The organism is Rathayibacter sp. PhB151 (assembly GCF_004366415.1).
Taxonomy (GTDB): domain Bacteria; phylum Actinomycetota; class Actinomycetes; order Actinomycetales; family Microbacteriaceae; genus Rathayibacter; species Rathayibacter festucae.
Map to the genome: position 1 here is coordinate 1072336 of NZ_SOEN01000007.1, position 227405 is coordinate 1299740.

Consider the following 227405-nt stretch of genomic DNA (forward strand, 5'->3'; position numbering starts at 1 on the left):
GCCGCTTGGGCAGCTCCCGGTCCTGCACCTTCAGGAATCCCTTGGGATCAGCCACCGGTCACCTCCAGAATCCGTCCCCAGACGACGTCGCCGTCGGGGTCGAGCCCCTCTTCGACGGCGGATGCTCGCGTCGCGAGCACCGCGGCGAAGTCGCGGGGCAGTACCTTGACGAAACGCGAGACGGTTCCGTCGAAATCGTCGAGCATCCCCTGGGCCAGGGTCGACTCGGTCTCGGCCACGTGCCGCTCGAGCAGGTCGCGCAGGATCTCCACGTCGGCGCTGCCGAGCTCGGAGAGCGTCAGCTCCCCGGAGGCGATCGCGTCGCGGTTGACGAGCTCGCGGCTCAGGTCGTGGATGTAGGCGGTGCCGCCGGACATGCCCGCGCCGAGGTTGCGGCCGGTCGCGCCGAGGATGACGGCGAGCCCGCCGGTCATGTACTCGAGCGCGTGGTCGCCCACGCCCTCGACGACCGCCGTGGCGCCGGAGTTGCGGACCAGAAAGCGCTCGCCGACCATCCCGCGGATGAACATCGTGCCCTGGGTCGCTCCGTAGCCGATCACGTTGCCGGCGATGACGTTCGCCGACGCGTCGAAGGTGCTGCGGCGGTCGGGCCGCACCACGATCTGGCCGCCGGAGAGGCCCTTGCCGACGTAGTCGTTCGAGTCGCCCTCGAGGCGCAGCGTGATGCCCGCGGGCAGGAACGCGCCGAGCGACTGCCCCGCCGAGCCGCGGAGGTTCACCGTGATGGAGTCGGCCGGCAGCCCGTTCTCGCCGTAGCGGACGGTCACCTCGTGGCCGAGCATGGTGCCGACCGCGCGCTCGGTGTTCTTGATCTCGCGGTCGATCACCACGGTGCCGCGGTGATCGAGGACGTTCGCGGCGAGGCGGATCAGCTCGTTGTCGAAGTGCTTCTCCAGCTCGTGCTCCTGCGCGCGGCCGTGGCGGCGCGGCTCCTCGGCGCGGAAGACCGGGCCGACCAGGATCGGCGTCAGGTCGAGCCCGCTCGCCTTCCAGTGCTCGATGGCGCGGTTGACGTCGAGCAGCTCGCGGTGGCCGACGATCTCGTCGATCGAGCGGAAGCCGAGCTGGGCGAGGTACTCGCGCACCTCCTGGGCGATGAACTCGAAGAAGTTGACGACGAACTCGGGCTTGCCGTTGAAGCGCTTGCGCAGCTCCGGGTTCTGCGTCGCGACGCCCACCGGGCAGGTGTCGAGGTGGCAGACGCGCATCATGATGCAGCCCTCGACGATCAGCGGGGCGGTGGCGAAGCCGAACTCCTCGGCGCCGAGCAGGGCGCCGATGACGACGTCGCGGCCGGTCTTCATCTGGCCGTCGACCTGCACCACGACGCGGTCGCGCATGCCGTTGAGCATCAGCGTCTGCTGGGTCTCGGCGAGACCGAGCTCCCACGGCGTGCCCGCGTGCTTGAGCGAGTTGACGGGGCTCGCGCCGGTGCCGCCGTCGTGGCCCGAGACGAGGATCACGTCGGCGAGAGCCTTGGCCGTGCCGGCCGCGACCGCGCCGATGCCCGACTGGCTGACGAGCTTCGCGTGGATGCGCGCCTTCGGGTTCGCCCGCTTGAGGTCGAAGATCAGCTGCTTGAGGTCCTCGATCGAGTAGATGTCGTGGTGCGGCGGCGGAGAGATCAGGCCGACGCCCGCGGTCGCGTGCCGGGTGCGCGCGATCCACGGGTAGACCTTGGTCGGCGGCAGCTGGCCGCCCTCGCCGGGCTTGGCGCCCTGGGCGAGCTTGATCTGGATGTCGTCGGCGTGGGTGAGGTACATGCTCGTGACGCCGAAGCGGCCCGAGGCGACCTGCTTGATCGCGGAGCGGCGCTCGGGGTCGAGCAGTCGCTCGGTGTCCTCGCCCCCCTCGCCGGTGTTCGACTTGGCGCCGAGGCGGTTCATCGCGATGGCGAGCGTCTCGTGCGCCTCCGGCGAGATGGAGCCGTAGCTCATCGCCCCGGTGGAGAAGCGCTTGACGATCGACTCGACCGGCTCGACCTCGTCGATCGGGACGGGGGTGCGGCCCTCCGTGTCGAGGGTGAACATGCCGCGCAGGGTCATCAGCGAGAGCGCCTGGTCGTCGACCATCTTGGTGTACTCGCGGAAGACGTCGTAGCGGCGGTTGCGCGTGGAGTGCTGCAGCCGGAAGACGGTGTCCGGGTTGAAGAGGTGCGGCGCGCCGTCGCGGCGCCACTGGTACTCGCCGCCGACCGCGAGGCGCTCGTGCGCGACGACCGCGCCGTCCTCGGGGTACGCGGCGCGGTGGCGCGCGGCGTTCTCCTCGGCGACGACCTCGATCCCGATGCCGCCGAGCTTGGAGGCGGTGCCGGTGAAGTACTGGTCGACGAAGACCTGGCTGAGGCCGACGGCCTCGAAGGTCTGCGCGCCGGCGTAGCTGGACACGGTCGAGATGCCCATTTTGGACATGATCTTGAGCACGCCCTTGCCGAGCGCCTTGATCACGTTCTTGACGGCCTTCTCGGGCGAGAGGTCCGAGATCATGCCGCTGCGCACCAGCTGCTCGCAGGTCTCCATCGCGAGGTACGGATTCACCGCGGAGGCGCCGTAGCCGATCAGCGTCGCGACGTGGTGCACCTCGCGGACGTCGCCGGCCTCGACGACCAGCCCGACGCGCATCCGGTTCTCGGTGCGGATCAGGTGGTGGTGCACGGCGGCGAGCATCAGCAGCGAGGGGATCGGCGCGAGGTCCTTGGTGGAGTCGCGGTCCGAGAGCACGAGGAACTGCGCGCCGGCGGCGATCGCCTCGTCCGCCTCGGCGCACATCGCGTCGAGCCGGTCCTGCATGGCGCGGGGGCCGGCGTCGACGCGGTAGAGGCCGCGGATCGTCGTGGTGATGTGGCTGAGCGGGCGCGGCGCGATGTGCTGGATCTTGGCCAGCTCGTCGTTGTCGATCACCGGGAAGTCGAGGACGACCTGGCGGGCGTGCTCGGCGCCGGCCGAGAGCAGGTTGCGCTCCGGGCCCAGACCGAGGCGCAGCGAGGTGACGACCTCCTCGCGGATCGAGTCGAGCGGCGGGTTGGTCACCTGCGCGAACGCCTGGGTGAAGTAGTCGAACAGCAGCCGCGGGCGCTTGGAGAGCACCGCGACCGGGGTGTCGGAGCCCATGGCGCCGAGCGGCTCGGCACCGGCCTTCGCCATCGGCAGCAGCAGGAGCCGCACCTCCTCCTCGGTGTAGCCGAAGGTGCGCTGGCGCCGGTTGACCGACGCAGGAGTGTGCACGATGTGCTCGCGCTCCGGCAGGTCCTTGAGGTTGATGCGGCCCTTGTCGAGCCACTCGTCGAAGGGCCCGGAGTCGGCGAGCTGCGCCTTGATCTCCTCGTCCTCGACGATGCGGCCCTGCTCGGTGTCGACCAGGAACATCCGGCCCGGCTGCAGCCGGCCCTTGCGGACGATCTTCGCGGGGTCGATGTCGAGGACGCCGATCTCGCTGGCGAGCACGACGAGGCCGTCGTCGGTGACGACGTAGCGGCCGGGGCGCAGGCCGTTGCGGTCGAGCGTGGCGCCGACGAGGTCGCCGTCGGTGAAGACGATCGCGGCCGGGCCGTCCCACGGCTCCATGAGCATCGAGTGGTACTCGTAGAAGGCGCGGCGCTTCTGGTCGATCGCGGTGGCCTGGTTCTCCCACGCCTCCGGGACCATCATCATGATCGCGTGCGGCAGCGAGCGGCCGGCCAGCGTGAGCAGCTCCACCGTCTCGTCGAACGAGGCGGAGTCGCTGCGGCCGGTCGAGACGATCGGGAACAGCGGCGAGAGGTCGCCGAGCTCGGCGCTCTTCAGCTGCGACTGGCGCGCGCGCATCCAGTTGCGGTTGCCCTGCACCGTGTTGATCTCGCCGTTGTGCGCGATCATCCGGAACGGCTGCGCGAGCGGCCAGGACGGGAAGGTGTTGGTCGAGTAGCGGGAGTGCACCAGCGCGAGCTTCGAGGTGAAGCGCTCGTCCGAGAGGTCGGGGTAGAACGGCTCGAGCTGGAGCGTGGTGACCATGCCCTTGTAGACGAGCGTGCGGCTCGAGAGCGACATGAAGTACACCTCGAGCTCGCGCTCGACGCGCTTGCGCAGGCGGAAGGTGAGGCGGTCGAGGCGGAGCCCGGCCAGAGGCACGCCGGCCGCGTCGGTGAGCTCGCTCGAGACGTACAGCTGCTCGATCGCCGGCATGGCGGCGCGGGCGAGCGTGCCGATCTCGTCCGGCTGGACGGGGATGGAGCGCCAGCCGAGGACGGTGAGGTTCTCCTCGCGGGCCATCTCGGCGATGGTCGACTTGACCCGCTCGCGCTCGAAGACGTCGACCGGGAGAAAGGCGTTGCCGACCGCGTACTGCCCGACGGGGGGCAGCTCGACGGCCGCGACGGCCCGCAGGAAGTCGTCGGGGATCTGGGTGATGATCCCCGCGCCGTCGCCGGTGCCGGCGTCGGAGCCGACCGCGCCGCGGTGCTCGAGGTTGCGCAGCGCGTTCAGCGCGGCGTCGATGATGTCGTGCCCGGCCGTCCCGCGCATGGTGGCCACCATGGCGAGACCGCAGGCGTCCTTCTCGGCCGCCGGGTCGTACATCCCCTGCGCGGACGGGGTGCCGAGGAACGGCACGGCGGGGACGCGGGGCGAGGGCTGAACGGGAGCCATGGGGACCGTCCTCACGAGAGTCGTAGCGGATCGGGACGTCGCTGGCCCGCGGTGTGGTGGTGGAGGAGCGGCTCCCCGATCGGGAGGGCCGTGCATTCGGTGGTCGCGGAGCGGAGGTCTGGCGCCGTCGTCGGGGTCGTGCGCTCGCTCCCCCGCGGCAGCGCTTGTGGCTGAGCCGCGGTGGGGCGGACGGACGGAGAGGTGAGCTGGATGCGGGGCCGCGGGGGTGCCGCGGACCGCGTCAGCTGCGGGAGACCGTCGACTTCTCGGCGTCGGTGCCGGAAGAAGGAGTGGTGGCGTCGGAGTCGGACTCGACGTCCTCGAATTCTACCGCAGCCGGGGCGGGCGTCCACTCGCGGCCGGGCCGATAGGCCGAGGTCTCGCGACCCGGGTGCTCGCGCCGCTGGATCACGACGAGGACGAGGCCGACGACGACGGCGGCCAGCGCCGCCCAGACGTTGGTGCGGATGCCCCAGAAGAACTCGCTCGGGTCGATCCGGATGGACTCGAACCAGACGCGGCCGATGCCGTACCAGATCAGGTAGGCGGCGAAGACGGTGCCCCACTGCAGCTTGAGGCGGCGCTCGAGCAGCAGGATGACCGCGATGCCGACGACGTTCCAGAGGATCTCGTAGAGGAAGGTCGGGTGGAAGAGCGTGCCGGCGGGCAGGCCGACCGGGAAGGCCGGGTTGCTGCTCTCGATCTCGAGGCCCCAGGGCAGGGTCGTCGGGAGGCCGAACAGCTCGTGGTTGAACCAGTTGCCGAGGCGGCCGATGGCCTGCGCGGCGAGCATGCCGGGCGCGAGGGCGTCGGCGAAGGTCCAGAACCGGACACCGGTCCAGCGGCAGCCGATCCAGGCGCCGACGGCACCGCCGATCAGGCCGCCGAAGATCGCGTTGCCGCCGTTCCAGATCCGGATGATCTCCCACGGGTCCGCGCCGGCGTAGAAGTAGTCGCCGGGGTGCGTGAGCACGTGGTAGAGCCGCGCGCCGATGATGCCGAGCGGCACGGCCCAGATGATGATGTCGAGGACGACCCACGGCTCGGCGCCGCGCCGCTTGAGGCGGGCGTTCGTCATGATCGTGGCGACCACGATGCCGACCAGGATGCAGACGGCGTAGGTGTGGATCGAGAACGCGCGATCGAAGAGCGTGAAGTCGTACTGACTCCACGCCTCGGGCGGACTCGGGATGCTCAGCGGTACGGACACCGGTACGTCGACCTTTCGAAGGAGGGATCCCGCGGTCGCGGCGGCGCCGCGCCCCGACGGGCATCCCGAGTGTACTGGGAGGCGTCAGGCGCGCGGACGCGTGCCCTCTGCCAGACCGCGAGCCGTCTCCGCCACCGCGGCGACTCCCCCGGAGGCGAGCGCGCGCACGAGGGCCGAGCCGACGATCGCGCCGTCGGCGTAGGCGAGGATCTCGGCGACCTGGTCGCCGGTCGAGACTCCCACGCCGACGCAGGCGCTGTCCGAGCCGGCGGTGCGCAGGCGCTCGACGAGCGTGCGGGCGGCGCGGTCCACGTCGGCGCGCGCTCCGGTGATGCCCATCGTCGAGACCGCGTAGACGAAGCCGCGGCTCGCCTCGACGGTCGCACGCAGGCGCTCGTCGCTCGAGGAGGGGGCGGCGAGGAAGACCCGATCGAGGCCGAGGCGCTCGGAGACGGCCATCCACTCGGCACCCTCGTCGGGGATGAGGTCGGGAGTGATCAGACCGGAGCCGCCGGCCTCGGCGAGGTCGGTGGCGAAGCGCTCGACGCCGTACTGCAGCACGGGGTTGTAGTACGTCATCACCAGCACCGGCACATCGACGCGGGCGCGGATCTCGCGGACCGCGTCGAAGCCGTGGCGCAGGCGGAAGCCGCCGGCGAGGGCGGCCTGGGTCGCCTCCTGGATGACCGGGCCGTCCATGACCGGGTCGGAGTAGGGCAGGCCGAGCTCGATCGCGTCGACGCCGTTCTCGGCGAGGGCGACCGCGGCGTCGATGCTCGTCGCGAGGTCCGGGAAGCCGGCGGGCAGGTAGCCGATCAGGGCGCCCGCGGCCTCCTGGTTCCGGCGGCGGACGGTCTCGGCGACGCTCGGGCCGACGCCGCTCACGACTGCACCGCGCCCTGGTCGACGAGCCCGAAGTAGCGCGCGGCGGTGGTCATGTCCTTGTCGCCGCGACCGGAGAGGTTGACCAGGATGGTCGCGTCGGGGCCGAGCTCGCGGCCGAGCTCGAGCGTGCCGGCGAGGGCGTGCGCCGACTCGATCGCGGGGATGATGCCCTCGGTGCGGCTGAGCAGCATCAGGGCGTCCATCGCGGCGGAGTCGGTGACCGCGCGGTAGTCGGCGCGGCCGATGCTGGAGAGCCAGGCGTGCTCGGGGCCGACGCCCGGGTAGTCGAGACCGGCCGAGATCGAGTGCGACTCGACGGTCTGGCCGTCCTCGTCCTGGAGCAGGAAGCTGCGGGCGCCGTGCAGGACGCCGGGGCGGCCCTTGCTGATGGTCGCCGCGTGGCGCGGGGTCTCGATCCCGTCGCCGCCGGCCTCGAAGCCGACGAGCCTGACCTCGGGGTCGTCAAGGAACGCGTGGAAGATTCCCATCGCGTTGGAGCCGCCGCCGACGCAGGCGGTGACCGCCGTGGGCAGGGCACCGGTGAGGGCGAGGACCTGCTCGCGCGCCTCCTCGCCGATGATCTTCTGGAAATCGCGCACCATCGCCGGGAAGGGGTGCGGGCCGGCCACGGTGCCGAAGACGTAGTTCGTCGTCTCGACGTTGGTGACCCAGTCGCGCATCGCGTCGTTGATCGCGTCCTTGAGGGTGCGCGAGCCCGTGGTCACCGAGACGACCTCGGCGCCGAGCAGCCGCATCCGGGCGACGTTGAGCGCCTGGCGCTCGGTGTCGACCTCGCCCATGTAGACGACGCAGTCGAGCCCGAAGAGCGCGGCGGCGGTGGCGGTGGCCACGCCGTGCTGGCCGGCGCCGGTCTCGGCGATCACGCGGGTCTTGCCGATGCGCTTGGTCAGCAGCGCCTGGCCGAGCACGTTGTTGATCTTGTGCGAGCCGGTGTGGTTGAGGTCCTCGCGCTTGAGGATGATCCGCGCACCGCCCGCGTGCTCGGCGAAGCGCGGCACCTCGGTGATGATCGAGGGCCGGCCGGTGTAGCTGCGGTGCAGCTCGGTCAGCTCGGCCCGGAACGCCGGGTCGACCTTGGTGCGCTCGTACTCGGCGCTCAGCTCGTCGAGCGCCTTCACGAGCGACTCGGGGACGTAGCGTCCGCCGAAGTCGCCGAAGTAGGGACCGAGTTCGTCTCGGAGTGCCATGGCAGTGCCGCCTATCGGTGGATCGTGATCAGTGCGCCAGGAAGCCGGCGAGGGTGGAGACGGGGTCGCCGCCGGTGACGAGGGCCTCGCCGACGAGGACGACGTCCGCGCCGGAGCGGCGGTAGTGCGCGACGTCGTCGGCCGAGAGGACCGCCGACTCCGCGACCTTGACGGCGTCGGCCGGGAAGCGCTCGGAGAGGCGGCCGAAGAGGTCGCGGTCGAGCTCGAAGGTGGAGAGGTCGCGGGCGTTGACCCCGATCAGGCGCGCGCCGAGGTCGGCGGCCCGCTCGAGCTCGTCGCCCGAGTGGGTCTCGACCAGCGGGGTCATCCCGAGCTCGAGGACGAGGGCGTGCAGCTCGGCCAGCACGGGCTGCTCGAGCGCGGCGACGATGAGCAGGACGAGGTCCGCTCCGGAGGCGCGCGCCTCGAGCACCTGGTAGGGCTCGGCGATGAAGTCCTTGCGCAGGACCGGGATCGACACCTTCGCGCGGACGGCCTCGAGGTCGGCGAGGGAGCCCTTGAAGCGGCGCTCCTCGGTGAGGACGCTGATCGCACTCGCTCCCCCGAGCTCGTACTGCCCGGCGAGCAGCGCGGGGTCGGGGATCTCGGCGAGGGCGCCGCGGGACGGGCTGGACCGCTTGACCTCGGCGATGATCCGCACGCGCTCGGCCGGAGCCAGCGCGGCGAGGGCGTCGAGGGCGGGCGGGCGCTCGGCGGCACGCCGCTCGAGGGCGGCGAGCGGGACGGTCTCGCGACGCCGGGCCGCGTCGGCCAGGGCGCCAGCGGTCAGATCGCCGAGCACTCTACGCGCGCGCCTTCGGGTTGGCCTTCGCGCCGTCGACGCCGTAGCCCAGGCGGGCCAGGATCACGCCGACGAGCAGGCCGACCACGACGAGTCCGGCGGACAGCCAGACGACGAGGGGCAGGTCGAACCAGAAGGCGATCGTGCCGACCGTGAAGCCGACCAGCATGATGACGACGGCCGTCCACGCTGCGGGCGAGTGGCCGTGGTTGTCGTCGTCGTGCTCGGTGCTCATGGCTCTCCTCCTGGACGTGCGTGGGAACCAGAGCAGTCTAGCGGCTCGCGCCTGAAGGGCCTCGCCGACGGGCGGGGTCCGCCGGGGCCCCGCTCAGCGGGCGGACGTGGGGTCGTCCCCGCGGGACAGCTCGTCCCAGGAGACGACGGGATCGATGTCGCCGTCGTCGGTCTGCACGGTCGTCGCGCCGTGCCCGTAGCCGTCGGCGGGCTCGAACCGGGAGGCGCGCTTCTTCTTCGCGCCGGGCCAGCGGCGGACCGTGACGAGCACGAGCACGCCGATGACGGCGGTCAGCACGCCGGCCACCAGCGCGACGACCGGCCAGGCCGTGGCGGAGGACGAGGCGACGAGCGCGGCGACCGACTCCCGGCCCGCGATCGCGGTCGCATCGGTGACCAGCGACGAGCCGGCGCGCACGGGATCGGCGAGCGCGGTCGAGGCGGCCAGGACGACCGAGCCGCCGAGGACGATCTGCAGCAGCCCGAGGACGATCCGGAAGGCCGGCCCGGCGATGGCGAGCGCAGCCGCGAGAGCGAGCCCGGCGAGGGCCAGGGCCGACAGGGCCGGCGCGGCGACGGTGCCGACGACGGAGAGCGCCCGGCCGTCGCCGACGCCCGGGGTGAGCACGAGCGTTGCCCAGGGCTGGGTGGAGGCGGTGAGCTCGAGCGCGGCGAGCAGCACGATCCCGAGGATCGCGGAGTACTTGAGGCGCCGGCCGCTCACGCCTGCGGCCCGAGGTCCGTCACCGGGGCGAGCGGATCGACGTCGAAGCAGGAGTGCTCGCCGGTGTGGCAGGCGGCACCGATCTGCTCGACCTGCACGAGCAGCGTGTCGGCGTCGCAGTCCAGCGCGGCCCCGCGGACGTACTGGGCGTGCCCGGAGGTGTCGCCCTTCCGCCAGTACTCCCGGCGGGAGCGCGACCAGAAGGTCACCCGGCCCTCCGTCAGCGTGCGGCGCAGCGCCTCGCGGTCCATCCAGCCGAGCATCAGCACCTCGCCGGTGTCGTGCTGCTGGATGACGGCGGGCAGGAGGCCGCTCGCGTCGAAGGTCGCGCGGTCGAGGACCGCGGTGAGGTCGTCGGGGGTCGTCGTGCCGTCGGTCGTCGTCTCGCTGCTCATCGGCGGATCTCGATCCCGGAGTCGTCGAGGGCGCGCTTCACGTCGCCGATCGTCAGCTCGCGATTGTGGAAGACGGAGGCGGCGAGCACCGCGTCGGCGCCCGCCTCGATGGCGGGGGCGAAGTGCTTGACGGCGCCGGCGCCGCCCGAGGCGATCACCGGCACGGTGCTCAGCTCGCGCATCGCGCTGATCAGCGGCAGGTCGAAGCCCTGCTTCGTGCCGTCGGCGTCGATCGAGTTGACCAGCAGCTCGCCGGCACCGCGCTCGACGGCCTCGGCCGCCCAGGCGAGCGCGTCGAGCGTCGTCGCGCGGCGACCGCCGTGGGTGGTGACGACGAAGCCCGAGGGCGTGGCGTCGCTCCGCTTGACGTCGAGCGAGAGCACCAGCACCTGCGCGCCGAAGACGTCGGCGATCTCGCCGATCAGCTCGGGGCGGGCGATCGCGGCGGAGTTGACGCCGACCTTGTCCGCGCCGTGCGCGAGCAGGCGCGAGACGTCCTCGACGGAGCGCACTCCCCCGCCGACGGTCAGCGGGATGAAGACCTGCTCGGCGGTCGCGCGGACCACCTCGTAGGTGGTGGAGCGGTCGTCGACGGTGGCCGTGACGTCGAGGAAGGTCAGCTCGTCGGCGCCCTGCTCGAAGTAGAGGCGGGCGAGCTCGACCGGATCGCCGGCGTCGCGCAGGTTCTGGAAGTTGACGCCCTTGACGACGCGGCCGGCGGCCACGTCGAGGCACGGGATGACGCGGACGGCGAGACTCATCGCTCCCCCTCCTAGAGGCGTGCGGCGTGGATCGAGGTGACCAGGATCGCGCGGGCGCCGAGGTCGTAGAGGCGGTCCATCACCTGGTTCATGTCGGCGCGCGGCACCATGACGCGCACGGCGACCCACTCGGGGTCGTGCAGCGGCGAGACGGTGGGCGACTCGAAGCCGGGCGCGAGCGCGGTGGCGGTCTCGAGCAGCGCGACGGGGCAGTCGTAGTCGAGCAGCACGTACTCGCGGGCGACGAGGACGCCCTGCAGGCGGCGCAGCAGGACCGGGATGCCCTCCGGCTCGCCCGCGCCGGAGACGAGGACGGCCGTGGACTTCAGGATGACCGGGCCGAAGATCTCCAGGCCCGCCTTCCGCAGCGTGGTGCCGGTCTCGACGACGTCGGCGATCACGTCGGCGACGCCGAGCTGGATGGCCGACTCGACCGCGCCGTCCAGGCGGATGAGGGTGACCTCGACGCCGTGCTCGCGGAGGAAGCGGCCGACGAGCCCGGGGTAGCTGGTCGCGACGCGGAGGCCGTCGATCTGCTGCAGCTCGGTGTAGCGGCCGGCCGGACCGGCGAACCGGAAGGTCGAGTCGGCGAAGCTCAGGCTGGCGATCTCGCGCGCCTCGGAGCCGGAGTCGATCAGCAGGTCGCGGCCGGTGACGCCGACGTCGAGCGCGCCGGAGCCGACGTAGGTGGCGATGTCGCGCGGGCGGAGGTAGAAGAACTCGACGCCGTTGCGCTCGTCGACGACGTGCAGCTCCTTGGGGTCGCGGCGGCCGGTGTAGCCGGCCTCGGCCAGCATCTGGCCGGCGGTCTCGGAGAGCGAGCCCTTGTTGGGCACGGCGACGCGCAGGAGCGCGGGCGGGGCGGCGGTGGCGGCGGTGTCAGGAGTGGTGGGGGTGGTCGTGGTCACGACGGGACGTCCTCTGGAGGTCGAGGGTGATTCGGTGAGCGGAGGCGCGACGGCGCCTCGGAGAGCGTGGGAGCGCGCGGCGACCTGGCGGCGGCGCACTCCGGCGATCGGGGGGACGCTCACAGATGTCGGTAGACGTCGGCCGTCGTCAGGCCCTTCGCGAGCATCAGCACCTGCAGGTGGTAGAGCAGCTGCGAGATCTCCTCGGCCGTGCGCTCGTCGCCCTCGTACTCGGCGGCCATCCACACCTCGGCGGCCTCCTCGACGATCTTCTTGCCGATGAAGTGCACACCGGCGTCGAGCTCGCGGACCGTGCCCGAACCCTCGGGACGCGCGGCGGCCTTCTCGCCCAGCTCAGCGAAGAGGTCGTCGAAAGTTTTCACCGGGGAAGTCTATACGCGGCGGCGGACCGGCGAGGGCGGTCGGGTCAGTGGCGGTGCAGGAGGGAGGAGGCGGTGTCGCGGAGGGCGACGATGGCGGCCTCGGGGTCGTCGGCGCCGAAGACGGCGGAGCCGGCGACGAAGGTGTCGGCGCCCGCCTCGGCGGCGATCTCGATGGTGCCGGGGGCGATGCCGCCGTCGACCTGGAGCCAGACGTCGAGGCCGGTGCGGGCGACGACCTCGCGCAGCGCGTGCAGCTTCGGCATCGTCTCCGCCATGAACGACTGGCCGCCGAAGCCGGGCTCGACCGTCATCACGAGCACCTGGTCGAACTCGGGCAGCAGGTCGAGGTAGTCGTCGACCGGGGTGCCGGGCTTGAGCGCGATGCCCGCGCGCGAGCCGATCTCGCGCAGCCGGCGGGCCAGGGCGACGGCGTCGTGCGCGGCCTCGGCGTGGAAGGTGACGGAGTAGGCGCCCGTCTCCGCGTAGCCGGGGGCCCAGCGGTCGGGGTCGTCGATCATCAGGTGCACGTCGAGCGGGCGCGGCGACACCTCCTGCAGGCGCTGCACCATCGGCAGGCCGAAGGTGAGGTTCGGCACGAAGTGGTTGTCCATCACGTCGACGTGCACGAGATCGGCCCCGGCGATCCGCTGCAGCTCGGCCTCGAAGTTGACGAAGTCGGCGGACAGGATGCTGGGGTTGATCCGTGCGGGCATGCTCCCCAGCCTAGGCGCGGCGGCCGGGCCGTCAGGCCGGGCTGCGGCGCAGGAGCTGGATGAACATCGCGTCCGTCCCGTGCCGGTGCGGCCAGAGCTGCGCGTGCAGCGCGCCCTCGGCCAGCGGCAGCGGCTCGCGGGTGATGCTGCGCAGGACCGCCGGGGTGTCGACGAGCTCGAAGCCGCCGGGGTGGCGCTCCGCGGCGAGGGCGAGCACGCGCTTCGTCTCGCCGAGGTGCGGCGAGCAGGTGACGTAGGCGAGCAGTCCGCCGGGCGCGAGCGCGGCGAGGGCGGAGTCGAGCAGCTCGCCCTGCAGGGCGGCGAGCGGGGCGACGTCGTCGGCGGTCTTGCGCCACCGCGCCTCGGGTCGGCGGCGGAGGGCGCCGAGTCCGGTGCACGGCGCGTCGAGGAGGATGCGGTCGAAGGCGCCCGGCTGCTCCTCGCCGAGCGTGCGTCCGTCACCGGTGCGCACCTCGACGGTCGGGTCGACCGCGGCGAGGGCCTGGCGGACCAGCCCGGCCCGCGCGGGGACGACCTCGTTGGCCAGCAGCGTCGCGCCGCCCGCGCGCGCCTCGGCGGCCAGCAGTGCCGCCTTGCCGCCGGGTCCGGCGCAGAGGTCGAGCCAGCGCTCGCCCGCGCGGACGGGCTCGGCGCGGGAGAGTGCGAGTGCGGCGAGCTGGGAGCCCTCGTCCTGGACGCGCACGCGGCCCTCGTGCACGGGCGCGATCGCCTCGGGGTCGCCTCCGGTGCTGACGAGGCCGACGGGCGAGTAGCGGTCGGGCGCGGCGTCGGGCAGCTCGGCGGCCTCGGCGAGGCCGGGCAGGGCGACGAGGTTCACCCGCGGGGCCGCGTTGTCGGCGGCGAGCAGCGCCTCGAGCTCGTCGGCGGCGCCCTCGGCGGCGAGGGCGCGGCGCAGGGCCTTGACGATCCAGACCGGATGCGAGGTCGCCGCGGCGATCCGGTCGTCGCCCGAGGTCGCCGCGTCCGCGACGCGCTGCTGCCACTCCTCGGCGCTCGAGCGGGTCACCGAGCGCAGCACCGCGTTCGCAAAGGCGACGGCGCCGCGGGAGGAGCCGCCCGCGACCAGCGCGACGCTCTCGTTGACGGCGGCGTGCGCGGCGACGCGGGTGCCGAGCAGCTGGTGCACGCCGAGCCGGAGCGCGTCGAGCACCGGGGCGTCGAGGGTCTCGACGGCGCGGCCGGCGGCGAGGGCGATCACCCGGTCGTAGTAGCCGGAGAGGCGGAGGGTGCCGTAGCAGAGCTCGGTCGCCAGGCCCGCGTCGGCCGGTGACAGCTCGGCGGCACGGATCCGGGCGGGCAGCACGAGGTTGGCGTAGGCGTCTCCGCCGCTGACCGCGAGCAGGACGTCGTAGGCGACCTGGCGGGCCGGCGCGACGCGGGTGCGGCCGCTCACGCGAGCACCGTGCTCTCGCGCAGGCCCCGGGCCCAGGCGGCGCCGGGCATCGGGGTCTTGCCGGCGGGCTGCACCGACACGAGCGCGACGGCGCCGTCGCCCGTGCCGACCAGGGCACGGCCGGCATCGAGGAGCACGGCGCCGGGCGCGAGAGGAGCGTCCGTGAGCGCCTCGTCGACGGCGAGCACCTTGAGCCGTGCGTCGCCGACCGCCGTCGACGCTCCGGGCTCGGGCGTGACTCCGCGGACGAGTGCGAGGATCCGCGCGGTCGGCAGGGACCAGTCGATCCGGCCGTCGGTCACGTCGAGCTTGGGGGCGAGCGTGACCTCGCCCGACTGCGGCACGGCGACCGCGGTCCCGGCGGCGAGCCCGTCGACGACCTCACCGGTCAGGGCGGCCCCGCGCTCGGCGAGCACCTCGAGCAGCTCGCCCGCCGAGCGCCCGGCGACCTCCTCCTCGATCTCGGCGAAGACGTCGCCGGCGTCCAGCTCGGCCACCAGCTGGAAGACGGCCGCGCCGATCCGCTGCTCCCCCGCCATCAGCGCGCGCTGGACGGGCGCCGCCCCGCGCCAGCGCGGCAGCAGCGAGAAGTGCAGGTTGATCCAGCCGAGGCGCGGCACTGCCAGCAGCCGCGCGCGGACCAGACCGCCGTAGGCCACGATCACGCCGAGGTCCGGCTCGAGAGCCGCGATCCGGTCGGTGACCTCCTCGTCGAGGCGGTTCGCCTTGAGCACCGGCAGGCCGAGCTCCTCGGCGACCGCGGCGACGGGCGAGGGCGTGAGCACGCGCTTCCGGCCGACGGGCGCGTCGGCCCGAGTGACCACCGCGACGATCTCGTGCTCGGAGGCGGCGAGGGCGCGCAGGGTGGGGACGGCGGCGGCCGGCGTGCCGGCGAAGACGAGGCGCACGAGGAGCTCCTGAGCGTGGGGGTCGAGCGGAGAACGGGTCCGGGGGACGGGTCTAGAGGATGTCGGGGTCGTCCAGCCGGACGCGCAGCTTCGGTGCCGGCCGGAAGCGGCCCGGCGTGGTGGGCGGCCGGCGGCGGCGGGTCGCGTTGCGGATCACGGCGGACCGGAGGCGGGCGGCGACCTCCGCCCCGCGAGCGTAGTCGAAGCGCACGATCGCCCGGACGGAGCCGTCCTCGAGCCCGACCGGGCCGAGCACCTCGTGCCGGTCCGCCTCGTCGAGCGCGTCGAGCGCCTCCGTCACGGCGTGCGCGTCGCCGCTGACGGTCGCGAGCCGGACGGCCGGCGGGAAGCGCAGCTCGCGCCGCTCGATCAGCTCGGCGCGGAGGTACTCGTCCTGGCGCCAGGTCGCGAGGGCCGTCGCGAGGCGCCCTGCGACGCCGACCAGCAGCACGGGAGCGCCGGGGCGGGCCAGCGCGGCCGCGTTCGACCAGGTGCGCAGGGCGTCGTCGGCGACGCGCAGGCTCTCCCGCGCGAGCATCCGCTCGCCGTCGAGCAGCAGTACGGCGTGGTAGCCGCCGTCGGCTCGGGGCTCGCCGCCGCGGGTGGCGACGACGAGCGCGGGCGTCCCGGGCACGGTGAGGATCGGGTGGGCACCGTCCGCGACGACGACCTTGACGCCCGGGAACGCGCGACCGAGCTCCTCCGCCGTGCGGCCGGCGCCGAGGCTCACCAGGCGCAGTGCCGTCGCCTCGCAGACCGAGCAGTGCCAGTCGGCGGCGATCAGCCCGCACCAGCCGCAGCTCGGCCGGGCCCCCGCCGCGTGCACGGCGAGCGGACCCTGGCAGCGGTTGCAGCGCGCCACGGTGCGGCAGCGCGCGCAGGCGACCACCGGCGCGTAGCCGGGGCGGGCCACCTGGACGAGCACGGGACCCGAGTCGAGGGCGATCCGCGCCTGCCGCCAGGCGGTCGACGGGATGCGCGCGGCCTGGTCGTGCTCGTCGGCGGCCGTCTGCTGCGCGGTCGGCACGACGTGCGGGCGCCGCGAGGGCCGCGGCTGCACCGGGGCGGCGAAGCCGAGGCCGACCAGCCGCTCCACCTCGACCGTGCGGGTGTTGCCGAGCAGGACCAGCCCGGCGCCGCTCTGCTCCTGCCGCACCAGCGCCACGTCGCGGGCGTGCGCGTACGGCGCGAGCGGCTCGGCGAAGAGCGGATCGCCGTCGTCCCAGAGCGCGATCAGGCCGAGCGCCGACGAGGGCGCGTAGAGCACCGAGCGGTTGCCGACGATGACCCGCGGACCCGGGGTGAGGCAGCGCAGGAACGCGGCGTAGCGGCCGGCGCCCTTCTGCCGGGCGTCGAGGCGCACGACCGCGTCCTCGGGCACGTGCTCGGCGAGGGCCTGCTCGAGCTGCTCCTGGTCGCGGTAGTCCGGCACCGCGAGGATCGCGTCGCGCCCGGCCGCCAGCGCGGTGCGGGCGAGCTCGGCGAGCGTCACCGCCCAGCCGCCCACCCACGCTCCGGAGGCGAGCTGCACCGGGGCGGGCACGGCGTTCACCGCGAGGCGACCGCCGTCGAGGAGGCGGTCGAACGTCTCAGCGGGGTAGCCGGTCACCGCGCCGGGCACGGTGCCGTCCGCGACCGGCTCGGCCGGAGCGGAGTCCGCGTCTGATTCGGACGGGACGGCGGCCGCGTCCACCTCGGCGAGGGCGGCGAGGTGCGCCCGCTCGACACGCACGTGGCGCCGCGGCACGGCGAGGCGCAGCACGTCGCTCGCTCCCCCGGCGGCGCGGTCCGCGACGCGGCGGGCGAGCGCCCAGACCTCCGGGGTCAGCACGACGAGCGGCGAGACGAGCTCCTCGAGCTCGCTCAGCGCGCCCGCGTGCTCGGAGCCCTCGCCGACCTCGACGACGAACGCGTCCGCGATCCGCCCGCCGGTGCGCAGCGGGACGCGGACCCGGACACCCGGCCGCACGCCGTCGCGCAGCGCCTCGGGGATCGCGTAGTCGAGCAGCCGGTCGAGCTGCGGGAGCGGCGAGTCGAGGAGCACGCGCGCGACGCGCCCCGCCGGACCGGTCACCGCCTCCCCCGCCGCGTCGGCGTCTACGAGAGACCCGCGGCGGAGCGGAGGTCGTCGACGCGGTCGAGGCGCTCCCAGGTGAAGTCGGGCAGCTCGCGGCCGAAGTGCCCGTAGACCGAGGTCTGCGAGTAGATCGGGCGGAGCAGATCGAGCGCGTGGATGATCGCGGCGGGACGCAGGTCGAAGACCGAGCGGATCGCCTCGGTGATCTGCTCGTCGGGCAGGGTGCCGGTGCCGAAGGTCTCGACGTAGAGGCCGACCGGGGCGGCCTTGCCGATCGCGTAGGCGACCTGCACCTCCATCCGGCGGGCGAGCCCCGCGGCGACCGCGTTCTTCGCGACCCAGCGCATGGCGTAGGCGGCCGAGCGGTCGACCTTCGACGGGTCCTTGCCCGAGAAGGCGCCGCCGCCGTGGCGCGCGGCTCCGCCGTAGGTGTCGACGATGATCTTGCGGCCGGTGAGCCCGGCGTCGCCCTGCGGGCCGCCGATCTCGAAGCGGCCGGAGGGGTTGATCAGCAGGCGCACCGCGGAGGAGTCGAGGTCGACCCGCTCGAGGACGGGGCGGATCACGTGCTCCTCGATGTCGGCGTGGATCGTGGCGGTGCTCACGTGCTCGGCGTGCTGGGTGGAGAGGACGACCGTGTCGATCGTGGCCGGCGTCGTGCCGTCGTAGCCGATGGTGACCTGCGTCTTGCCGTCGGGCCGGAGGTAGTCCAGCTCACCGGTCTTGCGGACCTCGGCGAGGCGCTCCGCGAGGCGGTGCGAGAGCCAGCTCGGCAGCGGCATGTACTCGGGGGTCTCATCGGTGGCGAAGCCGAACATCAGGCCCTGGTCGCCCGCGCCCTGGCGGTCGAATGCGTCGTCGTCGGACGCGTCGCCGCGCACCTCGAGGGCCGTGTCGACACCTGCGGCGATCTCGGGCGACTGCTGCCCGATCGAGACGGAGACGCCGCAGGAGCGGCCGTCGAAGCCTTTGAGCGAGGAGTCGTAGCCGATCTCGACGATCGTCTCGCGGACGATCGCGGGGATCTCGACGTAGCCGGAGGTGGAGACCTCACCGGCGACGTGCACGAGCCCCGTGGTGACGAGCGTCTCGACGGCGACGCGGCTGCGCGGGTCCTCGCGGAGGAGCGCGTCGAGGATGCGGTCCGAGATCTGGTCGCAGATCTTGTCCGGGTGACCCTCGGTCACGGACTCGGAGGTGAACAGGCGGAGGGGGCCGGAGGTCATGTCGAACGTCTCATTCCGTATCGGCGCGGCAGCCGGAGCTGTCTCGATCCGGTGCAGTCCCGCACCGGGCTCGCCCTCTCACCGGGGGCGGACCGGGCCAGGGAGTCGCCCTAGCGCGCGACCACGTCGAGGACGCGATCGGCGACCGACGCCTTGCTGCCGGAAGCCTCGATCACTATATCTCCGGCCCGATCGAGGACCACGACGGTGTTGCTGTCGCTCTGGAAACCCTCGGCCCAGCCGACCCTGTTGAGGACGAGCAGATCGCAGCCCTTGCGGGCGATCTTGGCGCGGCCGAGGGCGAGCATGGCGTCCCGGTCGGGCTCGGTCTCGGCGGCGAAGCCGACGATCAGCTGCCCGTCTGTCTTCGCGGCGGAGATCTCGGCGAGGACGTCCGGGTTCTTCACGAGCTCGAGGACGAGGCGGTCGCCCTGCTGCTCCTTCTTGATCTTGGCCTCGGAGACGTCGGCCGGCCGGTAGTCGGCGACGGCCGCGGCCATGATCACGATGTCGGCGTCGCGGGCGGCGGCGAGCGCGGCCTCGCGCAGCTCGAGCGCGGTGCCGACGGGGACCACCGCCACGCCCTGCGGCGCCTCGATGTCGAGGTTCGCGGCGAGGAGGGTGACCCTCGCTCCGCGCGCGGCCGCGGCGACCGCGAGCGCGACGCCCTGCCGGCCGCTGGAGCGGTTGCCGACGAAGCGGACCGGGTCGAGCGGCTCGCGGGTGCCGCCGGCGGTGACGAGGACGCGCAGGCCCTCGAGGTCGCGCCGGGCGGCGGTGGCGCGGGCGTGGACGGCGAGGGCCTCGGCGACGATCGTCGCGGGCTCCTCCATCCGGCCCGGGCCCGAGTCGGCGCCGGTGAGCTGGCCGACGGCCGGGCCGACGAGGTGGACGCCGCGGGAGCGGAGCGTCGCGACGTTCGCGACCGTGGCCGCGTTCGCCCACATCTCGGTGTGCATCGCCGGAGCGACCACGACCGGAGCGGTGCTGGCGAGCACCGTGTTGCCGAGCAGGTCGTCGGCGAGGCCGGTGGCGAGCTTCGCCAGGGTGTGCGCGGTGGCCGGGGCGATAACGATGAGGTCGGCCGCCTGGCCGATCGCCACGTGCCGCACCTCGGCGACGCCCTCGTAGAGCTCGGTGTGCACCGCGTTCCGCGAGATGGCCTCGAGCGTCGGCTTGCCGACGAAGCGCAGCGCCGCCTCGGTGGCCACGACGTGGACGTCGTGACCCTCGAGGACCAGCGCGCGGACGACTCCGACCGCCTTGTAGGCGGCGATGCCGCCGGTGATCCCGACGACGACGTTCAGCCGTGCGGCCCGTCTCGATGACCGCATGTCGCGGAGCGCCCCCGGTCGGGACTACTCGTCGAGGGGCTCGGCGACCGGACGGGCGACCAGCTTGTCCTCGTTGATTTCGTGCAGCGCGACCGAGAGCGGCTTGTCGTCGATGGTCGAGTCGACCAGCGGGCCGACGTTGTCGAACAGGCTGCCCTCGTGCAGGTCGGCGTAGTAGTCGTTGATCTGGCGCGCGCGCTTGGAGGCGAAGATGACGAGCGCGTACTTCGAGTCGACCTTCGAGAGCAGCTCGTCGATGGGCGGGTCGATGATGCCGAGGTTGTTGGCCATGGTGTCTCCTAGCGTGGCGCGAAGCGCCGATCTGCGGCTCCGGAGCGGCACGGCGCGCGATCACCGGGGAGGGCGATCGGGGCAAGGCCCGGAGGTGGTCGGTGGTCTCGGTCTCAGCGGCCCGGATCGGCGGGCGTGCTGTCGGCACGAGGCGACATCAATTCTACGACCTCGCGGGCCGCTTCGGGCACGGTGCTGTTCACGACGCAGAAATCGAACTCGTCCTGCGCCGCCAGCTCGACCTTCGCGGTGGTGAGCCGGCGCTCCTGCTCCTCGGGGCTCTCGGTGCCGCGGCCGACCAGGCGGCGGACCAGCTCCTCCCAGCTCGGCGGCAGCAGGAAGACCAGCCGGGCGTCGCCCATCCGCTCGCGCACCTGCCGCGCGCCCTGGATGTCGATCTCGAGCATGACCTGGCGGCCGGCGGCGAGGGCCGCGTCGATCGGGCCGCGGGGCGTGCCGTAGCGGTACGCGTTGTGCACCGTCGCGTACTCGAGGAACTCCCCCGCCTCGACCATGCGGTCGAACTCGGCGTCGTCGACGAAGTAGTAGCTGACGCCCTCGATCTCGCCAGGGCGCGGGGCCCGCGTGGTCGCCGAGACGGACAGCAGGACGTCGGGGTAGTTCTCGCGGATGTAGCCGGAGACGGTGCCCTTGCCGACCGCGGTCGGACCGGCCAGCACGACGAGCCGGTTGCGCTCGCCGCGGCGCTGACGCGACTCGCGCTCCTCCAGGAACGCGCCGAGGCCCTCGACCTGACGGCGGCCGAGGCCGCCGAGGCGCTTGGACGGCGCGATGCCGAGCTGCTCCATCACCCGCGGGGTCTTCACCACGCCGAGGGCGGGGACGGCGCGCAGCAGCTCGCTGACGCGCATCCGACCCTCGACGCCGGTCGGGTCCTCCTGCGCGGCGGCGAGCACGGCCGTCGCGGGCCGGTCGCCGGCGGCGACGCCCTTCTTCACCTGGGCGCGGGCGCGGCGCGCGGCGATCGCGGCCTCCGAGGCGGCGCGGCGGTCGACCGCGGGCGGCGCAGGGCGGCGCGCGCCGGACGGCGCCTCGGCGGCGGGGTCGATCGGGCTGACGGCTTCAGCGGACAAGGGTCTCCTGGAGGTGTGCGGCTCGGCGGTCGATCTCGGCGGCGATCCCGTCGGGTCCGGCGCCGAGGACACTCCGCGATTCGCTCACGATCGTCGAGGCGGCCAGCGCTCCGAACAGCCGCAACGCGTCCGCGGTGTCGGCGCCCTGGTGGCCGAAGCCGGGCGCCAGCACCGGCAGTGCGGGGCGGAGAGGAGTGCCCGTGCCGATGCCGTAGTCGCCGAGCGCGACCGTGGCCCCGAGCACGACGCCGACCGAGCCGATCGACGAGCGCGCGTGTCCCGCGTTCCAGGATGCCACGTCGGCCAGCACCGCGTGCGCCACGGTCGAGCCGGCGGCCGGCCCGTCCTGCAGCAGCGCGCGCTGCACCGGCCGCGCCTCGGCGTTGGAGGTCGCGGCGAGGACGAAGACGCCCTTGCCCGCCTCCTCGGCCAGCGCGAGCATGCCCTCGAGCGAGCCGACGCCCTGGTAGGCGGCGGCGGTCATCGCGTCGGCCTCGAGCGGCGAGCCCGGGCGCAGCCACGCCTCGGCGTAGGCCGTGACGCTCGTGCCGATGTCGCCGCGCTTCGCGTCCGCGATCACCAGCAGGCCCGCGGCGCGCGCGTCGGCGAGGACGCGCTCGAGCGCCGCGTAGCCCGCGGAGCCGTGCCGCTCGAAGAACGCGACCTGCGGCTTGACCAGGCCGACCCGGCCGGCCGAGGCCTCGACGACCCGCCGGCCGAAGGACTCCAGGCCCGACGCGCTATCGTCCAGGCCCCAGGCGTCGAGCAGGAACGCGTGCGGATCGATCCCGACGCAGAGCTGCCCGAACGTGTCGAACGCGGCCTCGAGCCGGGCGCCGAAGGACTCGGCGCCCGGCGGCGCGACGGCGTCCGTCACGCGGTGCGCTCCGCCCGGCGGATCGCGTAGTCCTGCAGGCTCGTCACCTCGAACGGCTCGGCGGCGGCGTCGAGCGAGGCGACGGCCGCGGCGAGCTGGGCGATGGTGGTGAACAGCGGCTTGTCCGCGGCGACCGCGGCGGCGCGGATCTCGTAGCCGTCGGCACGGGAGGCCCCGCCGCTCGGCGTGTTGATCACCACGTCGACCTGGTCGCGGTTGACCAGCTCCACGATCGAGGGCGCGTCGTCGACGGCCTCCTCGCTGTACTTGCGGACGACCCGGGCCTGGATGCCGTTGCGGTTGAGCACCTCGGCGGTCCCCTCGGTGGCGAGGATCTCGAAGCCGAGCTGGCGCAGGCGCAGGGCCGGCAGCACGATCGAGCGCTTGTCGCGGTCGGCGACCGAGATGAACACGGTGCCGCTCGCGGGCATGCCGCCGTAGGCCGCCTCCTGGCTCTTCGCGAACGCCCGGGGGAAGTCGCGGTCGATGCCCATGACCTCGCCGGTCGAGCGCATCTCGGGGCCGAGCAGCGAGTCGACGATCTTGCCCTCCTTGGTGCGGAAGCGCTTGAACGGCAGGACCGCCTCCTTCACCGCGATCGGCGAGTCCATCGGCACGTCGGAGCCGTCGCGCTCGGGCAGCAGGCCCTCGGCCTTCAGCTCGGCGATGGTCTCGCCGACCATCAGGCGCGAGGCGGCCTTCGCCAGCGGGATGCCGAGCGCCTTCGAGACGAACGGCACGGTGCGCGAGGCGCGCGGGTTCGCCTCGAGGACGTAGAGCACGCCCTGGCCGATCGCGAACTGCACGTTGAGCAGGCCGCGGACGCCGACGCCCTCGGCGATGGCGAGGGTCGCCTCGCGGACCTTGTCGATCTGCTGGCGGCCCAGGGTGACCGGCGGCAGCGTGCAGGCCGAGTCGCCGGAGTGGATGCCGGCCTCCTCGATGTGCTCCATCACGCCGCCGATGTAGAGCTGCTCGCCGTCGTAGAGCGCGTCGACGTCGATCTCGATCGCGTCGTCGAGGAAGCGGTCGACCAGCAGCGGGTGCGTCGCGTCGATGATCCCCTCGTCGGCCATCCGGGCGAAGTAGTCCTCGAGCTGCGGGGAGCCGTAGACGATCTCCATGCCGCGGCCGCCGAGGACGAACGACGGGCGGACGAGGACCGGGTAGCCGATCTCGACCGCGACCTCGAGGGCGCCCTCGAGATCGGTCGCCGTGCCGTTGCGCGGGGCGAGCAGGCCGGCCTCGTCGAGGATGCGGGAGAACGCGCCGCGCTCCTCCGCGAGGTCGATGTTGGCGGGGGTGGTGCCGAGGATCGGCACGCCCTCGGCCTCGAGGCCCGCGGCGAGGCCGAGCGCGGTCTGGCCGCCCAGCTGCACGACGACGCCGACGAGCTCGCCGGACTGCGACTCCGCGTGGATGACCTCGAGCACGTCCTCGAGCGTCAGCGGCTCGAAGTACAGGCGGTCGGAGGTGTCGTAGTCGGTCGAGACCGTCTCCGGGTTGCAGTTGATCATGATCGTCTCGAACCCGGCGGCCGAGAGCGCGAAGGACGCGTGCACGCAGGAGTAGTCGAACTCGACGCCCTGGCCGATGCGGTTCGGGCCGGAGCCGAGGATGACGACCTTGCGGCGGTCGGCCGCGACGACCTCCGTCTCCTCGTCGTAGGAGGAGTAGTGGTACGGCGTCAGCGCCGGGAACTCGCCGGCGCAGGTGTCGACCGTCTTGTAGACCGGGCGGACGGCGAGGTCGTACCGGGTGCGGCGCACCTCGGCCTCGTCGAGACCGCGCAGCTGCGCGATCTGCACGTCGGAGAAGCCGTGGTCCTTCGCCAGGCGCAGCACGCCGGCGTCGAGGCCGTCGTGCTCGCGCACCAGCTCGGCGATCTCGTTGATCAGCACGATCTGGTCGAGGAACCACGGGTCGATCTTGGTCGCCTCGAAGGCCTGCTCGACGCTCGCGCCGAGACGCAGCGCCTGCTGCACGGTGACGATGCGGCCGTCCGTCGGGGTCTTCGCGATCTCGAGCAGCTCCTCGACCGAGCGCGACTGGTCGCCCCAGTGGAAGGAGGAGCCGCGCTTCTCGAGCGAGCGGAGCGCTTTCTGCAGCGCCTGCGCGTAGTTGCGGCCGATCGCCATCGCCTCGCCGACCGACTTCATGGTCGTGGTCAGCGTCTTGTCCGCGGCCGGGAACTTCTCGAAGGCGAAGCGCGGCACCTTGACCACGACGTAGTCGAGGGTCGGCTCGAAGCTCGCCGGCGTCACCTTGGTGATGTCGTTCGGGATCTCGTCGAGGCGGTAGCCGATCGCGAGCTTCGCGGCGATCTTGGCGATCGGGAAGCCGGTCGCCTTCGAGGCCAGCGCCGAGGAGCGCGAGACGCGCGGGTTCATCTCGATCACGATGATCCGGCCGTCGGCGGGGTCGATCGCGAACTGGATGTTGCAGCCGCCGGTGTCCACGCCCACGTCGCGGATGATCCGGATGCCGATGTCGCGCAGCTTCTGGTACTCGCGGTCGGTCAGGGTCAGCGCCGGGGCCACCGTGATGGAGTCGCCGGTGTGCACGCCGACGGGGTCGACGTTCTCGATCGAGCAGACGACGACCGTGTTGTCGGCCGTGTCGCGCATCAGCTCGAGCTCGTACTCCTTCCAGCCGAGGATCGACTCCTCGAGGAGCACCTCGGTGGTCGGGCTCTGGTGCAGGCCGTCGCCGACCATCCGCACGAGCTCGTCGACGGAGTGCGCGAAGCCGGAGCCGAGGCCGCCCATGGTGAAGGAGGGACGGATGACCAGCGGGTAGCCGAGGTCCTCGGCGAAGCCGATCGCCTCCTCGACGGTGTGCGCGATGTACGACTTGGCGACGTCGGCACCGGCGTCGAGCACGAGCTGCTTGAAGATCTGGCGGTCCTCGCCACGGTTGATCGCCTCGAAGCTCGCGCCGATCAGCTCGACGTCGTACTTCTCCAGGATCCCGAGGTCGTGCAGCTGGATCGCGGCGTTGAGCGCGGTCTGGCCGCCGAGGGTCGGCAGGATCGCGTCGGGGCGCTCCTTGGCGATGATCGCCTCGATCGCCTTCGGGGTGATCGGCTCGACGTAGGTCGCGTCGGCGAAGTCCGGGTCGGTCATGATCGTCGCCGGGTTCGAGTTGACGAGGATGACGCGGACGCCCTCCTCGCGCAGCACGCGGCAGGCCTGGGTGCCCGAGTAGTCGAACTCGACCGCCTGGCCGATCACGATCGGGCCGGAGCCGATGACGAGGACGCTTCTGATGTCTTCCCTGCGGGGCATTACTTCTGCTCTCCGGTGGTGGTCGAGGTGGTGGAGTCCGCGGTGGCGGGCTCGGCGCCGCCCTGCTCGGCCGTGCGCTGCACGACCATGGCGCGGAAGCGGTCGAAGAGGTGGTTGGAGTCGTGCGGTCCGGCCGCCGCCTCCGGGTGGTACTGGACCGAGAAGGCGGGGATGTCGAGGCAGCGCAGCCCCTCGACGACCGAGTCGTTGAGGCTGTAGTGGCTGACCTCGACCCGGCCGAAGCCCTCGGGCGAGTCGAGCTCGCCGTCGATCGGCGCGTCGACGGCGAAGCCGTGGTTCTGCGAGGTGATCTCCACCCGGCCGGTCAGCTTGTCGAGGACCGGCTGGTTGATCCCGCGGTGGCCGAACGGCAGCTTGTAGGTGCCGAAGCCGAGCGCGCGGCCGAGCAGCTGGTTGCCGAAGCAGATGCCGAAGAACGGCAGGTCCGCGCGGAGCGTGGTGCGCAGCAGGTCGACGTGGCGGTCGGAGGCCTCGGGGTCGCCGGGTCCGTTGGAGAAGAACAGCGCGGAGGGCGCGAGCGCGAGCACCTGCTCGGCGGTCGTCGACTCGGGCAGGACGTGCACGTCGAAGCCGCGCTCGGCGAGGTAGTTGACCGTCGAGGTCTTCACGCCCAGGTCGATGACGGCGACGGAGCCGACGCGCTCGCCCTGCGCGGGCACGGTGTAGCGCTCCTCGGTGGAGACGGAGGACGAGAGGTTCAGGCCCGCCATCTGCGCGCCGCCGAGCACCAGGGCGAGCTGCTCCTCCTCGGGGAGGGCGAGGTCCTCGCCGGAGAAGACGCCGGAGCGCATCGAGCCGAGAGAGCGGATGTGCCGGGTGATCGCGCGGGTGTCGACCCCGGAGATGCCGACGATGCCGTCCTTCTCCAGGTCGTCGTCGAGCGAGCGCTGCGAGCGGAAGTTCGAGACCACGCGGGAGGGGTCGCGGACGACGTAGCCCGCGACCCAGATGCGGCGCGACTCCTCGTCCTCGTCGTTCATCCCGGTGTTGCCGATGTGCGGGGCGGTCTGCACGACGATCTGCCCGGCGTAGGACGGGTCGGTCAGCGTCTCCTGGTAGCCGGTCATGCCGGTCGCGAAGACGATCTCACCGAGCGTGCGGCCGCGTGCGCCGTAGGCCTGACCCGAGAATCGTCGCCCGTCCTCGAGGACGAGGACGGCGGTGGGTTCGGTGCTGAGGCGTGTGGTTGGCACGGACTAGGAGCCCTTCTGGATCGAGTCGGAGCCGCCGTCGGCGGTCCCGGGGTGGGAGGGGGAGGAATCGGGGCCGGCGAGCCGGCGGAGCTCGTCGACCAGTCGTCGTCGGAGCGCGGGGTCGGCCACGCGGAGGTAGCTGTCCACGACCTCCTCGCCGCGAGGCGACCAGGAGAGCACGAGCAGCCCGCCCTCCTCGACCGCGCGGTCGATGGCGTAGGAGCCTTCGCCCGCGCCGCGGAGGAGCGCCGCGGGGATCACGGTCTCGCGCTCGCCGACCGGAGCGATCACCACGCCGCGCTCGTGCAGGCGGAGCGTCGCCCGGCCGCGGAAGCCGAGGCCCGGCAGCACCACGCGCTCGAGCGGCTGCTCGAAGCGGGTGGTCGCGACGTAGGGCAGCTCGACCGCCTCGCGCTCGGCACCGAGCGACGCGGCGGGCACGGCCTCGGGGGCGAGCGCGGCCGAGCGGCGCCGGCGCGCGCGCCAGGACAGCGCCATGCCGAGGAAGACGAGGGCGACGGCCGCGGCGATGACGATCGCGATGGCGGTCCTATCCACGGGCGCCCCTCGCTGCCGCGGCGACGGTCGCCGCGTCGACGAGCTCGCCGTCGAGGACGGTCGGGACGCCGCGGTGCAGCGTCGCGACGACGCGGCCCGGCAGCTCGCGGCCGAGGTACGGCGAGTTGGTGCTGCGCCCGCGCAGGTCGCCGGTGGAGAAGCGGCGGCGGACCTCGGGGTCGTAGAGGACGACGTTGCCCGCGGCGCCGACGGCGAGGCCGTGCTGGTAGCCGTCGAGCCGGCCGATCCGCGCGGGGGCGGAGGAGAGCACGCGGGTGACGTCGGACCAGCTCAGCCGGCCGTCCTCGACGACCGCGGCGTGCACGACGCTCAGAGCGCTCTCGAGGCCGACCATGCCGAACGCGGCGGCGTCCCACTCGCAGTCCTTCGCCTCGACCGGGTGCGGGGCGTGGTCGGTGGCGACGATGTCGATGGTGCCGTCGGCGAGGGCCTCGCGGAGAGCGAGCACGTCCTCGTCGCGCCGCAGCGGCGGGTTGACCTTGTACCGGGCGTCGTAGCCCGGGGCGCCGTCGATCCCCGCGATCAGCTGCTCGGAGAGGAGCAGGTGGTGCGGGGTGACCTCGGCCGTCACGTCGATGCCGCGGGCCTTGGCCCAGCGGATCACGTCGACGGAGCCGGCGGTGGAGACGTGGCAGACGTGCAGGCGCGAGCCGACGTGCTCGGCCAGCAGGACGTCGCGGGCGATGATCGCCTCCTCCGCCACGGCCGGCCAGCCCTGCAGCCCGAGGGCGCTGGAGACGGCGCCCTCGTTCATCTGCGCGCCGACGGTGAGCCGCGGCTCCTGCGCGTGCTGGGCGACGACCCCGTCGAAGGCCTTCACGTACTCGAGCGCGCGGCGCATCAGCAGCGCGTCCGAGACGCACTTGCCGTCGTCCGAGAAGACCCGCACCGCGGCACGGCTGCGGGCCATCGCGCCGAGCTCGGCGAGCGACTCCCCCGCGAGGCCGACGGTGACCGCGCCGATCGGGCGGACCGTGGCGTAGCCCGCGTCCTCGCCGAGGCTCTGCACCTGCTCGACGACACCGGCCGTGTCCTGCACCGGCGAGGTGTTCGCCATGGCGAAGACCGCGGTGAAGCCGCCCGCGGCCGCGGCGCGCGTGCCGGTCAGCACCGTCTCGCTCTGCTCGAAGCCGGGCTCGCGGAGGTGGGTGTGCAGGTCGACGAGGCCCGGCAGCGCCAGGAGCCCGTCGGCGTCGATCACGCGCGCGCCGCTCGAGTCGACGTCGGTGCCGATCTCGACGATCGTCCCGCCGTCGATCAGGACGTCGGCCGTCGTCTCGTCGGCGAGCGTCGCTCCCGAGAGGAGGATCCTCGTACCGGTCATCACAGGACCTCCCTTTCACCGGACAGCAGCAGGTACAGCGCCGCCATCCGCACGGACACCCCGTTCGCGACCTGCTCGAGCACCGTGGAGCGGCTCGAATCGGCGGCGGCCGAGGAGATCTCGACGCCCCTGTTCATGGGTCCGGGGTGCATCACGATGGTATCCGGGCCGAGGCGGGCGAGCCGCTCGTCGTCCAGGCCCCAGATCCGCGCGTACTCGCGGCCGTTGGGGAAGAAGCCGCTCGACATCCGCTCCAGCTGGATGCGCAGCAGCATCACCACGTCCGGCAGTCCGGAGTCGATCGCGTCGTCGAGGTCGAAGCGGATGGTGGCCGGCCAGTCGAGCGTGTCGACGGGGACGAGCGTGGGAGGCGCGACGAGGGTGACCTCCGCGCCGAGCGCGGTCAGCAGCCAGACGTTGGAGCGGGCGACCCGCGAGTGCAGGATGTCGCCGACGATCGTGACGGCGACGCCGTCGAGGCTCTTGCCGCGGGAGGCGGCGGCGCCGTGCAGCCGACGGCGGATGGTGAAGGCGTCGAGCAGCGCCTGGGTCGGGTGCTCGTGCGTTCCGTCGCCGGCGTTGAGGATGGCGGCGTCGATCCAGCCGCTGGCCGCGAGCACCGCCGGGGCGCCGGAGGCGTGGTGGCGGATGACGACGCCGTCCGCGCCCATTGCCGCGAGGGTCTGCGCGGTGTCCTTGAGGCTCTCGCCCTTCGAGACGCTGGAGCCCTTGGCGCTGAAGTTGATGACGTCGGCCGAGAGCCGCTTCGCCGCGGCCTCGAACGAGATGCGGGTGCGGGTGGAGTCCTCGAAGAAGAGGTTGACCACGGTCTTGCCGCGCAGGGTCGGCAGCTTCTTGACCTCGCGGTTCTGCACGTCGGACATGTCCTCGGCGATGTCGAGGAGGCCGATCGCGGTGGCGCGGTCGAGGTCGCGGGTGGAGAGCAGGTGCCTCATCGGGTGCCTCCGTCCGGTGCGGACTCGATCGCGACGAGGTCCTCGCCGTCGGTCTCGACCAGGCGGACGTTGATCCGCTCGCTGAGGCTGCTGGGGAGGTTCTTTCCGACGAAGTCCGCGCGGATCGGCAGCTCGCGGTGGCCGCGGTCGACCAGGGCGGCGAGCCGCACGGCGCGCGGGCGGCCGATGTCGCTGAGCGCGTCCAGGGCTGCGCGGATGGTGCGGCCGGAGAAGAGCACGTCGTCGACCAGGACGACGGTGCGGCCGTCGATGCTCGCCGGGACGGCGGTGCGCGCGGGCGTCCGCGTCGGGTGGTGGGCGAGGTCGTCGCGGTACATCGTCACGTCGAGCGAGCCGGAGAACACCGGGTCGGCCCCGGGCTCGATCCTGGCGATCGTCTCGGCGATGCGCCGCGCGAGCGCGACTCCGCGGGTCGGGATCCCGAGGATCACCAGCGACTCCGCGCCGCGATTCGACTCGAGGATCTCGTGAGCGATGCGCGTGAGAGCGCGCGTGATGTCAGCGCTGCTGAGCACGATTCGTGCCGTCACACCGACCTCCTTCCCCGTCTCTCTGGACGGCCTTAAAGGAAATGCCTCCCCGAGTATAGGGGTCCGCCTGCCGCGGACGCGGAGCATGCAGATCGAGCGGCGAGGCGAAGGACTCAGCGGCGGTCCTTCCTGCTGGTCGAGTAGCCCCGCAGGGGCGTATCGAGACCCGCCGTCCTCAGCCGGGCGGATCTGCAGACCCACGTTGTGACGCTGGTGGATCTCGATATGCCCGCTCCGCGGGCTACTCGATCAGCATGCAGCGGGACCCGCGGGGGTCAGGCCGTCGCGTGCGACTCGGCGACGGAGGCGAGCAGGCCGTTGATGAAGCCGGCCGAGTCGTCGGTGGACAGCAGGGTCGCCGCCTCGACGGCCTCGGAGATCGCGACGCCGTCCGGGACCGCGTCGTTGTGCAGGATCTCCCACACGCCGATCCGGAGGATCGCGCGGTCGACCAGCGGCATGCGCGAGAGCGTCCAGCCCTTCGCGAGCTGCGCGATCAGCGCGTCGATCTCGTCGGCGTTGTCGATCACGCCGTCGACGATCTCGCGGGCGTACAGCCAGGAGGCCTCACGCGCCGGCTCGTTGGCCGCGCGCTCCGCCTCGGAGCGCAGCGACTCCGAGAAGGAGATCTGCCGCACGTCGGCGTTGTAGATGATGTCGAGGGCGCGCTTGCGCGCCTTCGTCCGAGCGCTCACGGAAGGCCCGGCTCAGCTGACGCGGCCGAGGTAGTCGCCCGTGCGGGTGTCGACCTTGACCTTGGTGCCCTGCTCGAGGAAGAGCGGGACCTGGATCTGGTAGCCGGTCTCGACGGTCGCGGGCTTGGTGCCGCCGGTCGAGCGGTCACCCTGCAGGCCGGGCTCGGTGTAGGTGATCTCGAGCACCACGGAGGCGGGGAGCTCGACGTAGAGCGGGTCGCCGTCGTGCAGCGCGAGGGTGAGGTTCTGGTTCTCCAGCATGAAGTTCGCCGCGTCGCCGACGACGGCCTCGGGGACCGTGATCTGGTCGTAGTCCGAGGTGTCCATGAAGACGAAGTCCGCGCCGTCGCGGTAGAGGTACTGGAAGTCGCGACGGTCGACGTTGGCCGTGTCGATCTTGGCGCCGGCGTTGAAGGTCTTGTCGACGACCTTGCCCGTCAGCACGTTCTTCATCTTGGTGCGCACGAACGCGCCGCCCTTGCCCGGCTTCACGTGCTGGAAGTCGATGACGTTCCAGAGCTGACCGTCGATGCTGAGGACGGTGCCGTTCTTGATGTCGGTGGTAGAGGCCATGCGAAGGGGGATCCGTTTCGTGGAAGTCTGCTGATCGGCCGATCCGGCCAACCCATCGAGTGTAGTCGGTCCGGCCCGCGAGCGGCCGGGCCGCCTCCCCCGGCCGGACGATGCGGGCACGGAGGCGCCCGGAGCAGACTGGAAGGACGCCTACGACCGAGGAGGTCGCATGACCCTCAGCACCGCTCACTCCGGGATCGTCTCCGCGGCGGCCCGCTCGGACTTCTTCGCCCCGACGCTCCCGGCCCAGAACATCGCTCCGCCGTGGTTCGCGGTCGTCTTCGCGGTCGTGCCGATCGTCATCGTCGCGGTGATCGTCCTGATCATCGTGCTGATCGTCCGCAACGTGCGCCGTGCCAAGCAGCTCGGCGTCGACCCGACCACGATGCGGACGGACATGGCCGCCCGCTACCTCCGCCACGGCGTCGGCCCGGCGGGCTCCTCGCTCACCGACCGCCTGGCCGAGCTCGACCGGCTCCGCGCGGCGGGCTCGATCAGCGCCGAGGAGCACGCCCGCGCCCGCGAGGCCGCGTTCACCGGCGACCGCGGGCCGGACGACCGGCGGGGCTGACCCCGCAGGTGCCGCTACGCGCCGATCTCCTGGTAGGCCGCGAACAGCAGCGACGTCTCCGGTCCCTGCAGGATGCTCGGGCGCGCCAGGTCGTCGAGCACCACGAACCGGAGCATGCCCGCGCGCGACTTCTTGTCGCGCTGCATCGCGGCGAGCAGCGTCTCCCACCGGCCGAGCGGGTAGCTCGTCGGCAGCGTCAGCGACTCGAGGACGCTGCGCTGGCGATCGACGACGGCGTCGCTAAGCGAGCCGGTGAGCCGGGAGAGCTCCGCTGCGAACATCATGCCGACCGAGACCGCCGCGCCGTGCCGCCACTGGTAGCGCTCGGCGTGCTCGACGGCGTGGCCGAGGGTGTGCCCGTAGTTCAGGATCTCCCGCAGGCCCTGCTCGGTGAAGTCCTCGCTCACCACCCGGGCCTTGATGCCGATCGACAGCTCGACCAGGCTGCGGAACTCCTCCGACGTCGGGTCGGTCGCGAGGTCCACGTCCGACTCGATGATGTCGAGGATGCGCGGCTCGGCGATCATGCCGTACTTCACGATCTCGCCGAAGCCGGCCAGGATCTCGTTGCGCGGCAGGCTCGTCAGCACGTCGAGGTCGGCGACGACGGCGCGGGGCGCGTGGAAGGCGCCGACGAGGTTCTTGCCCTCGGCCGTGTTGATGCCGGTCTTGCCGCCGACGGCCGCGTCGACCATGCCGAGCACCGTGGTCGGCACCTGCACGAGGTCGACCCCGCGGAGCCAGGTCGCGGCGACGAAGCCGGCCAGGTCGGTGATCGCGCCGCCGCCGAAGCCTACGACCGCGTCGGTCCGGGTGAAGTCCGACTGCCCCATCACCTGCCAGCAGAAGGCGGCGACCTCGACGCGCTTGGCGGCCTCGGCGTCGGGCACCTCGGCGAGCAGCACCTCGTAGCGCTCGAGGAGGCTCTCCCGGATCTCGGCGGCCAGGACCGCGAGGGTCGGCGGGTGCACGATCAGCACCTTGGCCGCTCGCGGGCCGATCGCGTCGGCGAGGCCGTCGAGGAGGCCGCGGCCGACCGTGATGTCGTAGCCGTTCTCTCCGGTGACGGTGAGGGCGGTGGCGCCGTCGTTCATGCTCTTCTTCCGGTCGGGCGGCCGGTGGGGGCCGCCGGTTCTGTGGTGCTGGTGGATTCGGTGGTGCCGGTGGACTCGGTGGTGCCGGTGGACTCGGTGGTGCTCGCAGCGGAATCGCCGGCGGCCGCCTCGCGCTCGCGCACCCAGGCGGTCACCTCGGCGGCCAGGGTCGTGATCGGGCGGCGCGAGGAGTCGACGACGGTGTCGGCGAGCGACTCGTAGACCGCGCGTCGCGACTCGAAGATGCGCGTCCAGTCCGCGACGCCGCCGCGCACCAGCGGGCGGCCGGAGCCGAGCCGGTCGCGCACGGCCTCGGCGGTCGTGGTCAGCAGCACGACGGGGACGCCGGCCAGGTCGGCGCGCGTGCCCTCGTCGAGCACCGCTCCCCCGCCCAGGCTCAGCACGACGGCGCGCCGGACGGCCTGCTCGACGACGCGGCGCTCCTCGATGCGGAACGACGCCTCGCCGTGCAGGTCGAAGTACGCGGCGATCGGTCCGTGCCGGCGCACGAACTCGGCGTCGGAGTCGACGAACTCGGCCGCGAGGGCCTTCGCGACCCACTTGCCGATCGTCGTCTTGCCGGCCCCCATCGGGCCGATCAGGACGACGCGGGCGCGGGCCGCGCCGGTATCGTGACCCGCCATCAGCGGGCCCGCCCAGGTAGGTGCTCGGGCATCAGACGAGACCGAGCGCCGGGTCGCTGGCTGCGAGGGTGCGCAGCTCCTCCGGGATCGCGTCGAGGTAGCCCTGCAGATTGCGGCGGGTCTCGACGACGCTGTCGCCGCCGAACTTCTCCAGCACGGCGTTCGCGAGCACCAGGGCGACCATCGCCTCCGCGACGACGCCCGAGGCGGGCACCGCGCAGACGTCGGAGCGCTGGTGGTGCGCGCCCGCGGCCTCGCCGGTGGCGACGTCGACGGTGCGCAGCGCGTGCGGGACGGTGGCGATCGGCTTCATGCCGGCCCGGACCCGCAGGACGGTGCCCGTGCTCATGCCGCCCTCGGTGCCGCCGGCGCGATCGCTCGAGCGGCCGATGCCGCCCTCGGCGACGAAGAGCTCGTCGTGCGCCTCGGAGCCGCGGCGGGTGGTGGTCAGGAAGCCGTCGCCGACCTCGACGCCCTTGATCGCCTGGATGCCCATCAGCGCGGCGGCCAGCTGCGCGTCGAGCCGGCGGTCCCAGTGCACGTAGGAGCCGAGTCCCGGCGGGAGGTCGTAGGCGAGGACCTCGACGACGCCGCCGAGGGTGTCGCCGTCGTCGTGCGCGCGGTCGACCTCGGCCACCATCAGTGCGCTGGTGGCGGCGTCGTGGCAGCGCAGCGGATCGGCGTCCAGCGCGTCGACGTCGGCGGGGGTCGGCAGGGCCGAGCCCTCCGGCACGCGGACCGGGCCGATCGCGAGGGTGTGGCTGACGAGGGTGATGCCGAGCTCGCCGAGGAAGCGGCGGGCGACGGCGCCGAGCGCGACGCGGGCGGCCGTCTCGCGGGCCGAGGCGCGCTCGAGGACGTTGCGCGACTCCTCGAAGCCGTACTTCTGCATGCCGACCAGGTCGGCGTGACCGGGGCGCGGGCGGGTGAGCGCGGCGCCGCGGCCCTTGGGCAGCGTCTCGGGATCGCGCGGCTCGGCCGCCATCACGTCGACCCAGCGCGCCCACTCGGTGTTGCCGATGCGCAGCGCGATCGGGCCGCCTGTCGTGCCGCCGTGGCGGATGCCGGACGAGACGTTCAGCTCGTCCTGCTCGAACTTCATCCGGGCGCCGCGGCCGTAGCCGAGCTTGCGCCGAGCGAGGTCGGCGCGGACGTCGTCGAGGGAGACGGGGACACCCGCCGGCAGTCCTTCGAGGACGGCGACGAGTTCGGGGCCGTGGGATTCCCCGGCCGTGAGCCAACGGAGCATCCTCCGATTCTCGCATACGCGCCCGACCGGACTCGCGCCCCGCGGGCTCAGTCGGTGGAGTCGGCCGGCAGCGTCGCCCGCATCGCCGCGAGCACGGCGTCCTCGCCCGGCAGCGGCACGGCCGGGTCGCCGCCGACGAACACCCGCACCTGCAGCAGCGCCTGGTGCAGGAGCATCCCCAGCCCCGACACGACGGGCGAGCCGGCCGCGCCCCAGCGCAGCGCGAGCGGACTCGGCCAGGGCGAGTAGGCCACGTCGAAGAGCGTCGAGGCCGCGACCACCGCATCCGGCACGGCCAGCTCCGCAGAGGCGGCGCCCGGCAGCGTCGAGACGAGCAGCGGCGCCGCGTCCGTGCCGTCCCAGTCCGAGAACGGGCGGACGTCGAGGGCGACGCCGACGGCGGCTGCGATCGCGGCCAGCGGCGCGGCCTTCTCCGGCGAGCGGAGTGTGACGGTGACCCGCGCCGCGCCCAGCTCGGCCGCCGCGGCGAGGGCGGAGGCGGCGGTCGCCCCTCCCCCGAGGATCTCGACGCGCTCGGCCGAGTGCACGCCCGCCTCGCCGAGCGCCCGGACGATCCCGGCCACGTCGGTGTTGAAGCCGTGCAGGCGGGGTGCGCCGGCGGAGCAGTCGACCAGCACCGTGTTGACGGCGCCGGTCACCCGCGCGACCAGATCCTCCTCGTCGAGCAGCGGCCGCACCGCGTGCTTGAGCGGCATCGTCAGCGACAGGCCGTGCCAGAGCGCGACCGGATCGGCGACGACGGCGGCGAGCGTCGCCTCCGTCGCCTCGACCGCCGTGTAGCTCCAGCCGAGCCCGAGCACCCGGTAGGCCGCCGCGTGCAGCTCGGGCGAGCGCGAGTGCGCGATCGGCGAGCCGAGCACCGCCAGCCGGCGCCCCGCCGGCTGCCCGAGGGTCACTGGTACTCCGGGTGGTCCCGCATCCACGCCTGCCACTGCGCCACCGCAGCGTTGTGCTCCGCATCGGTGGTCGAGTACACCGTCTCGCCGGTCTCGAGGTTCACCGTGACGAAGTAGAGCCAGGTGCCGTCCGCGGGCTGCAGCACCGCCTGGATGGCGACGTCGCCCGGGTTCGAGATCGGCGCGGGCGGCAGGCCGTCGCGCTGGTACGTGTTGTAGATGTTGCTCGCGTCGTTGCGCTCGGCGTCGGTCGTGGTCACCCGGTCGGTGGCTCCGGTGCCGTAGGCGACGGTCGCGTCCGACTGCAGGCGCCAGCCCTGGTCGAGGCGGTTCTGGAAGACGCGCGCGACCTTCGGGAAGTCGTCCGCGACGCGGGCCTCGCGCTGCACGAGCGAGGCGAAGACGACGGTCCGGTAGCGGTTCTCGACCGGCACGCCCGCCGCGTCGAGCGACTGGTACATCCGGTTCACGAGCGTCTGCAGGATGTCGTGCGCCGACGTGCCCGGGTCGATGTCGTAGGTCGCCGGGAACAGGAAGCCCTCGAGGCTGGTCGCCTCGGCGGGGAGCCCGTAGGAGCCCCAGTCCGCGGCCGCGGCCTCGAGGTCGGCGAGGGCGACGCCCGAGCCGTCCGCGATCAGCGGCAGCGCGCCCTTGAGCGAGGTGCCCTCCGGGATGACGAAGGTGTTCGCGAGCCGGGTCGAGTCGGAGTCGAGCAGCGCCGACAGCGCCGCCTTCGCGCTCATCTCCGCCTTCAGCGAGTAGGCACCGGGCTGGAAGACGGGCTCGGGATTCTCCGCGAGGAGCAGCTCGTAGAACGGCGTGTAGGACTTGATGACGCCGTCCGCGACGAGGTTCTCCGCGATGGTGCTGCCGCCGTCGCCCTGGTGGATGGTGAAGACCACCTCGCTGGTGCCGGTGCCGGTGAAGTCGGTCGGCTCCGGCTCCGCGAACAGCGCGCGGACGGGCTCGACGAAGATCGTCACCGCGATCGCGACCAGGGCCACGAAGACGCCGAAGGCGAGGAGCCCGCCGATCAGCCCGCGACGGCTGCGTCGGGGCCTGTTCTCGCGCTTCGCGCGGCGGCGGCGGGTGGAGGGGGCGGCGTCGGGGTGCGCGGCGGCGACGGCTTCTCCGCGGTCGCGCGGGGCGCCGACCTCGGGGCCGGCGAACAGGTGGTCGATCGAGTCGGGCGCCGTCGGCTCCGTCTCAGAAGCGGGGTGCTGCTCCGGGTCGTGCGGGAGCTGACTCTGCTGATCGGCCTCCGCGGCGCGGGCGGCGCGGCGGCTCGGGGGGACGTCGGTCACGGCTGGGTCGTCCTTCGTTCGGTTCGAGCGCGGATCCGGCGGGGGTACCGGACGAGCGCTCGGAATCGATGGCGTGCTGCAGGATCACCACGGCGGCGACCTGGTCGATCACGGCGCGGGAGCCGCGGGTGCTGCGTCCCGAGCGGTGGAGCGCGCTCTGGGCGCTCACCGTCGAGAGCCGCTCGTCCACGAGCCGCACCGGGGCGGTCGGGACGGCGGAGGCGAGGCGCGCCGCGAAGGCGCGGGCGTCGTCCGTCGAGGCCGTCTCGGCGCCCGACAGCGACAGCGGGAGGCCGACGACGATCGCCGACGCGCCGAACTCGGCGGCGAGGGCCGCGATCCGGGCGACGTCGGCGCCGTCCGGCGCCTCCGCGACGCGCGCGACGGTCTCCACCGGCACAGCGAGGAGGCCGTCGGCGTCGCAGCGCGCGACACCGATGCGGGAGCGGCCCACATCGATGCCGAGCCGGACGCCGAACCTCTCCATCTAGCGCGTCGCCTCCTCGACGACGGCGTCGAGCGCCGCGCCGATGGCGGACACGTCCGAGCCGCCGCCCTGGGCGAGGTCGTCCTTGCCGCCTCCGCCGCCGCCGAGGACACCGGCCGCGCGACGGGCGAGCACGCCCGCCTTCCGGCCGAGCTCGCGGGCGGCGGGGGTGGTCGCCACGATCACGGCGGGCTTGCCGGCGACGTCGGCCGCGAGGGCGACGACCGCCGCGTCCTGGCCGAGGCGCTCGCGCACCGAGATGACGAGCGAGCGCAGCTCGTCGCCCGAGCCGGCCGTGCCGATGTTCTCGGCGACGATCGTCACGCCGTTGATCGAGCGCTTCGTGGCGGCGATCGCGGGGACGCGCTCGGCGAGAGCGCGGGCCTCGAATGTCGCGATCCGCTTCTCGGCGGCCTTGAGGCTCGCGACGAGCTCGGCGATCCGGTCGGGCAGCTGCTCGCGCGGGGTCTTCAGCGAGGACGAGATGGTGCTGACCAGCGCGCGCTCGGCGACGAGCTCGCTCAGCGCCTCGCGGCCGACGAGCGACTCGACGCGGCGGTTGGTCGAGCCGACCGAGGACTCGCTGATCAGGCTGATCAGCCCGATCTCCGCGGAGGTGCCGACGTGGGTGCCGGCGCACAGCTCGCGCGACCAGGGGCCGCCGATGTCGACGACGCGGACGACCTCGCCGTACTTCTCGCCGAAGAGCGCCATCGCGCCGAGCGCCTTCGCCTCGTCGAGCGGGAGCTCGCGGGTGACGACCTCGAGGTTGTCGCGGATGGCGCCGTTGGCGATGTCCTCGATCTCGCTGCGGGTCTCGAGCGAGAGCGCCTGGTTCCAGGAGAAGTCCAGGCGCAGGTAGCCGGCCTTGTTGAACGAGCCGGACTGGTGCGCCTGCGGGCCGAGGACCTGGCGGAGCGCGGCGTGGATGAGGTGGGTGCCGGAGTGCGCCTGACGCGCGCCGCGGCGCCAGTCGCGGTCGACGACGGACGTGGCGGCGTCGCCGAGCCCGACCTCGCCGCTGGCGACCTGGACCTTGTGGCTGATCAGGCCCTTGACCGGCTTCTGCACGTCGAGGACCTCGAGGTCGAAGCCGTTGCCGACGATGCGGCCGGCGTCGGCCTCCTGACCGCCCGACTCCGCGTACAGCGACGTCGCCTCGAGGATGACCTCGGCGATGTCGCCGGCGACCGCCTTCTGGACAGCGTGGCCGCCGACGATGAGGCCGAGGATCCGGGACTCCGTGTCGAGCACGTCGTAGCCGGTGAAGAGCGTCTCGCCCTTGGCGCGGAAGTCGGCGTAGACCGAGAGGTCGGCCAGGGCGTTCTTCTTCGACTTCGCGTCCGCCTTCGCGCGGGTGCGCTGCGCCGTCATCAGCGAGTCGAACGCCTCGCGGTCGACGCTGAGCCCCGACTCCTCGGCGATCTCGAGCGTGAGGTCGATCGGGAAGCCGAAGGTGTCGTGCAGGAGGAAGGCGGTGTCGCCGGGCAGGGTCGCCGCCTCGGCCTTCTTGGTCTTCAGCACCGCGAGGTCGAGGATCTCGGTGCCGGCCGCGAGGGTGCGCAGGAACGCCTCCTCCTCGCCGTAGGCACTGGTCGACAGGCGCTCGAACTCGGTGGAGACCTCGGGATACGCCGAAGCCATCGCGTCACGCGAGGCGGTGAACAGCTCGGGGAACGTCGCGGTGTCGACGCCGAGCAGGCGCATCGCGCGCACGGTGCGGCGCATCAGGCGGCGCAGGATGTAGCCGCGGCCCTCGTTGGACGGCGTGACGCCGTCGGAGAGCAGCATGAGCGAGGAGCGGACGTGGTCGGCGATGACGCGCATCCGCACGTCGTCCTCGTGCACGGCGCCGTAGCGGCGGCCGGAGAGCTCGGCGGCGCGGTCGAGCACCGGGCGCACCTGGTCGATCTCGTACATGTTCTCGACGCCCTGCTTGAGGAACGCGACGCGCTCGAGACCCATGCCGGTGTCGATGTTCTTGCTCGGCAGCTCGCCGAGGATGTCGAAGTCGACCTTGCTCGTGCCCTGCCCGCGCAGGTACTGCATGAAGACGAGGTTCCAGATCTCGACGTAGCGGTCGTCGTCGGTGGCCGGGCCGCCGTCGACGCCGTAGGCGGGCCCGCGGTCGAAGAAGATCTCCGAGCAGGGCCCGGCGGGACCGGGCTGGCCGGTCGACCAGTAGTTGGTGTCCTTGTCGAGGCGCTGGATCCGCTCGTCGGGCAGTCCGGCGATCTTCTTCCAGAGCGCGATGGCCTCGTCGTCGTCCTTGTAGACGGTGACCCAGAGGTCCTTCTCGTCGAAGCCGAGGTTGCCGTCGCTCTCACTGCCGGTGAGGAGCTCCCAGGCGTAGCCGATCGCCCCCTCCTTGAAGTAGTCGCCGAAGGAGAAGTTGCCGTTCATCTGGAAGAACGTGCCGTGGCGAGGGGTCTTGCCGACCTCCTCGATGTCGTTCGTGCGGATGCACTTCTGCACGCTCGTCGCGCGGTCGAACGGCGCGGGGACGACCCCGGTGAGGTAGGGCACGAAGGGCACCATGCCGGCGACGGTGAAGAGGAGGCTCGGGTCGTCGCTGACGAGGGAGGCGGAGGGGACCACGGTGTGCCCGCGGCTTCCGAAGAAGTCGAGCCAGCGGTTGCGGATGTCTGCGGTCTGCATGGGTTCCGTTACGTTTCGGTCGACCGGGTCGACGCGGGTGTCTGTCAGGTGGGGCGGTTCCAGCGGGTCGTGCGGGTCTGGCGGGTGCGCCGGGACGGGCGGGGCCTCAGCCCTCGCCGATGGCGGCCTTGAGCTCGGCCTCGCGCTGGTGGTAGCCCTCGGAGACGGCGTCGCCGAGCTCCTTCGCCGTGCGGTTGAGGTCCTCGAAGAGACGGGCACCCGCCTCGGTGCGCGCCACCTGGTGCGCGACCGCGAATCCGAGGCCGATCCCGATGACGATCAGCACGATGTTCTTCACAGCGATTCCTCCCACAGCGTTTCCTGCTCACGGCAGCCGGCCCGAGGGCGCGACGACCCCCTCGATTGTAGGGCGCGGGCAGGGGGCTACCTGGAGGACGACCTGCGGGTGCGCCGAGAGCGGCGCGCGGCGCCGCGTCCGACCGCGGCGCCCGCCTTGTCGGCGGTGCGGCCGGCGACGAGGACGGCGCGGACTCCGGCGGTGAAGCCGGCGAGCTTGATCAGCGGTCCGCCGATGGTCGCGGCCGTGAGGGCGACGAGCGCGTTCACGTTGCCGGTGACCTCGGCCACGTCCTTCGTGATGGTGTCGACGCGGGCCAGCTGCTGGTTCGCCTCGCGCAGCGTCGACGCCGACTCGTCGAGGATCGGGGTCAGGCCGTCGCTGGCCTGCTTGATGGCCTCGCTCGTGCTGTCGAAGACCCGTCCGAGCTTCCAGAGCGGGATCGCGGCGACGGCGACGAGGATCGCGAACACCCCCGCGGCGATGAGCCCTGCGATGTCTCCACCGGACACGATGACCTCCGTTTCGGCGCCGCCGGATGCGGCACCCCAGCCTACCGACGGTGCGCGGCGGCCCCGGCTCCCCCGGCGACGGCCGGCTCGAGCGCACCTCGGGCACGCGGAACGACCCCCGGCACGCCGGAACACGCGGATCCCGCGAGCCGGAGCTCGAACCACGAGCCGAACCTGCGTCCGGCGGACCTCCGGCACGCGGAAACTCCTCCAGCACGCCGGAGCACTCGGATCCCACGAGCCGGAGCACGAATCACGAGCCGAACCTGCGTCCGGCGGACCTTCGGCACGCGGAAACACCTCCGGCACGCCGGAGCACGCGGATCCCACGAGCCGGAGCTCGAATCACGAGCCGGACCGGCGCGGCCGCACGGCGGCGGCCATGAGCCGAGCAGGCCCGGGAACGAGGAAAGGCCCCGGCAGGAGCCGGGGCCTTCCAACGGGGGTGCGCTGACTAGCGGGCCGCGTAGTACTCGACGACGAGCTGGACTTCGCAGGTCACGGGGACCTCGGCGCGCTTCGGGCGGCGCAGGAGCGTCGCCTGGAGCTTGTCGATCTCGACCTCGAGGTAGCCCGGGGTCTTGGGGAGGACGTCGACGTGTCCGCCGGCGGCCGCGACCTGGAAGGGCTCGGTGCCCTCGGAGCGGGTCTTGACGTGGATGACCTGGCCCGGCTTCACGCGGAAGGAGGGACGGTCGACCGTCTGGCCGTCCACCATGATGTGGCGGTGGGTGACGAACTGGCGGGCCTGCGCCGTGGTGCGGGCGAAGCCCGAGCGCAGGACGAGGGCGTCGAGACGCATCTCGAGGAGCTCGACCAGGTTCTCACCGGTCAGGCCCTGGGTACGGCGCGCCTCCTGGAAGGCGATGCGCAGCTGCTTCTCGCGGATGCCGTACTGGGCTCGCAGACGCTGCTTCTCCCGCAGGCGGACCGCGTAGTCGGAGTCGGCCTTGCGCTTCGAGCGGCCGTGCTCACCGGGAGCGTAGGGACGCTTCTCGAGGTAGCGGGCGGCCTTCGGGGTCAGGGGGATGCCGAGGGCGCGCGAGAGGCGCGTCTTCGAACGGGTACGTGAGGTGGTCGACACTGTGGTCCTTCCAGAGTCTGAGAGGTTCGGTCGCAGTCCTCGTCCGCCGGCTCCGGGAGGAGGGCGGGCGCCGAGGTCGTGTCCCCCCGCGGGTGCGGGAGGCAGGGTGACCGCGGTGGCGGACTGCGCGATTCAGAGGGATGCGCTGCTCCGCTCGGCTACAGAGCGGTGGGCAACCTCGCAAGACTACCAGGCGCGGGGGCCGGCGTCACGCGCGGCCGCGGATGATCCGCAGCAGCTTCGCCAGCCGGGCCGACACGTCGCGCTCGTTGCCGTGCTCGGTCGGCGCGTAGTAGCGCGCGCCGCGGAGCTCGTCCGGCAGGTACTGCTGCTCGAGGACGCCGAGCTCGGCGTCGTGCGGATAGCGGTAGCCCTTGCCGTGCCCGAGCCGCTTGGCGCCCGGGTAGTGCGCGTCGCGCAGGTGCGGCGGCACCCGGCCGGCCTTGCCCGCGCGGACGTCGGCGATCGCCCTGTCGATGGCGGTGTAGGAGGCGTTCGACTTGGGCGCGGTGGCGAGGTGGACGACCGCCTGCGCGAGCGGGATCCGCCCCTCGGGCATGCCGATGAACTGGACCGCGTCGGCCGCGGCGATCGCGACGACGAGCGCCTGCGGGTCGGCCATCCCGATGTCCTCGGAGGCGGAGACGATGATCCGGCGGGCGATGAAGCGCGGGTCCTCCCCCGCCTCGATCATCCGGGCCAGGTAGTGCAGCGCCGCGTCGACGTCGGAGCCGCGGATCGACTTGATGAACGCGCTGATGACGTCGTAGTGCTCGTCGCCGTTGCGGTCGTAGCGCAGCAGCGCGCGGTCGACGGCCCGGGCGACCACCTCGACGGTGATCAGCGGGAGCTCGGGCTCCTCCGCCTCGGCGGGCTCGGCGGGGTCCTCGTCGTCGTCGTCCTCGTCGTCCCCCTCCACCGCGGACGCCCGCGCGACGCGGTCCGCCTCGCGCGCCTCCGACCTCGCGGAGGTGGCGGCGGCCTCGAGCGCCGTGAGGGCCCGGCGCGCGTCCCCCGACGCGAGCCGGACGATGCTCGCCCGCGCCTCGTCGTCGAGCCGCACCGAGTCGCGCAGCCCGCGCTCGTCGTGCAGCGCCCGGTCGACCAGGAGCCCGAGGTCCTCGTCGTCGAGGGTGTTCAGCGTCAGCAGCAGGGAGCGCGAGAGCAGCGGGGCGATCACCGAGAAGGACGGGTTCTCGGTCGTCGCCGCGATGAGGATCACCCAGCCGTTCTCGACGCCGGGCAGCAGCGCGTCCTGCTGCGCCTTGGTGAAGCGGTGGATCTCGTCGAGGAAGAGGACGGTCGACGTGCCGTAGAGGTCGCGGGTGGAGAGTGCCTCCTCCATCACCTGGCGGACGTCCTTCACGCCGGCCGTGACGGCGGAGAGCTCGACGAAGCGCCGGCCGCTGGAGTGCGCGACGGCCTGGGCGAGCGTCGTCTTGCCGGTGCCGGGCGGACCCCAGAGGATGACGGAGACGGCGCCGCGCTCACCCGTGGTGTCGGCCGCGAGGGCCACCAGCGGCGAACCGGGCGTCAGCAGGTGCCGCTGCCCCGCGACCTCCTCGAGGCTCCGGGGACGCATGCGCACGGCGAGCGGTGTCGCCCCGGAGCGGAGTCCGGCCTGCTGCATGGTCATCGCACCAGCGTAACGACGGCCTCCGACAGTCGGCCCCGGCGCCGACCCGGCACCCGGCGCCGCGGCGTCCGGCGAGGGCGCGGCGATTCTCGTAGGCTCGACGCGCTCCGCGCTCGCGCGGGGCCGCGCCGGACGCAGGCGCGACGCACGACGGCGGAGGAACACGTGGCCCAGGGCAGGACGAACGATCGCGAGGCGCGCACCCGGCTGAGGGCCTATCAGGCGCGGCAGACCCTGCACCGCACGCGCGCCAAGCGCCGGGTCCGCGACAACGTGATCGCGGCCGTCGCGGGCGTCATCGTGATCGCCCTCGCGGTCGTCGCACAACTCCTCTATTTCTCCGGCGGCCCGGGCACCCCGGTCGCCGAGCCGACGTCCTCCGAGAGCGCGACCCCCACGCCGACCCCCGAGGCGACCGGCCAGAACACCGGAGACGTCCCCTCCGCCGACCTCGCCGAGGGCCGCGACTGGACCGGCACGATGTCGATCAACAGCGACGAGCTCGGCATCACCCTGGCCGGCGCGGCTGCCCCGCAGGCCGTCTCCTCCTTCCTCTCCCTGTCGCAGTCCGGCTTCTACGACGGCGTCTCCTGCCACCGCCTGACCACCGAGGGCCTCTACGTCCTGCAGTGCGGTGACCCGAACGGCGACGGCACCGGCGGCCCCGGCTACAGCTACGGACCCGTCGAGAACGCGCCCGCCGACGGCGTCTACCCCGCGGGCACGATCGCCATGGCTCGCCAGGGCGGCAACGGCTACAGCCAGGGCAGCCAGTTCTTCGTCGTCTACCAGGACACCCAGCTCCCCGAGGACGCGGCGGGCGGCTACACGGTGGTCGGGCAGGTCACCTCGGGTCTCGATGCGCTGATCGCCGACGTGGTCGCGAAGGGCACAGCGGACGGCTCCGGCGACGGCGCTCCCGCCGAGCCGGTCACGATCGGCGGCATCACGCTGCAGTAGCCCTCGTGCGCGCCGCCGGCGAGCGGCGCGCACGACCCGCGGGACCGCGGACGAACGGGGGCGCGGGGAGTGCAATAGGCTTGTCGTCACTGCCCGTTCGCGGCTGAGCGCGGTCGTCGGCCTCCGGCTGTCGAGCACCGAGGCCGAGGGGCGGGACGACAGCGAAAGGCGGCACCCGATGCTGACTCCAGACGGCGACATCGACACCGTGTCCACCCCCGGCACCGTGTCACCCGACGACAGCGCGTCCTCCGAGACGACCGACGCTCCCGAGAGCACCGGCGCCCCCGAGGGCGCCGACGGCCCGGCCGAGACGGACGCTCCCGAGACGGGAGAGGACTCCCCCGAGGCGGCGACGTCCGGATCCGAGACGGCCGAGGCGGCGACCTCCGACGACGTGGCGGCACCCGAGGAGGCAGCGACCACCGTCGAGGCGGTGCCCTCCGACGAGGCGGTGACTTCCGACGAGGCGGTGACTTCCGACGAGGCCTCGACCTCCGAGGAGGCGACGACTCCCGAGGGCGCGGTGCCTCCCGCCGTCCCGACGGCTCCCCGCCCGCAGGCGGGCGCCCGGCAGCCGTGGGGCCGCGTGGGCGACGACGGCACGGTCTACGTCCGCGTCGGCGACGAGGAGCGCGAGGTCGGCCAGTACCCCGACGCGACTCCCGAGGAGGCCCTCGCCTACTACGAGCGCAAGTACACCGAGCTCGCCGGGCAGGTCTCCCTGCTCGAGCAGCGGGCCAAGCGCGGCGCTCCGGCGAACGACGTGTCGCGCGGGGTGCAGACGCTCACCGCGGCCATCTCGCAGGCGCACGCCGTCGGCGACCTCGCCGCCCTGCAGGCCCGCGTCAGCGCGCTGAGCGGTTCGGTCGAGGATCTGACCGAGCAGCAGGCCGCCGAGACGAAGGCCGCTCTCAGCGACGCGATCGCGCACCGCGAGGCGATCGTCGCCGAGGCCGAGGCGCTGGCCGCCGTCGACCCGGCGAAGACGCAGTGGAAGCAGGCCAGCGCCGCGATCGACGACCTCTTCGCCCGCTGGCAGAGCCACCAGCAGCAGGGTCCGCGCCTCCCCAAGAACGACGCCAACGAGCTGTGGCGCCGCTTCCGCGGGGCGCGCACGACGATCGAGCAGAACCGCAAGGCGTTCTTCGCCGACCTCGACTCGGCGCACCGCGAGGCCAAGCAGGCGAAGCAGTCGCTGATCGACCAGGCCGACGCCCTGGTCTCGCGCGGCGCCGAGGCGATCCCGGAGTACCGGGCGCTCCTCGAGCGCTGGCGGGTCGCCGGTCGCGCCGGCAAGCGGTTCGACGACGCCCTCTGGGCGCGCTTCAAGGCCGCCGGCGACGCGATCTACGGCGCGAAGGCCGAGGCCGTCGCGCAGGAGAGCGTCGAGTACACCGAGAACCTCGACCTCAAGCTCGCCCTCCTCGAGGAGGCCGAGCCGCTCCTGCAGGAGCAGGACCGCGAGAAGGCCAAGCGCGTGCTGCTCTCCGTCCAGGAGCGCTGGGACGCCGTCGGCCGCGTGCCGCGCGAGCAGGTGCGCACCGTCGAGGACCGCCTCCGCAAGGTCGAGGCGCACGTGCGCAAGCTCGACGAGGAGCACTGGAACCGCAGCAACCCCGAGCGCAAGGCGCGCTCGGAGGGTCTCGCCTCGCAGCTGACCGCCGCCATCCAGAAGCTGCAGGACGAGCTCGACGAGGCGAAGGCCCGCGGCGACCGCGCCGCCATCGCCCAGGCGCAGGAGGCCCTCGACGCCCGCAAGGTGTGGCTGGACGCCCTCGGCTGATCCCGGGTGCACCGAGAACCACTCCTCGAGCGAGGTGGATCTCGATACGCCCGCGGCGCGGGCTACTCGATCAGCATGAACAAGCGTCCGTGACCGGCATGCTGGTCGAGTAGCCGCCGGAAGCGGCGTATCGAGACCCACCCCTCGGACGACGTTGATCTCGATACGCCCGCTGCGCGGGCTACTCGATCAGCATGAGCACGCGTCCTTGACCGGCATGCTGGTCGAGTAGCCGCCGGAGGCGGCGTATCGAGACCCACCGCTCGCCGGCGGGAACCGCACGACGCCGGCTCGGGCGGATCCGTCCACAGATGTGCCGCGGCTGTCCCGCGGGGACGGCGGCTCGGCCAGCATGGGCGGATGACGCGCCTCCTCCCCTCCGTGCTGCTCCCGGGGCAGCTGCCGCTCGCGGAGCTCTGCGCCGCCCGTCTCGACGGCGAGGTCGTCGCGCTCGACGAGGGCTTCCTCCTCGCCGATCTGCCGGTCGGCCCGGCCGAGCGCGGGGCGGCGCTGCGGGCGGTCGTCCCGGCGAAGGCGGTGGCGGACCGGCTGTCGGCCGCCTGGGTGCACGGCGCGATGCCCGCCGCTCCCCCGGTGCACAGCGCCTCCATCGACCGACGGAACCGGCTGCACCCGCCGATGCTCGCGCGGGTGCGCTTCCACGAGGTCCGGCTCACCGACGAGGACGTCGTGCTCCTCGGCGGCTGCTCCGTCACGACCCCCGAGCGCACCCTGATCGATCTGGCGCGCACCCGCAGCACCTGCGACGACGATCTCCTGCGCAGCCTGGTGTCCGTCACCGGCGTCTCGCTCGAGCGGGTGCTCGAGCGATTGGACAGCGGCCCTCCCGTCTCGAGCCGCCGGATCGCCCTGCTCCGCCTGACCGCGGCCCTCGGCTGACCCGGCACGGAGCCTCGCTCCAGGCCGGCCGCGCCGGCCGATCAGCCCGCGTTCACCCGGTAGACGTCGTAGACGGCGTCGATCCTGCGGACGGCGTTGAGCACCCGGTCGAGGTGCGTGGTGTCGCCCATCTCGAACACGAACCGGCTGATGGCAAGTCGGTCGCTGGAGGTGGAGACCGTGGCCGACAGGATGTTCACGTGGTGCTCGGAGAGCACGCGCGTCACGTCGCTGAGCAGGCCGGACCGGTCGAGCGCCTCGACCTGGATCTGCACCAGGAAGATGCTCTTCGAGGACGGCGCCCACTCGACGTCGACGATCCGCTCCGGCTCCTTGAGCAGCTCCTGCACGTTGTGGCAGTTGGCCTGGTGCACCGAGACGCCGGCGCCGCGGGTGACGAAGCCGACGATCTGATCGCCCGGCACCGGGGTGCAGCACTTCGCCAGCTTGACCAGGATGTCCGGTGCGCCCTTGACCAGGACCCCGGACTCGCTGCTGCGGCTGCGCGGACGCGGGGAGCGCGGGAGGGTGACCTCGTGCTCGTCCGACTCCGGGTCGCCCTGGATGGTCGCGACGACCTTCTCCAGCACCGACTGGGTGGAGACGTGCCCCTCGCCGACCGCGGCGTAGAGCGCCTCGACGTCGTTGTAGCGGAGCTGACTGGCCACCTCGGTGAAGGTGTCCTGGCTCATCAGCTTCTGCAGCGGCAGGTTCTGCTTGCGCATGGCCCGCGCGATGGAGTCCTTGCCCTGCTCGATCGCCTCGTCGCGGCGCTCCTTGGTGAACCACTGGCGGATCTTGTTGCGGGCCCGCGGGCTCTGCACGAAGTTCAGCCAGTCCTGGCTCGGGCCGGAGTCGGGGTTCTTCGAGGTGAAGACCTCGACGACGTCGCCGGTGGTCAGCGAGGACTCAAGAGGCACGAGGCGACCGTTGACCTTCGCGCCCATGGTGCGGTGGCCGACCTCGGTGTGCACGGCGTAGGCGAAGTCGACCGGGGTCGCGCCGGTCGGCAGGCCGATCACACGGCCCTTGGGCGTGAAGACGTAGACCTCCTTCGCACCGATCTCGAAGCGGAGGGAGTCGAGGAACTCGTTCGGGTCGGTCGTCTCGGACTGCCAGTCGGACAGGTGCGCGAGCCAGGCGAGGTCGGTGTCGTTCGAACCGGAGGCGACCTTGCCCGTCGCCATCTGCTCCTTGTACTTCCAGTGCGCCGCGATGCCGAACTCGGCGTGCTGGTGCATCTCGTTGGTGCGGATCTGGATCTCGACCGCGCGGCCCTTCGGCCCGATCACCGTGGTGTGCAGCGACTGGTACAGGTTGAACTTGGGAGTCGCGATGTAGTCCTTGAAGCGCCCGGGCATCGGGCTCCAGCGCGCGTGGATCGAGCCGAGCACGGCGTAGCAGTCGCGCACCGAGTTGACCAGGACGCGGATGCCGACCAGGTCGTAGATCTCATCGAAGTCGCGGCCGCGGACCACCATCTTCTGGTAGATCGAGTAGTACTGCTTCGGCCGGCCGACGACGCGGCCGCGGATCTTGCCCGCCCGCAGGTCCTCGCCGATGAGGTCGATGATGCTCTGGACGAACTCCTCGCGCTGCGGGGTCCGCACCTTCACGAGGCTCTCGATCTCGTTGTAGATCTTGGGGTAGAGCACCGCGAAGGACAGGTCCTCGAGCTCCCACTTGATCGCCTGGATGCCGAGGCGGTTCGCCAGCGGCGCGTAGATCTCGAGGGTCTCGGTCGCCTTGCGGGCCGCGGACTCGGCGGGGACGAAGCCCCAGGTGCGCGCGTTGTGCAGGCGGTCGGCCAGCTTGATGATCAGAACGCGGATGTCCTTCGACATCGCCACGATCATCTTGCGGACGGTCTCGGCCTGCGCGCTGTCGCCGTACTTGACCTTGTCGAGCTTGGTGACGCCGTCGACCAGCATCGCGACCTCGTCGCCGAAGTCGGCGCGCAGCTCGTCGAGCTTGTAGTCGGTGTCCTCCACTGTGTCGTGCAGCAGCGCGGCGGCGATGGTCTTCGAGCCGATGCCGAGGTCGGCGAGGATCTGCGCGACGGCCAGCGGATGCGTGATGTACGGCTCGCCGCTGCGGCGCTTCTGGTTCGCGTGCGCCCTCTCGGCGACCGAGTAGGCCCGCTCGATCAGCGCGATGTCGCTCTTGGGGTGGTGCGTGCGCACGGTCCGGACGAGCGTGTCGACCGCGCCGGACGGCTGCGCGCGCGAGAAGATCCGCGGGACCAGCCGGCGCAGGGCGGCGGTCGAGGACGTGGTCGTGGTGTCGCTCACGCGGAGATCTCCATCGCCTCATTATCGCCCGTCGCGCGGGCGCCGCGTGACCGGTCCGCCGGGAGCGGACAGGCCCGCGGTCAGTCGATCCGGCCCGGGCGTCCCTCGTCGTCGACGACGTCGCCGCCGGCGGCCGCCCAGGCGGTCATCCCGGCCTCGATGTTCGCCGTCTCGTAGCCGGCGCCGTCGAGCGCCTGGACGACCATGGCCGAGCGGACGCCGGAGTGGCAGACGACGAGGATCGCCGCGTCGCGAGGGAGCTCGTCCTGCCGCTCGCCGATGCTGCCCATCGGGATGTGGTGCGCCGCCGGAGCGTGCCCGAGCGCCCACTCGTGCGGCTCGCGCACGTCGAGCAGCCAGACCTCGTCGCGCTCGACGAGTCCGATCGCGTCCGCGGCGGTGACCTGTGCGTAGTCGGCCACAATCAGCCCTGCACGACGGGGGTCGTGGCGCGCTCGCGTGCCGAGACGACCCGCTTGTCGTGCTTGGCGATCTCGGCCTCGCCGCTGCGCAGCTGGGCGTAGAGCGGGGCCGCCACGAAGATCGTCGAGTACGTGCCGACGATGATGCCGATGAGCAGCGCGAGCGAGATGTCGCGGAGGGTGCCGGCGCCGAGGACGAAGGCGCCGATCACGAGGATCGCGGCCACCGGCAGGGCGGCGACGATCGAGGTGTTGATCGAGCGCACCAGCGTCTGGTTCTCGGCGAGGTTGACCGTCTCGGAGAAGGTCTTGGTGGTGCTGCCGAGCGCCTCCCCCGTGTTCTCGCGGATCTTGTCGAAGACGACGACCGTGTCGTAGAGCGAGTAGCCGAGGATCGTCAGCAGGCCGATGACCGCCGCCGGCGAGACCTCGGTCCCGGTGATGCCGTAGACGCCGGCCACGATCACGAGGTCGTGCAGGAGCGCGACGATCGCGGCGAGCGACATCTTCCAGGTCCGGAAGTAGGCCCACATCGCCAGGGCGGCCAGGATCACGAAGATGATCAGGCCGCGGACGGCCTGCTGCGTGACGTCCGAGCCCCAGGCGGCGCCGATGAAGGACGACGCGACCTGCTCCGTCGGGACGGAGTACGCCTCCGACAGCGCGTTGCGGACCTGGGTCGACTCGTCGGTCGACAGCTGGCTGGTCTGCACCCGGATCGAGTCGTCGCCGACGATCGAGACGCGCGGGACCGCGTCGGGCGAGACCGAGGTGACGGCGTCTGTCGCGGCGGTCTGGTCCAGGTTCTCCGGCGCGGTGACCGTGAACTCGGAGCCGCCGGTGAACTCGATGCTGAAGTTGAAGCCACCGCGCGCCGCCGTGCCGAGCACGGTGAGCAGGATGATCGCGATCGAGATGAGGTACCAGGTGCGCCGGCGGCCGACGAAGTCGACCGAGCGCTTGCCGGTGTAGAGGTCGTTTCCGAACTGCGAGAAGCTGGCCATCACGCGTCCTTCCCGTTCGAGTCGTTCGAGGAGCTGCGCGCGGCGGCCGCCTCGGCGGCCTTGCGCTCGGCGATGGTCTGGCGGCGGGCGGCCTCGCGGGCGGCGGAGGAGCCCTTGCCCGAGGCGCCCTTGCCGGCGAGCACGGCGTCCTGCGGGCGGAACGCCGCTCGGCCGCGGTAGACCGCGCCGAGTGCACGCGGATCCAGCCCGGAGGCCTTGTGCCCCTCGGAGAAGAACTTGGTCGTCGCGAGCAGCTGGAGCATCGGGTGGGTGAAGAGGATCACCACCACGAGGTCGATCAGCGTCGTGATGCCGAGCGTGAGCGCGAAGCCGCGGACGCTGCCGACCGCGAGGGCGAAGAGCACGACGGCGGCGAGCAGGTTCACCATGTCGGAGGCGAAGATCGTGCGCAGCGCGCGCCGCCAGCCGGCCTCGACCGAGGACTCGAGCCCGCGGCCGTCGCGCAGCTCGTCGCGGATCCGCTCGAAGTAGACGATGAAGGAGTCCGCCGTGATGCCGATGGCCACGATCAGACCCGCGACTCCCGCGAGCGAGAGGCGGAGTCCCTCCCGCCAGGAGAGCAGGGTGACGACGAGATAGGTGACGATCGCCGCCACCATCAGCGACGCGATGGTCACCGCGCCGAGCACGCGGTACTGGGCGATCGAGTAGACGACGACGAGGATGAGGCCGATCAGGCCCGCGAGCAGGCCGCTGGCGAGCTGGGTGGAGCCGAGCGTCGCGGAGATGCTGTCCGAGCTCTGCACCTGGAAGCCGATCGGCAGGGCGCCGTACTTCAGCTGGTCGGCGAGGGTCTTCGACGACTCCTGGGTGAAGGAGCCGGAGATCTGCGCGTTGCCGTCGGTGATCGCCGCGTTGGTGGACGGCGCCGAGATGACGCGGCCGTCGAGGACGATCGCGAACTGGTTCTGCGCCCCCTGCAGGCCGATGAGGCGCGAGGTGACGTCGCCGAAGGCCTGGGTGCCCTGGTCGTCGAAGGAGAGGTTGACCGCCCAGGTGCCGGTGCTGGCGCCGGAGGACGTCGTCATCAGGCCGTTCGAGGCGTCGGAGATGTCCTCACCGGTGATCTCGACCGGGCCGAGGATGTACTTCGCCGTGTCGTTGTCATCGCAGGTGATCAGGGGCTGATCGGCCGGCGCGAGGTTCGGGTCCTGGTCGTTCAGGAACGCGCAGTCGAAGGAGGTGTACTGCGCCTCGAGCGCCGGCGTGATGTAGGCGAGGTCGCTCGCGCTGGTCGGCGCGGCCGTCGGCTCGGTGGCGAGCGAGGGGTCGACCGGGGTCGGCGTGGGCGACGCGGTCGAATCGCCGCCGACCGAGCTGTTGGTCGCCTGGCTGGCGACGAGCACCGGGCGGAAGTCGAGCTTCGCCGAGGCCTCGATGCGCTGCAGCGTCGCGTCGTCCGGCGTGCCCGGGATCGAGACGACGATGTTGCTCGAGCCCTGGGTCGTGATCTCGGACTCGGAGACGCCCGCGGCGTCGATCCGCTGGCGGATGATCGAGACGGCCTGCGTCAGCTGCTCGGACGAGACGGTCTGGCCGTCCGAGAGCTGGGGCTGGAGCACGATCTGGGTGCCGCCCTCGAGGTCGAGCGCGAGCTTCGGCGTCCAGGAGCCGCCGCCGAAGGCGACGGCGGCGGCGTTGAGGCCGACGAGCGCGAGGATCAGGACGCCGAGCCAGCTCAGCGAGCGCCGGGCCTTCCGGACGGGGGTTGATGCGGCCACCCAGGGCTCACCTTCTTCTTCGGTCGGCGCCGGCTCTCCGGCCGACGCTGGCTCTGCGGTCGACGTCGATCCTCGCGCAGGCGCCGACCCCGGGGGCCGCGCCTGTCGTCCGATCGACGGTCTTCGATCCGGGGCGTACCCCGGACGTGGAAGGGCGGGCGGGGTGCCGATGCACCCTGCCCGCCCTGGAGACTACTGCGCGTCGGGCCTGCGGTCGCGCTCGACCGGGTCGACCAGCGGGTCGGACGTGTGCGCGGCGTCGCGCTCGCCGAACGCGGGCGACTCCACGGCCGCCACGGACTCGGCCTCGTCCTCGTCGGCGACGACCGCGTTCTCGGTCGGGTCGATGAGGCGGGCGATGGCCTGGCGGTGGATCGTCAGGAGCGTCCCGGGGGTCGACTCGATGACGATCTTGTTCTCGTCGTCGTCGATCGAGACGACGGTGCCGAACAGGCCGGAGCCGGTCATCAGCTCGACACCGGGGACCAGTCCGGACTTCATCTTCTCCGCGTCGCGCTGCCGCTTCTTGTTGTTGCGGAACATGAAGATGATCATCACGGCGAGAAGCAGGACGAGCAGGATGATCGTCGGATCCATGGGTGAGCCTTCCGGAGTTGAGGGTGATCCGCCGCGCACACAAGGGGTGGCGCATGCGGATCGAGCGGCCCGTCGGGCCTTGAAGATTATAGGTCATCTCCGAACAGGGGCCGCTGGGAGGCCGAGGCGGCTCCCCCGCGCGGTTCCACGCCGAAGTGGCGCCACGCCGCCGGGGTCGCGACGCGCCCGCGGGGCGTGCGGGTGAGCAGCCCGATCCGGACGAGGAACGGCTCGACGACCGCCTCGACCGTCTCCGCCTCCTCGCCGACGGAGACCGCGAGCGTGTTGAGGCCGACCGGTCCGCCGTCGAAGCGGGTGAGCACGATGTCCATCACGGCGCGGTCGAGACGGTCGAGGCCGAGCTCGTCGACGTCGTAGAGGTCGAGCGCGGCGCGGACCGCGGTGACGTCGGCGCGACCGCCGTGCACGAGCGCGAAGTCGCGGACCCGGCGCAGCAGGCGGTTCGCGATGCGCGGGGTGCCCCGGCAGCGGCCGGCGATCTCGGCGACCGCCTCGCCGTCGATGTCGAGGTCGAGCAGCCGCGCGGCGCGGGTCAGCACCTGGCGCAGCTCGTCCTCGGCGTAGAACTCGAGGTGGGCGGTGAAGCCGAACCGGTCGCGCAGCGGATTCGGCAGGAGGCCCGAGCGCGTGGTCGCGCCGACGAGGGTGAACGGCGCGAGATCCAGGGGGACGGAGGTCGCGCCGGCGCCCTTGCCGACCATGATGTCGATCCGGAAGTCCTCCATCGCGAGGTAGAGCATCTCCTCTGCGGAGCGCGCCATGCGGTGGATCTCGTCGATGAAGAGGATCTCGCCGGGGAGCAGCGAGGAGAGCACGGCGGCCAGGTCGCCGGCGTGCTGGATCGCGGGGCCGCTGGACATCCTCAGCGGTGACGAGCTCTCCTCCGCCACGATCATCGCGAGGGTGGTCTTGCCGAGGCCGGGCGGGCCGGCCAGCAGGATGTGGTCGGGCGTGCGGCCCTGCATCGCGGCCGCCTTGAGCAGCAGCTCGAGCTGGCCGCGGACCTTGCGCTGGCCGACGAACTCGCCGAGGTTCTTCGGGCGCAGCGCGCCCTCGAAGGCGATCTCGGCCTCGGAGGCGACCTCGGGACCCATCACGTCGTCGCCGCTCACGAGCGCGCCGCCGGACCGAGCCGAGCCAGGGCGAGGCGGAGCAGCGACTGCACGCTCGCCGCGTCGGACGCCTGGGCGTCGAGCAGGATCTCGTCGACGACCTCGGCGGCGACGCGCTCGGGCCAGCCGAGGCCGACGAGCGCCGAGAGCACGCTCTGCGCGGCCGTCGCACCCGGCCCGGAGCCGCGGGCGGCGCGCGGGCGGACGGCGAGCTTGCCCGCGAGCGACAGGATGATGAGCTTCGCGGTCTTGGGGCCGATGCCCGAGACCTTGCGGAAGACGGCGTCGTCCTCGTCGGCGACGGCCTGCGCGATGCGCTCGGGCTCGACCGCGCCGAGCACGCCCAGCGCGGACTTGGGGCCGACGCCGGTGACGCCGATCAGCAGCTCGAAGATCTCGAGCTGCTCCTCGTCCGGGAAGCCGTAGAGGGTCAGCGAGTCCTCGCGGACGATCAGCGTCGTCGTCAGCACGGTCTCGTCGCCGACCCGCAGCTCGAGCGCGTGCTGCGGGGTGACGTTGACCGCGTAGCCGACGCCGTGGACGTCGACGACGGCGAGGCTCCCGCGAGCGGAGAGGACGGTGCCGCGGAGGGAGGAGATCACCGCGTCAGTCTAGAGGCTCGAACAGGCGTTCGAGTGGCGGCCTCCGCGGCGCGCCAGGCCCGCTGCGCCGCGGTCTCCGCCTCGGCCGTGGCGGGGCCCGCGGCGATCGGCCCGCGCCAGGCGTGACAGACGGCGAGGGCGAGGGCGTCGGCCGCGTCGGCCGGCTTCGGCGGGGCGTCGAGCCGGAGGATGCGCTGGATCATCGTGGTGACCTGGCGCTTGTCGGCCGAGCCGTAGCCGGTGACCGCGGCCTTGACCTCGCTGGGCGTGTGCATGCCGACGACGAGGTCGCGGCGGGCGGCCGCGACCAGCGCGACGCCGCTGATCTGGGCGATGCCCATCACGGTGCTGACGTTGTTCTGCGCGAAGACGCGCTCGATCGCCACGGCGTCGGGCCGGTGCTCGTCGAGCAGCGCCTCGATCCCGTCGCCGAGGGCGAGCAGCCGGCGCTCGAGCGGCGCGTCTGCCGGGGTGCGCAGGACGCTCACGTGCACGAGCGTCGCTCGGCGGTCGCGTCCGACGTCGACGATGCCGACGCCGCACCGGGTGAGCCCCGGGTCGATCCCGAGGACGCGCATCAGCGCGTCCGCCCGGGACGAGCCGGGGTCACCGGGTCACTCCTCGTCGTTCTCGAGCTCGGCCCGGACCTCGGGCGTGATGTCGAGGTTCGTGTAGACGTTCTGCACGTCGTCCGAGTCCTCGAGCGCGTCGATCAGGCGGAAGACCTTGCGCGCCGTCTCCGCGTCGGCCTCGACCTGCAGCGAGGCGACGAACTCGACGTCGGCGGCGTCGTAGTCGATGCCCGCCTCCTGGAGCGCCGTGCGCGCCGGGACCAGCTCGGCGGCCTCGGTGCGGACCTCGAAGGACTCGCCGTGGTCGATGACGTCGTCGACGCCGAAGTCGAGGACCGCGCCGAGCACGTCGTCCTCGGTGACGCCGTCGCCGTGCGGCACGGTGATGACGCCCTTGCGCGCGAAGTTGTAGGCGACGCTGCCCGGGTCGGCCATGGTGCCGCCGTTGCGGGTCATCGCGGTGCGGACGTCCGCCGCGGCGCGGTTCTTGTTGTCGGTGAGGCACTCGACGAGCAGCGCGATACCGTTCGGGCCGTAGGCCTCGTACATGATCGTCGTGTAGTCGATGACCTCGCCGGTGAGGCCGGCGCCGCGCTTGATCGCGCGGTCGATGTTGTCGTTCGGGACGGAGGTCTTCTTGGCCTTCTGCACGGCGTCGACGAGCGTCGGATTGCCGGACATGTCGGCGCCGCCGATCTTGGCGGCCACCTCGATGTTCTTGATCAGCTTGGCGAAGGACTTCGCGCGGCGCGAGTCCTTGATCGCCTTCTGGTGCTTGGTCGTGGCCCACTTGGAATGCCCGGACACGGTGCTCCCTCGGAAATCTCGTTCGTGCGACTCCCTCGGGCGCCGCTGATGGCTGGTCCAGTGTAATCGAGCGCCGGGCGGGCGGTCCGAGCCGCGCCCGAGGGAAGAGCCCTTGCGACTCCGCGCGAGGGGTGCGAATCGGACAGGCCGGACGATCCGTGCCACGGACTTAGCGGATCCGGCCGGCACCCGGAACGCTCACCGGGAAGACCCCGGCCGCGGTGGGCCCGCTGCGGCCCCACGGTGGTCGACGACCCGAGGAGAGACGATGACAGCTCAGAACCACACCCAGGGACCCGGTCCCGCGACCACCACTGCCGGCGTCCGACGGAGATCGCTGATCGAGGTCGCGTGGACCACGCCCGTGGTCGCCGCTGCCGTCGCGGCACCGGGCGCCGCCGCGTCGACCCCGAGTCCTGTCGCCGACGCGAGAGTCGTCCTCGGACTGGTCGTCGGCTCCTTCAACCCGCGGGAGGTGGCGGTCAATCTCTACGTGACGCGCTTCCAGACCACCGGACCGGGCAACCCGCCCCTGCTCTCCGATGTCGAGCTCCTGGAGGAAGGGCAGGTGGAGATCACCCTGGAGCACGACACCGTCGCATGGCCGGACTTCGCCCGCCTGGTCCGGCCCGGCACGCACCGGATCGTCATTCCGGCCGGCCGGTACGCGAACTACACCGGATACCAGCGCGACGGCCACGACGTGTCGGTCGCGTTGGCGCGGAGTCCCTTCACCGTGCTCCTGACCGACTCACCGACCGGCACCTTCCCGGTGTCGGGCACGGTGACCAGCGGCCCGATCGACACCGTCTCGGCCGCACTGCTCGGCACCTACGGGCGGTCGTCCACGACAGACACGGTCACGGTGTGACCGACCGCCAGCACCCGGAGGACGGCCCTCGCCCGCCGATCCACCCCACGGGAGTCGCACGCCGCGCAGCGGTCGCGGCCGCCTGGTCCGCCCCGGTGATCGCCGCCGCAGTCGCCGCGCCCGGCGCCTCCGCCTCCCCGGTCGCGGCCGGCGGGTTCGCCGGAGTGTCGATCGGCGCCGGTGCCGGCGACGGCCGGTTCGTCGTCCTCGTCCTCCTCACGACGACGGCGACCACGACCACGACCACGACCACGGCGGACCTGGTCTTCGGCGAGGACGTCCGCGTGGACGTCACCGCAGAGCACGACGTCGCCTCCTGGGGCGAGGGCGTCGTGGCGGACGGTCCGCGCGCCGGGCACGTCTCGATCCCGGCCGGCTCGCACCCGATCACCACCACCTACGAGACCGAGGGAAGACTCGCCGCGGTCGCCAGGAGGGCCTTCTTCTGTCGGCTCACGGCTTCCCCCACCGGCAGCTTCGCCGTCTCGGCCGCCGTCACCCGCGGACCCCTGTACCGCGGGTCGGACCCGATCGTGACGTCCGTCTACGGGAGTCCGTCCTTCAGAGGGACGGTGACGATCTGACGGGCAGGACCCGTGCGCTCGAGATCGCCCGATCGAGCCACCGGCATGATCTGCGCCAGCGATTCGGCGCCGCCCGCTCCTCGTCGGCAGAGTGGCCGGCGAGCCGGGTCGCACCCTGCCGTCCAGTCGACGCGAACGAGAACGAGGACACCGATGACACCCGATGAGCGCCACCCGCACGACGACGAGCGCGGATCCTCCCCTCCGCCGGGCATCGCACGGCGGACCGCTGTCACGGCCGCGTGGACGACCCCGGTGGTCGCCGCCGCGGTCGCCGCTCCCGGCGCCTCGGCGTCCCCCGCCCCTGCGGGAAGCGGAGCGTTCCTGGGTGTGACCCTTCAGGGCTACCGCCCCGGTGTCTTCGTGACGGCGGTGTTCCTCAATGCCCCTCAGACGTCCTTGTCGCCGATCGTGCTCGAGCGCGCTGCGGAGATCCGGATCACGGCGGGGCACGACGTCGCGTACTGGGGATCCGGGATCGTGGCAGAGAGCCCCCGAGCGGGCCGCCTGCTCGTCCCTGCGGGCTCGTACTCGGTCTCCGCCATCTACGACATCGACGGACGACGCATCTCGGTCGCCTACCCACTCGGACAGCTGACCTCCGGCCTGACCTCCTCTCCGACCGGCTCGTTCCCCGTGACCGTCGCTGTGGTGAGCGGACCGGTCTACCCCGGTCCCGACCCGTCCGTCACGCAGGGATACGGGCTTCCCTCGCAGACCATCATGATCACGGTCTGACGATCGCCGGCGGTCAGCGCAGCAGCTGGGAGAGGACGCGGTCGGCCTCCGACGCGTCGCGGGTCCGGAAGATCGGGCGGAGCGGGCAGCTCTGCGGCGTCGATCGGATCGGATTCCGTCCTCCGCCAGGAGGCTGTGGGCGGACGGCCGGAGTCGCCGCCGGGGCCGCGCTCCGCGGCAATCCCGCCAGGCGGCACGATCGGTGCCAGAGATTCGCCCCTCGTTCCCTCCTACCGAGAAGGTGATGCCGGCGCTGGAACGCTCCGCGCGGCACCCGCGATTCGAACGAGGACGTCGACGCACCAGGACGCAGGGCCGCGCGGCCGAGACGAGAACGAGGAGCGCGATGACGAACGACCCGCGGAGGGACGACACGACCGGACTGGACGGGGGTCGTCCACCGGGGATCGGGCGCCGGTCGGCGCTCGCGGTCGCCTGGACGGTCCCGGTGATCGCGGGCGCGGTGGCCGCCCCTGCGGCCTCCGCCTCCACGCCGCCGAAGGAGGACGGCACCTTCCTCGGCGTCTGGCTCGCCTCCCTCGGCGGCGAGTCCCCGCGGGCCTTCCGCGTCGAGGTGTACCTCAACGGGACCGGGACTCCGGGGACCCCGGTCGTCCTCCCCCAGGACGCGGTCGTGCGCGTCGACTCACCGGACCACGACGTCGCCGTCTGGCCGGACGGGATCGTTCCCGAGGGGCCTCGGGTCGGCACGATCACGATCCCCGCCGGGATCTACCGCACCGTCGAGAGCTACACGGTCCGCACCAGGAGCGTGGTGGTCACCGCCCCGTACCCGGGGCCTCAGACCGTGTGCGAGCTCGCCCCCGAGCCGCGGGGACGATTCGCGGTGGAGGCGAAGGTGACGCGGGGACCCACCTATCGAGGTCCCGACCCGTACGCGACCGGCATCCACGGCCGCCCGTCCGCGGTGGCCGTCCTCACGTTCTGAGACGCGTTCCGGCACGCTCGAACCGGTCGATTCCGCACGTCGGAGAGTGTTCCGCGCGCCGGAGATCAGCCGCGCGGCTCTCCGGCACGCGGAGCTGCGTCCGGCACGTCCGAACGGACCGGGCCAGCGAGCCGGGGGATGTTCCACGAGCCCGAGGTCCGCCCCGCGGCCCCTGGCACCGACGTCCAGGATCTGCGCGCTCGGGATCGTCCGATCGAGCCACCGGCACGATCTGCGCCACCGATTCGGCGCTCACTGCCCCTCGTCGGCAGAGTGGCCGGCGAGCCGGGCAGCTCTCTGCCGTCCGGTCGCCGCGAACGAGATCGAGGACCGATGACACCCGACGAGCACCCCCCGCACGACGACGAGCTCCGATCGCCCCCTTCGCCCGGAGTCGCGCGGCGGACCGCGGTCATGGTCGCGTGGACGACCCCGGTGGTCGCCGCCGCGGTCGCCGCTCCCGGCGCCTCGGCGTCCCCCGCCCCGGTGATCGCCTCCACCTTCGTCGGGGTGAGGGTCACGTCGTACGCCGCCGGTACCTTCGGCGTCACCGCCTACATCAACGCGACCGGAACGACCGGGTCGAGCGTTCAGCTGGAGGAGGAGACGTGGGTGGACGTCTCGACCGACCACGACGTCTCGCGCTGGGACAGCGGACTCATCGCGATGGGGCCCCGGGCCGCCCGCCTGGTCGTCGCCGTCGGCCCTTACCCCGTGAACCGGACCTACCAGATCGGCAGCCAGAGCGTCTCGGTCTCCTTCAATCAGACGTACACGTCCTTCCTCACTGCAGAGCCGAAAGGCAGTTTCCTCGCGACAGCCACCCTGACCCGCGGCCCCGTCTACCTCGGGCCCGATCCCGGCGCCGCCCAGCAGTTCGGAGCGACATCCGCGACGGCGACAGTGCCGAACTGACCGCGCGCTGCTTCAGCAGGCGGGAGAGGACGCGGTCGGCCGACGACGTCTCGCCGGTTCGGCAGGTCGGGCCGAGCGGACAGTCCTGCGGCGTCGATCGGAGGAGGTCCGGTCCTCCACGAAGAGCCTGTGGGCGAACGGCCGGAGTCGCCGCCGAGGCCGCGCCCCCGGCGGATCCCGCCAGGCGGCACGATCGATGCCAGAGATTCGCCGCTCGCCACCTCCCCTCGGGAAGGTGATGCAGGCGCAGGAACGCTCCGCGCGGCCCCGCGATTCGAATGAGGACGAGGACACACCATGACGCAGGACCACCACCACGACGACGGTCTCCGCTCGTCTCAGCCCCCGGGCATCGCGCGCCGCACCGCCGTCGCCGCCGCATGGACCACTCCGGTCGTCGCCGCCGCCGTAGCGGCTCCCGGCGCCAGCGCGTCACCCGCACCGGTCGGCACCGGAACCTTCGCCGGCCTCATCCTGTCGAGGGTCTACCCCCGCAGCTTCCAGACCAGGGTCATCGTGAACGGGGACCGGACCGCCACCGGGCAGATCGTGCTCGCGGAGGACGTCGAGGTCAGGATCACGGTCGAACACGACGTCGAGTCCTGGGGGACCGGCGTCGTACCCGAGGGCCCCGGCTCCGGGCGCTTCCTCTTCCCCGCCGGATCCTACGCGGCCATCGAGAGCTACCCCTTCGGCACCACTCTCCTCTGGGTCTCCTTCTCCTCCAGGCCCCCGGTGACACGCCTCAGTGCCAGTCCGAGGGGCGCGTTCTCCGCGACGATCGCCATCGTGCGAGGGCCGGTCTTCCCGGGCCCGGATCCCTCCGCTACCGAAGGATGGGGTCTGCCGTCCGCCACCAGCACCATCGACGTCTGACCGGAGCTCCTCCGCTCCGAGCCGAGCCGAGGAGGACGTCCTCGGCGGCAAGCACGCCGAGCCGATGGCGCGCTACTTCAGCAGGCGGGAGAGGACGCGGTCGGCCAGCGGCTTCCCGCCGGTCTGGCAGGTGGGGCAGTACTGCAGCGTCGAGTCGGAGTAGATCACCTGGCGGATCGTGTCGCCGCAGACCGGGCAGGCCTCGCCGGTGCGGCCGTGCACCCGCATCCCGAGCTTCTTCTCGCGCTTGAGATCGGCGGCGTGCAGCCCCTCGGCCCGGCCGAGTGCCTCCTCCAGGGTGTAGTGCAGCGCGGTGTACAGGCGGTCGAGCTCGTCCGGCGTGAGTGTCGCCGGCTTGAACGGCGACATCCGCGCGACGTGCAGGATCTCGTCGGAGTAGGCGTTGCCGATCCCGGCGATCCGGGACTGGTCGCGCAGCACGCCCTTGAGCTGGGCACGGCCCGCGGTGGCCAGGATCGCGCCGAGGATCTCGCGGGTGAACTCCGGGTCGAGCGGATCGGGACCGAGCCTGGCCACGCCCGGCACGTCCCGCGGGTCCTCGACGATCGAGATCGCGAGGCTCTTCTTCGTGCCGGCCTCGGTGATGTCGAAGCCGGAGCCGTCGTCGAGGATCAGGCGCGCGGCGAGCGGGCCACGGCCCGGCTTCACCGGCGCGGTCGGCCGCTCGGGACGCCAGCGCACCCAGCCCGCGCGGGCCAGGTGCAGCAGAACGTGCACGTCGCCGATCGCGAGATCGAGGAACTTCCCGTGCCGGCTCACCCCGTGCACCGTCTCCCCCACGAGCGAGGACGGCGGGATCGCCACGGTCTTCAGCGCGGAGATCGCGAAGACGTCGAGGCGCTCCAGCACGCGGCCGCCGAGGCGCTCGTCGAGGTCGCGGGCGAGCGCGTGCACTTCGGGGAGTTCGGGCATCCCCCTACTGTGCCGTGCCGAGGCGATCGGCGGCGACCCTCGGGAGGAGCCGCCGATGGTCGCGGCGGAGGAGCACGACGCACATCGGTGTGTCGAACCCTGCCAGAGCGCCTCGTCCACGCCACGGGTTCGTCGTTGCAGGCGCTCCGCCGTCAGGCTCTCGGTGGCCCGGGGCGCCCGCACCGCGCCGATGACGACCCAGAACGACGACCCACGACGACGACCCACGACGAGGAGCACCACGATGATCGGCCGCCACCACGACCACCCCGACCACATCTGCCGAGGGATCTCCGATCCGGACGGCTGCGAGAGCGGCGTCGACCGCAAGGCGTCGCCCCGAGTCGCGCGGCGCTCCTCAGCGGCGGTCGCCTCGGCGAGCCCGGTGATCGCCACCGCCGCCGCACCCGGCGCCCCCGCGTCCGTCCCGCCGTCGAGCGCGTCGTCGGGCCGCCTCTCCGCCCGGGCAGCGACGCGGGGAGACTCCTCCGGAGACGCCGCGGACACCCGAGGATCCGAGCTCACGGAGAGCAATACGACCATCGAGGTCTGAGCGGTCCCTGCGGGCCCGCTCTCCGTGCGAGCGGGTCCGCGGCCGACGAGACCGGCGCGCCCCTACGTGTCGGCGCCGAAGCGGGTGGCCGCGACCTTGCGCAGGAACAGCTCGTGGAACCGGTAGTCGCCGGTGATCTCGGGGTGGAACGAGGTGCCCAGCAGGGCGCCCTGCTCGACGGCGACGACGCGGCCGTCGGCCAGCGCGGCGAGGGCGTGCGCCCGCTCCCCCAGCTCCTCGACGACGGGGGCGCGGATGAAGACCGCGTGCATCGGCGGCTCGCCGATGCCGTCGATGTCGAGGTCGGTCTCGAAGGAGTCCAGCTGGTTGCCGAAGGCGTTCCGGCGGACCGTCACGTCCAGGCCGCCGAAGCTGCTCTGGCCGTCGATGCGGTCGAGCACGCGGTCGGCGAGCATGATCAGCCCGGCGCAGGTGCCGTAGACCGGCAGACCCGCCGCGATCGCGGCCTTCACCGGCTCGGCGAGGCCGAACAGGCGCGAGAGCTTGTCCATCACCGTGGACTCGCCGCCGGGGATCACGAGACCCGCGACGGAGTCGAGCTCGGCCGGGCGGCGCACCAGCACCACCTCGGCGCCGAGCTCGCGCAGCACGTGCGCGTGCTCGCGGAAGTCGCCCTGCAGGGCGAGGACGCCGACGCGGAGCCCCGCGAGGGACTCCCGGGTCTCGTCCTCGCCCGCGACGGGCGCGCTCTCGCTACCAGCCACGCTCGGAGAGGCGGTGCGGCGCGGGCACGTCGGCCACGTTGATGCCGACCATCGCCTCGCCGAGACCGCGGGACGCCTCGGCGACCACCTTGGCGTCGTCGAAGAACGTCGTCGCCTTGACGATCGCAGCGGCGCGCTTCGCGGGCTCGCCCGACTTGAAGACGCCGGAGCCGACGAAGACGCCGTCGGCACCGAGCTGCATCATCAGCGCGGCGTCGGCCGGGGTGGCGACGCCGCCGGCGGTGAAGAGCACGACGGGGAGCTTGCCGGTCTGCGCGATCTCGGCGACCAGCTCGTAGGGCGCCTGCAGCTCCTTGGCGGCGACGTAGAGCTCGTCCTTGGTCAGCGACTTCAGGCGGTTGACCTCGGCCGAGATGGTGCGGATGTGCTTGGTGGCCTCGGAGACGTCGCCGGTGCCGGCCTCGCCCTTGGAGCGGATCATGGCCGCACCCTCGGTGATGCGGCGCAGGGCCTCGCCGAGGTTGGTGGCTCCGCAGACGAACGGGACGGTGAACTTCCACTTGTCGATGTGGTTCACGTAGTCGGCGGGCGAGAGGACCTCGGACTCGTCGATGTAGTCGACGCCGAGCTCCTGCAGGATCTGCGCCTCGACGAAGTGGCCGATGCGGGCCTTGGCCATCACGGGGATGGAGACGGCGGCGACGATCCCGTCGATGAGGTCGGGGTCGCTCATCCGCGCGACGCCGCCCTGCGAGCGGATGTCGGCGGGGACGCGCTCGAGCGCCATCACGGCGACGGCTCCGGCGTCCTCGGCGATGCGCGCCTGCTCGGCGTTGACGACGTCCATGATGACGCCGCCCTTGAGCATCTCGGCGAGCCCGCGCTTCACGCGGCTCGAGCCGAACTGCTCCGAGGCGGAGGAGGACGTGGGGGTGGTGTCGGTCATGTTCGCGAGTCCTGTTCTGTGCGGCGACTTCCGCCGACGGCAGCGTCCAGTCTACGAGACGGGGCTGCCCGACATCGGCGCTGGACAAGCGGGGCGAGGCGGGTCTCGATACGCCCCTGCGGGGCTGCTCGACCAGCAGAGGGCGGGCTGGGCGGACCATGCTGATCGAGTAGCCCGCGCAGCGGGCGTATCGAGATCCGCCGGCACCGGGACAGGAGTCTGCAGACTCGGCCTGCTGACGACGGTGGGTCTCGATACGCCCCTGCGGGGCTACTCGACCAGCATGGGCAGCCGCTGCGCCGCTACTCGAACAGCACGGGCAGCCGCAGCGCGGCTGCTCAACAGCACGGGCGGCCGGCGACTGCTGAGAGGGACGGGCGGCCGCAGCGCGGCTGCTCGACAGGCGTGGGTGCGGCCGGCTAGGGGCGGGGCCAGGCGGCCGCGAGGCTCGCTCGGACGTCGCCGAGGAGCTGGGGCAGGGCCTTGGTGCGGGCGATGATCGGGAAGAAGTTGGCGTCGGTCGCCCAGCGCGGCACCACGTGCTGGTGCAGGTGGGCGGCGATGCCGGCGCCGGCGACGGCGCCCTGGTTCATGCCGAGGTTGAAGCCGTCGTTGTTCGAGACCTCGCGGAGGACGCGCATCGCCGTCTGGGTGAGCGCGCCGATCTCGGCCACTTCCTCGGGAGTGGCCTCGTCGTAGAGCGGGATGTGCCGGTACGGGCAGACCAGGAGGTGGCCGGAGTTGTACGGGAAGAGGTTCAGCAGGACGAACGCGTGCTCGCCACGGGCGACGATCAGCGCCTCCTCGTCGCTCAGCGTCGGCGCGACGCAGAACGGGCAGTCGTCGTCGCCCGGCTGGCCCTTCCGGATGTAGACCATCCGGTGCGGGGTCCACAGGCGCTGGAACTCGTCGGGGACGCCGGCGAGGTGCGCGGAGGACTCCGCCCCCTCGGGGACGGCGTCGACGAGCGGCTCTCCCACCGCTAGACCTGGGCCTTGGTCGCGATGGCCTCGCGGATCCGGGCGACGGCGTCGGCGACGGGGATGCCGTTCTCCTGGGTGCCGTCGCGGAAGCGGAAGCTGACCGCTCCGGCGTCGCGGTCCTTCTCGCCGACGATCAGCTGGAACGGGACCTTCTGCAGGGTCGCGTTGCGGATCTTCTTCTGCATCCGGTCGCTGGAGTAGTCGATCTCGGCGCGGACGCCGGCCTTCTTCAGCTGACCGACGACGTCCTCGAGGTAGGGCAGGTACTCGTCGGCAATCGGGATGCCGACGACCTGCACCGGCGAGAGCCAGACCGGGAACGCTCCGGCGTAGTGCTCGGTGAGGATGGCGAAGAAGCGCTCGATCGAGCCGAAGAGGGCGCGGTGGATCATCACCGGGCGCTTCTTCGAGCCGTCGGACGCGGTGTACTCGAGCTCGAAGCGCTCGGGCTGGTTGAAGTCGAGCTGGATCGTCGACATCTGCCAGGTGCGGCCGATGGCGTCGCGCGCCTGGACCGAGATCTTCGGGCCGTAGAACGCGGCTCCACCCGGGTCGGGGACCAGCTCGAGGCCGGACTCGACGGCGACGGCGCGCAGCGACTCGATCGCCGACTCCCACTGCTCGGGGTCGCCGACGAACTTCGGGTTGCCCTCCTCGTTGGTGGAGAGCTCGAGGTAGAAGTCGTCGAGGCCGTAGTCGCGCAGGACCTGGAGCACGAACTCGAGGTTGCGGGTCAGCTCGGCCGACACGTCCTCCTGCGTGACGTAGATGTGCGCGTCGTCCTGGGTCAGCCCGCGGACGCGGGTGAGGCCCTGCAGGGTGCCGCTCTTCTCGTAGCGGTAGACGGTGCCGAACTCGGCCAGTCGCAGCGGCAGCTCGCGGTAGCTGCGCCCGCGCGAGCGGAAGATCAGGTTGTGGAACGGGCAGTTCATGGGCTTCAGGTAGTAGTCCTGGCCCTGGCGGGTGACGGTGCCGTCCTCGTCCTGCAGCTCGTCGAGGTGCATCGGGGGGAACATGCCCTCGGCGTACCACTGCAGGTGGCCGCTGGTCATGAACAGGTCGCCCTTGGTGATGTGCGGCGTGTAGACGAGCTCGTAGTCGTGGGCGAGCAGCTGCTCGCGCATGTACTGCTCGATCTCGTAGCGGATGATGCCGCCCTTGGGGTGGAAGACCGCGAGGCCGGAGCCGATCTCGTCCGGGAAGGAGAAGAGGTCGAGCTCGTGGCCGAGCTTGCGGTGGTCGCGGCGGGCGGCCTCCTCGAGGCGGGCCTGGTGGGCGCGCAGCTCGTCCTTCGTGGGCCACGCGGTGCCGTAGACGCGCTGCAGCTGAGGGTTCTTCTCCGAGCCGCGCCAGTAGGCCGCGGCGTTGCGGGTCAGCGCGTAGCCGTTGCCGATCATCCGGGTGTTGGGCAGGTGCGGGCCGCGGCAGAGGTCCTTCCAGACCGTCTCGCCGGTGCGCGGGTCGACGTTGTCGTAGATGGTGAGCTCGGCGCCGCCGACCTCGACCGACTCGCCGTCGGCGCCCGCGCCCTTGAGCCCGATCAGCTCGAGCTTGTACGGCTCGGCGGCCAGCTCGGCGCGCGCCTCGTCCTCGGTGACGACACGGCGCACGAAGCGCTGGCCCTGGCGGATGATGCGGTCCATCGCCTTCTCGAGCGCCTTCATCGCCTCGGGGGTGAAGGGCTCGGTGACGTCGAAGTCGTAGTAGAAGCCGTCGGTGACGGGCGGGCCGATGCCGAGCTTCGCGTCCGGATTGCTCTGCTGCACGGCCTGCGCGAGCACGTGCGCGGCGGAGTGGCGGAGGATGCTCAGGCCGTCGGGCGAGGAGATCAGGACGGGCTCGATGCTGTCGCCCGGGACGACGTCGGCGGCCAGGTCCTTCAGCTCGCCGTTGACGCGGATCGCGACGACCGCCCGGTCGGTGAAGTGCGTGAACCCCGTGCCGGCCTCGGTGACGACGGCGGCGTCGGTGGGACGGGACGATTCGGGGACGTTCGACGATGCGTTCGACACGCGCGGGTGCTCCTCTGGGGCTGGGGGACCCCTCGACTTTAGTCGTCGGCGCGGCCGCCTCGACGCGGCGACGCGGCCCGGGAGGTGACCTCCCGGGCCGCGCAGGGATTCCCGCGCCCCGTCTCGATTCCTGGCGATCGGGGGCGACAGTGCTCCCCTGGCACCGGGGCACGACCCGATCGCACTCCCGGCACCGGGACGATTCTAGGAGGACCGCTGAGGAAGCCCGGGAAAGTGGTCGAGGATGTCACTCCCTGTGCGGCCCCCTTACTGGGGTCAGGTACCGGGTTGCCAGTGCCGCTATGTTCAGCTGAGAACCACCCGACCACCGGAACCGGCGGCGCACGAACCCTGTCGTGCACCGCCTCCCGACGCGAGGCCCCGCCTCGATCGACCTGCTCATCCTGGGAGCACGACGGTCACAGCGGTGCCGACGTGGCGACGAAGCAGTGCGGCCCCGAAACCGCGCTCGCCTCCGAGCCCGCCCTGCAGTACCCCTTCCCCTGTAAACCCGAAATGCAGGTTGATCCTTTTGTATGCACCACTGGTGCGCGCCTTCAGCGCGCCCTCACGGCTCCATCCCACCTCGAGACCCCGTCGCCTCCCCCCGGCGACCCGGCATACGAGCGGCGGTGAGAGCAGGAGACCGCGGTGACCGCCGTCTCCACCGCGGCCCCGACTCCTCAGCGCGATCCACGCGCCCTCGTCCTCGTTCCGGCACCGCCGGCGGAGGCCTCGAGCTGGCGACGCCGATTCTCGCGGAGGGTCCTGGCCGCGGACGTCTTGGTCGTTCTCGGCGCCGTGTCGCTGGCCGCCGGCCTGCGCTCGGCCGCCGAGCCGCGATCCGCCGAGGCCCGCTCGGCCGACCTCGTGGTCGCCGCCGTCCTCGGCGCCCTCTGGGTCTGCTCCGTCCTCCTCGCCCAGCGGCGCCTCGCTCACCGCATCGGAGCGGGAGCGGACGAGTTCCGCCGTCTGCTCTCGGCGACGGTCGCGACGTTCGGCCTCGCCTCCGTCGCCTCGGTCCTCACCCACGTCGACCTGCCGCGCGTGCACGTGCTGATCGCCCTGCCCGTCGGGCTCGGCGGGATGCTGGCGGCGCACGCCCTCAGCCGCGGGCACCTGGCCCGGGAGCGACGGGCCGGCCGTGCCCTGTCCCGGGTGATCGTCGTCGGCAGCGCCGGTGACGTGACGCACATCGTCACGCAGATCGACCGCAGGCGCGGCCGCGTCGAGTACGACGTCGTCGGCGTCGCGCTCTCGACCGCCGGTGAGCGCACCCGCCTCGCCGACCCGCGGCGCTCGATCACCGTGCGCGGCCGCTCGATCCCGGTCGTCGGAGCGATCGACACGATCGCCCAGGCGGTCGTCGAGCAGCGCGCCGACGCGGTGGTCGTGGCCGGTCAGGTGGACGGCGGCGACGCCTACCTCCGCCGGCTCTGCTGGGCGCTCGAGCCGTTCGCGGTCGAGCTGGTGCTCGCACCGGGGCTCAGCAGTGTCGCCGGACCGCGCATCCACTGGCGCCCGGTGGACGGACTCCCGCTGATGCGGGTCGAGCCGCCGCGCTACTCCGGTCCGCGGCATGCGCTCAAGCGCGTGCTCGACGTGAGCGTCTCGGCCGTCGCCCTGCTGGTGCTCGCGCCGCTGCTGGCCGTGCTCGCGGTGATGATCCGCCACGACAGCACCGGTCCTGCGCTGTTCCGGCAGCAGCGGGTCGGCCGCGCCGGGCACCTCTTCACCATGCTGAAGTTCCGCTCGATGAGCGTCGACGCGGAGTCGCGGCTGGCGGAGCTGAGCGCGGCGAACGAGGGCTCCGGCCTGCTGTTCAAGCTGCGCGACGATCCGCGGGTGACCCCGCTCGGCCGCGTGCTGCGGCGGTACTCGCTCGACGAGCTGCCCCAGTTCTGGAACGTGCTGCGCGGCAGCATGAGCCTGGTCGGCCCGCGCCCGCCGCTGCTCAGCGAGGTGGAGCGCTACGACGACGTCGTGAACCGCCGCCTCTACATCAAGCCCGGCATCACCGGGCTCTGGCAGACCGGCGGCCGCTCCGAGCTCGACTGGGAGGACGGGATCCGACTCGACCTCTACTACGTCGAGAACTGGTCGCTGGCCGGCGACCTGCTCATCCTCTGGCGGACCCTGCGCGTGATGCTGCGCCCGGTCGGCGCGTACTGACGCACCGCCGCTCCGCTCCTTCCTCTCTCCTCCCCTCCGGCGCTCTCTCCGCCGTCCCCTCCCCCGGCGCGCCCCGACGCGCCGTCCCCTCTCGTCCGCGCGCTCCTTCTCCCTGGTCGGAGCGCCCGGTCCCCTCGGCGTGCCCGCATGCCGCCCTCCTCACCCGAAGGAACCCACCATGACCACCACCATCCCCTCCCGGAGGCTCCGCGTCGCGCTCGTCGGCGCCGGCTACTGGGGCCCGAACCTCGCCCGGAACTTCTCCGCCAGCGCCGACTGGGACCTGGTCGCGATCTGCGACCTCGACCCGGTCCGCGCGGAGGCCGTCTCCCGCGCCAACGGCTCCGTGCCGGTGCTGCGCTCCCTCTCGGACGTCCTCGACCTGCCCGGGCTCGACGCGATCGCCATCGCCACCCCGGCGCGCACCCACCACGCCATCGCCATGGCGGCGATCGCCGCGGGGCTGCACGTGCTGGTCGAGAAGCCGCTCGCCGACTCGAGCGTGCTCGGGATCGACATGGTGAACGCCGCTGAGCGCGCCGGTGTCGTGCTGATGGCCGACCACACCTACTGCTACACGCCCGCCGTGCTGAAGATGAAGGAGCTGATCGCCGCCGGCTCGCTCGGCGACGTGCTCTTCGTCGACGCGGTGCGGATCAACCTCGGTCTCATCCAGCCCGACGTCGACGTGTTCTGGGACCTCGCCCCGCACGACCTGTCGATCCTCGACTTCATCATCCCCGGGGGCCTGCGCCCCGGGAACGTCGCCGCCCAGGGCTCCGACCCGCTCGGCTCCGGCCGCGCCTGCGTCGGCTACCTGACCGTCCCGCTCGGCCAGGGCGCGATCGCCAACGTGCACGTGAACTGGCTCAGCCCGACCAAGATCCGCCGGATGGTGATCGGCGGCTCGCGGCGCACGCTGGTCTGGGACGACGTGAACCCGCAGCAGCGGCTGAGCGTCTTCGACCGCGGCGTCGACCTCGGCACCTCGCTCCGCGGCGGGACCTCCCGCCACGATGCGGCGATCTCCTACCGCCTCGGCGACACCTGGTCGCCCGCCCTGCCCGAGCGCGAGCCGCTCGCCGACATGGTCACGGAGTTCGCGACCTCGATCTCGGAGCGCCGCGCGCCCCGCACCGACGGCCGCGCCGCCCTGCGCGTCCTCAGCGTCCTGGAGCAGGTCAGCGACCGGCTGCTCGACGCCGGCCAGGTCAGCCGCACCACCGCTCCGGCGGTCCGCCTGGAGGAGGCGTCGTGGCTGAGCTGACCCCCTCCCCCGTCTCGCTCGAGGGCGCCGAGGTCCTGGTGACCGGCGGTGCCGGCACCATCGGCTCGACGATCGTCGACCGCCTCCTCGACACCGGCGTCAGCCGGGTCGACGTCCTCGACAACCTCGTCCGCGGGCGCCGGCAGAACCTCGAGCACGCGCTCGCGGACGGCCGGGTCCGGCTGATCGAGGGCGACATCCGCGACCGCGCGACGGTCGACTCGGTCGTCCGCGGCAAGGACGTCGTCTTCCACCAGGCGGCGATCCGGATCACCCAGTGCGCGGAGGACCCGCGCCTTGCCTTCGACGTCCTCGCCCAGGGCTCCTTCACCGTCTTCGAGGCGGCGGCGGCGCACGGCGTCGGCCGGGTGGTGGCCGCGTCCAGCGCCTCCGTCTACGGACTCGCGACGCAGTTCCCCACTCCGGAGAGCAACAACCCCTACGCCAACGACACGATCTACGGCGCGGCGAAGGCCTTCTCGGAGGGCATGCTCACCAGCTTCGGCGCGATGAACGGCCTGCGCTCGACGGCGCTGCGCTACTTCAACGTCTACGGACCGCGGATGGATGTGCACGGCCTCTACACCGAGGTGCTCGTGCGCTGGATGGAGCGGATCGAGGCGGGCGTCCCGCCGCTGATCATGGGCGACGGCGCGCAGACGATGGACTTCGTGCACGTGGACGACGTCGCCCGGGCCAACGTGGTCGCGGCGACGGCCGGACGCGACGGCGCGTTCAACATCGGCACGGGGGTCGAGACCAGCCTGCTGGAGCTCGCCCGCACGCTGCTGCACGTCATGGAGTCCGACCTGGACGTCGTCTTCGCGCCGGCGCGCTCGGTCAACGGCGTCACCCGCCGCCTGGCCGACACCCGGGCGGCGCGCGACGAGCTCGGCTTCGTCACCGCGTACGACCTGGAGAGCGGTCTGCGCTCGCTGGTCGAGTGGTGGCGCGCCGAGCGGCTCGACGCCGCCGTCCTGAGCGGAGCGACCCGATGAGCGCGGCGAGCACCGGCGCAGCGAGCACCGGGCGCATCGACGTGATGCGCCCCTGGCTGGGCACCGAGGAGAGCGACGCGCTCGCCGAGGTGATCGCCTCCGGCTGGATCGCACAGGGCCCCCGGGTCGCGCGGTTCGAGGCGGCCTTCGCCGAGGCGATGGGCGTCGGCCACGCGGTCGCGCTGTCCAGCTGCACCACGGCCCTGCACCTCGGGCTCGTGGTCGGCGGCGTGAGCGCCGGGGACGACGTCGTGGTCCCCTCCTTCTCCTTCATCGCGACCGCCAACGCGGTCGTGCACGCCGGCGGCCGGCCCGTCTTCGCCGACGTCGACCCGGTCACGGGCAACGTCACCGCGGAGACGATCGCCGCGGCGCTGACCCCGGCCACCCGCGCGGTGATCGCGGTCGACCAGGGCGGCGTGCCCGTCGACCTCGAGCCGATCCGCGCGCTCTGCGACCCGCTCGGGATCCTCGTCCTCGAGGACGCCGCCTGCGGCGCGGGCTCGCGGTACCGCGGCCGCTCCGTCGGCGCCGGCGCGGCGCTGACCGCCTGGTCGTTCCACCCCCGCAAGCTCCTCACCACCGGTGAGGGCGGGATGCTCACGACGGACGACGCGGACCTCGCGGCCCGCGCCCGCCGCCTGCGCGAGCACTCGATGTCCGTCTCCGCGGCGGACCGGCACGGCAGCGTGCTCGCCGCACCGGAGCACTACGACGAGGTCGGCTTCAACTTCCGGATGACCGATCTGCAGGCCGCCCTCGGCCTCGTGCAGCTCGGCCGGCTGCCGGCGCTGATCGAGCGCCGCCGGGCGCTCGCGGCCCGCTATGCGGCGGCCTTCGCCGACGTCCCGGGCCTGCGCACGGTGACGGACCCGGAGCACGGCACGGGCAACTTCCAGTCGTTCTGGATCGAGGTCGGCGACGACTACCCGCTCGAGCGCGACGGCCTGATGGCCGAGCTCGCCTCCCGCGACGTCTCCGCCCGCCGCGGCATCATGGCGGCCCACCGCCAGCCGCCGTACCGCGACCACCCGAACGCCGACCGCCTGCCCGTCACCGAGCGCCTGACCGACCGGACGCTGATCCTGCCGCTCTTCCACGCCCTCACCGAGCAGGACCAGGACCGGGTGATCGAGGCCGTTCTGGCCCCGTCGCGCCTGGCCCGCGAGCACGAGACGGCGGTCCTCCGTGCGTGAGCTGATCCTCGTCGGCGCGAGCGGACTGGCGCGGGAGACCCTCGCGCTCCTCGCGGTGAGCGGCAGCCACCGCGTGATCGGCGTGGTGGACGACGGCGCCGCGCGCTGGGGCACCGAGATCTCGGGAGTCCCCGTGATCGGCGGCCTCGACGCGATCGCCGAGCACCCCCGCGCCGAGATCGCCGTCTGCGTCGGCCACGGCAGCGGCCGGGCGCGCATCGTCGACCGCCTCCGCGCGCTCGGCGTGCACGACCACCGCTACGCCCGGATCGTGCACCCGGCCATCCACGTGCCGGACGACTGCCGGATCGGCGCGGGGAGCATCCTGCTCGCCGGCGTCGTGCTGACCGCCGATGTGGCGATCGGCCGGCACGTCGTGGCCATGCCGAACGTGACCCTCACCCACGGCGACCGCATCGGCTCGTTCGCCACCCTCTGCGCCGGGGTCACCCTCGGCGGCGGGGTGCGGGTGGGCGAGGAGGCGTACCTGGGCATGGGCGCCTCCGTCCGCGAGCGCTCGCGGATCGGCCGCCGGGCGACGCTCGGCATGGGCGCGGTGCTGCTGCGCGATCAGCCGGCCGGCGAGACCTGGCTCGGCGTGCCCGCCGCACCGCGGGTCGATCCCGACGCCGTCCGGCGCGCGGACAGCACTCTCGAAGGAGCGTCCGCATGAGCGCCGTCCGCGGGCACCGGTCGCCGGTGCTCCCCCTCTCCGGCCCGGCGCCGCTCGTCTCGGTCGTGATCGCGGCCGTCGACGGCGTGTCGCCGACCGCCGCGCTGGCGAGCGTCCTCGTGCAGCGCGGCGTCCGGCTGGACGTCGTCGTCGTGACGGACGCGGATCCGGTCGTCGACGACGAGCGCGTGCGCGTGCTCGAGGTGCCCGCCGGCCTCGGCGCGATCGCCGCCCGCAACGCCGGGCTCGCGCTCGTCCGCGGCGAGTCCGTGCTGGTGCTGCCGAGCACCGACGCGCTCACCGCCGGGGCGCTCGAGCGGGCGGCGGCCCTGCTGGCCGCGCACCCGTGGGTGGGCGCCGTGCACGGCGACGCCGAGATCTCGGTCCGGCCCGCGACCGCGGCCACCGGGCGCGTGGAGTGGACGCTGTGGAGCGGGGCCGACTGGATCGAGCGCACGAGCCGGCACGGCTCCGACCTCCTGGTCGACCACGCCGTGCTGGTCCGCCGCTCCCTCGCCGACGCTCTCGGCGGCTACGCCGAGGACCTCCCCCGCACCGCCGACCTCGACTACGGGCTGCGGCTCGCGGCACTCGGCGGAATCGGCCGGATCAGCGGCGTCGTCCAGACCCGCTGCCACCCGCAGCCGACCATCGACCCGCTGGCGGAGCTGCGCGAGCGCCGCGGCACCATCGAGCACTTCTTCACCAGCGCCGGGCACGACTCCTCCGGCCGCCGGGCGCAGGGCGGGGACCGCCGCGCGAACGCCGGCCGCGCCCTCGCCCACGAGGCGATGGGCCTGGCGCTGCGCAGCCGCGCCTCGGCGCGCCCCGAGGACCAGGCCGAGGGCGCCCGCTACGCCTCGATCGCCGCCGAGTGCTGGCCGGCCGTCGTCGACACCGCCGAGTGGCGGCGCTTCGTCCGCGCCGGCGAGCGCGCGCGGAGGCCGCTCTCGTGACCGCCGTCGAGTCCCCTCCGGTCACCGCGGGCCGGAGCCGCATCGCGTCGGCCCTGGGCTGGAGCGCGCTCAGCACGATCGCGCTCCGGCTCGGCAGCCTGGCCCTGGGCGTCGTGCTGGCCCGGCTGCTCGCTCCCGAGGCGTTCGGCGTCTACGCGCTCGCGCTCACCGTGCAGTCGGTGCTGATGGCGCTGTCCGACTTCGGACTCAGCACCGATCTGATCCGCTCGAGCGAGCCCGAGCGGCGCGCGCCGACCGTGGCCGTGCTCGGCCTGGTCCTCGGCGGGACTCTCGGCGCGGCGATGGCGGCCTCGGCGCCGATGATCGCCGCGGCGACGGGCTCGCCCGAGACGGCCGGCGTGCTGGCGGTCCTCGCGATCACCCTGCCTCTGGCCGGGGCCGGAGTGGTCCCCTACGCCGCGCTGCAGCGCCGCTTCGCCCAGCGGCCGCTCTTCCTGATCGCCGCCGTCGACTTCGTCGTCTCCACCGCGATCACCCTCGCGCTGCTCGCCGCCGGGACCGGGGTGCTGGCGCTGGCCGTCGGCCGCGTCGTCGCGCAGACCTGCACGATGGTGCTGCTCTTCGTGGCGGCCCGCGAGCGGCCGCGCCTGGGCTGGGACCGCTCGATCGCCCCCTCCGCGCTCCGCTTCGGACTGCCGGTGGCGATCGCCAACCTGATCTCCTGGGGCGTGCTCGGCACCGACAAGGTGGTGATCGCCGGCCTGATCGACCCGGTGGCGCTGGGCTACTACGTCCTCGCCTTCAACATCTCCACCTGGCCGATGACCGCGGTGGGCCAGGTCGTCCGCTCGGTCGCGCTGCCCGCGTTCTCCCGGGCGCACGAGGACGGCCGGCCCCTGCCCGTCGCCGCGGCGACCGGGCTGACCTGGGCGCTCGCCGCTCCGCTCGGCGCACTGCTCGCCGCGCTGGCCGCCCCGCTCGTGCACGTCGTCTACGGCGAGCGCTGGGCTCCGGCCGCGGCGGCGCTGGGGCTGCTCGGCGTCGTCGGCGCGCTGCGGGTGGTGGCCGATCTCTTCAGCTCGGCGGCGCTCGCGAAGGGCGACTCCGGTCGCGTCGCGATCGTGCAGGGCGTCTGGTTCGCGGCGCTCACGCTCGCGCTCGTCCCCGCGGTGCTGGGCGGCGGATTCGTCGGCGCGGCCTGGGCGCAGATCGGGGTGGCCGCGCTCGTGGTCGGTCCCGTCTTCGCCTGGCTGCTGCGCTCGATCGACGTCGACCTGCGCGCCGTCGGCCGCTCCCTGCTGCCGCCGGCGCTCGCCGCGGCGGCCGCCGCCGGTGCCGCACTGCTCGTCCCGATCGGCCTCGCCGCCGTCGGCCTCGACGCCGACTGGCTCGCCCTGCTCCTGGGCGGCGCGATCGGCGGCGTCCTCTACCTCCTCCTCCTGCGGACCTGGCTGCTGCGCCGGGTCCGCGAGCTCACCTCCGACCGAAGGAACCCGTCATGACCACCGAGCCGATCGTCCCGCTCGCCGATCTGCACCTCCAGCACCTCGTCGTCGCCGACGTGATCCGGGAGGGCTTCGACCGCGTGCTCGCGGACTCGTCGTTCGTCCGCGGTCCGGACGTGTCCCGCTTCGAGGAGGAGTTCGCCGCGTACTGCGACGTGCGGCACACCATCGGCGTCGGCAACGGGACCGACGCGCTCGAGCTCGCCCTCCTGGCGCTCGACCTCGCACCCGGCGACGAGGTGCTCGTCCCCGCGAACACCTTCGTGGCGACCGCCGAGGCCGTCGTCCGCGCCGGCGCCCAGCCGGTGTTCGTCGACTGCGACGACGACTACCTGATCGACGTCGACTCGGCGGCGGAGGCCGTCACTCCCCGCACCCGCGCGGTGATGGCCGTGCACCTCTACGGGCAGTGCGCCCCGGTGGAGCGGCTCTCCGCCGCTCTCGGCGACGAGGTGCGGATCGTCGAGGACGCGGCGCAGGCCCAGGGCGCCCGGCGCTTCGGCGCCCGCGCGGGCTCGCTCGGCGCCATCGCCGGCACCAGCTTCTACCCGGGCAAGAACCTCGGCGCCTACGGCGACGCGGGCGGAGTGATGACCGACGACGACGAGCTCGCCGCGGCCGTCCGCCGCCTCGGCAACCACGGCGGCCTCAGCGCCTACCGGCACGACGTCGTCGGCACGAACTCGCGGCTCGACTCGCTGCAGGCGGTCGTGCTGAGCGCGAAGCTCGCGCACCTGGACGAGTGGAACCAGCAGCGCCGCGACGCCGCCGCCCGCTACGCCGAGCTCCTCGACGGCGTCGACGGGCTGGTCCTCCCCCGCACCGCGCCGGGCAACGAGCACGTGCACCACCTCTACGTCGTGCGCACCCCGGAGCGGGAGCGCCTGCGCGCCGCGCTCGCGGAAGCGGGCGTCGCGACCGGCGTGCACTACCCGACCCCGGTGCACCTGCTGGCCCCGTTCCTCCCCGCCACCGGCCGCCCGCGCTCGCTGCCGCGCGCCGAGGCGTTCGCCGGGCAGCTGCTGACGCTGCCGCTGTTCCCCGGCATCACCGCGGCGCAGCAGGAGTACGTGGCGGAGTCGCTGATCGCCGCGCTGCGGAGCACGACCTCCGCCGCCCCGAGCCCGGCGGGGGTGCTGTCGTGACGACCGCCGTCGCCGCGGCGACCCGGCGCGGTCGCACGGTGCCGGTCGAGGAGATCGACACCTCCGACGCCACCGTCTCGGTCCTCATCCCGCTGCACGACTACGCGCAGTTCCTGCCCGCCGCCGCGGCGAGCGCCCTCGGCCAGACGGGCGTCCGCGTGCAGCTGGTGATCGTCGACGACCGCTCCACCGACGACTCGCTCGCGGTGGCCCGCTCGATCGCGGCCGGCAACGACCGCGTCCTGGTGCTGGCGAACCCGCGGAACCTCGGTCCCGTCGGCAGCGTGCTCGCCGCGCTGGCCGTGGCGACCGGCGAGTTCTCCTGGTACCTCGACGCCGACGACGTGATCGCCCCGGGCGCCCTGGCCCGGGCCGTCGCCGTCGCCCGCGCGCACCCCTCGGTCGGGCTGGTCTACGGCCACCCCGTGCACTTCCCCGACGGGTCGGTGCTGCCGACGGCGCGGACCACTCCCACCTCGTGGCTGCTCTGGTCCGGCGGCGACTGGCTGCACGAGCGCTGCCGCACCGGGCTCAACGTGATCACCTCGCCCGAGGTGCTGGTGCGCCGCTCGGTCCTCGACCGGGTCGGCTGGCCCCGCCCGCTGCCGCACACCTACGACATGGAGCTCTGGCTGCGCCTCTCGGCCGCGTCCGACGTCGCCTACATCCAGGGCGTCGACCAGGCCTGGCACCGCGAGCACGCGGGCAGCCGCTCGGACACCGTGACGCCGCTGCACGACCTGCGCGAGCGGCTGCTCGCCTTCGAGACCTTCTTCGCCGATCCCGGCGGACCGCTCGACCGGCGCGACGAGCTCGAGCACCTCGCCCGGCGTGCCCTCGCCCGCGACGCCCTCGTCAAGGGCGCGCAGCGCTTCGACAGCGGCGGCGCCACCGCGGCGGACCTCGAGGAGCACCTCGGCTTCGCGCACCAGGTCTACGGCGACGCGGCCCGGCTGCCCGAGTGGGAGCGCCTGCAGTCGCGGCTGCTGAGCGCGCCGAGCGACCGCTTCTCCCCGCGCTTCCTGCTGGAGCGGGTGCTGCGGCGACTGCGCACCGACCGGTCCTGGCGCCGCTGGCACCGCGAGGGGAGCTTCTGATGCGCGCCTCCCGCGTCCCCCGCGAGCTCGTCCGGCGCCTGCGCAGCACCGGCGGCCGCGATCTGCTGCAGCGCGCCGTCCGCTCGCTCGGCGACCGCGTCGGCGTCCGCGAGCTCGACATGCCGCTGCTCCCCGGCGACATCGCCGACTCCGGTCTCCTCCACCTGCCCGGCGCCCCGGTCCGCGCCGAGGGCCCCGCATCGATCGGCTGGATCTGCACCCCGCCCGACCGCGGCTCCGGCGGTCACACCACCCTGTTCCGGATGGTGCAGGGCCTGGTCGAGCGCGGTCACCGCTGCACCCTCTTCCTCTACGACCGGCACGGGGCCGACTTCGAGACCCGCGCCGCGATCATCCGCGCCGGCTGGCCGTGGCTCGACGTGGACATCCGCAGCGCCGACGACGGCGTCACCGGCGTCGACGCGGCCGTGGCGACCTCCTGGGAGACCGCGCACGTGCTCGCCACTCGCGGGACGGCGCCGATGGCTCGGCTGTACTTCGTGCAGGACTACGAGCCGTTCTTCCACCCTCGCGGGACCCTCGCGGCCCTGGCGGAAGACAGCTACCGGTTCGGCTTCCGCACCATCGCCCTCGGCGAGATGGTGCGCTCGCACCTCGACGCGCTCGGCGTCGCGAGCGACCTCGCGCCGTTCGGCTGCGACACCACCACCTACACGCTGGACAACCCCGACGGCGAGCGCTCCGGCGTGGTGTTCTACGCCAAGCCCGCCGCCGACCGGCGCGGCTATCTGCTCGGCCGGCGGGCGCTCGCGCTCTTCCACGCCGAGCACCCCGAGGTGCCGATCCACGTCTACGGCACGGCGCCCGGAGCGTGGGACGTGCCGGTGATCGAGCACGGCACCCTCGCGCCGGGCGATCTCGCCGCCCTCTACAACCGCTGCTCGGCCGGCATCGCGCTCTCCTTCACCAACATCTCGCTGGTGGCGGAGGAGCTGCTCGCCTGCGGCGCCGTCGCCGTGGTGAACGACGCCGTCGACGCCCGCGCGGATCTGCCCCACCCCGGCGCGAGCTGGGCCCGGCCGACCCCGGCGGGCATCGCGGAGGCGCTCGGCCGCGCGGTCGACGACGCCCGGCCCGGCCGCGAGGTCGCCGCCGGCGTCCGGCACGGCTGGGGCATCGCCCAGGAGGTCGTCGAGCGCGTCGTCCTGGACGAGCTCGCCCGCTCGACCGTCGCCGGCCCGGCACGCACCGCGGCGCCGGCCCCCGCCCCCGCCCCCGCCCCCGCACTCGTCCCCTCACTCGCCCCCGCTCGATCGGAGAGCTGACCCATGACCCTCGAAACCCACCGCCGGGTCGTCCTCGGCGGCAGCCCCGTCGATCTCGCCCGGCACGAGGAGGCGGTCCGCACCATCGCGGACCGCGCCGCCGCCCTGCACGACGCACCGCTGGGCGTCCTCTCCGTGAACGTCGACCACGTCAACCACTTCGGCCACGGCGGACGCTGGCAGCACGTGCTCGAGCGCCGCGCCCTGCCGGTCGCCGAGGCGCCGACCCTCGTCCTGGTCCCGGTGGCCGAGGGCGAGACCGAGTGGACCGACGCGCCGGTCGACGTCCCGGCCCGCCCGGTCGAGTGGCTCTCGCTCATCGACGGCAGCCCGATCGCCAAGCAGGCCGAGCGGCTCACCGGCGTCTCCTGGCCGCGCCTGGCCGGCAGCGACCTGATCGGGCCGCTGCTGGACCGCGCCGCGACCGACGGCGTGCGCGTCGGCGTGCTCGGCGGCTCCGAGGCCGCGCAGTCCCGGCTGCGCGCCCGCCTGTCCGAGGAGCGGCCCGACCTGGTGATGGCCGGACTCTGGTCGCCGTCCCGGGCCGAGCTCGCCGACCCCGCCGCCAACGCCGCGCTGGTCGAGTCGATCCGCGGTGCGCGGGTCGACCTCCTCATCGTCGGACTCGGCAAGCCCCGCCAGGAGCTCTGGATCGACGAGCACGGCCCGCGCACCGGCGCGCACGTGCTGCTGGCCTTCGGCGCGGCCGTCGACTTCCTCGGCGGCTCCGTCCGCCGGGCGCCGCAGTGGGTCGCCGACCGCGGCGTGGAGTGGCTCTGGCGCCTCGCGCTCGAGCCACGCCGCCTCGCGCGCCGCTACCTCGTCGAGGGCCCGCTCGCCTACGCGAGCCTGCGCCGGCACAGCTCGACCACCCCGCAGCGCGGTCCTGTGCTCGGCAGGGCCGCGCAGCCCGACGCGCCGTCCCCCGTGCTGCCCGTGATCCTGCCCGGCGGGAGCGCCCGCTTCGTCGGAGCCGGCGAGCGCGCCGACGTCGCCGCCCTCGTCGTCAGCTACCGCTCGGCCGCGACGATGGAGCGCCTGCTGACGAGCCTGCGCGCCGAGGCCGCGACCGGCGTCCGGATCCGCGTGGTCGTCGTCGACAACGCCTCCGACGACGGCTCGCTCGCCCTCGCGGCGGCGCACTCCGACGTCGTCGCCGTCGACGCGGGCGCCAACGTCGGCTACGCCGCAGCGATCAACATCGCCCGGCGCCACGCGGGCGACGCGGGCGCGCTGCTCGTGCTGAACCCCGATCTGGTCGTGCTGCCCGGCGCCGTCTCGACGCTGCTGGCGCGGATGGACTCCTCCTCCGCGGGCATCGTCGTGCCGCTCCTGCTCGACGCCGCGGGCGCCCCGTCGCGCTCGCTCCGCCGCGAGCCGACCCGGCTGCGCGCCCTCGGCGACGCACTGCTGGGCGACAAGGTCCTCGACCGCCCCGCGTTCTCCAGCGAGACCGACAGCGACGCGGAGAGCTACCGGCACGCCCACCGGATCGACTGGGCCACCGGCGCCGCGATGCTGATCGACGCGCTGGTCGCCGCCCGCCTCGGCGACTGGGACGAGCGGTTCTTCCTCTACTCCGAGGAGACGGACTACTTCCGCCGCGCCCGCGACCTCGGCGCCGAGGCCTGGTTCGAGCCCGCCGCGCAGGTCGTGCACGACGGCGGCGGCTCCGGCTCCTCCACCGCCCTCGCCGCGCTGCTCGCCGTGAACCGGGTGCGCTATGTGCAGAAGTTCCACGGCGCGCTGTACTCGAGCACCTTCCGCCTCGTCGTGCTGGCCGCGGAGTCGGCCCGCAGCGTCCTCCCTGGCGCCCGAGGCCGCGAGCACCGGCACGCGGCCCTCGCGCTCGCGGTCGGCGCCCGGCTCGCCTCGCTCCCCTCCGGCGCGCTCGCCCGCCCGCTGGCCGCACCGCACCCGAGCGGCTCGGTCGTCGTCCCCGCGCACGACGAGGCGGCGGTGATCGCCCGCACCCTGGCGCCGCTGGCCGCCGCTGCCGCGAGCGGCGCCCTCGAGGTGATCGTCGTCTGCAACGCCTGCACCGACGCCACCGCCGAGATCGCGCGCAGCTTCGCCGGCGTCACCGTGGTCGAGATCGCCGAGGCGTCCAAGACCGCGGCCCTCAACGCGGGCGACGCGGTGGCCGCCACCTGGCCGCGCCTCTACCTCGACGCCGACGTCGGCGTCACGGCGGACGCGGTCTGGAACGTCTTCGACGCCGTCACCCGCGGCGGGCTGCTCGCCGCCCGGCCGACCGCGGTCTACGACGCGACCGGAGCCGACCTGCTGGTCCGGGCCTACTACCGCGCCCGCTCGCGCACGGCCTCGCTGCACACCGCGCTCTGGGGCGCCGGCGGCTACGCCGTCAGCGGCCCGGGACACGAGCGGATCGGGACCTTCCCCGCCCTGATCGCCGACGACGAGTTCGTCGACGGCCGGTTCTCCGTCGCCGAGCGCGCCGTCGTCGCCACCGCCCCCGCCGTGGTGCAGGTGCCCCGGAGCGCGACCAGCCTGCTCGGCGTCCTGCGCCGCACCCAGCGCGGCAGCGCGCAGCTGGCGGCGGCGACCTCCGGCGGCGAGCGCCGCTCGTCCCGCACCGCCGTGCAGGTGCTGCGGTCCGCCCGGGGTCCGCTCGAGCTCGCCGACGCCGCCGTCTACCTCTGCTTCGCCCTCGCCAGCCGGCTGCCGGAGCGGCAGGCGGCGGGCTGGACCCGTGACGAGACCACCCGCCGGGCCTCCTCCGCGCAGACGGGGGCCTGACCCGTGGCCGTCATGATCGAGCGGACCGGGCCCCCGACGCTGCTGCGCCTGGTCGCCTACGCGCTGTTCCTCTTCCCCGCGGATCAGGTGCTCGCTCCCCTGGGCGCGTCCGGCTCGGTCGCGATGGTGCTCGCGCTGCTGCTCACCGGCGCGTGGGCGGCGTCGGCCCTGCTGGGGCTGCACGACCCGATCCCGATGCGCCACCCGGGGCGGGCCGCGCTCACCCTGCTGCTGCTCGTGAGCATCGCGTCCTACGTCCGCTACGCCGTGAACGACACCATCCCGCGCACCGGCGAGGGGCAGCTCAGCGCCGACCGCTGGCTGCTGCTGCTGCTCGCCTCCGCCGGGATCGCCCTGGTCACCACCCAGAGCGTGCGCACCCTCGAGGACGCGCGGGTGCTGCTCGGCTCGCTCGTGAACGCGGCGTCGCTCTGCGCGATCGTGGCGATCATCCAGTTCACGACCCACGTCGACCCGGTCGAGTGGATCCGGAGCGTCATGGTCGGCTTCGTCGACAACGGCGGCAGCACGCCGTTCCAGGACCGGGACGGGCTCACCCGGGTGGCGGGCACCACCTTCCACCCGATCGAGCTCGCGGTCGTCTCCGCGATGCTCCTGCCGCTCGCCGTCTGGCGGCTGCTGTACGACCGGACGACCCCGCGGTTCCTCCGCGCCGCGTCCTGCGTGCTGCTGGTCGTCGCCCTGGCGCTGACGGTCTCGCGGTCGGGGGTGCTCTCCCTGGTGGTGGGCGCGGTGGTCTGCGCGGTCTTCCTGCCCGCCTACGCCCGGCGGTGGGGCTACGTGATCGCGCCCGTCGCCGTCGCGGCGTTCTTCGTGACCACCCCGGGCCTGCTCGGCACCCTCACCGGCTCGATCGGCGCGGGCACCAGCGACTCCTCGATCACCAACCGCCTCGACAACTATCCGCGCGTGGCGGCCCTCGTCGCGCACCAGCCCCTGCTGGGCACCGGCCCGGGCACCTACCTCCCGGACAGCGCCCTGCTCATCCTCGACAACCAGTACCTCGGCGCCGCCATCACGCTCGGCCTCCTCGGCGCCGTCGCGGTGCTCGCCTACTTCGGGGTCCCGGCCCTCTTCGGGCTGATCGCCGCCCAGTTCGCCCGGGACCCGCGCCTGCGCGCCCTGACCGGGAGCGTCGCCGCCTCCGCGACGGTCGCCGCGGTCGCCTCCGCCACCTTCGACTCACTGGGCTTCCCGGTGTTCGCCCTGCTGTACCCGTTCGTGCTCGGCCTGTCCGGGAGCTGCTGGCTCCTGGTCCGCGCCGAGCTCGGACTCCCCTCCGCCCTGAGCACGGACGCCTCCGTCCCCGCCCGCGGCGCGATCGATCACGTCCCAGAAAGGCTGTCCTGATGGACCCCGTCTCCGTTCTCCGCACCCTCTGGCGCCACCGGCTCCTCGCCGGCGTCGTCCTCGTGCTCACCGTCGCCGCGATGGCGTACGTCCTCGTGCTCTCACCGCGCACCTACGCCTCGACCGCGACCTACGCGCTGGTCAATCCGAAGCTGCCCTCCACCGCGGAGCTGGAGGCCGACCCGGCCCTCGCCGCGCTGAACTCCGACAACCCGTACCTGCGCTCCTCGGACAACTCGCTCGCCGCCCAGGTGCTCGTCACCGTGATGAACAGCGACGACACCGCGGACGCGCTCGCCGCGCAGGGTCTCAGCACCCAGTTCGCCGTCGAGCGCTCGGCCTGGGCCGGCCAGGGGCTGCTGCTGAGCGTGACCGCCGACGCACCGACGGCCGACGGCTCGCTCGCCACGACGACGGCGCTCGGCGACCGGCTCGTCGACACGCTGCGCAGCATGCAGACGATCAACGGCGCGGACGACCGCTACCTCTTCACCGCGCTCGAGGTGCAGACGCCCGGCAAGGCCGTCGAGCAGATCTCGGACCGGCTCCGTGCGGTGATCATGGTCGCCGTCGGCGGCGTGGTGCTGCTCTTCGGCGCGATCTCGATCGCCCGCGCCGTCGACGGCCGGCGCGCCGGACGACGGGGCGCCCCGGCCGGCACCTCGACGGCGGCTGCACCGTCTCCGCGCCTCCCGATCGCCGCGCCGAGCGCGGTGACCTCCGCGCACGACGCCCCGCCCGCCTTCCGCGCCGCCCCGCACGCCGGGCACAGCACCCCGCCCGCCCTGGTCCGGCACCGCGACCCCGTCCCCGAGCGGAGCGGGCTCACCTCGCACCGCAGCTGAGCGGGCCGCGGTGCCGGATGCGGTGCGGGCCGGGCCCTGTGCCGGGCAGGCCCGGAGCTCAGACCCGGCTCAACTCCCCGTCGCGCTCGAGGTACTCCTCGCCGGTCTCCGGGCAGCGCCAGAGAGCGCCGTCCGCACCGTCGCCGGCCGCCTCGAGTCGCGCACCGGCCCGCCCGACCCAGCCGACCCGCCGGGCGGGCACGCCGACCACGAGGGCGAAGGGCGGCACGTCGGCGGCCACCACGGCGCCGGCCGCGACCATCGCCCAGGCGCCGATGCGCACCGGAGCGACGCAGACGGCCCGGGCGCCGATCGCCGCGCCCTCCTCCACCGCGACCCCGACGGCGTGCCAGTCGTCCGCCGACTTCAGCGCCCCGTCCGGAGTGACGGCGCGGGGCCGCAGGTCGTTCGTGAACACCACGGCGGGGCCGACGAACACCCCGTCGCCGAGCACGGCCGGCTCGTAGACCAGCGCGTGGTTCTGGATCTTGCAGCGGTCGCCCACGACGACGCCCGGCCCGAGGTACGCGCCCCGGCCGATCACGCAGTCCCGGCCCACCCGGGCCTGCTCGCGCACCTGGGCCAGGTGCCAGACCAGCGTCCCGTCGCCGACCTCGGCGCGCGGATCGACGTCCGCCGACGCCTCGATGCGCGCCGGCCGCAGCGAGCGCCCGAAGCAGACCGAGTGCTCCGAGCCGAGGTACGAGCCGAACAGCGGGATCGGCGCGTAGCCCTGCTTCCTGTAGAACCGGATCGCGTCCGGCTGCAGCGTGCCCGTCTCCAGCACCAGGCGGACCGTCCCGCGCTCGCGGGCCCTGTCCTCCAGCGCGGCGAGCACGGCCCCGGCGACTCCGGAGCCGCGAGCGGCCCGGTCGACGAACATCCGCTTGACCTCGACGACGTCCGGCCCGAGCACCGAGTCCGGCAGCGGGCGCAGCCCGCCGCAGGCCACCGCGGCGCCGCCCTCGTCGACGGCGACGAGGAAGACCGGCACGTCGTCGGCGGACGGCGGCGTCCCCGGCTCGTGGTCGTCCGAGCCGTAGCGCTCGTCCAGCTCGACCCGCTGCGCCGACCGCAGGCTCTCGGCCCGGGGGTCCGCCCACTCGACCTCGACGATGCTCCAGCCCATGGCTCCTCCTCCGGCGGCCGCGCGGCGAGCCCGCTCGACGGGTCCATCCTGCCCTGCGCCGCGGTCCCGCACCCGGCGGCGACCCGGCGGGACCGCGCTCCCGGTCCCGCCGCCCGGCCGCACTGCTCCGCGCCGCCGCCCTAGAATCAGCGCATGCCCGACGACTCCGCCCCTCTTCCCGCGCCCGGCTGGTACCCGCACCCCGCCGACCTCGGCGCCGAGCTCTACTGGGACGGAGCGGCCTGGACGGATCGCTCGCGCCCCGCCGTGCCGCCCGCTCCCGCCTACGGGACGCCCGAACCCGAGCAGCCCGCCACCCCCGGATACGGAGCCGCGCCCGGATACGGAGCCGCCCCCGGCTACGGCGCCGCCCCGCAGTACCCGGTCGCCCCGGGCTCCGGACCGGCCCCCGGCTACGGCCCGGCCGCCGGCTACGGCGCCGCCCCCGCACGCCGCAACTCCCTCGCGATCGCGAGCCTCGTCCTCGGCATCGTCAGCATCCTGTTCAACCCGCTGCTCGTCCCGTCGATCCTCGCGATCGTCTTCGGCGTCCGCGGCCGGGCCGCCTCCGTGCAGCTCGGCGGCCGCGGCTTCGCCACCGCGGGCCTGATCACCGGTGTCATCGGCGTCGTCTTCGGAGTGCTGTCCTTCCTGGCACGCGCCGCCGGGCTCTCCAGCTGACCGGCGTGACGCGGCGGAGCGCCCCCTGGCTCTTCGTCGTCGCCGTCGCCCTGGTCGCGCTGGTCCTCCGCGGCCCGATCGTGGCCGTGGCTCCCGTCATCGACGCGATCCGCGGCGACCTCGCGCTCTCCTCCGGCCAGGCGGGCGTCCTCACCAGCATCCCGGTGCTCTGCTTCGCCCTGGCCACGCCGCTGGCTCTGCTCGTGATCCGCCGGGTCGGGCCGGACGCCGCGGTGACCGTCACCGTGCTCGGCGTCGCCCTCGGCACCATCCTGCGCTCGGCCGGCGACGTGGTCTCCGTGGTCGCCGGCACGATCCTCATCGGCGTCTTCATCACCATCGGCAACGTCGTGGTCCCCGTCGTCATCCGCCGCGACGTCGCACCCGAGCGCGTCGACCTCACGACCGGCGTCTACACCGCCGCGCTCAACATCGGCTCGACCATCACCTCGCTCGGCACCGCGCCGCTCGCCCTCGTCCTCGGCTGGCGCGGCGCACTGCTCGCCTGGCTGGTGCTCAACGTCCTGGCCGTCGCCGGCTGGCTGCTCGCCCGCGGCCCCGCGCGGGCCCTCCGCCCCGCCCCGCGCCCGCCGGCCGCGCGCGGACCGCAGGAGCCGGCGCCCCGGATCTGGCGCAGCGCCACCGTGCTCGCACTCGCGGTCTGCTTCGCCAGCCAGGCCTTCTCCTACTACGGCGTCACCGCCTGGCTGCCCTCGCTCCTGGTCGACCGCAACGGCTTCTCGATCGAGGCGGCCGGAGCGAGCTCCTCCGTCTTCCAGATCGCCGCGATCATCGGCGCGATCGGCGTCCCGCTGGTGGTGCGCCGGCTCCGGCCGCTCGGCAGCATCGTCCTGATCGGCCTGCTCTGGTGCACCGTCCCGCTCGGCCTGCTGCTCGCCCCGCAGCTCTGGGCGCTCTGGTGCCTGCTCGGCGGCGCGGCGCAGGGCGGCGGCATCACCGTCGTCTTCGTCCTGCTCGTGCGCCTCTCCCGCTCCGACCGGCACGCCTCCCGGCTCTCCGCCACCGTGCAGGGCCTCGGCTACGCCGTCGCGGCCACCGCCCCGACCGTGGTCGGCCTCGCGCACGACGTCAGCGGCGGCTGGGACGCCCCGCTGCTGATCGTGCTCACCGCGACCTGCTCCTTCCTGGCCTTCGGGATCCTCGCCGCGAGCCGCCAGGGCCGCAGCGCCTGAGGCACCGCCTGAGGCACCGTCCGAGGCGCCGGCGCGGCAGCACGGCCCGCGGGCACCGGGTCGACGGCGCTGTCTGAGAGCGCTCCCCTCCCGGATCGGGCGGCTCGGCGTCAAGGGGCCACCGTTCTCTCGCCCAGGGCAATAGCGTGGCGGCATGGCCGAGAAGAGCACGACCCGCGAGAAGACCGCGCCCGAGCCCGACGACGCGCGCAAGCCCGACGACGTCACCGACATCACCAAGCGCTCCTGGTTCTACGTCCTGAAGAAGACCGGACGCGAGTTCGGCGCCGACCAGTGCACCGACCTCGCCGCCGCGCTCACCTACTACGCCGTCCTGGCGCTGTTCCCGGCGCTGCTCGCCATCGTCTCCGTCCTCGGCCTCTTCGGCCAGGCGCAGGCGACCACGCAGACCGTGCTCGACCTGGTCGGCAACCTGGCCTCCGCCGAGGTCGTCGACCTGCTCCGCGACCCGATCCAGTCGCTGGTGAACTCCCCGGCCGCCGGCGTCGCCTTCGTCACCGGTCTCGTCGGCGCGCTCTGGTCCGCCTCCGGCTACGTCGGCGCCTTCGGCCGCGCGATGAACCGCGTCTACGAGATCGACGAGGGCCGCCCGTTCTGGAAGCTGCGCCCGACCATGCTCGGCGTCACCGTCGTCACCGTGATCCTGATCGTCGTCGCCGCGCTCATCCTGGTGCTGAGCGGCCCGGTCGCCAGCGCCGTCGGCGACGTCGTCGGTCTCGGCCCCGCCGCGCTGTCGGTCTGGAACATCGCCAAGTGGCCGGTGCTGGTGATCATCGCGGTGCTGACCATCGCGATCCTCTACTACTGGGCGCCGAACATCCGCCAGCCGAAGTTCCGCTGGATCAGCGTCGGGTCGATCCTGGCGCTCGCCATCTGGCTGCTCGCCTCGGTCGGCTTCGCGTTCTACGTCGCCAACTTCTCCAACTACAACAAGACCTACGGCTCGCTCGGTGGCGTGATCGTCTTCCTGCTCTGGATCTGGATCACCAACATCGCTCTGCTCTTCGGCGCCGAGTTCGACGCCGAGCTCGAGCGCGGCCGTGAGCTCCAGGCCGGCATCGAGGCGGAGGAGACCATCCAGCTGCCCCCGCGCGACACCGCCGCGAGCGACAAGAAGGCCGCGGTCCACGAGAAGGACGTCCGCGACGGCCGCTGGCTGCGCCTCTCCAGCGAGAACCGCGGCCGGAAGGGCCCCTCCCAGGACGACGAGGCCGCGAAGGACTCCGAGAAGGCGGCCGCGAAGGACTGACCCGGAAAAGGACGCAGCAGCGCCCCCCATGCTGGTCGAGTAGCCCCGGAGGGGCGTATCGAGACCCACCATCGTCAGCACGGCCGGTCTGCAGACCCCTGTTCTGACGCCGGCGGATCTCGATGCGCCCGCTCCGCGGGCTACTCGATCACCATGGCCGAGCTCCCGAGTCGCGCTCGGTTCACGACTCGAGCCGCCACAGCTCCCGGTAGTACTGCGCCCGCTCCTCGTCCGGCCCGATCCCGTACTCGCGGAGCAGCAGCGGCCCCCAGCCCTCGCCGTAGTTCCAGCCGAGGCTGACCACCGCGACCGCGAGATCCGCCCAGCGATCGCCCACGCCGAGATCGCCCACGTCGACGGAGGCGCACCAGCGGCCGTCGCTGCCGATCAGAGTGTTCGGCGCGCAGGCGTCCCCGTGCACGACGACGGGCTCGTCCAGCGCCGGAGCCGCACCGAGCGCCGCGGGGCGCCGATCGAACCACGAGTCGCCGCGCAGCGCCGCGGGCACCTCGGCCACGAGCAGTGCGTGCACCGCCCGCAGCCCCGCCGCGATCGCCCGCACCGCCTCCTCCGGCCGCGCGATCCACTCCGGAGCGACCGCGCTCGCGCCATCGAGCGGCGCCGTCAGCAGCCACTGCGCCTCATCGTCCTCCCCGCGCTCGAGGATCCGCGGCACCGGATGCCGTCCGGCGAGCCACTCGAGCCGCGCCGCCTCCCGCCCGAGGTCGACACCGCTCGCCCGCGGATTCCACTTGAGGTACCCGTCCCGCACCCGGAAGGTCAGCCCGTCCAGCTGGTTCCGCCACACCAGCTCCGGCGCGACTCCCCCGTTGAGCGCGATCGCCACCTCGGGCACCCGCACCCCCGCCATCGACGTCTGCCTGCTCAGATCCGGCCCGCTCATCCCTCCACCCTCCCGCGAGATGCCACTTGTGCACGCTCTCCTCGGCGTGTCGCGTGCACAAGTGGCATCTCGCGAACGGTCAGCGCAGGTAGCGGAGGAGGAGGGTGTCGCCGGCAGCCAGCACGTGAGCCAGGCGCAGGTCACGCGGAGTCGCAGTGCCCCGGGCGATGCGGCCGGCGTCGCCCGACTCGAGCGACGGACTGATCGTCAGGCACAGCTCGTCGACGGCGTCCGCGGCCAGCAGTGTGCCGAGGAGGCCCGGGCCGCCCTCGCAGTGGATCCGGCCGAGCCCGCGCTCGACGAGTGCCGCGCGCATCCGTCCCGCGTCCAGGGCGTTCTCGCCGCAGACCAGCACGTCGGCGACCTCGGCCAGCTCCGCGCGCCGCCGCTCCGGCGACGCCCCGGTCGTCACCACGATCGGCCGCACCGGCGCCTCGGTGAAGATCCGCGACCCGGGATCGAGGTCCAGCGACCCCGACACGATCGCGAACACCGGATGCGGAGGCAGCCCGGCCGCCGTCCGCGCCGCAGCGGCCTCGTCGCCGAGCACCATCGGCCCGTAGCCCTCGGTCCGCACCGTGCCGGCCGCGACCAGCACCACGTCGGCCAGGCGCCGCAGCAGATCGAAGACCCGCAGATCCGCCTCGCCGCCCAGCGCCCCCGAGACGCCCTCGCGGGTCACCGCCCCGTCGATGCTCGAGACGAAGTTCACCCGCAGCCATGCGTCACCCGCGCCGTCCGCGTAGGCGGCGAGCAGCTGCTCGTCGTCGAGGTCCTGGGCGGGCGCCGGCCGGAGCCGGTCGATCGCCGCGCTCACGCGCGACCCGCCGTCTCGTCGGCCGCGACGTTGTGCCGCAGATACGCCGGCGCCCGCCAGCCCAGCACCGCCTCGGTCAGCCGCACCGCGTCGACCGCCTGCCGCACATCGTGCATCCGGACGATCCGCGCCCCGTTCAGGATGCAGATCACCGCCGCCGCCAGCGACCCCTCGAGCCGCTCGCCCTGCGGCCGATCGAGGGTCTCGCCGATGAAGTCCTTGTTCGACACCGCCGCGAGCACCGGCAGCCCGAGCACCGCCAGCTCGCCCAGCCGCCGCGTCAGCTCGAGCGTGTGCAGCGTGTTCTTGTTGAGGTCGTGCCCGGGGTCGACGATCAGCCGGTCGTCGGGGATCCCCGCCGCCCGCGCCCGGTCGACGCGCACGCGCAGGTGCTCGATCACCTCCGCTACGACGTCGTCGTACTGCGGCGCGACCGGCTCGCTGCGCGGCGCCCCGACGCTGTGCGTGACGACGAGTTGGGCGGAGGAGTCCGCGAGCACCGCGAGCATCCCGGGATCGTGCAGCCCGCTGGTGTCGTTGACGACGGAGGCGCCCTCGGCGATGCTCGCCCGGGCCACCTCGGCGCGCGTCGTGTCGACGGAGATCACCACGTCGCTGCGCCCGTGGATGGCCGCGACCACCGGCACCACCCGGTCCAGCTCCTCCTGGAGCGAGACGGCGGGCCCGCGGCCGAAGGGGACGCCGCCGATGTCGACCCAGTCGGCGCCCTGCTCGGCGGCCCGCACCGCGGCGTCGACGGCTCGGTCGAGCGCGAAGGTGGACCCTTTGTCGTAGAAGGAGTCGGGCGTGCGGTTCACGACCGCCATCACCGCGACCTCCCGCTCGAAGTCGAACCCGCGTCCGCCGATCGTGCGCCTCATCGTCCGTCGTCCCTCCGGCTGCCTGCGCCGAGCGAGCGTCGGCGCGCTCACCCTAGACGAGCCGCATCGGCGACGGCTGCGGCGGCAGCAGCGGCGTCGCTGCGGCGTCCTCGAGCAGCACCTGGAAGAGCAGGTGGTCCTGCCACTCCCCCGCAATCCGCAGGTAGCGGCGGGCCACGCCGATCCGCTCGAAGCCGTTGCGCTCGAGCACCGTCTGCGAGCCAACGTTGTGCAGCAGCGTGCCCGCCTGCACCCGGTGCAGGCGCAGCTCGTCGCGGGCGAGGCCGAGTGTCGCGCCGACCCCCCGGGTCATCACCCCGCGGCCCTCGAGCTCGCCGTCGACCCAGTAGCCGAGGTCCGCGCTGTCGAAGGCGCCGCGCACCACGTTCGAGAGGGTCACTCGCCCGACGAGCTCGTCGCCGCGCTCGAGCACCAGCGGGAGGAGCGCTCCGGACCGGTGCCCGTGCAGCGCGTCGGCGATCGCGTCGGTCTGCCCGCCGGCCTCGAAGAACCGCGCCGACCGCAGCGGCTCCCAGGGCGCGAGGCGGCGCCGGTTGCGGCGGTACGCCTCGGCGAGCGCGGGACCGTCCTCCCGGGTGACCAGGCGGAGGACGGTGCCGTGGCCGACGGCGATCGAGGCTGACACCCTGCGAGGCTAGACCGAGCGGACCCGCCGACGCACGTGGTCCTCGACGATCCGCCCCGTTAACGCACGAACCCCCGGCCGGAGCCGGGGGTGTCGTCGTGGTGGGCGATACTGGGATCGAACCAGTGACCTCTTCCGTGTCAGGGAAGCGCGCTACCGCTGCGCCAATCGCCCGCTGCTCCCGGAGGAGCGCCTCGCTCGGTGAACGATCGAGGTGGATACGGGATTCGAACCCGTGTATACGGCTTTGCAGGCCGCTGCCTCGCCTCTCGGCCAATCCACCGTGTACGGGATTCGGTGTCGGCGGCCCCTCGGAGAGTGATCTCCTCGGGCCGACCAGGTGAAACACCGACCCGGGGGCCGGTTCTTCGAGCGGATGACGAGATTCGAACTCGCGACCCTCACCTTGGCAAGGTGATGCGCTACCACTGCGCCACATCCGCATGATGTGTGTGTTGCCACACGGTCTTGCTGCCACTTGCTTGTCTTGCCTGTCTCCCCGGCGCTTTCGCTGCCCGGCTCGACCTAGAAGACTGTATCCGAACGCCGCGCGAACTTCCAAATCGACGGCGGCCCGATTCGCGCACCGCGACGCCGGACCCGCGTCTTTCCGCGCGAAACCGCCCCGCAATCCGCTGTTCACCCGGGCGTGGCGCGCCGTTCCCGGTGCATCCGAGCGCCGCGGATCCGCTACGATCGTTTCTCGGGTCGTCCACAAGACGGCCGTCAGGGCGATTGGCGCAGTTGGTAGCGCGCTTCCTTCACACGGAAGAGGTCATCGGTTCGAGTCCGGTATCGCCCACCACCAGAACCCCCGGTCCGCCGGGGGTTCTCGCATTTCCGGCGATGTCCATCACCAAGCGTGCGGCGGCCGTGCCAGAGACGCCGTGCCCGTGCCGCTGACGCCGTGCCAGAGGACGCGACTGGAATCGCGAGTTCGCTGCGCTCCGGCCTAGCCTGATCCCATGAGTGCGGCGGAGGATGCGAACCGGCCCCTGGTCCTGCGGGAGCTTCCAACCGTCGAGGTCGCCGGCCTCACAGTCGTTCCGGACGGCGATGCCGCAGCACTGGTCGAGCGTCTGATCGCCCGAGAAGCCGATCTTCTCGGACGTTTCGCCGCCGAGTGACCCTCTCTGGGACCCTGCTCCTGCCATCAGTGGCCCGCGCGGTACCGATATCGCCGATATTCGCATGATGGCGCGGTGCGTCGAGCCGATCGATCGCGTCGAGCTACGATCGCAGTCGGCGAGGTCAACTCTGCAGACCGGAGTCGTGATCGATTCGGTTTCTTGCGTGGCGACTCGGCTCTCATCGCTCTGAAGATCCACCCCGCGGAGGCACTCTCGTGATGGGTCGCTCCCACGCCGTCTCCGGCGCGCTCGCCTGGTCCGTCGTCACGACCGTCCCGGCCCTCGCCGCGCCGCTCGGTCTCGCCGGCCTGCCGCTCGACCTGCGGCTCGTCGGTCTCGGCGTCGCCGCCGGCTGGGCGCTCGTCCCGGACGCCGACCACGCCCGGGCGACGATCTCGCGCTCGGCACCCGGCGCGTCCCTCCTCACCGCGACCGCCGGCCGCATCAGCGGCGGCCACCGGCACGGGATGCACTCCCTGCTCGCCGTCGCCGTCGTCTGGTACCTGATCCCGCTCCTGGTCGCCCTGCGCTTCCCCGTGCCGCTGGTCGGCCCGGTCTCGCTGGCCGCCGTGCTCACCCTGCCGGCGATCGCCTTCGCCGCGAAGGCGGTCAGGGCGGCGCCCTCCTGGCCGATCGCCTGGGCCGGAGCGCTCGTCGTGACCGTCCTCCTGGTCACCCTCGCCGACGGCACCTGGGCCTGGCTGCAGGTCGCCGCGACCCTCGGCTACCTCGTGCACGTCGCCGGCGACGCCCTCACCACCGAGGGGATCAACTGGCTCTGGCCGCTGCGGATCCGCTCTCCGCGCTGGGTGCGCCGCGCGCCCGTGCTGCGGCGGCTCTGGACGTCCGGAGGCTACGCCGCGATCCCCGTCCTCGGCTCGGCCGGCTCCTGGCGCGAGACGATCCTCTACTGGCTGATGTCGGCCGCCACGATCGTGCTGACGGCCTGGCTGCTCGCCGAGGAGCTCCTCTGACCCCGGGCGGGAGCCCTCAGTACACCGCCCCCGGGTTCATGATCCCCAGCGGATCGAACACCGCCTTGATCCCGCGCTGCAGCGCCATCGAGTCTTCGCCGAGCTCCTCCGCGAGCCAGCGCCGCTTCAGCAGCCCCACCCCGTGCTCGCCCGTGAGAGTGCCGCCGAGCGCGAGCGCCGTGCGGAACAGCTCGCCCGCGGCCGCCCAGACCTCCTCGCCGACCCCGTCGGACCCTGTTGGCACGACGAAGTTCGGGTGCAGGTTGCCGTCGCCCGCGTGGGCCACGGTCGGGATGCTCAGCCCGGTGCGCTCCTCGATCCCGCGGATCGCGGCGAACATCGCGGGCAGCGCCGAGCGCGGCACGCAGACGTCCTCGATCAGCACCTCGCCCTCGGCCTCGAGCGCGGGATGGAAGGCCCGCCGCACCGCGAGCAGCGCCTCGCCCGCCACCGGGTCGTCCGTCGACTCGGCGTCCCCGCCGGCCCCGGTGACGATCGCGAGGATCCGGCGCGCCTCGTCCTCCGCTCCCCCGCCGTCCGTCTGCACGAGCAGGTAGGCGGCGCCGCGGTCGAGCGGCGCGCCCGTGTAGCGGCCGATCGCGGCGAGCGCCCCCTCGTCCATCAGCTCCATCACCGCCGGTCGGAGGCGCGCGGCGGTGATCGCGGCGGAGGCGGCCGCCGCGGCCACGACGCTCGGGAAGTACGCGCCGACGGTGACCACGCGGCCCGCGGGGATCGGCCGCAGCTTCACCGTCGCCTCGACGATCACGCCGAGCGTCCCCTCCGAGCCGGTGAGCAGCGCCGTGAGGTCGTAGCCGGCGACGCCCTTCACGCTGCGCCGCCCGGTCCGCACCAGGCGCCCGTCGGCCAGCACGACGGCCAGACCGAGCACCGCCTCGCGGGTGACCCCGTACTTCGCACAGAGCAGCCCGCCCGCGTTGGTGGCGATGTTGCCGCCGATGCTCGAGATCGCCTTGCTCGCCGGGTCGGGCGAGAAGATCAGCCCGTCCGCGGCGACCGCGTCGGACAGCGCCTGATTGAGCACGCCCGGCTCCACGACCGCGAGCTCGTCCTCGAGCGAGATCTCGAGGATGCGGTCCATGGCCGCCGTCGAGAGGACGATCGCGCCGTCCCGGCCGACGGCGCCCGCCGCGAGCCCCGTCCCCGCGCCGCGCGGGACGACCGGCACCCGGTGCTCCGTGGCGAGCCGGAGCGTCGCCTGCACGTCGGCGACCGAGCGCGCGCGGACCAGCGCGAGCGCGCGACCGCCGGCGGTCCAGCCGGACTTGTCGGTGTGCGCGGACTCGAAGTCCGGCCCCTCGGTCGTCACCGCGGCGCCGAGCTCCTCGCGCAGCCTCCGGAGGACGAGCGCACGGCCGGTCGTCCCGGTGCTCGTTCCGATGCCGGTCCCGGTGCGGACGGTCTCGACGCCGCTGGTCACGGCGCCGCTGGTCTCGGTGCGGCTGGTCTCGGTGCGGCTGGTCTCGGTGCTGCTCATGCGGGTCACTCCGGGCGGATCTCGGGTCGGCCCCTCGATCCTTCCACGGCGGCCCGGGCAGGCGGCAGGATGGGCGGATGAGCGCAGCGATGACGGGACCCACGAGCGCGGGCATCCTCCTGCACCGGCTGCGGGGCGGCGAGCGCGAGGTGTTCCTCGGCCGGATGGGCGGCCCGCTGTGGACGCGCCGCCCGCGGGCCTGGTCGATCCCCAAGGGCCTGCACACGCCCGAGGAGGCGCCGCTCGACGCCGCCCGGCGCGAGTTCGAGGAGGAGATCGGCGTCGCCGCCCCGGACCTCGACTACGCGCTCCTCGGCGCCTACCGCCAGCGCTCCGGGAAGACCGTCACCGTCTACGCCGCCGAGTGCGCCGTCGAGATCACCTTCGTCGCGAGCAACACCTTCGAGCTCGAGTGGCCGCGCGGCTCCGGAGTGCTCCGCGACTACCCGGAGATCGAGCGCGCGGAGTGGCTGCCGCTCGAGCGCGCCCGCGAGGAGATCACCGCCGGCCAGGTGCCCGCCCTCGACGATCTCGAGCGGGCCCTGACCGCCGCGGACCGACCGGCGGCCCGGCGCCCGGAAGCGCGGGACTCCGCTCAGTAGTCGAGGACGTCCAGCGGGATCGCCAGGTCGTCGTCGGTCGCCATCGGCACGGGCCGTCCGAGCCGGCGGGCGCGGTCGGCCAGGTCCGCGACCAGCGCCTCGTCGACGATCTCCGCGGCGTCCTCGGGCTCGTCCTCGACCAGCATCTGGCTCGACGGCCCGAGCAGCAGCCGGGCCGTCAGCACGCCCTCACCGCGCCGGACGGGGATCTCCACCGTGGCCGCGGTCGCCGTCGAGGCGAGCATCCGGGCGTACTCGAGCACCGCGTCCGCGATGTCGTCCCCGGTGAGGACGCTCCCCTCGGCGTAGTGGATGCGTCGCACGGCGGACTCCTTCAGTCGGCGGAGCGGCCGGCTGCAGGAGAGCCCGGCCGGCTCCCTCCCCAGGGTGGCACGCGCTCCCCGGCGCGCAGGCGGATCGGCGGACATCCGCCGGGGGCTTTACTTCCCGGCCCCGCCCTCGCCGTGCCCGCGGTCGTCGGCCGCCGAGTAGACCCGCAGCGCCAGCGGCACGATCCGGACCCTCGCCTCGTGGAACCCGTCCGGCTCGCCGTCGAACACCTCGCTCTCGCCGTCGTGCGCCCACTCCGGGTCCACGCCGGCCGGTCGCCGCGCGCCGACCACGACGCCTGCGGTGCTGGCCGACTCGACCACCGGCGCGCGCCAGCCGGGCACCCGCCCGACCACCGGCGTCGCGCCCCGCCCGAGCGCCAGCGACACCGCGCCGCGGGTCCGGGGCGTCCGGCCCGAGTGCAGCACGCGGATGTCGAGCTGCCCGTCGTCCAGGCGCCGGCGGGCGAGCGGCGTCGCGGTGCGCGGGTGCTCCCGGTTCACCCCGACGAAGTACGACCAGACCCGCTCCGTCCGCCCGTCGCGCCGCAGCTCGAACGGATCGGTCGAGCGCACCACCTCGAAGGCGGCGAGGACCGCGGCGAGCGGCTTGCCGATCACCTTCTCGCGCTTCTCCCGCGCGGCCACGAACTCCGGGTACAGCCCGATCGAGACGGTGTTCAGCACCGTGACCGGCTCGGCGTCTCCGGCCGTCACCTCGGCCACGTCGACGTCGCGGCGCTCGCCGTGCGCCGCCGCGTCGAGCGCGTCCTGGATCGTCACCAGGCCCAGCGCCTTGGCGAAGTGGTTCATCGTCCCGCCCGGCAGCACCAGGAGCGTCATCCCCTCGGCCCGCGCGAGCCCCGCGCCGACCGCCATCGTCCCGTCGCCGCCGTAGACGCCCAGCACCTCGGGCGGAGCGTCGCCGGCGCGCGCCGAGCGCACCACCTCGCCCAGGTCCTCGCCCTCGGCCAGCCGGTGCACCCGCGCCGCGGGGAAGCGCTGCAGGATCAGCGGCTCCGGATCCGGCCGGTGCGAGTCGCGCCCGGCGCTCGGGTTGAGCACCACCAGCAGGCCGGGACCGTCGCCGAGCGGACGCACGTCGACCGGCGGCCGGCTCGTCCGCTCCGAGACGGGGACGTGCCGCGGGCGCGCCGGCACCAGCACCTTCCCGAGGCCCGCGACGGCCGCGCCGAGCGCCGCTCCGCCGACCACGTCGGAGAGCCAGTGCACCCCGACGTGCAGGCGCGAGAAGGCGACGGCCGCGGCGAGCGGCGCGACGGCGAGTCCCACCCGCGGGTTCTCGAGCGCGACCCCGGCGGCGAAGGCGGCGGCACTCGCCGCGTGGCCGGAGGGGAAGCTCGGCGAGGTGGGCACGCGGGCGAGCCGCCGCCCCACCGGCACGTCCACCACGAGCGGCCGGACGCCGCCGAAGAGCTGCTTGCCGACGAGGTTCGCCGCGGCGCTCGCGACGGCCAGCGAGGCCGCGCCGCGCGCCGCCTCCCGAGGCCGGCCGGCCAGCAGCAGCAGCGCCCCGAGCCCGAACCAGAGCACCCCGTGATCGGCGGCGCGCGAGAGCCCGACCAGCGCTCCGTCCACGAGCGGCACCGGACGGCGCGCGTTGAGCTTCCGGGCGGCGCGGGCATCGGCCCGGCGCACGGCGCGCGGCACCGCGAGGACGCGCCGCAGCAGGACGGACGGGGGCCGGGTTCCACGCAGAGGCATGCCTCCAGGGTAGGAGGCGCCTTCCGCGACTCCCTGAGCCCTGGGCGGCTAGACCTCGCCGAACCCCGACGCGACCAGGTCGGCGAGCCGCCCCACGGCCTCCTCCGCCTCGGCGCCGGTCGCCGAGATCGCGACCTCGTCGCCGCGATCCAGCCCGAGCGACATCACACCGAGCAGACTCGTCGCGTCCTTGCCGTTCACGTCGATCCGGGCGTCGAAGCGGGTGGCGAGGGTGACGAAGTCGGCCGCCGGCCGGGCGTGCAGCCCGTTCGGGTTGATCAGCCGCACCGTCCGCCGCACGCTCGCCGACTCGGCGGGCGCCGCGGGCGACTCGGCGAGGAGTGCACCCCGCGCCGACTCCGCCGCCGCGAGCACGTCCGCCAGCGCGGCACCGGTGCCCGCCGCCACGGCCGCCGCCACCGCGCCCTCCACGAGCGGCGCGTCCGCGATCCGGACCCGCTCCCGCGCCTCGTCGTCCAGGAACTCCACCGCGGTCTCCGCGGTCATGATCGCCGAGCCGAGGTCGCAGAGCACCACGGCGCCCTCGCCGGAGTCGGCCTCGGCCAGCGCCGCGGTGATCCGCTCGAAGCTCGTCCCGATCCCGCCGTCGTCCGTGCCGCCCGCGGCGATCAGCGCGACGTCGGGCGCCATCTGCGCCGCCAGCTCCACGAGTCCCTCGGCCAGTCGCGCGCTGTGCGAGACGAGGACGAGCCCGACGCTCACGCCGCCGCCTCGGCCGCGGCGCGCAGCAGCAGGACGCTCGACACGCTGCCCGGATCGCGGTGCCCGACCGCCCGCTCGCCCAGGTAGCTCGCTCGGCCCTTCCGCGCGACCATCGGGTCGGTCGACTCCGCTCCGCCCTGCGCGGCGTCCGCTGCCGCGGCGAGCACGGCGGCCGCCGAGGAGCCGTCGGCCGAGGCGGCCTGCGCGGCCTCGACCGCCGGCGTCCACGCGTCCACCATCGTCTTGTCGCCGACCTCGGCCTTGCCGCGCAGCACGATCCCGTCGCGCGCCGCCGCGAGCAGTGCCGCGACCGCGGCACCGTCGAGCGACTCCTGCCCGGTGACCGCGCCGGCCGCCTTGAGGAACGCGGTGCCGAACAGCGGCCCGGAGGCTCCGCCCACCGTCGAGATCAGCGTGGTCGCCACCAGCTTGAGCACCTCGGCCGGAGTCGCGAGCTCGGCAGCCGCGTCGAGCTTCGCCACCACGGCCTGGAAGCCGCGGTCCATGTTCTCGCCGTGGTCGCCGTCGCCGATCGCGCGGTCGAGCGTGATCAGCTCCACCCGGTGCTCCGAGACCGCCTGCGCCGCGGCCCGGATCCAGGCCACCGCCCACGCCGCGTCGAGCTCCTGCGCTCCCTGTCCGTCCTGCATCGATCCGTCCTCTTTCCCTGTGTCGCCTCTGCGACCGTCGTGTCGTCGTGCGGTCGTGTCGTCGTGTGCGCGCCGCTGTCCGGGCCGGGCGCCCGCCCTCTGCTCGGGGCCTCTCAGCGTCCCCAGCGCAGCGCGGCGGTCTGCACCGGTGCGTCCCAGAGCTCCGTCAGCGCGTCGTCCAGCTTCAGCAGCGTGATCGAGACGCCCTGCATCTCCAGCGAGGTGACGTAGCTGCCGACCAGGCTGCGCCGCACCGTCACGCCCTTCTCGGCCAGCACCTCCGCGGCCCGGCGGTAGACGAGGTAGAGCTCGACCTGCGGGGTGCCGCCCAGTCCGTTGACGAAGAGGAGCACGTCGTCGCCGGAGGAGAAGGGGAGGTCCTCGAGGATCGGCGCGAGCAGGCGGTCGACGATCCGGTCGGCCGGCTCGAGCGGGATCCGCTCGCGGCCGGGCTCGCCGTGGATGCCGATGCCGATCTCGATCTCATCCTCGGCCAGCTCGAAGCTCGGCTCCCCCGCGTGCGGCACCGTGCAGGGCCGCAGCGCGACGCCCATCGAGCGGACGTTCGCGACGACCGTCTCGGCGATCGCCGCCACCTCGTCCAGCGAGTCGCCGCGCTCGGCCGCCGCTCCGGCGATCTTCTCCACCATCACCGTCCCGGCCACGCCGCGGCGCCCCGCCGTGTAGAGGGAGTCCTTGACGGCCACGTCGTCGTCGACGATCACCGAGCGGACCTCCACGTCGTCGGCGAGGGCCAGGTCGGCCGCCGTCTCGAAGTTGAGCACGTCGCCGGTGTAGTTCTTCACGATGTGCAGGACGCCCGCACCGCCGTCGACCGCCTTCGTGGCGGCGACGATCGGATCGGGAGTGGGCGAGGTGAACACCGGCCCGGGCACCGCGGCGTCGAGCATGCCGACGCCGACGAAGCCGGCGTGCAGGGGCTCGTGCCCGCTGCCGCCGCCGCTGACGATGCCGACCTTCCCCTGCCGCGGAGCGTCGACGCGCACCACGAACAGCGGATCGGGCTCGACCCGCACCAGGTCGGCGTGCGCGAGGCCGAATCCGGCCACGGACTCCGCGACGACGTTCTTCGGGTCGTTGATGAGCTTCTTCATCGAGGTCTCCTCCAGGGCGCTCCGCTCCGTCGCGGACAGCGGCTCCACGTTACGCCCGCCGTCCCGGCTCGCGCAGGCCCGGCATCGCGGCTCAGGCGCCGCGCCTGGTCTCCTCGACCCACTGGTCCAGCTTCGCCGTCGCGGCACCCGAGTCGACCGCCTGCGCGGCGCGGTCGAGCGCCGAGCGGAGGCGGTCGAGGATCGCCGTCCGGATCAGCCCCGGGTCGCGCGCCAGATCGAACGCGATCAGTCCCGCCGCCGCGTTCAGCAGCACGATGTCCCGCACCGGCCCCTTCTCGCCTGCCAGGACCGAGCGGACGACCTGCGCGTTGTAGGCGGCGTCGCGTCCGCGGAGCTGGTCGATGCTCGCGCGGCGCAGGCCGAGGTCGCGCGGGTCGAGGTCGTGCTCGACGACCGAGCCGCGCGAGACCTCCCAGATGTGGCTGTGCCCGGTGGTCGTCAGCTCGTCGAGGCCGTCGTCGCCGCGGAAGACGAGCGCCGTCGCGCCGCGGGTCTGGAACACCCCGACGAAGAGCGGGACCCGGTCCAGGTGCGCGACCCCGACGGCGGACGCCTCCGGCCGCGCCGGGTTGCAGAGTGGCCCGAGGAAGTTGAAGACGGTCGGCACGCCCAGCTCGGCCCGCACGGGCCCCGCGTGGCGGAACCCGGGGTGGAACATCGCGGCGAAGACGAAGGCGATCCCCGTCCGGCGGAACACCTCGGCCACCCGGTCGGCGGAGAGCGACAGATCGACGCCGAGCGCCGCGAGCACGTCCGAGGAGCCCGACGAGGAGGACGCCGCGCGGTTCCCGTGCTTGATCACCGGCGTTCCGGCGGCCGCCGCGATGATCGACGCGGTGGAGGAGATGTTGACCGTGCCGAAGCGATCCCCTCCGGTCCCGACGATGTCGAGGGCCATCGGATCCACGTCCAGCGGCACCGCGTGCTCGAGGATCGCGTCGCGGAAGCCGACGATCTCGTCGACCGTCTCGCCCTTCGCGCGCAGCGCGATCAGCAGACCCGCGAGCTGCGCCGGCGTGGCCTCGCCCTGCATCACCCGCTCCATGGCCCAGGTCGCCTCCGACACCGAGAGATCGGAGGAGTCGAGGAGGGAGCCGAGAATGAGCGGCCAGGACAGGGTTTCCGACATGGCTCTCAGATTATGCGACTACGAAGGCCCCACGGGAAGTGCGAGTTCCCCCCCTTGCGATCGTCCATAATGGTCTGTGTGACGAGCACCTCTCTCTCCCCCACGGCCACCGTGCCCGCAGTGAACCGACCCAACCCGGTCGCGGTCGGAACGATCGTCTGGCTGGGCAGCGAGGTCATGTTCTTCGCGGGCCTGTTCGCGATCTACTTCACCCTCCGCAGCACCTCACCGGAGCTGTGGTCGGCCGAGACCAGCATCCTGAACGTCCCCTACGCGAGCGTGAACACGGTGATCCTGGTCGCCTCGTCGTTCACCTGCCAGTTCGGCGTCTTCGCCGCGGAGCGCCTGCAGCCGCGCTCCACCGGGCTCAGCCCGTTCAAGTGGGGCATGGTCGAGTGGTTCTTCCTCACCTACGCCCTCGGCGCGGTCTTCGTCTGCGGTCAGGTCCTCGAGTACGCGACCCTCGTCTCGGAGGGCGTCACGCTCTCGAGCAACGCCTACGGCTCCGCGTTCTACCTCACCACCGGCTTCCACGCCCTGCACGTGACCGGCGGGCTCATCGCCTTCCTCCTCGTCATCGGCCGCGCCTTCGCCGTCAAGAACTTCGGCCACAAGGAGGCGACCAGCGCGATCGTCGTGTCCTACTACTGGCACTTCGTCGACGTCGTCTGGGTCGGCCTCTTCGTCGTCATCTACTTCCTGAAGTGAGGCCAGCCGCCTCCATGCCCCACCACACTCCCGAACCCCGCAGGAAGGTTGCCTCGATGGCCTCCCCGAAGACGAAGAGCCGCGCCAAGAAGGGTCGCCGTCACCCCCTGGCCACGCTGGCCCTGATCGCGATCGGCCTCGGCCTCACCGGCGGCACCTACGCGGCCGTCGGCGTCGCGACCTCCGCCTCCGCGGAGACCTCGGCCACCAGCCAGCAGACGATCGACGAGGGCTCGAAGCTCTTCGCCGCCAACTGCGCCACCTGCCACGGCCTCGACGCTGCGGGCACCGACAACGCCCCGTCGCTGATCGGCGTCGGCGCCGCCTCGGTCGACTTCCAGGTCGGCACCGGCCGCATGCCGATGCAGATGCACGGCCCGCAGGCCCTCGAGAAGCCGGTGCAGTTCACCGACGACCAGGTCGCCGAGCTGGCGGCGTACGTCGCCTCGCTGGCGCCCGGCCCCGCCATCCCCACCGGCGAGGTCCTCGACGCCCAGGGCGACTCGGCCAACGGCGCCGAGCTCTTCCGGATCAACTGCGCGATGTGCCACAACGTCGCCGGCGCCGGCGGCGCGCTGACCGAGGGCAAGTTCGCTCCCCCGCTGGGCGGCGTCACCGAGGCGCACATCTACGAGGCGATGGTCACCGGCCCGCAGAACATGCCGGTCTTCAACGACCTCAACATCTCGCCGGAAGACAAGCGCGACATCATCTCCTACCTCAAGTACATCGAGGCCAACCCCTCCCCGGGCGGATTCGCCCTGGGCTCCCTCGGCCCCGTCGCCGAAGGCCTCTTCCTCTGGATCTTCGGACTCGGTTCCATCGTCGCCCTGACGGTGTGGATCACCGCACGATCCAACTAGCAGACACCGGCGCCCTGGCGGGCGCTCGACCCCCACGACGCCGAGCGGCGTCGACACGGCGTGAAAAGGAGAACCATGGCAGAGCACGATGAGGGTGGCACCGACCTCGCCACCTCGTCGGCCACCGGGCACGGGAGTGCTCCGGCCGGCACCGCGGTCGTGACGCGGGACCGCGTCCAGGACCCGGGCCTCCCGCCGCACCGCCCCCGGATGACAGACGTCGACCCCAAGGCCGCGAAGCGGGCCGAGCGCACGGTCTACACGCTCTTCTACCTCTCCTTCGCGGGCTCGATCTTCGCGGTGGCCGCCTACATGGCGTTCCCGATCACGGAGAGCATGGAGTCGGTCCGGCTGAACACGCTGTTCATCGGCCTCGGCATGTCGCTGGCACTCCTGGGCATCGGCATCGCCGCCGTCCACTGGGGCAAGCAGCTGATGTCCGACCACGAGGGCATCGACATCCGCCACCCCGTCCGCAGCGCCGAGGACACCCGTGCCCGCGCGCTCGAGATCTTCGACCAGTCCGACAAGGAGTCCGGCTTCGGCCGGCGCTCGCTGATCCGCAACAGCCTCATCGGCTCGCTGATCGTCTTCCCGCTGCCCGCCGTGATCCTGTTCCGAGGCCTCGGACCGCAGGACCAGAACCCCGTCGCCCTCCTCAAGACCACGATGTGGCGCGAGGGCACGCGGCTCACCCTGGACCCCTCCGGAGCGCCGATCCTCGCATCGGACGTCACGCTGGGCTCCGCCTTCCACGTCATCCCCGAGGGACTCGACGAGGTCGAGGGCAAGCTGGAGGAGAAGGCCAAGGCCGCCGTCCTCCTGATGCGCCTGAAGCCCGAGGACCTGACCGTCAGCGAGGGTCGCGAGACCTGGAACTACGACGGCATCGTCGCCTACTCCAAGATCTGCACGCACGTCGGCTGCCCCGTGGCGCTGTACGAGCAGCAGACCCACCACCTCCTGTGCCCGTGCCACCAGTCGCAGTTCGACATCAAGCGCGAGGCCGAGGTCATCTTCGGTCCTGCGAAGCGCCCGCTTCCGCAGCTCCCCATCACCATCGACGCCGACGGATACCTGGTCGCCCGCAGCGACTTCACGGAGCCGGTCGGACCATCCTTCTGGGAGCGATGACACACATGTCCACCACCACACCTTCCCGCCCCGCGGCATCGCCCGCGGAGCCCGGCGACGGCGTCATCCTCGGCAGCGGCAAGCTGCAGAAGGGATACGTCGGCAAGGCCTCCAACTACATCGACGAGCGCACGAGCATCTCGGCGGTCGTCAAGGAGTTCGGCCGCAAGATCTTCCCGGACCACTGGTCGTTCCTCCTCGGCGAGGTCGCGCTCTACAGCTTCGTGATCATTCTGCTCTCGGGCACCTTCCTCACCTTCTTCTTCCAGGCCTCCATGGTCGAGACGCACTACGAGGGCAGCTACCTGCCGCTCAAGGGCATCGAGATGTCCGCGGCGATGGCCTCATCGCTCGACATCTCGTTCGATATCCGCGGCGGCCTGCTGATGCGCCAGATCCACCACTGGGCGGCCCTGCTGTTCGTGGCCTCGATCGGCCTGCACATGCTCCGCATCTTCTTCACCGGTGCGTTCCGCAAGCCGCGCGAGATCAACTGGGTCATCGGCTTCGTCCTCTTCATCCTCGCGATGGCCGAGGGCTTCACCGGCTACTCCCTGCCGGACGACCTGCTCTCGGGCAACGGCCTCCGCATCATCGACGGCATGGTCAAGGGCATCCCGATCGTCGGCACCTGGGTCTCGTTCCTCCTCTTCGGCGGCGAGTTCCCCGGCACCGACATCGTCGGCCGCCTCTACACCCTGCACATCCTGCTGCTGCCGGCACTGGTGCTCGCGTTCATCGCCCTGCACCTCGTGTTCGTGGTGGTCCACAAGCACACCCAGTTCCCCGGTGCGGGCAAGACCGAGCAGAACGTCGTCGGCTACCCGGTGCTCCCGGTCTACGCCGCGAAGGCCGGTGGATTCTTCTTCATCGTCTTCGGTGTCGTCGTCCTCATCGCCTCGCTGTTCACGATCAACCCGATCTGGAACTACGGCCCGTACGACCCCTCCCCCGTCTCCGCCGGCACCCAGCCCGACTGGTACATCGGCTTCGCCGACGGTGCCCTGCGTCTGGTCCCGCCGGGACTCGAGTGGGCGATCCCGGGCCTCGGGACGATCTCGTTCAACATCCTCCTACCGCTCTCCGTGGTCGGCCTGTTCATCGTCGTCGTCCTGCTCTACCCGTTCCTCGAGGCCTGGATCACCGGTGACAAGCGCGAGCACCACCTGCTCGACCGCCCGCGCAACGCCGCCACCCGCACCGCGATCGGTGCCGCCGGAGTCACGTTCTACGCCGTCCTCTGGGCTGCGGCGTCCTCCGACATCATCGCGACACACTTCCACCTCACGATGGAGGGCGTCATCCACGCCCTGCAGTTCCTCCTCTTCGCCGGTCCGGTCATCGCGTACTTCGTCACGAAGCGCATCTGCCTGGCCCTTCAGAAGAAGGACCGCGAGATCGCCCTGCACGGCTTCGAGTCCGGCCGCATCGTCCGCCTCCCCGGCGGCGAGTTCATCGAGGTGCACCAGCAGCTCGACGCGTACGAGCGCTGGAAGCTGGTCGGCCAGGAGGAGTACGAGCCCCTCATGATCCGCCCGGACTCCCGTGGTCGCATCACCGCCCCGGAGCGCGTGCGCGCCGGCCTCTCCCGCTGGTTCTTCGAGGACCGGATCACCCCCGTCACCCAGAAGGAGCTCGAGAGCTCGCACAGCGAGCACTGACCCCCTCCCCCGAAGGGCCCGGACGCACAGCGTCCGGGCCCTTCGTCGTCCCCTGTTCGACCATCCCGGACAGAGCGCAGAACACCACTGACCGAGCGGCACCCCCGCACAGCAGAGCCCGCCCCCTCCTGCCGATCGAGCAGCCCGCGCAGCGGGCGTATCGAGATCCACCACCGTCAGAACACGAGACTGCAGACCCGCACGTCTGGGGACGGCCGGTCTCGACGCTCCCCTGCGGGCCTCCTCGACCATCATGGACAGCACCGCCCCGCACATGCTGATCGAGTAGCCCGCACAGCGGGCGTATCGAGATCCACCACCGTCAGAACACGAGTCTGCAGACCCGCCCCGCTGAGGACCGCTGGTCTCGATACGCCCCTGCGAGGCTCCTCGACCAGCAGGGAGAGAGCGCGGCTCCTCCCCCACGCACCATGAGCGGGCGACGCGGCACCACCTCCCGAGACGCCGCGCAGTGGCTCGGACGGCTCCCACCGGGCCGGACCCCTGCTGCCCGAGTAGCGACCGCAGGTCGCGTATCGAGCGGAGGGGGCGCCTTCCGCGCCATCGCAGGGCGGGGAAGAGACCGACGTCCTTGCGGTGGGCGGGTCTCGACACGCCCCAGCAGGGCTACTCGACCAGCATGTCTGCGAAGGGTCTTCCAAGCAGATCCACCCACGCCAGAAGACGCAGTTCGTAGATCCGCCCCGCGGAAGGGACCGGGTCTCCATGACCCCCATGTCGGCGTACCTCTGTCGGACGGTCGGCGTGGAGTCGACTTTGCTGATCGAGTAGCCCGTGAAACGGGCGTATCGAGATCCACCACCTTCAGAACAGAAGCCTGCAGACACGCCCTGCTGATTAAGCCAGGTCTCGATCCGCCCCTGTGCGGCTGCTAGACCTGCATGAAGGGAGCTCTGCCCCTCCAGATTCCCCGGAACGGACGCACGCCGCCGGCCGAGTCCCGTTACGGGTCCGCTCGAAGCCCAGTGGCCGCGCGAGTGGACCCGGAGCGGCCTCCAGGGGCCCATCCGAGCCCGTTTCGCGTCCGTTCGCGAGTGTCCGCACTCCGAGGGGACTGCAGAGGCCCGGGCCCGCTCTGCGGACTCCCTCGCCCCACGCGAAAGGGCCGGGTGCCGGAGGTCGAAACCTCCTGCACCCGGCCCTCGGAGCCGTGCAGTCCGACTAGCGGGCGAAGTACCCGCGGTAGTACTCGTACACCCAGCCGGCGATCGCGACCAGGAAGAGGCCGACCGCGATGTAGGTGATCCAGAAGCCGACCGCGAGGCCGAGGAAGGCCAGTGCGGCGGAACCGCCCAGGATCAGCGGCCACCAGCTCCACGGGCTGAAGAAGCCCAGCTCGGGGTCGCCGTCGTCGATGTCGGCGTCGAGGCGGTCCTCGGGCAGCTCGGCGCCCTGGGCCTTGTGCACCCGGCCGACGTAGAAGGCGATGAAGCCGCCCAGCACCGACGAGAGCGCGATGCCCACGGTGCCGACCCACTCGACCTGGCCGGTGTCGATCAGCGACCAGAGGATGTAGGTGACGTCCGCGAGGAGGAAGAACCCGGCGAGCAGCCAGAACAGATTGACGTTCGCGCGCATGGCCCTACTTCACCGTGCCTTCGGACTTGTCGTACGTGGGGGCGTCCGGAGCGTCCTTCGCCGGACCGATGCCGACGGGGATGCCGGCCTCGGGGTGGTTGAGGTCGAAGGCCGGAGCCTCGCTGCGGATGCGCGGGATGGAGGTGAAGTTGTGCCGGGGCGGCGGGCAGGAGGTCGCCCACTCGAGCGAGCGCGAGAAGCCCCAGGGGTCGTTCACCGTGACCTTCGGCGCCTTGCGGGCCGTGATGTACACGTTGAGGAAGAACGGGATGAGCGAGACCGCGAGGATCATCGCGCCGATCGTCGACAGCTGGTTCATCCAGGTGAAGCCGTCCTCGGGCAGGTAGCTCGCGTAGCGGCGGGGCATGCCCACGACTCCGAGCCAGTGCTGGATGAGGAAGGTGGTGTGGAAGCCGATGAACAGCAGCCAGAAGTGCCACTTGCCCAGGGTCTCGTTCAGCATCTTGCCGGTCCACTTGGGCCACCAGAAGTAGAAGCCCGAGAACATCGCGAACACGACGGTGCCGAACACCACGTAGTGGAAGTGCGCGACCACGAAGTACGAGTCGGACACGTGGAAGTCCAGCGGCGGCGACGCGAGGATGACGCCGGTGAGGCCACCGAAGGTGAAGGTGATCAGGAAGCCGATCGCCCAGATCATCGGGGTCTCGAACGTCACGGATCCGCGCCACATGGTGCCGATCCAGTTGAAGATCTTCACGCCGGTCGGGACCGCGATCAGCATCGTCATCAGCGAGAAGAACGGCAGCAGGACCGAGCCGGTGACGTACATGTGGTGCGCCCACACGGTCACGGACAGGGCGGCGATCGCGATGGTCGCGTAGATCAGCGTCTTGTAGCCGAAGATCGGCTTGCGGCTGAAGACCGGGAAGACCTCGGAGACGATGCCGAAGAACGGCAGCGCGATGATGTACACCTCGGGGTGCCCGAAGAACCAGAACAGGTGCTGCCAGAGCAGCACGCCGCCGTTGGCCGCGTCGTAGATGTGCGCATCGAACACGCGGTCGGCACCGAGGGCGAACATCGCGGCGGCGAGGACCGGGAAGGCCAGCAGCACGAGGATCGACGTCACCAGGATGTTCCAGGTGAAGATCGGCATGCGGAACATCGTCATGCCGGGCGCGCGCATCGTGATGATCGTGGTGATGAAGTTCACCGCACCGAGGATCGTGCCGAAGCCGGACAGCGCCAGGCCGAAGACCCAGAGATTGCCGCCGAGCCCTGGCGAGAACGTCGTGCTCGAGAGTGGCGCGTAGGCGAACCAGCCGAAGGACGCGGCGCCCTGCGGGGTGATGAAGCCGGCGACCGCGATCAGCGAGCCGAAGCTGTAGAGCCAGTAGGCGAACGCGTTGAGTCGCGGGAACGCGACGTCCGGAGCGCCGATCTGCAGCGGCATGAGGACGTTGGCGAAGCCCGCGAAGAGCGGCGTCGCGAACATCAGCAGCATGATCGTGCCGTGCATCGTGAAGAGCTGGTTGTACTGCTCGCGGGTCTCGACCACGGCGAGGCCGGGCTCGAAGAGCTGGGCGCGGATGACCAGGGCCATCACGCCCGCGATGCAGAAGTAGATGAACGAGGTGATCAGGTACATGTACCCGATGACCTTGTGATCGGTGGACGTCATCCAGCGAACGAGGACGTTCGCCTTGCGCTCGACCGGCGGTGTGCCGAATGAGCGGGACGGGGCGGGTGCTGTGGCGGTGCTCATGCTCCCTCTACTCCTCGTTCTCGGTGCGGGCCGGCGCGCCGGTGCCGGGCAGGTTGCTGTTGCGGTCGTACTCGGCGCCGAGCTGGCCGGTCTGGCCCGCGTCGCGCAGCGACTGGATGTAGTCGTCGTACTCGCCCTGCGAGACGACCTTCACGTTGAAGAGCATCGCGGAGTGGTACTCGCCGCAGAGCTCGGCGCACTTGCCGGCGTAGGTCCCCTCCTTGAGCGGCGTGACGTACATGTAGTTCGTCTTGCCGGGGATCATGTCCTTCTTGTAGAGGAAGTCGACGACCCAGAAGGAGTGGATGACGTCGCGGGCGTCGAGCTGGATCTTGATCTTCTGGTTCACCGGCAGGTAGAGCGTCGGCACCTCGGACTCGACCAGCGAGCCGGCGCCGTCGGCGCTGTCCTCGTACTGACCCTGGATGCCCGCGGAGTAGACGTCCTCGTCGACGTAGTTGAAGTCCCACGCCCACTGCTTGCCGTAGACCTGGATGGTCTCGTCCGGGTCGTCGTAGGCCTGCTCGATGGCGGCCTGGTCGCGCGCGGTGAAGGCGAAGAAGCCGATCACGAGGATCAGCGGCACGATCGTGTAGAAGATCTCGATCGGCATGTTGTAGCGCAGCTGCACCGGGAGGCCGGTCTGGCCCTTCCGGCGGCGGTAGACGACGACCGCCCAGATCGTCAGGCCCCAGGTGATGACACCCACGGCAAGCAGGACGATCCAGGAGGTGACCCAGAGTCCGATGACCCGGTCGACGTGGTTCGTCGTGCCGGGTTCAGTGGGGAGCCAGCCCTGCAGCTGCTCCTGCGTGCAGCCCGCGAGGACGAGGGCGAGAGCTCCTGCGACGGGTACTGCGACCCATCGGCGGAGACGGCGATTGAAGCGCACCGGTGACCTTTCGGAAGACTGGGGACCAGTTCACACGAAACTGTATTAGACCGGCCCTAGCCTACCCGCCGTCGTCGGCAGGGAGTGCACCGGCACCCGCTCTTGACCTCTCGCCGAAGTGGTGCTGCAACGGCGAACGGCGCCCGGCCGCCCGCCGGAGCGGGGAGTCGGGCGCCGTGCGAGCGGGCCGTGCGGCGTGTCGCCGCGGTCTATCAGTGGAAGCTGTCGCCGCAGGCGCAGCTGCCGCCGGCGTTGGGGTTGTCGATGGTGAAGCCCTGCTTCTGGATGGTGTCCTCGAAGTCGATCGAGGCGCCGTCGAGGTAGGGGACGCTCATCTTGTCGACGACCAGGCCCACGCCCTCGAACTCGACCGCCGCGTCGCCGTCGAGCGTGCGCTCGTCGAAGTAGAGCTGGTAGATCAGGCCGGAGCAGCCGCCGGGCTGGACGGCGACGCGCAGCCGCAGGTCGTCACGGCCCTCCTGCTCGAGGAGGCTCTTCACCTTCGCGGCGGCGACGGGGGTCATCGAGACGCCGTGCGCCGCGGTGGTGGTGCTGGCGGTCAGTGTCGTGTCGGACATGTCACTCCTCGGTGGGATCGGTCGGAACGGAGCCGAGCGGGAACAGAGCTGGCGGGATCGGACGGCGTGCTGTCGACGATTCTACGGTGGCAACCCGGGCGCGGGCCGGGCTATTCCGAATCGCTCAGGCCCGGTGCTCGGCGGCGCGCAGCAGGAACAGCGCCTCCGTCTGCGCCGCGCGCTGGAAGACGCCGAGGTGGAGGGACTCGTTCGGGCTGTGCGCGCGTGAGTCCGGGTCCTCGACACCGGTGACCAGGATCTGCGCGTCCGGGAACTCGTGCACGAGGTCGGCGATGAAGGGGATGCTGCCTCCGACGCTGGTCTCCAGCGGCGCGCGGCCCCAGGCGTCGGCCATCGCCTGCTCGACCAGGCCGACGGCCCAGCCCGAGGTGTCGACCAGGAAGGGCTCCCCCGTGTCGACGTCGGCGATCTCGAGGTGGGCGCCGAATGGAGCGTGCGCCCGCAGGTGCCGCTCGAGGGCGGTGAAGCCCTCCTGCGCCTCCTGCCCGGGAGCGATGCGGGCGCTGATCTTGACCCGCACCGACGGGCTGAGGGTGTTGGAGGCGTCCACCACGCTGGGTGCGTCGATGCCGGTGACCGTGATCGACGGCTTCGACCAGATCCGGGAGAGGAGCGGTCCGGAGCCGATCGGCGAGACGCCGTCGAGCAGGCCGGAGTCGCGGCGCAGGTCCTCCTCGGTGGTCTCGGGGACGAGACCGTCGTGCTCGGTGAGCCCGGCCACGGCGACCGAGCCGTCCTCGTTCCAGAGCGTGTCGAGGAGGCGGATCGTCGCGAGCATCGCGTCGGGCACCGCGCCGCCGAGCATGCCCGAGTGCGAGGCGTGGTCGAGGGTGCGGACGGTGAGGGTCAGCGTGACGTTGCCGCGCAGGCCCACGGTGAGCGAGGGGGTGTCGATGTCCCAGTTGTCGCTGTCGGCGACCACGATCACGTCGGCCCGCAGCGCGTCGTGGTGCTCGCGGAGGAAGGTCGGGAACGAGCGGGAGCCGAACTCCTCCTCGCCCTCGATGAAGAGCACGAGGCCGAGGTCGTGGTCGTCGCCCGCCACCCGGCGCAGGGCCCGGACGGCGGCGAGGTGCGAGACCACGCCGGCCTTGTCGTCCGCGGCGCCGCGGCCGTAGAGGCGGTCGCCGCGCACGGTCGGCTCGAACGGCGGCGTCTCCCACGCCTCCTCCGCCCCCTGCGGCTGGACGTCGTGGTGGGCGTAGAGCAGGACGGTGGGTGCGCCGTTGCGGGCGGCCCGCGTCGCGAGGACGGCGGGCTGACCGAGGAGGTCGGAGTCGCCGATGGTGGAGCTGCGGATCGAGACCTCGTCGAAGACACCCGTCTCCCGGGCGAGCTCGGCGATCGCCTCGGCGCTCGCGGCGACGCGGGTGGCGTCGAAGCCGTCCCAGGAGACGGAGGGGATCCGGACGAGCCGGCCCAGCTCGCCGAGCGAGCGGGGCAGGTCGTCGCGCACGGCGGCGAGCACCTCCTCCTCGGCGGCGGACAGGGTGGAGGACGGAGTCGGAGCGTCGTGAGCCATGGAGGTAATCTTAAGAGACCCTCGATTCCAAGGACGTTCCCCTGTGGCCAAGCACCCGATCGCACCCGACACCCCCGACGACGCCGACGTGACGGCCATCGGGAAGGGCCGGCCGACCCCGACGCGCCGCGAGCAGGAGCTCGCCCGCAAGCGTCCGCTGGTCGTCACCGACCGCAAGCAGGCCGCGCGGGACGCCCGCGTGAAGACCGCGGAGCTGCGCGAGCAGGCCCGCGTCGGCATGGCCGCCGGCGACCAGCGCTACCTGCCGGTGCGCGACAAGGGCCCGCAGCGCAAGTACGTCCGCGACTACGTCGACGCGCGCTTCAGCTTCGGCGAGTTCCTCATCCCGGTGATGGTCGTCGTGCTGCTGATCAGCTTCTTCCCGCAGCCCGAGCTCGCCTCGCTCACGCTGATCATCCTGTGGGCGTTCTTCCTGCTCGCCGTCCTCGACTGCATCCTGCTGGGTCGTCGCCTGAAGAAGAAGCTCGCCGAGCGCTTCGGCGGCGCCGACAAGGTCGAGAAGGGCATCCCGTGGTACGCCGCGATGCGCGCCCTGCAGCTGCGCGTGATGCGCCTGCCCAAGCCTCAGGTCAAGCGCGGAGCGTTCCCGGCCTGACCCGGCGGCACGAACCGGGCCGGCAGAGGCCGGACCGGTCCCGGCGGTGTCGGACTACGCGGCACGCAGCCTGGCGAGCCCGCGGTTGATCTGACGGCCCCAGAGCGGGCCACGGAAGACGAACGCCGAGTAGCCCTGCACCAGCGTCGCGCCGGCCTCGAGCCGTTCCTGCACGTCCTCCGCTGTGTCCACTCCCCCGACGGAGATCACGCAGAACTCCGCGGGGACGACACCGCGGATGACCCGCAGCACCTCGAGCGCGCGCGCGGCGAGCGGAGCGCCGGAGAGCCCGCCCGCTCCCGCACGCTCGATGACGGCGCGGTCGGTGCGCAGGCCCTCGCGGGACAGGGTGGTGTTCGTGGCGATGACACCGGCGAGGCCGAGGCGCACCGCGAGCTCGGCGACGCGGACGACCTCCTCGTCCGAGAGGTCCGGCGCGATCTTGACCAGCAGCGGCGTCGTGTCCGCCGCCTCGGCGACCGCGGCGAGCAGCGGCTCGAGCTTGTCGATCTCCTGCAGGCCGCGCAGGCCCGGGGTGTTCGGCGAGCTGACGTTGACGACCAGGTAGTCGGCGAGCGGCGCGAGCATCCGGGCGCTGACCAGGTAGTCCTCGACGGCATCGTCGACGTCGACCACCCGGCTCTTGCCGATGTTGACGCCGATCACGGGGCGGCCCCGGGCGCTGCGCAGGCGGGCGAGGCGACCGGCCGCCGCGCGGGCGCCGTGGTTGTTGAAGCCCATCCGGTTGATCAGCGCGCGGTCGGCGATCAGCCGGAAGAGCCGCGGGCGGTCGTTGCCGGGCTGGGCGCGGGCGGTCAGCGTGCCCACCTCGACGTGGCCGAAGCCGAGCGCGCCGAGACCGAGCACGGCGGTCGCGTCCTTGTCGAAGCCGGCGGCCACGCCGAACGGCGTCCGGAAGCGCAGGCCGAGCGCCTCGACCGAGAGATCGGCGCGCGGCACGGTGAGCCGGCGGACGAGCGGGGCGACCGGGCCGAGCGCCTGGATCACCGGGAAGGCGAGGTGGTGGGCCCGCTCGGGATCGAGGCGCTTGAGCACGGTGGAGAACAGCAGAGGGTACACGGCGGCCCTCACAGCTCGTCGGCGGTGTGCAGGGCGGCGGGGCGCTCGGCGCGCAGCAGGGCGATCGCCGACTCGAAGTCGTCGAGGGAGTCGAACGCCTGGTAGACGCTCGCGAAGCGCAGGTAGGCGACCTCGTCCAGCTCGCGGAGGGGGACGAGGATGGCGAGCCCGATGTCGTTCGCGTCGATCTGCGAGGCGCCGGTGGAGCGGAGGTTCTCCTCGACCCGCTGGGCGAGCACGGCGAGGTCGGTGTCGGTCACCGGGCGGCCCTGGCAGGCCTTCCGGACGCCGCTGACGATCTTCTCGCGGCTGAACGGCTCCACGACTCCACTGCGCTTGATCACGACGAGGCTCGCCGTCTCGGTGGTGGAGAAGCGGCGGCCGCAGGACGGGCACTGGCGGCGGCGGCGGATGGAGAGGCCGTCGTCGCTGGTGCGCGAGTCGATTACGCGGGAGTCGGGGTGCCGGCAGAAGGGGCAGAACATCTCGGGTGCCTCTCGAGGTCAGGCGAAGCGGGCGTCGACGGCGTCGCCGTGCGCGGGGAGCGCCTCGGCGTCGCTCAGCGCGCGGATGTGCGGGGCGACCCGCTGCAGGGCGGCGCGGTCGTAGGAGACGAGCTGCTGCGGGCGGAGGAAGGTGTGCGCGCCGAGACCGGAGGAGAAGCGCGCCTGCCCGAGGGTCGGCAGCACGTGGTTGGAACCGGCCAGGTAGTCGCCGAGGCTCACCGGGGTGGTCGGGCCGAGGAAGACGGCACCGGCGTCGTGGATCCGCTCGGCGGTGGCCTCGGGGTCGACGGTGTGCAGCTCGAGGTGCTCGGGGCCGTAGGCGTCGCTGAACGCGCAGGCGATCTCGAGGTCGTCGACGATCACGAGGGCCGACTGCGGGCCGGAGAGGGCGATGCCGACGCGCTCGGAGTGCTGGGTGCGCGCGGCCTGCTCGACGATCTCGCGGCCGACGGCCTCGGCGAGGGCCGGATCGTCGGTGACGAGGAGGGCGGAGGCGGCCTCGTCGTGCTCGGCCTGGCTGACCAGGTCGGCGGCGATCAGGCGCGGGTCGGCGCTGGAGTCGGCGATGACGAGGATCTCGGTGGGTCCGGCCTCGGAATCGATGCCGACCTGGCCGAGCACCTGGCGCTTGGCGGTGGTGACCCAGACGTTGCCGGGGCCCGTGATGATGCTGACCGGGTCGAGGCCGAGGGAGTCGACGCCGTAGGCGAGGGCGGCGACCGCTCCCGCGCCGCCCATGGCGTAGACCTCGTCGACGCCGAGGAGCCCGGCGGCGGCGAGGATCGTCGGGTGCACGGAGCCGCCGAACGCCTTCTGCGGCGGCGAGGCGAGCGCGACGGAGCCGACGCCGGCGACCTGGGCGGGCACGGCGTTCATGATCACGCTGGAGGGGTAGACGGCCTTGCCGCCGGGGACGTAGAGGCCGGCGCGGCCGACGGGCTGCCAGCGCTGGGTGACGGTGGCGCCGTCGTCGAGCACCGTGGTGCGCGCCGGGGGGATCTGCGCCGCGCTGGCCTTGCGGACGCGGGTGATCGCTTCCTCGAGGGCCGCGCGGATCGCGGGATCGAGGTCGCGGACCGCCGCGGCGATGTCCTCGGCGGGCACGCGCAGGTGCGGCGGGCGGATGCCGTCGAGGCGCTCCGCCTGCTCGAGCAGCGCCTCGGCGCCGCGCGCGCGGACGTCGGCGATCAGCTCGGCGACGACGGGCCCGACGGCGGCGGACGTGCCCGGATTGCGCGGAACGAGGGCGAGGAGCTCGGCGGCGGACGGACGCCGCCCCCGAAGATCGAGAGTCTGAATCATGGCCGCCCCAGCCTACCGGCCGCGCTCGCGCCGCTCCCCCGCGGGCGCCTCCCGCGCCGTCCGAGCGCGATCTCGAGACGCCGCCCCGCACCGGTCGCCGGGTCTGGATACGCCGCTGCGCGGCTGCTCGACCAGCATGGGCAGCGCACGCGGCCCACCCGCTTCATGCTGATCGAGTAGCCCGCGCAGCGGGCGTATCGAGATCCACCACCGCCCGCACGCCGGTCACCAGGTCTCGATACGCCGCTGCGCGGCTGCTCGACCAGCATGTGCAGCGCGCGCCGCGTCGGCGCGTCTCAGTAGAGGCAGTTCGGACCCAACAGGCTCTTCAGCTCGCCGAAGAGGTCCGGCGTGATCCGGACCGGGAACGGGACCTCGAAGACGCGGGCGGTGTCGCCCTTGATCAGCTTCAGGCGGACCTCGGTGCGGCCGGAGTGGCGGATGAGCACGTCGCTGAGCTGCGAGACGGTGTCGGTCGTCGCGCGCGACTCCGGCATCGAGACGGTCAGCGGCCCGGAGTCGCCGTCCTGGCTCATCTCGGGGGCGAAGAGGCTGAACGCGTGCAGGTTCATGCCGTCGTCGCGCATGCTGACGCGGCCGCGGACGACGACGATGGAGTCGTTCGTCAGCGCCGGAGCGAACTCCTGGTACGCCTTGCCCATGAACATGCAGGTGATCTCGCCGCCGAAGTCCTCGACCTGGATCATCCCGTACTGGTTGCCGGAGGCCTTCGCCATCCGGTGCTGCACGCTCGTGACGAGTCCGGCGACGACCACCGTCTCGCCGTCGCCGATCGACTCCGAGACCAGGAGGTCGGCGATCGTCGTGCTGTAGTGCTTGGCCAGCTCCGTCTCGAGCCCGGCGAGCGGGTGGTCGGAGACGTAGAGGCCGAGCATGTCGCGCTCGAAGGCGAGCTTGTCCCGCTTGGCCCACTCCGGCCGGGTCGGCACCTGGATCGCGGCCTGCGGCTCGTCCCAGAGGCTGTCGAAGTCGAACCCGACCTGGCCGTTGGCCTCGTTGCGCTTCTCGCCGACGGCGGCCTCGACCGCGTCCTCGTGAACCTCGACGAGCGCGCGCCGGGTCGAGCCGAGCGAGTCGAACGCGCCCGCCTTGATCAGCGACTCGATGGTGCGCTTGTTCGCGACCGGGAGCGGCACCTTGCGGAGGAAGTCGTGGAACGACTCGAAGCGCCCCTTCTCCTCCCGGGCGACCCGGATGCCCTCGACGACGTTGGTCCCGACGTTGCGGACGGCACCGAGGCCGAAGCGGATGTCGGGCCCCACGGCGGTGAAGAAGCCGATCGACTCGTTGACGTCCGGCGGCAGCACCTTGATGCCCATCCGCCGGCACTCGTTGAGGTAGGCGGCCATCTTGTCCTTGGAGTCGCCGACGCTGGTGAGCAGCGCGGCCATGTACTCCGCGGGGAAGTGCGCCTTGAGGTAGGCGGTCCAGTAGGAGATGACGCCGTACGCGGCCGAGTGCGCCTTGTTGAACGCGTAGTCGGAGAAGGGCAGCAGGATGTCCCAGAGGGTCTTCACCGCGGCCATCGAGTAGCCGTTGTCGGCCATGCCGCCGGAGAAGCCCTCGAACTGCTTGTCCAGCTCGGACTTCTTCTTCTTGCCCATCGCGCGGCGGAGCAGGTCTGCCTGCGCCAGCGTGAAGCCCGCGAGCTTCTGCGCGATCGACATCACCTGCTCCTGGTAGACGATCAGCCCGTAGGTGCCGCCGAGCACCTCGGCGAGCGGCTCCTCGAGCTCCGGGTGGATCGGCGTGATCTCCTGCACGCCGTTCTTCCGCAGCGCGTAGTTGGTGTGCGAGTCGGCGCCCATCGGGCCCGGCCGGTAGAGCGCGAGGACCGCCGAGATGTCCTCGAAGTTGTCGGGCTTCATCAGGCGCAGGAGACCGCGCATCGGCCCGCCGTCGAGCTGGAAGACGCCGAGCGTGTCGCCGCGTGCCAGCAGCTCGTAGGCGGCCGGATCATCGAGCGCGAGGTCCTCGAGGACGAGGTCCTGACCGCGGTTGGCACGGATGTTGTCGAGCGCGTCGTCGATGATCGTGAGGTTCCGCAGCCCCAGGAAGTCCATCTTGATCAGGCCGAGCGACTCGCAGGCGGGGTAGTCGAACTGCGTGACGATCTGGCCGTCCTGCTCCCGCTTCATGATCGGGATGATGTCCTTGAGCGGGTCGCTCGACATGATCACGCCGGCCGCGTGCACGCCCCACTGCCGCTTGAGGTTCTCCAGGCCGAGGGCCGTCTCGAAGACGAGCTTCGCCTGCGGGTCCTCCGCGATGACGTTCCGGACGTCGAGCGCCTCCTTGTAGCGCGGGTGCTCGGGGTCGTTGATCCCGGTGAGCGGGATGTCCTTGCCCATGATCGCGGGCGGCATCGCCTTGGTGAGCTTCTCGCCCATTCCGAACGGGAAGCCGAGCACGCGCGAGGCGTCCTTGAGCGCCTGCTTCGCCTTGATCGTGCCGTAGGTGACGATCTGGGCGACGCGCTCGTCGCCGTACTTGTCGGTGACGTAGCGGATGACCTCGCCGCGGCGACGGTCGTCGAAGTCGACGTCGAAGTCGGGCATCGAGACGCGGTCGGGGTTGAGGAAGCGCTCGAAGATCAGGCCGTGCTTCAGCGGGTCGAGGTCGGTGATCTTCATCGCGTAGGCGGCCATCGAGCCGGCACCGGAGCCGCGGCCCGGGCCGACGCGGATGCCGTTGCGCTTGGACCAGTTGATGAAGTCGGCGACGACGAGGAAGTAGCCGGGGAAGCCCATCTGCAGGATGACGCGGGTCTCGTAGTCGGCGCGGTCCCGCACCTCCTGCGAGATCCCGTCCGGGTAGCGCTCGTTCAGCCCGGCCTCGACCTCCTTGACGAACCAGGTGTCCTCGGTCTCGCCCTCGGGGACGGGGAAACGCGGCATGTAGTTCGCGGAGGTGTCGAACTGCACGTCGCAGCGCTCGGCGATCAGCAGGGTGTTGTCGCAGGCCTCCGGGTGGTCGCGGAAGACTTGGCGCATCTCGCGCGGGGACTTGAGGTAGAACTCGTCCGCGTCGAACTTGAAGCGCTTGGGGTCGTCGAGCGTGGTGCCCGACTGCACGCAGAGCAGCGCCGCGTGCGAGGTGGCGTCGTGCGCGTGGGTGTAGTGCAGGTCGTTCGTGGCGACCAGCGGCAGATCGAGGTCCTTCGCCAGCCGGATCACGTCGCCGATGACACGGCGCTCGATCTCGAGGCCGTGGTCCATGATCTCGGCGAAGTAGTTCTCCTTGCCGAAGATGTCGCGGTAGTCCGCGGCCGCCTGGCGCGCCTCCTTGTACTGCCCGAGGCGCAGGCGCGTCTGCACCTCGCCGCTCGGGCAGCCGGTGGTCGCGATGAGGCCCTCGCAGTGCTCGGCCAGGATCTCGCGGTCCATCCGCGGCTTGAAGTAGTAGCCCTCGATCGAGGCGCGCGAGGAGAGCCGGAAGAGGTTGTGCATGCCGGTCGTCGTCGAGCTCAGCAGCGTCATGTGGGTGTAGGCACCCGAGCCGGAGACGTCGTCGCCGCCGCCGTCGCCCCAGCGGATCCGGGTCTTGTCCGAGCGGTGCGTGCCGGGGGTGATGTACGCCTCGGTGCCGATGATCGGCTTGATCCCCGCCGCCGTCGCGGTGCGCCAGAAGTCGAAGGCGCCGAACACGTTGCCGTGGTCGGTGACGGCGATCGCCGGCATGCCCTCCTCCACCGCCGCGTCGATCAGCGGCTTGACCCGGGCGGCACCGTCGAGCATCGAGTACTCGCTGTGCACGTGCAGGTGGACGAAGGAATCGTTACTCGGCAAAGGATGCGCCTCCGACGGACTGCGGGCAGGGAGACCGAAAGTCTACCCGCGTCACTCCCCGCGGAGGACGTCCAGCGCGTGTGCGAGGTCGTCCGGGTAGGTCGCCTCGAACTGCACCCACTCCCCCGTGCCCGGGTGGGTGAAGGCCAGCCGCACGGCGTCCAGCCACTGCCGGGTGAGGCCCAGGCGCTTCGAGAGCGTGGGGTCGGCCCCGTACATCGCGTCGCCCACGCAGGGGTGGCGCTGGGCCGCCATGTGCACGCGGATCTGGTGCGTCCGGCCGGTCTCCAGCCGGATCTCGAGGAGCGAGGCGAAGGGGAACGCCTCGATCGTCTCGTAGTGCGTGACCGAGGGCTTGCCGTCGGCGCGGATCGCGAACTTCCAGTCCGAGGAGGGGTGGCGTCCGAGCGGCGCGTCGATCGTGCCGGTCAGCGGATCGGGGTGCCCCTGCACGACGGCGTGGTAGATCTTCTCGACCAGCCGGTCGTGGAAGGCGCGCTTGAGATGCGTGTACGCGCGCTCGGACTTCGCGACCACCATCAGGCCGCTCGTGCCGGCGTCGAGCCGGTGCACGATGCCCGCCCGCTCGGCGGCGCCGGAGGTCGAGATGGTGAAGCCGGCCGCGGCGAGGGCGCCGAGCACGGTCGGGCCCTCCCAGCCGACGGCCGGGTGCGCCGCCACCCCGACGGGCTTGTCGATCACCACGATGTCGTCGTCGTCGTGGACGATGCCGAGGTCGGGGACCGCGATCGGGACGATGCGCGGCTCCTCGCGGGGACTCCACTCGACGCTCAGCCAGGCGCCCGCGGCGACGCGGTCGCTCTTGTCGAGGACCCGGCCGTCGGCGGTGACACCGCCGGCGTCGATGACCTCGGCGGCGAAGGTGCGCGAGAAGCCGAGGAGCTTGCCGACGGCCGCGTCGGCGCGCAGGCCGGCGAGTCCGTCGGGGACGGGCAGCGCGCGGGACTGCACCATCAGGCGCCGCCGCGCGGCTCGGAGTCGATCGCCGCGGTGCTGTCGGTGTCCGGACCGTCCTCTGCGGCGGCCTGCTCGGCCTTCCGCGAGGAGCGCGTACCGTCGAGGTTCACGCCGCGCAGGCTGAGGATCACGAAGAGCCCCATCGCCGTGCAGATCGCGATGTCGGCGACGTTGTAGATCGCCGGCAGCAGCCACGGCGTGTAGAGGAAGTCGACCACGTGGCCGAGACCGAACGACGGCTCGCGGAAGAGCCGGTCGAACAGGTTGCCGAGCGTGCCGCCGAGCAGCAGGCCGAAGAACAGCGCCCACGCCGTCGAGCGGATGCGCCGGGAGAACCACACCACGGCGACGACCACGCACGCGGCGATGATCGAGAAGATCCAGGTGGAGCCGCTCGCGAGCGAGAACGCGGCTCCGGGGTTCTTCACGTAGTGCAGGATCAGCACGTCGCCGAGGACGTGCACGTCCTCACCGAGCGTGAGTCGGGTGCTGACGAGGTGCTTCGCGGTCTGGTCGATCGCGAACACCGCGAGCGCAACGAGGCCGAGGGTGACGAGCACCCTCGGCCTGACGTTCGCTGCGGTGGTGCTACGCCCCAAAGCCGGGGAACGAGGACGACTCGGCCGACACCGGCTGGGTGTCGAGGTCGCGGAGCTGGCCCTCGATGTAGCTCTTCAGCTTCTGGCGGTACTCGCGCTCGAAGGTGCGGAGCTCGTCGATGCGGTGCTCGACCGTCGCGCGCTCCTCCTCGAGCTTCGCGACCTGGGCACGCTGCTTGGCCTCGGCCTCGGCGACGATGCGCGCGGCGGTGGCACGGCCCTCGGCGACGAGAGCGTCGCGCTTGTCGGCACCCTCGCGGACGTGCTCCTCGTGGAGACGGCGCGCGAGCTGCAGGAGTCCGCTGGAGCTCTCGGCCTCGTCGACCGGAGCCGACTGCGAGGCGGCGGGAGCGGCCTGGGCGGGAGCCGGGGTGGGCTCCGGCTCGGGCTCGGGCTCCGGCTCGGGAGCGGGGGCCTCGTCGACCACGGGAGCGGGGGCCGACGTGGACGCGACGGGGGCGTCCGTCGGCCGCGAGTCACCGGAGGAGAGGCGCTGGCGCAGCTCCTCGTTCTCCTGGTTCAGGCGGCGGAGCTCCACGACGACCTCGTCGAGGAAGTCGTCGACCTCGTCCTGGTCGTATCCCTCGCGGAACTTCGTCGGCTGGAACCGCTTGTTGACAACATCTTCGGGAGTGAGCGCCATGGCTTTCCACCTTCGATTTCAAGTAGGTACACGTTCAAGAACGTTCGGCTGGAGCTAGCAACGACTAAAGCTAGCAACTGGGAGCGCGCGGCGCAGTGCGGGCACAGCGGAGCACGTCCGATCGACGCCAACGATACAGGGGACGCGGGCGACCCGTGCACCGCCGGGCATCAGACGCGCTGGAGCCAGGTGGCGATGTACATGCCCACGATGACGCAGAGCATGGTGAGGCTCCAGCCGAAGTCGAGGGCGATCGGGCCGATCGAGACCGGCTTGATCACGCGGCGGAAGAAGGAGATCGGCGGATCCGTGACCGTGTAGACGGTCTCGGCCGCCACGAGTCCCACGCCGCGGGGGCGCCATTCGCGGCGGATCACCCGGACGAGATCCAGGACGAACCGCGCCCACATGGCGAAGAAGTACAGCAGGAGCGCGAAGTAGAGGACGCTCGCGAAGAGCGAGATGACGGAGCTCACCGAACGACAGGGCTCCCGGGATCAGGACTTCGCGAAGAACGACGCGTCGGCGTCGCTCTCGGCGGAGGCCGAATCGCCCGCGACCGTGATGTGCGACGGGGAGAGGAGGAACACCTTGCTCGTGACGCGCTCGATGCGGCCGTAGAGGCCCTGCGAGAGGCCGCTGGCGAAGTCGATCAGGCGGCGCGCGTCGGCGTCGCTCATCTGCGAGAGGTTGATGATGACGGGGATGCCGTCGCGGAAGTTCTCCGCGATCACCTGAGCGTCGCGGTACTGCTTGGGGTGGACGGTGAGGATCTCGTTCATCTCAGCGTGTGCCGTCGCCTTCGGGGTCTGGGGGGTGGGCTTGCGGAGCGGGGTGACCGTCGCGCGGGGCTGCTGCGGGGTCGGCTCGACCGGCGGGACCGGCTGGACCGGGGAGACCGGGGCGCGGTGCGCTGTCGCGGGGGCCGCCTCGACGGTCTCGGCACGCTCGTACTCGACCTCTTCGTCGGCGAGTCCGAGGTACACCATCGTCTTCTTCAGCGGGTTGGCCATCAGTGTCCTCCGTGTTGTCGTCTCACCCACAGCTGGGTCACGACGAGGCTACGGGCGGGCGGGCCGATTGCCGGTGATTGCCGACCCGATTCGCAGGTGTGTCGCACCCTCGGCGATCGCCTCGGCGAAGTCGTTCGACATGCCGGCGGAGATGCCGGTCGCTCCGGGGTCGATCGAGCGGACCCGCTCCGAGATCGCGCGCAGCCGCGCGAAGGCCGGGCGGGGCTCCTCGCCGAGCGGAGCGACGGCCATCACGCCGCGCAGGGCGAGCCCGGGGGCGGCGGCGAGAGCCTCCGCGAGCGGCTCGACCTCGTCGGGGGCCGCTCCCCCGCGGTCGGGGTCGTCGGTGAGGTTGACCTGCAGGAAGACGTCGAGCGGGGCCTGACCGGGCTCCGGCGCACCGGCGTCGAGCAGCGGGACGAGAGCGAGCCGGTCGACCGAGTGGATCGAGCTCGCGTAGCGGCGCACCTGGCGCGCCTTCTTGCTCTGCAGCTGGCCGATGTAGTGCCAGCGCGCGGCCGTGCCGGCGAGCTCGGCCGACTTCTCCTGCGCCTCCTGGTGGCGGTTCTCGCCGAAGTCGGCGACGCCGAGCTCGAGCAGGTCGCGCAGGAGCGAGACGGGGTGGTACTTGGTGACGACGATCGTGGTCAGCTCCGACGGGTCGCGACCGGCCGAGCGGGCGGCGTCGGCGACCTGCTCGGTCACCGACGCCCAGCGCTCGGCCAGCTCGCGATCCACCACGGCGGCGACTACTTGAGGAAGTCGGGGATGTCGAGGTCGCTCTCGTCGTCGTCGAACGACGGGTCGGCGACGGGAGCCGGCGCGGCGACGGGGGTGCTCGACCAGATCGACCCGGCCGACGGAGCGGCGGCGGGGGCCGGGGCGGGCTCGGACGACGCCTCCGCGGGCAGGCTCTGCTGCGGGCGCGGCGCGGCGACGGCCGCGGGACCGGTCGCGCCGGGCTCACCGCCGTCGAAGCCCGCCGCGATCACGGTGACGCGCACCTCGTCGCCGAGGGTGTCGTCGATCACGGCGCCGAAGATGATGTTCGCCTCGGGGTGCACGGCCTCCTGGACCAGGCGCGCCGCGTCGTTGATCTCGAAGATGCCGAGGTTCGATCCGCCCTGGATGGAGAGCAGCACGCCGTGCGCGCCGTCGATGCTCGCCTCGAGCAGCGGCGATGCCACGGCCAGCTCGGCCGCCTTGATCGCCCTGTCCGCGCCGCGCGACGAGCCGATGCCCATCAGCGCGGAGCCGGCGCCCTGCATGACCGACTTGACGTCGGCGAAGTCGAGGTTGATCAGACCGGGGGTGGTGATCAGGTCGGTGATGCCCTGGACACCGGCGAGCAGCACCTGGTCGGCCGTGGCGAAGGCCTCGAGCATCGAGATGCCGCGGTCGCTGATCTCGAGCAGGCGGTCGTTCGGGACGACGATGAGGGTGTCGACCTCGTTCTTCAGGGTCGCGACACCCGCCTCGGCCTGGGTCTGGCGGCGGCGGCCCTCGAAGCCGAAGGGCTTCGTGACGACACCGATGGTGAGCGCGCCGATCGACTTCGCGATGCGCGCCACGACGGGCGCGCCGCCGGTGCCGGTGCCGCCGCCCTCGCCCGCGGTGACGAAGACCATGTCGGCGCCCGCGAGCACCTCCTCGATCTCCTCCGCGTGGTCCTCGGCGGCGCGGCGGCCGACCTCGGGGTCGGCGCCGGCGCCGAGTCCGCGGGTCAGCTCGCGGCCGACGTCGAGCTTGACGTCCGCGTCGCTGAGCAGCAGCGCCTGCGCGTCGGTGTTGATCGCGATGAACTCGACGCCGCGGAGGCCGAGCTCGATCATGCGGTTGACGGCGTTGACGCCGCCACCGCCGATGCCGACGACCTTGATCACGGCGAGGTAGTTCTGGTTTGAAGTCACGTGTCCGGCCTCCGGGCTGAACCTTAAACCTGTAGTTGAGGCTTAAAGTTATGCTGAGTATGCATTTGGGGTGTGGGCTCGACGGTAGGCGGAGTGCGCGCCGCGCTGCGACAGACACGCCCGCAATCGGAAAAGAGCCGTGCGGATCCGTCCGGCGCGCCGCTCACCGCCGGGCGACGACGGCGGCCTCGGGCGAGGAGACGTCGTAGGAGGCGACCGCCGCGGGGTCCGTCGCCGCCATCAGCTTCTCCAGGACGACGGCCTTGAGCGCGGAGTCGTCCGACCCGCCCCAGAAGACGACGGCGCCGTCCGCGAGGGTCAGGGAGACGTCGTCCCCCGTGGTCGCGGCCGCCGAGGCGACCTGGCTCTCGAGCGACTCCGGCAGGGTGAGCAGCACCCGTGCGGTCGCGCGGAACGCCGCTCCCGAGGCGGAGCCGGTCGGCGTGCTGAGCAGCGGGTAGCCCTCCTGCGCGGCGGGCGCCGTCTCGATCACCACGCCCGCCGGGTCGACGAGGTCGAACTCGGCGCCGTCGGCGATCACGCCGACCGGGGTCCGCTCGACGACGCTGACGATCAGCGTGCTCGGCGGTCGCGTCTGCACGGAGTAGCTGCGCACCAGGGGGTAGCTGCCGAGCACCCGCCCGACGGCGGCGCGGTCCACCAGCGTGAGCGGCACCCCGACCTGGTCGGCGAGCGAGTCCTGGATGTCCTGGGCGCTGACGCGCTGGGTGCCGGTGATCTCGATCGTCTTCACGGCCATCAGCGGCGAGTAGGCCGCCGCGGCGACGACCAGCGCGAGGAGGACGAGCGAGCCGGCCGTGACCAGGGCGATGGTGCGGCGGCGGCGCGCGCGCTTGGTGAAGCGGCGGACCTCGCCGCGCTCGAAGCGCCGGCGCTCCCGAGCCGCCTTCGCGAGCGCGCGGCCCTCCGACCCGGGCAGTGGGAGTCCCCGGAGCCGGGACAGCGGCGTCCTCCGCGACTCGGCCGCCGTCTCGGGCGGAGTCCTCTCCGACTCGGCCGTGGTGGACTCGGCACTCGCGGGTACCGCCTTATCGGACTTCGCCTTCCCAGGTGCGACCTTTCCAGGTGCGACCTTCTCAGGTGCGAGCTTCTCAGGTGCGGCCTTCGCGGCCTTCGCCGATCTCCCCGCCTCCGCCGCCTTCTCCGCCTTCAGCCGCTCGGCCTGCAGCTTCCCCGCCGCACTCCGGGGAGCGGGCGGCACCCGCAGCGACGCCGGCGTCGTCAGCCGGATCGGCTCGGTGGGGTGCTCGTCGTCAGTGGACGGACGCGGCTCCACCGGCGGAGGGCCCGCCGGACGAGCGGGTGCTGAGCGCACTCCGCTCGGCGGCCGCACGCCGTCCGGCCGCTTCATCGCGCGACCGGTGCGACCTCGCTCGCGCCGAGCGACTCGAGCAGCTGCGGGATGATCCGGTAGACGTCGCCGCAGCCGAGGGTGATCACGAAGTCGCCCTCGCGCGCGATCTCCGCGGTGCGGCGGGACGCCTCCTGCCAGTCGGCGAGGAACGAGACGTGCGAGGGGTCGGCGAACTTCTCGCTCACCAGCGCGCCGGTGACGCCGGGCTCGGGGTCCTCGCGCGCGCCGTAGACGTCGAGGACGATCGTCTCGTCGGCGTAGGTCTCCAGCGCCTCGGCGAACTCGCGGGCGAAGAGCCGGGTGCGGCTGTAGAGGTGCGGCTGGTGCACGGCGATGATCCGGCCGGAGCCGACGACGGTCCTCGCGGCCGAGAGGGCGGCGGCGACCTCGGTGGGGTGGTGCGCGTAGTCGTCGTAGACGCTCACGCCGCGCACGGCGCCGTGCAGCTCGAAGCGGCGCTCCGTGCCGCCGAACTCGGAGATCGCCGCCAGGGCGGGAGCCGGTTCGAAGCCGAGGCCGACGAGCACGGCGAAGGCGCCCGCCGCGTTGATCGCGTTGTGGCGGCCCGGGATGCGCAGTCGCGTCGTGTAGCGGCGGCCCTCGTACTCGACGGTGAAGCCGACCGGGCCGACCAGCTCGAGGTCGACGACGCGGACGTCCGAGCCCTCCGCCTCGCCGAAGGTCAGGACCTTCGGTCCGTCGATGCGGCGGGTGACGCTGACGGCGCCGGGGTCGTCGGAGGAGATGACCACCAACTCCCGCGCGCTCGAGGTGAAGGTGACGAACGCCTCCTCGAACGCCTCGAGCGAGCCGTAATGATCGAGGTGGTCGGGGTCGACGTTGGTGACGAGCGACACCGCGGTGTCGTAGAGCAGGAAGCTGCCGTCCGACTCGTCGGCCTCGACGACGAAGACCTCGCCGGAGCCGGCCGCGGAGGAGGTGCCGAGGCCCTCGATGATCCCGCCGTTGACGAAGCTGGGGTCGGCGTCGAGACCGAGCAGGCCGGTGACGATCATGCCGGTCGAGGTGGTCTTCCCGTGTGCGCCGGCGACGGCGACGAGGCGCTTGCCGCGGACGAGCCAGGCGAGCGCCTGCGAGCGGTGCAGGACGGGCAGGCCGCGCTCCTTCGCCAGCAGGTACTCGGGATTGTCCGGCCAGAGCGCCGACGTGACGACGACAGCCTCGGCGTCGCCGAGGTGCGCCGCGTCGTGCCCGATGGCGACCGGGATGCCGAGCTCGCGGAGCTGCTCGATCGGGTGCGACTCGCGCACGTCGGAGCCGGTGACGCGGTGACCGGCGCGGTGGAACAGCCGCGCGATCCCGCTCATCCCCGAGCCGCCGATGCCGATGAAGTGGACCGAGCCGAGCTCGTCGGGGACGGTGATGCCGAGGTCGGGCTTGATCACGGGGCTCTCGCTTTCGGGTGGTCGGCGCGGCATGCGGGGTGCCGCAGGCCGGGCGAAGGGATCAGTTTAACCGCGGAGCGATCAGTGCGGACGGAGACCGGACCCGATGAGGTCGACCAGCCGGCCGGAGCCGTCGCGCACGCCGACGGACGCGGCACGGCGACCTATCTCGGCGAGGCGCGGAGCGTCGTGCAGGAGCGGCACCAGGTCGCTCGAGACCCACGCCGGGGTGAACGCCGCGTCCTCGACGAGGAGCGCGCCGCCCGCGTCGACGACACCGCGCGCGTTGAAGCGCTGCTCGCCGTTCCCGACCGGGTAGGGCACGTACACCGCCGGCAGGCCGAGCGCGCTGAGCTCGCTCACGGTGGCCGCCCCCGCGCGGGAGACGGCGACGTCCGCCGCCGCGAGGGCGAGGTCCATCCGGTCGCAGTAAGCGAGGAGGTGGTAGCCGGGGACGCCGGGGTCGGTGATCTCGGCGCGGTCGCCGGTGATGTGCAGCACCTGGAACCCGGTCGCGACGAGCGCGGCGGCACTCGCGTGCACGGTCGCGTTGATCCGCCGGGCGCCGAGCGAGCCGCCGGTGACGAGAAGGGTGCGGCGCGCGGGATCGAGACCGAAGGCGGCCATCGCCTCGTCGCGCACGGCCGCGCGGTCCAGCTGCGCGATCTCGCGTCGCAGCGGCATGCCGACGACCTGCGCGTTCCGCAGTGGCGTCCCCTCGAAGGCGACGCCGACGTACGGAGTGAAGCGGGCGCCGAGCCTGTTGGCGAGACCCGGCCGGGCGTTGGCCTCGTGCACCACGAACGGGATCCCGGCGCGCCGGGCGGCGAGGTAGGCGGGCGCGGCCGCGTAGCCCCCGAAGCCGACGACCGCATCGATCCGGCGCTCGCGGAGGGTGCGGACGATGCCGTCGATCGTCGCGCGGAAGGCGGAGGGGAAGCGCAGGGCGGCGCCGTTCGGGCGGCGCGGGAACGGCAGGCGCGGGATCACCGACAGCTCGTAGCCGCGCAGCGGGACGAGGCGGGCCTCGAGCCCCTCGGCGGTGCCGAGGACGAGGACCTCGTCCTCCGGGTGGCGCGCCCGGATCTCGTCGGCCGTGGCGAGCAGCGGATTGACGTGGCCGGCGGTGCCGCCGCCGGCGAGCAGGAAGCGAGTCATCGGGCGGCGGCCTTCTTGGCGGCGCGCGCGGCGGCGCCGTCGCTCGGCGAGGTCTGGTGGCGCGCGAAGGAGAGCACGACGCCGATGGCGAGGAGCGAGCTGAGCAGGGCGGTGCCTCCGGAGGAGATCAGCGGCAGCGGCACTCCGAGCACCGGGAGCACCCCGAGCACCACCCCGATGTTGACGAACGCCTGGCCGATCAGCCAGACCATGACCGCGCCCGTGGTGATGCGGACGAACGGGTCGGTGGACGCGTGGATGATGCGGAAGAACGCGATCGCGAGGACGACGAAGAGCGCGAGGACCACGATCGCCCCGATCAGGCCGAGCTCCTCGCCGATGATGGCGAAGATGTAGTCGTTGTCGGCCGCTGGCAGCCAGGACCACTTGGCCTTGGAGTTGCCGAGGCCGACGCCGAAGATGCCGCCGGAGGCCATCGCCCAGGTGCCGTGCACGGGCTGCCAGCAGGAGGTCTCGTACTGCTCCGAGCCCGAGCAGTCGCCGAGGAAGGACATGATCCGGGTCAGCCGGTTCTCGCTCGAGACGGCGAAGAGCACGGCGCCGACCGCGCCGACGAGCACGATCGGGATCAGCACCTTCATCTGCACGTTCGCGTAGAAGAGCGCGGCCAGCACGATCCCGGCGAGGATCAGGACGGTGCCGAGGTCGCCGCCGCCGAGGACGAGGCCGATCGAGCCGCCCGCGACGATCAGGACGGGCATCAGCGCGTCCTTCCAGTCCTTGGGGCCGCGATAGCGGCGGGCGAGCAGCAGGCCGAGCCAGAGCGCGAGCGCGAGCTTGATGATCTCGGACGGCTGCATCGTGAAGCCGCCGATCCGCAGCCAGTTGCGGTTGCCGCCGACCTCCCAGCCCAGCGGCGAGAACAGCACGAGCAGCTGCAGGACGCAGCCGGCCCCGAGCAGGAGGGGTGTGGCCTTCTTCCAGAACCGGATCGGCACGCGCGACACCACGAGCATCAGCGGCACGCCGAGCAGGGCGAAGCCGCCCTGGCGGAAGAAGCCGCCGAAGGAGTCGTCGCTCCGGACGTAGGAGGTGACCGACGAGGAGGAGAGCACCATCGTCAGCCCGAAGAGCACGAGGAAGAGCGTCGTGCCGAAGAGCAGGAAGAAGTTCGGCGACCCCGAGGCGAGGACGCGGGCGAGCACGATCCGCGCGGTGCGCAGTCCGCCGCGCTCCTTGTGCTGCTCGCCCTCGGTCGCCTCGGCGCGCGAGCGGTCAGTGCGCGAGCGGCCCGGGCTGCGGTTCGTCGTCGGAGCGGTCATCGGCTCCCCCTCCCAGATACGTCGCCACGGCGGCCGCGAAGAAGCGGCCCCGCTCCGCGTAGTCGCGGAACTGGTCCATCGACGCCGCGGCGGGTGCGAGCAGGACGACGTCGCCCGTGCGGGCGAGCACCGCGGCGGCCTCGACGGCCGCCTGCATCACCGCCCCAGTGTCATCCGGGACCACCTCGGTCACGGGGAGGGCGGGCGCGTGTCGCCGGAATGCCTCGAGGACCTCCGCGCGGTCCGCGCCGATGACCACCGCGCCGCGCAGGCGGCCGACGTGGGCGCCCACGAGAGCGTCGATGTCGACGCCCTTCAGCAGCCCGCCGACGAGCCAGACGACGGACGGGTAGGCCCGGAGCGAGGCGTCGGCGGCGTGCGGGTTGGTGGCCTTGGAGTCGTTCACCCAGACCACGCCGGAGCTCTCCGCGACCACCTGGATGCGGTGCGCGTCGAGCTCGAAGGTCGCGAGGGCGCGGCGGACGGCTGCGGGCTCGATGCCGCAGGCCCGCGAGAGCGCCGCGGCCGCCAGCACGTTCTGCACGATGTGCGGGGCGGCGAGGCCTCGGGCGGCGAGCTCGTCGACGGTCGTGATCTCGATCGCGCTCGTCGCGCGGTCCTCGAGGAAGGCGCGGTCGCAGAGGATGCCGTCGACGACGCCGAAGTCGCTCGGCCCGGGGACCCCGAGGCCGAAGCCGATGGCGCGCGCGCCCTCGATCACCTCGGCGTCGACCACCATCTGCTCGGTGGCGGCGTCGGCGCGGTTGTAGACGCAGGCGACCCGGGTGTTCGCGTAGACCTTCGCCTTCGCGGCGCGGTAGGCCTCGAAGGTGCCGTGCCAGTCGAGATGGTCGTCGGCGATGTTCAGGCAGGTGCTCGCGAGCGGCTCGATCCGGCCGAGGTAGTGCAGCTGGTAGCTCGACAGCTCGACGACCAGCACGTCGAATCCCTGCGGGTCGCGGACCGCGTCGAGCACCGGGATGCCGATGTTGCCGCAGGGGGCGGCCCGCAGTCCGCCGGCGACGAGCATCGTCGCGGTGAGCTGCACGGTCGTCGTCTTGCCGTTCGTGCCGGTGACCAGCACCCAATCGGCCGGGCTGCCGTCGGCGCGGACGACCTTGTCGCGCACGCGCCAGGCGAGCTCGACGTCGCCCCAGAGCGTGATGCCCGACTCCCCCGCCCACTCGACGATCGGATGCGTCGGCGCGAAGCCGGGCGAGACGACGACGAGCTCGGGGGCGAACGACGCCAGCTCCTCCGGAACGCGGTCGAGCCGGTCGGCGCGGTGCAGGCGCGCTCCGATCACCTCGAGCAGGCGCTCGCGCTCCTGGTCGGCGCGGTCGGCCAGGACGAGCACCTCGGCGCCCAGCTCGGTCAGCGTGTCGGCGACGGAGAAGCCGGTGACGCCGAGGCCGAGCACGGCGACGCGGAGACCGCGCCAGTCCGCGTGCCAGCTGGTCAGCGACTCGGGGCGGGCGGACGAGGCGGGATCGGTCATGCCAGGGAGAGCCATTCGAGGTAGAAGAGCCCGACACCGGCCGCGACGAAGATGCCGGCGATGATCCAGAAGCGGACCACCACCGTGATCTCCGCCCAGCCCTTGAGCTCGAAGTGGTGATGGAGCGGGCTCATCAGGAAGATGCGCTTGCCCCGGGTGAGCTTGAAGTAGATCCGCTGCACGATCACCGAGCCGGTGACGATGACGAACAGGCCGCCGATCAGGATGACGAGCAGCTCGGTGCGGGTGAGGATCGCGAGGGCCGCGAGCGCGCCGCCGAGGCCCAGCGAGCCGGTGTCGCCCATGAAGATCTGAGCGGGCGAGGTGTTCCACCAGAGGAAGCCCACGAGCGCGCCGGAGATCGCCGCGGCGATGATCGCGAGGTCGAACGGATCGCTCACCTGGTAGCACTTGTCGGCCACCTCGGGGTTGAGCTGCGCATCGAAGCACCACTGGTTGGACTGCCAGAAGCCGATGATGACGTAGGAGCCGATCGCGAGGATCGAGGAGCCGGTCGCGAGGCCGTCGAGGCCGTCCGCGACGTTGACGCCGTTGGACGTGCTGGTCACGATCACGCAGATCCAGAGCACGAACAGCCCGATGCCGATCCAGCCGAGCGTCGCGAAGTCGAACGGCAGGTCGCGGATGAACGAGATCGACGTCGAGGCCGGCGTCAGTCCGTTGGAGTCGCGGACCATGATCGCGATGACCGCGAAGGCCGCCGCGACGATGATCTGCCCGGCGATCTTCGCCCAGCCGCCGAGCCCGAGGCTGCGCTGGTTGCGGGTCTTCAGGAAGTCGTCGATGAAGCCGACGAAGCCGAGCCCGACCATCATGAAGAGCACCAGCAGCGCCGACGGCGCGAGCGCCCGGTTGCCGAAGAGCGAGCCGAGGAAGTAGCCCGCCACGGTGGCGATGATGATGACGATGCCGCCCATCGTCGCCGTGCCGTGCTTGACGTGGTGCGACTTCGGTCCGTCCTCGCGGATGAACTGGCCCCACTGCAGGCGGTGGAACAGCCGGATGAACAGGGGCGTCAGCAGCAGCGTGAAGGCGCCGGAGAAGGCTCCGGCCAGAAGGAGTGCTCTCATCGGTGGCGCTCTCCCAGTCGGTCGCCCAGGAATCGCAGCCCGGCGGAGTTGGACGACTTCACCAGGACGGTGTCGCCGCTCCGAAGATAGCCGTCGAGCAGGTCGTAGGCCTCGTCGGCGGTCTCGACGAAGACGGACTCGCCGCTCCAGGAGCCCTCGCGCTCGGCGGCGACGTGGATCCGTCGCGCCTTCGCGCCGACCACCACGATCTGCGCGATGTTGAGCCGGACGGCGAGCAGGCCCACGCGGTCGTGCTCCTCGTCGGCCCACTCCCCCAGCTCGCTCATCTCGCCGAGGACCGCGACGGTGCGCCCCTCCGGCTTCGCGATCTGGGCGAGGGTCCGCAGGGCGGCGGCGGTGGAGTCGGGGCTGGCGTTGTACGCGTCGTTGACGACCGTGACGTCGGCTCCGCCGAGCACCTGCATGCGCCAGCGCTCGGCGAGCGTGACGGTGCCGAGCGCGTCGACGATCGCATCGAGCGGGACGCCGACGGAGAGCGCGGCCGCGGTGGCCGCCAGCGCGTTCATCACGTGGTGCTCGCCGAGGACGCGGAGGAAGAGCTCGGCGCGGGCGGCCTCGCGACCCTCCCCCGCGCTGATCTCGATGGTGAAGCGCGTGCCCTCGGCCGTCGGCTCGATGTCGACGGCGCGGACGTCGGCCTGCTCGCCGTGGCCGAACCACAGCACCCGGGCGGCGGTCTTCGCCTGCATCGAGGCGACGCGGCCGTCGTCGGCGTTGAGCACCGCGACGTCGTCGGCCGTCAGGTCGGCGACCATCTCGGTCTTCGCCTCGAGGGTGCGCTCGATGCCGCCGAACTCGCCGGCGTGAGCGAGGCCCACCGCGAGGACGATCCCGACGTCGGGCTTCGCCATCCGGACGAGGCGGCGGATCTCGCCGACCGCGCTGGCGCCCATCTCGGCCACCAGGAAGCGCGTCGAGGGCGACACCTTCAGCATCGTGATCGGCGCGCCGACCTCGTTGTTGAACGAGCCCTGCGGGGCGACGGTCTCGCCCTCGCGCTCGAGGATCGTGCGGAGGAGGTTCTTGGTGGTCGTCTTGCCGTTGGAGCCGGTGACCGCGAGGACGGTGAGATTCCCGAGCGCGCGCACGCGGCGGACGACCTCGGTCGCCAGGGCGCCCAGCGCCTCGACGGAGTCGTCGACGAGCACCTGCGGCACGTCGAGGTCGAGCGGCCGCTCGACGATCAGCAGGGCGGCGCCGCGCGCGACGGCGACGGGAGCGAAGAGGTGGCCGTCGGTGTGCTCGCCGCGCTTGGCGACGAAGATCCCGCCGGGCGCGATCTCGCGCGAATCGGTCTCGGTCGCGCCGTCGACGACGGTGCTCGCGTTCGCGGAGGAGCCGGCGAGGTGCAGCCGGCCGGAGACGGCCGCGGCGATCTCGGTGAGGGTCAGGGCGATCATCTAGAGCCAGCCCGCCTCGCGCAGGGCCTGCCGGACGTCGTCTCTGGCCGAATACGGCATGTGCACTCCTGCAATCTCCTGATAGTCCTCGTGGCCGGGTCCGGCGTAGAGGATCGCATCGCCCTCGTCCGCGAGGGCGACGGCCGCCCGCACGGCGGCCCGCGGGTCGGGGATCTCGTGGATCTCCCGGCCGGGCGCGGCCTCGGTCGCCGCGCCGACGAGGACGGCGCGGATCGCCGCCGGGTCCTCCCAGCGCGGGTGGAAGTCGGTCACGATCACGACGTCCGACAGCTCGGCGGCGATGCGCCCCATGTCGGCGCGCTTCGTGGTGTCGCGGTCGCCGTCGGCGCCGAAGACCATGATCAGCCGGCCGGGCGTCAGCGCCCGCAGCGCCTCGAGCGCGTTCGAGAACGCGTCCGGGGTGTGCCCGTAGTCGACGTAGACGCGCGGACCGCGGTCCCCGGAGACGCGCTCGGCGCGCCCGGGGATGTAGACGTCGAGCGCGCCCTCGCCCAGAGCGTGCGCGATGGCCTCGAGGTCGAAGCCCGACTCGACGAGCATGACGATCGCGAGCGCCGCGTTGGCCGCCATGTACCAGCCGATCAGCGGGATGCTCACGACGACCGAGCGGTTCTCGGGCCCCTCGAGGCGGAAGGTCGTGCCGTCGGCGGTGCTCTCGACGACGGTCATCGACCAGTCGGCCGGCGTGCTCGGAGCGACTCCGACGACGGGCGAGCTGGCGAGCGTCGTCACGGGGATGCGGCTGCGCTCGACGAGCTCGCGGCCCCAGCTGCTGTCGACGGTCACCACGCCGCGGCGCGCGCGGTCCGGACCGAACAGGTCGGCCTTCGCCTCGAAGTAGTGCGCCATGTCGGTGTAGTCGTCGAGGTGGTCGTGCGTCAGGTTGGTGAAGCCGACCACGTCGAAGACGAGGCCGTCGATGCGGTGGCGGGTGAGCGCCTGCGCGGAGACCTCGATGGAGACTGCGCGCACCGCCGACTCGCGCATCCGGGCGAGCAGCGCGTGCAGCTCGCTCGCCTCCGGAGTGGTCAGCGAGCTGACGACGGCCACGTCGCCGATGCGGCGCTCGGCGGTCGAGCTGAGACCGGAGACGACGCCGAGGCGGCGCAGCAGCGCGTCGAGCAGGTAGACCACGCTCGTCTTGCCGTTGGTTCCGGTCACGCCGAACAGCGTCGGCGCGTCCTCGCGGGTGCGGTGGATCCAGGCCGCGACGTCGCCGAGGGCGGCACGGGGGTCGGGCGTGACCAGCACGGGGAGGCCGCTGCCGGCGGCCAGCTCGGCGCCCTCGGTATCGGTCAGCACCGCGACCGCTCCCGCGGCGGCGGCACCGGTCGCGAAGGCGGCGCCGTGCGCGGCCCGGCCGGCGACGCCGACGTAGAGGTCGCCCGGCTGGACGCAGCGCGAGTCGAGGGTGACCCCGCTGACCTCGACGCCGTCGATCCCGCGGACGGGCCCGAGCGAGAACTCGGCGACGAGCTGCGCGAGCGCGCGGGGCGCCGGGTGCTCGGGCCGGAGGGAGGACTGCGGGCGAGTGTCGTGCAATGCCCGCTCTTTCTCTCGTGCTGGTGCTCGTGCTGGTTCTGGTCTGCTGGGTCGTGTCCGGGGGAGGGCGGTCACCACGTGGTGGGGTACTCGACCGGCGGGACCGTGGACGGCTCCACCCGGTTGGTCTTGAGCACCTGGGTCATGACCTGCTGGAACACGGGGGCCGTCGCCTGGGACGTGTTCATCTTAACCGGATCGGCGATGGTGACCGTCACGACGTACTCCGGGTCCTCCGCGGGCGCGAGGCCGGCCAGCGAGACGGTGTAGCTCTTCGAGTAGCCGCCGTTGCCGTCCGGCTGCTGCGCCGTGCCGGTCTTGGTGGCGATGTTGTAGCCGTCGACGTGGATGTCGTTCGCCAGCCAGCCCTCGTTGTAGTGGGTCTGCAGCATGTCCACGACGTCCTTCGCGGCACCGGCGGAGACCACCGGGGTCCCGGTGCTGTCGGGCACGTCGATCACGGAGCCGTCGGGCGTGGTGCAGCCCTCGACCAGCTGCGCGGGCAGGCGCACCCCGCCGTTGCCGAGGGTCTGGTAGATGCTCGCGACCTGGACCGCGGTCGCCGAGACGCCCTGCCCGAACATCGTCGTGTAGTTGGTCTGGTTGTCCCAGTCCTCGGAATCGGCGAGGAGGCCGCCGGTCTCGCCGGGGAAGTCGACGGCGGTCGAGGCGCCGAGGCCGAACTTCTTGAGGTAGTCGTAGCGCTGCGAGGCGGAGAGCTTGGAGCCCATCATCGCGATGCCGACGTTCGAGGAGTCCTTGAGGATCCCGGTCAGCGTGTAGTTCGTGGGCGTGTGCGCGAAGTCGTCGCTGAAGGAGGCGCCGTCCTTCTCGAAGGTGTCGGGGACGACGACCTGGCTCGTCGGGCTCGCGAGGCCCTGGTCGATCAGCATCGCCGCCGTCATCGGCTTGAAGGTCGAGCCGGGCTCGAACGGGCTCTGGAAGGCGCGCGAGCCGCGGTCGGCCGGAGCGCTCGCCGAGACGTTGTTCGGGTCGACGGTCGGGGTCTCGGCGACGGTCAGGAGCTTGCCGGTCTTGACCTCCTGCACCACGACGATGCCGTAGCTGCCGCCGACCTCGGCGACCCGCTGGGCGAGCACCTGCTGCGAGTAGTACTGCAGGTCGGCGTCGATGGTCAGCTCGAGCGTCCCGCCGTCGACCGCGGGGGTCTCCGCCACGGTGCTGCCGGGGATGCGGACGTAGTCGGCGCTGCGCTCGTAGCTCTCGGAGCCGTTGGCCCCGGCGAGGCACGCGTTCTCGGCGTACTCCATGCCCTCCTGGGCGGCGCCGTCGCCGCCCACGTAGCCGACCAGGTTGCCGGCGACCGCGCCGTTCGGGTAGGTCCGGCCCTGCTGCGTCTCGAAGTAGGTCCACGGGATGTCGAGGGCGACGAGCTTCTGGTACGCCTCGAGGTCGAGGCCCTCGGAGAGGATCAGGTAGTTCGCCTTCGGGTCCTTCGCGACCGCGTCGCTCACGGCCGTGACGATCTGCGGGACCGTCTGCCCGGTGATGGCGCCGATCTCGGAGGCGGCCTGCTCGACGCTGACCATCACCTCCTGGCCGTCGGGCATCTCGCGCAGGAACTCCGCGACGTTCTTCGGCGAGGTCGTCAGCCGGTACCGGGTCGTGGCGTCGGCGAGCACCGTGCCGGAGCGGTCGACGATCGAGCCGCGGGTGCCGTAGGTGATGACGCTGTTCGACTGGTTCTGCGCCGCCTCGTCGGTCAGCTCGTTGGCGCGGACGACCTGGATGTCGACCAGCTTGCCGATGAACAGTCCGACGACGGCGGCGATGACGAGGAAGGTGACGGCGGTGCGTCGCCTGCTCGAACGGTGGTGTCTCACGGCGCTAGGGGCCCTTCGGTGCGTGGTCGGAGCGGCTCGGTGCGTGCTGGGCGGAGTCAGTGCGTGATCGGGGCGGGCAGCTCGCCCTGCAGCGGTGCGACCGCCGTGGTGGAGCCGGGTGCGGCCGCGGCGGCCGGCGGTGCGATCAGCGCGTTCGGCACGGCGGAGGCGGTCGCGGCGGTGCCGACCTCGCTCGCGGCGGCGGTGGCGGGATCGCCCAGCACCGCGCCGTCGGAGAGGCGGAGGTAAACGGGCGCGGTGTTCGCGACCATGCCCAGGCCCTGCGCGGCGGTCGCGAGGTTCTGCGGCGAGCTGAGGGTGTCGACCGCGTCCTGCTTCTCGGCGTTGCCGCGGGTCAGCGTCTTCTGCTCGCCCTGCAGCGTCGCGATCTGGTACGCGCCCTCGGAGAGGCCGACGCTGACCAGGAGCTGGATCACGATGATCGCGAAGAGCCCCGCGACGGCGACGATCCCGTAGACGAGCTTCGGCCGGGCCTGGCGCGCCGGAGTGGGGACCGCCTCGATGCGGGGTCGCTGGGCCGGCTCGGCGGGCTGCGCCGGTCGTGCGGTGCTGCGGTCGATGACGGGGTCGATGACGGCGGTCGCGCTCATGCGGTGCTCCTGATCCTCTCGGCCGCGCGTAGTCGCACGGGTGTCGCTCGGGGGTTGGCGGCCTTCTCGTCGTCCGAGGCGAGCTCTGCGCCGCGGATGACGAGCCGGAACTCGGGTCGGTGCTCGGGCAGCTCCATCGGCAGGCCGACCGGCGCCGTGGAGGAGGAGGCGGCCTGCAGGGCGCGCTTGACGATGCGGTCCTCGAGCGACTGGTACGCCTCGACGACGAGGCGCCCGCCGACGGCGATGCGGCCGAGTGCAGCGGGGATCGCCCGCTCGAGCACGGAGAGCTCCTGGTTGACCTCGATGCGCAGCGCCTGGAAGACGCGCTTGGCCGGGTGCCCGTTGCGCTGGATCGCGACCGGGGTCGCCGCCTGGATGATCTCGACGAGCCGGCCGGAGCGCACGATCGGCGCCGATGCGCGGGCCTCGACGATCTTCTTGGCGTAGCGCGCCGCGAGCCGCTCCTCGCCGTACTCGTGGAAGATCCGCCGGAGCGCGATCTCGTCGTAGTCCGCGAGGATGCTCGCCGCGGTGAGCGGCGCCGACGCGTCCATCCGCATGTCCAGCGGGGCGTCCTTGGAGTAGGAGAAGCCGCGCTCGGTCTCGTCGAGCTGCAGCGAGGAGACACCGAGGTCGAAGAGGGCGCCGTCGATCGTGTCGATGCCGAGCTCGTCGAGGACGTCGGGCAGCTCGTCGTAGACGGCGTGCACGAGGTCGATCCGCGCGGAGTGCGCGGCGAGCCGGGCACCCGCCAGCTCGAGGGCCTCCCGGTCGCGGTCGAGGCCGACGAGGTGGAGGCGCGGGAAGCGCTCCAGCAGCGCGAGCGAGTGGCCGCCCATGCCGAGCGTCGCGTCGACGAGCACGGCGCCGTCGCGCTCGAGCGCCGGAGCGAGCAGCTCGACGCAGCGCTCGAGGAGCACTGGGAGGTGCCGCTCCTCGGTCGGGCGCACGCCGGGGCGGGCTGCGTCGGCGCTGGTCGCGTCGTCCGCGCTCACGTCCGCGCGGTGCGCAGGGGTGCTCTCGGTGCTCTCTGCCATGGCGGTCCCGCCGTCCTGTTCCTGCCGTCCGATCCCCATCCAGCTCACGACCGGACACCGGGGAAGGTGCGTCCGGGCGCCGAGTGGCTGGGAGTCGCGCGGCAGGAGCTAGAACAGTCCGGGGATCACCTCCTCCTCGGTGTCGGAGAACACGGACTCCTGCTCGGTGAGGTAGCTGTCCCAGGCGTCCTGGGCCCAGATCTCGGCGCGATTGCCCGCACCGATGACGGTGAGGTCGCGGTCGAGACCGGCGTAGGCGCGCAGCGGCGCCGGGAGGGTGATGCGGTTCTGCTTGTCCGGCGTCTCGGCGCTGGCGCCGGAGAGGAAGACGCGGAGGAAGTCGCGGGCCTGCTTGCTGGTGACCGGCGCCTGGCGGATCTTCTCGTGCATCGCCTCGAACTCGCGCTGGCTGAAGACGTAGAGGCACCGCTCCTGGCCGCGCGTGACGACGACTCCGGAGGAGAGCTCGTCGCGGAACTTGGCGGGAAGGATGACGCGGCCCTTCTCGTCGAGCTTGGGGGAATGAGTGCCGAGGAACAACGGACTGCCCCCACTTCTCTCCGGCCAAGGTTGGTGTGGGCCCCACAGTACTCCACTTCCCCCCACCCACAACCCTCCGATCCGCCGCGGCGCGCCGCAGTCACCCCGTCGATCCGCGTCGTTCCGCGGATCCGCAGCGGTGGAGCGCAGTGGAGGGGAATCGCACTCCCGGGGAGCGTCCGGGCACGAAAAAAGGGCCGATCCGTGAGGATCGACCCTGTGGGTGGTGCGGGGTGGAGGACCCGCGCCGTGGAGCGCTAGGAGCGGCCGTCGCCGCGGTTGTCCCACCGGTCGTTCAGACGGTCCATGAAGTTGGACCCCTGGCGTCCGCTCGCGGAGCGCGGCTTCGAGGGCCGGCCCGCCTCGGGGATTCCGGAGGTGGTGGAGCCGCCGGGCGCGGGGCGCATCGCGACGACCACGCCGGCCAGCATCAGCGCGAAGCCGGCGACGCCCACGAGGGGCTGACGGACGATCACGCCGGCGACGAGGACTCCCAGGCCGACGATGGCGAGGAGGATGCCGAGCACGAGCGCGCGGTAGTTGGTGCCGCCCCGGCCCTTGCTGACCGCCGCGACGAAGTCGGCGTCGTTCTGATAGAGATTGCGCTCCATCTCGTCGAGGAGCCGTTGCTCGTGTTCCGAAAGCGGCATCGGGACCCCTTCAGGGTGTGGCGTCGACCCGGCGGGGACGGCACCGAGGGTGGGCGGGCGGTCTGCTCGACCGGGCTGGTGGCGCTTCAGTGTAGACCGCGGCCCGCCGAGGCGCCAGGCGCCATCGGTGCATAGGCTGGTCGGGTGAACCACAGCACTCGTCTGGTCGATCGCGTCCAGTTCCGAATCGATGAATTCCTCACCGGGCGCACGCCAATTCTGCGCTCCATCGGAGAGGACGTCTCCGCCCTCGGCGACCTTTCGCGGGACTTTCTCAGCGGGGGCAAGCGCTTCCGGGCGCGCTTCTGCGAGGCGGGCTGGACGGCGGTCTCCGCGGTCCCGAGCGACGCGCACCGGAGCGCCTCGGATCCGATCGCCCGGGTCGGCGCGAGCCTGGAGCTGTTCCACGCCGCGGCCCTGGTCCACGACGACGTGATCGACAACTCCGACACCCGCCGGGGCGCCCCCTCGGCGCACCGCCGCTTCGCGTCGCTGCACGCGGGCGGCGGCTGGTCGGGCGACGCGGACGAGTTCGGCCGCTCCTCCGCGATCCTCCTCGGCGATCTGCTGCTGGTCTGGTCCGACGAGATCTTCGCGGACGCCGAGTGGGCGCTCGAGGACCGCACCGCCGCGGCGCGGGCCAGAGCCGAGTTCAACCTGATGCGCACGGAGGTGACCCTGGGCCAGTACCTCGACATCCTCGAGGAGAGCGCCTGGGTGCGGCACCCCGAGCACGAGCACCTCGAGCGCTCGGAGCGTGTCGTCGTCTTCAAGAGCGCGAAGTACAGCATCGAGGCGCCGCTGACCATCGGCGGCTCGCTCGGCGGCGGCGACGACGCCCAGATCGACGCCCTGCGCCGCTTCGGCCTGCCGCTCGGCATCGCCTTCCAGCTGCGCGACGACGTGCTGGGCGTGTTCGGCGATCCGGCCGTGACCGGGAAGCCCGCCGGCGACGACCTCCGCGAGGGCAAGCGGACCGTGCTGCTCGGCCTCGCCCGCGCGGCCGCCTCGGCCGGCGAGCGCGACGAGCTCGACGCCGTGGTGGGCCGTGCGGATGCGAGCGCCGACGACATCGCCCGCGCTCAGGAGATCGTGGCGGGCTCCGGGGCGCTCGACCGGCTCGAGGAGCGCATCGCCCGCGACGTCGAGGCCGCGCTGGCCGTGCTGCCGGACGCGCCGCTGCGCGAGGAGGGCGTCGCGGAGCTCCGCGAGCTCGCCGACCGGGTCACCGCGCGGACGGCCTAGGGCGGCTCGGCCCGGACCGGCTCAGTGCCGAGCCGGCTGCGCGCCGGCTCGGCTCAGGCGAGCGCCTGGGCGACCCGGCGCACCTCGGCCTTGCGGCCGGCGAGCAGCGCCTGCACCGGGCTGGTGCCGAGGCTGTCCTCGTCCGAGAGCAGCCAGTCGATCGCCTCGTCGTCCGAGAAGCCCTGGTCCGACAGCAGGATCGCCGTGCCGCGGATCTCGCTGAGCGGCTCGCCGTCGCGGAGGAAGACGGAGGGGACGACGAGCTTGCCGTCGCGGCGGGTGCCGAGCAGGTGGCGCTCCTCCAGAAGCCGGCGCACTCGGCTGACGCCGAGACCGGTGACCTCGACCAGGTCGGGGACGGTCAGCCACTCGATCTCGGGAGCGGACGGGGAGGCGGAGGCAGCGGACGAGTCGGTCACCCGTCAAGAGTGCCACGAGCCGCCTCCGCGTTGCACGCCGGTTGTCCGGAGGGTCTTGCCTAGACTCGTCGCGTGACCACCAGCCAGCTCGACCCTCTCCTCGGCCGTCTCGTCGACGGCCGGTACGAGGTGCGCTCCCGCATCGCGCGGGGCGGCATGGCCACCGTCTACCTGGCGCACGACCAGCGCCTCGAGCGCCGGGTCGCCATCAAGGTGATGCACGGGCACCTCTCCGACGACGCGACGTTCAAGAACCGCTTCGTCCAGGAGGCGCGCTCCGCCGCCCGCCTGGCCCACCCGAACGTGGTCAGCGTCTTCGACCAGGGCCAGGACTCCGACATGGCCTACCTGGTGATGGAGTACCTCCCCGGGATCACCCTGCGCGACCTGCTCAAGGAGCGCGGGCGGCTGACGGCTCAGCAGGTCGTCGACATCATGCACTCGGTGCTGTCCGGCCTCGCGGCCGCGCACCGGGCCGGGATCCTGCACCGCGACCTCAAGCCCGAGAACGTGCTGCTCGCCGACGACGGCCGGATCAAGATCGGCGACTTCGGCCTCGCCCGGGCGGCGAGCGCGAACACCGCGTCGGGTCAGGCGCTGCTCGGCACGATCGCGTACCTCTCCCCCGAGCTGGTCACCCGCGGCACCGCCGACACCCGCAGCGACATCTACGCCATCGGCATCATGATCTACGAGATGCTCACCGGCGAGCAGCCCTTCACGGGCGAGCAGCCGATGCAGATCGCCTACCAGCACGCGAACGACTCGGTCCCCTACCCCAGCGCGAAGGTGCCCTCGGTGCCGACCTCGCTCGACGAGCTGGTGCTCTGGGCGACGGAGCGCGACCCGGACATGCGCCCGCGGGACGCCGGCGTGATGCTGGCGCAGCTGCTCGAGGCCGAGCGTCTGATGGGCATCACTCCGACCGACCGCCGCGGCGCGGACACCCAGGCCGTCACCCCCCTTCCGGTGGCGGAGCCCGCGACCGCGCTGCTGTTCGACGAGGCGGTGACCGGGCACACCTCGGTGATCGAGGGCTCGCCGGCGGAGCTCGAGCAGAGCGACGACGACGACGCGGTCGCGCGGCTCGCGACGAAGCGCCGCACGCGGCGTCGCCGAGGCGTGCTGCTCACGGTGATCGTGCTGCTGCTCGCCCTCATCGGCGGCGGGACCGCGTGGTGGTACGGCGAGGGCCCGGGCGCGATCGTGAACGTGCCGGACGTGGTGAGCCGCTCGCAGGACGAGGCGACGGCCGCGCTGGTGAGCCAGGGCTTCGAGGTCTCGCCACAGCAGGCGAACGACCTGACCGTGCCCGCCGGCACGGTGCTCAGCACCGACCCGCCCAGCGGTCAGGGGCTGCACAAGGGCGAGGTCGTGACGCTGGTCGTCTCCAGCGGCCCGCGGCAGATCGAGGTGCCCGCACTGGCCGGTGTCTCCGAGGAGGAGGCGACGGCCGCGATCCAGGCCGCGCCGTTCACCGTGGGCGACGTGACGCGGATCTTCGACGCCGACGTCCCCGCGGGCGTCGTCGTCTCGGCGGCGCTGCCCGACGGCGGCGAGCTGCCCACGACGATGTCCGAGACGAGCACGATCGCGATGACGGTCAGCCTCGGGGCGATCCCCAACGTCGTCGGGCTGACTGTCGACGAGGCGACCGCCGCGGCGCAGGACGCCGGGCTCGCCCTCGACCGCGAGCGCGAGGACTGGAGCGACACGGTCGCCGCCGGCGTCGTCCTCACCCAGATCAACCCGGAGGCGCCCGCGACCACCGGCGACACGGTCTCCGTCGTCGTCTCCAAGGGCCCGCAGCCCGTCGCCGTCCCGAACGTCGTCGGGATGACGCGCGACCAGGCGAAGGCCGCGCTCAGCGCCGTCGACCTGAAGTGGAGCTACGGCCTGACGACCCCGCTGATCGACCAGGTGCCGGACGAGGTGACGAAGGTGACCAACCAGTCCGACAAGGAGGGCGCCCTCGTGCAGCGCGGCACCACGATCCAGCTCTCGATCACGATCACGATCTGACCGCGGAGCACTGCGGCCGGGTCGGTACGCCGTATCGGCATGCCGAGTCGGCATGCCGCGAATGCATGCTGGTCGAGCAGCCCCGCAGGGGCGTATCGAGACCAACCAACCTGACCGCGGTGGATCTCGATACGCCCGCTCCGCGGGCTACTCGCTCAGCATGTGGACGCCCGCTCAGCGGGCTCCTCGATCAGCATGACGGGCCCGCCCAGCGGGCTGCTCGATCAGCATGACGAGCCCGCCCAGCGGGCTCCTCGATCAGCAGCGAGGGCCCGCCGGCGGGCAGCGGCCGGCTCAGCGCTCGCGCAGCTCCTCGGCGACGAGGAAGGCCAGCTCGAGGGACTGCATGTGGTTGAGGCGCGGGTCGCAGACCGACTCGTAGCGCGTCGCGAGGGTCGCCTCGTCGATGTGCTCCGAGCCGCCGAGGCACTCGGTGACGTCGTCGCCGGTGAGCTCGACGTGGATGCCGCCCGGGTGCGTGCCCGCGGCGCGGTGCGCCTCGAAGAAGCCCTTGACCTCGTCGACCACGTCGTCGAAGCGACGGGTCTTGTAGCCGGTGGGCGTCGTCAGGCCGTTGCCGTGCATCGGGTCGGTGACCCACAGCGGCAGAGCGTCGCTCGCCTTGACCGCCTCCAGCAGCGGCGGCAGGGCGTCGCGGATCCTGCCGGCACCCATCCGCGTGATGAAGGTGAGGCGACCGGGCTCGCGGTCCGGGTCGAGCTTGTCGATCAGCTCGAGCATCGTCTCGGGCGTCGTCGACGGGCCGAGCTTCACGCCGATCGGGTTGCGGACGCGCGAGAGGAAGTCGACGTGCGCGCCGTCGAGCTCGCGGGTGCGCTCGCCGATCCAGATGAAGTGGCTGGAGGTGTTGTACGGCGTGCCGGTGCGCGAATCGATCCGCGTCATCGGGCGCTCGTAGTCCATCAGCAGGCCCTCGTGGCCGGTGTAGAACTCGGTGCGCTTCATGCCCTCGAAGTCCGCGCCGCAGGCCACCATGAACTTCACCGCGCGGTCGATCTCGCGGGCGAGCTGCTCGTAGCGCTGGTTCTGCGGGTTCTCGGTGAAGCCCTTGTTCCAGTAGTGCACGAGCCGCAGGTCGGCGAAGCCGCCCTGGGTGAAGGCGCGGATGAGGTTCAGCGTCGAGGCGGCCGTGTGGTAGCCCTGCACGATGCGGCGCGGGTCGGCGGTCCGCGACTCCGGAGTGAAGTCGTAGCCGTTGACGATGTCGCCGCGGTAGGCGGGCAGCGTCACGTCGCCGCGGGTCTCGAGGTCGCTCGAGCGAGGCTTGGCGAACTGGCCCGCCATGCGGCCCATCTTGATGACGGGCATGCTCGCGCCGTAGGTGAGCACGACGGCCATCTGCAGCACGGTCTTCACCCGGTTGCGGATCTGGTCGGCCGTCGCTCCGGCGAAGGTCTCGGCGCAGTCGCCGCCCTGCAGCAGGAAGGCCTCGCCGCGGGCCGCGGCGCCCAGGCGCTCGCGCAGCTGGTCGACCTCGCCCGCGAAGACGAGCGGCGGCAGCGCGGCGACCTCGGCGGACGCGGCGGCGACCGCGGCGGCGTCCGGCCAGTTCGGCTGCTGCTTGACCTCGAGCTCACGCCAATAGTCCAGGCCGGCGACCACGGAGGGGGCGGCGAGGACGTACGGTTCGTTCGGATCGATGACCACGAGGGTTCCTGGTTCTGACGGGCGCGCGGCGCGCGCAGTGATCGCCGCCCGGTCGGACGGCGACGGTTGACGAGCTTATCGGCTCGGCAGGACGCTCAGCGGAGGTGCGCCGAGTCGTGAGGTTCAGCGCAGCAGGGCCGCGCGCTTCTCCTTGACCGAGGTCGCATAGACGTCGAGATACTCCTGGCCGCTCAATGCCAGCAGCTCGTACATGATCTCGTCGGTGATCGAGCGGAGGATGAAGCGGTCGCCCTCCATGCCCTCGAAGCGGCTGAAGTCCAGCGGCTCGCCGAAGACGATGCCGATCCGCCCGAGCTTCGGGAGTCGGCTGCCGATCGGCATGATCCGTGCGGTGTCGATCATCGCCACCGGGACGACGGGCACCCGCGCCTCGAGGACCATCCGCGCGACGCCGGTGCGGCCGCGGTACATCCGCCCGTCGGGGCTGCGGGTCCCCTCGGGATAGATGCCGAGCGCCTCACCGCCGGCGAGGACGCGGAGCCCCGTGTTCAGCGACGCCTCGGACGCCTTGCCGCCGGAGCGGTCGATCGGCAGCATGCCGGTGGCGGTGAAGAAGAGCTTCGTCGCCCAGCCCTTCAGGCCCTTGCCGGTGAAGTAGTCGCTCTTGGCGAGGAAGACCATGTTGCGCTCGATCACCAGCGGGAGGAACACCGAGTCGATGAAGGAGAGGTGGTTGCTCGCCAGGATGACGCCGCCGGTGGCAGGGACGCGGTCGGCGCCGACCACCCAGGGCCGGAAGATCGTCTTGAGCAGGGGCCCCGCGACGATGTGCTTCATGAACCAGTAGAACAAGGGGCGCTCCTCAGCGGTCCGCGACCGGGGTCACAGCGAGCTCGCGTGCAGGCGGGCGAGGTCGGCGGCGCCGACGACCCCCGCGTCGTTGACGAGCTCCGCGATGCGGAACTCGGGCTCGGGGTGGTACCCCCGGGCGGGCAGGTTGTCGAGGTAGGCCTGGCGGATCGGGTCGAGCAGGAGGTCGCCGGCCTGCGCCACTCCCCCGCCGATCACGAACATCTGCGGGTCGAGGACCGCGCTGAGGCTCGCCGCCGCCTCGCCGAGCCAGTGGCCGAGCTGGCGGAGAGCCGCGAGGGCGCCCAGGTCGCCCGCGCTGATCAGCTCGGCGATCACGCCGCCGTCGAGCTCGCCGCCGTTCCTCGCACGCGCGTCGGCGATGCCCTGGCCGATCCCGCCGGCGTCGGCGAGCTCGGCGGCGAAGCGCTGCAGTGCGCGGCCGGAGCCGTACTGCTCGATGCAGCCGCGCGCACCGCAGCCGCAGGGCAGCCCGCCGGGGACGACCCGCATGTGGCCGATCTCGGCGGCCGCGCCGAAGCCGCCGCGCAGGAGCCGGTCGTTGATGACGATCGCGCCGCCGACGCCGGTGCCGATCGTGAGCATCAGCATGTCGCTCACCAGTCGGCCGGCGCCGTAGCGGAACTCGGCCCAGCCGGCCGCGTTGGCATCGTTCTCGATGATGATCGGCAGGTCGATCCGCGCCGAGAGCTTCTCGCGGAAGGGCTCGTTGCGCCAGTTGATGTTGGGGGCGTAGTAGACGATCGACTGCGAGGCGTCGATGAAGCCGGCCGCGGCGACGCCGACGGCGGAGACGTCGCCCGCGGGGAGGCCCTCGCGTAGGCGCGCCACCATCTCCACGACGACGTCGACGATGAGCTCGGGGTGACCGGCGGGCGTCGGCTGGCGGTCCTCGCGGACGATGCCGCCGAACTCGTCGACCAGCGCTCCCGCGATCTTCGTGCCGCCGATGTCGATACCGATCGCGTGCACGCGAACCGCCTTCCGCTAGCCTCCGGCGCCGCTGCGCCGCGGGTCCGCCCTGGAGCGGCGGCCACATCGAGTGTAGTGACCCGCTGAGAACCGACGTGCGGATCGTTATCCTGAGTGGATACACAGTCGGGAAGCGCAGGTAGGCTGGATCCGACAATCATTCAGGTACCGAAGGAGTTGCCGTGGAGCAGTTCGATTCCCCCCTCGTGGTCGCGCCGGATCCGCAGGCCAACACGACGGCGCTGCTGCTCGACCGTGTGCGGGAGACGCCCGACCGGGCGCTCTTCGCCCTCCCCGAGGCCGGCGGCTGGCGCGACGTCACCGCCCGCGAGTTCCTCGACCAGGTCACCGCGCTCGCGAAGGGCCTCGTCGCGGCGGGCATCGAGCCCGGTGACAAGGTCGGCCTGATCTGCAAGACCCGCTACGAGTGGACGCTGATCGACTTCGCCGTCTGGTTCGCCGGCGGCGTGCTCGTGCCGGTCTACGAGACCTCCTCCCCCGCCCAGGTCCAGTGGAACCTCTTCGACTCCGGAGCGCGGGCCGTCATCGTCGAAACGGCGGACCACTTCGCCCGCTTCGACGAGGTCCGCCCGGATCTCCCGGACGTCCGGCTCGCCTGGCAGATCGGCCTGGGCGACCTCGACAAGCTGGCCGCGCGCGGGGTCGACGTGCCGGACGCGGAGATCGAGCGCCGCCGCTCGATCGCCACCGGCGCCGACATCGCGACGATCATCTACACCTCGGGCTCGACCGGCCGACCCAAGGGCTGCATCATCCGGCACTCCAACTTCGTCGAGCTCAGCCGCAACTCCGCGGTCGCGCTCACGGAGCTGATCCACCAGCCGGGCGCCTCGACGCTCCTCTTCATCACGACCGCGCACGTGTTCGCCCGCTTCATCGCGATCCTCTGCGTGCACGGCGGGGTCAAGGTCGGCCACCAGGCCGACACGAAGCAGCTGCTCCCCTCGCTCGGCTCGTTCAAGCCGACGTTCCTGCTGGCCGTGCCGCGCGTGTTCGAGAAGGTGTACAACTCGGCGGAGCAGAAGGCCGAGGCCGGCGGCAAGGGCAAGATCTTCCGGCGCGCGGCCGACGTCGCCGTCGCCCACTCGATCGCCGTCGAGGCCGGCTCGGTGCCGCTCGCGCTGAAGCTGCAGTTCCTGCTGTTCGATCGGCTCGTCTACTCGAAGCTGCGCACGGCGATGGGCGGCAACGTCCGCTTCGCCGTGTCGGGGTCCGCGCCCCTCGGCGACCGGCTGGGCCACTTCTTCCACAGCCTCGGCATCAAGATCCTCGAGGGCTACGGGCTCACCGAGACGACGGCGCCCGCGACGGTCAACCGGACGGAGCGGTTCAAGATCGGATCGGTCGGCCCGGCGATGCCCGGCTGCTCCATCAGGATCGCCGCCGACGGCGAGATCCAGGTGCGCGGCATCGACGTCTTCGGCGGCTACTGGAACGACGAGAAGGCGACGGCCGAGGCCTTCGACGGCGAGTGGTTCAAGACCGGCGACCTCGGCTCGCTCGACGAGGAGGGCTACCTCCGCGTCACCGGGCGCAAGAAGGAGATCATCGTGACCGCGGGCGGCAAGAACGTCGCGCCGGCCGCGCTCGAGGACCCGATCCGCGCCAACCCGCTCGTCGGCCAGGTCGTGGTCGTCGGCGACCAGCGCCCGTTCATCGCGGCGCTGGTGACCCTCGACCCCGAGATGCTGCCTACCTGGCTCGCGAACAACGGCCAGGATGCGAAGCTCTCGCTCGAGCAGGCGGCCGTGAATCCGGCCGTCCTCGCCGAGGTGCAGCGCGCCGTCGACGCCGCGAACGCCCGCGTCTCGCGCGCCGAGTCGATCCGCAAGTTCGTGATCCTGCCCACCGAGTTCACCGAGGCGAGCGGCCACCTCACCCCGAAGATGAGCATCAAGCGGAACGTCATCCTCGACGACTTCGCCGCGACCATCAGCAGCGTCTACAGCGCCGCCCCGGCCACCGAGGGCATCAGCCTCCGCTGACGCGTCCACGTCTGCACCACGGCGGATCTCGATACGCCCGCTTCGCGGCCTACTCGATCAGCATGAACAGCAGCACTCATCGAGGCCCATGCTGCCCTAGCGCGGAGACCGCAGGTCCTCCGCCGGTCGAGTAGCCCGAAGGGCGTACCGAGACCCACCGTCTGCATGACGGCGGATCTCGATACGCCCGCTCCGCGGCCTACTCGATCAGCATGGATGCCTGCCGGAGGGTGACGGCCGAAGGGCGATGGCCGAAGGGCGATGGCCGAAGGCCGAGCCGTATCCGGCGAAGCGCGTTCCAGCGCTTCGCCGTCGGCGAACGCACGACGCTCCGCAGAACGCGCCTACCCCAGGAGGCCGACCGCGCCGAGCCGGGCAGGGACCGGCTCGGAGTCAGCACAGCCGTATCCGGCGAAGCGCGTTCCAGCGCTTCGACGTCGGCGGACGCAGGACGCTCTGCGGAACGCGCCCACCCCAGGAAGCCGACCGCGCCGAGCCGGGCAGGGACCGGCTCGGAGTCAGCACAGCCGTATCCGGCGAAGCGCGTTCCAGCGCTTCGCCGTCGGCGGACGCACGACGCTCTGCAGAACGGGACCACCCCAGGAGGCCGACCGCGCCGAGCCGGGCAGGGACCGGCTCGGAAACGAACTCAGAACCAGGAGCTCTCGCGGACTTCCTTCATGGCGGCTCGGCGGTCGTCCTTGGAGAGGCGGTCGAGGTAGAGGCGGCCGTCGAGGTGGTCGCATTCGTGCTGGAGAGCCTGGGCCATCAGGCCGTCGCCCTCGAGGACGACCTCGTTGCCGTCAAGGTCGGTGCCGCGGACCTTGGCGTGCGGGTAGCGGATCGCGGGGTACCAGAGGTTCGGCACGGAGAGGCAGCCCTCGTCGACGGGCTCCGGCTCGCCGCTCAGCTCGACGATCTCGGGGTTGAGGATGTAGCCGACGACGCCGTCGACGTTGTAGCTGAAGGCGCGGAGGTTGACGCCGATCTGCGGGGCGGCGACGCCGGCGCGGCCGGGGGTGCGCACGCTGTCGACGAGGTCCTCGACCAGTCCGCGGATCCCGTCGTCGACGGTCTCGATCGGGGCGGACACCGTCTTCAGGACGGGATCGCCGAAGATCCGGATCTGGCGTTCGGTCATGCGGTGCGCTCCCTCAGTGCCTCCTCGGCGGAGAGGAGGGCGTTCTCGACGACTTCGCTCGCCGCGGGGTGCGGCCAGTACTGGCTGCGGGCGAGGCCGCGGATCCCGACCCCCGCGCTGGCGGCCTGGACGAGCGGCTGAATGAGGATACTCGCCTGCGGGCCCATCAGGTGCGCGCCGAGCAGCTCGCCGTCGAGTCCGACGACGAGGGTGCAGATGCTCGAGTCGTCCTCCATCGCCCAGCCGTAGGCGGTGGAGCCGAACTCCTGGGTGACGGCGACGACGTCGATGCCGTGCTCCCCCGCCTCCTTCTCGGTGAGGCCGAAGTGCGCGATCTGCGGGTGCGCGAAGATCGCGCCGGGCACGGGGGCGAGGGTGTTCGAGAGCATCTCGCCCGGGTGCAGGAGATTGTGCGCGACGAGCCGCGCCTCGTGGTTGGCGACGTGCTTGAGCTGCCACTCCGAGGAGACGTCGCCGAGCGCGAAGAGCCCGGGGACGACGCGCCCACCGGAGAGGACCCGCTGCTCGTCGTCGACGACGACACGGCCGTCCGGGTGCAGGTCGATGCCGACGGAGGCCGCGGCGATGGTGTCGCTGTTCGGGTCGCGCCCGGTGGCGACGAGGATCGTGTCGGTCTCGACGCGGGAGCCGTCGTCGAAGGTCGTGACGAGCCCGCCCGGAGTCGCCTCGACGCTCTCGGCGGAGACGCCGGTGCGGACGTCCCAGCGCTCGCGCGCCAGCGCTGTGAAGCCGCGGGCGATGCCCTCGTCGAGCGAGCGGAGCAGACGGTCACCGCGGACGGCGACCGTCACCGCGGTGCCGAAGGCCGAGAAGATGTGGGCGAACTCGACGGCCACCGCACCGCCGCCGAGGACGAGCATCCGTGCGGGGAGCTCGTCGATCCGCATGATCGAGTCGGAGTCGTGGATCCGCGGGTCGGGCTCGTAGGCCGCGAGGAGCGGACGCGGACGCGAGCCCGCGGCGACGACCACCTGCGGTGCGCTGATCCGGACCCCGCTCGCGCTGACCAGCACGTGCGGCCGGTCGCCGTCGCCGAGCGACTCGAAGCCGAAGCTCTCGCGCAGCACGGTGACGTTCTCGGACCGGTTCGCCCGGTAGTCGAGGCCGCCGGCGCTGATGGCGTCGGTGCGGCCGAACACGCGGTCGCGCACCTCGGCCCATTCCGGCCGGGCCACGCGGCCGTGCACGCCGACCCGGTCGCCCTGGTCGACGTCGGTCACGATGTCGGCGACGTGCACGAACATCTTGGTCGGGATGCAGCCGGCGTTGAGGCAGGTGCCGCCGAACCACTCGCCGTCGTCGAGGATCGCGACGCGGGAGCCGGCCCACTCCTCGCCGACGATCGAGTTCCCGGAGCCGGCGCCGAGCACGATCAGATCGAACGTCAGGGTCTCCGTGGAGTCGACCGCCACGGCGTCCTGCAGAACCGCGTCAGGCACGACGGACCGGGATGCCCTCGACGACGAGCGCGGCGAGCAGGCGCGCCGCCTCCTGGGTCGCCGGGCGCAGCTGCTCCCACTTGACGACCGAGCCGGCGGCGAGCACCGGGTCGTACGGGATGCGGACGATGTCGCGCACGCGCGAGCGGAAGTGCGACTCGATCTCCTCGAGCTTCACCAGGCTGGTGCCCTGCGTCGCGGTGTTCAGTGCGACGACGGCGTTCCGGACGAGATCGCCGTAGCCGTTGGCGTCGAGCCAGGTCAGGGTCTCGGAGGCCAGGCGCGCCTCGTCGACGCTGCCGCCGGAGACGATCACGACGCTGTCCGCGCGCTGCAGCGTCGCGCGCATCACGGAGTGCACGATGCCGGTGCCGCAGTCGGTGAGCATGATCGAGTAGAAGCGCTCGACGAGGTCCGCGACGACGTTGTAGTCGTCCTCGTCGAAGGCCTCGGAGAGCTGCGGGTCCGTGTCCGAGGCGAGCACGTCGAGCCGGGTCTCGTCGCGCGAGACCATCGTCGAGAACTCGGTGAACCCGGTCACGCCGGCGGCGCGGTTGACGACGTCGCGGACGGTCGAGCGGGTCTGCTTGGGGACGCGCTCGGCCAGGGTTCCGCGGTCGGGGTTGGCGTCGACCGCGATGATGCGGTCCTCGCGCGAGTCGGCGAGGGCCATGCCGAGCAGGGTCGTGACCGTCGTCTTGCCCACGCCGCCCTTGCGGGTCATCACCGGGACGAAGCGGGTGCCGCCCTCGAACTGGCGGCCGATCCGCTCGTCCATCGCCTTCCAGGCCTGGACCTTCGCTGAGTCACCGAGGTTGACGGTGTGGAAGGTGAGCCCGTAGACGAAGCGGTTCCAGCCGCCGGTCGGCGCGGGCCGGGTCTTGCGGTTGACCTCGAGGAGCCGGTCGGGCGTCAGCATCGACGCGGACTCAGGAGCGGAGGACGACCCGCCGGTGCCGGACTCGGCGCGGAGGCGGTCGCGCCGGGTGACGCCGGGAGCCGGATCCGCAGCAGCCGTCTCGGACTCGCGCTCGATCTCCGGGGCGGGCTCGGCAGGACGCAGCTCGCCGCGACCGCGCGGTCGCTCGCCCGAGTCCTCGGGGAGCACCGACACCTCGTCGCGCGAGGCGATGCCGGCCGAGACCGGCCGGACGGCGCCCGGTGCGTCCGGGATGCCGAGGCGTCCGACGTCGATCGTCGGGTCCTCCACGGGCGCCGGAGCGCTCGACCGACGGCGCGCCGGAGCGGGCGAGTCGAGGCGGATGCCGTCGGGGATGCGGGTCGGAGCGGTGTCGCTCGCGCGCGGGGCGTACTGCTCGGAGTCCCGCGCCGCGTCGAGCGCCGTCCGCGGAGTCGGGCCGGTGTCGAGATCGGGCTGGTCGTCGTTGCGCTCATCCATGCGAACGAGCCTCCTTCCGCTTGCCGCCAGTGTACCGACGGGCCCGGCGGCGCACGGGGGCTCTGCTCCCGTCCTCGCGCCTGCTAGGCGCCGAGTGGAACCGTGTGCAGGGAACGGTTAGGTTCTCCCACCCGAGGGAAAGTAAAGTACTCAGCCATGCATGTACTCAGCGTGAGCTCCCTCAAGGGCGGCGTCGGCAAGACCACCGTGACGCTCGGCCTTGCATCCGCGGCGTTCTCGAAGGGCCTGCGAACGCTGGTCGTCGACCTCGACCCGCAGTCCGACGTCTCCACCGGCATGGACATCAACGTCGCCGGTCACCTCAACATCGCCGACGTCCTCACGTCGCCCAAGGAGAAGATCGTCCGCTCGGCGATCGCCCCCTCCGGCTGGACGAAGGAGCGCCAGGGCACCATCGACGTCCTGATCGGCAGCCCGTCCGCTATCAACTTCGACGGACCGCACCCCAGCATCCGCGACATCTGGAAGCTCGAGGAGGCGCTCGCGAGCGTCGAGGCCGACTACGACCTCGTCCTGATCGACTGCGCGCCCTCGTTGAACGCGCTCACCCGCACGGCCTGGGCCGCGAGCGACCGGGTCGCCGTGGTCACCGAGCCGGGCCTGTTCTCTGTGGCCGCCGCCGACCGCGCGCTGCGCGCGATCGAGGAGATCCGCCGCGGTCTCAGCCCGCGCCTGCAGCCGCTCGGCATCATCGTCAACCGCGCGCGCGTGCAGTCGCTCGAGCACCAGTTCCGGATCAAGGAGCTGCGCGACATGTTCGGCCCGCTGGTCCTCAGCCCGCAGCTGCCCGAGCGCACCTCGCTCCAGCAGGCGCAGGGTGCCGCGAAGCCGGTGCACGTCTGGCCGGGCGAGAGCGCGCAGGAGATGGCGCACAACTTCGACCTGCTGCTCGACCGCGTCATCCGCACCGGCCGCATCGGCGAGCAGGCGGTCCCGGCGGCGACGAGCTAGTCCGGCGAGGTCCGCGCACGGCGTCGCAGCCTCGGCTGCGGCGCCGTCGCTGTGTGCGGGAGCGGATCACGCCGAGACGCCGGCGTCGGACGGCGGGTCTGCCCGCGGGGCGTGCTGGGGGCGGCGGGTCTCGATACGCCCCTTCGGGGCTACTCGACCAACATGAGTGGCGCCGTCCGTGGGCTACTCAACACGAGTGACGCCGTCCGTGGGCTACTCGACCAGCATGTGTGCGCGCAGCGCTGGCGTGCGGCGATCGACCGGCGAGAGGGGCGGGTCAGCCGACCTTGCGGGAGGCGCGGCGGCGGGCGAGCTCGTCGGACGGGTCGACGGACTGGTGGTCGAGCTCGACGAGGCTGGTCTCGACCTCGCGGAGGACCTTGCCGACGGCGATGCCGAAGACGCCCTGGCCGCGGCTGAGGAGGTCGATGACCTCGTCGTTCGAGGTGCAGAGGTAGACACTCGCGCCGTCGCTCATCAGCGTGGTCTGCGCGAGGTCGTCGACGCCGGACTCGCGGAGCTGGTTCACGGCGGTTCGGATCTGCTGGAGGGAGATGCCGGTGTCGAGGAGGCGCTTGACGAGCTTCAGCACGAGGATGTCGCGGAAGCCGTAGAGGCGCTGGGTGCCGGAGCCGGAGGCGCCCCGGACGGTCGGCTCGACGAGCTCGGTGCGCGCCCAGTAGTCGAGCTGGCGGTAGGTGATCCCGGCGGCCCGTGCAGCGACGGCTCCACGGTAGCCCGCGTCGGCGTCGAGGTCGGGCAGTCCGTCGGTGAAGAGGACGAGGTCGCGCTGGCCGCTGACGTCGCGGCTGACTTCTCTCATCCCTGTGCCTTCCGGATACGAACGCCGGTCGCTCCGAACGCGCTCCCTAAGCTACCGACCCGGGGATGCCGAGTAAACGACATCCGCTCTTCCGAGGGGGCGTGTCGTCCGCCTCGGCCGCGGATCACGAGCGCGCGATCCGCGAGAGGGCGCTGCGCACCATCGCCTCGCGGATGGTGCCGAGGTGCGCGGCGAGGCCGATCGCGTTCTCAGCGGCGCCGGCCGATCCGGACGCGTCGCCGCGGCGGGTGCTCGAGGCGACGACGCTCTCGATCAGCGACATCTCGCGCTCCACGGCGATGCGGAGCGGACGGAGGTGGCGCGGCTCGATGCCCGAGCGACCGAGATCGACGAGCGCCTTGAGCGTCGTGACCGCCTCCTCGCCGAAGACGTCCCCACCGCGGACCAGCCCGGCGGCGATCGCCTCGCGCACCAGCGCCGGGCTCGCTCCCGACTCGATCGCGAGGCCGTCGCGGGTGAGCCGGGTGGCGGGGGCCAGCAGGGACGGGGCGGCGCCACCGGCACCGGCGGGGAGGGACGGCTCACGGCCGGCGTCGACGTCGTCGAGGTAGCCGCGGATCACCTTGAGCGGCAGGTAGTGGTCGCGCTGGAGCGCGAGGATCATCCGCAGGCGCTCGACGTCACCGGTGGAGAACTTGCGGTAGCCCGAGTCGGTGCGAGCGGGCGAGACGAGCCCCTGCTCCTCGAGGAACCGCAGCTTCGACGGCGTGACGTCGGGGAACTCGGTGGTGAGGTGCGAGAGGACCTGGCCGATGCTCAGGAGAGCGGCCGGGCCGGACGGGAGTGCGCGAGCGGTCGAACGACCCACGGCTACGCGTCCGGAGCGGCGACGAGGTCGGCGCGGGACGCGTAGAAGGTGAGGCGGAACTTGCCGACCTGCACCTCGGAGCCGTCGGTGAGGATCGCGGACTCGATCCGGACACCGTCGAAGTAGGTGCCGTTCAGCGAGCCCAGGTCGCGGACCTCGAACGAGGTGCCGCGGCGCACGAACTCGGCGTGCCGACGCGAGACGGTGACGTCGTCGAGGAAGATGCCCGCATCCGGGTGCCGGCCGACGGTCGTCGAGTCGATGTCGAGCAGGAAGCGGGCCCCGGTGTTGGGCCCACGACGGACGACGAGCAGGGCGGAGCCGGAGGGCAGAGCGCCGACGGCCTCGGCCTCCTCGCGGGACGCCCGGTTGTCGAGCGCCGCCAGCTGGGCGCCGATGTCGTCGGTGAACGTGAGGGTCGTCTCCGTCGACGGCTCGACGGGAACGGACGGATCTGCGGATGACGCTCCGCGCACGGACTCGACCAAGACGTACCTCCTCGCTATCCCCTCAGCGTATCGGAATCGGAGGGCCCGCCGGTCGCCCCTGACGCTCCGTCGACCCCCAGGACGAGGCCTCGGGTCTGCACCGCGTAGACGATCCCCGCCCACCAGTAGAGGAACGCGCCCCAGAGCGCGAAGGCCCAGGCGACGGGGAGGGACGCCGGGGCCAGCGCCGGGAAGGCCTGCCCGAGCATGATCAGCGGCAGCGCGTAGAAGAGGCAGAACGTGGCGAACTTGCCCAGGTGATGCACCGGCAGCGGTCCGTAGCCGTGGTTCGCGAGGACGACCGCGAGCACGACGAGCATCAGGTCCCGCGCGACCAGCACGGCCACCAGCCACCACGGCACCAGCTCGCGGACGGCGAGGCCGATCACCGTCGCGAAGATGTAGAGGCGGTCGGCGGCCGGATCGAGGACGGCGCCCAGGCGCGTGATCTGGTCGAAGCGGCGCGCGATCCAGCCGTCGAGGTAGTCGGTGAGGCTGGAGAGGACGAGCGTCAGCAGGGCGAGCGCGTCCTCGCCCTCGATGATGAGCACGAGGAACACCGGCACCAGTGCGAGCCGCACCATGCTGAGGATGTTCGGGACCGTCCAGATGCGGTCCTCCGCCGCGCGCGCCATGCCGGGAGCCCTCGTCAGCGCTTGTCGCGCCAGACCCGCTCGAAGGGGAGCCGCCAGGCGTGCGGGGCGATCAGCTGGTGGATCGCGTTCGGGCCCCAGGAGCCCGGCGCGTAGAGGCGCACGGGCGGCGGGTCCTGCAGGAGCGGCGCCGACACCTCCCAGAGGCGCTCGATGCCCTCGGCGGTGGTGAAGAGCGTGTGGTCGCCGCGCATCGCGTCGAGGATCAGCCGCTCGTAGGCCTCGAGGGCGTCGCCCGCGCGGTCGGTCTCCTGCAGCGCGAACTGCATGCTCAGCTTGTCGAGCCGCATGCCCGGGCCGGGGCGCTTGCCGTAGAAGGACAGCGACACCTTGGACGCGTCGGCCAGGTCGAAGGTGAGGTGGTCGGGGCCGTGCGCGCCGACTCCGGAGCCCTGCGGGAACATGCTCTTCGGGGGCTCGCGGAAGGCGATGGAGATGATCCGCTGGCCCTCCGCCATCCGCTTTCCGGTGCGCAGGTAGAACGGCACTCCGGCCCAGCGCCAGTTGTCGATCTCGCACTTGAGGGCGACGAAGGTGTCGGTCTCGGAGTCGGGGGCGACGCCCGGCTCCTCGCGGTAGCCGATGTACTGGCCGCGGACGACGTTCTCGGGGTTGAGCAGCCGCATCGAGCGGAAGACCTTGTTCTTCTCCTCGCTGATCGCCTTCGGCTCGAGGGCCGTGGGCGGCTCCATCGCCATGAAGGCGAGGACCTGGAAGAGGTGGGTGACGACCATGTCCTTGTAGGCGCCGGTCGACTCGTAGAACTCGGCGCGGCGGTCGAGGGTGAGCTTCTCGGGGATGTCGATCTGGACGTGGTCGATGAAGTTACGGTTCCAGATCGGCTCGAAGAGGCCGTTGGCGAAGCGGAAGGCGAGGATGTTCTGCGCCGGCTCCTTGCCGAGGAAGTGGTCGATCCGGAAGATCTGCTCCTCGTCGAACGTCTCGTGCAGCTCGGCGTTGAGGACGACGGCGCTCTCGAGGTCGACGCCGAAGGGCTTCTCCATGATGATCCGCGACCGCTCGACGAGGCCGGCCTCCGCGAGCATGCGGACGACCGAGAGGGCGGCGCGCGGCGGGACGCTGAGGTAGTGCAGGCGGCTGACGTCCGGGCCGAGCACCTTCTCCGCGTCGGTGACCGCCTTCGCCAGCGCGGCGGGGCCGGCGGACTGCGGGACGTAGCGGAGCTTGGAGGCGAACTCGTCCCACTGGGCGGGGGTCAGCGAGCGGCTGCCGAACTCGTCGTAGGCGAGCTTGGCGAAGGCGCGGAAGGACTCGTCGTCGTGCTCCTCGAGCGAGGTGCCGACGATCTGCAGGTCGGGTGCGAGCGAGGACAGCGCCAGGTGCGCCATGCCCGGGATGAGCTTGCGGCGGGACAGGTCGCCCACGGCCCCGAAGAGGACGACGACGTGAGGGGCGGCCTGCTCGGTCTGGACGGCGGGGGCGGGAGGTGCAGGGGTCACGGTCACCCTTCGATCATTCCATTCCGCCGCGTGACAGTGGCGTCATCCGCCGGACACGCGCCGCCGCTAAGGTCGTGCCGTGCCTCCGATCTCCGACGCGCCAGCCGCGACCGCAGCACCCGCCTCCTCCGCCTCCTCCGCTGACGGGACCGTCGCTCCGCCGATGGACGACCGCATCCGCGGCGACGTCCATCTGCTGGGCGAGCTCCTCGGCCAGGTCCTGCGGGAATCGGGCGACGACAGCCTCTACACCGACGTCGAGCGGCTCCGCGCCCTGACGATCGGCGCCTACGACAGCGGGCACCCGGACGAGCTGGCCGCGGCGGAGGAGTTCGTCGCGTCGCTGACCGCCGAGCGCGCCGAGGAGGTGGCTCGGGCGTTCACCTGCTACTTCCACCTCGTGAACGTGGCGGAGGAGTTCCACCGCGTGCGGGTCCTGCGCCGTCGCGACGCCGACGCCGGCGCCCAGCGGCCCGAGGACTCGATCATCGCGTCGATGGCGACCCTCACCGACGAGCTGGGCGAGGAGGAGGCGTTCGAGCGCCTCTCGCGCCTGGAGTTCCGCCCGGTCCTCACCGCGCACCCGACAGAGGCGCGCCGCCGCGCGGTCTCCTCCACCATCCGCCGGATCAGCGCCCTGCTCGAGCAGCGGGACGACCCGCGCACGGGCGGCGTCGTGCTGGTCGAGAACCGCCGGCGCCTGCTCGCCGAGGTCGACACGCTCTGGCGCACGGCGCCGCTGCGCGAGTCGAAGCCCAGCCCGCTCGACGAGGTCCGGACCGCGATGAGCGTGTTCGACGAGTCGCTGTTCTCCGTCCTTCCGCGGGTCTACCGCCGGCTCGACGACGCGCTGCTCGGCGACGCCTCCGGCACCCGCAAGCCGATCGCCCCCGCGTTCGTGCGCCTGGGCACCTGGATCGGCGGCGACCGCGACGGCAACCCGTTCGTCACCGCCGAGACGACCCTCGAGGCCGTCGACATCGCCGCCGAGCACGTCCTGATCGGGCTGGAGCGCGTCGCCCGCCGGGTCGGCCGCTCCCTCACGCTGGACGCCGGCACCACTCCCCCGTCGGCGGCCGTCGAGGCGCTCTGGGCCGCAGGGGTCGAGAAGGCGCCCGAGCTCGCCGCGGTCATCGCCGAGCGCTCGCCGAGCGAGACCCACCGCCGCGTCCTGCTCTTCACGGCGGACCGGCTCGCCGCGACCCGCTCCGGCGGCCCGCTCGCCTACGGCTCCGCGGCCGAGCTGCTCGCCGACCTGCGGACCCTGCAGGACTCGCTGATCGAGGCGGGCGACGTCCGCTCGGCCTACGGCGACCTGCAGGACCTGCTCTGGCAGGTGGAGACCTTCGGCTTCCACCTCGCCGAGATCGAGGTGCGGCAGCACTCGAAGGTGCACCGCGAGACCCTCGCGGCGGTCCGCGCCGGCGGCGAGCTCGACGAGCGCAGCATCGAGGTCCTCTCGGTCTACCGTGCGATCGCGACGATCCAGGAGCGCTTCGGCACCGACGCGGCCCGCCGCTATGTCGTGTCGTTCACCCAGTCGGCCGAGGACCTCAAGACGGTCTTCGACCTGGCCGAGGCGGCGACCGACGGGAACCCGCCGATCATCGACGCGGTCCCGCTCTTCGAGACCTTCGCCGACCTCGACGCGTCGACGGACATCCTGGCCGAGATGATCAAACTGCCCCAGGTGCGCGCGCGCCTCGCGGCGACCGGGAACCGGCTCGAGGTCATGCTCGGCTACTCCGACTCCTCGAAGGACGTCGGCCCCGTCTCGGCGACGCTCGCGCTCTACGACGCGCAGGCGCGCATCGCGAAGTGGGCCGAGGACGAGGGCATCGTTCTCACGCTCTTCCACGGCCGCGGCGGCGCCCTCGGGCGCGGCGGCGGACCGGCGAACCGCGCGGTGCTCGCGCAGCCGCCCGGCTCGGTCGACGGCCGCTTCAAGCTGACGGAGCAGGGCGAGGTCATCTTCGCGCGCTACGGCAACCCGGACATCGCCACCCGGCACATCGAGCAGGTCGCCGGCGCGACGCTGCTGGCCTCCTCGCCCTCGATCGGCGAGCGCAACGCCGGTGCCGCGGACCGCTTCCGCGACGTCGCCGCGACGATGGATCGCGAGTCGCGCCGCCGCTTCTTCGAGCTGGTCAAGGCCGACGGCTTCGCGCCCTGGTTCGCCCGAGTCACCCCGCAGGAGGAGGTCGGCCTGCTCGCGCTCGGCTCGCGGCCGGCCCGCCGCGGCCTCTCGGTCGAGTCGCTCGAGGACCTGCGCGCGATCCCGTGGGTCTTCGCCTGGACCCAGGCCCGCGTCAACCTGACCGGGTGGTTCGGACTCGGCAGCGCCCTCGAGGCGGTCGGCGACCTGGACGAGCTGCGCACCGCCTACGAGACCTGGCCGCTGTTCACCACGATGATCGACAACGTCGAGATGTCGCTGGCGAAGACCGACGAGGGCATCGCTCGCCGCTACCTGGCGCTCGACTCCCGCGACGACCTCGCCGGTCTCGTGCTGGACGAGATGGAGCTCACGCGCCGCTGGGTGCTCTCGATCACCGGCGAGGAGAGCCTGCTCACCGGGCACCGCGTGCTCGGGCGGGCCGTGCGGCTGCGGACGCCCTACGTCAACGCGCTGTCGCTGCTGCAGCTGCGCGCGCTCCGGGCGCTGCGCACGGATCCGGGCGGCTCGGGCACCGAGCAGAACCAGCGGCTGCTGCTGCTGGCCGTGAACGGCGTGGCCGCCGGCCTCCAGAACACGGGCTGATCCCGCTCGCCGCGGGACTCCCGCACGAACGACGGAACCCCCGGTGGCCTGAGCGGCTGCCGGGGGTTCCGTCGTGGTGCGGGTGGTGCGGATCAGATCTGCGCGCCGTGGTCGAACTTCTGCGGGGCGCCGGACTCCTGCGCGGCCTTGGCCTCCTCGTACTGCTTGCGGACGGCGACCATGTCGAGGCCGCGGACCTGCTCGAGCAGGGAGTCGAGGGCCGGGGCGGGCAGGGCGCCGGGCTGCGCCATCAGCGGGATGCCGTCGCGGTAGACGACGAGGGTGGGGATCGAGGAGATGCCGTAGCTGCCGGCGAGCTGCTGCTGGTCCTCGGTGTCGACCTTCGCGAAGGTGACATCCGGGTTCTTCTCGCTGGTCGCCTCGAAGACGGGGGCGAACTGGCGGCACGGGCCGCACCACTCCGCCCAGAAGTCGATGAGGACGATGCCGTCGGAGACGGTCTGGTCGTGGGTGTCGAGAGTCATCGCTGTCGTGGCCATGAGGGATGCAACCGACCCGATCCGCGCGCTATTCCCGGGCTGCGGGAGGGGTGGTCGGCGCCGCGGAGTCCAGCAGGTCGAGCAGGGTGCGCGGGCCCAGAGCCGTGGCGCCGAGCTCCTCGATCCGGGCGACGAGGCCGCGGTCGGCGGTCACCACGCGGGCGGTCGATCCGATCGCCGCGACGTGCTCGACGATCGCGTCGTCTCCCGAGCCGGCGGCGCTCTCGACGCTCAGCCGCCCGCGCGGAGCCGCGCCGACCGCGTCGGCGGTGCGTGCCGCCCGCGCGTCGCCCTCGAGGACGACGGCGATCCGCGGCCAGACCGTGTCGGCCTCGACGGCGAACAAGGAGCCGGGGACACCCCGGTTCGCGAGGCGCCCGAGCGCCGCGACGAGCCGCTCCGCAGCACCCGCGCGATCGCGCCACCAGCCGTCCGGACGCGAGCCGACGACGTTGGCCGCGTCGACGACGAGGACGCACGGCTCGGTGCCGAGGGCGCGCAGCTCGCGCCAGGAGGCCTCGAAGCCCGGGTGCAGCGGGAGCGCGTCGACCTCGGCCGGCGGGACCCAGCGCAGCTCCTGGCTCTCGGCGTCGGCGATCCGCGGGGTGAAGTGCTCGAGGGCCCGGGCGACGACGGTGGTGTAGCTCCAGGGGCCGATGGTCACGACGCGGGAGAGGACGGGCACGACGATCCCGTCGGGCACTCCGGCCTCCTCGACCGACTCGCGCAGGGCGCCCTCGAAGGCGGTCTCCTCGGGGTGGCGGGCGCCGCCCGGCAGTCCCCAGGTGTCGCCGAAGTGGCTCCAGGTGGCGCGGTGCTGGAGCAGGACGCGGCCGTCCGGGTCGCGCAGCAGCAGACCGGCGGCGCCGAAGCGGCCCCAGAAGCGGCGCCCGTCCCCGATCTCGACCCAGCCGTCACCGAGCGCGGCGTCGAAGGGGTGGCGCGGAAGCGCTCCGCCGTCGGCCGGGCCGTCGCTCGTCATGCGCTCCAGCCTTCCACATCGCGCCGACCGTCCCGGACCGCCCGCCGCACAGCACCGAGTCGCTCACCGGGTCGAATCGAGCACCTGGCAGAATCGACGGATGCGCCGCTCGAGGATCCTCCTGCCCGCGACGCTCGCCTGGCTCGGCGTGATCGCGCTGATCACCCTGACGCCGGCGCCGTACCCCGCCGGTCAGCCCTCGGCGCTCGTCCGCGGGATCATCGCGTTCCTCGCCTCCACGCCGCTGACCGCCTGGTTCACCTTCGACGTCGCCGAGTTCGTCGCCAACGTGCTGATGTTCGTGCCGCTCGGCGCGCTGGTCGCGCTGCAGATGCCGCGGCGGCGCCGGCTGCTCGCCGCGCCGATCGGCCTCGGCGTCTCGGTGCTCGTCGAGACGATCCAGCTGCTCGCACTGCCCTCGCGCGTCGCGGACGTGCGCGACCTCGTCTCGAACGGCACGGGGGCGCTCCTCGGTGCGCTGCTGGTCGTCGTGCTCGCCCGTCTCCCGCTCCGCCCCCGGAAGGACCGCACCGCCCATGCCCGCTGACACCCTCGTCGTCCTCGGCCGCCCCTCGCTCGACGCCCCGGCGCACGACGCAGGCTCCGCACCCGTGCTCGATGCGACCGGTCGGGGCGGGCTGGACGTCACCGACCTCGGCTTCACCCGCGGCGACGGGGTCTTCGAGACGATCAACCTGGTCGACGGGCGGCTGCAGGCGCTCGACGCGCACCTCGACCGGTTCGAGGACTCGGCGCGGATGCTGGACCTGCCCCGCCCGGACCGCGCCGCCTGGCGGACGGCGATCGACGAGGCGGTCGCCGCCCACCCGCGGGTGCCCGAGGCGATGGTGAAGACGATCCTGAGCCGCGGGGTCGAGGGCGACGGACGGCCGACCGGCGTCGTCTTCGTGCAGACGAGCCCGGACTTCGGGCCGGCCCGCCGGGACGGCGTGCGGGTGGTGCTGCTCGACCGCGGACTGCGCTCCGATGTGCAGCACACGTCGCCGTGGCTGCTCGCCGGCGCGAAGACGCTCTCCTACGCGGTCAACCGGGCGGCCTCGCGCGAGGCGCTGCGGCGCGGAGCGGACGACGCGCTGTTCGTCTCCAGCGACGGCTTCCTGCTGGAGGGGCCGACCTCGAACCTGGTGCTGCTCGCGGGCGGCGAGCTGGTCACTCCGCCGCCGAGCCTGGGGCTGCTGCCGGGGACGACGCAGGCGGACCTCTTCGAGCTGGCAGGCGGGCTCGGGCTCGGCACGGCGGAGCGCCCGCTGCGGGCCGAGGACCTCGCGTCGGCCGAGGCCGCCTGGCTGGTCTCCAGCGCGCGGAACGCCGCGCCGATCCGCGCGGTGGACGCGCAGGAGCGCCGCGTCGACCACGAGCTCACGGCCCGGATCAACGCGGCGCTCCTCGCGCGCTAGGGGCGGTCGCTCGGACCGGCCCGCTCAGCCGCGACCGCTCAGACCTGGTCCTCGACGTCGGCCGCACCGCGGTGCAGCAGGCCGCCGCGCGTGTAGTCCAGCGCCGGGTCGAGGCTGCCCTGGACGCGCTCGTCGGCCGCCTCGTCGTTGATCACGGCGGTGACGATGCCCCGCCAGTCGGTGCCCTCGGCGACGGCCTCGTCGGAGCCGACACGGCGGGTGACGAAGACCGCTTCGCCCTCCTCGCCGCTGTGCGAGATGATCGCGAGGACGCCGACCGCGCGGCCGTCCGGGTGGCGGACCTGCCACTCCTCGTGACCCGACGGGACCAGGAGGAACTCGAGTCCGGCGTGCGGGAAGGGGCTCTCGCGCAGCTCGGACGGCGAGCCGCTGTGCTCGGGCGCTCCGCGGGTGGGGACGCCCTCGCCGGTGTCCTCGCCGTAGCTGTGGTACGTGCTCATGGTGAACCTCCTCGGTCGGCGGCCGGTGGGGCCGCGGATCCCTCGTCGATGGGACCACCCCCATCATGGCTTCGTAGACTGGACGGATGCAGATCCCGGTGACCGGCTTCGTCCGCGTGGACGCCTGGCTGTGGGCGGTCCGCGTGTACAAGACGCGTTCCGCCGCCACGACGGCCGCCCGGGCCGGTCACGTCCGGGTGAACGGCGAGCGGGCCAAGGCCGCGCAGACCGTGAAGGTCGGCGACGAGGTCCGCGCCCGCATCGGCGGCTTCGACCGCGAGCTCGTCGTCCGCGGCCTGATCGTGAAGCGGGTCGGCGCACCGGTCGCGGCCGAGTGCTTCGAGGACCGCACTCCCCCGCCGCCGCCGCCGCGCGAGGCGGCACCCGCGATCATCGAGCGCGACCGGGGCGCCGGCCGCCCGACCAAGCGCGATCGGCGCGAGATCGAGCGGCTCCGCGGCTTCTGACGGCACCTGCTCACCGGTCTCGCGCTCGGCCCGTGATCGCGCGCCACCGCTCTGCGCGGCGGCTCGGCGGATTTTTATGATGAGGGCATGTCAGTTCTCTCAGCTCCGATCCTGCGTCTGGCAGCATCGATCCCCCTCCCCCGATCGACGCGGCGGGACCGTGGACGAACGGGGCGACTGAGCGCAGCCGTCGCGGCGATCGCGGTCGTCAGCGTCCTGATCTCGGGGAGCGGGGCGTCGGCCGCGCCCGGCGGCGGCTCGCCGGCTGGCAGCGAGCTGCCGCCCGCCTCCTTCAGCCTCGTGAAGAGTCCGAGGACAGGTCTCGTCTACAAGGCGTGGGAGGTCGCTCCGGGGATCGCGGTCGCCACTCAGCCGAGCGGTGTCGGGGGGATGGCGATCTCGCCGAAGGGCCTGCGGACCCAGCGGCTCGTGAGCTCCATGCTGTCCGAGCTCCTGACGGCGGAGCCGTCGAAGAGCCTCGTCGAGGTGGTCCCGGACCTCCTCGGGGCGAGCGAGGTGAAGGGCAACAGGTTCCTGCAGGTCAACGGCGACGTCTCCGACATCCGGGTCCTCGTCGTCCCGGGGGACAGCTGGTCGTCGTCCCGTCTGAGCAGGGAGCACGCCATCGCAGGAACCGGGTCCGACTCGTTCCTCACCTTCGACCCGGACCGCATCTCGTCGTACTTCGATGAGGAGACCGGGCAGATCCGCGCCTTCTCACCGACGGCGACCTTCGCCCACGAGCTGTACCACTCGGTCCAGGCGCTCGCCGGTTCGCAGGTCGGCAAGGAGTACGAGCTCTCGATCCCCACCCCTGTGCGCAGTGGCGATCTGGGGACACCCGGCACTCCGGAGAAGGATCAGCGGGTCTTCAGCCTGGTCGACGAGCTCGTGACGCAGGGGGGACCGCGCGGTCTCGCGGCGGTGAAGGACTGGCTCCTGAGTCCCGACCCCGCAGATCCCGGGGAGGAGGCTGCAGCGGAGTCGGGGCGCGACGACTCCTACGGGGAGGCCCACTTCGCGCGGGGCCCGAATCCGTTCCTGAACTTCGCACTGATGCGGGCGACGACGGAGGAGCAGGGCGCGGAGAGCGGACCCGAACACGTCCGCGATGCTCTCGGGCGTCGAACGCGAGCCCTCGACCGGCTCGTGACGCAGCACCCCACCGAGATCAGGATCGCCGAGGAACTGCACATCCCGGCCCGCGCCGAATACGAGCCGATGGTGCGGAGGAACGGCGCCGGGACGCTCCTCAACAACGTCGGGTCGTTCGAGAAGGCCGGGCCGATCGGGCACATCGACCTCATGGATCCGCTCAGGTCCCCCTACCTCCGATGGGAGACGACCCTCGCCGCCGTCTGGTCGCGGACGAACAGCCCCGAGGAACCGGCACCGGCGGCCGCGGACGCCCTGTGCGTCCTCTGCGACCTGAGCCCGAGCGCCGTCGACGGCGCCGGCTCGACCGCGGCCCGCCCGAGGACGGTCCCGGGTCCCGCTCCGGAGGGTCCCGCGCCGGAGGAGGAACCGTCGCCCGAGGAGAGACCGGCTGCGGAGACGGGCCCGCCCGGGCGGGAGCTGCCGGGTTCCGGGAGGCCCCTGGCGCCGGAGGCGGGTCTGGCGGACGACGCTGCGGCGGCGCGGATGGCGGCGCTGGCGGAGCGGTTCGGCGGGGAGTACGTGCCTGCTGAGGCGCGGGCGAGCGTGTGGAAGGGGTTCGAGGCGACGGCGTCCGAGCTGATGCGGGGCTCGGTCGGGAGCGGCGAGGGCATCGCGAACGCGGTGTTCGCCGTGAAGGGACTGGTCGATGCGTTCAGCGGGGACTCGGACGCGCTGACGGACGCGGTCGCGGTCTCGGGGGTCGCCTCGGTGGTGGTCCCGGAGATGGGTCCGCTCGCGGTGGGGTTGGGGACGGTGCTGAACCTGCGGAACTTCGCCGAGACGGAGGACGGGTTCCAGCTGGCGGAGGCGGTCGTGGGTCTGGTGGCACTGGCGTTCCCGGAGCTGGGTCCGGTGGCGCTGGTGATCGCGATGCTCGATCTGTGGCTGCGCGGGTCGGACCCCGCGGAGTGCGAGTCACCGGGGCAGAAGCTGATCGACGCGTTCCAGTGGCCGGCACACGAGGCGCTGTCGCGGATGACGCGGGTCGCGGCCGAGAAGGAGCTGACCGCGGTGCGGCTGGCGCAGGACCAGATCGCCTACCGGGCCCGGTTCGCGCAGTCGCGGATCGTGCTGGACGCGGTCGCGCAGGGGTACACCGCGGAGACGCTGCCGCCGTCCGTGCAGGGCGCGATCGACGACATCCAGGTCTCCGCGAACGAGGCGCTTCAGCTGACCTGGCAGGCGGGCCTCCAGGACCTGCGCAAGACGATCCGCGTGCTCACCGATGAGGTCAACGCCGGGAAGACCTTCACCGACTTCCGTGCGCAGTGGGTCGCGTCGGTGAACGAGAAGGGAGGCCTGACCCAGTGCGGGTCCGTCAAGCACACGGTCTCGGTGGACGAGCTGCCCTCGGTGAACACGCGTCCGATCGACCCGGACGCCTATTACGGCGCCGCGGAGGCGCAGTTCGGGTCGATCACGAACGAGACCCTGGACCTGTACGAGCACGCCGAGAACAGCCTGCGCCTGTTCGACCCGTCGAAGAACGCCCTCGTCGTCCCCTCCGTCGACCCCGTCGAGGTGGTCCACGCGATCACCCGCACCGACCTGCCGACCGCGTTCACCACCACCGGCGGGCGCTCGGCGGAGCAGACGGTGTCCCTGCTGAAGGGCACGGGGACGGCGGTCACGTTCGTGAGGGTCACCGACGAGGCGACGGGCGCCCTCGTCTGCGGTGCGCAGAAGGTCGACCAGGAGGGCCTCTGGCGCTGCGATTCCGGGCCGACCCCGTTCCAGGGACCGGGGACGACCCGCGAGTACCGGCTGTGGACGTCTCCGACCGACAGCGGGGAGTACACGCGCAGCGAGCACCTGCTCAGCATCAGCACCGCCGGTGCCGCGACGACCGTCCCACTCGCGTTCGACGACCTCCACGTGAGCGGACGCACCGTCACCGGAACCGTGCCCGCAGGAGCATCCGTGATCCTGCGGCATCTGCCTCCGGGGATGTCCGAAGGGTACGGCGACGGTCCGGACCTCTCCGACCCCGTCACCACCGGCGCCGACGGCGCCTTCACACTGACCCTCTCCCCGGAGGCGGCCGGCGGACGGACCCAGATCGTCGCCGCCCGCCACGGCGAGGTGATCAGCCTCGCCGTCGATCTCGATCGGCCCGCCGCGCCCGCGCCGGCCTCAGGGCCCTCCGTGACCGCTCTGCGCACCACGGTCTCCGCCGGGAGTCCGACGCTGACCCTCACGGGCGCAGGCTGGCCGATCATGACCAGCGTCGGATTCCGGCTCGACAGCGGAGGACGCTTCACCTCCGTCGTCACCGACGAGCACGGCGCCTTCGTCACCGAGGTCACTCTTCCTGCCGCGCTCGCGACGCCGGGCAGCCACACCCTCATCGCGAGCGACACCGGCACGACGAACACCGTCCGCACCGTCACGATCGTCGTCACCGGGTGACGTCGACGGAGTGGCGGATCTCGATACGCCCGCTCCGCGGGCTACTCGATCAGCACGGAGACGCCCGCTGCGCGGGCTACTCGATCAGCATGAAGGCGGGCCGCTGCCTGAGCGGCTCGATCAGCAGGGAGAGGGAGCCGCGGCGCTCAGGGTGCCAGCGCGCGCGCCCGCTCGAGGAGGTCCTCCGCGACCTCGTCGAGGAAGCGTTGCTGCAGGGCGTCGCCGACCTGGACGAAGGCGATGTCGGTGAAGCCGGCCTCGATGAAGGGGACGACACTCTGGGCGAGCTCGTCGAGGTCGGGGCCGCAGGCGATCGACTCGGCGACGTCCTCCGGGCGCACGAACTGGCTGGCGCCGGCGAAGCCGGCCGGGGTGGGCAGGTCGGCGTTGACGGACCAGCCGCCCGCGAACCAGCGGAACTGCTCGTGAGCCAGGGCGATCCCCTGCTCCTTGTCCGGCGCCCAGCAGATCGGGATCTGCCCGATCGAGCGCGACGGAGCGGCGTCGGCGCCGCGGACGGCGGTCCACTGCGAGATCAGCTCGGCCTCGGGCTCGGTGGTGATCAGGTGGTCGCCGAGCGGGGCGAAGCGCTCGATCGACTTCTCGCCCGAGACGGCGAGGCCGATCGGCACGGGCTTGTACGGGAGGTCCCAGATCCGGGCGGAGTCGACGCGGAAGTAGTCGCCCTCCCAGGTGACCAGCTCGCCGGTGTGCAGCGCGCGGATGATGCGCACCGCCTCCTCCAGCATGTCCTGGCGCGCGGAGACCGCGGGCCAGCCCTCGCCGACCACGTGCTCGTTGAGGTTCTCGCCGGAGCCGAGGCCGAGCAGGAAGCGGTCGTCGGAGAGGATCGCGAGGGTCGCGGCCTTCTGCGCGATCACGGCGGGGTGGTAGCGGATGGTCGGCGCCGTGACGTAGGTGGCGAGCTCGATGGTCGAGGTCGCCTGCGCGACCGCTCCGAGCATGGTCCAGGCGTAGGAGGCGTGGCCCTGCTCGGTCAGCCAGGGCGAGTAGTGGTCGCTCGAGACCGCGAACTCGAAGCCGTGCCTCTCGGCATCGACCGCGTAGCCCACCAGCTGCTTCGGGCCGCTCTGCTCGGTCATCAGGGTGTAGCCGAATCGCACCATCGTCCGCCTCGTTCCGCTCGTCGTCGTCGCCGTGCCGGAGGGCAGGCGTCAATCGTTCGGCTCCATCGTCGGGCGGGGACGGGTGGCACCGACAGCCCCTTGCCCGCCGGGCGGGGGCGGGCTAGCGGCGCCGTGCGTCAGACGAAGCGGACGCGGTTCTGGACGCGGGTGCGGACCTCGAAGGACTCGCCGTAGCCGCCGAGGCGCGGGTCGTCGGTGCCGGAGCGCAGCAGCTGCGGGAGGAGGGAGCGGCGGATGAGCACGTCGCCCGCGTGGCGACCGCGCTCGACCTGCTCGTAGGGCTGCTCGAGCGCGTCGTCGGGGACGACGATCACGCTCGCGGAGAAGCGCACGCCGAGCTCGCGGCCGAGGCGGCGGGCGGCCTTCGAGAGCGAGGCGAGCGGCTTCTCGTCCTCGGCGAGGCCCACACCCTCGACCTCGCCCTTACGCAGGCGTACGGGCTCACCCCAGTCGGCCGAGGTCAGGGCGAGGAGACCGGACGGGCCGAGCACCAGATGGTCGATCTTGACTCCGCCGTCGCCGACCGCGACGTCGTTCCAGATCGTGAAGGCGATGCCGAGGGCGCCGACCAGGGAGGCCGTCGCCTCCTCCGCGTGGGCCTTGGCCAGCCAGGAGCGGACCTCGCGGGGGGCGGAGCGCACCAGTACAGGGTCGAAGGGGTCGTCGATCTCGACGCCGCGGCCGACCCACTCGCGGACGAGGCGGAGGTAGTACTCGCGGGCGGCGCCACCCGGGTGGCCGTAGGAGCGGGCGCGCACCGAGGACGCCGTCTGCTGCCGGGGTGAGCCGGTATACGGGGCGTGCGAGGAGGCTCCGGGGGCGGGCGCTCCGCGGTCGTAGTCGACGCGGGCGCCGGCGCTGCCGATCCGCTCCCAGGCGACCTGCACGGCGTGGAACGAGGCCGCGTCTCCCCCGGTGTCCGGGTGGGTCTCGCGGAGCAGGCGGCGGTAGGCGCGCTTGAGCTCGTCCTCCGACGCGCTCGCGGGGACGCCCAGCACCTCGTAGGGGGTGCGGGCGGCGTGGCTGTCTGGCATGTGCTTCCGGAGGGTCGGGGGCGGCGGGTGAACGCCCGGTCTCCGAGCATATCGACGCCGCCCGGGCGCCCGGTGGGAGCGCGCAGTGCGCTCGCTCCACGGCGCCCGGCCGCGGGTCGGTGCCCGGACCCGGGTCAGCGCTCCGCGAGCAGCTCGCGGACGCGCGGGATCACCTGGGTGCCGTAGAGCTCGATGTTCCGCATGATCGCGGCGTGCGGCAGGGTGCCGGCGCTGTACTTGAGGTCGAAGCGGTCGATGCCCAGGGCTCCGACCGTGTTCGCGATCTTCCGGGCGACCGTCTCGGGAGAGCCGAGGTGGAGGGCGCCCTCGGGGCCCGCCTCCTCGGCGAAGCGCTCGCGGGTGAGCGGGGCCCAGCCGCGCTCGCGGCCGATCGAGTCGAGCATGCCCTTGTAGTGGCCGAAGTACAGCTCGTGCGCCTCCTCGTCGGTGTCGGCGATGAAGCCGGGCGAGTGCACGGCGACCGGCAGGCGCGGCTGCTCGAGCTGGTCGAGGGCGCGGCCGAAGAGGTCGACGTAGGGGCGGAAGCGGGCGGGAGCACCGCCGATGATCGCGAGGACCAGCGGGAAGCCGAAGCGCGCGGCGCGGACGACCGACTCGGGGCTGCCGCCGACACCGATCCAGGTGCGCAGGCGGCGGTCGCCCTCCATCGTCGGGTAGACGCTCTGCTCGGTCAGGGCCGGACGGACGGTGCCCTGCCAGGTGACGGGGCCGCCCTGCACGAGCTCGTGGAACAGCTCCAGCTTCTCCTCGAAGAGGACCTCGTACTGGGAGAGGTCGAGGCCGAAGAGCGGGAAGGACTCGGTGAAGGAGCCGCGGCCGAGGATGACCTCGGCGCGGCCGTTCGAGAGGCCGTCGAGGGTGGCGAAGCGCTGGTAGACGCGCACGGGGTCGTCGGAGGAGAGGACGGTGACCGCGGAGCCGAGGTGGATGCGCTCGGTCTTCGCGGCGATCGCGGCGAGCACGACGTCCGGGGCGCTGACGGCGAAGTCGGCGCGATGGTGCTCGCCGACGCCGAGGAAGTCGAGGCCGACCTCGTCGGCGAGGACGCCCTCCTCCACCACGTCGCGCAGGACCTGGCCGTGCGAGAGGAGCGTGCCGTCGGCCGCGGCCGTGACGTCGCCGAAGGTGTCGACACCGAACTTGATTTCATGCGTACTCATGGACTTTGCAACCTCCGAGGGTCGGGGACTATTCCGGCGGCGACGGCCGGCTCGCGGTAGGCCAGCCCGAGCGACGTGACGGTGTCGTGCGCGTTCAGGCCGCTGGGATTGGGCAGGACCCAGAGCGGGGCGCCGGCGATCGGCTCCTCCTGTCGGCCCTGGCGCGCCTTGGTCCGACCGAAGGCGGCGCGGTAGGCGGTGATGCCGACCATCGCGACGGCGGCGGGGCGGACGCGCTCGACGGTGCGGACCAGGCGCTCAGCGCCGGCGCGCAGCTCCTCCGGCGTGAGCTCGTCGGCGCGGGCGGTGGCGCGGGGCGCGAGGTTGGTGATGCCGACGCCGCGGTCGGCGAGGGCGCAGCGGTCCTCGGCGGTCATCCCCTCCGAGACGCGGAGCACGCGGTCGAGGATCCCGGCGGCGGCGAGGGCCGGGTAGAAGCGGTTGCCCGGGTGCGCGAAGTGCGCGCCGGTCGCGGCCGTCCAGAGCCCGGGGTTGATGCCGACGAAGAGGAGGCGGACGTCACCGTCGAGCAGGTCCTCGACGGTGCGGTCGCGGTACGAGGCGAGCTCGGCGCGGGAGAACGGCATGCGGCCATCCTGCCGTGCGGGTCGCCTGCCTCGCGTGCCCGGCGGACGGTGGCAGCATGGGGGCATGACGAACGCATCGCAGGACCACCCGATTCAGCACGGCAGCGACGACGCACCCCTGGACGAGAAGCTCCGCGGCATCCTGCTGCAGGTCGCCGGCGACGCCGAGCTGCGGCCCGAGGAGGACGTCGAGGCGCTGCTGCGTCAGCGCCTGCGCGACACCCGCATCGAGATCGCGGAGGAGCACATCGCGGGGCTCGCGCGGCGGATCCCCGGGCTGACCCAGCGCGGCGGCGGCGACCTGAGCCCCGGGGCGCACTGAGGTCGCTCCGGCGCCCGCTCCGGCAGCGGGCTCACTCGGGCAGCGCCGGGCCCTTCCGGTGGTGGTCGAAGACCAGGCTCGTCCGGGTCGAGGCGACCGCCGGATGCGCCGAGAGGTTCGACACCACGAAGTCGCGGATGTCGTTCGAGTCGCGCACGGCGACATGGAGGAGGAAGTCCTCCGAGCCGCCGAGGAAGAACAGCTGGACGATCTCGGGCAGCGCGCGGATCTCCTCCGCGAACCGGGTGATCGCCTGGCGCTGACCGGCACGGATGTTGACGCTGATCAGCGCCTGCAGCGTGAGCCCGAGCGCGGCGGGGTCGAGCTCGGCGGTGAAGCCGGTGATGATGCCGCGGTCCACGAGCGAGCGCACCCGCGAGACGCAGGTGGAGGGCGCGATGCCCGCCCTCTCGGCGAGGCGGCTGTTCGGCGTGCGCGCATCCGCGCGGAGCAGGCGGACGAGGGTGCGGTCGATCGGATCGAGGTCGCCGAGGTCGTGCAGATCCTGCGGTCTCATGGCGGCCCGACTCCTTCTGTTCGCAGATCCTGCGGTGAACACTCCGATTCTCGACGATCCTGCGGATGTTCTCCCGTTCGAAACACGATCTTCGCACGATAGGGGCAGTCCACCGCGAAGGAGCAGTCATGCGCATCGGCATCCCCACCGAGATCAAGAACAACGAGAACCGCGTGGCCGCGACGCCCGCCGGAGTGCACGAGCTCGTGCGACGAGGGTGCGAGGTGCTGGTCGAGGCCGGTGCGGGGCTGGGCTCGCGGGTCTCGGACGAGGACTTCGCCGCCGCCGGCGCCCGGATCGCGGCCGGCCCGGACGAGGTCTGGGGCGAAGCCGACCTGGTGCTGAAGGTCAAGGAGCCGATCGAGGCCGAGTACCCGCGGATGCGCTCCGGGCAGGTCCTCTTCACCTACCTGCACCTCGCCGCCTCCCAGCCGTGCACCGACGCGCTGCTCGCCGCCGGCACCACCGCGATCGCCTACGAGACGGTGCAGCTGCCCGATCGCCACCTCCCCCTCCTCTCGCCGATGAGCGAGGTCGCCGGCCGGCTCTCGATCACCGTCGGCGGCTACCACCTGATGCGGGCGGCCGGTGGGCGCGGCACCCTGCTCGGCGGGGTCCCCGGGACTCCGAAGGCGAAGGTCGTCGTGATCGGTGGCGGCGTGGCGGGCGAGCACGCGGCCGCGAACGCGCTCGGCATGGGCGCCGACGTGACCGTGGTGGACCTGTCGATCCCACGGCTGCGCGAGCTCGAGGCGCGCTTCGACGGGCGGATCCAGACGCGGGCCTCCTCGGCCTACGAGATCGCGGCGCAGATGGCGGAGGCCGATCTGGTGATCGGGTCGGTGCTCATCCCCGGCGCGCGGGCGCCGAAGCTCGTCACGGACGAGATGGTGGCGACGATGAAGCCGGGCTCGGTGCTGGTCGACATCGCGATCGACCAGGGCGGCTGCTTCGAGGGCTCACGGCCGACCACCCACGACGACCCGGTCTTCGCGGTGCACGACAGCGTCTACTACTGCGTCGCCAACATGCCCGGCGCGGTGCCGGAGACGTCGACGCGGGCGCTGACGAACGCGACGCTCCCCTACGTGGTCGCCCTGGCGGACCGGGGCTGGAAGGCGGCGCTCGCAGCGGATCCGGCGCTCGCGAAGGGGCTCAGCACGCACGACGGGCAGGTCGTGAACGCGGCGGTCGCCGAGGCGTTCGGGCTGCCGGCGGCGAGCCTCGAGGCGCTGCTGGGCTAGGCGGCCTGCAGGCCCAGTGTCTCGACGATCTGTGCGATCTCGTCCTCGGGAGCAGCCGCGAGGTCGACGGTGACGTGCCGCTCGTCGTCGCCGAGCGGCTCGAGGGCCTCGAACTGCGAGTCGAGCAGGGCGGGCGGCATGAAGTGGCCGGTGCGCGCGCCGAGGCGGTCGGCGATGAGCTCCCGGGTGCCGGCGAGGTGCACGAAGACCAGGTCGTCGCGGCGGAGCACGTCGCGGTAGCGCCGCCGCAGGGCGGAGCAGGTGACGACGACGGAGTCGCCGCCGCTCACGAGGGCGTCCAGGCGGGCCGCGATCGTCGCCAGCCAGGGGGCGCGGTCCTCGTCGTCGAGCGGGACGCCCTCGGCCATCTTCGCGACGTTCGCAGCGGGATGGAGCTCGTCGCCCTCGACGAAGGTCCAGCCGAGGCGGTCGGCGAGCAGGGTGGCGATCGTGGACTTGCCACTGCCGGAGACGCCCATGACGACGAGGGCGCGGACGGGGGTGGCGGAGGGACTGGCCGATGCGGTCATGACCTCGATTATGTCCGACGAATAGCTGGTCGGGCGAGGCGTGCGCCGGAATACTGAGGGCATGGACGAACCGCGCTCGCTGCACGAGGCGGTGCTCGACGAGCTCGGGGCGCAGATCGTGCAGGGCGCGCTGGCCCCCGGAAGCGCCTTCAGCGCGGACGACCGGGCCGAGCGCCGCGGGGTCTCCCGCTCGGTGATGCGCGAGGCGGTGCGGGTGCTGGAGTCGCTCGGGCTGGTGGTCTCACGGCGGCGGGCGGGGACGCGGGTGCAGCCGCCGGAGTGCTGGAACGCGCTGGATCCGCGGGTGATCGGCTGGAGCCTCGACGGGCCGGACCGGCAGGCGCAGCTGCACCGGCTGAGCCAGCTGCGCCTCGGCGTGGAGCCGCTGGCGGCGCGGCTCGCGGCGGAGCACGCGTCGAGCGAGCAGAGGGCGGCGCTCGTGGCGGCGGCGGGCGGGATGTCCGAGCACGCGCGGGCGGCCGATCGGGAGGCGTATCTCGCCGCCGACACCGCCTTCCACCGGACGCTGCTGGCCGCGTCCGGGAATCCGCTGCTCGCGCAGCTGGGCGATCTCGTCGCGGAGGTGCTCGCGGGGCGGACTCGGCACGCGCTGATGCCGCGGGAGGCGGACTCGGAGGCGGTGGGGCTCCACCAGGCGGTCGCCGCCGCGGTGGCGGAGGGCGACGGCGAGGCGGCGGAGGCGGCGATGCGCGCGATCGTCGAGGAGGCGGATCGGGCGGTACAGGCGGGGTGAGCGCGGCGGCGGGTCGCGGCGGGCGGGTCTCGATACGCCCTGCGGGCTACTCGACCAGCATGTCTGCGGGCGCCTCTTCCCAGTAGATCCACCAGCGTCAGTCGATCTGTCTGCAGACCCGTCCTTCTGGTGACGGTGGGTCTCGATACGCCCCCGCGGGGCTACTCGACCAGCATGGGTCGGGCTGCTCGCCCAGCATGACTCGGGCTGCTCGACCAGCACGACTCGGGCTGGTCGACCAGCGTGAGGCGGACACCCTGCGCGCCTCGGGCGGGGCTCCGAATCAGGTGGGGGCGGTTGCCGTGGGGGCGGGCGGGGCGCACAGTGGAGGGATGGCCGAGGGATACTCCTCCGCGCAGGTGCGGGCCGCCGAGGCGCCGCACCTGGCGCGACGCGAGCCGCTGATGCAGCGGGCAGCGGACGGGCTCGCGCGCGAGCTGCGGGCCGCGCTCGGCGCGCGCAGGGACAGGCGCGGCGCGGGCAGCGTGCTCGTGCTGGTCGGGCCGGGGAACAACGGCGGGGACGCCCTGTACGCGGCGGCCGAGATCTCCTCCTCCGGCAGCGACGTGTCGCTCGTGCTGACCGCCGACCGGGCGCATCAGCGCGGACTCGCCGTCGCGCTGGACGACGGCTGCGGCCGCGTGGCCGCCGACGATCCGGCCGCCCTCGCAGCGGCGGTCGCCCGCGCGGACGTGATCGTGGACGGCATCCTCGGCATCGGCACGGCGGAGCCGGCGCTGCGCGGGCGGCCGCGCGAGGTGGTGGCGACGGTGATCGAGGCGCTCGGACGACGCGAGGACGCGCCCGTCGTGGTCGCCGTCGATCTGCCGAGCGGGATCGGGCCCGACGACGGCGCGGTACCGGACGAGACCGTCCTGCCCGCCGACGTGACCGTGACCTTCGGGGCGATCAAGGCAGGGCTGCTGCTCGAGCCCGCGCGGTCCTACGTCGGCCGGATCCGGCTCGTGGACATCGGGCTCGGGCCCGACCTCGCCGGGGTCGAGCCGATCGTCAGGACCTAGAGCCTCGGCCTACGCCTGCGCGCCGCGGGTGAGCAGGTGCGCCCGCTCGGGGTGCTGGTCGAACCACTGGCCGACGTACCAGCACATCGGCACGATGCTGCGGCCGCTCGACGCCTCGATGTCGTCGACGGCGAAGGTGACCAGCTCGCCGGCCAGCCCCTGGCCGCGGTGCGGCGGCGAGGTGAAGGAGCGCACGAGCGAGACGCTCTCGTCGTTCTCGTGGAAGTCGAGGACGCCGACGAGCGCCCCGTCCTGGTGCAGCTCGTAGCGGGACGCGTGGTCCGCCCGGCGGAAGTCCTTGGCCATCTCCCCAGGGTAGGCCGCTCGCGCTCCGAACGGCCGGGGTGGTCAGGATCCGTCGCCGAGCAGATCGCCGTCGACGTAGTACCAGCGGCCGTCCTCGCGGAGGAAGCGGCTGCGCTCGTGCACGAGCCCCGGCCCCTCGGACGAGCGGTAGGAGGCGCGGAACTCGACGAGGCCCTCCGCGTCGTCCTCGCCGCCGAAGGAGGTGTCGACGATCTGCAGGCGCCGCCAGCGGACGTCGTCGTCCAGATCGACCCGCTTCGGGCGGGTGGACGGGTGCCAGCTGGACAGCAGGTAGCCGGCGCTGCCGAGGACGTTCGCGCTGTAGCGGCTGCGCATCAGGCGCTCCGCGGTCGGCGAGGGCGTCTCGCCGAGGTGGGCGGGGCGGCAGCAGTCGGCGTAGTGGCGGCGGCTTCCGCACGGGCAGGCATCGGCGGGGTGCATCCGGACAGTCTCGCAGGGCGCGGACGCGCCGGATCGCTCTACTCCCCCGCTGCCGCAGACCCCGCCAGCAGGGACACCGCGAGCAGCGCTCCCGTCGGCCCGGGTCCGACGGCGTGCAGGGTGACCTCGACGACGCCGTCCTCACCCGTCGACGGGGTGATCGCGTACTCCACCTCGACGGCGTCGTCGAGCGTCCGGACGGCGAGCGGCTCACCCAGCGGGCGGCCGTCGATCCGGAGCTCGTGCTCGCCGCCGCCGTCGCGGTCGCGCAGCAGGACGCGGAGCACCGCGGCGCGCTGCGACGGATCGACGAGGGTGTAGCCGAACCAGCCGTCCGGGCCCTCGGCGCTGCGCCAGTGCACGCCGTCGGCGCCGCCCGCGCGGCTGCGGTGCCCGACGAAGGCGTGGTCCGACTCGGGCTGCTGCTCGCCCGCGGTCACGGAGTCGATCACCGCGGCTGCGGAGGCGGCCTCGCGGTCGAGCGCGGCGAGCTCGGCCCGGCGCGCGGCGGCGTCGGAGCCGGTGGGCCAGTAGAGCGTGTAGCGGCTGTCGTGCAGTCCGGAGAACGGCTCGAGGCGCACCGGGCCGGCGTCGGTGCGGAGCTCCGCGGTCAGGGTCGCGCGGTCGAGGAGGACGACGGCGCCGACTCCCCCGGTCACGACCGGCGTCGCGGCGAGGTCGCGGAGCGGGCCCGCGGCCACGTGCGCCATCCGCCGGCCGTCGGCGATCAGCCCGTCGAGGTCGGCGTCGTCGGTCCGGGCCGCGAGCACGACCGGGCCGTAGGAGAACGCCGACCAGGCGGAGCCGTCGGGCAGCGGCTCGGCGCGGAGGCCGAGCGCGAAGACGACCCGGATCTCGTGGCGGCCGGGCTCGAGGACGGCGGTGCGGACGAAGCCCTCGACGGCGACGGTGTCGAGCGCTGCGCCGTCGACCGTCACGGTCATCGACTCCGCCCACGACGGCCGACGGAGCCGCACGGCGCCGGCGCGCTCCAGGTCGACGGTGATCGTCACGTCGTCGGCGTGCGGGAAGGCGGTGTCGATCCGCGCGCGCAGCCCGTGCTCCGGGTCGTCGAGGGTCGAGGGCAGGTAGAGGGCGATCAGCAGGTCGTCATCGGTCCGTGCGCGGTCACCGTCGCGCGCCTCGTCGCCGACGAGGGCGTAGATCAGCTCGCCGTAGCGGGCGTGGTTCTCGAGCCCCGTGCCCACGCAGCACCACATGCCCTCGTGCGGCGCGGAGTAGACCCGGTAGTGCGCCGGGCGCAGCGGGGTGAAGTAGACGAAGCCGCCGTCGGGGTGCTGCGAGGAGAGCAGGTGGTTGCACTGCGCGCGCTCGACGTAGTCGAGGTAGCGCTCGTCGCCGTCCGCCTCGAAGAGGACGCCGCTCAGCTCGATCATGTTGGCGGTGTTGCAGGTCTCGGGGCCCTCGCGGTCGAGGATCATCGGCGTGAAGTCGCTCGCGCGGTGGAAGTGCTCGCGCACGCTGTTGCCGCCGATCGCGACGGTGCGCTCGCCGGTGACCCGCTCCCAGAAGAAGCGCGCCGCCGGCAGCTGCTCGCCGCCGAGGCGCGCGTAGCCGACCGCCTTCGGGATCTGGGTGTTCGCGTGCAGCCCGTCGAGCGCGTCGCGCCGCTCGAGCAGCGGGTCGAGCAGCGCGCGGTGCGAGAAGCGCGCGGCCTCGGCGCGGTAGGCGGCGGCGCGCTCGGAGTCGCCGGGGTCCGCGGCGACCACCTGCTCCGCGAGATCGGCGAACGCCTCGTTCATCCCGCCGAACTCGGCGTGCAGCATCGCCTCGAACGCCTCGTCGTCGAGCCCGGCGGAGACGCCGAGCCACCAGTCCGCGAAGCGCACGGCCATCGCGAGCGCCCGCTCCGAGCCGCCGTAGGACGCGGCGTCGAGCAGGCCCGAGAGCGTCTTGTGCAGGTTGTACAGCGGCACCCACCGGCCGTTGAGGGTGAAGAGGTCGGCGTCGACCTCGCCGCGCGCCAGCTCCTCGCCCAGGGCGCCTCCGCCGGGCACGCCGCCGAGGTAGCCGGTGCCGACCGCGTCCTGGGCCCGCTCGAATCCGTCGAGGAGGGTCTCCATCCGCTCGCGCGCGGCCTCGTCGCCGGTGGCCGCGAGCATCACGGCGCTCGCCGAGAGCGCGTGACCGCCGACGTGCCCGTCGAGCCCGTCCGCCTCCCAGTTGCCGTAGCCCTCCGCCGCGGGCAGGCCGGCCTCGCGCAGGAACGGCGCGAGCAGGCGGTCGGGGTCGAGCGCGAGGAGGTAGCGCAGGCCCGTGGCCTGGGCGTCGGCGAAGGCGCTCGGCAGCAGGCGGACGGAGCGCAGCGGGAAGCGGCGGACGGGGCGGACGGCGGGGGCGGTGCGGGGCAACGGGAGACCTCTCAGCCCTTGACGGCGCCCGCGACGAGACCGCGGACGTAGTACTTCTGGATGGCGGCGTAGAGCAGCAGGCACGGGATCATCAGCAGCACCGCGCCGGCGATGACGTAGCCGAAGTCGGTCTGGCCGAAGGCGCCGGAGGAGATGTTCTGGATGGCGACCGGCAGCGTGAAGAGGTCCTGCCGGGTGAGGAAGGTCAGCGCGCCGAGGAAGTCGCTCCAGGCGCCGAGGAAGGCGAAGAGGAAGACCGTCGCGACGCCCGGGACGATCATCGGCCGCAGCACCGAGAAGAGGATGCGGAACGGCCCGGCCCCGTCGATCCGCGCGGCCTCGGTGACCTCGCGCGGGATCTGCGCGAAGGAGTTGCGCATCAGGAACACCCCGAACGGCAGGTTGAAGGTGAGGTAGAAGAGGATGATCCCGAGGTGGGTGTCGGTGAGGCCGAGCGCGTTCATCTCGAGGAAGAGTGGGGTCAGCACCGCCTGGAACGGCACCATCATCGTCAGCAGGATCAGGCCGAACGCGACGTTCGAGCCGCGGAACGGGAAGAGCACCAGCGCGTAGGCGGCGAGGGTGGTCACGACCACGCTGAGCACGGCGGTGCCGAGGGCGATGATCAGCGAGTTGACGATGTAGGTGCCCGCGCCGATCGAGCCGAGAAGGCCGGTGTAGTTGTCGAGGGTCAGGTCCGAGAAGGACTGCTCGGCGGCGGGCGCGACGATCTGCGCGCCGGGCTGGAACGAGCGCAGGATCGACCAGGCGACGGGCGCGACGAACGCGACCGAGACCAGCGTGCCGAGCACGACGTAGAGGACGGTGCGGAGCCGGGCGGCGGGGGTGCTGCGGCGGCGGGCCGGCACCGGGGCCGCGGTGGGTGTCGTAGTGCGGGTGGGTGTCGGAGTGCGGGTGGGCATCAGTCGTCCTTCATCACGCGGAACTGGAGCAGGGTCAGCGCGGCGGCGATGACGACCACCACGAACGACAGCGCGGTCGCGTAGCCGACCTGCAGATCGCCGAAGGCCTTGTTGTAGACGTAGAGCATCACGGTGAGGGTGCCGGTGCCCGGCCCGCCGCCCGTGATCACGTAGAACTGGGTGAAGGCGAGGATCGCGCCGACGAAGCCGAGCACGCTGAGCAGCCCGAGGTAGCGCTTCACCAGCGGCACCGTCACCAGGAACTCCTGCTTCCAGCGGCCGGCGCCGTCGATGGCCGCGGACTCGTAGAGCGCGTCGTCGATCCCCTGCATGCCCGACATCAGGACGATCATCGTGAAGCCGGAGCCGACGTAGGCGCCGAGGAGGACGATCAGCGTCGTCGCGCTCGTCGCGTCGAGCAGCCAGGCGGTGGGCGCGTCGGTCAGGCCGACGGCCATCAGCACCTGGTCGAGCGCGCCGCTGTCGGGGCGGAACTCGAGCAGGGCGACGAAGCTCAGCGAGGTGAGGCCGATCACGTAGGGCACGAAGACGGCCGTGCGGATGATCCCCGCCCCGCGCCGGTTGGAGCGCACCAGCACGGCGAGCAGGTAGCCGACGACGATGCCCAGCAGCGTCGAGACGACGGCGAAGCCGAGCGTGTAGAGCACGGACGCCCAGAACGTGGTGTCCGAGAAGGCGGTCGCGTAGTTGTCGAAGCCGACGAAGCCGACGGTGCCGACCAGCGGCCAGTCCGTCACCGAGATCACCACCGCGAAGATCAGCGGTACGACGACGAAGACGACGACGAGGACCAGGGCGGGCAGGATCATCAGGAGCCCGGTGCGGGCGTCCTTCGTGCCGAGGGCGACGCTCATGCCTGGTTCACCTCCAGGACGCGGGCCGTCTCCTCCTGGCCGCGGTCGAGGACCGCGTCGAGGTCGTCGTCGCCGAAGACCGCGCCGCGGAACATCGCGAGCCACGGGGACTGCACGGTGTTGGTGAGCTGGGTGTACAGGGTGGTCGGGGCGGCGAAGCCCTCGTTCATCCGCTCCATGCCGGGGACCATCAGCGGGAAGTCGTCGACGAAGCCGGTCTGGAGCACGTCGTCGCGCACCGGGTACCAGCCGAGCGCGGCGAGCTCGGACTGCTGCTCGAGCTCGGTGACGAAGCGCATGAAGTCCCAGGCCGCCTCGGGGTTCCGCGCGCCGCGCGGGATGGAGAGCACCGCGCCGCCGGAGAACTGCGAGACGCCGCCGTCAGGGCCGGGGAACGCGCTGACGCCGAGGTCGCCGAGGAACTCCGGGGTCGCTCCGCCGACGATGAGGTCGTAGGAGCCGGGGAAGAGGCCGACGGTGCCGTCGAGGAAGTCCTTGCCCCAGGCCGTGCCGCTGTCGGCGGAGACGCCGGGCTGGGCGAGGCCCTCCTGCGCGAAGGTGCGGTAGAGCTCGAGGGTGCGCCGCAGCGGCTCGTTGCCGGAGACGGTCGCGCGCTGGCGGCCGACGACGCCGTCGTAGAAGGGGCTCTCATCGGCCCAGAAGTGCGGCTGGACGACGTAGCCGAGGATGCCGGCGGAGTTGCCGGTGAAGGTCACTCCGGAGACGCCGTCGAGCTGCTGGAGCGCCCGCGCGTGGGTGAGGTACTGGTCGAAGTCGGTCGGGCCCTGCTCCGGGTCGAGGCCGGCCTGCTCGTAGAGCCGCTTGTTCCAGAACAGCTGCGAGACGTTGGAGAGCGCGGGCAGGCCGTAGACCTTGCCGTCGAAGGAGGCGACGTCGAGCAGCGGCCGGTTGAGCCGGTCGGCGTAGGGCAGCGCCTCGATCAGCGGGGTGAGGTCGGTCAGCGCCTCGCGGGAGCTGAAGACCGGCGTGGTGACGGAGTCGGGAGCGACGACGTCGGGCACGGCGTTCGCGCGGATCGCCGTGGCGAGCTTGGTGACCATCTGCCCCTCGGGCAGCACGGTCAGCTCGACCCGGACCGCGCTCTGCGCCGCGTGGTACTTCTCGACGATCGCCTGGGCGGGCGTGAAGGCGACGCTGCGGCACCAGAAGCGGATCGTGCCGCTCGGGGCGGCGGCGAACGAGGGCGCCGAGACGTCTGCCTCGGGCAGCACGGCGGAGCAGCCGGTCAGGCCGAGTGCGGCCGCGAGACCCGCGCCGCCGAGGGCGAGCGCGCGGCGGCGGGTCAGGTCGGGCAGGTGCGGGTCGAGCAGGCGGAGAGGAGAGTGCATCGTCGGTCCCTCGTCATTGGTCGGTGCGGGCGGTCGGTGCGGGCGGTCGGGTGCGTGCGGCGGGTCAGGTGGAGTCGCGCACGATCAGCTGGCAGGGATGCGCCTCGATCCCGGCGCGCGGGCGGCCGTCGATGGCCTCCAGCGCGCGGGCGCCGGCCGCGCGGCCGAGCTCCTCGAGGTTCATGTCGACGGTGGTGAGGGCGGGGCGGGAGTTCAACGCCGCGGCGGCCCAGTTGTCGAAGCCGACGATCGCGACGTCGTGCGGCACGCTCACGCCGGCCTCGCGCAGGCCGTCCGCGACGCCGCGGGCGATCTCGTCGCTGCCGCAGAGCACCGCGTCGACCGGCTCGACCCGCTGGCGCAGCATCTGCGCGGCCTGGCGACCCCAGGTCTCGGTCCAGTTGCCGTAGAGCGAGCGGTCGCCGACCAGGCGGAGGCCGAAGGAGGGCGCGTGCTCCTGGACCGCCTCGGCGCGGATCCGGGCGGAGTAGTCGAGCCGGGGCCCGGCGACGTAGGCGATGTCGCGGCGGCCGAGCGCGGCGACGTGCTCGAGGGCGAGCAGGATGCCCTGGGTCTGGTCGACGACGACCGACATGTCGGCCGAGTCGTCGGAGGAGCCCATCACGTAGACGATCGGCACGCTGGTCGCGGGCAGCGCCGGTCGCGGACCGGTGAGGTTGGTCATCACGACGATCGCGTCGACCCCGCGGGCCGCGAGGATCTCGACGCAGTGCCGCTCGCGGACCCGGTCGCCGCGGGAGTTGCTCAGCAGCACCGAGGCCTGCTCGGCGGGGAAGGCGTCCTCGAGCCCCCACATCACCGGGATGCTGAAGCGGCCGATGTCGTCGGAGGTCACCAGGCCGATGGTGAGCACCCGCTGCTCCGGGACCGGCCCGCTCGCGGCGGCCGGCAGCGCGAAGCCGAGCTCGGCGGCGGCGGCGAGGATCCGCCCGCGGGTGTCGCCGCTCAGCTGGCCGCGGTTGTTCAGCGCCTTCGAGACGGTGCCGACGGAGACGCCGGTCGCCGCGGCGACGTCGCTGAGGGTGACGCGGCGGGCGGGGAAGCTCATCGGGGTCGTCCTTTTCTCGTCGTCGAGAGCGCGGCTGCGCGTGACGGCCACGGTAGCTTGCGGCAACTTTCCGCGTCAAGGCAAAACTTGCCGCAGCTTGCTGCGACGGGCGCGGAGGTGTGCATCCCCTCCACGTCCGCGGCTCCGGGTTGAGACGGGCCGATGATCTCGGCATCGTGGCTCCCTCATCGATCACGGACGGAAGGAACGACCCGATGCTCACGCTCACCGACAACGCCAGCACCGTCGTCAAGACCATCACCGGTCAGACCGAGACCCCCGTCGAGGGTGGACTCCGCATCAGCGGCGACGACCTCGACGCCCGCAACTTCGCCGTCGCCGTCGCGCCGGCCCCGGAGACCACCGATGCGGTCGTGGAGCAGGACGGCGCGCGGGTCTTCCTCGACGTCGCCGCCTCCGTGGCCCTCGGCGACAAGGTGCTCGACGCGCAGGTGGACGAGGGCGGCTCCGTCACCTTCGGCATCACGCCGCAGGCCTGACGCCCGCCGCCGGAACGACCGAGGCCGCCCTTCCCGCATTCAGCGGGCGGGCGGCCTCGGTCGTTCGAGCTGCGGCGGATCGCCGTGGACGGCGCGGCTCAGGACAGGACGTCGCGGGTGGTGAAGCGCGCGATGGCCAGCGAGCCGAAGACGGCGACGTAGGCGAGCTGCAGGAGCGCGTTCTCGCCGAACGAGCTCCAGGCGATCGGATCGCGGAGCAGGTCGGCGAAGTCGAACCAGCGGTCGGTGAACAGGAACGGGTGCAGGGCGTCGAGCTGCGAGAGCGAGCCGACGATCTGCGCCGCGATCGAGACGACCACCGTGGCGGCCATCGCGCCGACCGGGACGTCGGTGAGGGTCGAGATGAACAGGCCGATCGCCGCGAGGCCGACCAGCGAGAGCGCCGCGTAGACCGCGATCGCGAGCGCGCGGCCGACGGCGTCCGCGAGCGGGACGGTCGTGCCCGAGAGCAGGGTGACCGGGCCGGCCGGGAAGAGCGCCAGGCCGATCAGGATGCCGACGACCATCACGGTCAGCGCCGCGGCGAGGCAGAACGCGATCGCGGCGGCGAACTTGACTGCGAGCAGCCGGATCCGGCCGACCGGGCTGACCAGCAGGTAGCGCAGGGTGCCGAGCGACGCCTCCCCCGCGATCGCGTCGCCCGCGACGACGCCGACGGTCAGCGGCAGGAAGAGCGGGACCGCGACCGTGATCGCCGCGAAGCCGGTGAACAGGCCGTTGCCGGCGATCGCGCCGACGAACGAGGGGCCGCCGCCGTCGCCGCCGGACAGCCGCACGGCGACCGCCAGCAGGATCGGGATGGCCGCGAGGGCGGCGAGTAGCGCCCAGGTGCGGCGGCGCCGGAAGAGCAGCGCCAGCTCGGAGACGAGGAGCGAGCCGATGCCGAGGCTGCGCCCGGTGCGGGCGGGGGCGGCGGCGGCGGTGGTCTCAGCGCTCGACATCGAAGCCCTCCCCGGTGAGCTGGACGAAGCGCTCCTCGAGCGAGGGGCGGCGGACGGAGAAGCCGCGCACGCGGACGCCCGCGGTGACGAGGGACGCGACCACGGACTCCGGAGCGGCACTCGCGGGCATCGCGGCGACCACCAGCGGCGGATCGATCGGGTGCTCGGCGGGGATGAGCCGCGGCGCGAGCCCGAGCTCGACGAGGGCGCGCTGCGCGTCGACGACATCGGGCGTCAGCAGCTCGAGGGAGGCCGCATCGCCGCGGAGCTCGTCGAGCCCGCCCTGCGCGACGAGGCGTCCGGTGCGCATCACGGCGGCGTGCGTGCAGAGCTGCTCGATCTCGGCGAGCAGGTGGCTGGAGACGAGGACCGTCGTGCCGTCGGCGTTGAGGCTGCGCACGAGCGAGCGGACCTCGCGGGTGCCCTGCGGGTCGAGCCCGTTGGTCGGCTCGTCCAGGACGATCAGGTCGCGCGGCGAGAGCAGGGCGACGGCGATGCCCAGGCGCTGCTTCATCCCGAGCGAGTAGGAGCCGACCTTCTTGCCGGCCGCGGCGGAGAGGCCGACGCGGGCGAGCGCCTCCTCCGCCCGGCTGTCGCGGCTGAGCGCGGAGGTGCCGGCCTCGGCCGCATCGAAGCGGCGGAGGTTGGCACGGCCGGAGAGGAACGGGTAGAAGCCCGGCCCCTCGACGAGCGCGCCGACCCGCGGCAGCACCTCCGCGGCGCCGCGCGGCATCGCCGTGCCGAGGACGGTGATGTCGCCCTCGGTCGGTGCGGCCAGGGCGAGGAGCATCCGGATGGTCGTGGTCTTGCCCGAGCCATTGGGCCCGAGGAAGCCGAAGACGGCGCCGCGCGGGACGGCGAGGTCGAGACCCGACACCGCCTCCTGGCGCCCGAAGCGCTTGGTGAGGCCCCGGGTCTCGACCGCGAGCTCTCCGGTCGTCACCGACCGGCGGCGGCGGTCAGCGCGTCGACCGGGACAGCGCCCGCGAGGACGCGACCGTCGTCGGTGAAGAGCACCGTGAACAGGGCGGAGGAGAGCACCCGGCCGCCGTCGACGGCCGTGGTCACGGCGTTCAGCTGGGCGAGCGACTCGGCGTCGCCGGACGGCAGCTCGACGATCGAGCCCCAGCCGGTGCCGGTGGTGGTGACGCCGGAGTCGCCCTCGGGCGCGGCCGGGACGTCGGTGGCGTCGGCGGAGGCGTCCTCCTCGTGCGTCGGTGCGGCCTTCTCGGTGACCTCCGCGCCGACGGGCGGCGTGAAGGAGAACATCGCGGCGTCGGGCGCCGAGACGTCGATGCTCGTGTAGGCGACGCTGAAGGCGGGCGCGGTACCGCCGACGGGAGTGACGGCCACGCCGAGGGGCAGGCCGGTCTCGCCGTCGATCGAGACGGTGACCGAGCCGACGAGGGTGCTGCTGTCGCGCGGAGTGAGCACGAGCTCGTAGGCGTCGCGGCCGGCGACGCGGACGTCGGAGCCGACGGCGACGGTGGTCGTCGGGTCGATCGAGGCGAGCAGCTGCTCGGCGACCGAGGAAGGGGTCGGGATCTCGCCGGCGGGAGCCTCGGTCGGCGGCGCGGACGTGTCGCCGGTGGGCGGCAGCAGGTGGGTCGCGGAGTTCTCGGCGGAGTCGTAGATCCAGAGGCCGTCGGCCTTCGTGGCGACGACGTCGCGCTCGGCGAGGCGGTCGAGGACCTGCAGGCGCGCGCCGTGCTCGGCGTCGACGAAGACGCGGGCCTGGTGCGAGCCGGTCGCGATCTCCATCAGCGCGCTCGTCGCCGAGGCGTCGTCCGCGCCCTGCGCACCGGAGCCGGTGCTGCCGAGCGCGGAGAGGTCGGGGAGCCCGAGGGCGGAGGTCTGCTGGACCTCGCCTGAGAAGGCGGTGGTGTCGCTCTCGGCGACGAAGGTCAGGAGGTCGGCGGCGGACTTCTCCGGGAGGTCCCCGGCCGCGCTCGCGGACAGGGGCAGGGTGACGGCCGCGGCGACGACGACCAGGGGGACGGCGGCGGCGGGGACCCAGCGCTTCCAAGAGGTGCTCATAGTCTTCGACGCTACGCCTCGAAACGGCACGCCGCCTCCGAGTCGGGCGCCGTCACGGCGGACCGTCAGGCGATGCGGTCGGCCGAGACGACGACGTTGTCGACGTAGTGGCCGTAGGAGTCGTCGAACACTCCCCCGCAGGTGATCAGCCGCAGCTGCGGAGTGGGGCTCGGGCCGTAGACGTCCTCGGTCGGGAAGTCCTCCTTGGGCACCGAGACGGAGCCGGTGACGGAGAAGGTGCGCGTGCTGCCGTCGGACAGGATCACGTCGACCGTGTCGCCGGGGACGAGGGCCGTGAGGTCCAGGAAGACGCCGGGGCCGATCCGCGAGTCCACGTGACCCGCGATGACGGAGGGGCCGACGTCGCCGGGGACGACGCCGTCCCGGTACCAGCCGGCCTCGTCGACCTGGACGGGCGGCTGGATCCAGCCGGTGTCGTCGCGGGTCAGCGACTCGAGGGTGGAGTCGACGCCGATCGCGGGGATCACGACGCGGACCGGGGTGACCGCCGAGCGGGCGGGAGCGGCGGCGGCGACCGGGTTCTGCAGCGCGCCCGCGTCACCCGGGGACGGGGTGGCCGGCGCCGTGGTGGCGGGGGCGGCGGAGGAGGCGGGCGTCGCCGCGGGGGCGGCCTCCTCCCCCGCGGTGGCGCAGCCGGCCAGGAGCAGGAGCGCCGCGAGGGCGGCTCCCGCTCCGGCGAGGCGGCGCATCAGCTCGCTCGGCCGGTGCCGACCGAGGAGCGGCGCGCGATCAGGGCGAGGGCACCGGCGACCGCGGCGAAGACGCCGAGGACCGAGAGCACGCCGAGGAGTCCGTCGACGAGCGGCGCGGCGGCGGAGGTGGTGGAGGCGACGTGCACGGCGGTGGCGCCGCCTCCGGTCTGGATGCCGCCCGTGGGCAGGTCGCCGATGGCGGCCGAGTCGAGCACGGGCGAGACGACGAGGCCGTTCGAGGCGTCGTCGAGGACGAAGAGCGAGGCGACGGAGCCGGGCGCGAGGTCGAGGTCGGCCTTCGCGGTCACGGCTCCGGCCGAGAGGTCGAGGCTCCACGGGCCGGCGGGGACGCTGGTGTAGCCGGTGGCGGTGCCCTGGGCGGCGCCGGTCGCGAGCAGCGTGCCGGTCGTCGTGGCGACGTCCACCTGGCTCGCGGTGGTCGACGCCTGGACGACGCGGACCCGGGCCTGGCCGTCGGCGGGCGGGGTGAGGTCGTCGGTGAAGACCGTGGTGCGCAGCACGGCGTTGCGACCGAGGGCGGCGACGGTCAGCGGGGTGCCGGCCGAGACGTCGACGGACTGCTCGATGACCGGGGCGGTGCCCTCGGGGGCGTCGGAGGGGACCATCGCAACGACGTAGGTGCCCGGCTGCAGGGTCCAGTAGGGCGAGACCGCGCCGTAGGCGACGCCGTCGAGCTCGAAGCTCGCCCCGCCGCCGCCGAGGGCGGTCAGGGTGACGTCGACCGACTTGGTGTCGGGCGAGAGGTGCGCGACCCGCACCCAGCCGGTGGCCGGCGGCGCCTCGGCCGCCGAGGCGGGCGCGGCGCCGAGGGCGGCGAGCGCGGACACCGCGGCGAGGGCGAGCGCGGCGCGCGCGAGACGGAGGGGGCGGATCGGGTTCATGGCGGGTCCTTCGGGTGGGTCGTGCTACTGAGCGCCCGGGAGCAGCCCGGTCGGCTCATCGAGGTCGAGGGTGACGAGGAGACCCTCGGGGGTCGACTCGACGGAGGTCGGGACGAAGTCGCCCGACTGGCTGCCGAGCCAGGTGGTCGCGCTCTGCAGCGCGGCGGCGTCGGCCGGGAGCGCGGCGCCGTTGTAGCCGGACAGGATCATCCGGTGGCGGACGCCGTCGACCTCGCTGGTGCCGACGGGGAAGTCGGCGACCGAGAGCGGGGTGAAGGCGAGCTGCTGGCCGAGCAGGAGGAGGAGCCGTGAGTCGACGCGGCCCCCCTCGAGCAGGGCGCGGGCGGCGTCGGTCGTGGTCAGCGCGGGGTTGGCCGCGAGCTGGCCGCCGGCCGAGGCGCGCGCGGCGGTCAGGACGGTGGCCGCGGCGGCGGCCTGGTCGGTGCCCTGGTCGAGGACGCGGCGCACCTCCACGGCGGTGTCGCCGCTGCCGAAGCTCGCGACGGCCTCCGAGTTGTCGAGCGCCGTCTCGGTCTCGCCGGTCGCGCTCGCACGCAGGCTCGGCGTGACGAGGATGTAGTCGGCCGCGCGCCAGGCCGAGTCGGGTGCCGCCGCGGAGAGCGTCGACTCCGAGACGACGGTGTCGGCGGGGAAGCCGGCGTCGGTGACGTCGCCGACGAGGTCGTCCTGCACCAGGAGCACCGAGGCGGGGTCGATCGTGTCCGCGACCCAGGCGACGGCGGCCTCGGTGGTGCCGGGAGCGGCGGCCGCGACGGGGCCGGTGGCGCTGCCGCCGTCTCCGCCGCCGTTCGTGATCAGCGGGACGGCGACGAGCGCGCCGCCGATGAGCAGCACGGCGGCGCCGATGCCGGCGACGATCAGGACGGTCTTCCGGCGGGGGCGGGGGCTGCCCTCGTCGTCCGCGGCCTCCGCGGAGACGGGAGCGCCGTGCCACTGGTGCGCCGTGGCGGGCACGGGCGGCGCGAGGAAGAGGTCGGCGTCGTCGCGGCCGTCACCGTCGGAGTCGCTGCGGCCGGGGAACGGCGCGGGAGCGAGGAAGCGCTCGCCGAAGAGGTCCTGGGCTGGGTCCTCGGTGCGATGCTGCGGGGCGGTGTGCAGCTCGGGTCCGCCGAGGGGTTCCTGCGCGTACTGCTCGGGTGCGTCGTACTGCTCCGGCTCGTCGTACTGCTGCGGCTCGCCGTACTGCGCGGGCTCGTCGTACTGCTCGGGCTCGACGTACTGCTCGGGCTCGACGTACTGCTCGGGCTCGACGTGCTGCTCGGGCTCGACGGGCGCGGAGCGGCGGGCCGGATCGGGCAGGAGCAGCCCGAAGGCGCCGCGGCTGCGGCCCTGGACCGGCACGAAGGAGGCGGCGTTCGGGTGCGGGAACTCGAGGTGCTCGGTGTCGAGCTCGCAGACCTCGCCGATGACGGGCGCGAGGGCGGGGCCGCCGGCATCGGTCGGCGCGAGAGCGAATCCGCGGAGGAGCGCGGCGTCGACGGTCGGTGCAGGAGGGAGCGGCGGTGCGACGGGCGGTGCCGGAGGGAGCGGAGGCGCGACGGGCGGTGCGGCATCGACCGGGGCCGGCGGCTGGAGGGCGGACGGCGCGGAGGTCGGCGGCTCGAAGAACTGCGCGTCGACCGGCTGCGCGTCGGCGGGCGGAGCCGCGGGCGGCCGGGGAGCGGCGAGACGGGTGCCGTCGAACTCGAGGTCCGCGGGCTCCTCGGTCCCGGACCACTCGGTCTCGTCGGTCTCCTCCGCGGCCGGCTCGACCGGCTGCTCCGCGAGGGGCGGGGCGAGGACGGGCGGGGCCGGGGGTGCGGGCGGTGCCGGCGGCGCGTCGAAGACCTGCGCGTCGACGGGCTGCGGCTCGAAGCGCGACGGCGGGGCCGGCGGCGCGAACTCCTCGGCCTGCTGCTCGTGGGTGTGCGACTCCTCGATCTCCTCGGAGGGCGCGAAGTCGCGCGGGAGGTCGATCATCGGCGACGGCGCGGCGGGCGCCGGGGCGGGCGGCGGCGGGCTGCGGAACGCGCTGTGCGATCCTCCGCCGCGGACCGGGCGCGAGAGATCGGGGACGAAGGAGGCGACCCCCGGATGGGGGAATTCGAGAGCGTCCGCGTCGAGCTCGCAGTACTCGCCGATCGCGGGCGCGGGCACGTCGAAGACGTACCCGGCATCCGCGTGCGCCGGAGGGGCGTGCTGCTCGAGGAGGGCGTCCCGGCGGGGAGCCTCCTCGTCGCGCGCCGGAGCCGGCAGGTACTCGGTCACGTCGGGTTCGACTCCGTACGGGGGTTCCCCTTCCCCGGGGGAGTCGCTGCGCCGCGAGCGCGAGAACAGCTGCCGGGCGGCCGAGACGGCGGTGCGCGCCATCAGCGGCGGCTCCGTCCGGCGTCGTTCCGACATTCGAGGGTCACAGCTCCTCTTCGGAGCGGACGCGCCGATCGGTCTGGTCTGGCGCGCGTTCCGGAGTGCTGTCCCCACATGCTCATGAGGCGCAGTCTTCCGTATCCGCTGGCGCGAGAGGTACCGGGAGTGGCGCTTGTGATCTGTTCGTCACGCGGTCGACCCTGGGGAGGAGCCTCTGCGGGAGGGGTGCGCCGGGGCGGCCGCGGCGAGGATGATCGCAGGATGGACCTCCCGTTCCCCCTCCCCCTCGCCCCGATGCTCGCCAAGGCGGTCGCCGCGGTGCCCGCGCAGGACGCGGTCGACGGCGGCTACTCCTACGAGCCGAAGTGGGACGGCTTCCGGGCGATCGTCTCCGTCTCCGGCGGGGTCTGCGAGATCGGCAGCCGCGGCTCCAAGCCGCTCACGCGCTACTTCCCCGAGCTGGTCGAGGCGTTCCTCCGGCTGCTGCCCGACGGCTGCGTCCTCGACGGCGAGATCGTGCTGGCGACCGGGCCCGGCGGCGCGCAGCGGCTCGACTGGGAGCTGCTCTCGCAGCGCATCCACCCGGCGGCCAGCCGCGTCGCGACGCTCGCGGCCGAGACCCCGGCGATGCTCGTCGCCTTCGACCTGCTCGCCGTGGACGGCCGGAGCCTGCTCGACGAGCCGTACTCGGCGCGGCGCGAGGCACTCGCCGCACTGCTGGACGGAGTGACTCCGCCGGTGCACCTGGGCCGGACCACCGCCGACGAGGCGCTCGCCCGCGACTGGCTGGAGCGGTTCGAGGGCGCGGGGCTGGACGGCGTGATCGCCAAGCCGCTGGCCGCGCCCTACGCGCCGGGCAAGCGGACGATGCTCAAGATCAAGCACCACCGCACGGCCGACGTGATCGCGATCGGCTACCGCGAGCACACCTCGAAGCCCGGGCTCGGCTCGCTGCTGCTCGGCCTGTACGACACCGACGGGACGCTGCGGCAGGTGGGCGGCGCCTCCGCCTTCACCGACGCCCGGCGGGTCGAGCTGATCGAGGAGCTCGCCGACGTCGTCGAGCGCGACGCGGACGGCGAGGCGGTGCGCGGCGACGGCGAGCGCAGTCGCTTCTCCGGGAGCCGCGACACCTCGTTCGTGCGGCTGCGGCCGGAGACGGTGCTCGAGGTGCGCTACGACCAGATGGAGGGGGCGAGGTTCCGGCACACCGTGCAGTTCGAGCGCTGGCGGCCGGACCGCGACGCCGGCTCGTGCACCTTCGAGCAGCTGGAGCAGCCGACCGCGTACGACCTGGGCGACGTGCTGGGCTGACGCTACTCGGCGGCGTCCTCCCCGGACTCCGCCGCCGGCTTCTTCGCGCGGCTGGGCTGGACGCGGGGCGGCTCGCCCGGCATCTTCGGGAAGTCGGGCGGGAAGGGCAGCTCGCCGAGGCCCGCGGAGAGGTCGCGCTCCCACCAGCCGAGCAGCGCGTCGAGGCGGCCGGGGGCGTCGTGCATCCGCGCCCAGGGGTCGCCGGTCGTGCTCAGGCGCTCGGGAACGGTGCGGATCGTGAACGCGGTCGGATCGATCCCGTCGAGCTCCTCCCACTCCACCGGGCAGGAGACCGGAGCGTGCGCGAGCGGACGCGGACTGTAGGCGCCGGCCATCGTGCGGTCGCGGTTGGCCTGGTTGAAGTCGACGAAGATCCGCTCGCCGCGCTCCTCCTTCCACCACGCCGTCGTGACCTGCTCGGGCATCCGGCGCTCGAGCTCGCGGCCGGCGGCGATCACCGCGTGCCGCACGTCGAGGAACTCGTGCTCGGCCACGATCGGCGCGAACACGTGCAGCCCGCGATTGCCGGAGGTCTTCACGAACGACTCCAGGCCCGCCTCGCGCAGCACCTCGCGGAGCGCGTGGGCCGCGACGACCGCGTCGGCGACATCGGTGCCCGGCTGCGGATCGAGGTCGATGCGGAGCTGATCGGGCCGGTCGGAGTCCTCGGCCCGGGACGCCCACGGGTGGAAGACGAGGGTGTTCATCTGCGCGGCCCAGACGGCGACGGCGGGCTCGTCGATCACGAGCTGCGGGTGCACGCGGCCGCTCGGATACGTGACGGGGACGGAGCGGACGTACTCCGGCGCGCCCTTGGGCGGGTTCTTCGAGAAGAACTGGTCGCCGTCGATGCCGGAGGAGAAGCGCTGCAGCGAGATCGGCCGGTCGCCGTTGGCGGCGACGAAGGCCTCGCCGACCGCGATCAGGTACTCCGCCACCTCGCGCTTGGTGATGCCCGGCTCCGGGAACAGCACCCGGCCCGGGCTGGAGACGCGCACCTCCCGGTCGCCGTGCGGTCCGGGGACGGTGAGGACGACGGCGTCGCTGCTGGGCATGTCAGCGAGGCTAGCGGGCGCCGCCGTCGGGCGACAGCGGTCCCCCGGGTCGGCGGCGCAGGCGGATCGGGCCCTTCGCGCGGGACGGATCGACGATCTGCCCGCCCTGGACGATGTCGATCTCGCCGCGGTCGACGAGGCGGCGCGCGGCGCGGCGGACCGGCTCCATCAGCGGCCGCCACTCCTCTCCCCCGACGCGGCGGGCGACCTCGGACGGGCACGCGGTGGACGACGCGGCGCGGGCGAGGAGGACGGTGCGGATCTCCTCCTCGAGGCGCGCCTCCTCCGGGCCGACGCCGCGACGGCGGCAGGCGTCGGAGCAGTAGCGGACGTTCTCCCAGTCGCGCGCCCACTTCGCGCGCCACTCGATCTCGCGGCCGCAGGAGGCGCAGGTCTTGTTCTCGGGGCGGGTGCTCGATTCGCGGGGGCGGTGGGCCATGGTGTCGAGTCTGCGCGCGTGCGGGCGGGGGTGCCACGGGTTGCGCGGGGAGCGGACGCGGGGGTGGGTGTTCGATCTGCAGGCGATCCGGGGGTTGTGCCGCCCCCGTGCGCGGGTGGGAGGGCTCTCGCCGTCGCGTCGCCTGCAGATCGGACGAGCGGTGCGGGCTTCGGGGGGCGGAGGCGGGAGTGTCATACTCCGCAATGAGGCGAACGGACTCCGCCCGGTGCGACAGGCTGGAGGGGCCGTGCTGCGGCGCGATGACGGGCCCGTTCCGCGCCGCATCCCCGATCGATCTGGAGTCTCCGATGAGCCGTGAGAACCTCGCCACCGCGTCCGACACCGCCGCGTCCGAGCTCGCCGCGTCCGTCGGGTCCGCACCTGCCGACGGCCGGCCGCACGCCGCCTTCGCCGGGCTCTCGCCCGCGGACTTCAAGCTCGCGTTCCGCAACCACGCCGCGGGGGTGGCGCTGATCACCGCGGATCCCGGCACCGGACCGGTCGCGCTGACCGCGACCTCCGTCTTCTCGGTGAGCGCCGAGCCGCCGCTCTTCGTGTTCTCGCTGTCCTCGGCCTCGTCGAGCTCGCCGGCCATCCAGGCGTCGGAGACCCTCGTCGTGCACCTGCTCGGCGCCGAGCAGCTCGACCTCGCCCGCCTCGGCTCGACCAGCGGCATCGACCGCTTCGCCGACACCTCGATCTGGTCGCGGCTGCCCACCGGCGAGCCGTACTTCCCCGGCGCGTCCGCGTGGATCCGCGGCACCGTCATCAACCGCATGGAGGCCGGCTCGTCGACGATCGTCGCCGTGCACGCCCTCGAGGCGCACGTCCCCGACGACTCCGACGCCACCGCGCCGCTGGTGTACCACAACCGGACCTGGCACCACCTCGGCGAGCACTCCCGCCTGGGCTGACGCCGGGCGGCGCCGCCCCATCCCACTCCTCAAAAGTTGCGGTAGTCGAGCGCGACTACCGCAACTTTCGAGGAGTCGACGGCGGAGCCGGCTCGACGCGGGTACGCGGGGCCGGCGAGTACGCAGAAGTCGCGGTAGCCGGCGCGACTACCGCAACTTCGGAGGAGTCGGCGGCGCTCACCGCGCCCGCGGCCGCGAGTGCGCAGAAGTCGTCGTCCTCGAGCGGCCGCTGCGACAAGTTCTGCGGAGTGATGACCGGTGAGCAGGGCTCTCGGCTGATGTTCTGGTCGGGGGCGGGTCTCGATACGCGCAGAGCGCTACTCGACCAGCATGGGGCGGCCGCGTCCTCGGCCAGCACGGGGCGCCCGCGGCCTTGTAGAAGCGCGACGCCCGACGCCGACGCCCACGCGCAGGGAGTTCATGCTGATCGAGTAGCGCCCGCAGGGCGCGTATCGAGATCCCGTGTCGGCTCGTCGCGGTGTCGGCGTGCTCGCGGGTGTCGGTGGTCCCGCGGAGGGTGGGTCTCGATACGCGCTGCGCGCTACTCGACCAGCATGGGGTGCGCTGCGCGCTGCTCGACCGGCGTGGTGGGGGCTGCGCGTGAGATGCCGAGGCCGGTCAGGCGTCCGGGCCGGTGGCGACGGGGCGGTCGGCCGTGTTCGACCACTGGGACCAGGAGCCGGGGTAGAGGGACGGGGCGAAGCCGGCGAGGGTGAGGGCGACGGCGTCGGCGGCGGCGGTCACTCCGGAACCGCAGTAGACGCCGACGGGGGCGTCGTGGCGGACGCCGAGGGACTCGAAGCGGGCGCGCAGGGCGGCGGCGTCGAGGAAGCGGCCGTCGGCGTCGACGTTGCCGGTCGCGGGGGCGTTCAGAGCGCCGGGGATGTGGCCGGCACGCGGGTCGATCGGCTCGACGTCGCCGCGGTAGCGCTCGGGGGCGCGGGCGTCGAGCAGGACGCCGGCGGACGGGAGCGCGGCGGCCTCGTCGATGTCGAGCACCGGCAGGGCGCCGTAGGCCAGCTCGACGTCGCCCACGACCGGCGAAACGGGGCCCGACTCCAGCGCGCGGCCCGAGGCGGTCCAGGCGCGGAGCGAGCCGTCGAGGAGGCGCACGTCGGCGACTCCGGCGGCGCGCAGCAGCCACCAGGCCCGCGCGGAGGAGAGGTTCTTCAGGTCGTCGTAGACGACGACGGCTTGACCCTGGCGCAGGCCCCAGCGGCGCGCCGACTCCTGCAGCGCCTCGACCGGCGGCAGGGGGTGGCGGCCGTCCTCGGGGACGCCGTGGGCGGCGAGCTCGTGGTCGAGATCGACGTAGACGGCGCCGGGGACGTGCCCTTCGAGGAAGGCGGGGCGGCCGTCGGGCCGGTCGAGGCGCCAGCGCACGTCGAGGACGAGCGGCGGCTCGGGCGAGGCGAGCGCCGCCTCCAGCTCGTCGGGGGTGACGAGCACGTGGGAGCGGAGGGTGGTGGTCATGTCGGTCCTCTCGAGGGGTGCGCTCACAGCGCGGTACCGGGATTCAGGATGCCCTGCGGATCGAAGACCCGCTGCACCGCGCGCTGCAGGGCGACGACGTCGGGGCCGAGCTCGCGGCGGGCCCACTCGCGCTTGAGGGCGCCGACGCCGTGCTCGCCGCTGACGGTGCCGCCGAGCTCGAGGGCGAGGGCGAAGACGGCCTCGGCCGCGGCGTCGGCCTGGCGGCGGGACTGCTCCGAGTCGTCGCGCAGGCGGATGATCGGGTGCAGGTTGCCGTCGCCGGCGTGGGCGAAGACGTAGACGTCGGCGCCGGTGTCCGCGGCGATGGCGTGCACGCGGCGGATCGCCTCGGCGAGGCGGGAGCGAGGCACGGCGATGTCCTCGATCAGCACGCGGCCGCGGGCCTCGATCGCGGGCAGGGCGTCGCGGCGGGCGCTCGCGAGAGCGAGACCCTCGGCCGGGTCGAGGGTGGTCTCGACGCTGAGCGCGGTCGCGGCGAGCACCGCGCGCACCTCGGCGATCTCCTCGGCGGCGCCGAAGCCGTCGGTCTGCACCAGGAGGAAGGCGCCGCCGCGGCCGGCCAGGGTGGAGCCGCGCAGGGCGTCGATGGCCTCGAGCGTGCGGTCGTCGACCAGCTCGAGAACGCTCGGGCGCAGGCCGGCGCGGGCGAGGGCGACGGCGGCCTCGGCGCCCGCGGCGACGTCGGCGAAGAAGGCGGCCGCGGTCGCGGTCGCCCGCGGCCGGGGCAGCAGGCGGAGGGTCGCGCCGACCACCACGCCGAGGCTGCCCTCGGAGCCGACGACGAGCGCGGTGAGGTCGAGGCCGACGACGCCCTTCACGGTGTCGCGGCCGAGGTGGACGAGCGAGCCGTCGGCCAGGACGACGTCGAGCGCGAGGACGGCGTCGCGGGTGACTCCGTACTTCGCGCCGCGCAGGCCGCCGGCGTTGGTGGCGATGGTGCCGCCGATCGTCGCGATCTCGACGCTGCCGGGGTCCGGAGCATAGAGGAGGCCGTGCACGGCGGCGGCGCGGTCGAGATCGGCGGTGATGACGCCCGGCTCGACGCGGGCGACGCCGTCGACGGGGTCGATCTCGAGGATGCGGTCCAGGCCCGAGACGTCGAGGACGAGGACGCCCTCCCCCGCGCTGGCACCGCCGGCGAGTCCGCTGGCGGCGCCGCGGGTGACGACGGGGATGCCGTGGGCGGAGGCGTGCCGGAGCGCGGCGCGGACGTCGTCGACCGAGCGCGCGCGCACGACGCCGAGCGGGGTGCCGCCGGGCGAGAAGCCGGACCGGTCGGCGGTGGGGACGTCGGCGGTGATCTCGACGGGGGTGGGGTCGACGGCGGTGTCGTCGGTGGAATCCGCGGCGGGGGCGAGCGCGCTCACTCCGCGATCCGCTCGATGATCGGCGCGGCGGCGGCCGACGCCTTCACCCGCTCGAGGAAGAGGACCACCGTCGCGGCGGCCGAGCGGTGCGTCGCGTCATTGAGCGCGTCGTGGCGGCCGTCGGCGAGGACGTGGATCTCGGCCCGCGGGGCGGTGCGGTAGACGGCGACCGCCTCCGCGAGCGGGCTGATCGCGTCGGCCGCGCCGTGCAGCGCGAGCAGCGGGACGGTGATGGCACTGGCGGCGACGGTGAGCAGCTCGGGCGGCAGTGCGGCGTTGCGCGCGGCGGAGTCGGTCTCGCGCTCGAGGACGCCGGCGTGGTTCGGGCAGGCGGTCCGCTCGCCGATCCCCTCGCCGCCCTCGGCGCGGACGGGCAGACCGGCGAGGACGACGGCGTCGACACGCTCCGTCGCGGCGAGCTCGAGGGCGACCGCCGCGCCGGCGTCGGAGCCGACGAGCACGAGCGGCGCGATGGTCGCGGGGTCGCGGAGGACGGCGAGCGCGGCGTCGCGGACGCCGGGGGCCGTGGCATCGCCGAAAGCGCGGACGCGATAGGCGTCGCGGGCGATGCGGGTGCCGAAGCGCTCGTAGACGGCGGGGGTCTCGCCGCGGCCGCCGAGGACGACGAGGGTGCCGCGCTGGGCGATGCCCTCGGGCTCGTCGAAGGCGCGGGCGGCGGTGGGCGGGTGGGTGAGGGGCATGGGGGGGCTCCTTGGTAAGGCGGAAGGACGGGCGGGTGAGTGTTCGGAGGGGGGTGGGTCTCGATACGCCCCTGCGGGGCTACTCGACCAACATGAGGACCGGGCTGCTCGACCAGCAGGAGGACGGCGCTACTCGACGAGCACGGGGACGGGGGCGAGCAGATCCGCGAGCGGGAGGGGCGCGGCGGCCGCGGCGCGGCCGTGCAGGCCGAGCAGGAGCTGCAGGCGCTCGTTCAGAGGGGTCGGCACGCCGGCGCGGCGGGCGAGCAGCACGATCTCGCCGGTGAGGTGGTCGATCTCGCTGCTCGTGCCGCGGGCGGCGCTCTGCCAGGTCGACAGCCGGCCGGCGGTGTGGCCGGGCACGGGATCGACGGCGAGGCGGGTGCCGTCGTCGGGAGCGACCGCGAGGCCGTTCGCGGCGAGGGCGGCGCGCGCCTCCGCGACGAGCAGCTCGCGCGCGGCGGCGTGCTGCTCGGCCGGGCCCTCGAACAGGTCGAGGCCGTTGGCCGCGTTGGCCAGCAGCTTGCGGGCCTTCCAGGCGCCGATGTCGGGCACGGCGCGGGCGGCGAAGCCGGCACCGCGGAGGATCGCGGCGTACTCCTCCGCCCGCGGGTCGGCGGCGTCGGGGTGCCGGCCGATCCAGAGCACGCCGACCGTCGGGAAGGAGGGCGAGACGACCTCGCCGGGCACCAGGAAGCTGGCGGCGATGCCGATCGACACCCCGTAGACCGTGGCGAAGCGGCGCAGCGCGCTGTCCTCGGTGGCGAGTCCGTTCTGCAGGGTCAGCACCGGCAGCCCGGCGCCGGCCCCGCCCCCGGCGAGCGGGGTCCAGGCCCATTCGGCGAGCGCCGCCTCCGCGTCCTGCGCCTTCACCGCGAGCACGAGGACGTCGCCGCGCGCGGGCGCCGCCTCCGCCGGGCCACCGGCGACGGGCAGCCGCACGATCTCGTCGCCCGCGGGCCGGCGCACGCGCAGCCCGTTCTCGCGGAGGAGCCGCAGGTGCTCCCCGCGCGCCACGAGCAGGACCGGCTGCCCTGCCAGGTGCAGCTGCGCGGCGAGGACCGAGCCGACGGCCCCGCCGCCGATCACGAGGAAGCGGCCGCTCACGGGCGCACCGCCGCTCGGCCGGGGATCGCCGCGAGCAGGGTGCGGGTGTACTCCGCGGCGGGCGAGCCGAAGACGCGGGCGGTGGTCCCCGCCTCCTGCACCCGCCCGCGGTCGAGGACGACGACCTCGTGCGAGACCTCGGCGACGACGGCCAGGTCGTGCGAGACGAAGAGGTAGGCGACGCCGAGGTCGCGCTGCAGCTCGACCAGGAGCTCGAGGATCTGCGCCTGCACGGACACGTCCAGCGCGGAGACCGGCTCGTCGAGGAGCACGAGATCCGGCCCGAGGGCGAGCGCGCGGGCGATCGCGACGCGCTGGCGCTGACCGCCGGAGAGCTCGGCCGGCAGCCGGGAGAGGAAGGAGCCGGGCAGCCCGACCCGGTCGAGCAGCTCGCGGGCGCGCTCCAGCCGCGAGGCGCGGTCGCCGATCCGGAAGGAGACCAGCGGCTCGACGACCGACTCCAGCACCGTGAAGCGCGGGTCGAGCGCGGCGAACGGGTTCTGCTGCACCAGCTGGATCCGCCGGCGCAGCGGCCGCCACTGCCGGTCGCTCGCCGCGGTGAGGTCCTCCCCCTCCACGAGCACCCGGCCGCTCGACGCCCGCTCGAGGCCGAGAGCGATCCGCAGCGCGGTCGTCTTGCCCGAGCCCGACTCCCCCACCAGCGCGAGGGTCTGCCCCGCGCGGATCGAGAAGGAGACGTCGTCGAGCGCGCGGTACGGCGGGCGGCGGCCCGGCAGCGCGAAGTCCTTGACGACGTTCTCGACCCGGACGATCTCCGGAGCGGGCTCGACGTGCTCGAAGCGCGGCACGAGCTCGCCGCCGAGTCCGGGCGCCGCCGCGAGCAGCTCGCGGGTGTACTCCTCCCTCGGCGCGACCAGGATCTGCGCGGGCGGGCCCTGCTCCACCACCCGTCCCTCGCGCAGCACGAGGACGCGGTCGGCCCGGTCGGCGGCGACGGCGAGGTCATGGGTGATGATCAGCAGCGCGATGCCCTGCTCGCGGACGAGCGACTGCAGGTGGTCGAGCAGGCGCTTCTGCACGGTGACGTCGAGGGCCGAGGTCGGCTCGTCGGCGATGATCAGCCGCGGCCGGCCGGCCAGCGCGATCGCGATCAGCGCCCGCTGGCGCAGCCCGCCGGACAGCTCGTGCGGGTACTGCCGGGCGCGCAGCTCCGGATCGTCGATGCCCGACTGCCGCAGCGCCTCGAGCACCTCGGCGTCGACGGAGCGGCGGTCGACGCCGCGCAGGCGCACCGCCTCCGCCACCTGGGCGCCGATGCGCAGCGTCGGGTTCAGCCCGACCATCGGGTCCTGCGGGACGAGGCCGACGAACCGCCCGCGCAGGTGCCGGAGCCGCTTCTCCGCCGCGTGCGTCACGTCCTCGCCGGCGAGCGCGATCGAGCCGCCGGTGATCCGGCCGCCGGAGGGCAGCAGGCCGAGCACGGCGTTCGCAGTCGTCGACTTGCCCGAGCCGGACTCGCCGACCACGGCGACGATCTCGCCGGGCGCGATCTCGAGCGAGACCTCGTGCACGACGGTGCGCTCGCCGTAGGCGACGCTGAGCCGGTCGAGCCGCACGAGCGGGCCGGCCGCGGCGGGCCCTGCGGAGGGGACCACGCCGGCGCTCATCGCTGCACCTCCTCGAGGCTCTTGGCCACGTGGTTGAGCGCGAAGACCAGCAGCCCGACGAAGAGCCCCGGCAGCAGCGAGAGCCACGGGCTGGTGACGAGGTAGTTGCGGCCGCTGGAGATCAGTGTCCCCCACTCCGCTGCGGGCGGCGCCGCGCCGAAGCCGAGGAAGCTCAGCGCGGCGATCGCGATGATCGCGGTGCCCAGATCGAGCACGGCCAGCACGGCCACGGGCCCCCAGGAGTTGGGCAGCACGTGCCGCACGAGCACGCGCAGCCGGCTCGCACCTCCGGTGCGCGCGGCCTCGACGTAGGGCAGCATGCGCACCCGGAGCACCTCGGCGCGGGTGGTGCGCGCGAAGCCGGGCAGGATGCCGATCCCCACGGCGAGCGCCACCGGCAGCGTGCCGAAGCCGATCGCCGTCACGATCGCCAGGGCGAGCAGCAGCCCGGGGATCGCGAGCAGCACGTCGACGATCCGCATGATCACCGCGTCCACCGCGCCGCCCGCGGAGCCGGAGACCACGCCGAGTGTCAGCCCGCCGACCAGGGCGATCGCGAGGGCGATCACCGTCGCCTGCACCGTCAGCGCCCCGCCGTGCAGGACCCGCGCGAACAGGTCGCGGCCCAGCTCGTCGGTGCCGAAGAGGTGCACGAGGCTCGGCGCCTGCAGCTTGTCGGCCGGCGCGGTCGCGGTCGGGTCGGCGCCGGTGAAGAGCGCGGGAGCGATCGCCGAGGCCAGGACGAACAGCACGAAGACCAGCGCCAGGACGAAGCCCGGGCGGCGCAGCAGCAGGCGGAGGATCCGCACGCGGCGGGCGCCCCGGCCGTGCGCCGCGCGGGTGAGCGGCTCGGGGACGACGAGCGCCTCGGGCCGGGTGAGTTCGAGAGTCATGGTCGGCTCGCCTTCGGTGTCGAGGTGATGCGCGGATCGAGGAGGGGGTAGAGCAGGTCGACCAGGAGGTTGATGCCGACGAACACGACGGCCGCCAGCACGACGATCGCCTGGACGACCGGCACGTCCTGGGTGAGCACCGACTCCTGGGCGAGCGTGCCGATGCCCTGCCGGGCGAAGATCGTCTCGGCGACGATCGCTCCCGTGACGGTGTTGCCGGCCAGGATCCCGAGGATCGTCAGCGTCGGCAGCGAGGCGTTGCGGAAGGCGTGCCGCCACTGCACCGCGCCGCGGGAGAGGCCCTTGGCGCGGGCCGTGGTGATGTAGGCCTCCGCCTCGACGTCCGCGAAGCTGCGGATCAGCACCTGGGCGAGCATCGCCGAGGTGGGGATCGCCATGGTCACCGCCGGCAGGATCAGGCTCGCCGGGGTCGCGCTGCCGGTGGAGGGCAGCAGGTGCAGCGAGAAGGCGAAGAACTGGATGAGCAGCAGGCCGATCCAGAAGCCGGGGAACGCCACACCCGCGGAGGGCAGCCGGCCGAGCACCGTCTTCAGCGGCGCCCAGCGGACGTACGCCGCGAGGGAGGCGAGCACGGTGCCGCCGATCAGCGCGAGGCCGATCGCCAGGGCGCTGAGCTGCAGGGTGCCGGGCAGCTTCTCGGCGATCAGGTCGGTGACCGGGATCCCCTTGGTGATCGAGGTGCCGAAGTCGCCCCGCAGCGCATTGCCGAGCATCGTCGCGTACTGCTGCCAGACCGGCTGGTCCAGTCCGTAGCGCGCCTGAGCCTCGGCGAGCTGCTGCGGGGTGAGCGAGTCGACCTCGACGTTGTTGGCCGAGAGGAGGAGCGCCAGCGGGTCGCTCGGCAGCAGCCACAGCACCGCGAAGGTCACGGTGTAGGCGGCCCAGAGCACCAGCACCGCCTGGCCGAGCCGGCCGAGGAGGTAGCGGCCGAGGCCCGAGGGGGCCGAGCGGGTGCCCGGCCTCCCCGGTGCGATCCCCGGTGCCGCAGCCGGGGCCGAAGCCGAGCCGAGCGCGGTCACGGCTGGATCCAGGCGTCGGCGAAGTCGCCGAACGCCTCCGAGGTGAAGCGGAAGCCGTGCACCGCCGACGAGACGCCCGCCAGCTGCACCCGCTCGGCGAACGGGAAGACCAGGGCGTTGTCGATCAGGTAGTCCTGCAGCTCGCCGTAGACCTCGGCGCGCGCCGCGGTGTCGACCGTCTGCACGCCCTCGTCGAGCAGGGCCTGCACGGTCGCGGCCTGCTCGGCGTCGAGGCCGTTCGTCGCCTGCGCCTTCGAGCCGGCGTAGCGGGAGTCGATGATCCACTGGATCACTCCCGGGTCGGCCCGCGTGTAGTAGGTCGAGATCAGGTCGTAGTCGCCGCTGTTCAGCACGTCGGCGCGCTGGGCGTTGGTGATCACGTTCAGCTCGAGCTCGATGCCGACCTGCTTCAGCTGGTCCTGGATCAGCTGATCGCCGGCACCGAACTGGGTGACGATCGGCACCGAGAGCGTGAGCCGCCGCCCGTCCTTCGAGCGGTAGCCGTCGTCGCCGAGCTTCCAGCCCGCCTCGTCCAGCAGCTCGCCCGCGCCCTCGGCGTCGAAGGCGAGCTTCGACGACTTGTCTTCGTAGAACGGAGTCGTCGTGTTGTAGATGCTGGTCGCGGCCGGGTAGCCGGAGCCGAAGACCGTCGTCGCGTAGGTGTCGCGGTCGATCGCCTTCTGCACGGCCTGCCGCACCCTCTCGTCCGAGAGGATCTTCCCCTCGGCGACGTTCGGGTAGTAGTTGCTCGCGGGGCCCGGCAGCGAGCGGCTCTCGACCGTGTCGCCGGAGCCCGTGATCACGGCCTGGTCGTTCTCCGAGATCGGGTTCCGCGGCCAGGCGATGTCGATCTCGTCGCTGGTCAGCTGCCCGACGCGGACGCTGTCCTCCGCGACGTAGCTGATGTCGATCCCGTCGAGGTGCGCCTCCCCCGTGTTCTCGCGCAGGGCCGAGCCCCAGGCGTACCCGTCGCGCTTGTCCAGCGTGATGCCGGTGCCGGGGGTGTACTCGGTCAGCGTGAACGGGCCGGAGCCGACGATCCCGCCGAGGCAGCGCTCCTCGGGCGTCCTCTCGTAGGAGGAGGCGGCGAGGATGGCGAGGTTGGTGGTCGAGGTGCCCTGCAGGAACGCGGCGTTGGGCGTGGAGAAGACGACCTTCACGGTGTCGGCGTCCACGACCTCCGTGCCCGAGTAGCCGGCGAGGTAGACGCCGCCGTAGGCCGAGGGCAGCTGCGCGAGGGTCGCCTTGTCGTTGTCGAACGAGGTCTTCACGCTCTCCGCGGTGAAGGGCGTGCCGTCCGAGAAAGTGACGTCGGTGCGCAGGTCGAAGGTGTACTCCGTGCCCGCGTCGTTGACACTCCAGTCGGTCGCGAGCCAGGGCTGGATCTCGCCGGTCTCCGGGTCCTGGTCGGTGAGCGAGTCGGCGACGTTGCGGATCACCGTGCGGTGCTCGATCCAGTAGGTCTGGAACGGGTCGACGCAGGAGAACGCGGCGTTGTCGGGGAAGAAGGCGAGCGAGAGCCGGCCGCCGTCGACGGGGGTCGCGTCGTCGGAGACGGCGCCCGCGCCCGAGGCGCCCGAGCAGGCGGAGAGGGCCAGCGCGGAGGCGAGCGCCAGGCCGACAGCGGCAGTGGCGCGTGATCGAGGGGAGGGTCGGTGAGTCATGGCGGTGGTCTCCAGTGCGGGGGTGTCAGAGGGCGGCCGCGAGCGAGCGCGTGCCGGCGATCAGGAGGGCGGCGTCGTCCTGCGGCGGGTGCACCCGGGAGGCGAGGACGTCGCGGAGGTGCCGCTCGAGCGGGTGGTGCCGGGTGAGGCCGGGGTTGCCGAGCGCGGCGACGGCCGTCTCGACCGCGGTGACGGCCGAGCGGGTGGCGAGAAGCTTGCCGACGACGAGGCGCTCGGCGGCGCGCGGATCGCCCGCATCCACTCGCGCGGCCAGCGAGAGCAGCACCTCTTCGGCCTGCACCAGCTGCGCCTGGATCTCGCCGGCGACCGAGCGGATCCGCTCCGTCGTGGCGATCGGCCGGCCGAGCGAGGTCGGGATCCGCTCGTTCGCGAAGCGCACGAAGAAGCTCTGCGCCGCCCGTCCGACGCCGACGTAGAGCGCCGCGACCGCGAGACCGAAGCCGCCGGCCGCCCCGGCCTCGGGCGCGAGCTGCGAGCGGGGCGTGCCGCGGAAGTGCTCGAACGGCAGGCGCACCTGCTCGTAGAGCACGTCGTGCGTGCTCGTGGCCCGCTGGCCCAGGTGGTCCCAGGTCCGCTCGATCCGGACGCCCGGGGCGTCGCCGGGCACGATCGCGTGCGCGAGCTCGGGCTCGCCCGACGCCCCGCCGTGATCGACCGCCCAGACCAGGTGGTACGCCAGCCCCTCCGAGCCGGTGGCGAAGCCCTTGCGGCCCTCGAGCAGCCAGCCGTCGCCGTCGCGGCGGATCGTCGTTGCGGGCAGGCCGCCCCGGGCCGGAGCGCCCCACTCGGGCTCGGCGCGCACCGCGTTGAGCAGCACGGGGCGCTCGGCGGAGTCGGCGAGCACCGAGCGGTAGAGCTCCTTCGGCCACAGCGCGGCACGGTCCTGCGCGGCGTGCTGCAGCACGGTCATCGCCGAGATCAGCGCGACCGCCGGGTCGCCCTGGCCGAGCGCGCCGAAGACGCGCACGAGGTCGACGGTGGAGGCGGGCGTGCCGCCGTAGCGGGTACCGACTCCGAGGGAGAGCAGTCCCGCCTCGTGCACGGCCTGGATCCCCTGCCAGGGGAACTCGGCGGTGCGGTCGTAGTGCTCGGCGGTCTCGGCCAGGCGAGCCGTGACCCGGGCGAGCGCGCGGTCGGAGACATCGGGCGCGGGCAGGACCGCGGCGGCGGAGCGGACCGTGGCGGCCTGTCCCGTGAGCAGCGTCACGCGATCGCCCCGGCGAGCTCGGCCTCGAGCGGCGGCTGCGCGACGATCTCGCCGCGGCGCCCGGTCGCCTCGCGGTGCGCGAGCTCCTGGCGCACCAGAGGGATGACGTACCGGCCGTAGTCGACCGCGTCGTTCAGGTTGTCGTAGCCGCGGATCGAGATCAGGTCGGCACCGAGGTCGACGTAGTCGAGGATCGCCGCGGCGACCGTCTCCGGCGTGCCGACGAGCGCCGTGGAGGCGCCGGCCGCCCCGGTGGCGGTCGCGGTCGGCGTCCAGAGCGCCCGGTCGTGCAGGTCCTTCCGCCGCGCGATGTCGAGGAGGCGCTGCGAGCCGACGTTCGCCGGGCCGGTGGCGCTCGGCGTCTGCACCCAGAGCCCCTTCTCGCCCTTCCGCGGGTTCGTCGTGCCGCCGCGGCTCTGCAGGATGCCGAGGATCCGGTGCGCCTTCTCCCAGGCGAGCTCCTCGGTCGGCGCGAGGATCGGCCGGAAGGTGACCCAGGTGCGCGGGGTGTCGGCGCGGCCGGCGGCGAGCGCCGCGTCCGCGATCCGGTCGATCTGCTGCTGGGTGTCGGCCAGCGGCTCGCCCCACAGGCCGAAGATGTCCGCGAGCGCGCCGCCCTGGCGGTAGGCCTCGTCGCTCGAGCCGCCGACCGAGATGGGGATGGTGCCGCGCACCGGCCGCACCCGCGAGACGAAGTCCTCGAAGCGGTAGTACTCGCCCTCGTGATCGAACGGCTCGGTCGCCGACCAGACCTTCCGGAGGATGCGGAGGTACTCCTCCTGCCGCGCGTAGCGCTCGGACTTGCTCAGCCGGTCCCCTTCGCGGGCCTGCTCGTGGTCGTTCCCGCCGGCGATGAAGTGCACGACGGCCCGTCCGCCCGAGAGCTGGTCGAGGGTGGCGAGCGCCTTCGCCGCGACGGTCGGGTAGACGGTGTTGGGCCGCAGCGCGACGATCGGCTTCAGGCGCTCGGTGTACTGGGTCACGGCGGCGGCGATCGTGAACGGGTCGTGCCCGGCCGAGCCGTAGGGCACCAGCGTGTAGTCGAAGCCGCCGTCCTCGAGGATCCGGGAGTAGCGGCGCAGGTAGGCCACGTCGATGGCCGGGTCCGCGAGGCCGTTGACCTCGTTGGAGTGGTTGACGTTGATCGCGGAGATGAACTCGACGGTCATGGGAGGTCCTTTCGAGAGGGTGCGGAGGCGCATCGGAGGCGCGCGGGCACGCCGGAGGAGCGCGGGACGGCGCGGAGAGAGGGACACGCGGCGGCCGCGGAGGCGGGCGGCGGCGCGCAGAGGCCGGGACGGGAGCGGCGAGGGCCGGCCGTCGGGCGGAGGAGTCGGGCGACGCGGAGGCGTCAGCGGGAGACCGGACAGGAACATCCGCGCACCGGCGCGAAGGGGTTCCCGTCCGAGGACATTCGAGTGCCGACGCTCCCGCGGCTCGCTGCACCGGTCGCGCCGAGCGGCGCAGCGGCGGTGAGGGCGGGCGGGAAGGTCATGGCTCCGACGCTACGGCCGGGGTGCTCCGGGCGTCCAACGATGATTCCGGATGCGTTCCGATCGGCGATCCCGATCGTTGGTAACGATTCGTCACACCCGCGCTGGCGGCCGGCGACGGAGGTCACACTCGCGCGCCCGCGGGCACCGCGACCGGCCTCGCGCGCACCGTGCCGAAGACCCCGGCGAGGGCGGCGAGCGCCGTGTCCTCGACGTCCGGGGCCAGGCCGCGCCGCGACACGAGGCGGAGGTTGACCGAGCCCAGGGCCGGCAGGTCGTGCCGCTCGACGAGTCCCTCGGCGACCGTGCCGCGGTGCGCGGTCGGCAGCACCGCGACTCCGACACCGGCGCGGGCCGCCGCGATCACGCCCTCCAGCCCCGTCGACTCGGCGACCACCCGCACCTCGTGACCGAAGGCGCCGAGCTGCTGCAACGCGCGCTGGCGCATCCCGCACGGCTCGGAGTAGGCGACGAGCGGGATCGGCGCGTCCTCCGGCGGCTGCCAGCCGGGTGCCGAGTACCAGTCGAGCGGCAGCGTCGCGACCTGGCGGCCCGGCAGGTCGCCGCCCACGCCGAGGATGACCCCGAGATCGACGACGCCGCGGGCCACCGCCTCCGCCAGGTGGGTGGAGCGGTCGAGTGTAAAGGTGAGCGGGCGGTCGTCGAAGGCGCGGTGCAGCGTCTCGAGCAGCCGGGGCAGCAGCTGCTCCGCGGCCGGCTCGGTCAGGCCGAGGGCGAGCGGGTTCTCGCTCGCCGCGTCGAGCAGCTCCAGCGCATCGTCGTGCACCGCCAGGATTCGGCGGGCCTGCACCAGGAGGCGCTCGCCGGCCGACGTGAAGCGGGCCCTGCGCCCGACCTTCTCGATGAAGGTGCGCTCGAGCCGCCGCTCGAGGGTGCGGACGTGCTGCGAGACCGTCGGCTGGCTGATGTGCAGGGCGACGGCCGCCCGGCCGAATCCGCCGCAGTCGGCGATCGCCACGAGCGTGCGCAGGTGGACGATGTCGAGGGTCTCGGGCATCCCCCGACGCTACGCACGCGCCCGACCCGGGGCGACCCGCGGCGCAACACGCCGACACGTCCGGGGAACGGCGAACGGCCGGGGCCCACGCTGATGCGGGAGTCCCGGCCGTACGAGTGCGCCGATCGGACCGGAGTCCGCCGGTCAGTGCGCGAGCACCGGCTCCGCGGAGGCTCCGGTCGAGACCGCGAGCCCCGCCGAGCGGCGGCGGAACAGCAGCACCGAGAGCACCGCGCCGAGGGCGAAGAAGCCCGCGCCCCAGCCGTAGGCGACCGCGTAGCTCTGCACCGCCGCCTCTGCCGCCGTCGCCGCCGTGGTCGGGGTGTGCGTGAGGAGGTAGTCGGTCACGGCGGTTGCCGCGAGCGTGTTCAGCAGCGCGGTGCCGATCGAGCCGCCGACCTGCTGGCTGGTGTTGACCATCGCCGAGGCGACGCCGGCGAAGCGCATGTCGACTCCGCGGGTGGCGGTCTGCATCGAGCCGGGCATGATCGAGCCCATCGCGAAGCCGAGCACCATCAGCGCCGGCAGCACGTCCGCCGCGTAGCCGCTGTCGAGGTCGAGGCGGGTGAGCAGCAGCATGCCGACCACGCCGAGCAGCATGCCGAAGGTCACCATGATCTTCGGGCCGAGGCGCGGCAGGAGCAGGTTGGTCGAGAGCTGCGCGGCGAGCACGAGCATCCCGATCATCGGCAGGAACGACAGGCCGGTCTGGATGGGCGAGTAGCCGAGCGAGACCTGCAGGTAGTACGTGACGAAGAGGAAGATCCCGAACATCCCCGCGCCGGCGATCAGCACCGAGAGGTACGCGGCGCCGCGGTCGCGGTCCAGCACGATCTGCAGCGGCAGCAGCGGGTGCTCGGTGCTGCGCTGGCGGAGCACGAAGCCGACCAGGAGCACGACCGCCGCCGCGAGCGGCACCCAGGTCATCGGCGAGTCCCAGCCGTCGGTCTCCGCGTTGGCGAAGCCGAAGACCAGGCCGAAGAGGGCGGCTGAGACGAGGATCGTCCCGGGCACGTCGAGCCGCGGCCGCGGGCCGACCCGGTCGATCGTCGGCACGAAGACGATGGCGCCGATGACCGCGACGACCGCGATCACGACATTGATGTAGAGGTTCCAGCGCCAGTCGAAGCTCTCAGTCAGCACGCCGCCGAGCAGGAGGCCGACCGCACCGCCGGCCCCGGCGATCGCGCCGAAGACGCCGAACGCGCGCGCTCGCTCCTTCGGGACGGTGAAGGTGGTGGTGAGCACGGCGAGGGCGGTCGGAGCGAGGAGGGCACCGAACACGCCCTGCAGGGCGCGGGCCGCGATGAGCAGCTCGAAGTTCGGGGCGGCACCGCCGAGCGCGGAGGCGATGGCGAAGCCGATCAGGCCGATGACGAAGGTGCGCTTGCGGCCGATCAGGTCGGAAAGGCGCCCGCCGAGCAGCAGGAGGCTGCCGAAGGCGAGCGAGTAGGCGGTGACGACCCACTGGCGGTCGCCGTCCGAGAAGCCGAGGTCGGCCTGGGCGGCGGGGAGGGCGATGTTCACGACGGTGGAGTCGAGCACGACCATGAGCTGGGCGAGCCCGACGGCGACGAGCGTCCACCAGCGGCGGGAGGACGGGGCCGGAACCGCGGGGGCGGCGGAGTCCGGCAGTGATGTGGTCTGCGACATGGAGGAGACCATATACGAGACTCGCCAGTTTCGGAACTGCGGAGTTCTTCAATTAGCATGGTGTTCACACGGGCCGTTCGCGCGGCCCTCCCGAACCGATTGGAGAAGCCGCGATGACGCCGCCCACTCCCCCCGCCGCCACCTGCGACGCCCCGGCACGCCCCGGCCGCCGCCGCGATCCGAACCGCGACGGCGAGATCCTCACCGCCGCCCTCGATGTGCTCGCCGAGACCGGCTACGACGGCATGACCATCGACATGGTCGCCGCGCGTGCGAAGGCCGGCAAGGCCACCCTCTACCGCCGCTGGGAGTCGAAGGCCGAGCTCGTGCTCGAGGCCGTCGCCTGCCTGAAGGGCGCCGACATCGACCAGGACGCGCTCCCCGACACCGGCACCCTGCGCGGCGACCTGGTCGCCCTGATCCGCCCGCGCGCCATCGAGGACGCCGAGCGGAAGCTCCGGATCATGTCCGGCGTCGTCGCGATGATCTCCAAGGCCCCCGAGCTGGCCGACGCCGTCCGCCAGGCCATCGTCGAGCCGCGCGCCCGCGCCAACCGCACGCTCCTGCGCCGCGCCATCGACCGCGGCGAGATCCCGGCCGACGTCGACGTCGACATGCTCGCCGTCCTGACCCCCTCGATGGTCTCCTACCGCGTGCTCCTGATGCGCGAGCCCGTCGACCGCGACTACCTGATCTCCCTCGTCGACAACGTGCTCCTGCCCGCGGTCGGCCTGCGCGGCGGGGCCACGCGGCCCGTGCTGATCGAGTAGCCCGCACAGCGGGCGCATCGAGATCCACCACCGCCCGACGGACGGGCCTGCAGACCCACCCTGCTGGGGACGACGGGGCTCGACGCGCCCCGCGGGTCCGCCCTGCTCAGCCGATTCCTCCGCGGCGACCGGAGCATCCCGGCACGACTCCGCGAGCGGATCCTCCAACGCCGACGCTGACCTCGATCAACCGTCGATGCCCGGCAGTCAGCGGGGAGGTGTTGCGGCATGTCCGGCCTCGGTGCAGCCGACCGCGGAACGACCGCAGGCCGGTGCGTTGCGGACGCTACCGGTCTTCGTGGCCGGACGATCGCGGTGCTGCGCTTGCACTGCGTGGTCGCGCTCGGAACGAGGAGAAGCGGCCGCCGGCATTCGCCGACGACCGCTTCTCTCAGCGGCTGGTCATCCGTCTCATCGAGATGGTCGGCCGGTGCGGGGTCAGCAGAGCGCTGCGCGCACCTGGCGGATGGTGGACAGCGACACGTTCGCGCCGAGGCGCTCGATCCTGCGCTGCAGGGCGGAGTCGGTCCTGGTCGTGCAGGCGGCGGCGATGCGCGGGTCGGTCGCGTCGATGCCCAGGCGCTTGAGGACCGCGGCGACCTTCGCCGGGACGGCGGGCTGGGGTGCCTCGGTGCTCGAGAGCTCACCGTCGATGCCGGTGCGGTCCTCTCCTGCGGTCACGAGGAGAGGCGTGGGAGTCCCTTCGAGGGGGACGTCCTTCCAGAACTCCCCGATGCAATCGGCGGGGAAGGGCTGGAACGAGATCTCGACGTCGCCCGGGATGACGCCGGTGATCGCGTAGGTGCCGTCCGGCTCCGTCACCTCGGAACGCCCCAGCAAGAGGTTGATGCGGTTCACCGCGACGACGGTGATCCCCCCGGTCGGGACGCCGTCACAGGTGACCCGGCCGGAGACGGTCGAGCCGAGGATCAGAGTCGCGTCGGCCGTCGCGACGGTACCGGCAGTGATGTCGACCTCGGTCGCTTCCGCGGTGGTGAGGACCCCGTCCCACATCTGCGACGCCCACTGAGTCCCCCTCGGCGCTTGGATCGCCAACTGGTAGGTGCCGGTCTCGACGCGCACGGAGTAGTGGCCCTGCGCGTCGCTCGTCGCACCGTCCCCGACCTGGTACCCCTCTTCGCTGATGGGGATCACGTTCGCGCCGGCGACCGGACCGGCTCCGGCTCCGCTCACCGTTCCCTCCAGCGTCCCGTACGCCACGTCGGCTCGTGCCGGCACGGCGGCACCGACCGTCAGTGCGGTGGCGAAGGTCATGGCGGCGATGCCGATGGATGTCATGCGTACTCGGCGGCTGGACTGTCGGAGCATGTGATTCCCCTCTCACGGCCGTCGCACAGGCGCGACGATCCCGCTCGCACGGTATCGGTTCCAGGTCGGATCGCAGCAGCCCCACTCCTCCCTTGCCACGGTGCTCGGAGGCGCTCGGATCAGATCGCCTAACGTCCGGCGGAGTGTGCTCCGGATCGGCGGGGCTCCTCGCATCGGGGCTCGCAGGCTTCCCCGACGGGGAAGCAGAAGTGCTCCTCATCAGGGCTGTGCTTCCTCTCGGCGCGACCGGTGGGACCCGTCGAGGCTCATCGCGTCGTCACTCACGGTGATGTGCTCGCGGAGAAGGCTGAGACTCCGGCCCGACATCGCGGTGGTGTTGCGGCGCCGGCCGGCGCTCCCGCGGCCGCCCGCGTCACGAGCATCCCCGCGAGTCTCCTAAAATCGGAGCCATGTCGAAGGTCTTGAACAGTCTGCCCGTGGGCGAGCGCGTCGGAATCGCATTCTCGGGAGGGCTCGACACATCGGTCGCGGTCGCCTGGATGCGCGAGAAGGGCGCGGTGCCCTGCACCTACACCGCCGACATCGGCCAGGCCGACGAGCCCGACATCGACAGCGTGCCCGCGCGCGCCGCGCAGTACGGCGCCGAGATCTCGCGTCTCGTCGACGCGAAGAGCGCCCTGGTCGAGGAGGGGCTCGTCGCGCTGCAGTGCGGCGCCTTCCACATCCGCTCCGGCGGCAAGACCTACTTCAACACCACTCCCCTGGGCCGCGCCGTCACCGGCACCCTGCTGGTCCGCGCGATGCGCGAGGACGGCGTCGACATCTGGGGCGACGGCTCCACCTACAAGGGCAACGACATCGAGCGGTTCTACCGCTACGGCCTGCTCGCCAACCCGCGCCTGCGCATCTACAAGCCGTGGCTCGACGTGCAGTTCGTCAACGAGCTCGGCGGCCGCACCGAGATGTCGGAGTGGCTCGTCGCCCGCGGCTTCCCGTACCGCGACGCCACCGAGAAGGCGTACAGCACCGACGCCAACATCTGGGGCGCCACCCACGAGGCCAAGCGCCTCGAGGAGCTCTCCAGCGGCATGGAGCTGGTCGAGCCGATCATGGGCGTCGCCGCCTGGCGCGAGGACGTGGAGATCGCCGCCGAGACGGTCAGCGTCCGCTTCGAGGCCGGCCGTCCGGTCGCCCTCAACGGCGTCGAGTACTCCGACCCGGTCGCCCTCGTCCTCGAGGCGAACGCGATCGGCGGGCGCCACGGCCTGGGCAACTCCGACCAGATCGAGAACCGCATCATCGAGGCCAAGAGCCGCGGCATCTACGAGGCGCCCGGCATGGCGCTGCTGCACCTCACCTACGAGCGCCTGCTCAACGCGATCCACAACGAGGACACCATCGCGCAGTACCACTCCGAGGGCCGCCGCCTCGGCCGCCTGATGTACGAGGGCCGCTGGCTCGACCCGCAGTCGCTGATGCTGCGCGAGTCCATCCAGCGCTGGGTCGGCTCCGCCGTCTCCGGCGAGGTCACCGTGCGCCTGCGCCGCGGCGACGACTACACCATCCTCGACACCACCGGCCCCGCCCTGAGCTACCACCCCGACAAGCTCTCGATGGAGCGCGTCGGCGACGCCGCCTTCGGACCCGAGGACCGCATCGGCCAGCTGACCATGCGCAACCTCGACATCGCGGACTCCCGCTCGCGCCTCGAGCAGTACGCCGCCGCGGGCCTCGTCGGCGGCTCGACTGCCGAGCTGGTCGGCCACCTCGAGATCGGCGAGGCCGAGGCCATCACCGAGGGCAACGGCTCCGCCGCCGCCGACGCGCTCGGCCGCGCCACCGACCTCGCCTCCGAGGGCGCCGCCTTCGACGCCGGCACCGACTGACGCACCCCTCCTGAGGGCCGGCGGGGACTCCCCCGCCGGCCCTTCGTCGTGCCGGGACTCCGCCCCACCACCTCCGGCACGCGAACCCACCCCCCGGCACGCCGAAACCCCCGGATTCCTCGAGCCGGACGTGATCCCGCGAGCCCAACCCGCCCGCCCCGCACCTCCGGCACGCCAGACCGTCCCGGGCACGCCGGAACGGCCCGATTCCACGAGCCGAACGTCAGTTCACGAGCCGAAGCTCCCGCCCCGCCACCTCCGGCACGCGAAACGACCCTCGGCACGCCGGAACGGCCCGATCCCGCGAACCCGAAGCGGTTCCGCGAGCCGGACGTCCGCTCGTCGGACCGCCCTCACCGCCGCGGACACGGACATCCGCTCTGCGTCCCACGCCCGCCGCCGCCACCTCCTCCGACCGGAGGGGTGGTCGCGGTGCCTCGTCGCGGCTCCTGGCTCGGGTCTGGCGGGCGCGCCGCAGGCGCGCGGGAAGGAGCCGCGACGAGGCACCGCGTCCACCCCGTTCGCACCGAGCGCGACGTCGCGAAGCGACGAGCACTCCAGCAGTCAGCGCCCCGGGCCGTCAGTCCCCCCGCACCAGCCCCAGCGCCGCTTCCGCCGTCGCCACCGACTGCCCCGGATCGACCCGCGCCAGCACCAGCGCCGTCACCAGCAGCGACACCAGCACCCCCGCCTGCCGCCCCCGCCACTCGGCGGACTCCCCCGGCCACCGCGCCGCCGCCCCCGCGAGCATCGCCCGCTGCAGCTCCGCCCGGTACTCCGCGATCACCTCGCGCACCGCGTCGTCGCGCGCGATCGGCGCCCCCGCCGCATTGAGGAGGAGGCACCCGCTCTGCGCCGACACGGTCCGCGGATCCGCGAGCGCATCCCGCAGCCCCGAGAAGTAGTCCCCGAGGGCCGTCGGTGAGACGTCGACCCGGGTGAGCGGCTCCAGCCGAGGCCGCACGATCTCGTCGAGGTAGCTCTGCACCGCCGCGTCGAAGAGCCCGCGCTTGCTGCCGAACGCGTGGTACAGGCTGGAGCGGCCGAGTCCGGTCGCCGCCTCGAGCTCGGGCAGCGACGCCTCCTCGAAGCCGCGGTCCCAGAAGACGGCGCGCGCCGACCGGACCACCTGGTCGGTGTCGAAGCTCTGCGTGCGTCCCACGGCGACTCCCTCTGCTGACTGGCGAAAAGAACCGGACTGTTGTGAACCGGTCGTTCCAGTATAGAGTGAGGCCGTTCGGTAGTGAACCGAGCGATACACAATCAGGAGGCCCCGCCGTGATCGTCATCGGACTCGTTCTCGCCGTCCTCGCGGCGCTGCTGCACGTCTACATCTTCGTGCTGGAGTCGCTGCTCTGGACGACCCCGCGCGCCCGCTCCACCTTCGGGACCACGGCCGGCGAGGCCGAGTCGACGAAGGAGCTCGCGTTCAACCAGGGCTTCTACAACCTGTTCCTCGCGATCGTCACGATCGTCGGCGTGATCGTCCTCGCCTCCGGAGCGATGGCCGTCGGCGCCGCACTCGTCTTCACCGGCACCGGATCGATGGTGGCCGCAGCCCTCGTGCTGCTGCTCTCCTCCCCCGGCAAGCGGCACGCGGCCCTCACCCAGATGGCGCCAGGACTGCTCGCGGTCCTCGCGCTCGGCATCGGCCTCGCCGCCTCCTGATCCCCACCCCCACGACCCCTCGGAAGGCTCCATGACCACCGTCACCAGCACCCAGATCCAGCTCGTCCGCCGCCCCGTCGGCTGGCCCGTCGCCGAGGACTTCCGCACCGCGCAGGTCGAGTACGACGAGCCCGCCGCCGGCGAGATCCGCGTGGAGAACGCCTTCCTCTCCGTCGACCCCTACATGCGCGGCCGGATGAACGACGTCAAGAGCTACACCCCGCCGTACGCGCTCGGCGAGACGATGACCGGCGGCGCGATCGGCCGCGTCACCGTGTCGAGCGACCCGGACTTCCCGGTCGGCGCCGTCGTGCTGCACCAGCTCGGCTGGCGCGACATCGTCCAGGCCGAGATCTCGGCGTTCCGCGTCGTCCCCGAGATCCCCGGCGCCCCGCTCTCGCTGCGGCTCGGCGTCCTCGGCATGACCGGCCTCACCGCCTTCGTCGGCCTCACCACCATCGCGGGGCTGAAGGAGGGCGACACCGTCTTCGTCTCCGGCGCCGCGGGAGCCGTCGGCTCGGCCGCCGGCCAGATCGCCCGCCTGCTCGGAGCGAAGCGCGTCATCGGCTCCGCCGGCTCGGCCGAGAAGGTCGCGCTGCTGACGGAGAAGTACGGCTACGACGCCGCGTTCGACTACCACGCCGGCCCCATCCGCGAGCAGCTCGCTGCCGCGGCGCCCGAAGGCATCGACGTGTACTTCGACAACGTCGGCGGCGACCACCTCGAGGCGGCGCTCGACGCCTTCAACGACGGCGGACGCGCGGCGCTCTGCGGCGCGATCGCCGGCTACAACAGCACCGAGAAGCCGGCCGGCCCCGACAACATGGCCAACATCATCACCCGCGGGCTGACCCTGCGCGGCTTCACCCTCTCGGCGTACCTCGACCACGCCCCGGAGTTCAACCGCCTGATGGGCGGCTGGTTCCAGGAGGGGAGCATCGCCTACGACGAGACCGTCGTCGACGGCATCGACCACGCGGTCGACGCCTTCCTCTCCATGATGAGCGGCGGCAACACCGGCAAGATGGTCGTCCGCCTCTAGTGCGACGCCGAGGCGTCCCCGGACCGTCGAGACGTCCCGCTACTGCGGGCTGTCTCGACCGTCCGGGGACGCCTCGCTCGGCCCATGCTGGTCGAGTAGCCCCGCAGGGGCGTATCGAGACCCACCGTCACCAGCAGGGCGGGTCTGCAGACTCAGCGTCCTGACGGTGGTGGATCTCGATACGCCCGCTCCGCGGGCTACTCGATCAGCATGAGCGCAGCCCTCTCCGAGGGCTGCTCGATCAGCAGGCAGTGCCCCCGCCCGACGCCTCAGCGCTTGACGGCGTCGATCTTCAGCATCTTGGCGATGACCGAGTCGAGCTCGGAGTCGTCGAAGATCTTCTTCCAGTCGTCCTTGATCAGCGCCTCGCGGCCGTAGCCCATGGCGATGTGGCACGCCTCGGAGAACGGGTTCGAGCCGCGCAGGCCGTTGGTCAGCGCGATCCAGGTGTGGCCGTAGAGCATCGCGCGGGCCGCCTCGTAGGGCACGCCGACGCCGTTGACGGTCTCGTCGAGCGCCTCCTTGAGGAACTCGCCGACCATGCAGGCGATGGTCTCGACCAGGGTCGGCTCGAGCACGGCGAGCTGCTTGACGGTCACCCAGTGCACGGCGATGACGGGCGCGTAGATGGTCGAGATGACCTTCTCCGCGATCGCCCGCACATCGTCGTCGGCGTCCTCGAGGGCTGCGACGACCTCCTGCGGCGCGGCGATGCCGCCGAACGTGTCGGCCCACTCCTCCGGCGTCGTGCGCTCGAGGAACACCGACGGGTGGCACGGGTGCGCCACGGCGTAGTGGATGTCCTCGCGCGTCGCCAGCAGCCCCGCGTAGGCGGCGGCCGGGTCGAGGGTGAGGATGATCGCGCCGCTCTTCATCTGCGGGATCACGTCCTCCGAGACCGCGCCGAGCACGACGTCCGGGACGGCGAGGATGACGACGTCGGCGTCCTTCACGGCGTCGGGCGTCGCGGTGATCTCGCGGCCCGCCTCGCGGGTGCGCTCCTGGCCGGCGGGCGAGGCCTCGCTGTAGAGGGCGTTGTACTCGGACTTCTGCAGGTTGTTCGAGACCCGCATGCCCATCTTGCCGCCGGCGCCGATGACGGCGACGGTGAGGGCGGAGGCGGCGGTGCCCGGGGCGGTGGTGGCGGTGGTGTCGGTCATGAGTTCCTTCTCCTGAGCTGGTCGAGGGTGGTGCGGGTCCACTCGGCTTCGAGCCGGGTGGTGACGAGCGCCTGCTCCGCGGCGGGGACGGTGTCCTGCCAGGGGAGCCAGAACTCGATGATCTGGGTGATGCCGCGCTCCGCCGGCCGGAGCAGCGCGAGCATGCCGTCGTAGTCGAGGCGGCCGTCGCCGAGCGCCGTGCCGGTGTAGACGAAGCCGACCCAGCCGGGATTGCGGCTGAAGTCGAAGTCCTTGACGTGCCAGTTGGCGACGTACGGGGCGCAGCGGGCGGTGACGTCCTCCGGCAGCTCGAGGTTCGCGACGGTGTTCGCCGGGTCGAGGCAGATCCGGATCCGCGGGTGATCGAGCGTCGCGATCACGTCGACGAGGTCGGCCGTGCTCACCTGTTCGTAGGTCTCCAGGGCCAGCGTGACGCCGGCCTCCTCCAGCTCGGGCGCGATCTCGCGCAGGCGTCGCAGCGTCTCCGCGCGGTCCGGCCGGTCCTCCCCCGACGTCCACATGCTGCGCAGCAGCACGACGTCGAGCGCACGGGCGAGGCGGAGCCAGCGGCGCAGGCGGGCGGGATCGGTGCCGCGGGTGCCGAGCTCGAGCGCGACCCCCTCGGCGTCCGCGACCGCGCGCAGCGAGGCGAGCTGCTCGTCCGAGTACTCCTCGAGCGCCGGCACGTCGCAGAGCTGCAGCAGGTCGACGCCGAGCGCGGCGGTCTCGCGGACCATGTCCTCGACGCCGAGCGGCTCGGGGACGCGGTCGGAGGAGCGCCAGAAGAAGGCGTAGCTGCTCAGCCCGATGCGGCTCACGACCGAGCCTCCGAGTCCGCGCGCACAAGAGCGAGCGCCTCGTCGAGGATCGCGCCGACCGCCTCCGGATCGTGCGCGAAGCGGCCGAGGAACAGCCCGGGCACGCGGCCCTCGAGTGCGGTCAGCAGCCCTGGTCCGGCGCTGCCGCCGTAGATGACGCGGCTTCCGGCGCGGCCGGGCAGCTCGGCGAGGGCCGCCTCGAGTGCGGTGACGACGCCGGCGATGAAGGCCGGCTCGGCGGGCTCGGGCGCGCCGATCGCCCAGACCGGCTCGTACGCGGCGAGGATCGGGCCGACGGCGCCGGCCTCGTCCGCATCCGCGAGGGCGGAGCCGATCTGCGCGAGCACGAGCTCGACGGCGTCCTCGACGGAGCCGCGCTCGGTCTCGCCGACGCAGAGCAGCGGGACGAGGTCGTTGCGGAACGCCGCCGCGACCTTCGCGCGCACGCGCTCGTCGTCGTCGCCGAAGAGCGCGCGCCGCTCGGCGTGGCCGATCTCGACCAGCCGGCAGCCGACCTCGCGCAGCTCCGCGCCGCTGACCTCGCCGGTGAACGCTCCCGCGTCCTCCCAGAACAGGTCCTGCGCGCCGAGCGCGACACCGGCCTCAGCGGCGAGGGCGCCGACCGGCACCAGCGCGGGGAAGGTCGGCACCACGAACAGCTCGACGGCTCCGGAGGCGGTCGCCTCGTGCGTCCGCGCGATCTCGGCGATGCGCTGCATCCACTCGAGCGTCCGCGCGTGGCCGAAGTACATCTTGAGGCTCACGCCGACGGTGAACGCCGGGGCGTCCCCGGCGGCGCGGCTCAGCACGAGCCGACCGTGGCGGCGTCGTCGGCGACCGGGTTCCCGGCCTCGTACGCCTCGATCACGCGCACCTTCTCGGCGGAGGCGGAGGACGTGTCGAACTCGTAGCCGAGCCACTCCTTCGCGAGCCGGCGGGCGAGCTCGATGCCGACGACGCGCTGGCCCATGCAGAGCACCTGCGCGTCGTTGGAGAGGATCGAGCGCTCGACCGAGAACGAGTCGTGCGCGGTGACGGCGCGGATGCCCGCCACCTTGTTCGCGGCGATCGCGACGCCGAGTCCGGTGCCGCAGATCAGGATCGCGCGGTCGGCCTCGCCGCGGGCCACCATCTCGGCCGCGGCGATGGCGACGCTCGGGTAGGGCGTGTGCGACGAGGCGTCCACGCCGACGTCGACGACGGACGCGACGCGGGAGTCCTTCTCGAGGTCGGCCTTGACGATCTCCTTGTAGTCGAGACCGGCGTCGTCGGAGCCGACGACGAGGCGGAGGGGTGCGCTCATGGGTGTTCTCTCCTTGCTGGAAGCGGTCGTGGGGACGGGGTCGACGCTACGCGCCGCTGCCGACAGAGCCGGGGGCGGTGGCGGGCGAGGCGTCGCCCGCACGCAGCACCGCGCCGATCGCGGTGACGATGAGCCCGAGCGAGTGCGCGCCCGCGTCGGGAGTGCCGAGGCTCTTCTCGGCGTGCGGCCGGGCGCGGCCCATCCTCGGCAACAGCTGCGCGGTGGCGGCGGCGGCGGCCGTGCAGGCCTCGGCGGCCCGGGTCCAGGCCGCGGGCAGCTCCTCCCCCGCGGAGACGGCCTCGCCGAGGACGTCGGCGAACGGGACGAGGGAGTCGACCATCGTCTTGTCCCCCGGCGTCGCGCCGAAGCGGAGGATCGCCGCGCGGGCGCCGTCGACCCCGTCGACCACCGCGGCGGCCGTGGGCGCGGCGGTGTCGCCGAGCGCCGAGCCGACCGCGGCGAGCGCGGCGCCCCAGAGCGCTCCGGAGGTGCCGCCGGCCCGGTCGGACCAGGCGTCGCCGGCGTGAGCGAGCACGGTGCCCGCCCCGGCGCCGGCCCCGAGCGCGGCCCGGGCGGCGGCGACCGCCGCGTGCACGCCGCGCTGCATGCCGATGCCGTGATCGCCGTCGCCGGCGACCGCGTCGATCCGGCCGAGCTCGTCGGCGTTCTCGTCGATCGTGGACTGCGTCGCCTCGAGGGCGGCGAGCACGGTGCGGGCGGCGTCGCGGGAGTCGTCGCTCGCCTCGCCGATGACGACCGCGGCCGTCTCCTGCTCCGTCACCGCGGCCTGCTCGGCGGGGCGGACCGAGCCCTTGCGGTAGGCGGGCGCCTCGGCCGGAGCGGCCCAGAGCCGCTCCAGCTCGTCGTCCACCCAGAAGAAGGTGAGCGAGACGCCGGCCATGTCGAAGCTCGTGACGAGCTCGCCGACCTCGGGCTCGAGCACTTCGAGGCCGCGATCGCGCAGGCGCTGCTCGACGCCGGAGTAGACGACGAACAGCTCCTCGTACTTCACCGAGCCGAGCCCGTTCAGCACGACGACCAGGCGCGAGCCCTCGGCCGCGTCGACGCCGTCGGGCAGCTCGGCGAGCAGCGACGAGACCAGCAGCTCGGCGAGGCCGTCGGCCGTGGGCACGTCGTCCTCGCGGATGCCGGGCTCGCCGTGGATGCCCATGCCGACCGCCATCCGGCCCTCCGGAACGGTGAACAGCGGCTCGGACGCCCCGGGCAGCGAGCAGCCCGAGAACGCCACGCCGAAGGAGCGGGTGCGCTCGTTGGCGAGGCGGGCGATGCGCTCGACCTCGTCCAGCGAGGCGCCCTCCTCCGCGGCGGCACCCGCGACCTTGAAGACCGTCAGGTCGCCGGCGATCCCGCGGCGCTTGTGCTTCTCGGCGACGCTCGCGCTCGAGACGTCGTCCGTCACCGTGACGGTGCGGACGTCGATCCCCTCGTCGCGCAGGCGCCGCTCGGCCGCGTCGAAGTTCAGCACGTCGCCCGCGTAGTTGCCGTAGCTGAGCAGCACGCCGCCGCCGTGCTCGGCCGCCGCGGCGACCGAGTGCACCTGCTGCGCGGACGGCGAGGCGAAGAGGTTCCCCATCGCCGCGCCGTGCGCGAGGCCCTGCCCGACCAGACCGCCGAACGCCGGGTAGTGGCCGGAGCCGCCGCCCACCACGAGGGCGACCGAGCCGGGCGCGCTCACGGTCGAGCGCACCACGCCGCCCTGCACCCGCCGCACGAAGCGGCGGTTCGCGGCGACGAAGCCGTCGATCATCTCGTCGGCGAAGTCGGACGGGTCGTTGTAGAGCCGGGTCATCAGGAGTCCTGTTCGAGGAGGGTCGGCGGGCGGTCGGCGGGTCGTGCGGGTGCTCAGTGCGCGATGACGTCGACGCTCGGGGCGTCGAGCGGCGCGTCCTTGTAGCGGCGCGCGAGGAGGGACATCAGCACCGCGGAGAGCAGCAGGAAGAAGCCGACGATGACCATCGGAACCTCGTAGCCGCCGGTCGCGTCCTTCAGGGCGCCCGTGATGTACGGGGCCGAGAAGCCGGCCAGGTTGCCGACCGTGTTGATCAGCGCGATGCCGGCCGCGGCCGCCGCACCGGTCAGGAACCGGGTCGGGAAGGTCCAGAAGTTGGGCAGCGCCGAGAAGATCGCCATCGCGGTGACGGTGATCACGGCGATCGTGGCCGCCGGGGAGCCGGCGAAGAGCGCGAGCGGGATGCTCAGGCCACCGACGATCGCGGGGATCACGATGTGCCAGGTGCGGACGCCGCGGCGGGTGGCGTCGCGCGACCACAGGTAGAGGGCGATGGCCGCGGGAACGTAGGGGATCGCGGTGATCAGGCCCTTCTCGAAGATGCCGAAGGTGGTGCCGTACTGCTCCTGGAAGCCCTCGATGATCGTGGGCAGGAAGAAGGCGAGCGCGTAGAGGCCGTAGATGAAGCCGAAGTAGACGAAGCTCAGCATCCAGACGCGGCCGCTCTTGAAGGCGGAGGACATCTTGGGGTGCGTGGTGACGCCCTTGGTCTTCACGTCCTCCTCGCGCTTCAGCGCGGTGGTCAGCCAGACCTGCTCCTCGCGGGTCAGCCACTTCGCGTCGGAGGGCTTGTCCTTGAGGTAGAACCAGGCGATGACGCCGATGACGATCGCGGGCAGCGAGACGCCGAGGAACATGAAGCGCCAGCCCTCGAGGCCGAGGAGGCCGTCCTGCTCGATCAGCAGGCCCGCGAGCGGGGCGCCGACGACCGTGGTGAGCGGCTGCGCCAGGTAGAAGAGGGCGAGGATCTTCGAGCGGTGCTTGGCCGGCACCCAGAGGCTGAGGAAGAGGATCGCGCCGGGGAAGAAGCCTGCCTCGGCGACACCGAGCAGGAAGCGCAGGGCGACGAGCTGCTCGAAGTTCTGCACCCAGGTGAAGAGGAGCGCCACGATGCCCCAGCTGACCATGATGCGGGCGAGCCAGCGGCGGGCGCCGAAGCGGTGCAGCGCGAGGTTGCTCGGCACCTCCAGCAGGATGTAGCCGATGAAGAAGACGCCCGAGGCGAAGCCGAACTGGGCCGCCGAGAGGGCGAGGTCGGCCTCCATGCCGTTCGGCGCGGCGAAGCCGATGGCCGTGCGGTCGAGGTAGTTGATGAAGAACATCAGGGCGACGAACGGCACGAGCCGGATCGACACCTTCCTGATGGCGCTCTTCTCGACGGCGGCGTCCGCCGTCGCGGTTCCGCCTGTGCGGGAGGGAAGGTCCACGTCGATCTCCTGATCCGTGTCAACGACTGTGTTGGGTGGTGCGGGGTGGGGTTCGGGCCGCCTTCGGGGGAATTGGCTGACCGGTTGACCAATCTGAGGATGCCGTGTCGAGGCCGCGCTTGTCAACCGGTTCTCCGGTCGCGTCGCTGCGCGCCGGTCGATGGCGCGGTTGCTACGGTCGGACCATGCCGGCGTACCCCGAAGACGACCCGTCCCTCGTGCGCCTGGAGCTGCAGGTCCTCCCCCGCGGCACCGCCGTCGCCGAGGTGGCCAAGCAGCTCACCTCGCTGCTCACCCGCGGCGACCTCGTCCCGGGATCCCGCCTCCCGCCGGAGCGCCAGCTCGCCGAGAGCCTCGGTGTCGGCCGCTCGGCGGTGCGGGAGGCGCTCGCGGCGCTGGAGATCCTCGGCATCGTCACGGTGCGGCCCGGCTCCGGCACCTACCTGCGCGACAGCACCTCCGAGCTGCTCCCGACGACGCTGAGCTGGGGGCTGATGCTCTCCGCGGGGCGCACGGCCGAGCTGATCGAGGTGCGCGGCACCCTGGAGGTGCAGGCCGCGATGCTGGCGGCGCTCCGGATCGACGACGAGGGCCTCGGCCGGCTGCGCGCGCACCTGGCGGCGATGGAGTCGCACCTCGACGACATCGCGGCGTTCGTCGAGGCGGACGTGCGCTTCCATCTGCAGATCGCCCTCAGCGCCGAGAACGTGGTGCTGCGCGATCTGCTGCAGACCATCCGCTCGCTGCTGCGCCTCTGGGTCGAGCGCGCGCTGAGCAGCCCGGAGCAGGCTCGCGACGCCTTCACCGAGCACCGTGCCGTGCTCGAGGCGATCGAGGCGCGCGATCCCGCCGCCGCGGCGCGGGCGATGGAGGCGCACATGAGCACCGCCTCGCGGCGGCTGGCGGACACCGGGAGCTGATCCGCGGGCCGTCGATCCGGGCCGTCGATCCGGCGCTGCCTATCCGGGGCTGCCGATCCGGGGCTGCCGATCGCGCCCCGCGGTGGCAGACTCGGCCCATGAGCGTCCTCCTGCGCCGCGGTGCCGCGGCGGCCCTGACCCTCGCCGCCGTCGGCCTCCTCGTCACCGGCTGCGCGGGACGCGCCGACATCGCCTCCTCCACCTCGCCACTGCCGCGGCCGAGCATGACGGCGACGGCGACGCCCTCTGTCACGCCGACCGCGACGGCGCCCGCATCGCTCGCTCCGTCCGCGGAGCCGACCCCGACGCCGACGGCCGCCCCGGAGACTCCCGCTCCGGTGCCGACCGCGACCCAGCCACCCGCGCCCGCGCCGGCTCCCGAGCCCGAGACCGTCCGCTGCGTCGGGAGCGACCTCTCGCTCGAGTACCGCGCCGACCCCGACGCGTCCGGCGCGGGCAGCAGCGCCTTCGACCTGATCTTCACGAACACGACGGACCGCGCCTGCACCCTCGCCGGCATCCCCGGCGTCTACGCCGCCGGGGCCGACGGCAGCCGCCTCGGCGCGGTCGCCTCCGCCGACGGCCCGAACCCGTCCGGCCTGCTCGCCCTCGCTCCGGCGGCGCAGGCGGACGTCCGGGTCGCCTGGCACTCCCCCGGCGCCTTCGGCTGCCCGACCGCGACGTCGACCTTCCTGGTGGCCGAGGTGATCGACGCGGCCGACGCCGCCGTCCGCGCGCCCGCCGCGATCGAGGTCTGCACCGACAGCACCGTGGTCATGGACGCCTCGACCTACACGCTGCTCGGCTAGGTCCTGAGCCGGTCCCGCGAGGACCGCGCCCAGGTGATGGAATGGACGCGGACAAGGAGAACCCATGCTCATTTCCCCGCACGACACCGGCGCCCACGCCCGGTCCACCCGCCTGCCCTCCGTGCAGGCCGCCCGCTCCGGCGGGCACTCGCTCGTGACGGTCGCCGTCTGATGGCCGAGGAGCGCGCGATCCTCGCCGGAGGCTGCTTCTGGGGTCTGCAGGAGCTGATCCGGGACCTGCCGGGCGTCTTCGGCACCCGAGCCGGCTACGCCGGTGGGACCACCCCGAACGCCACCTACCGCCACCACGGAGACCACGCCGAGGCGGTGGAGATCGAGTTCGACGACGAGAAGACCACGTACCGCGATCTGCTCGAGTTCTTCTTCCAGGCGCACGATCCGACCACGCGGAACCGGCAGGGCAACGACATCGGGACGGGCTACCGCTCCGTGATCGTGGCCCTGACGCCCGAGCAGGAGCGCGTCGCCCGCGAGACGATCGCCGAGATCGACGCCTCCGGCCGCTGGCCGGGCCCGGTCGTCACGGAGGTCCAGCCGGCCGGCGAGTTCTGGGACGCCGAGGAGGAGCACCAGGACTACCTCCGGAAGCACCCCGGCGGCTACACCTGCCACTGGGTGCGCCCGGGCTGGACCCTCGACGCCTGAGCGGCGGACCGCTTCCGGCGGCACCCGGGCAGCGGATCGGGGCCGACGCCCTGATCGCGACCCGGGTACCGGCGGCGGCGCTCACGTCCCGCGGAGGGCCGCGATCGGCTCGATGCGGGACGCGCGCCGCGCCGGCACGCTGCCCGCGAGCAGTCCGATCAGCGCGCCGAGGAGTGCGCCGCCGAACGCCACCCCGGGGTCGAGCACCGGGGTCCACTGCTGCGCGAGCGAGACCGCGAGCACCGCGAGGACGCC

At 72.8% G+C, this 227405-nt stretch carries 209 protein-coding genes, 4 tRNA genes and 2 pseudogenes (2 of these 215 only partly in view); 59 read left to right on the top strand and 156 right to left on the bottom strand.

Features of this window, described 5'->3' with window-relative positions:
• The 29 genes from EDF35_RS12505 to efp all read right to left on the bottom strand — a co-directional run.
• Positions 1 to 55, bottom strand: the beginning of a protein-coding gene (locus EDF35_RS12505; RefSeq protein ID WP_123446240.1) for a glutamate synthase subunit beta. The gene continues 1403 nt to the left of window position 1, outside the view; 55 of the gene's 1458 nt are visible here — the first part of the coding sequence; the start codon lies at positions 53 to 55; the stop codon falls past the left edge of the window.
• Positions 48 to 4574, bottom strand: coding sequence for a glutamate synthase large subunit (gene gltB, locus EDF35_RS12510; protein WP_243839979.1), 4527 nt, complete (start codon positions 4572 to 4574; stop codon positions 48 to 50). Before gltB ends, EDF35_RS12505 begins: the two co-directional genes overlap by 8 nt.
• A 310-nt stretch (positions 4575 to 4884) precedes the next feature.
• Positions 4885 to 5835: a prolipoprotein diacylglyceryl transferase gene (gene lgt, locus EDF35_RS12515; RefSeq protein WP_243582545.1), complete on the bottom strand. Its 951-nt coding sequence runs from the start codon at positions 5833 to 5835 to the stop codon at positions 4885 to 4887.
• Between the two features lie 102 nt (positions 5836 to 5937).
• Complete coding sequence (trpA, locus tag EDF35_RS12520; protein ID WP_123446238.1) at positions 5938 to 6738, bottom strand: tryptophan synthase subunit alpha; 801 nt, start codon at positions 6736 to 6738, stop codon at positions 5938 to 5940.
• Positions 6735 to 7946 (bottom strand): tryptophan synthase subunit beta, encoded by a 1212-nt coding sequence (gene trpB / locus EDF35_RS12525; RefSeq protein ID WP_123446237.1) that lies wholly within the window; start codon positions 7944 to 7946, stop codon positions 6735 to 6737. Before trpB ends, trpA begins: the two co-directional genes overlap by 4 nt.
• A gap of 28 nt (positions 7947 to 7974) precedes the next feature.
• Positions 7975 to 8748, bottom strand: a complete 774-nt coding sequence (gene trpC / locus EDF35_RS12530; RefSeq protein WP_123446236.1) for an indole-3-glycerol phosphate synthase TrpC — start codon at positions 8746 to 8748, stop codon at positions 7975 to 7977.
• Between the two features lies 1 nt (position 8749).
• Positions 8750 to 8983 carry a DUF6704 family protein gene (locus tag EDF35_RS12535; protein ID WP_123446235.1) on the bottom strand — a complete coding sequence of 78 codons (234 nt, stop codon included), beginning with the start codon at positions 8981 to 8983 and terminating at the stop codon, positions 8750 to 8752.
• Positions 8984 to 9076: 93 nt separating this feature from the next.
• Entirely contained in the window at positions 9077 to 9706 is a 630-nt protein-coding gene (locus EDF35_RS12540) for a Trp biosynthesis-associated membrane protein (RefSeq protein ID WP_123704364.1), read from the bottom strand.
• Positions 9703 to 10101: a phosphoribosyl-AMP cyclohydrolase gene (hisI, locus tag EDF35_RS12545; protein WP_133962550.1), complete on the bottom strand. Its 399-nt coding sequence runs from the start codon at positions 10099 to 10101 to the stop codon at positions 9703 to 9705. Before hisI ends, EDF35_RS12540 begins: the two co-directional genes overlap by 4 nt.
• On the bottom strand, positions 10098 to 10862 hold the full coding sequence (hisF, locus tag EDF35_RS12550; RefSeq protein WP_133962551.1) for an imidazole glycerol phosphate synthase subunit HisF: 765 nt from the start codon (positions 10860 to 10862) through the stop codon (positions 10098 to 10100). The genes hisI and hisF overlap by 4 nt, the downstream gene beginning before the upstream one ends.
• A gap of 11 nt (positions 10863 to 10873) precedes the next feature.
• Positions 10874 to 11770 (bottom strand): ATP phosphoribosyltransferase, encoded by an 897-nt coding sequence (gene hisG / locus EDF35_RS12555; protein ID WP_208323058.1) that lies wholly within the window; start codon positions 11768 to 11770, stop codon positions 10874 to 10876.
• 119 nt (positions 11771 to 11889) lie between these two features.
• Positions 11890 to 12153, bottom strand: coding sequence for a phosphoribosyl-ATP diphosphatase (locus EDF35_RS12560; RefSeq protein ID WP_055791842.1), 264 nt, complete (start codon positions 12151 to 12153; stop codon positions 11890 to 11892).
• A 44-nt stretch (positions 12154 to 12197) separates the two neighbouring features.
• Positions 12198 to 12866: a ribulose-phosphate 3-epimerase gene (gene rpe, locus EDF35_RS12565; RefSeq protein WP_133962552.1), complete on the bottom strand. Its 669-nt coding sequence runs from the start codon at positions 12864 to 12866 to the stop codon at positions 12198 to 12200.
• Positions 12867 to 12897: 31 nt separating this feature from the next.
• A complete protein-coding gene (locus EDF35_RS12570; protein ID WP_243839951.1) occupies positions 12898 to 14280 on the bottom strand; it encodes a transcription antitermination factor NusB in 1383 nt (460 codons plus the stop codon).
• Complete coding sequence (gene fmt, locus EDF35_RS21250) at positions 14277 to 15188, bottom strand: methionyl-tRNA formyltransferase (protein ID WP_133962554.1); 912 nt, start codon at positions 15186 to 15188, stop codon at positions 14277 to 14279. Before fmt ends, EDF35_RS12570 begins: the two co-directional genes overlap by 4 nt.
• 52 nt (positions 15189 to 15240) lie before the next feature.
• The gene (locus EDF35_RS12580) at positions 15241 to 17262 is read right to left on the bottom strand and encodes a primosomal protein N' (protein WP_133962555.1); all 2022 of its coding nucleotides are present in this window, start codon (positions 17260 to 17262) and stop codon (positions 15241 to 15243) included.
• A 23-nt stretch (positions 17263 to 17285) separates the two neighbouring features.
• The gene (metK, locus tag EDF35_RS12585) at positions 17286 to 18491 is read right to left on the bottom strand and encodes a methionine adenosyltransferase (RefSeq protein ID WP_133962556.1); all 1206 of its coding nucleotides are present in this window, start codon (positions 18489 to 18491) and stop codon (positions 17286 to 17288) included.
• 110 nt (positions 18492 to 18601) lie between these two features.
• Positions 18602 to 19798 carry a bifunctional phosphopantothenoylcysteine decarboxylase/phosphopantothenate--cysteine ligase CoaBC gene (gene coaBC / locus EDF35_RS12590; RefSeq protein ID WP_123733333.1) on the bottom strand — a complete coding sequence of 399 codons (1197 nt, stop codon included), beginning with the start codon at positions 19796 to 19798 and terminating at the stop codon, positions 18602 to 18604.
• Positions 19799 to 19849: 51 nt separating this feature from the next.
• Positions 19850 to 20116, bottom strand: a complete 267-nt coding sequence (gene rpoZ / locus EDF35_RS12595; RefSeq protein WP_123446225.1) for a DNA-directed RNA polymerase subunit omega — start codon at positions 20114 to 20116, stop codon at positions 19850 to 19852.
• Between the two features lie 113 nt (positions 20117 to 20229).
• Positions 20230 to 21186, bottom strand: a complete 957-nt coding sequence (gene gmk, locus EDF35_RS12600) for a guanylate kinase (protein WP_123733332.1) — start codon at positions 21184 to 21186, stop codon at positions 20230 to 20232.
• 13 nt (positions 21187 to 21199) lie between these two features.
• Positions 21200 to 22087, bottom strand: a complete 888-nt coding sequence (gene pyrF / locus EDF35_RS12605) for an orotidine-5'-phosphate decarboxylase (RefSeq protein ID WP_133962557.1) — start codon at positions 22085 to 22087, stop codon at positions 21200 to 21202.
• The gene (carB, locus tag EDF35_RS12610; protein WP_133962558.1) at positions 22084 to 25374 is read right to left on the bottom strand and encodes a carbamoyl-phosphate synthase large subunit; all 3291 of its coding nucleotides are present in this window, start codon (positions 25372 to 25374) and stop codon (positions 22084 to 22086) included. Before carB ends, pyrF begins: the two co-directional genes overlap by 4 nt.
• Complete coding sequence (carA, locus tag EDF35_RS12615; protein ID WP_133962559.1) at positions 25374 to 26588, bottom strand: glutamine-hydrolyzing carbamoyl-phosphate synthase small subunit; 1215 nt, start codon at positions 26586 to 26588, stop codon at positions 25374 to 25376. The genes carB and carA overlap by 1 nt, the downstream gene beginning before the upstream one ends.
• Before the next feature lie 3 nt (positions 26589 to 26591).
• Positions 26592 to 27146 carry a hypothetical protein gene (locus EDF35_RS12620; protein WP_123733055.1) on the bottom strand — a complete coding sequence of 185 codons (555 nt, stop codon included), beginning with the start codon at positions 27144 to 27146 and terminating at the stop codon, positions 26592 to 26594.
• Entirely contained in the window at positions 27139 to 28491 is a 1353-nt protein-coding gene (locus EDF35_RS12625) for a dihydroorotase (RefSeq protein WP_133962560.1), read from the bottom strand. The genes EDF35_RS12620 and EDF35_RS12625 overlap by 8 nt, the downstream gene beginning before the upstream one ends.
• Positions 28491 to 29447, bottom strand: a complete 957-nt coding sequence (locus tag EDF35_RS12630) for an aspartate carbamoyltransferase catalytic subunit (RefSeq protein ID WP_123704396.1) — start codon at positions 29445 to 29447, stop codon at positions 28491 to 28493. The genes EDF35_RS12625 and EDF35_RS12630 overlap by 1 nt, the downstream gene beginning before the upstream one ends.
• A complete protein-coding gene (gene pyrR / locus EDF35_RS12635; RefSeq protein ID WP_123733053.1) occupies positions 29444 to 29998 on the bottom strand; it encodes a bifunctional pyr operon transcriptional regulator/uracil phosphoribosyltransferase PyrR in 555 nt (184 codons plus the stop codon). Before pyrR ends, EDF35_RS12630 begins: the two co-directional genes overlap by 4 nt.
• 275 nt (positions 29999 to 30273) lie before the next feature.
• Positions 30274 to 30693 carry a transcription antitermination factor NusB gene (gene nusB, locus EDF35_RS12640; protein ID WP_123446217.1) on the bottom strand — a complete coding sequence of 140 codons (420 nt, stop codon included), beginning with the start codon at positions 30691 to 30693 and terminating at the stop codon, positions 30274 to 30276.
• A 12-nt stretch (positions 30694 to 30705) separates the two neighbouring features.
• Positions 30706 to 31266: an elongation factor P gene (gene efp, locus EDF35_RS12645; protein WP_123446216.1), complete on the bottom strand. Its 561-nt coding sequence runs from the start codon at positions 31264 to 31266 to the stop codon at positions 30706 to 30708.
• A 169-nt stretch (positions 31267 to 31435) separates the two neighbouring features.
• On the opposite strand from efp, the gene EDF35_RS12650 reads away from it, so the two are divergent.
• The gene (locus EDF35_RS12650) at positions 31436 to 31837 is read left to right on the top strand and encodes an SHOCT domain-containing protein (protein WP_133962561.1); all 402 of its coding nucleotides are present in this window, start codon (positions 31436 to 31438) and stop codon (positions 31835 to 31837) included.
• 14 nt (positions 31838 to 31851) lie between these two features.
• On the opposite strand, the gene aroB is transcribed toward EDF35_RS12650, so the two are convergent.
• The 11 genes and pseudogenes from aroB to EDF35_RS12705 all read right to left on the bottom strand — a co-directional run bounded on the left by aroB (position 31852) and on the right by EDF35_RS12705 (position 43720).
• A complete protein-coding gene (gene aroB / locus EDF35_RS12655) occupies positions 31852 to 32931 on the bottom strand; it encodes a 3-dehydroquinate synthase (RefSeq protein WP_133962562.1) in 1080 nt (359 codons plus the stop codon).
• On the bottom strand, positions 32928 to 33575 hold the full coding sequence (locus tag EDF35_RS12660; protein WP_133962563.1) for a shikimate kinase: 648 nt from the start codon (positions 33573 to 33575) through the stop codon (positions 32928 to 32930). Before EDF35_RS12660 ends, aroB begins: the two co-directional genes overlap by 4 nt.
• 31 nt (positions 33576 to 33606) lie before the next feature.
• Positions 33607 to 34824: a chorismate synthase gene (gene aroC / locus EDF35_RS12665; RefSeq protein WP_123704404.1), complete on the bottom strand. Its 1218-nt coding sequence runs from the start codon at positions 34822 to 34824 to the stop codon at positions 33607 to 33609.
• A gap of 47 nt (positions 34825 to 34871) precedes the next feature.
• Positions 34872 to 35741 (bottom strand): shikimate dehydrogenase, encoded by an 870-nt coding sequence (locus EDF35_RS12670; RefSeq protein ID WP_133962564.1) that lies wholly within the window; start codon positions 35739 to 35741, stop codon positions 34872 to 34874.
• The gene (gene mltG, locus EDF35_RS12675; protein ID WP_166674095.1) at positions 35738 to 37045 is read right to left on the bottom strand and encodes an endolytic transglycosylase MltG; all 1308 of its coding nucleotides are present in this window, start codon (positions 37043 to 37045) and stop codon (positions 35738 to 35740) included. The genes EDF35_RS12670 and mltG overlap by 4 nt, the downstream gene beginning before the upstream one ends.
• Before the next feature lie 25 nt (positions 37046 to 37070).
• Positions 37071 to 37532: pseudogene (gene ruvX / locus EDF35_RS12680) on the bottom strand (Holliday junction resolvase RuvX); the annotation flags it as partial.
• Entirely contained in the window at positions 37533 to 40190 is a 2658-nt protein-coding gene (gene alaS, locus EDF35_RS12685; RefSeq protein ID WP_133962566.1) for an alanine--tRNA ligase, read from the bottom strand.
• Between the two features lie 106 nt (positions 40191 to 40296).
• Complete coding sequence (locus EDF35_RS12690) at positions 40297 to 40488, bottom strand: hypothetical protein (protein ID WP_123446208.1); 192 nt, start codon at positions 40486 to 40488, stop codon at positions 40297 to 40299.
• A gap of 86 nt (positions 40489 to 40574) precedes the next feature.
• On the bottom strand, positions 40575 to 41000 hold the full coding sequence (locus tag EDF35_RS12695) for a DUF948 domain-containing protein (RefSeq protein WP_123446207.1): 426 nt from the start codon (positions 40998 to 41000) through the stop codon (positions 40575 to 40577).
• A gap of 454 nt (positions 41001 to 41454) precedes the next feature.
• Positions 41455 to 42084 carry a 30S ribosomal protein S4 gene (gene rpsD / locus EDF35_RS12700; protein WP_123446206.1) on the bottom strand — a complete coding sequence of 210 codons (630 nt, stop codon included), beginning with the start codon at positions 42082 to 42084 and terminating at the stop codon, positions 41455 to 41457.
• A gap of 208 nt (positions 42085 to 42292) precedes the next feature.
• On the bottom strand, positions 42293 to 43720 hold the full coding sequence (locus EDF35_RS12705; protein ID WP_133962567.1) for a replication-associated recombination protein A: 1428 nt from the start codon (positions 43718 to 43720) through the stop codon (positions 42293 to 42295).
• A 165-nt stretch (positions 43721 to 43885) separates the two neighbouring features.
• On the opposite strand from EDF35_RS12705, the gene EDF35_RS12710 reads away from it, so the two are divergent.
• The 3 genes from EDF35_RS12710 (at position 43886) to EDF35_RS12720 (ending at position 47366) form a co-directional block, all read left to right on the top strand.
• Positions 43886 to 44680: a peptidylprolyl isomerase gene (locus EDF35_RS12710; RefSeq protein WP_123704418.1), complete on the top strand. Its 795-nt coding sequence runs from the start codon at positions 43886 to 43888 to the stop codon at positions 44678 to 44680.
• A 178-nt stretch (positions 44681 to 44858) separates the two neighbouring features.
• Positions 44859 to 46466, top strand: coding sequence for a DUF349 domain-containing protein (locus EDF35_RS12715; protein ID WP_133962568.1), 1608 nt, complete (start codon positions 44859 to 44861; stop codon positions 46464 to 46466).
• Between the two features lie 360 nt (positions 46467 to 46826).
• A complete protein-coding gene (locus tag EDF35_RS12720) occupies positions 46827 to 47366 on the top strand; it encodes a type IV toxin-antitoxin system AbiEi family antitoxin (RefSeq protein WP_133962569.1) in 540 nt (179 codons plus the stop codon).
• Positions 47367 to 47407: 41 nt separating this feature from the next.
• Here EDF35_RS12720 and EDF35_RS12725 read toward each other — a convergent pair whose 3' ends face one another.
• From EDF35_RS12725 to EDF35_RS12765, 9 genes are all read right to left on the bottom strand, one after another.
• Positions 47408 to 49657, bottom strand: coding sequence for a bifunctional (p)ppGpp synthetase/guanosine-3',5'-bis(diphosphate) 3'-pyrophosphohydrolase (locus EDF35_RS12725; protein WP_123446201.1), 2250 nt, complete (start codon positions 49655 to 49657; stop codon positions 47408 to 47410).
• Positions 49658 to 49737: 80 nt separating this feature from the next.
• A complete protein-coding gene (locus EDF35_RS12730) occupies positions 49738 to 50079 on the bottom strand; it encodes a rhodanese-like domain-containing protein (protein ID WP_133962570.1) in 342 nt (113 codons plus the stop codon).
• Between the two features lie 2 nt (positions 50080 to 50081).
• Positions 50082 to 51083 carry a protein translocase subunit SecF gene (secF, locus tag EDF35_RS12735; protein ID WP_133962571.1) on the bottom strand — a complete coding sequence of 334 codons (1002 nt, stop codon included), beginning with the start codon at positions 51081 to 51083 and terminating at the stop codon, positions 50082 to 50084.
• Entirely contained in the window at positions 51083 to 52825 is a 1743-nt protein-coding gene (secD, locus tag EDF35_RS12740) for a protein translocase subunit SecD (protein WP_132436286.1), read from the bottom strand. The genes secF and secD overlap by 1 nt, the downstream gene beginning before the upstream one ends.
• Positions 52826 to 53017: 192 nt before the next feature.
• The gene (gene yajC, locus EDF35_RS12745) at positions 53018 to 53422 is read right to left on the bottom strand and encodes a preprotein translocase subunit YajC (protein ID WP_123704427.1); all 405 of its coding nucleotides are present in this window, start codon (positions 53420 to 53422) and stop codon (positions 53018 to 53020) included.
• Positions 53423 to 53508: 86 nt separating this feature from the next.
• A complete protein-coding gene (ruvB, locus tag EDF35_RS12750; RefSeq protein WP_133962750.1) occupies positions 53509 to 54537 on the bottom strand; it encodes a Holliday junction branch migration DNA helicase RuvB in 1029 nt (342 codons plus the stop codon).
• A gap of 14 nt (positions 54538 to 54551) precedes the next feature.
• The gene (ruvA, locus tag EDF35_RS12755) at positions 54552 to 55157 is read right to left on the bottom strand and encodes a Holliday junction branch migration protein RuvA (protein ID WP_123704431.1); all 606 of its coding nucleotides are present in this window, start codon (positions 55155 to 55157) and stop codon (positions 54552 to 54554) included.
• Complete coding sequence (gene ruvC / locus EDF35_RS12760; protein WP_133962572.1) at positions 55154 to 55735, bottom strand: crossover junction endodeoxyribonuclease RuvC; 582 nt, start codon at positions 55733 to 55735, stop codon at positions 55154 to 55156. Before ruvC ends, ruvA begins: the two co-directional genes overlap by 4 nt.
• 36 nt (positions 55736 to 55771) lie before the next feature.
• Positions 55772 to 56536, bottom strand: a complete 765-nt coding sequence (locus tag EDF35_RS12765; protein ID WP_123446193.1) for a YebC/PmpR family DNA-binding transcriptional regulator — start codon at positions 56534 to 56536, stop codon at positions 55772 to 55774.
• Positions 56537 to 56804: 268 nt separating this feature from the next.
• Here EDF35_RS12765 and EDF35_RS12770 point away from each other — a divergent pair, with 268 nt between their 5' ends.
• The 6 genes from EDF35_RS12770 (at position 56805) to EDF35_RS12795 (ending at position 61469) form a co-directional block, all read left to right on the top strand.
• Positions 56805 to 57407 carry a hypothetical protein gene (locus EDF35_RS12770; RefSeq protein ID WP_133962573.1) on the top strand — a complete coding sequence of 201 codons (603 nt, stop codon included), beginning with the start codon at positions 56805 to 56807 and terminating at the stop codon, positions 57405 to 57407.
• Positions 57404 to 57991: a hypothetical protein gene (locus tag EDF35_RS12775; protein WP_123704439.1), complete on the top strand. Its 588-nt coding sequence runs from the start codon at positions 57404 to 57406 to the stop codon at positions 57989 to 57991. Before EDF35_RS12770 ends, EDF35_RS12775 begins: the two co-directional genes overlap by 4 nt.
• 153 nt (positions 57992 to 58144) lie before the next feature.
• A complete protein-coding gene (locus tag EDF35_RS12780; protein ID WP_133962574.1) occupies positions 58145 to 58729 on the top strand; it encodes a hypothetical protein in 585 nt (194 codons plus the stop codon).
• Positions 58730 to 59075: 346 nt separating this feature from the next.
• Positions 59076 to 59678, top strand: coding sequence for a hypothetical protein (locus EDF35_RS12785; RefSeq protein ID WP_123704443.1), 603 nt, complete (start codon positions 59076 to 59078; stop codon positions 59676 to 59678).
• A gap of 414 nt (positions 59679 to 60092) precedes the next feature.
• A complete protein-coding gene (locus tag EDF35_RS12790; protein ID WP_133962575.1) occupies positions 60093 to 60593 on the top strand; it encodes a hypothetical protein in 501 nt (166 codons plus the stop codon).
• Between the two features lie 297 nt (positions 60594 to 60890).
• A complete protein-coding gene (locus EDF35_RS12795; protein WP_133962576.1) occupies positions 60891 to 61469 on the top strand; it encodes a hypothetical protein in 579 nt (192 codons plus the stop codon).
• Positions 61470 to 61541: 72 nt separating this feature from the next.
• Here the strand turns inward: EDF35_RS12795 and EDF35_RS12800 are convergent, their stop codons facing one another.
• Positions 61542 to 62402, bottom strand: a complete 861-nt coding sequence (locus EDF35_RS12800; RefSeq protein WP_133962577.1) for a DNA-formamidopyrimidine glycosylase family protein — start codon at positions 62400 to 62402, stop codon at positions 61542 to 61544.
• A 244-nt stretch (positions 62403 to 62646) separates the two neighbouring features.
• Between EDF35_RS12800 and EDF35_RS12805 the strand changes: the two genes are divergently transcribed.
• Positions 62647 to 62955 (top strand): hypothetical protein, encoded by a 309-nt coding sequence (locus EDF35_RS12805; RefSeq protein WP_133962578.1) that lies wholly within the window; start codon positions 62647 to 62649, stop codon positions 62953 to 62955.
• Between the two features lie 62 nt (positions 62956 to 63017).
• On the opposite strand, the gene pdxT is transcribed toward EDF35_RS12805, so the two are convergent.
• The 4 genes from pdxT to thrS all read right to left on the bottom strand — a co-directional run bounded on the left by pdxT (position 63018) and on the right by thrS (position 67471).
• Positions 63018 to 63680, bottom strand: a complete 663-nt coding sequence (gene pdxT, locus EDF35_RS12810; RefSeq protein WP_133962579.1) for a pyridoxal 5'-phosphate synthase glutaminase subunit PdxT — start codon at positions 63678 to 63680, stop codon at positions 63018 to 63020.
• Positions 63670 to 64587 (bottom strand): pyridoxal 5'-phosphate synthase lyase subunit PdxS, encoded by a 918-nt coding sequence (gene pdxS, locus EDF35_RS12815; RefSeq protein ID WP_123446185.1) that lies wholly within the window; start codon positions 64585 to 64587, stop codon positions 63670 to 63672. Before pdxS ends, pdxT begins: the two co-directional genes overlap by 11 nt.
• 419 nt (positions 64588 to 65006) lie before the next feature.
• Positions 65007 to 65567 carry an HIT domain-containing protein gene (locus EDF35_RS12820; RefSeq protein WP_133962580.1) on the bottom strand — a complete coding sequence of 187 codons (561 nt, stop codon included), beginning with the start codon at positions 65565 to 65567 and terminating at the stop codon, positions 65007 to 65009.
• 2 nt (positions 65568 to 65569) lie between these two features.
• Complete coding sequence (gene thrS / locus EDF35_RS12825) at positions 65570 to 67471, bottom strand: threonine--tRNA ligase (protein ID WP_243839983.1); 1902 nt, start codon at positions 67469 to 67471, stop codon at positions 65570 to 65572.
• 762 nt (positions 67472 to 68233) lie between these two features.
• Here thrS and EDF35_RS12830 point away from each other — a divergent pair.
• From EDF35_RS12830 to EDF35_RS12890, 13 genes are all read left to right on the top strand, one after another.
• Positions 68234 to 69754, top strand: a complete 1521-nt coding sequence (locus tag EDF35_RS12830; protein WP_133962582.1) for a sugar transferase — start codon at positions 68234 to 68236, stop codon at positions 69752 to 69754.
• Positions 69755 to 69932: 178 nt separating this feature from the next.
• Complete coding sequence (locus EDF35_RS12835) at positions 69933 to 71021, top strand: Gfo/Idh/MocA family oxidoreductase (RefSeq protein ID WP_123733029.1); 1089 nt, start codon at positions 69933 to 69935, stop codon at positions 71019 to 71021.
• On the top strand, positions 71009 to 72019 hold the full coding sequence (locus EDF35_RS12840; protein ID WP_243587121.1) for an NAD-dependent epimerase/dehydratase family protein: 1011 nt from the start codon (positions 71009 to 71011) through the stop codon (positions 72017 to 72019). Before EDF35_RS12835 ends, EDF35_RS12840 begins: the two co-directional genes overlap by 13 nt.
• Positions 72016 to 73215: a DegT/DnrJ/EryC1/StrS family aminotransferase gene (locus EDF35_RS12845; protein ID WP_123704465.1), complete on the top strand. Its 1200-nt coding sequence runs from the start codon at positions 72016 to 72018 to the stop codon at positions 73213 to 73215. Before EDF35_RS12840 ends, EDF35_RS12845 begins: the two co-directional genes overlap by 4 nt.
• Positions 73208 to 73888 carry a NeuD/PglB/VioB family sugar acetyltransferase gene (locus EDF35_RS12850; RefSeq protein WP_123704467.1) on the top strand — a complete coding sequence of 227 codons (681 nt, stop codon included), beginning with the start codon at positions 73208 to 73210 and terminating at the stop codon, positions 73886 to 73888. Before EDF35_RS12845 ends, EDF35_RS12850 begins: the two co-directional genes overlap by 8 nt.
• Positions 73885 to 74844, top strand: coding sequence for a hypothetical protein (locus EDF35_RS12855; protein ID WP_123704469.1), 960 nt, complete (start codon positions 73885 to 73887; stop codon positions 74842 to 74844). The genes EDF35_RS12850 and EDF35_RS12855 overlap by 4 nt, the downstream gene beginning before the upstream one ends.
• Positions 74841 to 76307 carry an oligosaccharide flippase family protein gene (locus tag EDF35_RS12860; protein ID WP_166674096.1) on the top strand — a complete coding sequence of 489 codons (1467 nt, stop codon included), beginning with the start codon at positions 74841 to 74843 and terminating at the stop codon, positions 76305 to 76307. Before EDF35_RS12855 ends, EDF35_RS12860 begins: the two co-directional genes overlap by 4 nt.
• Positions 76304 to 77455, top strand: a complete 1152-nt coding sequence (locus EDF35_RS12865) for a DegT/DnrJ/EryC1/StrS family aminotransferase (RefSeq protein WP_133962583.1) — start codon at positions 76304 to 76306, stop codon at positions 77453 to 77455. Before EDF35_RS12860 ends, EDF35_RS12865 begins: the two co-directional genes overlap by 4 nt.
• Positions 77452 to 78552: a glycosyltransferase family A protein gene (locus EDF35_RS12870; protein WP_133962584.1), complete on the top strand. Its 1101-nt coding sequence runs from the start codon at positions 77452 to 77454 to the stop codon at positions 78550 to 78552. Before EDF35_RS12865 ends, EDF35_RS12870 begins: the two co-directional genes overlap by 4 nt.
• The gene (locus tag EDF35_RS12875) at positions 78552 to 79838 is read left to right on the top strand and encodes a glycosyltransferase family 1 protein (RefSeq protein ID WP_208323059.1); all 1287 of its coding nucleotides are present in this window, start codon (positions 78552 to 78554) and stop codon (positions 79836 to 79838) included. Before EDF35_RS12870 ends, EDF35_RS12875 begins: the two co-directional genes overlap by 1 nt.
• A gap of 3 nt (positions 79839 to 79841) precedes the next feature.
• Positions 79842 to 82598 (top strand): WecB/TagA/CpsF family glycosyltransferase, encoded by a 2757-nt coding sequence (locus EDF35_RS12880; protein ID WP_133962585.1) that lies wholly within the window; start codon positions 79842 to 79844, stop codon positions 82596 to 82598.
• A gap of 12 nt (positions 82599 to 82610) precedes the next feature.
• Entirely contained in the window at positions 82611 to 83969 is a 1359-nt protein-coding gene (locus EDF35_RS12885; protein WP_133962586.1) for an O-antigen ligase family protein, read from the top strand.
• Complete coding sequence (locus EDF35_RS12890; RefSeq protein ID WP_133962587.1) at positions 83969 to 84814, top strand: chain-length determining protein; 846 nt, start codon at positions 83969 to 83971, stop codon at positions 84812 to 84814. Before EDF35_RS12885 ends, EDF35_RS12890 begins: the two co-directional genes overlap by 1 nt.
• A gap of 58 nt (positions 84815 to 84872) precedes the next feature.
• On the opposite strand, the gene EDF35_RS20840 is transcribed toward EDF35_RS12890, so the two are convergent.
• Entirely contained in the window at positions 84873 to 85478 is a 606-nt protein-coding gene (locus EDF35_RS20840; RefSeq protein ID WP_166674110.1) for an acyltransferase, read from the bottom strand.
• Positions 85479 to 85550: 72 nt separating this feature from the next.
• Positions 85551 to 85943 (bottom strand): annotated as a pseudogene (locus EDF35_RS21045) (GNAT family N-acetyltransferase); the annotation flags it as partial.
• Positions 85944 to 86096: 153 nt separating this feature from the next.
• Here EDF35_RS21045 and EDF35_RS12900 point away from each other — a divergent pair.
• The 3 genes from EDF35_RS12900 (at position 86097) to EDF35_RS12910 (ending at position 89087) form a co-directional block, all read left to right on the top strand.
• A complete protein-coding gene (locus EDF35_RS12900) occupies positions 86097 to 86624 on the top strand; it encodes a DUF4190 domain-containing protein (RefSeq protein ID WP_133962589.1) in 528 nt (175 codons plus the stop codon).
• Positions 86625 to 86629: 5 nt separating this feature from the next.
• Complete coding sequence (locus EDF35_RS12905; protein ID WP_243839952.1) at positions 86630 to 87817, top strand: MFS transporter; 1188 nt, start codon at positions 86630 to 86632, stop codon at positions 87815 to 87817.
• 154 nt (positions 87818 to 87971) lie between these two features.
• On the top strand, positions 87972 to 89087 hold the full coding sequence (locus EDF35_RS12910) for a YihY/virulence factor BrkB family protein (protein WP_133962591.1): 1116 nt from the start codon (positions 87972 to 87974) through the stop codon (positions 89085 to 89087).
• A 181-nt stretch (positions 89088 to 89268) separates the two neighbouring features.
• Here EDF35_RS12910 and EDF35_RS12915 read toward each other — a convergent pair whose 3' ends face one another.
• The 7 genes from EDF35_RS12915 to EDF35_RS12945 form a co-directional block, all read right to left on the bottom strand.
• Complete coding sequence (locus EDF35_RS12915; RefSeq protein WP_133962592.1) at positions 89269 to 89991, bottom strand: phosphotransferase; 723 nt, start codon at positions 89989 to 89991, stop codon at positions 89269 to 89271.
• A gap of 79 nt (positions 89992 to 90070) precedes the next feature.
• Positions 90071 to 90808: a pyrimidine reductase family protein gene (locus EDF35_RS12920; RefSeq protein WP_133962593.1), complete on the bottom strand. Its 738-nt coding sequence runs from the start codon at positions 90806 to 90808 to the stop codon at positions 90071 to 90073.
• Positions 90805 to 91689, bottom strand: a complete 885-nt coding sequence (gene folP / locus EDF35_RS12925; protein ID WP_133962594.1) for a dihydropteroate synthase — start codon at positions 91687 to 91689, stop codon at positions 90805 to 90807. Before folP ends, EDF35_RS12920 begins: the two co-directional genes overlap by 4 nt.
• 52 nt (positions 91690 to 91741) lie before the next feature.
• Positions 91742 to 92335 carry a GNAT family N-acetyltransferase gene (locus EDF35_RS12930; protein WP_166674097.1) on the bottom strand — a complete coding sequence of 198 codons (594 nt, stop codon included), beginning with the start codon at positions 92333 to 92335 and terminating at the stop codon, positions 91742 to 91744.
• Between the two features lie 99 nt (positions 92336 to 92434).
• A tRNA-Val gene (locus EDF35_RS12935) sits at positions 92435 to 92509 on the bottom strand.
• A 38-nt stretch (positions 92510 to 92547) separates the two neighbouring features.
• Positions 92548 to 92618 (bottom strand) — tRNA-Cys (locus EDF35_RS12940).
• An 88-nt stretch (positions 92619 to 92706) separates the two neighbouring features.
• Positions 92707 to 92778 (bottom strand) — tRNA-Gly (locus EDF35_RS12945).
• Positions 92779 to 93064: 286 nt separating this feature from the next.
• On the opposite strand from EDF35_RS12945, the gene EDF35_RS12950 reads away from it, so the two are divergent.
• From EDF35_RS12950 to EDF35_RS12955, 3 genes are all read left to right on the top strand, one after another.
• A tRNA-Val gene (locus tag EDF35_RS12950) sits at positions 93065 to 93140 on the top strand.
• Positions 93141 to 93300: 160 nt separating this feature from the next.
• Positions 93301 to 93462 (top strand): hypothetical protein, encoded by a 162-nt coding sequence (locus EDF35_RS20845; RefSeq protein ID WP_166674098.1) that lies wholly within the window; start codon positions 93301 to 93303, stop codon positions 93460 to 93462.
• A gap of 221 nt (positions 93463 to 93683) precedes the next feature.
• Positions 93684 to 94439 carry a metal-dependent hydrolase gene (locus EDF35_RS12955; RefSeq protein WP_166674099.1) on the top strand — a complete coding sequence of 252 codons (756 nt, stop codon included), beginning with the start codon at positions 93684 to 93686 and terminating at the stop codon, positions 94437 to 94439.
• Between the two features lie 16 nt (positions 94440 to 94455).
• Here EDF35_RS12955 and EDF35_RS12960 read toward each other — a convergent pair whose 3' ends face one another.
• Positions 94456 to 95937, bottom strand: a complete 1482-nt coding sequence (locus EDF35_RS12960) for an FAD-linked oxidase C-terminal domain-containing protein (protein WP_208323060.1) — start codon at positions 95935 to 95937, stop codon at positions 94456 to 94458.
• 89 nt (positions 95938 to 96026) lie between these two features.
• Between EDF35_RS12960 and EDF35_RS12965 the strand changes: the two genes are divergently transcribed.
• Positions 96027 to 96539: an NUDIX domain-containing protein gene (locus EDF35_RS12965; protein WP_133962596.1), complete on the top strand. Its 513-nt coding sequence runs from the start codon at positions 96027 to 96029 to the stop codon at positions 96537 to 96539.
• Here EDF35_RS12965 and EDF35_RS12970 read toward each other — a convergent pair.
• The 6 genes from EDF35_RS12970 to trpD form a co-directional block, all read right to left on the bottom strand.
• The gene (locus EDF35_RS12970; protein WP_123446162.1) at positions 96533 to 96862 is read right to left on the bottom strand and encodes a hypothetical protein; all 330 of its coding nucleotides are present in this window, start codon (positions 96860 to 96862) and stop codon (positions 96533 to 96535) included. The genes EDF35_RS12965 and EDF35_RS12970 overlap by 7 nt on opposite strands.
• 117 nt (positions 96863 to 96979) lie before the next feature.
• A complete protein-coding gene (locus EDF35_RS12975) occupies positions 96980 to 98593 on the bottom strand; it encodes a phosphatase PAP2 family protein (RefSeq protein WP_133962597.1) in 1614 nt (537 codons plus the stop codon).
• A 48-nt stretch (positions 98594 to 98641) separates the two neighbouring features.
• Positions 98642 to 99316, bottom strand: coding sequence for a dihydroxyacetone kinase phosphoryl donor subunit DhaM (dhaM, locus tag EDF35_RS12980; protein ID WP_133962598.1), 675 nt, complete (start codon positions 99314 to 99316; stop codon positions 98642 to 98644).
• Positions 99313 to 99966: a dihydroxyacetone kinase subunit DhaL gene (gene dhaL / locus EDF35_RS12985; RefSeq protein ID WP_123733008.1), complete on the bottom strand. Its 654-nt coding sequence runs from the start codon at positions 99964 to 99966 to the stop codon at positions 99313 to 99315. Before dhaL ends, dhaM begins: the two co-directional genes overlap by 4 nt.
• Positions 99967 to 100079: 113 nt before the next feature.
• Positions 100080 to 101081: a dihydroxyacetone kinase subunit DhaK gene (gene dhaK / locus EDF35_RS12990; RefSeq protein ID WP_123704887.1), complete on the bottom strand. Its 1002-nt coding sequence runs from the start codon at positions 101079 to 101081 to the stop codon at positions 100080 to 100082.
• Positions 101082 to 101172: 91 nt separating this feature from the next.
• A complete protein-coding gene (gene trpD / locus EDF35_RS12995) occupies positions 101173 to 102231 on the bottom strand; it encodes an anthranilate phosphoribosyltransferase (protein WP_123733007.1) in 1059 nt (352 codons plus the stop codon).
• A 69-nt stretch (positions 102232 to 102300) separates the two neighbouring features.
• Between trpD and EDF35_RS13000 the strand changes: the two genes are divergently transcribed.
• The 4 genes from EDF35_RS13000 (at position 102301) to EDF35_RS13015 (ending at position 106597) form a co-directional block, all read left to right on the top strand.
• Positions 102301 to 102939, top strand: coding sequence for a heme-copper oxidase subunit III (locus tag EDF35_RS13000; protein WP_123446158.1), 639 nt, complete (start codon positions 102301 to 102303; stop codon positions 102937 to 102939).
• A 56-nt stretch (positions 102940 to 102995) separates the two neighbouring features.
• A complete protein-coding gene (locus tag EDF35_RS13005) occupies positions 102996 to 103802 on the top strand; it encodes a c-type cytochrome (protein ID WP_123446157.1) in 807 nt (268 codons plus the stop codon).
• Between the two features lie 75 nt (positions 103803 to 103877).
• On the top strand, positions 103878 to 104936 hold the full coding sequence (locus EDF35_RS13010; protein WP_133962599.1) for a Rieske 2Fe-2S domain-containing protein: 1059 nt from the start codon (positions 103878 to 103880) through the stop codon (positions 104934 to 104936).
• Positions 104937 to 104941: 5 nt separating this feature from the next.
• Positions 104942 to 106597 carry a ubiquinol-cytochrome c reductase cytochrome b subunit gene (locus EDF35_RS13015; RefSeq protein ID WP_123704510.1) on the top strand — a complete coding sequence of 552 codons (1656 nt, stop codon included), beginning with the start codon at positions 104942 to 104944 and terminating at the stop codon, positions 106595 to 106597.
• A gap of 1182 nt (positions 106598 to 107779) precedes the next feature.
• Here the strand turns inward: EDF35_RS13015 and EDF35_RS13020 are convergent.
• The 5 genes from EDF35_RS13020 to EDF35_RS13040 all read right to left on the bottom strand — a co-directional run bounded on the left by EDF35_RS13020 (position 107780) and on the right by EDF35_RS13040 (position 112938).
• On the bottom strand, positions 107780 to 108196 hold the full coding sequence (locus EDF35_RS13020; RefSeq protein ID WP_123446154.1) for a cytochrome c oxidase subunit 4: 417 nt from the start codon (positions 108194 to 108196) through the stop codon (positions 107780 to 107782).
• Between the two features lie 4 nt (positions 108197 to 108200).
• Positions 108201 to 109925: a cytochrome c oxidase subunit I gene (gene ctaD / locus EDF35_RS13025; RefSeq protein WP_123446153.1), complete on the bottom strand. Its 1725-nt coding sequence runs from the start codon at positions 109923 to 109925 to the stop codon at positions 108201 to 108203.
• A 7-nt stretch (positions 109926 to 109932) separates the two neighbouring features.
• Positions 109933 to 110817 carry a cytochrome c oxidase subunit II gene (gene coxB, locus EDF35_RS13030; RefSeq protein WP_123446152.1) on the bottom strand — a complete coding sequence of 295 codons (885 nt, stop codon included), beginning with the start codon at positions 110815 to 110817 and terminating at the stop codon, positions 109933 to 109935.
• 212 nt (positions 110818 to 111029) lie between these two features.
• A complete protein-coding gene (erpA, locus tag EDF35_RS13035; RefSeq protein ID WP_123446151.1) occupies positions 111030 to 111395 on the bottom strand; it encodes an iron-sulfur cluster insertion protein ErpA in 366 nt (121 codons plus the stop codon).
• Between the two features lie 124 nt (positions 111396 to 111519).
• Positions 111520 to 112938 carry a dipeptidase gene (locus EDF35_RS13040; protein ID WP_133962600.1) on the bottom strand — a complete coding sequence of 473 codons (1419 nt, stop codon included), beginning with the start codon at positions 112936 to 112938 and terminating at the stop codon, positions 111520 to 111522.
• A gap of 43 nt (positions 112939 to 112981) precedes the next feature.
• Between EDF35_RS13040 and EDF35_RS13045 the strand changes: the two genes are divergently transcribed.
• On the top strand, positions 112982 to 113554 hold the full coding sequence (locus EDF35_RS13045; protein ID WP_243587142.1) for a DUF3043 domain-containing protein: 573 nt from the start codon (positions 112982 to 112984) through the stop codon (positions 113552 to 113554).
• 54 nt (positions 113555 to 113608) lie between these two features.
• Here EDF35_RS13045 and EDF35_RS13050 read toward each other — a convergent pair whose 3' ends face one another.
• The 24 genes from EDF35_RS13050 to EDF35_RS13165 form a co-directional block, all read right to left on the bottom strand.
• Complete coding sequence (locus EDF35_RS13050; protein ID WP_133962601.1) at positions 113609 to 114634, bottom strand: quinone-dependent dihydroorotate dehydrogenase; 1026 nt, start codon at positions 114632 to 114634, stop codon at positions 113609 to 113611.
• 8 nt (positions 114635 to 114642) lie between these two features.
• Positions 114643 to 115119 (bottom strand): transcriptional regulator NrdR, encoded by a 477-nt coding sequence (gene nrdR / locus EDF35_RS13055; protein WP_123446147.1) that lies wholly within the window; start codon positions 115117 to 115119, stop codon positions 114643 to 114645.
• An 18-nt stretch (positions 115120 to 115137) separates the two neighbouring features.
• On the bottom strand, positions 115138 to 116442 hold the full coding sequence (hisD, locus tag EDF35_RS13060; RefSeq protein WP_133962602.1) for a histidinol dehydrogenase: 1305 nt from the start codon (positions 116440 to 116442) through the stop codon (positions 115138 to 115140).
• Positions 116443 to 116738: 296 nt separating this feature from the next.
• Positions 116739 to 120251, bottom strand: a complete 3513-nt coding sequence (dnaE, locus tag EDF35_RS13065; RefSeq protein ID WP_133962603.1) for a DNA polymerase III subunit alpha — start codon at positions 120249 to 120251, stop codon at positions 116739 to 116741.
• A gap of 51 nt (positions 120252 to 120302) precedes the next feature.
• Positions 120303 to 121223, bottom strand: coding sequence for an RluA family pseudouridine synthase (locus EDF35_RS13070; protein ID WP_123733325.1), 921 nt, complete (start codon positions 121221 to 121223; stop codon positions 120303 to 120305).
• A gap of 2 nt (positions 121224 to 121225) precedes the next feature.
• Positions 121226 to 121789 carry a signal peptidase II gene (gene lspA, locus EDF35_RS13075; protein WP_133962604.1) on the bottom strand — a complete coding sequence of 188 codons (564 nt, stop codon included), beginning with the start codon at positions 121787 to 121789 and terminating at the stop codon, positions 121226 to 121228.
• A 28-nt stretch (positions 121790 to 121817) separates the two neighbouring features.
• A complete protein-coding gene (locus EDF35_RS13080) occupies positions 121818 to 122471 on the bottom strand; it encodes a DivIVA domain-containing protein (protein ID WP_133962605.1) in 654 nt (217 codons plus the stop codon).
• 170 nt (positions 122472 to 122641) lie between these two features.
• Positions 122642 to 122947 (bottom strand): YggT family protein, encoded by a 306-nt coding sequence (locus EDF35_RS13085; RefSeq protein WP_260300677.1) that lies wholly within the window; start codon positions 122945 to 122947, stop codon positions 122642 to 122644.
• A 21-nt stretch (positions 122948 to 122968) separates the two neighbouring features.
• A complete protein-coding gene (gene sepF / locus EDF35_RS13090) occupies positions 122969 to 123484 on the bottom strand; it encodes a cell division protein SepF (protein WP_123446142.1) in 516 nt (171 codons plus the stop codon).
• Between the two features lie 48 nt (positions 123485 to 123532).
• Positions 123533 to 124225: a YggS family pyridoxal phosphate-dependent enzyme gene (locus EDF35_RS13095; protein ID WP_243839953.1), complete on the bottom strand. Its 693-nt coding sequence runs from the start codon at positions 124223 to 124225 to the stop codon at positions 123533 to 123535.
• Positions 124226 to 124233: 8 nt separating this feature from the next.
• Positions 124234 to 125394 carry a cell division protein FtsZ gene (gene ftsZ / locus EDF35_RS13100; RefSeq protein WP_123733000.1) on the bottom strand — a complete coding sequence of 387 codons (1161 nt, stop codon included), beginning with the start codon at positions 125392 to 125394 and terminating at the stop codon, positions 124234 to 124236.
• Between the two features lie 163 nt (positions 125395 to 125557).
• Positions 125558 to 126691: an FtsQ-type POTRA domain-containing protein gene (locus EDF35_RS13105; protein ID WP_166674100.1), complete on the bottom strand. Its 1134-nt coding sequence runs from the start codon at positions 126689 to 126691 to the stop codon at positions 125558 to 125560.
• Between the two features lie 71 nt (positions 126692 to 126762).
• The gene (gene murC, locus EDF35_RS13110; protein WP_123732998.1) at positions 126763 to 128175 is read right to left on the bottom strand and encodes a UDP-N-acetylmuramate--L-alanine ligase; all 1413 of its coding nucleotides are present in this window, start codon (positions 128173 to 128175) and stop codon (positions 126763 to 126765) included.
• An 81-nt stretch (positions 128176 to 128256) separates the two neighbouring features.
• Positions 128257 to 129333 (bottom strand): UDP-N-acetylglucosamine--N-acetylmuramyl-(pentapeptide) pyrophosphoryl-undecaprenol N-acetylglucosamine transferase, encoded by a 1077-nt coding sequence (locus EDF35_RS13115; protein WP_133962608.1) that lies wholly within the window; start codon positions 129331 to 129333, stop codon positions 128257 to 128259.
• Positions 129330 to 130616, bottom strand: coding sequence for a putative lipid II flippase FtsW (ftsW, locus tag EDF35_RS13120; RefSeq protein WP_123732996.1), 1287 nt, complete (start codon positions 130614 to 130616; stop codon positions 129330 to 129332). Before ftsW ends, EDF35_RS13115 begins: the two co-directional genes overlap by 4 nt.
• The gene (gene murD, locus EDF35_RS13125) at positions 130570 to 132114 is read right to left on the bottom strand and encodes a UDP-N-acetylmuramoyl-L-alanine--D-glutamate ligase (protein ID WP_133962609.1); all 1545 of its coding nucleotides are present in this window, start codon (positions 132112 to 132114) and stop codon (positions 130570 to 130572) included. Before murD ends, ftsW begins: the two co-directional genes overlap by 47 nt.
• Positions 132111 to 133205, bottom strand: a complete 1095-nt coding sequence (gene mraY / locus EDF35_RS13130) for a phospho-N-acetylmuramoyl-pentapeptide-transferase (protein WP_123732994.1) — start codon at positions 133203 to 133205, stop codon at positions 132111 to 132113. Before mraY ends, murD begins: the two co-directional genes overlap by 4 nt.
• Positions 133202 to 134626 carry a UDP-N-acetylmuramoyl-tripeptide--D-alanyl-D-alanine ligase gene (gene murF, locus EDF35_RS13135; RefSeq protein ID WP_133962610.1) on the bottom strand — a complete coding sequence of 475 codons (1425 nt, stop codon included), beginning with the start codon at positions 134624 to 134626 and terminating at the stop codon, positions 133202 to 133204. Before murF ends, mraY begins: the two co-directional genes overlap by 4 nt.
• Positions 134627 to 136189: a UDP-N-acetylmuramoyl-L-alanyl-D-glutamate--2,6-diaminopimelate ligase gene (locus tag EDF35_RS13140; RefSeq protein ID WP_133962611.1), complete on the bottom strand. Its 1563-nt coding sequence runs from the start codon at positions 136187 to 136189 to the stop codon at positions 134627 to 134629. It abuts the gene before it with no gap.
• 71 nt (positions 136190 to 136260) lie between these two features.
• Positions 136261 to 138033: a penicillin-binding protein 2 gene (locus EDF35_RS13145; RefSeq protein WP_243839954.1), complete on the bottom strand. Its 1773-nt coding sequence runs from the start codon at positions 138031 to 138033 to the stop codon at positions 136261 to 136263.
• Positions 138034 to 138089: 56 nt separating this feature from the next.
• Complete coding sequence (locus tag EDF35_RS13150) at positions 138090 to 138644, bottom strand: hypothetical protein (RefSeq protein WP_133962612.1); 555 nt, start codon at positions 138642 to 138644, stop codon at positions 138090 to 138092.
• Positions 138641 to 139684, bottom strand: a complete 1044-nt coding sequence (gene rsmH / locus EDF35_RS13155) for a 16S rRNA (cytosine(1402)-N(4))-methyltransferase RsmH (protein ID WP_133962613.1) — start codon at positions 139682 to 139684, stop codon at positions 138641 to 138643. Before rsmH ends, EDF35_RS13150 begins: the two co-directional genes overlap by 4 nt.
• A gap of 108 nt (positions 139685 to 139792) precedes the next feature.
• A complete protein-coding gene (gene mraZ, locus EDF35_RS13160; RefSeq protein ID WP_123446130.1) occupies positions 139793 to 140224 on the bottom strand; it encodes a division/cell wall cluster transcriptional repressor MraZ in 432 nt (143 codons plus the stop codon).
• A gap of 257 nt (positions 140225 to 140481) precedes the next feature.
• Positions 140482 to 140874, bottom strand: a complete 393-nt coding sequence (locus tag EDF35_RS13165; RefSeq protein WP_123704544.1) for a DUF3040 domain-containing protein — start codon at positions 140872 to 140874, stop codon at positions 140482 to 140484.
• 144 nt (positions 140875 to 141018) lie between these two features.
• On the opposite strand from EDF35_RS13165, the gene EDF35_RS13170 reads away from it, so the two are divergent.
• Positions 141019 to 142119 (top strand): polyprenyl synthetase family protein, encoded by a 1101-nt coding sequence (locus tag EDF35_RS13170; protein ID WP_123446128.1) that lies wholly within the window; start codon positions 141019 to 141021, stop codon positions 142117 to 142119.
• 53 nt (positions 142120 to 142172) lie between these two features.
• Here EDF35_RS13170 and EDF35_RS13175 read toward each other — a convergent pair whose 3' ends face one another.
• A complete protein-coding gene (locus tag EDF35_RS13175; RefSeq protein WP_243839955.1) occupies positions 142173 to 142538 on the bottom strand; it encodes an Rv2175c family DNA-binding protein in 366 nt (121 codons plus the stop codon).
• Between the two features lie 72 nt (positions 142539 to 142610).
• Between EDF35_RS13175 and pknB the strand changes: the two genes are divergently transcribed.
• The gene (gene pknB, locus EDF35_RS13180) at positions 142611 to 144560 is read left to right on the top strand and encodes a Stk1 family PASTA domain-containing Ser/Thr kinase (protein WP_133962614.1); all 1950 of its coding nucleotides are present in this window, start codon (positions 142611 to 142613) and stop codon (positions 144558 to 144560) included.
• Between the two features lie 294 nt (positions 144561 to 144854).
• On the opposite strand, the gene EDF35_RS13185 is transcribed toward pknB, so the two are convergent.
• The 3 genes from EDF35_RS13185 to EDF35_RS13195 all read right to left on the bottom strand — a co-directional run bounded on the left by EDF35_RS13185 (position 144855) and on the right by EDF35_RS13195 (position 148031).
• A complete protein-coding gene (locus EDF35_RS13185; RefSeq protein ID WP_123446548.1) occupies positions 144855 to 146183 on the bottom strand; it encodes a 3-deoxy-7-phosphoheptulonate synthase class II in 1329 nt (442 codons plus the stop codon).
• Between the two features lie 168 nt (positions 146184 to 146351).
• Positions 146352 to 147041 (bottom strand): lysophospholipid acyltransferase family protein, encoded by a 690-nt coding sequence (locus EDF35_RS13190; RefSeq protein WP_123446126.1) that lies wholly within the window; start codon positions 147039 to 147041, stop codon positions 146352 to 146354.
• 30 nt (positions 147042 to 147071) lie between these two features.
• Entirely contained in the window at positions 147072 to 148031 is a 960-nt protein-coding gene (locus EDF35_RS13195; RefSeq protein ID WP_123446125.1) for an ROK family glucokinase, read from the bottom strand.
• Between the two features lie 182 nt (positions 148032 to 148213).
• Here EDF35_RS13195 and EDF35_RS13200 point away from each other — a divergent pair, with 182 nt between their 5' ends.
• On the top strand, positions 148214 to 150037 hold the full coding sequence (locus tag EDF35_RS13200) for an AMP-dependent synthetase/ligase (RefSeq protein ID WP_123732987.1): 1824 nt from the start codon (positions 148214 to 148216) through the stop codon (positions 150035 to 150037).
• Positions 150038 to 150686: 649 nt separating this feature from the next.
• Here the strand turns inward: EDF35_RS13200 and def are convergent.
• The 3 genes from def to EDF35_RS13215 are packed head-to-tail and all read right to left on the bottom strand — an operon-like array spanning position 150687 to position 154037.
• Positions 150687 to 151178 (bottom strand): peptide deformylase, encoded by a 492-nt coding sequence (def, locus tag EDF35_RS13205; RefSeq protein WP_123446123.1) that lies wholly within the window; start codon positions 151176 to 151178, stop codon positions 150687 to 150689.
• Positions 151175 to 152638, bottom strand: coding sequence for a mycothione reductase (locus EDF35_RS13210; RefSeq protein ID WP_243839956.1), 1464 nt, complete (start codon positions 152636 to 152638; stop codon positions 151175 to 151177). The genes def and EDF35_RS13210 overlap by 4 nt, the downstream gene beginning before the upstream one ends.
• On the bottom strand, positions 152631 to 154037 hold the full coding sequence (locus EDF35_RS13215) for a MinD/ParA family protein (RefSeq protein WP_243839957.1): 1407 nt from the start codon (positions 154035 to 154037) through the stop codon (positions 152631 to 152633). The genes EDF35_RS13210 and EDF35_RS13215 overlap by 8 nt, the downstream gene beginning before the upstream one ends.
• Before the next feature lie 156 nt (positions 154038 to 154193).
• On the opposite strand from EDF35_RS13215, the gene EDF35_RS13220 reads away from it, so the two are divergent.
• A complete protein-coding gene (locus EDF35_RS13220; protein ID WP_123446122.1) occupies positions 154194 to 155009 on the top strand; it encodes a ParA family protein in 816 nt (271 codons plus the stop codon).
• Positions 155010 to 155286: 277 nt separating this feature from the next.
• Here the strand turns inward: EDF35_RS13220 and EDF35_RS13225 are convergent, their stop codons facing one another.
• The 5 genes from EDF35_RS13225 to zwf all read right to left on the bottom strand — a co-directional run bounded on the left by EDF35_RS13225 (position 155287) and on the right by zwf (position 159262).
• Positions 155287 to 155832 carry a MerR family transcriptional regulator gene (locus EDF35_RS13225; RefSeq protein ID WP_123446121.1) on the bottom strand — a complete coding sequence of 182 codons (546 nt, stop codon included), beginning with the start codon at positions 155830 to 155832 and terminating at the stop codon, positions 155287 to 155289.
• 124 nt (positions 155833 to 155956) lie between these two features.
• Entirely contained in the window at positions 155957 to 156661 is a 705-nt protein-coding gene (locus EDF35_RS13230) for a MerR family transcriptional regulator (RefSeq protein ID WP_133962615.1), read from the bottom strand.
• Positions 156662 to 156663: 2 nt separating this feature from the next.
• Entirely contained in the window at positions 156664 to 157137 is a 474-nt protein-coding gene (locus EDF35_RS13235) for an FHA domain-containing protein (protein ID WP_123446545.1), read from the bottom strand.
• Between the two features lie 26 nt (positions 157138 to 157163).
• On the bottom strand, positions 157164 to 157784 hold the full coding sequence (locus EDF35_RS13240; protein WP_123446119.1) for a CDP-alcohol phosphatidyltransferase family protein: 621 nt from the start codon (positions 157782 to 157784) through the stop codon (positions 157164 to 157166).
• A gap of 14 nt (positions 157785 to 157798) precedes the next feature.
• On the bottom strand, positions 157799 to 159262 hold the full coding sequence (gene zwf / locus EDF35_RS13245; RefSeq protein ID WP_123704898.1) for a glucose-6-phosphate dehydrogenase: 1464 nt from the start codon (positions 159260 to 159262) through the stop codon (positions 157799 to 157801).
• A gap of 163 nt (positions 159263 to 159425) precedes the next feature.
• On the opposite strand from zwf, the gene EDF35_RS13250 reads away from it, so the two are divergent.
• Positions 159426 to 162023, top strand: a complete 2598-nt coding sequence (locus EDF35_RS13250; RefSeq protein ID WP_133962756.1) for a phosphoenolpyruvate carboxylase — start codon at positions 159426 to 159428, stop codon at positions 162021 to 162023.
• Between the two features lie 92 nt (positions 162024 to 162115).
• Here the strand turns inward: EDF35_RS13250 and trxA are convergent, their stop codons facing one another.
• Both trxA and EDF35_RS13260 read right to left on the bottom strand, forming a co-directional pair.
• Complete coding sequence (gene trxA, locus EDF35_RS13255; RefSeq protein ID WP_123446118.1) at positions 162116 to 162523, bottom strand: thioredoxin; 408 nt, start codon at positions 162521 to 162523, stop codon at positions 162116 to 162118.
• A gap of 28 nt (positions 162524 to 162551) precedes the next feature.
• Positions 162552 to 163505 carry an NUDIX hydrolase gene (locus EDF35_RS13260; protein WP_133962616.1) on the bottom strand — a complete coding sequence of 318 codons (954 nt, stop codon included), beginning with the start codon at positions 163503 to 163505 and terminating at the stop codon, positions 162552 to 162554.
• Between the two features lie 100 nt (positions 163506 to 163605).
• On the opposite strand from EDF35_RS13260, the gene EDF35_RS13265 reads away from it, so the two are divergent.
• Together EDF35_RS13265 and EDF35_RS13270 are read left to right on the top strand one after the other, a co-directional pair.
• On the top strand, positions 163606 to 164052 hold the full coding sequence (locus tag EDF35_RS13265) for a VanZ family protein (protein ID WP_166674102.1): 447 nt from the start codon (positions 163606 to 163608) through the stop codon (positions 164050 to 164052).
• The gene (locus EDF35_RS13270; RefSeq protein ID WP_123732982.1) at positions 164042 to 164923 is read left to right on the top strand and encodes an aminotransferase class IV; all 882 of its coding nucleotides are present in this window, start codon (positions 164042 to 164044) and stop codon (positions 164921 to 164923) included. The genes EDF35_RS13265 and EDF35_RS13270 overlap by 11 nt, the downstream gene beginning before the upstream one ends.
• A 38-nt stretch (positions 164924 to 164961) precedes the next feature.
• On the opposite strand, the gene EDF35_RS13275 is transcribed toward EDF35_RS13270, so the two are convergent.
• Complete coding sequence (locus tag EDF35_RS13275) at positions 164962 to 165384, bottom strand: hypothetical protein (protein WP_123704562.1); 423 nt, start codon at positions 165382 to 165384, stop codon at positions 164962 to 164964.
• Positions 165385 to 165470: 86 nt separating this feature from the next.
• Here EDF35_RS13275 and EDF35_RS13280 point away from each other — a divergent pair, with 86 nt between their 5' ends.
• The gene (locus EDF35_RS13280; RefSeq protein ID WP_133962618.1) at positions 165471 to 165851 is read left to right on the top strand and encodes a S4 domain-containing protein; all 381 of its coding nucleotides are present in this window, start codon (positions 165471 to 165473) and stop codon (positions 165849 to 165851) included.
• A gap of 87 nt (positions 165852 to 165938) precedes the next feature.
• Positions 165939 to 169418 (top strand): hypothetical protein, encoded by a 3480-nt coding sequence (locus tag EDF35_RS13285; RefSeq protein WP_133962619.1) that lies wholly within the window; start codon positions 165939 to 165941, stop codon positions 169416 to 169418.
• A gap of 146 nt (positions 169419 to 169564) precedes the next feature.
• On the opposite strand, the gene EDF35_RS13290 is transcribed toward EDF35_RS13285, so the two are convergent.
• From EDF35_RS13290 to EDF35_RS13305, 4 genes are all read right to left on the bottom strand, one after another.
• Positions 169565 to 170545 (bottom strand): TIGR03557 family F420-dependent LLM class oxidoreductase, encoded by a 981-nt coding sequence (locus EDF35_RS13290; protein ID WP_133962620.1) that lies wholly within the window; start codon positions 170543 to 170545, stop codon positions 169565 to 169567.
• 137 nt (positions 170546 to 170682) lie between these two features.
• Entirely contained in the window at positions 170683 to 171600 is a 918-nt protein-coding gene (locus EDF35_RS13295; RefSeq protein ID WP_133962621.1) for a J domain-containing protein, read from the bottom strand.
• Between the two features lie 134 nt (positions 171601 to 171734).
• Positions 171735 to 172781 (bottom strand): LLM class flavin-dependent oxidoreductase, encoded by a 1047-nt coding sequence (locus EDF35_RS13300; RefSeq protein WP_133962622.1) that lies wholly within the window; start codon positions 172779 to 172781, stop codon positions 171735 to 171737.
• Positions 172778 to 173368, bottom strand: a complete 591-nt coding sequence (locus EDF35_RS13305) for a mismatch-specific DNA-glycosylase (RefSeq protein ID WP_133962623.1) — start codon at positions 173366 to 173368, stop codon at positions 172778 to 172780. Before EDF35_RS13305 ends, EDF35_RS13300 begins: the two co-directional genes overlap by 4 nt.
• 64 nt (positions 173369 to 173432) lie before the next feature.
• On the opposite strand from EDF35_RS13305, the gene EDF35_RS13310 reads away from it, so the two are divergent.
• Entirely contained in the window at positions 173433 to 173690 is a 258-nt protein-coding gene (locus EDF35_RS13310) for a hypothetical protein (RefSeq protein ID WP_123446108.1), read from the top strand.
• 31 nt (positions 173691 to 173721) lie between these two features.
• On the opposite strand, the gene EDF35_RS13315 is transcribed toward EDF35_RS13310, so the two are convergent.
• A complete protein-coding gene (locus tag EDF35_RS13315; RefSeq protein ID WP_133962624.1) occupies positions 173722 to 174207 on the bottom strand; it encodes an Lrp/AsnC family transcriptional regulator in 486 nt (161 codons plus the stop codon).
• Between the two features lie 128 nt (positions 174208 to 174335).
• Here EDF35_RS13315 and ald point away from each other — a divergent pair, with 128 nt between their 5' ends.
• Positions 174336 to 175451 (top strand): alanine dehydrogenase, encoded by a 1116-nt coding sequence (ald, locus tag EDF35_RS13320; RefSeq protein ID WP_133962625.1) that lies wholly within the window; start codon positions 174336 to 174338, stop codon positions 175449 to 175451.
• On the opposite strand, the gene EDF35_RS13325 is transcribed toward ald, so the two are convergent.
• Entirely contained in the window at positions 175448 to 175981 is a 534-nt protein-coding gene (locus tag EDF35_RS13325) for a gluconokinase (RefSeq protein WP_133962626.1), read from the bottom strand. The two genes, ald and EDF35_RS13325, sit on opposite strands and share 4 nt — an antisense overlap.
• Positions 175982 to 176042: 61 nt before the next feature.
• Here EDF35_RS13325 and EDF35_RS13330 point away from each other — a divergent pair, with 61 nt between their 5' ends.
• Complete coding sequence (locus EDF35_RS13330) at positions 176043 to 176735, top strand: FadR/GntR family transcriptional regulator (protein ID WP_123732974.1); 693 nt, start codon at positions 176043 to 176045, stop codon at positions 176733 to 176735.
• Between the two features lie 332 nt (positions 176736 to 177067).
• Positions 177068 to 177757, top strand: coding sequence for an NAD(P)H-hydrate epimerase (locus tag EDF35_RS13335; RefSeq protein WP_133962627.1), 690 nt, complete (start codon positions 177068 to 177070; stop codon positions 177755 to 177757).
• Between the two features lie 9 nt (positions 177758 to 177766).
• Here the strand turns inward: EDF35_RS13335 and EDF35_RS13340 are convergent, their stop codons facing one another.
• From EDF35_RS13340 to EDF35_RS13370, 7 genes are all read right to left on the bottom strand, one after another.
• Positions 177767 to 178063 carry a GNAT family N-acetyltransferase gene (locus tag EDF35_RS13340; protein WP_133962628.1) on the bottom strand — a complete coding sequence of 99 codons (297 nt, stop codon included), beginning with the start codon at positions 178061 to 178063 and terminating at the stop codon, positions 177767 to 177769.
• A 42-nt stretch (positions 178064 to 178105) separates the two neighbouring features.
• Positions 178106 to 178504, bottom strand: a complete 399-nt coding sequence (locus EDF35_RS13345; protein ID WP_123446101.1) for a YchJ family protein — start codon at positions 178502 to 178504, stop codon at positions 178106 to 178108.
• Positions 178505 to 178542: 38 nt separating this feature from the next.
• On the bottom strand, positions 178543 to 180876 hold the full coding sequence (locus tag EDF35_RS13350) for a beta-L-arabinofuranosidase domain-containing protein (RefSeq protein ID WP_133962629.1): 2334 nt from the start codon (positions 180874 to 180876) through the stop codon (positions 178543 to 178545).
• Between the two features lie 11 nt (positions 180877 to 180887).
• Positions 180888 to 181799, bottom strand: coding sequence for a carbohydrate ABC transporter permease (locus tag EDF35_RS13355; RefSeq protein ID WP_133962630.1), 912 nt, complete (start codon positions 181797 to 181799; stop codon positions 180888 to 180890).
• A complete protein-coding gene (locus EDF35_RS13360) occupies positions 181799 to 182674 on the bottom strand; it encodes a sugar ABC transporter permease (RefSeq protein WP_133962631.1) in 876 nt (291 codons plus the stop codon). The genes EDF35_RS13355 and EDF35_RS13360 overlap by 1 nt, the downstream gene beginning before the upstream one ends.
• Positions 182671 to 184023 (bottom strand): sugar ABC transporter substrate-binding protein, encoded by a 1353-nt coding sequence (locus EDF35_RS13365; RefSeq protein ID WP_133962632.1) that lies wholly within the window; start codon positions 184021 to 184023, stop codon positions 182671 to 182673. The genes EDF35_RS13360 and EDF35_RS13365 overlap by 4 nt, the downstream gene beginning before the upstream one ends.
• A 64-nt stretch (positions 184024 to 184087) precedes the next feature.
• Complete coding sequence (locus EDF35_RS13370; RefSeq protein ID WP_133962633.1) at positions 184088 to 185092, bottom strand: LacI family DNA-binding transcriptional regulator; 1005 nt, start codon at positions 185090 to 185092, stop codon at positions 184088 to 184090.
• 215 nt (positions 185093 to 185307) lie between these two features.
• Between EDF35_RS13370 and EDF35_RS13375 the strand changes: the two genes are divergently transcribed.
• Entirely contained in the window at positions 185308 to 185592 is a 285-nt protein-coding gene (locus tag EDF35_RS13375; protein ID WP_133962634.1) for a hypothetical protein, read from the top strand.
• A gap of 98 nt (positions 185593 to 185690) precedes the next feature.
• Here the strand turns inward: EDF35_RS13375 and EDF35_RS13380 are convergent, their stop codons facing one another.
• The 6 genes from EDF35_RS13380 to EDF35_RS13405 form a co-directional block, all read right to left on the bottom strand.
• Positions 185691 to 186554, bottom strand: a complete 864-nt coding sequence (locus EDF35_RS13380) for an ABC transporter permease subunit (RefSeq protein ID WP_133962635.1) — start codon at positions 186552 to 186554, stop codon at positions 185691 to 185693.
• Positions 186541 to 187497, bottom strand: a complete 957-nt coding sequence (locus tag EDF35_RS13385) for an ABC transporter ATP-binding protein (protein ID WP_133962636.1) — start codon at positions 187495 to 187497, stop codon at positions 186541 to 186543. The genes EDF35_RS13380 and EDF35_RS13385 overlap by 14 nt, the downstream gene beginning before the upstream one ends.
• Positions 187494 to 188591 (bottom strand): hypothetical protein, encoded by a 1098-nt coding sequence (locus EDF35_RS13390; RefSeq protein WP_133962637.1) that lies wholly within the window; start codon positions 188589 to 188591, stop codon positions 187494 to 187496. The genes EDF35_RS13385 and EDF35_RS13390 overlap by 4 nt, the downstream gene beginning before the upstream one ends.
• 65 nt (positions 188592 to 188656) lie before the next feature.
• Entirely contained in the window at positions 188657 to 189301 is a 645-nt protein-coding gene (locus tag EDF35_RS13395; RefSeq protein WP_133962638.1) for a class F sortase, read from the bottom strand.
• Positions 189301 to 190206: a DUF4397 domain-containing protein gene (locus EDF35_RS13400; RefSeq protein ID WP_123446091.1), complete on the bottom strand. Its 906-nt coding sequence runs from the start codon at positions 190204 to 190206 to the stop codon at positions 189301 to 189303. The genes EDF35_RS13395 and EDF35_RS13400 overlap by 1 nt, the downstream gene beginning before the upstream one ends.
• 24 nt (positions 190207 to 190230) lie before the next feature.
• Positions 190231 to 192609, bottom strand: a complete 2379-nt coding sequence (locus EDF35_RS13405) for a hypothetical protein (protein WP_166674103.1) — start codon at positions 192607 to 192609, stop codon at positions 190231 to 190233.
• 225 nt (positions 192610 to 192834) lie between these two features.
• On the opposite strand from EDF35_RS13405, the gene EDF35_RS13410 reads away from it, so the two are divergent.
• Positions 192835 to 193887: an ATP-dependent DNA ligase gene (locus EDF35_RS13410; RefSeq protein WP_133962640.1), complete on the top strand. Its 1053-nt coding sequence runs from the start codon at positions 192835 to 192837 to the stop codon at positions 193885 to 193887.
• Between the two features lie 2 nt (positions 193888 to 193889).
• Here the strand turns inward: EDF35_RS13410 and ligD are convergent, their stop codons facing one another.
• Both ligD and EDF35_RS13420 read right to left on the bottom strand, forming a co-directional pair.
• Positions 193890 to 194942: a non-homologous end-joining DNA ligase gene (ligD, locus tag EDF35_RS13415; RefSeq protein WP_208323061.1), complete on the bottom strand. Its 1053-nt coding sequence runs from the start codon at positions 194940 to 194942 to the stop codon at positions 193890 to 193892.
• A gap of 10 nt (positions 194943 to 194952) precedes the next feature.
• On the bottom strand, positions 194953 to 195381 hold the full coding sequence (locus tag EDF35_RS13420) for a DUF2256 and DUF3253 domain-containing protein (protein ID WP_123446088.1): 429 nt from the start codon (positions 195379 to 195381) through the stop codon (positions 194953 to 194955).
• Positions 195382 to 195689: 308 nt separating this feature from the next.
• Here EDF35_RS13420 and EDF35_RS13425 point away from each other — a divergent pair, with 308 nt between their 5' ends.
• Entirely contained in the window at positions 195690 to 196295 is a 606-nt protein-coding gene (locus tag EDF35_RS13425) for a flavin reductase family protein (RefSeq protein ID WP_133962641.1), read from the top strand.
• 618 nt (positions 196296 to 196913) lie between these two features.
• Here the strand turns inward: EDF35_RS13425 and EDF35_RS13430 are convergent.
• The 12 genes from EDF35_RS13430 to EDF35_RS13485 all read right to left on the bottom strand — a co-directional run bounded on the left by EDF35_RS13430 (position 196914) and on the right by EDF35_RS13485 (position 211581).
• Positions 196914 to 197768 carry a sulfurtransferase gene (locus EDF35_RS13430; RefSeq protein WP_133962642.1) on the bottom strand — a complete coding sequence of 285 codons (855 nt, stop codon included), beginning with the start codon at positions 197766 to 197768 and terminating at the stop codon, positions 196914 to 196916.
• Between the two features lie 23 nt (positions 197769 to 197791).
• Positions 197792 to 199156 (bottom strand): FAD-linked oxidase C-terminal domain-containing protein, encoded by a 1365-nt coding sequence (locus EDF35_RS13435; RefSeq protein WP_133962643.1) that lies wholly within the window; start codon positions 199154 to 199156, stop codon positions 197792 to 197794.
• Positions 199153 to 199857: a lysophospholipase gene (locus EDF35_RS13440; protein ID WP_133962644.1), complete on the bottom strand. Its 705-nt coding sequence runs from the start codon at positions 199855 to 199857 to the stop codon at positions 199153 to 199155. Before EDF35_RS13440 ends, EDF35_RS13435 begins: the two co-directional genes overlap by 4 nt.
• A 129-nt stretch (positions 199858 to 199986) precedes the next feature.
• Positions 199987 to 200964, bottom strand: a complete 978-nt coding sequence (locus EDF35_RS13445; protein ID WP_123706558.1) for a 2-dehydropantoate 2-reductase N-terminal domain-containing protein — start codon at positions 200962 to 200964, stop codon at positions 199987 to 199989.
• A complete protein-coding gene (locus EDF35_RS13450) occupies positions 200961 to 202592 on the bottom strand; it encodes an ABC transporter ATP-binding protein (protein WP_133962645.1) in 1632 nt (543 codons plus the stop codon). Before EDF35_RS13450 ends, EDF35_RS13445 begins: the two co-directional genes overlap by 4 nt.
• Positions 202589 to 203485, bottom strand: a complete 897-nt coding sequence (locus tag EDF35_RS13455; protein ID WP_133962646.1) for an ABC transporter permease — start codon at positions 203483 to 203485, stop codon at positions 202589 to 202591. The genes EDF35_RS13450 and EDF35_RS13455 overlap by 4 nt, the downstream gene beginning before the upstream one ends.
• Positions 203482 to 204525, bottom strand: a complete 1044-nt coding sequence (locus tag EDF35_RS13460; RefSeq protein ID WP_243839958.1) for an ABC transporter permease — start codon at positions 204523 to 204525, stop codon at positions 203482 to 203484. The genes EDF35_RS13455 and EDF35_RS13460 overlap by 4 nt, the downstream gene beginning before the upstream one ends.
• Positions 204522 to 206189 (bottom strand): ABC transporter substrate-binding protein, encoded by a 1668-nt coding sequence (locus EDF35_RS13465; protein ID WP_133962647.1) that lies wholly within the window; start codon positions 206187 to 206189, stop codon positions 204522 to 204524. Before EDF35_RS13465 ends, EDF35_RS13460 begins: the two co-directional genes overlap by 4 nt.
• Before the next feature lie 25 nt (positions 206190 to 206214).
• A complete protein-coding gene (locus tag EDF35_RS13470; RefSeq protein ID WP_133962648.1) occupies positions 206215 to 207417 on the bottom strand; it encodes an acyl-CoA dehydrogenase family protein in 1203 nt (400 codons plus the stop codon).
• On the bottom strand, positions 207414 to 208586 hold the full coding sequence (locus EDF35_RS13475) for an LLM class flavin-dependent oxidoreductase (RefSeq protein WP_123732950.1): 1173 nt from the start codon (positions 208584 to 208586) through the stop codon (positions 207414 to 207416). Before EDF35_RS13475 ends, EDF35_RS13470 begins: the two co-directional genes overlap by 4 nt.
• 448 nt (positions 208587 to 209034) lie before the next feature.
• Positions 209035 to 209928: a LysR family transcriptional regulator gene (locus tag EDF35_RS13480; protein ID WP_133962649.1), complete on the bottom strand. Its 894-nt coding sequence runs from the start codon at positions 209926 to 209928 to the stop codon at positions 209035 to 209037.
• Between the two features lie 144 nt (positions 209929 to 210072).
• Positions 210073 to 211581, bottom strand: coding sequence for an MFS transporter (locus EDF35_RS13485; RefSeq protein WP_243839959.1), 1509 nt, complete (start codon positions 211579 to 211581; stop codon positions 210073 to 210075).
• Positions 211582 to 211694: 113 nt separating this feature from the next.
• On the opposite strand from EDF35_RS13485, the gene EDF35_RS13490 reads away from it, so the two are divergent.
• Complete coding sequence (locus EDF35_RS13490; RefSeq protein ID WP_133962651.1) at positions 211695 to 212351, top strand: TetR/AcrR family transcriptional regulator; 657 nt, start codon at positions 211695 to 211697, stop codon at positions 212349 to 212351.
• Between the two features lie 438 nt (positions 212352 to 212789).
• Here EDF35_RS13490 and EDF35_RS13495 read toward each other — a convergent pair whose 3' ends face one another.
• On the bottom strand, positions 212790 to 213650 hold the full coding sequence (locus EDF35_RS13495; RefSeq protein ID WP_166674104.1) for a carboxypeptidase regulatory-like domain-containing protein: 861 nt from the start codon (positions 213648 to 213650) through the stop codon (positions 212790 to 212792).
• 440 nt (positions 213651 to 214090) lie between these two features.
• Here EDF35_RS13495 and argG point away from each other — a divergent pair, with 440 nt between their 5' ends.
• A complete protein-coding gene (gene argG / locus EDF35_RS13500) occupies positions 214091 to 215527 on the top strand; it encodes an argininosuccinate synthase (protein WP_133962653.1) in 1437 nt (478 codons plus the stop codon).
• A gap of 580 nt (positions 215528 to 216107) precedes the next feature.
• Here the strand turns inward: argG and EDF35_RS13505 are convergent.
• Positions 216108 to 216689: a TetR/AcrR family transcriptional regulator gene (locus EDF35_RS13505; protein WP_133962654.1), complete on the bottom strand. Its 582-nt coding sequence runs from the start codon at positions 216687 to 216689 to the stop codon at positions 216108 to 216110.
• 116 nt (positions 216690 to 216805) lie between these two features.
• On the opposite strand from EDF35_RS13505, the gene EDF35_RS13510 reads away from it, so the two are divergent.
• Positions 216806 to 217195 carry a DUF1304 domain-containing protein gene (locus EDF35_RS13510; protein WP_133962655.1) on the top strand — a complete coding sequence of 130 codons (390 nt, stop codon included), beginning with the start codon at positions 216806 to 216808 and terminating at the stop codon, positions 217193 to 217195.
• 31 nt (positions 217196 to 217226) lie between these two features.
• Positions 217227 to 218237 (top strand): NADP-dependent oxidoreductase, encoded by a 1011-nt coding sequence (locus tag EDF35_RS13515; RefSeq protein ID WP_133962656.1) that lies wholly within the window; start codon positions 217227 to 217229, stop codon positions 218235 to 218237.
• 269 nt (positions 218238 to 218506) lie between these two features.
• On the opposite strand, the gene EDF35_RS13520 is transcribed toward EDF35_RS13515, so the two are convergent.
• Genes EDF35_RS13520 through EDF35_RS13545 form a run of 6 tightly spaced genes read right to left on the bottom strand, consistent with a single transcriptional unit; the run spans position 218507 to position 224755 of the window.
• Positions 218507 to 219397, bottom strand: coding sequence for a phosphogluconate dehydrogenase C-terminal domain-containing protein (locus tag EDF35_RS13520; RefSeq protein WP_133962657.1), 891 nt, complete (start codon positions 219395 to 219397; stop codon positions 218507 to 218509).
• Positions 219394 to 220215, bottom strand: coding sequence for a TIM barrel protein (locus EDF35_RS13525; RefSeq protein WP_243839960.1), 822 nt, complete (start codon positions 220213 to 220215; stop codon positions 219394 to 219396). Before EDF35_RS13525 ends, EDF35_RS13520 begins: the two co-directional genes overlap by 4 nt.
• Positions 220212 to 221024 (bottom strand): triose-phosphate isomerase family protein, encoded by an 813-nt coding sequence (locus EDF35_RS13530; protein ID WP_243839961.1) that lies wholly within the window; start codon positions 221022 to 221024, stop codon positions 220212 to 220214. The genes EDF35_RS13525 and EDF35_RS13530 overlap by 4 nt, the downstream gene beginning before the upstream one ends.
• Positions 221018 to 221518 carry a ribose-5-phosphate isomerase gene (locus EDF35_RS13535; RefSeq protein WP_133962658.1) on the bottom strand — a complete coding sequence of 167 codons (501 nt, stop codon included), beginning with the start codon at positions 221516 to 221518 and terminating at the stop codon, positions 221018 to 221020. The genes EDF35_RS13530 and EDF35_RS13535 overlap by 7 nt, the downstream gene beginning before the upstream one ends.
• Before the next feature lie 46 nt (positions 221519 to 221564).
• Positions 221565 to 223328, bottom strand: coding sequence for a dihydroxyacetone kinase family protein (locus EDF35_RS13540; protein ID WP_133962659.1), 1764 nt, complete (start codon positions 223326 to 223328; stop codon positions 221565 to 221567).
• A 53-nt stretch (positions 223329 to 223381) separates the two neighbouring features.
• Entirely contained in the window at positions 223382 to 224755 is a 1374-nt protein-coding gene (locus EDF35_RS13545; RefSeq protein ID WP_133962660.1) for an MFS transporter, read from the bottom strand.
• Positions 224756 to 224940: 185 nt separating this feature from the next.
• Between EDF35_RS13545 and EDF35_RS13550 the strand changes: the two genes are divergently transcribed.
• The 3 genes from EDF35_RS13550 (at position 224941) to msrA (ending at position 227150) form a co-directional block, all read left to right on the top strand.
• The gene (locus EDF35_RS13550; RefSeq protein ID WP_133962661.1) at positions 224941 to 225675 is read left to right on the top strand and encodes a FadR/GntR family transcriptional regulator; all 735 of its coding nucleotides are present in this window, start codon (positions 224941 to 224943) and stop codon (positions 225673 to 225675) included.
• A 98-nt stretch (positions 225676 to 225773) separates the two neighbouring features.
• The gene (locus EDF35_RS13555; protein WP_133962662.1) at positions 225774 to 226484 is read left to right on the top strand and encodes a DUF4232 domain-containing protein; all 711 of its coding nucleotides are present in this window, start codon (positions 225774 to 225776) and stop codon (positions 226482 to 226484) included.
• Positions 226485 to 226655: 171 nt separating this feature from the next.
• Complete coding sequence (gene msrA / locus EDF35_RS13560) at positions 226656 to 227150, top strand: peptide-methionine (S)-S-oxide reductase MsrA (RefSeq protein WP_133962663.1); 495 nt, start codon at positions 226656 to 226658, stop codon at positions 227148 to 227150.
• Positions 227151 to 227231: 81 nt separating this feature from the next.
• Here msrA and EDF35_RS13565 read toward each other — a convergent pair whose 3' ends face one another.
• Positions 227232 to 227405 carry the final stretch of an ABC transporter permease gene (locus EDF35_RS13565; protein ID WP_133962664.1) on the bottom strand. The gene runs 1137 nt beyond the window's last position, so only the last 174 of its 1311 coding nucleotides appear in the window; the start codon falls outside the window, past its right edge; the stop codon is at positions 227232 to 227234.

Excerpts from the sequence above, each read along its gene's own strand:
- EDF35_RS13165 (WP_123704544.1), bottom strand. The coding sequence starts at position 140,874 with ATGCCGCTTTCGGAACACGAGCAACGGCTCCTCGACGAGATGGAGCGC.
- EDF35_RS13395 (WP_133962638.1), bottom strand. The coding sequence starts at position 189,301 with ATGCGCCGCCTCGCCGGAGCGGGAGCCGCCCTCGCGGCGCTCCTGCTC.
- EDF35_RS12875 (WP_208323059.1), top strand. The coding sequence starts at position 78,552 with ATGCGCGCCTCCCGCGTCCCCCGCGAGCTCGTCCGGCGCCTGCGCAGC.
- msrA (WP_133962663.1), top strand. The coding sequence starts at position 226,656 with ATGGCCGAGGAGCGCGCGATCCTCGCCGGAGGCTGCTTCTGGGGTCTG.
- EDF35_RS13430 (WP_133962642.1), bottom strand. The coding sequence starts at position 197,768 with ATGACCACCACCCTCCGCTCCCACGTGCTCGTCACCCCCGACGAGCTG.
- EDF35_RS12975 (WP_133962597.1), bottom strand. The coding sequence starts at position 98,593 with ATGCCTCTGCGTGGAACCCGGCCCCCGTCCGTCCTGCTGCGGCGCGTC.
- EDF35_RS13555 (WP_133962662.1), top strand. The coding sequence starts at position 225,774 with ATGAGCGTCCTCCTGCGCCGCGGTGCCGCGGCGGCCCTGACCCTCGCC.
- EDF35_RS13345 (WP_123446101.1), bottom strand. The coding sequence starts at position 178,504 with ATGCACCCCGCCGATGCCTGCCCGTGCGGAAGCCGCCGCCACTACGCC.
- EDF35_RS12625 (WP_133962560.1), bottom strand. The coding sequence starts at position 28,491 with ATGACCGGTACGAGGATCCTCCTCTCGGGAGCGACGCTCGCCGACGAG.
- efp (WP_123446216.1), bottom strand. The coding sequence starts at position 31,266 with ATGGCCTCTACCACCGACATCAAGAACGGCACCGTCCTCAGCATCGAC.
- EDF35_RS13540 (WP_133962659.1), bottom strand. The coding sequence starts at position 223,328 with ATGACCCGGCTCTACAACGACCCGTCCGACTTCGCCGACGAGATGATC.
- EDF35_RS13475 (WP_123732950.1), bottom strand. The coding sequence starts at position 208,586 with ATGACCGTCGAGTTCATCTCCGCGATCAACGTCAACCACTCCAACGAG.
- EDF35_RS13270 (WP_123732982.1), top strand. The coding sequence starts at position 164,042 with ATGCCCGCTGACACCCTCGTCGTCCTCGGCCGCCCCTCGCTCGACGCC.
- EDF35_RS12795 (WP_133962576.1), top strand. The coding sequence starts at position 60,891 with ATGACGCAGGACCACCACCACGACGACGGTCTCCGCTCGTCTCAGCCC.
- EDF35_RS12880 (WP_133962585.1), top strand. The coding sequence starts at position 79,842 with ATGACCCTCGAAACCCACCGCCGGGTCGTCCTCGGCGGCAGCCCCGTC.
- ald (WP_133962625.1), top strand. The coding sequence starts at position 174,336 with ATGCGCATCGGCATCCCCACCGAGATCAAGAACAACGAGAACCGCGTG.
- EDF35_RS12885 (WP_133962586.1), top strand. The coding sequence starts at position 82,611 with ATGATCGAGCGGACCGGGCCCCCGACGCTGCTGCGCCTGGTCGCCTAC.
- EDF35_RS13335 (WP_133962627.1), top strand. The coding sequence starts at position 177,068 with ATGGCCGAGGGATACTCCTCCGCGCAGGTGCGGGCCGCCGAGGCGCCG.
- argG (WP_133962653.1), top strand. The coding sequence starts at position 214,091 with ATGTCGAAGGTCTTGAACAGTCTGCCCGTGGGCGAGCGCGTCGGAATC.
- EDF35_RS13550 (WP_133962661.1), top strand. The coding sequence starts at position 224,941 with ATGCCGGCGTACCCCGAAGACGACCCGTCCCTCGTGCGCCTGGAGCTG.
- EDF35_RS12900 (WP_133962589.1), top strand. The coding sequence starts at position 86,097 with ATGCCCGACGACTCCGCCCCTCTTCCCGCGCCCGGCTGGTACCCGCAC.
- EDF35_RS13535 (WP_133962658.1), bottom strand. The coding sequence starts at position 221,518 with ATGAGCGCACCCCTCCGCCTCGTCGTCGGCTCCGACGACGCCGGTCTC.
- EDF35_RS20845 (WP_166674098.1), top strand. The coding sequence starts at position 93,301 with ATGAGTGCGGCGGAGGATGCGAACCGGCCCCTGGTCCTGCGGGAGCTT.
- nrdR (WP_123446147.1), bottom strand. The coding sequence starts at position 115,119 with ATGTTCTGCCCCTTCTGCCGGCACCCCGACTCCCGCGTAATCGACTCG.
- EDF35_RS13115 (WP_133962608.1), bottom strand. The coding sequence starts at position 129,333 with ATGACTCGCTTCCTGCTCGCCGGCGGCGGCACCGCCGGCCACGTCAAT.
- trpB (WP_123446237.1), bottom strand. The coding sequence starts at position 7,946 with ATGGCACTCCGAGACGAACTCGGTCCCTACTTCGGCGACTTCGGCGGA.
- EDF35_RS12915 (WP_133962592.1), bottom strand. The coding sequence starts at position 89,991 with ATGAGCGGGCCGGATCTGAGCAGGCAGACGTCGATGGCGGGGGTGCGG.
- EDF35_RS13310 (WP_123446108.1), top strand. The coding sequence starts at position 173,433 with ATGACGAACGCATCGCAGGACCACCCGATTCAGCACGGCAGCGACGAC.
- EDF35_RS13480 (WP_133962649.1), bottom strand. The coding sequence starts at position 209,928 with ATGCCCGAGACCCTCGACATCGTCCACCTGCGCACGCTCGTGGCGATC.
- EDF35_RS12535 (WP_123446235.1), bottom strand. The coding sequence starts at position 8,983 with ATGAGCACCGAGCACGACGACGACAACCACGGCCACTCGCCCGCAGCG.
- EDF35_RS13005 (WP_123446157.1), top strand. The coding sequence starts at position 102,996 with ATGGCCTCCCCGAAGACGAAGAGCCGCGCCAAGAAGGGTCGCCGTCAC.
- EDF35_RS12650 (WP_133962561.1), top strand. The coding sequence starts at position 31,436 with ATGACCCTCAGCACCGCTCACTCCGGGATCGTCTCCGCGGCGGCCCGC.
- ruvB (WP_133962750.1), bottom strand. The coding sequence starts at position 54,537 with ATGGGTCCCGAGGTCGCCTCCGAGGCCGAGATCGCCTTCGAGGGCGCG.
- ligD (WP_208323061.1), bottom strand. The coding sequence starts at position 194,942 with ATGCCCAGCAGCGACGCCGTCGTCCTCACCGTCCCCGGACCGCACGGC.
- EDF35_RS12960 (WP_208323060.1), bottom strand. The coding sequence starts at position 95,937 with ATGAGCAGCACCGAGACCAGCCGCACCGAGACCAGCCGCACCGAGACC.
- EDF35_RS13250 (WP_133962756.1), top strand. The coding sequence starts at position 159,426 with ATGGACGACCGCATCCGCGGCGACGTCCATCTGCTGGGCGAGCTCCTC.
- EDF35_RS13220 (WP_123446122.1), top strand. The coding sequence starts at position 154,194 with ATGCATGTACTCAGCGTGAGCTCCCTCAAGGGCGGCGTCGGCAAGACC.
- EDF35_RS13450 (WP_133962645.1), bottom strand. The coding sequence starts at position 202,592 with ATGAGCGCCGGCGTGGTCCCCTCCGCAGGGCCCGCCGCGGCCGGCCCG.
- EDF35_RS13425 (WP_133962641.1), top strand. The coding sequence starts at position 195,690 with ATGAGCCGTGAGAACCTCGCCACCGCGTCCGACACCGCCGCGTCCGAG.
- EDF35_RS12785 (WP_123704443.1), top strand. The coding sequence starts at position 59,076 with ATGACGAACGACCCGCGGAGGGACGACACGACCGGACTGGACGGGGGT.
- EDF35_RS12630 (WP_123704396.1), bottom strand. The coding sequence starts at position 29,447 with ATGAGGCACCTGCTCTCCACCCGCGACCTCGACCGCGCCACCGCGATC.
- murD (WP_133962609.1), bottom strand. The coding sequence starts at position 132,114 with ATGACCGATCCCGCCTCGTCCGCCCGCCCCGAGTCGCTGACCAGCTGG.
- EDF35_RS12770 (WP_133962573.1), top strand. The coding sequence starts at position 56,805 with ATGACAGCTCAGAACCACACCCAGGGACCCGGTCCCGCGACCACCACT.
- EDF35_RS13325 (WP_133962626.1), bottom strand. The coding sequence starts at position 175,981 with ATGACCGCATCGGCCAGTCCCTCCGCCACCCCCGTCCGCGCCCTCGTC.
- EDF35_RS13330 (WP_123732974.1), top strand. The coding sequence starts at position 176,043 with ATGGACGAACCGCGCTCGCTGCACGAGGCGGTGCTCGACGAGCTCGGG.
- EDF35_RS13485 (WP_243839959.1), bottom strand. The coding sequence starts at position 211,581 with ATGTCGCAGACCACATCACTGCCGGACTCCGCCGCCCCCGCGGTTCCG.
- EDF35_RS13490 (WP_133962651.1), top strand. The coding sequence starts at position 211,695 with ATGACGCCGCCCACTCCCCCCGCCGCCACCTGCGACGCCCCGGCACGC.
- EDF35_RS12855 (WP_123704469.1), top strand. The coding sequence starts at position 73,885 with ATGAGCGCCGTCCGCGGGCACCGGTCGCCGGTGCTCCCCCTCTCCGGC.
- sepF (WP_123446142.1), bottom strand. The coding sequence starts at position 123,484 with ATGGCCAACCCGCTGAAGAAGACGATGGTGTACCTCGGACTCGCCGAC.
- EDF35_RS13000 (WP_123446158.1), top strand. The coding sequence starts at position 102,301 with ATGGTCTGTGTGACGAGCACCTCTCTCTCCCCCACGGCCACCGTGCCC.
- EDF35_RS13410 (WP_133962640.1), top strand. The coding sequence starts at position 192,835 with ATGGACCTCCCGTTCCCCCTCCCCCTCGCCCCGATGCTCGCCAAGGCG.
- def (WP_123446123.1), bottom strand. The coding sequence starts at position 151,178 with ATGACCGAACGCCAGATCCGGATCTTCGGCGATCCCGTCCTGAAGACG.
- EDF35_RS12890 (WP_133962587.1), top strand. The coding sequence starts at position 83,969 with ATGGACCCCGTCTCCGTTCTCCGCACCCTCTGGCGCCACCGGCTCCTC.
- EDF35_RS13040 (WP_133962600.1), bottom strand. The coding sequence starts at position 112,938 with ATGGCTCACGACGCTCCGACTCCGTCCTCCACCCTGTCCGCCGCCGAG.
- EDF35_RS13080 (WP_133962605.1), bottom strand. The coding sequence starts at position 122,471 with ATGGCGCTCACTCCCGAAGATGTTGTCAACAAGCGGTTCCAGCCGACG.
- EDF35_RS12660 (WP_133962563.1), bottom strand. The coding sequence starts at position 33,575 with ATGGCGGGTCACGATACCGGCGCGGCCCGCGCCCGCGTCGTCCTGATC.
- carB (WP_133962558.1), bottom strand. The coding sequence starts at position 25,374 with ATGCCCCGCAGGGAAGACATCAGAAGCGTCCTCGTCATCGGCTCCGGC.
- EDF35_RS13275 (WP_123704562.1), bottom strand. The coding sequence starts at position 165,384 with ATGAGCACGTACCACAGCTACGGCGAGGACACCGGCGAGGGCGTCCCC.
- mraY (WP_123732994.1), bottom strand. The coding sequence starts at position 133,205 with ATGAGAGCACTCCTTCTGGCCGGAGCCTTCTCCGGCGCCTTCACGCTG.
- EDF35_RS13150 (WP_133962612.1), bottom strand. The coding sequence starts at position 138,644 with ATGAGCGCGACCGCCGTCATCGACCCCGTCATCGACCGCAGCACCGCA.
- EDF35_RS13315 (WP_133962624.1), bottom strand. The coding sequence starts at position 174,207 with ATGAGACCGCAGGATCTGCACGACCTCGGCGACCTCGATCCGATCGAC.
- EDF35_RS12800 (WP_133962577.1), bottom strand. The coding sequence starts at position 62,402 with ATGCCCGAACTCCCCGAAGTGCACGCGCTCGCCCGCGACCTCGACGAG.
- dhaK (WP_123704887.1), bottom strand. The coding sequence starts at position 101,081 with ATGAAGAAGCTCATCAACGACCCGAAGAACGTCGTCGCGGAGTCCGTG.
- pdxS (WP_123446185.1), bottom strand. The coding sequence starts at position 64,587 with ATGACCGACACCACCCCCACGTCCTCCTCCGCCTCGGAGCAGTTCGGC.
- EDF35_RS13290 (WP_133962620.1), bottom strand. The coding sequence starts at position 170,545 with ATGGTGCGATTCGGCTACACCCTGATGACCGAGCAGAGCGGCCCGAAG.
- EDF35_RS13260 (WP_133962616.1), bottom strand. The coding sequence starts at position 163,505 with ATGACGAGCGACGGCCCGGCCGACGGCGGAGCGCTTCCGCGCCACCCC.
- aroC (WP_123704404.1), bottom strand. The coding sequence starts at position 34,824 with ATGCTCCGTTGGCTCACGGCCGGGGAATCCCACGGCCCCGAACTCGTC.
- secF (WP_133962571.1), bottom strand. The coding sequence starts at position 51,083 with ATGGCCAGCTTCTCGCAGTTCGGAAACGACCTCTACACCGGCAAGCGC.
- EDF35_RS13300 (WP_133962622.1), bottom strand. The coding sequence starts at position 172,781 with ATGAGTACGCATGAAATCAAGTTCGGTGTCGACACCTTCGGCGACGTC.
- EDF35_RS13280 (WP_133962618.1), top strand. The coding sequence starts at position 165,471 with ATGCAGATCCCGGTGACCGGCTTCGTCCGCGTGGACGCCTGGCTGTGG.
- EDF35_RS12910 (WP_133962591.1), top strand. The coding sequence starts at position 87,972 with ATGGCCGAGAAGAGCACGACCCGCGAGAAGACCGCGCCCGAGCCCGAC.
- EDF35_RS13380 (WP_133962635.1), bottom strand. The coding sequence starts at position 186,554 with ATGTCGAGCGCTGAGACCACCGCCGCCGCCGCCCCCGCCCGCACCGGG.
- rpoZ (WP_123446225.1), bottom strand. The coding sequence starts at position 20,116 with ATGGCCAACAACCTCGGCATCATCGACCCGCCCATCGACGAGCTGCTC.
- EDF35_RS12705 (WP_133962567.1), bottom strand. The coding sequence starts at position 43,720 with ATGACCATGCAGCAGGCCGGACTCCGCTCCGGGGCGACACCGCTCGCC.
- EDF35_RS13360 (WP_133962631.1), bottom strand. The coding sequence starts at position 182,674 with ATGAGCGTCGCCCTCGGCACGAAGGACGCCCGCACCGGGCTCCTGATG.
- EDF35_RS12790 (WP_133962575.1), top strand. The coding sequence starts at position 60,093 with ATGGTCGCGTGGACGACCCCGGTGGTCGCCGCCGCGGTCGCCGCTCCC.
- EDF35_RS13265 (WP_166674102.1), top strand. The coding sequence starts at position 163,606 with ATGCGCCGCTCGAGGATCCTCCTGCCCGCGACGCTCGCCTGGCTCGGC.
- alaS (WP_133962566.1), bottom strand. The coding sequence starts at position 40,190 with ATGCAGACCGCAGACATCCGCAACCGCTGGCTCGACTTCTTCGGAAGC.
- trpD (WP_123733007.1), bottom strand. The coding sequence starts at position 102,231 with ATGTCGGAAACCCTGTCCTGGCCGCTCATTCTCGGCTCCCTCCTCGAC.
- EDF35_RS13495 (WP_166674104.1), bottom strand. The coding sequence starts at position 213,650 with ATGACATCCATCGGCATCGCCGCCATGACCTTCGCCACCGCACTGACG.
- hisI (WP_133962550.1), bottom strand. The coding sequence starts at position 10,101 with ATGAGCAGCGAGACGACGACCGACGGCACGACGACCCCCGACGACCTC.
- dhaL (WP_123733008.1), bottom strand. The coding sequence starts at position 99,966 with ATGCAGGACGGACAGGGAGCGCAGGAGCTCGACGCGGCGTGGGCGGTG.
- EDF35_RS13020 (WP_123446154.1), bottom strand. The coding sequence starts at position 108,196 with ATGCGCGCGAACGTCAATCTGTTCTGGCTGCTCGCCGGGTTCTTCCTC.
- EDF35_RS12955 (WP_166674099.1), top strand. The coding sequence starts at position 93,684 with ATGGGTCGCTCCCACGCCGTCTCCGGCGCGCTCGCCTGGTCCGTCGTC.
- EDF35_RS13370 (WP_133962633.1), bottom strand. The coding sequence starts at position 185,092 with ATGAGCTTCCCCGCCCGCCGCGTCACCCTCAGCGACGTCGCCGCGGCG.
- EDF35_RS13285 (WP_133962619.1), top strand. The coding sequence starts at position 165,939 with ATGTCAGTTCTCTCAGCTCCGATCCTGCGTCTGGCAGCATCGATCCCC.
- EDF35_RS13305 (WP_133962623.1), bottom strand. The coding sequence starts at position 173,368 with ATGCCGTTCTCCCGCGCCGAGCTCGCCTCGTACCGCGACCGCACCGTC.
- EDF35_RS13515 (WP_133962656.1), top strand. The coding sequence starts at position 217,227 with ATGACCACCGTCACCAGCACCCAGATCCAGCTCGTCCGCCGCCCCGTC.
- EDF35_RS13295 (WP_133962621.1), bottom strand. The coding sequence starts at position 171,600 with ATGCCAGACAGCCACGCCGCCCGCACCCCCTACGAGGTGCTGGGCGTC.
- EDF35_RS12835 (WP_123733029.1), top strand. The coding sequence starts at position 69,933 with ATGACCACCACCATCCCCTCCCGGAGGCTCCGCGTCGCGCTCGTCGGC.
- EDF35_RS13240 (WP_123446119.1), bottom strand. The coding sequence starts at position 157,784 with ATGGCGCGCGCGGCGGAGGACCGCATCTGGACGGTCCCGAACATCCTC.
- EDF35_RS13375 (WP_133962634.1), top strand. The coding sequence starts at position 185,308 with ATGCTCACGCTCACCGACAACGCCAGCACCGTCGTCAAGACCATCACC.
- EDF35_RS13405 (WP_166674103.1), bottom strand. The coding sequence starts at position 192,609 with ATGTCGGAACGACGCCGGACGGAGCCGCCGCTGATGGCGCGCACCGCC.
- EDF35_RS13225 (WP_123446121.1), bottom strand. The coding sequence starts at position 155,832 with ATGAGAGAAGTCAGCCGCGACGTCAGCGGCCAGCGCGACCTCGTCCTC.
- EDF35_RS13420 (WP_123446088.1), bottom strand. The coding sequence starts at position 195,381 with ATGGCCCACCGCCCCCGCGAATCGAGCACCCGCCCCGAGAACAAGACC.
- EDF35_RS12805 (WP_133962578.1), top strand. The coding sequence starts at position 62,647 with ATGATCGGCCGCCACCACGACCACCCCGACCACATCTGCCGAGGGATC.
- gltB (WP_243839979.1), bottom strand. The coding sequence starts at position 4,574 with ATGTACGACCCGGCGGCCGAGAAGGACGCCTGCGGTCTCGCCATGGTG.
- EDF35_RS12845 (WP_123704465.1), top strand. The coding sequence starts at position 72,016 with ATGAGCGCGGCGAGCACCGGCGCAGCGAGCACCGGGCGCATCGACGTG.
- EDF35_RS13440 (WP_133962644.1), bottom strand. The coding sequence starts at position 199,857 with ATGCCCCTCACCCACCCGCCCACCGCCGCCCGCGCCTTCGACGAGCCC.
- EDF35_RS13455 (WP_133962646.1), bottom strand. The coding sequence starts at position 203,485 with ATGACTCTCGAACTCACCCGGCCCGAGGCGCTCGTCGTCCCCGAGCCG.
- EDF35_RS12720 (WP_133962569.1), top strand. The coding sequence starts at position 46,827 with ATGACGCGCCTCCTCCCCTCCGTGCTGCTCCCGGGGCAGCTGCCGCTC.
- EDF35_RS13390 (WP_133962637.1), bottom strand. The coding sequence starts at position 188,591 with ATGAGCACCTCTTGGAAGCGCTGGGTCCCCGCCGCCGCCGTCCCCCTG.
- EDF35_RS12780 (WP_133962574.1), top strand. The coding sequence starts at position 58,145 with ATGACACCCGATGAGCGCCACCCGCACGACGACGAGCGCGGATCCTCC.
- rpe (WP_133962552.1), bottom strand. The coding sequence starts at position 12,866 with ATGCCCGCACGGATCAACCCCAGCATCCTGTCCGCCGACTTCGTCAAC.
- ftsW (WP_123732996.1), bottom strand. The coding sequence starts at position 130,616 with ATGACCGCTCCGACGACGAACCGCAGCCCGGGCCGCTCGCGCACTGAC.
- EDF35_RS13355 (WP_133962630.1), bottom strand. The coding sequence starts at position 181,799 with ATGCCCACCCGCACTCCGACACCCACCCGCACTACGACACCCACCGCG.
- erpA (WP_123446151.1), bottom strand. The coding sequence starts at position 111,395 with ATGTCCGACACGACACTGACCGCCAGCACCACCACCGCGGCGCACGGC.
- metK (WP_133962556.1), bottom strand. The coding sequence starts at position 18,491 with ATGACCTCCGGCCCCCTCCGCCTGTTCACCTCCGAGTCCGTGACCGAG.
- trxA (WP_123446118.1), bottom strand. The coding sequence starts at position 162,523 with ATGGCCACGACAGCGATGACTCTCGACACCCACGACCAGACCGTCTCC.
- hisF (WP_133962551.1), bottom strand. The coding sequence starts at position 10,862 with ATGAGTCTCGCCGTCCGCGTCATCCCGTGCCTCGACGTGGCCGCCGGC.
- EDF35_RS12965 (WP_133962596.1), top strand. The coding sequence starts at position 96,027 with ATGACGGGACCCACGAGCGCGGGCATCCTCCTGCACCGGCTGCGGGGC.
- yajC (WP_123704427.1), bottom strand. The coding sequence starts at position 53,422 with ATGGATCCGACGATCATCCTGCTCGTCCTGCTTCTCGCCGTGATGATC.
- murF (WP_133962610.1), bottom strand. The coding sequence starts at position 134,626 with ATGATCGCCCTGACCCTCACCGAGATCGCCGCGGCCGTCTCCGGCCGG.
- EDF35_RS13340 (WP_133962628.1), bottom strand. The coding sequence starts at position 178,063 with ATGGCCAAGGACTTCCGCCGGGCGGACCACGCGTCCCGCTACGAGCTG.
- EDF35_RS12865 (WP_133962583.1), top strand. The coding sequence starts at position 76,304 with ATGACCACCGAGCCGATCGTCCCGCTCGCCGATCTGCACCTCCAGCAC.
- EDF35_RS13010 (WP_133962599.1), top strand. The coding sequence starts at position 103,878 with ATGGCAGAGCACGATGAGGGTGGCACCGACCTCGCCACCTCGTCGGCC.
- ruvC (WP_133962572.1), bottom strand. The coding sequence starts at position 55,735 with ATGCGCGTCCTCGGGATCGACCCGGGGCTCACCCGGTGCGGCGTCGGC.
- hisD (WP_133962602.1), bottom strand. The coding sequence starts at position 116,442 with ATGATTCAGACTCTCGATCTTCGGGGGCGGCGTCCGTCCGCCGCCGAG.
- folP (WP_133962594.1), bottom strand. The coding sequence starts at position 91,689 with ATGAGGCGCACGATCGGCGGACGCGGGTTCGACTTCGAGCGGGAGGTC.
- aroB (WP_133962562.1), bottom strand. The coding sequence starts at position 32,931 with ATGAACGACGGCGCCACCGCCCTCACCGTCACCGGAGAGAACGGCTAC.
- EDF35_RS13215 (WP_243839957.1), bottom strand. The coding sequence starts at position 154,037 with ATGGATGAGCGCAACGACGACCAGCCCGATCTCGACACCGGCCCGACT.
- ctaD (WP_123446153.1), bottom strand. The coding sequence starts at position 109,925 with ATGAGCACCGCCACAGCACCCGCCCCGTCCCGCTCATTCGGCACACCG.
- EDF35_RS13465 (WP_133962647.1), bottom strand. The coding sequence starts at position 206,189 with ATGACTCACCGACCCTCCCCTCGATCACGCGCCACTGCCGCTGTCGGC.
- EDF35_RS13520 (WP_133962657.1), bottom strand. The coding sequence starts at position 219,397 with ATGACCGACACCACCGCCACCACCGCCCCGGGCACCGCCGCCTCCGCC.
- EDF35_RS13015 (WP_123704510.1), top strand. The coding sequence starts at position 104,942 with ATGTCCACCACCACACCTTCCCGCCCCGCGGCATCGCCCGCGGAGCCC.
- EDF35_RS12715 (WP_133962568.1), top strand. The coding sequence starts at position 44,859 with ATGCTGACTCCAGACGGCGACATCGACACCGTGTCCACCCCCGGCACC.
- EDF35_RS13400 (WP_123446091.1), bottom strand. The coding sequence starts at position 190,206 with ATGAACCCGATCCGCCCCCTCCGTCTCGCGCGCGCCGCGCTCGCCCTC.
- rsmH (WP_133962613.1), bottom strand. The coding sequence starts at position 139,684 with ATGGCAGAGAGCACCGAGAGCACCCCTGCGCACCGCGCGGACGTGAGC.
- EDF35_RS13365 (WP_133962632.1), bottom strand. The coding sequence starts at position 184,023 with ATGCACTCTCCTCTCCGCCTGCTCGACCCGCACCTGCCCGACCTGACC.